This is a genomic window from candidate division KSB1 bacterium, assembly GCA_034506255.1.
GTDB classification, from domain to species: domain Bacteria; phylum Zhuqueibacterota; class Zhuqueibacteria; order Zhuqueibacterales; family Zhuqueibacteraceae; genus Coneutiohabitans; species Coneutiohabitans thermophilus.
Genome location: JAPDPX010000006.1, coordinates 1 through 230686, shown reverse-complemented (window position 1 = coordinate 230686; position 230686 = coordinate 1). Strand labels below are relative to the sequence as shown.

The following is a 230686-nucleotide window of genomic DNA, read 5'->3' as shown; positions in this document are numbered from 1 at the left end:
CAAGATGATCGGCAAGCAATTTCTCACTTTGGGCTTGCTGATGATGATCTTTGGCGGCGGGTTCGCCCTGCTGTTCCGCTGGCAACTCGCCTATCCCGACAAGCCGCTGCCGCTCATCGGGGCCTCCGCCGAATTTATCGAAACCGGCGAGCCCAAAACCGCGATGGACAAGCTCTGGATGGAGTGGCTGCAAAAAGATGAAAGCGAGCAGAACTGGCTGGCGAAAAACATGCCGATGGGGGCGATTGCCCCGGCATTTTACAACTCGCTGTTCACCATGCACGCCACCATCATGATCTTCTTCGTGGTGATGCCCATTCTGGTCGGTTGCTTCGGCAATTTCCTCATCCCGCTGATGATTGGCACGCGTGACATGGCGTTTCCCGTGCTCAATATGCTCTCCTTTTGGGTGGCGGTGGCCTCCGGCGTGGTGATGATGGCCGGCTTCCTTGTGCCCGGCGGCCATGCGGCAACCGGTTGGACGGCCTACTCGCCGCTGGCTGCCAATCCGGCCTGGACCGGGGTCGACATGGGCCAGGTGCTGTGGGCCTTCAGCCTGATCGTGCTGGGCGTCTCCTCGCTGATGGGCTCGATCAACTACATCACCACCATCATCAACATGCGTGCGCCCGGGATGACGCTGTTCCGCATGCCGCTCGCGGTCTGGTCGCTGTTCATCGTCGCCATTCTCCTGTTGCTGGCGCTGCCGGTGTTGAGCTCGGCGCTGGCCATGTTGCTGTTCGATCAAACCCTGGGCACCAACTTTTTCAATGTCGCCGGCGGCGGCGAACCGCTGCTCTGGCAGCATCTTTTCTGGTTTTTCGGCCATCCCGAAGTTTACATTCTCATTTTGCCGGCCATGGGGCTGGCCTCCGAAATCGTGTCGGTGTTCAGCCGTAAACCGATCTTCGGTTACCGTGCCATGGTGTGGGCGATGGTGGCGATCGCCTTCCTGGGCTGGATCGTGTGGGGGCATCACATGTTTCAAAGCGGCATGAACCCCCGGCTCGGCACCACCTTCATGGTTTCCACCATGTTGATCGCCGTGCCCTCCGCCATCAAAACCTTCAACTGGCTCGGCACTTTGTGGGGCGGCAGCATCCGCTTCACCGTGCCGATGCTGTTCGCTCTCGGCTTCGTTTCGATGTTCGTCATCGGCGGCCTGAGCGGCATCTACATGGCTTCGACGCCGGTGGACATGTTCATTCACGACACCTATTACATCGTCGCCCACATTCACTACGTCGTGTTCGGCGGCAGCATGCTCGGCATTTTCGCCGGCCTGTATTACTGGTTCCCGAAAATGTATGGCCGCATGATGAACGACACCTGGGGCAAGATTCACTTCTGGCTGACTTTTGTCTCCTTCAACTGCACTTTCTTCCCGATGCACATTCTGGGCGTGGGCGGCCACATGCGCCGCATCGCCAATCCGCTGCAGTATGATTTTCTCAAACAATTCCAGGGCATGAACGAGTTCATCACCATCAGCGCCTTTGTGCTCGGTTTCGCCCAGCTCATCTTTGCGGTGAATTTTCTCTACAGCATGTTCAAGGGCCGCAAGGCGGAGAGTGACAACCCCTGGCATGCCAACACGCTGGAGTGGACCGCGCCCACGCCGCCGCCGCACGGCAATTTTCCGGTGACGCCGACTGTCTATCACGGCCCGTACGAGTATAGCGTCCCCGGCCGCGACAGTGATTATCTGCCGCAAACCGAGAAGGCGGCAGTGCCGGCCGGCCATTGATGCCTTCGCAGGAGAAGTCGATTATGGCTGCGGCGCAAACGAATGCCCAGACCGCTGTGATGCCTGCATCCCAGGACCACACCGAGCTGGCACAGCGCAATGCGCGTATGCTCGCGCTCCTATGCGCTGTCTTGTCAATGTTGGTGGTGGTGACAGTGATCAGTGTGTTGTGGCTGAACTAATAGTCCAGCGTCAAGTTGGCACCTCCACTCTCCAAAGGTCATTCTGCAAGAATCTTCGCTTGAGTGCTTGGGATAATGTCAGGATAAGCATCAATCCCGGTACTCAGGAGGATTACCGCGAAAATGCCGTAGCGCAGGCTTCCAGCCTGCTGCAGACATGATGTCTGCGCCACATTCTCATTCCCGATGGGTGTCCATACGGGCATGGCAAATTCCTCCGCAATGACAGTTTTGGGTTGCGGAGCGGATTTTAGAACTTAACGTTGTAGTACTAACCAACGGGCGAAGGCCTTGGCGATGACGGTGACTGCGGCAGGAAGTCTTCCCCTGGTGGCTTACAAATGGCGCGATGGTGGGCGGCGGGATGTGCCCGAGCGGGATCATTTTTCCGGCGAGCCGCCGCCACTCACCCCGGCATTGCCCTTCGGCCCGGATGATGACGGTGACGGGGGCGAAGTGCCGTCGCGGCCGGTTGGCAATGCCGTGTTGGGTATGCTGCTGTTTCTCGGCACGGATGCGATGTTCTTTGCGGCACTCATCGGCGCGTTCATCGTTTTCAAATACGGCGCGCTGGACTGGCCGCCGCTGGGCCAGCCGCGCCTGCCGGTGCTGGTCACCGGCGTGAACACCGTGATCCTGCTGGCCAGCGGCTTCACCATGGTGCAGGCTTATCGCCGCATCCGACGCGGTGAGGTGGCCGGTTTGCAGAAGTATCTCGCGGTCACCGCAGGTTTGGGCACCACGTTTCTGCTGATCCAGGGCTACGAGTGGCTCAAACTGCTCCGCTACGGCCTGACGCTGTCCTCCAGCGTGTATGGCGCGACCTTCTACACGCTGATTGGCTGTCATGCCCTGCATGTCGCCGGCGCGGTGTTCTGGCTGCTGATTGTTTGGTGGCGGGCCAGGCGGGGACGGTTCACCGCCGCCCGGCACACCGTCGTCCTGCTGTGCAGCATGTACTGGTATCTTGTGGTCCTGCTTTGGCCCGTGCTCTATGTCCTGGTCTATCTGAATTGAGCCGGGGAGGCAGGGAAAGAAAAAAAGAGGTATGGTGAGATGTCTTGCGCAAAACTGTTGTTCGCGCTGTTGTTTGTTGGCGTGCTGTTGCTGCCACAGGCCTCACTGGCTTGCCCGGGTTGTGCGCAAGCTGCAAGTGGCGCGCTCGGCCGCGGTTTCAACACCAGCATTCTGTTTTTGATGGCCATGCCGTTCGCCATCGTCGGTGGCGTGGCGCTCTGTCTGTTCCTGTTGCAGCGCCGGCATCGCTTCCCCGCCAGACCCCGTCCTGTCCCGCTTTCCCAATCTGAAACTTGAGGAGGAAAAACGTGAGTCCTGTCTCTGCCCACGTTCATGCGATTGAACCCGCCGAATCACCCCTGACCCCGGAAAGCTGGGGCAAACTTGGCATGTGGATTTTCCTGGCGGGTGATGCCATGTCTTTTGGCGGCTTGCTCGCCGGCTACGGCGCCCTGCGTGCCGGCGCAACCGACTGGCCCAACCCGCTGGAAGTGCTCGGCATCAATCTCACCGCCTTCATGACGTTTCTGCTCATCTGCAGCAGCGTCACCATGGTCAAGGCACTCTCGGCCATACGCCACGGCAATCAACAGCGTCTGCGCAACTTCCTGCTGCTCACCATTCTCGGCGGCCTCACCTTTCTCGGTCTGCAGGCTTACGAATGGACGCATCTGATTACCGCGCAGCAGGTGACCTTTACCAGCAATCCCTACGGCAACTATTTGTTCGGCACCACCTTCTTTGTGATCACCGGCTTTCACGGCGCGCATGTCACCGGCGGCGTGATCTATCTCAGCCTGATCCTGCTCAATAGCCTGCGCGGCCGCTACTCCGCGGAGCACTACAGCACGGTCGAGAACGCCGGTTTGTACTGGCATTTTGTCGATCTCGTCTGGATTTTGGTCTTCACCTTCGTCTATCTCATCAAGTGAGGCATGACGGCCAGTCCAACGCGGTGCTGTCCACTAGGTTGACGAAAGCCCCCATTGCGTTCCAGGAGAAAATCTCATGTCTGCCCTGCACAAAGAACCCAACTACATGATGGTGTTTTTCGCACTGTTCGTTCTCACCGTGCTCGAAATCGGCGCGATCTACCTGCCGATCGGCAGGGTCGGTGTCGCCATCCTATTGATCCTGCTGGCGCTTTCCAAAGCCTCGCTGGTGGCGATGTACTTCATGCATCTGAAATTCGAAAAGCGTACACTCGGTATTATCGCACTGACACCACTGATCCTGTGCACCCTCTTGATCATCGCCCTGTTGCCCGATCTGACCGGCACCCCGCGGGATTCCTCCCGCCTGCGGGCTGAGCAGGCGGGGGTGCCGGCTGCCGGGGAGATGCAGTAAGGTTGCTGCCCGCCCCTTCCCGGCGGCAGTCACCTGCGAAGTTGTGCTTTTACGTGTGTATTTTTTGACATATATTGCGCCGGTTCGAACAATCATGTGAGTCAAATGATGACTTCTGCATCTTCCTCCGGCAAATGGCTCCACCGTTTCGCCCTGCTGGTGGCGGGAGCCACTTTTGTTCTGATTTTCATCGGTGGTCTGGTGACCAGCACCGACTCCGGTCTGTCCGTACCCGACTGGCCCAACACCTACGGCTATTTCATGTTCTCCTACCCGCTGTCGCAAATGGTGGGTGGCATTCTGTATGAACACGGCCATCGCATGGCGGCCAGCATTGTGGGCATGCTGATGGTCATTCTCGCGGCCTGGCTGTGGTGGAAGGAACCCCGGCGCTGGGTGAAGCGTCTGGGGCTGGTTGCGCTGCTGCTCGTCATTTTGCAGGGCGTGCTGGGCGGACTCACGGTGCTTTTCCTGTTGCCCACCCCCATTTCGGTGGCCCATGGCACCCTGGCGCAAAGCTTCTTCGGCTTGACAGTTTGTCTGGCGCTGTTCACTTCCCCGGAGTGGGGCAAACCACGGGTGAAACGCCCGGATGCGCAGCGCCCACCCTTGTTCGTTCTGGCCGTGGCGACCACCGCAGCGATCTTTCTGCAACTCATACTCGGCGCCGTGATGCGTCACACCAAATCCGGGCTCGCCATTCCTGATTTTCCGCTGGCCTTCGGCCGGCTGATTCCGCCCTTTGATTCCACCGGCATCGTTATTCACTTTGCCCATCGCCTCGGTGCGCTGGTGGTCACTGCCCTGGTGATTTGGACCGTGACCCGTGTGTTGCGTCACCATCAGGAGGAAACTGCCCTTTATCGTCCGGCAGTTTTGCTGGCGATCGGCCTGCTGTTGCAACTCACGCTGGGTGCGCTTACCATCTGGTCACAAAAGGCGGTCATTCCCACCACCGCCCACGTGGCCACGGGTGCTTTGGTTTTGGCGGCGGCGATTGTGCTGAGCGTGCGTGCGTATCAGCATCTCAGCGTGCCGATGCGCGTGCCGGCCGGAGAAATGGCAGCCACTCTGCCGGGTGCGAGCGGCGTATGAGGGCGCTGGCCCCGGGACATCGAACGCGCAAGCATGGCCCAGGCAGCAAGTTGACGAATGGACTGTTTTCAATTGCAAGGCGAACGCTTTACGACAAATCATGATCCCATCTTCATCACCCCGCGCGCGTCTGATCGCGTCGTTGGCTGATTATCTCGCCCTCACCAAGCCCCGTGTCACCCTGATGGTGCTGATCACCACCCTGTTCGGCTTCTATCTTGGCGCACGGGAGGCGCTCGCATTGGCGTTGCTGCTGCACACTCTGGTGGGCACTGCCTTGGTCGCCGGCGGAACCAGTGCGCTCAACCAATATCTCGAACGCCACTGCGACGCCCGCATGCTGCGCACCCGCCATCGCCCTCTGCCCGCCGGCCGGCTGAAGCCCAGCCAGGCGCTGGGGTTCGGTGCCCTGATTTCGGCAGCCGGGATTGCGTATCTGGCACTTTGGGTGAATGGGCTGACGGCACTGCTGGCTGCGGTTACGCTCGTCAGTTATGTTTTTGTTTACACACCGATGAAAACGCGCAGCCCGCTTTCGACGGTGGTGGGGGCCATACCCGGCGCCCTGCCGCCCATGGGTGGCTGGACCGCGGTGCGCAACGAAATCAGTCTCGAAGCCTGGGTGTTGTTCGCGATCCTTTTCATCTGGCAGTTGCCCCATTTTCTGGCAATCGCCTGGATCTACCGTGAGGATTACGCCCGCGGCGGCTTTCGCATGCTCACCGTCATCGATCCCGCAGGCTACAGCGCCGGTCGCCAGATTCTCACGAATTGTCTGGCGTTGCTCTCCGTGAGCCTGCTGCCCACTCTCATCGGCCTGACCGGCCGGGCCTACTTTTTCGGCGCGTTGATTCTGGGCATCGGATTTCTCGGTGCCGGCCTCGGTGTCACACTGGCGCGTGACATGGCCGCGGCCCGGCGCTTGATGCACGCTTCGTTGATCTATTTGCCGGCTTTGCTCGGCATGATGGCATGGGACAAAACCACTTTTTGAGGATCCTTTTTCGGCATGACGGCATCCGAACGTGCAGAACTGATTGGCCAATATCGGGAAGGCTACGCGCAAGTTGCGCAGGCACTGCATGACATCACACCCGCGGAGCTGGATTATCGCTGGTCGCCGCAGAAATGGACGGCCCGCGAAATTATCCATCATCTCGCGGACAGCGAAATGACCAGTGCCATCCGCTTGCGCCGGTTGCTGGTGGAGGAGCAGCCACGGATTCAGGCCTACGATCAGGAGGCTTTCGCCCGCCGGCTGTTCTACGCCCGCCGCGCGATCGCTCCGGCGCTTGCGGCTTTCAAGGCCGCGCGTGAAACCACTGTCCAGCTCCTGGAGCTGATGACCGAAGACGATTGGCAGCGCACCGGGCAGCACAGCGAGAGCGGCGCCTACTCCGCGGAAACCTGGTTGCGTATTTATGCCCCGCATGCGCACAATCATGCCGAACAGATCCGGCAGTGTCGCGCCCGCTATCAAGAACAAGGCCGCGGGTCGGGCTGACGAGCGCTTCCGGGGCGGCCAGAGCCTGCGCAGCATGGCACCGCGGCACTCGCAAGTCGTGGAGGCGTTATGGCGGAGAGATGCAGCGGCCATTTGTGGTGGGGAATAGGTGCCGGGACCATCATGGTCGTCGCCGCCATGTACCTGGGACAGGAGTCGCTTACCGGCCAGCGCTTGAAAAGCTTTGGCCGGGTGCCGGCATTCACCCTGCTCGAGCGCAGCGGCGAGCCCTTTGGCACGGCGGATTTAAAGGGCAGGGTTTGGATCGCCAACTTCTTCTTCACGAGCTGCTCGGGCATCTGCCCCATCATGACCCGTCACCTGTCCCAACTGCAAACTGCCCTCCTGCAAGCCGGCCTTTCCAAGGTCAAGCTGGTATCGTTCTCGGTTGACCCCGAAGTGGACACCCCGGCAGTTCTCGCCCGTTTTGCGCAAAAATATGGCGCGCAGCCGGGCACCTGGTATTTTCTCACCGGCAGGCCGGACGTGATGCAGGAGCTCGCCAGCCGGGGCTTTTTGCTTGCCGCCGCGGGTGTCAATCCGCCGGAACCCATCCTGCACAGTGATCGTTTCGTGCTGGTCGATGCCGCCGGCAGAATTCGCAAATCCTACATCGGCACGGATGCGAGCTGCGTGCCGCAAATCGTGCGCGATGTCAGGAACTTGATTGCCGAGGTCTCCTGGTGATACCCCTCAACACCCTGCCCCACCTTAATGCGCTGCTCAATGGCGCCAGCACATTCTTTCTGCTGCTGGGATTCTGGTTCATTCGCCGCAAGCGCATCCCGCAGCACAAATTCTGCATGCTGTGTGCGGTGGCGGCGTCGCTTTTGTTTCTTGCCAGTTATCTCGTCTATCATTACCATGCCGGCTCGAAACCCTTTCAGGGGCAGGGATTCATCCGGCCGGTTTATTTTGCCATTCTCCTGTCACACACCATTTTGGCGATGGTCAATGTGCCACTGGTGCTGATCACACTGGTGCGCGCCCTGCGCGAGCGCTTCGATCAGCATGCCCGGCTGGCACGGCGCTGGACGTTTCCGGTCTGGCTGTACGTTTCGGTCACCGGAGTGCTGGTGTACCTGATGCTGTATCAACTCTGAGGGCGGGCGACACGAGCGGCCGGGTGGGCGCCGCTTGTGCCTCCCGTACCGCGCCAGGCGCGCTGCCGCAAGCAGGCACCGTCCCCAGGTGATGCCTCGGTTACGGAGGGGCGCAGCGCAGACCTCTTGTCTGCAGGCAGGGCTCCCTGAACCCCTCCACACGTTGTTGCGGGATTGCGCCCCCACCCAGATTCACCTTGCACACGCCGGTGAAGTTTGCTACTTTTGCCACGGTCACGCAGGGCTGCGCCTCCAGCTTTTACCTCTGCCCAACAACTCATATCCCGAGAAGATCAGGAGGCGAAGATGGAAGACTGGCTGTTGTGGCTGTTGGTCGGTATCGTGCTCAATATTCTGGAAATCTTCTTTCCGGGCTTCATTCCCGCCTGTTTTGGCTTTGGCTGTTTTGCGGCGGCGATTGCCGCGGCGCTGGATTTTGATCTCACCGTTCAAATTGCCGTCTTCACCGCCACCACTTTCATCGTCTTTCTTTCCATCCGGCCGGTGTTCCTGAAAGTCCTGAGCAGGAATACACACACGGTCGCCACCAACACCGAGCGGCTGGTGGGAATGATCGGCCTGACGCTGGAGGAAGTTTCCGGCCTGCAGGGCCAGGTCAAGCTGGAGGGCGAGATCTGGAGCAGTCGCAGTGATGACGGACGCCGCCTGCCGCCGGGCACGCGCGTGCGGGTCTTGCGCGTGGAAGGCAACAAGTTGATTGTGACGGCCAACGGCGTTCATCCCTCATTGAATTAAGGAGGAAGGCGATGCAACCGCTTCACTGGTTTGTGCTGGCGCTGGCAGTCCTGGTGATCGCGCTGGTCATCCGCGGCCTGCGCATTGTACAACAGGCCGAAGTCGTGATCATCGAACGTTTGGGAAAGTATCACACCACCCTCACCAGCGGCATCAACATCATCTGGCCGTTTTTCGACAAACCGCGCAAGATCGTCTGGCGTTTCCTGGTGCCGGGCGCCGGCGGCGAGACGTCCACCTACGTCTTGCGCGAGATGGATCGCATCGATCTGCGCGAAACCGTCTATGATTTTCCCCGCCAGAATGTGATCACCGCCGACAATGTGCTCATCGAGATCAACGCCCTGCTCTATTTTCAGATCACCGATCCGATCAAGGCGGTGTATGAAATCAACAATCTGCCGGACGCCATCGAAAAACTCACCCAAACCAGCCTGCGCAACATCATCGGCGAACTGACGCTCGATCAAACCCTGACCAGCCGCGACACCATCAACCAGAAACTGCGCATTCTGCTGGATGAAGCCACCGACAAATGGGGCGTGCGCATCAATCGCGTCGAGCTGCAGGACATCATGCCGCCGCCGGACATCCGCATCGCCATGGAAAAGCAGATGCGGGCCGAACGCGACCGCCGCGCCGTGATTCTTGAAGCCGAAGGCCAGAAGCGTGCGGTGATTCTGCAGGCTGAGGGCAAGCGCGAGGCGCAAATTGCCGAGGCGGAAGGCAGTAAACAGTCCGAGATTCTGCGCGCCGACGGCGAGGCCGCGGCGATTCAGCGCGTGGCCAACGCCGAAGCAGAAGCCATTCGCGCCATCACCAAGGCCGTGGGCGAGGGCGGTGCCGATCCCACGAAATACCTGATCGCCTTGAAGTATCTCGAAACTCTGAAGCAAATTGCGGGCAACACCACCAACAAGGTCGTGTTTCTGCCGTTTGAAGCCACCGGCGTTTTGTCGTCGCTGGGCGGGATCAAAGAGCTGCTGCAGGAGAAAGTCTGAATGCCGCGGCCGGCCGGCCGCCACCAGGACGGCACAAGCAACTCATTCTGTCACGATGCCGGAGCTGCATTTTGCGCGGCGGATGACGGTGATGGGTTAGTGGTGGATGCTTCGGAGGGCGTTGTGTACGATGAACAATCCTGCCTCGCGCGCCGGTTGGACCAGCCGCCGGAAATGGCATCCGTTGGGAAAAGCCCCGGGCGCCTGGGATGATTTTGCGGCGCAGCCATCCGGCCGGCATTGGTTTGCTGTCGGGAAGCCCGGGTTGTCAGAGTCCTGCCTTGCAGTGACCCCGGCTTGCTGCCCGCCGCGGCAGCAGGCCCGGGCCGCCTGATTTTCTGCTCACGCGCCTGATCGTTTCCTGCCAAAATCCTCCTCCAAACGAATCCTTTTCGCGATGATGAACGGCGGGATGGTGGCGAGCATCACCCACACGAAGAAATGCTGGTAGCCGATCACCTCCTGCAGCCAGCCACTGAACATGCCGGGCAGCATCATGCCGAGTGCCATCAAGCCGGTGCAGAGCGCGAAATGCGCAGTCTTGTGCTCGCCTTCCGAAACATAGATCATGTACAGCATGTAGGCGGTATAGCCAAAGCCGTAGCCGAACTGTTCGACTGCCACGCAGAGATTGATGGTGAGAAAATTTTGCGGCAGCGCATAGGCGAGATAGACATACACGGCGTCCGGGACGTTGATGGCCAGCACCATGGGCCAGAGCCAGAACTTCAGGCCCTGGCGCGCGACCACGAAGCCCCCCAACAGTCCGCCCAAAGTCAGGGCGATGATGCCGACTGTGCCATAAACGAAACCCACCTGCCCGGTGGTCAGGGCCAGGCCGCCGGCTTCGCGGGCATCGAGCAGGAAGGGCGAGGCCATCTTCACGAGCTGGGCCTCGGCAAAGCGATAGAGCAGGAGAAACGCGAGGATCACGCCGATGTCCCTCTTTTTGAAGAAGGCGGCGAACGTGAGAAAGAACTCGCGCAAGACGCTGCGTGAGCTTTGCGTCCCGGGCCGGTCAGCGGCGGGACAGGGCAGGATCGCTTTGTGATAGGCAAAGAACAGCACGAACATGCCGGCGAGCAGGAAGAAAGTGAGGGACCAGGCCAGTGGCAGGTTGCCGGCGCGGCCGTGAAACAGCGCGCTTGCCTCCGTTCTGAGCTTGGGGTCGAGCTGAATCACTGCCATCATCGGCCGGTTCCAGTTGCCGGCATGAAAGGCGAAGCGGCTGCCCTCCACCAGCGCGATGCTCTTGTCGCCCGTATCGATGCCGAAATTCACCGCGATCTCCCCGCCGGCTTGCGGCGGCCGCGAGAGATGGAAGAACACCACGCCCACGTTGCCGGCCAATCCGCTTCGCGAGCTCGCCGCTGCGGGGGCGCCGAAGTGGCGGCGCAGAAATGCCTCGAGCTGGTGCACCACCATGCGCTGCCACCAGGAAGGTTGTTGCGCCGTGCCGCTTGCGGTCCGGGCTTTTTGCTCGACTTGATAGAAGCCGTGCTGCAAGTTCCAGGCGCGGGCACGCGCGAGCAGCGAATCCACTTCGCTTTGCGGACGTGGCACGGCCGCGATTTGCAGGGTGGCGGGGTGGGCCACCAGCCGCAGTGCGCCGGGCTGGGCGGTGACTTTCAACGAATCCGGCACGGGCACAGCCCCCACCTGCGCGCGGGGATCGGCGTTCACGCGCACCTCGACCGTGGGCAGGCCGCTCAGGCTTTCCAGGTATCCGGCAAGGATGATCAGCAGACCCTGGCCGGTGATCATGGCAAGGCGATAAAACGTGCTGCGAATGCCGACGAAGAACGCCTGCTCATGCTGTTGCAGGGCGAGCATGTAAAAACCATCGGCGGCAATGTCATGCGTTGCGGAACTGAAGGCGAGCAGCCAGAGAAAGGCGAGGGTATACTGGAAGAAGCCGGGCAGGGGCAGGGTGAGCGCCACACCGCCCAGGCCGGCACCCACCACGAGCTGCATGACGATGATCCAGAAGCGCCTGGTTTTGAGAATGTCGACCAGAGGACTCCACAGCGGTTTGATCACCCAGGGCAGGTAAAGCCAGCTTGTGTACAGTGCGATGTCGGTGTTGGAGAGGCCCAGGCGCTTGTACATGATCACGGAGACGGTCATGACCACGACATAGGGAATGCCTTCTGCAAAATAGAGGCTCGGCACCCACAGCCAGGGCGAACGTTTCTTCTCCATTCCAGCCTGATTGCGCGTACTCGTTGGCGATGACATACTTGTCCTCTCCGGGAGCAAACGAAGACTCGTCGGGATTCAGCGGAAAGCAGCGCCCCGCGTTCAGGCGGGCGAGGCGCGGGCAGGGTGATAAAAAACAAACCACGGACTTCATGCCGTGGCGCGGTGGCCGGCAGTTGCCGGCCCGCGCCGGAGCGCAAAGTCCGTGGTTGGTTTTCTCATGCACCGGCAGGCACGTTGGATCGGTTCACACACGGCGGCGCGAGCCACCATAACGCCGCTGGCCGCGGCGCCGGCGCCGGCCTTCGGGCCGGCTGCCCGCTTCGGCATTTTCCGCCGGGTTTTCCGCTTCCTGATTCGGCAGACTGTCCGGCACGTTGGCGGGGCGGCTGGTCGCGGCACGCGTGACCGGCGGCTGGGCGGGGGTGGCCACGAAACGGACGCCCACCCGTTGCAACAACTTGGGTATGGGCAGGATGACCAGCCAGGCGAGGGTGCGCACAGGAATGCTGTTCGCCAGAGCCTGGTCATGCGGAAGCAGCAGCGTGAGCAGAAACAGTCCCGCACTCAGCCACAGCGAATGATGAACGAGGCGCCATTTGCTTTTGGTTTGATAGGCATGACCCTGGCGAATCATGATGGCCTGGAGGATTTCACTGAGCGCGAGACAAACCGGCACGGCCTGGGCCGCAAGCACATGGGCGGGGTTTTCCGGCAGGGCCTGGCGCAGGAACAGCGGCAGCAAAACAAAGCTCAGCGCCAGCAGGGTGCTGAACACGAAACTGGCTTTTGCCCAGAAAATGCCATTCGCTGACATGCTGCTCAGGCGCCACCAAACCCCGGCCAGATAAGCAAAGATGACCGCGAACGTGAAAACGTTTTGAATGAGAAGTGAAGTTGTCAAGCCGGGCATGGTCGCAACCGCCAGCGCGCTGATCACCAGCGTGAAGGCCAGGATGTCGGTCACCACCGTGTATGCCAGCGAGGCCTGAGCACGTCGATCCATTAAACCTCCCTCTTGGGGGGATAAACCTGATGAAGATCCGTGAACATGAAAATGCAACCGCATGGCGCGGCGGGAGGTTGTCCTGTGTCCGCAGGCGCCAAAAATGCGTGTCATAATAACGAAATAAGGCCTGAAGTGCAAACAAAAAAACCGCGCACAACCGCAGCCGGGCATGAGATGGTGCCCGGCTGCGCCACTCATCCACATGCCCCACACGCTTCGGCTGCCCGCCGTCCTTGGTGCCGGCTGAAATCCCCCGGCAGCGGTCATCCTGTTTTTTGGCAGAGGGCGGAATTTCCCCTCTCCAACCGGACAAGCCTCTCGTGAGCGTCACATGAAACTCGAGCATGCCGCAACCACCCCCGGCCCGGAATGGCTGCTGGCCAACGGCCGGGGCGGCTATGCCATGGGCGATCAAAACGGCAAGTGCACGCGCACGCGACATCATCTGCTGGTGGCCGTGACCCGCCCACCCTTGCAGCGGGTCGCGTTCATCCGCGACCTGCACGAAACCATGCAGACCCCGGCCGGGTGGCGGGAGATCGCGTGGACCCATTTCGAACACGACCGGCAAGTGCTCAGGTTTACCTGCAAACACGAGACTGTCACCCTCGTCAGGACGGTTTGGCTCGCCCCGACGTTCCACGGCGTGTGGGTACGCTATGACCTCTCGGGCAGTCACACACCGCTGCCTCTGCGCATTGTGCCGCTGCTGGAGTTCCTCGACCTCGAAACCCAGACGCCGCTGTGCGACCACTACTCGGTGCGGCGCACACCGGCGGGCGCGCTCGTCTTCGCACAGCCGCACGACACTCCCCTGCGCCTGGAGGCCGCCCCCGCTGCACACTATGTTCCCCTCAACATCTGGCACGATCTGCTGTTGTACAATGAGCTGGAGGAGCCGCAGCGGCACACTGTTTATCTGCCGTTTGCTTTCGAGTATGAAGTCACCACGCCGGCGGGCCTCACCCTGTTGCTCGCTTACAACGGCCCGGATTCCTGGGTGGCGGACGCCGCGTGGCAACAGGCGTGCGAGACGTCGCTGGTTGCCGGTGAGAAGGAGCGCGTGTTGGCGCTTCCCCCCGGTCTGCGGCAGCTTGCGCTGTCAGCCCGGGCGTTTGTCATTCAGCGGCCGACGATGCTGTCGCTCGACAACACCACGGTGCTCGCCGGCTACCCCGATTTCGCGGATGGCGGCCGTGAAGCGATGATCGCCCTGCCGGGCGTGCTGCTGGTCACCGGCAGATTCGAATCCGCCCGTCAGGTGTTTCGCCTGTTTCTCAAACATGTGAGTCAAGGGTTGATCCCCGGCCATTTCTCCCGCCGGCCGGCAAGCCCCACTTATGACAGCCTGGATGCCACTTTGTGGATGTTCGTCGCGCTGTATGAATATTGGCAGGCCAGGGGAGACCCCGGCTTTCTCGAAGAAAACTACTCCCTGCTGCTGGAGATCCTCAATTGCCATTTGCGCAACAGCGCGCCCGGCGTGCGATGCGATCCGGCCACCGGTTTCCTTCATGCCCCCGATGCGCAGCGCGTGATGACGTGGATGAACCGCCGCGTGGGGGAGTGGTGTGCAACACCGCGGCCGGGTTTCGCCGTCGAAGTGCAGGCGCTCTGGCATCATGCGCTCTGTTTCATGGCGGAGATCTCGCGGCTGCTGGGCAAAGGAGCAGGCGAGCAAAAATGCCGTGAGCTGGCGGCACAGGTGGCCGCCAGTCTTGTCGAAAACTTTTGGCATGCCGGGAAGAATTGTTGCTTCGACACGATTCCGGAGATCGGCCGGCGATCGCCCCATTCACCTCCCGTTCGCGCGGGCGATGCTGCCGTGCGGCCGAATCAGGTGATTGCCGCCGGCCTGCCGTACACGGCATTCTCCACCGGGCAAACCCGCGCCGTGGTCGAGCTGGCGCTCGCCAAGCTCGTGACGCCCTACGGTTTGCGCACGCTTGCGCCCGATCATCCGGCTTACTGTGGGCGTTGCACCGGCTCGGAGAAACAGCGTGCCAGCGCGGTCCACAACGGTACGGTGCATCCCTGGCTCATCGTGCCGTTCGTGACCGCCTATTTGCGCGTCTGCGATGATCAGGAATTTTTGCGTCGAACTTTCGCGCCTTTGTTTGCCGCGCAAAATTTCGCCTGCGATGGTTTCGTGGCGGAGATGTATGATGGCGATGCCCCGCACACGCCGCGGGGCGCACCAGCCTATGCCGCCAGCTCGGGCGCGGTGCTGCAGGCCTGGCACCTGTTGCTGAAATGACAGCGGAGGGATGATCCCACGGCAGGCGCGGCCCGGCTCAACAAATGGAGAAAATGCCGCCTGTGGCCGCCTGGAAAAAGCCTCCGCCGGCGGGATTGTCATGCGCGCTTGCACACCATCACGATGACAAGGTGGCGCAGCCACCTTGTCCCATGCTGCTAATTTTTTTAGAGAGACAAAACATCTGTTTTCACCCTGAAGTCCGCGAAGCCCCCATACCTTGCCATAAAAGCTATTATCAAAGTTTGTCGGCTGGTCATGGTCCAAACCAAAAAACCGGGTTCTTTCAAACTTCGCGTTTTTTGCGGCCGTCGCGGTTCTGAAACAGTTCAGGTGAAAAAGCTAGTGCACTCTAAACGTAACAGGGCACAAGTGCCTGAATTTTGCCCCCAGATTGATCTCCTTCGCGAGAAACGCCGATTTGCTTGCAATGCCCAACCACCCGGGTGTGGTGCATAAAAATTTTGCAGGCAAACGTGCAGTCAACTCCGGCAGGGGTGCACGTCACACACGCCATTCCTTCCGGACAACAGCAAGCCAGCAGGCAGAATTCAGGCAGCACAACAGTGATGCAACCCTCAGTGTCAGGATCAAACACAAATCATCCGCCCACGAAAGCAGAAATCCCACGGGAAAAAGCCATTTCGTGGCAGTCCATTTTCGTGGGAGAGAAGCCGTTGCGCCTTCAGCAAACGGGCGAATTTCGAAGTCCGGGTCGCTCCACATTCGAAAAAGGTCTGGCCTGGCTTCGAACGGAATAACTGGCGGTGCTTGGTGAACACGCCATTTCTTCCAGGGAACAGCAAACCAGCATGCAAAATTCAGGCAGTGACATTGGCCACCTTGTCTGTCTGCAGGCTGCCAGCCTGCGCCCAGGCATTCTCGTGAATGTAGCGCAGACATCTTGTCTGCCGGCAAAGCACCTCCGCAGGATCGCAAGATAACGCCACGGTCAAACCGTGGCGGAACGGCTGTTTTTTGCGAGATCCCTGTGGCTTCGCGTCCTTGCCTGTTTTGGCTCCGGGATTTTATTGCTGTGAAATAGCCGACAACTGTGGGCTGCCAGTCTGGACCAAAGCATTTCAGGGCTGAAGGCGTGGAGGTTTTTGACTGCAGATTGTCTTTGGGGAGGAGGCCGGCGGCTGAAATCCTTCACGGCCGAATGACCGTGAACCGTACCTGGCCGAGGCGGTTGCCGGGAATGCCGTCCACGGTGAGGATGTATTCGCCGGTTCGCCACCACTCATGATGGAAATAGCAGACCCGGTTGCCATCGCCGGGACGGATGGGCAAATCGTGTTCGACTTCGTGAATCAGGCGGGAATCTTGATAGAGCCGGAAACGCACCGGCAGTGTGACCGGGTCATCCGTCGGGTTTTCGAAAGCCAGCCGGCAAATGAGAAAGCTGCCGGACTCCTCCAGCCGGAAGAAGGTGGCGCCGCGGCCGGTATCGAAATTCCGGCAATTGCGCGCTTTGGTCTCCTCGGATTCCATGAACAGGCTGAGATTCACCAGGCGCAGACGTTGTTGCTCCGCGGGCAGATCTTCGGCGGAGACATCGATAATCCGGCCGTTTTCCGCGCGCACCCGCCGGCTTTCGAAAACGCGCAGGCTCAGCGTGTCGGACACTTCGCCGATGCGGATGACATGCCGGCCGGAAGTGATGTTCTCCAGAACGACGGGGGTGGTGCCTTTCTCCAGGCTGTCGAGCCAGACGGTCTGTCCGGGCGGGTCACTGGTGGCAACCAGCGTGGCCGGGACGGGATGCAAGCGCACGATTTCGCGCTGGCGATAGGGGCGGGTGCGGGGCCGGGAGCCGGCACTGCGGATGTTGATTTCGAGCACGTGATCGCTGATGATCCGCACCGGCTTGACGTGGGCAAAAAATCCCTCGCGCTCGACGCGCAGGGTATAGATGCCGGGGGGATGCTGGCCCGCGGTGTTGACCGTGTCTTCATCCAAATAGATGCTCATACCCGGCTCGCGGCCAATGATGCGATAAAAGCCCGGGGCATGTGAGTTTTGCGCCGGCGCCGGCGCCGCCAGAAGCGCGGTCAGCAGCGCCAGCCAGCGCCGGAAGCGCGCATGACCGGCCCGGCAGCATGTCGGGAGGGTCAACATCGACAGTTCGGCCTGTGGAGAGGGGTGAGCAGTTCTTGAAAGCAGCACATGCAAATCCCGGCGAAACATGACGGCCACCAATATAGCCAAATTGCAAAGAATGTCAAGAATCTGCAAGGTTGCATTTGGAAACCTGCCTGTTTATATTTTGCCGCCTTTGTGCGGAAGCCGGCGCCCCTGCGCGTGCCTTCGGAGGTGTTCACCGACCAAGCGGTGGAAGAGTGCTGCTGCTTATGATTCGGTATCATACGTTCAAGCAGTTTGTGGTGCGGCTGTGCGGCCTCAGCATCGGGCTGGTTGGCTGTGGCGAAGCCCCGCGTGACAACCCGCTCGATCCTCTGTCGCCGCATTACAACAGTCGCGGCCACTTGCTGGTGCACACGCAAACCTACTATTCCCCCAACCAGCCGCTCGCCGGCGTTTCCCTGCTGCTCGCACCGGCCAACCTTGTCCAAATCACCGATGCCCGGGGGCAGTTCCTGTTCCGCGACCTGCCGGCCGACACCTACCGGGTGCGGGCCATGAAGCCGGGCTTTGCCGCTGACTCCCAGGAGGTGGTGGTCCTGCCGCAGCGCACTGCTGAAATCTTTCTGCAGCTCAACGCCCTGCCGGCCTTTCCAAGCATCTCGGTGCGTTCGGAAAACATCAGCACCTGGATACCGATCACCGGCGAAACGCTGCAACTCGTCGTGGAAGCCCGGGTGACAGACGCCGACGGCCTCGATGACATTCGCGAAGTCAAGCTCTACAGTCAGCGTTTCGGCTTCCTGCAGGACCTGCAGCGCAGTGGCGTGGACAACCGCTTCGTGGCGGTCATTCGGGAGGAGGCCCTGGCCCCGGTTTCGCTGTTCGATCTGGTGGGCGAGCGGCTCTGGCTGGAGGCGCGCGATCTTGCCGGTGCCCTGAGCGTTTCGGATCCGGTGCATTTGGTTCGTATCATTGAGTCCACGCCGCTGGTGTCGGAGCCCAGTGGTTTGAAGGTCACCAGCCCCCGGCCGCGCTTTCAGTGGGTGCGGCTGCGGCTGCCTTTCGAATACCGCTACCGCATCGACTTGTCGGTTTTCAATATCTCGTTTCCCCTGCCGGTGCCGCTGCGGCAAGTCGATGACATTTCCTCCGATTCCTCCGCCTTCGTGTACGATTCCGTTCTCAGCAGCGGCGCGTATGTGTGGACGCTGAGTGTGATCGACCGCTTCAGCAATCTCAGTCGCTCGCGCGAAGCGGTTTTCGAAGTGAAATAAAAAACGGGCGGCGGACCGGCAGCGGCCCCGCGGCCCGATCACCGCAATCCCGGCCCCTTCATGACCATGCCTGCCCTGGAGAACATCGATCGCGCGTCGCTGCTGGCGCTGGTGGAAATCAGCCGCGAGATCAATTCCATTCAGGACATCGACGAGCTGCTCAGCAAGATTTTGCAGATTGCCATGCAGACGCTGGCGGCGGAACGCGGTTTCATTCTGCTGCAGGCGCCGGAAACCGAGACCGGCTTCGTGGCCCGTGCCGCGCAAAACATTTCCCCGGAGGCGATTGCCGACATCGCTCACATTTCCAGTTCGGTGGTGCGGCACACGCTTTCCGGCGGCGAAGCGGTGATCTGGCACGACAGTGATTTGCCCGAAGGCCTGGCCAAGACCGAAAGCATCATCGCACACCACATTCGCAGCGTGGCGTGCGTGCCCCTGCGCCTGAAGAGCCGGCTGGTGGGCGCCATCTATCTCGACAGCCGGCTGGCTTCCACGGTGTTCAGCGCAACCGCGCTGCCGTTTCTCAATGCTTTTGCCAACCAGGCGGCGATTGCCATTGACAATGCGCGGCTCTACCAGAATTTGCGGGAGGAGAACCGCCGCTGGCGCGCCGAGGTGCAATCACGCCACCGCTTCTCCGAAATTATCGGCAAAAGCCCGGCGTTGCGCCGGGTGTTCGACGTCATGGAGCGCGTGCTCGATTCGCATGCCGCGGTTTTAATCGAGGGTGAAAGCGGCACCGGCAAGGAATTGGTGGCGCGCGCGATTCACTACAACGGCCCGCGCAGCGAACAGCCGTTTGTCGCACTGTTTTGCGGTTCGCTGCCGGAGACGCTGCTGGAAAGCGAACTGTTCGGCCACAAGAAGGGCGCGTTCACCGGCGCCCTGACCGACAAGCGCGGCCTGTTCGAAGTGGCGGACGGCGGCACCTTCTTTCTGGATGAGATCGGCGACTTGCCCCCCACGATGCAGGTTAAACTGCTGCGGGTGTTGCAGGAGGGCGAGATCAAGCGCGTGGGCGACACCCACATCCGGCGGGTGAATGTGCGCATTATCTCCGCCACCAACAAGGTGCTCAAAGAGGAAGTGCGGGCCGGCCGCTTTCGCGAAGACTTGTATTACCGTCTGAACGTGATCAACCTCACCCTGCCACCTCTGCGCGAACGCCGGGAGGACATTCCCCTGCTTGCCCATCATTTCCTGGATCGCTTCGCCCGTGAGAATGGCCGGCCTCTGAAAGGATTCACCGAGAAGGCGATGGAACAGCTCCGGCGCCATCACTGGCCCGGCAATGTCCGCGAGCTGGAGAATGTCATCGCGCGCGCCGCGGTGCTGGCGCGCGGCGAGTTGATCACGGAGCGCGAGCTGCCCTTCGCCGCGACCGCGGTGACCACGGAGTGGGAGGACGGCTTGACGCTCGCCGAATACGAGAAGCGCATTGTGCTGAATGTCTTGCGCGCGCACGCCGGCCACATCACCCAAACGGCGGAAAAGCTGGGCGTGTCCCGGCGCTGGTTGCACTACCGGCTGAAAGAGTGGGGCTATGAGCAGGCAGATTGACAAGTACCGCCTGATCGCCGAGCTCAAGCGCGGGCAGTCCGTCACCGTCTATCGCGCCTATGAAGCGGCATGCCGGCGTTTCGTGCTGCTCAAGGTGCTGCATGCCACCGAAGCCGGTGTGCACGCGCGTTTCGCGCAGGAGGCGCAAATCCTGATGCGCCTGCAGCATCGCAACATCGTGCGCATCTATGAATGCGGACAGGCGCAGATGGCCGCCGGCCAGTTGCTGCCTTTTCTGGCGATGGAGTTCATCGAAGGCGGCACGCTGGCTGATGTCATGGCCGGCCGCCGGTTGCCGGCGGAGCTGGTGATTTACCTCGCGACAGAAATGGTGGCGGCGCTGCAGGCGGCGCATGCCTGCCGCATCGTGCATCGCGACCTCAAACCCCAGAATCTCCTGGTCGATGCCGCCGGCCACCTCAAGGTCACGGATTTTGGGCTGGCCGCGTTTGCCGGTGGCGAGACGCACGGCGCGATCATCGGCACGCCGCAGTACATGTCGCCCGAGCAGGCGGCGGGCGAAGCCGCCACCCCGGCGAGCGATTACTTCAGCCTGGGCGTCATCATGTACGAGATGCTCGCGGGCTTCTCGCCGTTTGACGGTGACACCATCAGTGCGCGGCTCTATCGCGTGCGCCATGAAAACCCCGTGCCGCTGACCACCCTGCTTCCGGAAATCACGCCCCAGCTTGCCGGCCTGGTGCAACAGTTGTTGGAGAAAAATCCGCAACAGCGTTTGTGTCAGCCCCCGCAAATCCTGCAGGCACTCACGCATTGTGAGCACCTCCTGGGCAAGCGGGCGCGGCGCGAGCATTTTTGCCGGTTTCTGACGGACCCCGAGCACTATAGCCCGGAGAAAATCGCACGCCGGTCATGGCTAATGCCGGGCAAAAACCGGCAGTGGCACATGCCATGGCGCTGGACGGCTGTGCTGGCGATTGTGATCGCCGGCGGCGCCTGGCAACTCATGCGATTTCAGACAGCGCCGGAAGCCGCGCGGCACGGCAACGGTGCCTGGCCGCATGAAGTGACTGCACGACCGGATGGGAATCGTCCGGCGGATCCTCCCGCCACGCCCGCCCAGATGACGGGCGGCGCAAAGGGGCAGCAGCCCGGTTCGAACGCCGCGAAGGCGGTGACCCGACAGCCGCCGGAAAAAACAGAAGCGATCGTGGAACCGCCGCCGGCGATTGCAATGCCGCACACCAACCCCGCGCCCCCGGCTGCGAGCAGCATTCGCCTCACCTGCCTGCCCTTTGCCTATGCGATTGTGGACGGGGACACACTAGGCACGGTGGACATGCTACCGGCATTGTTTCAAGTCCCGAGCGGCGAGCGTCTGCTGACGCTGGCCAATCCGCGCTTTCCGCAGTTGTTCCGCCGCTTGCAGCTTGCGCCGGCCGAGACACTCGCTTTGCAGTTTTCTTTGTGGGAAACGGTCGCGCGCCTGACATTGCATGTCAAGCCGTGGGCCGAGGTGTTCATCGACGAGGTGAGTTATGGCAAAACCCCGCTGGATGAAATCATTCTGGCGCCGGGCGAGCATCGGCTCCGTCTCGAGCATCCCGAACGTGCGCGCTTCGTGACCACGCGCACGTTTGCCGCCGGCCAGCGTGAAATTTTGTCGATCGAGTTGCAAGCGAAGGAATGAGGGTAGCGTAATGTCACGGTTGCCGGCGCGACCGGTTTCGCGAAGGCCGGTCGGGCTGCGCAGTCATGTGCCGGCGGGGAGTGCTGGTGCTCCCGGGCGGGGCAAACTGTTTGGCCGGCCGCCAAATTGATCTGCGAAGAGAGCCAGGCATGGAGATGAAAAGGTCAACGCACTGGTTGTTGGGATGGCTGCTCCTGCTGTCGCCAATGGTTGCGGCGCAGACCTGGGTCCTGCATCAGCCCATGCCCTCGCCGCGCTATGGCATCACCGCCGTGCATTGGAACAATCAGATTGTCGTCATGGGTGGCCGCGATGCCGGGGATTCCCTGCTGGCGTTGGTGGAAAGCTTCGATTACCTCAGCGGGGTGTGGTCCCGTTTTCCGGCGGATTTGCGCGCGCCCCGCTGTAACGCGGCCGCGGTGGTCTATCACGGCCGCATACACATCGTGGGCGGCGCCGGCGACAGCTCGCAGGCGCTGGCGACGGCGGAATTCTACGACGAACAAACCGGACAATGGCAGCAGCTTCCCGCCCTGAGCGTGGCCCGCGAGGGCGCTGCGGTGGCGGTGATCAACGACACGCTGTTTGCCATTGGCGGTTATGACGGCACCAGCCCGCTCAAGAGCATCGAGTACTATCACTCCGCCTTCAACCAGTGGCAAACCAGCCGGTGGCAGCTTTCCACGCCGCGCGGCTGGCTCGCCGCGACCACGCTGAACGATTCGATCTTCACGGTGGGCGGGCTGTTGCTGGCGCCGGTGGGCATTCTGGAGCGTTATCACAGCTCCGACGGCAGCCGCCGGCGGGCTGACATGCCCACACCGCGGGGGCGCATGGCTGCAGTGAATTTTCAAAACGAGTTGTGGACCCTTGGCGGCGCCGCGCAACATGGCGCCACGGAGACCGTCGAGCTTTACGAATATTACACCAATCAATGGCGTTCCGGCATCCCTTTAATACAGGCCCGCGAACTGCACGCCGCGGTGGTGGCCCGGGAGAAAATCTATGTTCTGGGCGGCCGCGATGCCGAAGGCAATGTGCTCGCCTCGGTGGAAGTATTTCAGCCTCTCACCGCGGTGGCGGCAACTGAACGGCAACTGCCGCAGTCGCCGGTTTTGCGAAGTTATCCCAATCCTTTTGCACAAACGGTCAGAATCGTGTTGCAAACCGCCGGGCAGAAGGCGGGCATGGCCAGCGTGGTCATGCATGATTTGTTGGGCGCCACCGTCTTTCGCCGGCAGATCACCGGCAGCGCCGCCGGCATCGAAGTGCTGTGGGATGGAAAAGATCAAACCGGTCAGCAGGTGCAGGATGGCCTTTATTTCATCACTATCCGGGCTGGCGACACCGTTTTTCGGCACAAGCTGCTCAAGCTCGGCCGGTGAAAGTCAAAATTCGGGAGGAAGCAATGACTTTGTGTCACCGCAGCGCCGCCAGGCTGCTGCTGGCGGCTGCCCTGGCTCTCAGCTTCAATGGTTGTCTCGGGAACCCCTTCGGCGGCGAAGACAAGATCCGTGACCAGCGCCAGGTGCAGGGCCGGGTGGTGTTCAGCAACGGTGCTGCGGCTGCCGGCGTCTTTGTCTGGCTGGATCGTTATGATCGGAGCACACGCACGGACAGCGACGGCAGCTTTCTTCTCGCACTGCCGCCCCTGCAGAACCGGCAGGGCGTGGTGGAAGAAGGCACGCTTTATTTCTATCTCGCCAATTGCAAGCTGGTCACCGCGGCGGTCAAGATTGTGGAAGGCCAGTTCGCCTACGGCGAGGCGGGGATCGACCGCGACGGCAAGCTGCGCGACCCCGTCGTCATGGTGCGGGTGGTGAATATCATGACCTGGGTGGAGCCTGCCGTCTGGCCGGCAGAGGAAGATTCTTTGCGGATCGTGGTCGGCCTGGTGACAGATAGCGGATGTGCATTGGTTTACAACCCGCTGATCGACTCGGTGCCCCCGGACGGCGTTGACTTTGCGCCGCTGGGTGCGGTTTTGCTGCGGCAACTTCAAACCGGCCAGGTGTTCACCTTGCGCTCCACGCCCACCGGCAACGGTACCGAGCGCCTGATGCCCTGCTTCGATGATTCTGTGCACCGGCAACTGCTGGTGGAGGGAACGCAACTGCGGCCTCTGCCCGCGGGCAAGTATGAGGTGATCCCCTATCTCTGGCTGGAGCCAGAGGGCACGCCCGCGGCTTTGTTGGCCAATCTCGGGCCCGCGGTGAATGAGCTGGGAGCGAGTTATCTTAAAAAACCGATGCAGCGCCAAGCCGCGATTCTTGAAATCCGGCAGCCGCTCTCGCCATAATGGGTTTCAATATCAACAACCGAAGACCGCCGGAGGGAGGGGCATTGAGACAGGCACTCTGGCGCGCCGCACGGGAAATTCGAGACTTCTTTCACAGCATGAAGAAGACAGCGCTTCTCCTTGCCATCCTGCTGTCAGGACTTGCACCGCTGGCAGCGCAGGAATCGCTGCCGCAGGTGGTCGAGATCCAGCGCGCCTATGACGGCCTCAAGTTCGAGGAAGCCGAAGCCCTCGCCCGGCAGGCATTGGCGCGCGCGGAAGAGTATTCGCCTGCCGATCTGGTGCAGATTCACCTGCTCATGGCATATCTCGGTTTCGTGCAGAAACGCATGACAGCAGTGCGGCAGCATTTTGAAAGCGCGCTGTCCCTGCAGCCCGGCTTGACCCTCGACAGCCTGCTGGTTTCGCCCCGCATCGTGCGGCTGTTCGAGCAGGTGAAGAATGAATATCGTGTGGGAATCGTGAGCGCTACCCCCACGGTCAAGTACATCGTCGTTAAAGATCAGCGCCTCGCCGGCTTGCGGCGTTCGCTGCTGTTGCCCGGGTGGGGACAGCGCCATTTGCGTCGCCCCGCCGCCGGCTGGATTTACACCACTGGTTTCGTCTTGGCGCTCGGCGCCGGGCTTGCCCTGCAGGTGTTGCAGGAGCAGGCGCATGATCGTTATCGCAACGCCGCCACACCGGCCGACATCGCCGCGGCTTATGATCGTTTCAATCAGCGCTACCGGCTGCGCAATGCGGCCTTTGTTTCAGCCGCCGGCATTTACGCCATTAATATCCTGGATCTCCTGTTGCTCTCGCCCGCCCCCTCGCCACTGGCCGCTGCCTCGCCCGGGACACGATCGCTTAAATTTACCCTGCAAGTGCCGTTTGGCGCGCTGCATTGAGGGTTGTGTAACTCTCGATGCCCAGGTGGTCAACCTCATCACCGCCACGGCCCTGACCGATCAACTGGTGCGGGAACGACGCCAGGGCAGTGGCAGCCCGGAAAAACATTCGCGACCGCGAAGATTGTGCAGCTCAGGCATCCCTGCACACCGGCATCAACTTTTCAAGCAAAGCAAAAACTCTCACGCCAGGCAGGAGAGGCGCAAAGAATTTTCCTGCCGCAATTGCCAAACAGCCAGCCTCGACACCACAAAAATTTCACAAGCCACATAATCCCTCAGTAACGTTTGGAGTAGCGCAGGCATCCCTGCCTGCAGACAAGATGATGATAATGTCCGCGCCACCTTCCCACGCGTAACTGAGGCCTTGACAAGCCACCCAGTTTTTCCTCGTGCTTTTGGCGGGGTTCGTGGTGCAAAAATCTTCGCGATCACAATACAGTTCCTCTTTGATCTGCCACGACCTGGCCGTGGCAGTCCCGCAGAGAGCTTCACAGGATCGCAAGATAGAACCTGAATTTTGCACCGAAGTTGGCTAAAATCGCAATTCAAGCGGTTCAGAAATTGTTTTGATTCACCCATTGGGTAGTGCAAAAAATTTTTTGCACGGCTGGCTTTGTTTTTAACTCCGCTAGGAGTGGGCTGTTTATAGCAGCAGTGCGCTGTTTAGGTTTTGAAAACTCCGTCGGAGTGAAATGTGCTTCTCGCCAAATAATCGAGGCGTGTATCAACGAAGTGCGACATGTCACTCCTGCGGAGTTTGAGAATGGTGGTAACTTGGAATTGACTATAAACATTTCACCCCTGGCGGGCTTAGTCAGAGTGCCCAACCGATCACAATTAACTGTGCCCTTTGCTGCAAAATTCAGATAGAACCACGATCAAACCGTGGCGGAAGGGTTCCTCTTTGCGAAGCCCCTGCGGTTTCGCCTTCTGGCGTGGCCGGCAGAGACTTGCAATCCACCAACATGAGTGTAGACCATTCCAGCCCATGCTGATGGATTTTTCGTGTCCGCCCACTGAACATGCCAACCCCGGCAGAGCCGGGCCTGGGAGAACGTTTGGCGCAGGGCCATTTTGAGGTTTGGATCGGTTGCCGGAGCGCCAGGACAAGGCAGCATGATTGCAGACGGGCATTATTTCGCCAGCAACAGCTTGCTCTCCGCCACCGCGGCTGTGGTCTCGATGCGGGCGAGATAAACCCCGCTGGCAGCGCGGCGGCCACCTTCGACGGTGCCATCCCACCTCACCTGATGCGTGCCCGCCGGCAACTCCCGCGCGAGCAACGTGCGTACGAGCTGGCCGGCAAGGTTGTAAATGCGCAGTGTAACCGGACCGGCCTGCGGCAGGGTGAAGGTGAGGGTGGTGCTCGGATTGAACGGATTGGGATGATTGGCGAGCTGCAGCGTGAGTGGCAGGGTGGCGGAATCGTGCTGCTCCACGGCTGTGGCACCGCCGAGAGCCACGCTATAAGTTCCCTCGCCACCAGGATTGTCGGAGAAGGCGATCGTGCCGCCGGCGTCGGTGTTGCCACTCGCCACCAGCGTGCCGCCGCGCTTCACTGTGTAGCTGCGGTTGGGCTTCAACTCGGTCAGCAGATGTTTCACCGTCTTGTTGCTCCGGCAGGAGTAGGTGAAATTGCCGAGGCGCGTTTCCGTTCGGCTGAAAATGACGGCGCGCTCGCCTTCCAGCAACACGCCGGTGCAGCTCTCGCCGGAGAGATTTTCGACTGCCGCCGGTGGGCCCATGGTGTTGGCATCGCCGAGCTGCATCACGGTGAGGAACAAGCCCTGCGCCGAGCGGATCTGCAGGGTGTGATCGCTGAGCAGGAAGCTGGCCAGTTCGGTGAATTCAGAGGCGCTGTAGTCGAGACGCGAACCGTCGGCCCATACCCACTCATAACCGCTGCCGCCGAACTTGTGGATCGTCGCCTGTGCCGGCAGAACCGAGGTGATATACATCTGCCCGTGTGACTTGTCGATTCGGTTGGTCACTTTGAAAGTGCGACCGCTGCCCGTCCAGTGGCCGCTGCCGGCGCTTTGCCAACTGCCGTCCACTGCCGCCACGTCGCCCACCGTGTGCAGCACGAAGTATTTTTCCTGCGCGGACTGCACGCGATCCATCACCACCACGAATTCATGGTTCACCGGGCCGCGCAGATAAACCACTGCGCGCCGTGCCAGGCCGGCCTTGCTGCCCCCCTTGTAGCTGCGCGTGTAGTCGTAGTTGATGTAATCATGCCAGCCGGGAACGGATACGCGGGCCTCCACCGTGCCAATGTGGGCAGTGGCGCCGTCGACGAAATGGGCCGGGGTGTCATGCGTGTCGTTGATTGCGCCCATCTCCGGGCTGAGCGCCCGGTCGCCCGCAATACCCAGAATGTTGTTGAGCGCCAGACCTTTGCCGTCGCTCTGCACGCGCGGAACTCCGGTGCCGCCGTTTTTGGTGTTGGCGGCACTCACCGCCAGCGGGCCAAAGCGGTGAATATTGAGCGCGCCCATGTCCTCCTCGTTGTGGCCGTTGGCATACCAAAACTTGGGGCTGTAGAACTGGATGAGCGTGGCGTCGTTGGCGCCGTGATCCGAGCGCATGGCGTGGCCCTGCCCGAGATGCACGCTCAGCGGGATGCCGGCCTCCTCCGGCGATTTCTTGGCGACCTGCCGCGTGCCAAACACGAATTTGTAAAAGAAGTCGAATAGATGGCTTTCATAGTACTGATACTGATCGACGTCGAGGCCATACGGGCTTCTTTCACAAAACCACGCGGCAAAGCCGGCGAGATTGGGATCGGCCTGCTGCAGCATGGCGGCGGACATGTTCATCACCATTGAGGTGGCTGAGTCGCGAAACGGCATCACCGTGCTGGTGTTTTGCTGACTGAAATAGTACTGCCCCCGATAGGGCATCGGTATCATGTGATAGTAGAGATAGTAGGGCGCATAATGCAGCCAGGGGTTGGTGGCGAAATAGTTCACTCCCATCGCGCTGCCGGCGGCCGCCGCCAGCAGCATGATGCCGACATAGCCATCCATGCTGTAGGAGTCGCCCTCGACCCAGTCGCTGGAGCCTTCGAACAGGCGTTCGGCCACACCCAATTGCCGCTGCAGAAAAACGTCTTCGAACGAATCCATCATCGCCTGCGCTTTGGTAGTGTAGGCGGCACCGAGATCGGTGTCGCCATAGAAACACAGGGCGCCGGCATAGACGTGCGCATTGGCGGCATAATGGTTTTCCAGTTTGACCTTTTGAGAATCATAGCGGTTGTTCCACAAGGTGATCAAACGGTCGGCCAGTTGCCGCCGTTGCTCCAGCGTTGCCAGATCGAAAGTCCAGTCATACACCACCTGCAGCGCCAGGCTGGCAAGGCCGCCTTCTGCCGTGGTGAGATTTTTGGAGCCATGATGGGCCTCGTTCCAGTCATCCGGCAGCCGCTGGGCAATGTGCAGGCCCAGGCTGAGGGCCTTCTGACCATAGTCCCTGCGGCTGTGAGCAGCGGTGATGCCGGACACGGTCGCCGGGTCGAGGCGATAGAGCAGGGCGAAGGAGCGCGCCGCGCCGAACAGCTCATTCCACTCCGCCAGTTTGCCGCTGCCGGCCGCAACGGAGTAAAGCTGGTCCATCGCATTCACGAACTGCTGAAAATCACTTTTGTAGTAATTCTGAATGCGGCTGCGCATCGCCGGCACGCCCGCGGCGGTGATAAACAGCCGTGGATGTTCCTTGCGCGCCAGCGGCGAATTCGCCGGCGCAGTGAAAGGCCCGGCTTGCAAGCCGCTGGCCACCACTGACACGATCAAGATTGTCCATAATCTGTGCATGGAATCCTCCAAAAACAGCAAGGTTGAAATTCGATTTCGTAGCCGGCAAGCAGTGACAAAAGCGTATTTGTGCCACGCTAATTCATTGCCCGATCACGATTAAACCTGCCGGCCGGCCACGCTGCCTGGCAGGCATGTCAATGAGGGCGGGAGACTCATGCAAATAGTGTGTCAAACTGCCGGCAGGGCGGGGGTGTGGCAGGCATTGTAACGCCGCGGGCGGGGCTTGTTTGAATTTTGCCGGAATGACAGGAATGGCGCACGGCCGGTGCGCGCTGTGTGCATGCGCGTCTGTTCGGAGCGAGGGCAACCCTGCGCACCTCCGGTTCGCGGCGGCGACTGCTGGTCACGAAGGCATGGGCGGCGTGGTCACATGATCAACACAAACTCCACCAAGGGGAGTGCTGTTTTGTAAAAAGGCGGGACCCGTGCCGGCAGATTTCGTGGTGAGGCGGGAGACATCACCAGCGAACGGGGTCTTGTCAGCGAGGCGGATGCGTTGCGCGAGGCTTTGCCGCCAGTTCCGCAAAGATGGTGTCGAACTCGTCGATGCGGTTCGCCCAGGTGAATTTTTCCATGGCCGCGGCCAACTCCTGGCGCACCTGGTCGAGATTGCGGTACTCGCGCAGCAAGTGTCTGAGCTTTTGATCCATCTCCGCCGGCGAATCATAAAGAAACTGGTCATGAAATTGCGCCGGCAGGATTTCGGGATAGCTCAGGCGGTTGGGCAGCAGCGGCAGCACGTGGCAATACATCGCTTCGGTCACCGCAATCCCGAAATTCTCCTGAATGGCGGTGGACACTACGATGTCCGAGCGCGAGAGAAAGTGAACATAGTCTTCCATGCTTTCGACGAAGCCGAAGCGGAGAATGCGGTCGCCCAGCCGCTCGCGCGCGATGAGGAATTCCTGCGGATGCATTTGAAAGTTTTCCCCCAGAAGAATCACGCGGAAATCGATGCCATCTTCCATTAGACGATACAGGGCATTGAAAAAGACGCCTGGTTGCTTGTCGAATTCCCAGCGATGATTCCACAGGATGATGGGCACGGGATTCATAGGGATGCGGGGATGGGGAAAGTCGGAGATGTTCAATCCCATGTACACCACCCGCGATTGGGCGGCGATCAGGCTGCGGGCATGCTCGGGCACGAATTCCGGAATGGTGAGCACGAGCTGGCGCAAGGCCTGATCGAACTCCCGCAGATGATAATGCGAATTGAACAGGCAGAGATCGGCGGCGAGCGCCGACACGAGATTGACCAGACCCAGGTCGATCTCCGGCTTTTCACCCTCCGGGGTGGGATAGGTGATTTGATTTTCGTGCAGAAAGAGAATCGCCGGGCAGCGATAGCCGGTGAGCGCCTTCAATTCCGCGAGATTGATCAGGTCTGTTGCCACGATGAGATCACAGGTGCGCAGCGCGTCGCTGCAGGTTTCCGCCACGTAAAGCGCCGAAGTGCGCATGCGCCATTTCCAGAAACGGGCGGGAAAGGTGATGGGGATGATGTTGTGCCGGCTGTATTGCAGCAAGCCATCGAGAAAGGCCTTGTGCGACCCGCCGTAGAAGGTTTCAATGAAGACGATGTTCACGAGTGCACGCTCCGCCGTTGTTGAGTGCGGTCGTCAGCGGGTGATCCGCTCGTGGCCGTGGTAAATCACTGCCTGCCCGCCGCGCACGAAACCGGCGAGCGCCATGCCTGTTTTGCCGGCCAGTTCCACGGCCAGCGAAGAGGCGGCGCTGATCGCCGCCACCAGGGAAATGCCTGCCAGCAGCGCTTTCTGCACCATTTCAAAACTCAGCCGGCCGCTCACCAGCAGTCCGAAATCAGCGAGCGGATAAAGCCCCTGCGACAGCGCCCAGCCCAGCGCCTTGTCCACCGCATTGTGGCGGCCGATATCCTCGCACACTTTGACCAGCTCGCCGGCGGTGGAAAACAAAGCCGCGGCATGCAGGCCGCCGGTGCGGGTAAAATGCGATTGCGCGGCAGCCAGCCTGACGGGCAGTTGGTTGAGCGCCGCTGCGGTGATGGTGAAATGACGCTGCAGGGCGGGCGCCTGCAGAAAAACCCGTTCCAGCGAGGTGCGGCCGCAAATACCGCAGCTCGAGGTGGCATAGAAGCGGCGTTGTGCCGCCGCAATCGCCCCGGCGGACAGCGCTGCGAGCGAACAGTCCACCACGTTCGGAATCGGCAGGCCGAATTCATCGCACGCCCAATCGATGTCGGGCAGCGGCGGGCAGCGGCCGTCAGCGCTGCCGAGCAAACCCTCCGACAGCAGAAAGCCGCGGGCGAGATCGAAATCCTCGCCGGGTGTGCGCATCACCACGGCCAGCGGCCGGCCATTCAAACGAATCTCCAGCGGCTCTTCGACCACCAGGTGATCGCTGGCCGCGTGCAGCCGGCCGCGGCTGAGCCGGTGGACCGCGAAGGTTTTGATCGCTTCCGACATGATTCTCTCCGCTCAGCTCGGTGTGACCATCACGGCTGCCGCATGTTCGTCACGCGCTGGCAGCGGGGGGGACACCAGCCGCAACAAGGCGTGCAGCACCTGTTCCGGTTCGACATTGGCGCATTCGCCGTTGTGGCCGCGCAGTGCAATGAATTTTTCGCCCGGTGGTTTCCACAAGGCGGGATCGGTGGGCCCGAAGATCGCCACCAGCGGCACGCCCACCGCTGCGCCCACGTGCATGACACCGGTGTCGTTGCACACGTAACCATCGGCCGCCGCCAGCAGCGCCGCCAATTGCCGCAGCGAGACATTCTTCACCACGACGGGCGAGAACGCCAGTCGGCGCAGGAAGGCCTCGCCCAGCGCGCCCTCCTGCGGCCCCCAGGCCGCCAGCAGCCGCACGCGATAATCACGATGCAGCGCATTGGCCACTGCGGCGAACTTCTCCGGCGGCCAGCGGTTGTCGCGCTTGCCGGCGCCGAGATGCAGCGCCACAATGCGCTCCGTGGGAGAAATCCCGTGGCGTGCCAGAAACCCGGCGGCGAAGGCACGGTCTGCCGGCGTGAGCGTCATCACTTCACGGTGATCGGAGGTGTCGATGCCGAGCACCCGCACGATGTCGAGATTGCGGTCGGTTTGATGACGCCGCCCGGCGGCCGGGGGCGCGCTGAGATGATAAAAGAAGTTGCGGGAACAGCCGGGAAACACCCGCTCCGCACTGCCCAGACAATAGCGTGCCCGGCTGAAGCGGGCCAGCACATCGCTGGTGAGCGAATGGGAAACCGTGTTCAGAACGATCGCCAAATCCCATCCCTGCCGAAGCTGGCGCCACAGCCGCCGGAGGCGGGCGGGCGTCCAATTCCAGCCGTGCTCTTCAAACACCAGCACTTCGTCGACATATTGATTGTGACGGGCCACCTCGGCGGTGTAGCGGCGCACCAGCACGCCGAGATGCGCATGGGGAAAATGCTCACGCAGGGCGCGCAACACCGGTGTCGCCAGCAGGAAATCGCCGAGGTAATCGTGTTGCCGGATCACCAGAATGCGGCGCAGTGCCGCGCGCGCAACCTGCTCCGGCGCCAGCTCCTCGACGGCCAGCCACTTTTCCAGCAGCGCCAGGCCGCGGCGTTTGCAGAATTGCTCGAAGCGATTCCACCAATGCACGGTATGGACTCTCCGGTTTTGGACGGACACAGACTGATGGGCAATGATTCCGGCATTCAACTTCCCCGCCAGTTTCACGGCGGTCACCTTCGGCCAGTCTCAGACTCCCGGTGCGCCTCTCAGCGGCGGCGCCAGGTTTTGCGCCGGGCCTCCCGCGCAAACAGGGTTTCCAATTGTTGCATCATCAGGGCGTGGGAGAATTTCCCGGCCACGCGCCGGCGCGCGGCTTCTCCCATGGCGCGTCGCTGTTCGCCATCCTGCAGCAAGGCACAGGCGTGCGCGGCCAGGGCGCCGGCATCACCGGGCGGAAGGAGAAAACCGGTGAGGCCGTGCTCGACGATCTCGGGCATGCTGCTGATGTTCGTCGTGATGACCGGTTTGCCCGCGGCCATGGCTTCGATCAACACCAAACCGAAACCCTCCCAAAACGAAGGCAGCAGCAGCACATCGATCGCCGCCATCACGGCGGGAATGTCGTCAACGAAGCCGGCAAGCAGCAGATGTTGCTGCCAGCCCTGGCGCTGTCGTTCGCTCTCGATCATGGTGCGCAACGGGCCTTCGCCAACCAGCACCAGTCGCGCCGCCGGCACCTGCGGCAAAATTTTCGCGAACGCCGCCAGCAGCACCGTGAGGCCTTTGCGCTCGTCCAACTGCCCGACGAAGCCGAGCACGGGCGCGTCGGCGGGAAGCTGCCATTTTTTTCGCAGGCTGGTGCCGTCGGCGGCGGCAAATTCCGCCGGATCGATGCCGTTGTAGATCACGCTGATGCGCTCCGGCGCCAGCCAGGGCGCATGGCGCAAAAGGGCGGCCTTGGTGGCTTGGGAATTGGCGAGCACATGCGTGGCCAGCACATTGTATGCAAAGCGGTAGCGCCAGCGATTCTTGAGCGGATAATCAATCCCGCGCCGCGGAATGATGGCAGGCACCCCCGCCAGCCGTGCCGCCAGACCGCCCAGACGCAGCTCCTTGTCCATGTTGGTCAGCACCACGTCGAAGTCATGCCGTTTCATCCAGCATGCCAACTGGCAGAGCTGCAGAGGATCGAAATCGCTGCGGAAGGACAGCAGCTTGAGTGGTATGCCCCGGGCGGCGGCGCACGCCGCCAGCGCCGTGGCCGGCCGGCAACACAACCACACCTGATGGCCGGCGGCCGCGAGCGCCTGCAGCGTGCGCAGCATCCACACCTCGCCGCCGCCGAACATGCGAATGCTATTGATGAACAGAATGCGCATGCTGCTGCCTGTGCAGAAGGTGATGAATATGTTGTACCACGGCCTGCGCGCCATGATGTGCCAGCGCCCAGGCGCGGCCTGCCCGCGCCAGGCGCATGCGCTCATCCGGGTGCCGGCAGAGCCAGCGCAGTTTTTCGACGAGATTCTGCGCCGTGATTTCGACGAAGCCGTGATCAGGATAGCGCGCGCTGAAATCGGGCATCAAGCTGGTGCAGGTGCAGATGCCGAGCGCCAGGGCCTCGATCGCGTTGACGCCGTAGCCCAGCTCGCCCAGATTGTCGATGAAAATATCGCACGCTGCTTTGCGCCGCATGGCTTCGGCATGCGGCATCCCCTCGATCAACTCCAAACGCACGGGAAATTCGCCGGCCAGGCTTTGCACCGCGGCGATGATCAACTCGCTGCCCTTGGCATGGCGATTGGTGGGCGCATGGCCGATGACCAGCGGGCCCGAAGATTTCGCCGGCTGCACGACATAACGCTCGAATTCGAACGGGAAGAAAAGATGATGCAGGCTGGGATCGAGCAGGAGATGGTCGAATTCCAGCGTCAGCCGGAGATCGGCCTGGCGGTCCACTGCCGGCACCAGACCGCGCGTGCGCAAATCCGAGCCGGTGTAGAGGCAGATGATGGTTTTGCCGCGGCGTTTGAGCTCGCGCACCAGCCGGCCGTCACGGTAAAATTCCATGCCGCCGTCGAACTGATAGACATCGAAATTCCAAAAATCCACCGCCGCCAGGGCACGCTGGATTGCCGGCGTCCACAGCCATTCCCGCAACTGGAGCAACCATTGCTCCGCACGGGTGTGCGGCTGCCACTGCGGCGGGCCGGAGCGCGTGATGTGGCGGGTGTTGTTCACCTGCAGACGATCCGGATGAGAGAACAACCGCTTGGCCCAGCGCAAACCGGCAAAATCCAGCAGCGGCAGTTCCAGGCACACGTCCTCTTCATAGCCGCGGGGATCACGGCCGAACGTGATCAATCGGCTGTGCCAGCCCAGCCGGCGTTCGGCACGCACGCATGTGATCGGCACGCCCGAAGTATTAAACGGCGCAAGATGAAGAATGCGTCGGCAGGAAGACATGTCACCTGCAAGCTTTGCTGCATCGAGGTTGGGCGCAAGCACCGCTCTCCACCTCGTCATGCTGTCATCCCTCGGGAGCGCAGGCATCCCTGCCTGCAGACAAGATGAGCTCTGCGCTGCCTTCCCCCACACGTAACCGCGGCCTCGCGCCATGCTGCGGGCAGCCTCCCGGCGGCAGGGGAAATTCCGCACCTGCGAGTGAGCTCCCGTGTCGGGGGAAGATTTTTGCAACAGGACTAGCCATCAGAGGCACCGCTTCCGCTTTGAAAATGCGGTCGGCACCCGTGGTCGTGCGTAATGGCCAGTGAAATCTAAACAACGGCCGGCAAAATGCCAGAGAAAAATCAGCCGGTTCGAGAGGCCTCCGGTCGTGGGTCTGATGTCTGTCCGAACGCATGGCTGGTGGCGGGAATATTTCTGCAGCAGCTTGGCCCACGTCTGAAAATCCTCGGAATCTTCATGACACCCGGCATTGCGGAACGCCGGCTGAGCCGGGGAGAACATTCGGATTGACACTCGCAGGCGGTTGCGCCGGCAGAGAGCCGCAGGAGGCGAAAGGCTGCAGCGAGCAGCACCACCCTGGGAAATTCCTGGTGAACTGTAAACCTGAATTCTGCAGTCCCCGCCCCTCGCGGGCGGCTGTTCAAAAATGAATTTTTGCTACTTCAGCAGCGACCACGAGGGGTCTGGGCTGCAAAAATCAACGTAAGAGTGCACTAGCCCAATTCCAGATACAGCGTGTCCCGGAAGATGCCCTGCGCGCCGAAACTCTCTTTGAAGTTTGCCAGTCCCCAATTGGGTTCGGAGTTCAAAGTAAACGTGCCGAAATCGAGCGCGCGCAGACCTTGTGCGCGGCACCAGCGCAAAACTTCGAACATCAGCAACTCAAAGCCGTGATATTGCCGAAAGCCCTCGCGATGGCTGAGATAATAGAAGGCCAGCGCCGCGCGGGGATTGCACAGGAAAAGCAGGGTTCCGGCAATCATCTCCGCACCCAGGCAGGCGGTGAAGAGTCGGAGCTGTCCGGGCAGCAGCCGGCGCAGGCACTGCAGGTCCGCCAGCGAATGCGTCGGCTCGACGTGATGGCGCGCCAGCATGTGGTTCCGCAAATGGGCATGAAAGGCGGGAAAATCGTCACTCTCCTGAATCGTCACCCCGCGTCTTTGCGCCCGCCGCACGGCGCGGTGGAATTCGCGCGGCAACAGCCCGGCGGGCGGGTCGGCGGGAATGATGCTGGTGACCTCCCGCTTGCGATAGCGGAAACCGTGACGCCACAACACATAGTCGAGATGGTTGTTGGGATGGCTGAAATAGACCGGCGGTGGCAAAGTGATCTCGACGCCGGCATAGCCCTGCCGGCGGCAGTGCTCCAGCAACAGTGTCACCAGGCGGTCGCATTCCTGCACGCCGAGGGCGGCAGCGGTGGCCGGGCCGCCAAATGAGGCGCCGGGATGTGAACGCAGCACATTGCGGCCGGTGTGCGGGTCGAGCGCGGCGGGCAGGACGGCGCAGAGTTCGTTGTGTTTGAAGAAGAGCAGCGAAGCATCAACAAAACGGCCGGCAGGGTGATAAGCTAAAAAGGCACGTGTGTGAAACAGCGTGCCTTGATTGGAATGCGGGATGAAGGCGTCCCAAAGCTGCCGGTGGCCTTCGTCATAGCGCACAAGCGTGAGGGCAGCCCGGCCGGCCGGCGTTGGCCCAGGCACGGCACTCATTGGCGATCACCCATCAGGGTGACGAGCAGGGCTTTTTGAATATGCAGACGATTTTCCGCCTGGTCGAAAATGATCGAAGCCGGGCTTTCCATGACTTCGTGGGTCACCTCTTCGCCGCGATGCGCCGGCAGGCAGTGCATGAATTTCGCCCCCGGCTTGGCGAGGGCCAGCAACCGGCTGTCGATGACATAATTTTTGAACACCCGGCGCCGGTGTTCCGCCTCGGCCTCCTGGCCCATGCTGGCCCACACATCGGTATAGAGAATGTCGGCGCCGGCCGCGGCCGCCGCCGGTTCGCGCACGATCTCGATGCGGCCCACGTTGGCGGCACGGGCACGCGCCACGATCGCGGCATTCGGTTCGTAGCCCTCCGGACAGGCGATGCGGAAGGTCAGCGGAATCTTGCTGGCCATGTTGACCCAGGAATTGGCGACGTTGTTGCCGTCGCCGATGTAGGCCACCACCAGATCATCGAAATGGCCGCGCTGCTCCAGGATCGTCAGCATGTCGCCCAGAATCTGGCAGGGGTGGAGCAAATCGGTGAGGCCGTTGATCACCGGCACGCTGGCATATTGCGCCAGCTCGAGCAGATGCTCATGATCGAACAGCCGGGCCATCAGACCGTCGACATATCGGGACAGGACGCGTGCCACATCGGCCACGGCTTCGCGTTTGCCCAGGCCGATTTCGTTGGGGGAGAGGTAAAGGGCGTGGCCGCCGAGCTGAAACATGCCGACCTCGAACGACACGCGCGTGCGTGTTGAAGGTTTCATGAACAGCATGCCCAGCGTCTTGCCCGGCAGGAGGGCGTGTGGCACCCCCGCCTTCTGTTTGGCTTTGAGCTCGCGCGCGAGCGTGAACAACGACCAAATTTCCTCGGTGGACCAGTCGGCAATACTGAGAAAATCCCGTTTCATGTGCAGTCCCGATGGTTGGATACCCTAAAGAATGTAGCGGCTGTAATCCGGATCCTCGCTGATTTTCTTGAAGGTCTCGCGCACCATGTCGGCAGTGATGGTGATCTTGCCGGTTTTGGTTTCGGGCACTTCGAAGAGAATGTCTTCCAACAGGGCGCTCAGGACGGTGTGCAGCCGCCGGGCGCCGATGTTTTCCGTTTTTTCATTGACGCGATGCGCCGTCTCCGCAATCTCCCGCACCGCCTGCTTTTCGAATTCCAGCTCCACGCCCTCGGTGGCGAGCAGGGCGGTGTACTGCTTGAGCAGGGCATTTTTCGGCTCGGTCAGAATGCGGACAAAATCGTCGGCCGTCAGGCTTTCCAGCTCGACGCGAATCGGGAAGCGGCCCTGCAGTTCGGGGATGAGATCGGAAGGTTTGGAGATGTGAAAGGCGCCGCTGGCGATGAACAGCACGTGATCGGTGCGCACCATGCCGTATTTGGTGAAGACGTTTGTGCCCTCCACCACCGGCAGCAGGTCACGCTGTACGCCCTCGCGCGAGACGTCCGGGCCGACGGTGTTTTTGCTGCCCGCCACCTTGTCGATTTCATCGAGGAAAACGATGCCGCTGTTTTCCACGCGCGCGATGGCCTCCTTCACCACTTGATCCATGTCGATGAGCTTGTTGGCCTCCTCCTGGATGAGATGGGTGCGTGCCTCCGCCACCGTCATTTTGCGGCGCTTCATTTTTTTGGGCAGCATGTTGCCCACCAGGTCCTGCAGATTGATGCCCAGCTCTTCGACGCCGATGGGCGAAATCACCTGCATCATCGGCATGCTGTCGGCGGCGACGTCGAGCTCGACCATGCGCTCTTCGAGTTTGCCGGCGAGCAGTTGTTCGCGCATTTTGTCGCGCGTGCGCTGCCGCCGCTGCTCCAGCTCGCTGTCGCTTTCCTCCTCGCCGGCGGCGCTGTCCTCGCCCTGTTCGTTGTGGTCGCGCGCGGCAGCCGCCTTGCGCCGCGGCCGCAGGTTGGGGAGCAGCAGATCGAGCAGCCGTTCGGTGGCCAGCTTCTCCGCCTGTTCCTGCACCGCCGCGGTTTTCTCGGAGCGTACCATCGCCACCGCCAGGTCGGTGAGGTCGCGGATGATGGATTCGACATCGCGGCCGACGTAGCCGACTTCGGTGAACTTGGAGGCTTCGACCTTGATGAAGGGGGCCTTGGCCAGGCGCGACAGCCGGCGCGCGATTTCGGTCTTGCCCACGCCGGTGGGGCCGATGAGAATGATGTTGTTCGGCATGATCTCTTCGCGCAGACTCTCCGGCACGTGCTGCCGGCGCCAGCGGTTGCGCAGCGCGATCGCCACCGAACGCTTCGCCCGATCCTGGCCGATGATATACTTGTCCAGCTCCGCCACGATTTGCCGCGGCGTGAGCGGGGCCATTTCTTCCTGCGCACGGGCAGGTGACATTACCGTGGCATTATCCATAGTTGAGTTCTTCAATCACGAGGCTCTTGTTGGTGTAAATGCAGATGTCGGCGGCCAGCATCATCGCCTCCTCCACGATTTCCCGCGCCGACAGGTTGGAATAGCGCACCAGGGCGCGTGCGGCCGCCATGGCATAGCCGCCGCCGGAACCGATGGCGATGATGCCGTCATCGGGCTCGATCACGTCGCCGGTGCCGGAAATCACGAAGGTCTTGTCCTTGTCCATGACCACCAGTTGCGCCTCCAGGCGGCGCAGATAGCGGTCGGTACGCCATTCCTTCGCCAGTTCGACGGCGGCACGGCTGAGGTTGCCGCGGAATTTCTCCAGGCGCTCTTCAAATTTCTCGAACAACGCAAAGGCATCCGCCGCCGCGCCGGCGAAGCCCACCAGCACCGAGTCTTTGTACAGGCGGCGGATTTTGCGCGCGTTCATTTTGAGAATGGTGTCACCATAGGTGACCTGCCCGTCGCCCGCCAGGGCACAACTGTTTTTGTGGCGGACGCCCAGGATCGTGGTGGCGTGGATCACGGGAAACATGGCTGCCCTTTGTGTGATGAAGGTGGTCTGCCCGGGCCCGGCCGGCGGTCTCAGATCTTCCGGCGCAGGCGTGAAACCGGAATCATCATCTGCTCGCGGTATTTTGCCACCGTGCGCCGCGCCACGTTGAAATTCTCGCGCTTGAGAATGTTGGCGATGGTCTGGTCGTTGAGCGGCTTGCTGGGATCCTCGGCATTGATGATTTCCTGGATGCGCTGCTTGATGCGGCGGTTGGAGACCTCATCGCCGTCATCGGATTTCAGGCCCTCGCTGAAGAAGTATTTCAATTCGAACACGCCGTGCTCGGTTTGCACGTACTTGCCGTTGGTCACGCGCGAGACGGTCGAGATGTCCATGCCGATCTCGTCGGCAATGTCCTTCAGGATCATCGGCTTGATGTATTGCTTGCCGTGCTCAAAGAACTCGCGCTGTTTCTGCACGATCGCCTCCATCACCCGCAAAATGGTGAGCCGGCGCTGATGGATGGAGTTGATCAGCCAGCGCGCCGATTCCAGCCGCTTCTTCACGAATTCGCGCGCCTCGCGCGCCTGCTGCCGGTTTTTGGCGTTTTTCAGCAAAATTTCCTTGTAGCGGTTGTTGATGCGCAGATGCGGCACGTTGGAATCATGCAGAATGATGCGGAAACCATCGCCGTCGCGCTCCACTGTCAGATCGGGCACAATGGCATTGTCCTGCGCCGAAAAATAACCCTCGCCGGGCTTGGGGTTGAGCTGGGTGATTTCCTCCATCGCCTCCTTGATGTCATCCAGGCTCACCTCCAGCTTTTTCGCGATTTTTTCGAAACGTTTGTTGGTAAAATCGTCGAAGCACTCCCGGATGATTCTGATGGCCAGCTCGTGGCGCGGGAGTTTGTCCTCGAGCTGGATCAACAGGCATTCCTGCAGATTGCGCGCCGCGATGCCGACCGGGTCAAACCGTTGAATCTGGCGCAGCACAGCCTCGACTTTTTCGACAGTGGTGCCGAGATTCTGCGCCACCAGTTCCACCGAACAGGCCAGGTAGCCGTCCTCGTTGATGTTCCAGATCAGGTATTCACCAATGGTGATTTCCTCCTCGCTCAGCCGCTGCATGTGCAACTGGGTGAGCAGGTGCTCGGGCAGGGTCTCGGGCGAGGCCTCCTGCTGCTCGTACACCTCCACGCTGTTGTCGCGCGGGGCGCGGTATTCGTAATTTTCCTCGTCGCCCAGAATCGCCTCCCAGTCCACGTCGTCTTTCTCGATCTCCTCCTTTTCGGATTCAGCTTCCTCCATGGCGGCCTCGCTCTCCGCCTCGGGTGGCTCCTCTTCCTTCTGCTCGAGTGTCATCTCCTCCTCCTGCTCCTGTTCGGTTTCCATTTCCATGTCGTCGACGACTTCGAGCAGGGGATTCTGTTCGAGCTCCATGCGCAGCTTTTGCTCGAGCATGACGGTCGGCAATTGCAGCAGGGAGGACAGCAGGACCTGCTGCGGTGATTGCCGAAGCTGCTGGCTCAGCTTTTGGGATAAATTCAACATGTCACACGCTTCTCCGAAATTCCTTTCAGCGATCCAGACGAAACTTGTCTCCTAAATACAGCTTGCGCGCTTCCGGATCATTGGCGAGAGACTCGGTGGTGCCGGACTTCAGCACCGTGCCCTCGTAGAGCAGATAGGCGCGGTCGGTGATCGAAAGGGTCTCATGCACGTTGTGATCCGTGATCAGCACCCCGATGCCGCGGCGCTTCAGGCCGCGCACGATCTCCTGAATGTCCTCCACCGCGATGGGGTCGACACCGGCAAACGGTTCATCCAGCAGGATGAATTTGGGGTTGGTCACCAGCGCCCGGGTGATCTCCACGCGGCGGCGCTCGCCGCCCGACAGGGTATAGGCGTAATTCCTGGCAAGAGGCGCGATGGCCAGCTCCTCCAGCAGCTCCTCCAGCCGTTGTTGCCTTGCCCGCGCCGGCAGCGGCAGCGTCTCCAAAATCGCCAGAATATTCTCGGCCACCGTCAAGCGCCGGAAAATGCTGGGCTCCTGCGACAAATAACCCACCCCCAGTTTGGCGCGGCGATACATCGGCATGGTGGTGACTTCGGTGTCCTCCAGGAAGATCTTGCCCTCCGTCGGCCGGATCATGCCGGTGATCATGTAAAACGTCGTGGTCTTCCCCGCACCGTTGGGCCCCAGCAGGCCAACGATTTCGCCCTGTCTGACCTCGATGGAGACCTGATTGACAACGCGGCGCTTGTTGTAAATCTTGACGAGTCGTTCGGAACGCAACATGACTCCACCGTGATCCCGCCGGCGCTCACCATCCTGCGGTCGGGCAATTCGTGTTCGGGAGAAAGATTCCTGCCTCAACTGTGTCGAGGCGGCGGCCGGGCCGTGAGGCTTTGTCACAAACCGACACGTGGCAAGGAACCCTTCCGGCAGATCGGAACTCCCGCGCAAAATTGAAAACCATTGCGCGGGAGCAAAACTTGACGCATGCGTCAAAAAGTCGTCCTGTCAAAACCCTCGGCATCCCACGAGAATTCGAATGCCCCGGCTCAACCGGCGCAGGAACATTCTCCCACAAATTCATGATTTCGGAAGGAGAGCGATTGTGCTCAATCGCGGCGCGTGCCACGGCCGCTGCTGTCTGCGTGTGCGCTTGCCGGCGGCTCAAACCGGCCGTTGGAAACGCCCGGCTTGCTTTGCACCACCACGCGCTGCAATTCCTGATTGGCGACGAACAGGATGAGGCGGTCACCCTGCACGCGATTGAGGCCCTTTTCCCGACCGTCTTCGATCACATAATAAACGCCGGTGGCGGCCTCCTCCACCTCGATGCGCTCCGCCTGTTCGTTGCGGAAATAGGTTGTGATCCGCCCGCCGGACAGGGTGTTGAGACGCTGGCCGTCGCGTTGCGCCTGCACCGCGGAAGTGGCGGTGGCCCTGCCGCTCACCACGGATTTTTCGAGTTGCTGCGCGTCATTGAAGAAAAGCGTGATTTGTTCCCCCCGGGTTTCCTCCTCCGCGCGCCAGGCCACCGGCGATTGACGCAATTCGATTTTTTTCTCATCGCGGAAATATTCCGCCTCGCCGCAGGTCGCACGCGTGCCCTGGCGAACGATTTCAACATTACCCGTGACCTGGACGCGGCTGCCGCCACCGGTCATTGTGATGGTTTCCCCGCGCAGGCGCATGCGCTCGCTGCCGAGAGAATCAAACTCGATGAGCACGGGCGCAAGTGTGGCCCTGGCGTAGCCGCTGCCGCGGCGATATTCCACCCGGCCGCAGGCGAGCTGCACGCGCTTCTCCTGCTGCCACAGCATGACTTCCTGCTCGGCGAGCGCAAGACTGTCGCGCTCGTAATAGGTCAGCTTGCGGGCGGACAAGCGGCTGTTGCGGTCGCCCAGCTCCACCCGGCCCAGGGCCTCCTGCATGCGAAAATTTTCAAAATAATTCACCCGCTCGGCCCGCAGCCATTTGTGGCCCTCCCGAATATCGACATTGCCGATCAGCTCGATCAGGCCGCGGTCGGGAATGCGCCGCGCACGGTCGCACGACACCCGCAGGCTGTCCTGCGTGAAACGAACGTTGCCAATCAACTCCATGACTGTCAGACCGGCCTCGATCACCGACCGGCCGGAGTCGGCATGTTCCAGTTTCAGCGGCCCGCCTTCGCTTTGCGCCCGGCCTGTGGCGGTCAGCAGAAGCAGGAGAATGGCCGCGAGCCGGTGCCGGCTTTTTTGTCCAGGGCCGGGGATACTGCCGGGCCGGGTGCCCCTGTCTGGATGCCGCGTCAGGGGCCTGCCGGGAAAGTGCCGCCGCAACGGTTTCCAGCCGGCAAGCAGCCAGGAGGTTTGCACGGCGTTGTCCGTGCGACGGGTGTGCCAGCTTATATGACAACTCATTTGAACCGACATGTCAGGTGCACGCTCGCAGCCCATCCGCGCCCCGGCAGACTAACGACCCGGCAAATTCACCTTTTTCTTGCTGATGCCGGAAAGTTTGTGGATCGACCATAGTTTCAAGGTGGCGTCCGATTCGAAGCCGTGGCCGTGCAGCGTGTCACCGCGCGCGGTGGTGATGGTGACGAATTCCTCGCTCACGATTCTTTCACGCTGATTGAGCCAGCGCAGTTTCTCGGTGCGCAAGGTCATGCCGCTGTCGGACACCACCACCACGTTGCCGAGCGCCTCGACATCGTTGCTGTTTTCATAAAGGATGCCGCGCGTCGAGGTGAGGCTGGAGGTATGCTCACCCTTCCTGCCGTAAAAATCGACCATCACGCCCTGATCGAACAGCACGCGGCGGTCCTTGGAATATTTCGCCATGTGACCGTACTGCACGATCGCGGTGATGCGGCCGCTGTTGGTCACCGTGACTTTGCTGTTCCAGCCCTCCTGATCCGGGCCGTTGAAGGCCTTGTCCGGAGTCGCTGTCTGCGGTGAAGACTGGCAGCCGGCGAACAGCAGCGCCGCGGCGCAAATTGCCAACCACAAAGTTTTCATCACGCGCTCACCAGCCTGCCGGCCCTTTCAGGCCTGCGGTTTGGTTTTCCAGCGCTCGTGCATCCATACCCATTGTTCGGGGTGTTCGCGAATGAAGGCTTCCACCGCCTTCGAGCAGCGCTGTACGTTTCCGGGACGGTCATGTGCTTGCAGCGGAATCTCCGGGCTGATCGCGACGGTGTGGGTGAAATCTTCGTTCATCCAAATTGCCAGCGGCACCAGCGGTGCGCCGGTGCGCTCGGCGAACACCACCGGCCCGGCCGGGGTGTAGGCCGGGTGCCCGAAGAAATCGACAAATTCACCATCGACGCGCGTGTCTTGATCGATCAAGATGCCCAGCACGCCACCGGACTTCAGCCAGCGCAGCATTTCGCGCGCGGCGCCGGCGGTGCGCGGGATGTTACGACAGCCGGCCAGTTCGCGTTCCCGCACCAGCAGGGCGTCCAGACGTGGATCATAGAGCGCGGTGCCGACCACCGCCAGCGGAAAATGCTGCGCAATGAACGCCGCCAGCAATTCCCAGCAGCCCAGGTGGCCGGTGATGCAAATCACGCCGCGGCCCTTGGCCAGCGCGGCCTCGAGATGTTCGCGACCGGTGAAGGAAACGAAGCGCTCGAGACCGGCGCGCTGAAGCTGCCGCAGGCGCACCGCCTCGGCGGCGTTGCGGCCGAGATAACGGAAGCATTCCCGCGCCAGGGCCCGAATCTCCACCTCGGAACGCTTGCCGCCAAACGCCAGCCGCAAGTGACGCAGCGTTTTCTCACGCTCGCGCCGCAACAGCCGAAAGGCGAGCAGCCCGAGCTGTTCGAACAACGCCAGTGCCGGTCGCCGCGGCAGGCGCTGCATCACCGCCAACAGCAGGCGAATGAACCAATAAATGCCGCCATTCTTGATTCTCTTCAGCAGTGGCTTGCGATTCACGGCGACGATGGCGAGGCGTTCTCTATTTTTATAGTCGAAGGCACACAGCCGGCTCCGGTTGCGTGCCCGCTCGAAGTGGTGACGGCGGACTTGCCGGCAACCGTTCTGGCTTTTGCCCCCGGTTAGACTCGGACGTTGTGGGCGCCGGCGCTGTTCCAGGCTCCCGCCTTAGGGCGGAGCCGTTGCCGCGAGATTTTAAACGAACAGCGCTAGGCCACGCCCGCCTTCAACAAATCATGCAAATGTACCATGCCGGCGGGGCGCTGCCCGGCATCGACGATGATCATCTGCATGATGTTATGCTCTTCCATGATCTCCAGCACCCTGGCTGCCAGCGTGCCCAGCGGCACGGTTTTGGGATGCGGGGTCATGATTTGCCGGGCCTGCAGCTCATAGACGGGCAGGCGGCGGCGCAGCAGGCGGCGCAAGTCGCCGTCGGTGACGATGCCGGCGAGCCTGCCGTTGTCATCCACCACGCAGGTTGCGCCAAAGCGCTTGCTGGTGATTTCCAGGATGATCTCTTCCAGCGTGGCGGTCAGGCCCACGCGGGCAACACGCTCGCCGCTGTACATCACATCATCAATGCGCAGCAGCAGCTTGCGGCCGAGCGTGCCGCCGGGATGCCGCAGCGCAAAATCGGCCGGGGAGAAGTGGCGTTTCTCCAGCAGCGCGACCGCCAGCGCGTCCCCCAGCGCCAGGGTGGCGGTGGTGCTGGCGGTGGGCGCGAGATCATGCGGGCAGGCTTCGCGCTTGACGCGGATGTCCAAAATCACATCGGCGCGCTCGGCCAGCGGCGAATGACGGTTGGCGGTCATCGCCAGGATGGGAATGCCCAGGCGCTTGAACAGCGGCAGCAGGAGATGAAACTCGTTGGTGGTGCCGCTTTTGGAAATGCAGATCACCACGTCGCCGGGCATCACCATGCCGAGGTCGCCGTGCGCCGCTTCCGCGGGATGCACGAACATGGCGGCCGTGCCGGTGCTGGAAAGCGTGGCTGCGATCTTCTGGGCGATGATCCCGCTTTTGCCGATGCCCGAAACGATCACCCGGCCGCGGCAATTGTAGAGCAATTCCACTGCGGCCTCGAAGCTGGCATCGAGACGATGCTCCAGCGCGGCCACCGCCTCGGCCTCGATGCGGATGACTTCACGGGCGATGTCAAGCAGGTTGCGCATGAACGTTTGCTGCGGCGCCACGGCGCGGTTTCTGTCTCACCAAAACTTTCGGGTCAGGTCTGCGATGGCCTTGGCCTGCACCAGCAGGTCCTCCAGCTTGGCGATCGGCCACTGGCTGGCGGCATCGCATTTCGCTTCCGCGGGATTGGGATGGGCTTCAAGGAACAGGGCGTCACAGCCGGCTGCCAGTGCGGCGCGCGTCAAGGCCGGCACGAATTGCGGCCTGCCACCCGCCGGGTCCGAAGACGGCAGACCGTAAACCCGCACGGCATGCGTGGGGTCGAACATCACCGGGTAGCCGAGCTCGCGCAGGATCACCAGCGCGCGCATGTCGACCACCAGATCGTGATAGCCGTGGCAGGCACCGCGTTCGGTCAGAATGATGTTGTGGTTGCCGGCGCGCTCGATCTTGCCGATGACGTTGCGCAAATCCGCCGGATGGAGAAACTGGCCCTTCTTGACGTTGACCACTCGGCCGGTTTTCGCAACCGCCAGGGTGAGCGTGGTCTGCATGCAGAGATACGCCGGAATCTGAATCACATCCAGCACCTCGGCACAGGCTGCGGCCTCATGCGCATCATGAATGTCGGACAGCACGGGCACCTGAAACGCCTCCTTGATGCGGCGCAGCAGCGCCAGCCCGGCGCGCAACCCCGGGCCTTGATAGCTCAGCTCGGAGGAGCGATTGTCTTTGAGATAGGAAGATTTGAAAATCAACGGCAGGCCGACCCTGGCCGCGATGTTGCAGATGCGCTCGGCGGCCGTCATCATCGTTTTTTCGTCCTCGATGACGCACGGCCCGCAGATCAGCACCAGTGGGTGCTCCCCGCCGACTTTGATTTTTCCAATTTCGATGGTGCGAGTCATGAGGGGGTGATCCTCCTGTGAACCCATTTTGAGGGCGTTGCCCCGGGCTTTCGCATGACCATGCCGGCGGATACCCTGTGCCGGGTGGCGGTGCTCACCGCCCCGGCGCCGCCTGGTTTTCACTTCCCCGCAAACTTCCGTGCCGCAGCGACAAAATCATGAAACAGCGGGTGCGGATGCAGCGCGCGCGAGCGCAGCTCCGGATGGAACTGCACGCCAATGGACCTCGATGGCTTGCAAGACTTTGCCTTCAGCGGCATGGGATTGCCAGGGAGCATGCCTTTCCCCGCGGATTTCATTGAAAGTTTTGCAGAATCGTGCGAAGATCGTTTTCCAGTTTTGGCAACTGGGTTTGAATAATCTGCCACACTTCTTCTGCATCTATGCCAAAATAGTTGTGCGCAACGATGTTTCTCAAACCGCGAATTCTGAGCCAGCCGATTGGGGATTTTTCGTGATGAATTCATCAGAGAGTCTGGCGACCATTTCTCCGATGATGATGAAATTCATCATGCAAGCCTCGAAATCACGTTCGTTTTTGTGGAAATCATCAGCATTGCGGTAGCCGGAGGAATATCTGTTGATTTTTGCAATCGCTTCCAGCATCGTCAGTACATTCAATTTGTCATTCCCAGACATAAATCGCCTCTTTCAAAAGGCGGATTTTGAGATGAGGCTTCACATATTTTTCCCGACAGATATCGACTTCCCGGTGGAAAGAGGTTTGCAATGAATCACGCAACCTCATTTTTTTGTCAAAAAGATCGTCAGTACCGGGTTCGAATTCGACCAGCAGGTCGATATCGCTTTTCCCGGTTTGTTCACCTCGGGCAAAGGAGCCGATAAGCCCCAGCTTGACGATGCCCAAATCGGTTCTGAGTATCTGGCGATGCTGGCGCAAAAACTCGAGAACCTCGCTGGCATTCAACATCAGGCCTCCTCCAGGTGTTGCCGGGAAGCTTACAACAGAAAGCCGGTGGTTGGCTGCCGGGCTGCCTGGTTTTCACTTCCCCGCAAACTTCAGTGCCGCAGCGACAAAATCACGAAACAGCGGGTGCGGATGCAGCGCGCGCGAGCGCAGCTCCGGATGGAACTGCACCCCGACGAACCAGGGATGGCCCTCCAGTTCCATGATCTCGACCAGCTTGGTGTCGGGATTCACCCCGCTGACCTGCAGGCCGTGCTCGAGCAACTGCGGCAGGTAGCGGTTGTTGACCTCCCAGCGGTGGCGGTGCCGCTCGTGAACCATGCCGGTTTGATAGGCTTGATAGGCGCGGCTGCCGGGCTTCAACTCGCAGCGATAGGCTCCCAGCCGCATGGTGCCGCCCATCTGCTTGACGTTGACCTGGGTTTCCATCTTGTCGATCACCGGGGTGGGGGTGTGCTCGTCGAATTCGGTGCTGTTGGCGTCGGGCAGGCCGCAGACATGACGGGCGAACTCGATCACCGCGCATTGCAGCCCCAGGCAGATGCCCAAAAACGGCATTTTGCGCTCGCGGCACGCCTGAATCATCTTGATCTTGCCCTCCACGCCCCGGCTGCCGAAGCCCGGGCAGACCACCATGCCGTGCATGCCGGCGAAACTCGCCGGGATGCCGCTCTGCTCCACCTGCTCGGTGTCGATCCAGTGCAGCTCGACGTGGGCGTCGTTGGCGACGCCGGCAGGCACAAAGGCCTCGACGATGCTTTTGTAGGAATCCTTCAGGCCGATATACTTGCCACACATGGCAATGTTGACGGTGTGGCGGGGATGCTTGATTTTGTGCACCAGGTTGCGCCAGGCTTCCAGGTCCACTGCGCGGCGCCGGCCGGCAGCATCGTCCTGCAGATTGAGCCGTTGCGTGATGAGCGTGCCCAGCCCCTGCTCCTCGAAAATCAGCGGGATTTCATAAATCGAAGCGACATCGCGCGCCTCGATGACACATTCCGCCGGCACGTTGCAAAACAGGCCGATTTTCCTGCGCAGCTCCAGCGCGAGATGCCCTTCGACGCGGCAGAGCAGAATGTCCGGTTGGATGCCGATCTCGCGCAGCTTCATCACCGAATGCTGCGTGGGCTTGGTCTTCAATTCGCCGGAGGCACGGATGTAGGGCACCAGGGTCAGGTGGATGGTGACACAGTTTTCGACGCCGACCTCCAGGCGGAGCTGCCGGATGGTCTCCAGAAACGGCAGACTCTCGATGTCACCGACGGTGCCGCCCACTTCGGTGATGACGACGTCGGACATGCCGTTGTCGCGGCCCAGGTCGATGATGCGGCGCTTGATTTCATCGGTGATGTGGGGAATCACCTGCACCGTGTTGCCGAGATAATCGCCGTGGCGTTCCTTGGTGATGACGGTGTAATAGATTTGGCCGGTGGTGGCATTGTTCCGGCGTGACATGTCGACATCGATGAAGCGCTCATAATGGCCCAGGTCGAGATCGGTTTCCGCGCCATCATTGGTGACAAAAACCTCGCCGTGTTGGTACGGGCTCATGGTGCCGGGATCGATGTTGATGTAGGGATCCAGTTTGAGCATGTTCACCTTGAGTCCGCGCGCCTTGAGCAACACGCCAATGGCTGCCGAAGCCACACCTTTCCCCAAAGCCGAAACCACGCCGCCGGTGATGAACAGGTACTTGGTGTTCTTGTTGGGAATCAAGTTTTCTTTCCTGGTTGAAAATGCGATGGGTTCAACGGCTTTTGGTCGATAACTCGCGCGTCAAGGCCTCGAGATCTTCCGGCGTATCGACACTCCTTCCGTCATATTCGGTGCGCGCCACGTGAATCTTGACGCCGCGCTCAAGCAGGCGCAGTTGCTCCAGGCGCTCCACCCGCTCGAGATGGCCGGGCGGCCATTTGACAAACTTCAGCAACAGCTCCCGCCGGAAAACATAAACCCCGATGTGTTTCAAATACTGGTAATGCTCCAGCCACTCCCGGCCGGAGCGGCAGTCGCGGCAGTAGGGGATGGGGGAGCGGGAGAAGTAAAGCGCGGTATGATCCTGCGCCAGCGCGATCTTGACGACGTTGGGATCCTGCAGCTCCGCGGGCCGCGTAATGGCACAGGCCAGGGTGCTGAATTCGGCATTGGCATCGCGCAACACCACGCTCACTGCCAGATCGATGGCGCGCGGATCGATGAGCGGTTCGTCGCCCTGAATGTTCACCACCAGGTCCGGGAGGGGGTCCATGCGGGCGGCGACCTCGGCGATGCGGTCACTGCCGCTGGGATGATCCTCGCGCGTCATGGTCACGCGGCCGCCGAAGCCCTCCACCGCCGCGGCAATGCGATGATCATCCGTCGCCACCCACAGCTCACTCAGGGTCACGGCTTGGCTGGCGCGCTCATACACCCACTGAATCATCGGACGGTCCAGCAGGCGCGCCAGGGGCTTGCCGGGAAAGCGGGTGGAAGCATAACGCGCCGGAATCACTCCGAGAACATTCATGATCATACCCGGTCAGGATCAATGCGTTGCAGTTCGTGTTGGTCGGATCCAGGCAAACTCATCAGCGCCCGCCGCCGGTTGTCGTTGCCTGCCGTCTCTCACCGGAATCTTGGGTTGCGGCATCGACGCGGCAGCCAAAACCTCGTGCCGGCGTCACTGGCCGGTGTTGCTCGCAATGCCACGCGGGAGGAAGCGGCAGGCGTTGATGGTGAGGGCCAGGTATTAGCCGATCACCTTGGGCACGGAAAAATAGCCAAGCTTGCGTGCGGGTGCGTTTTGCAGAATCTCCTCCGCCGAGTTGTCCTGCGCCACGCAATCTTCACGAAAGACGTTGCAGCGGTCGAGCACATGTGCAGTGGCCGGCACGTGCTCCACGTCGAGTTCCTCGAGCTGTTGCACATAACCGACAATGGCCTCCAATTCACGGGCGAGGCGGGCCAGCTCCTCTTCACTAAAACTGAGCTTGGCAAGCTTGGCCAGATGCCGTGTTTCTGCAATGGAGATCGACATGAGACCCGGAATTGTTGCAGTCCATTAATTCTTGGCTCGACGTTTGCTGAACGACAGCGCACTAATATAAAAGAAGCCGCGTCAGAGTCAAGGTTTAATCCCTTGTCATGGCCAGCCATTCTGTCTTTGTTGAGGTTAAGTGTGAAATGAAGCGACCTGCAGATTCAAAACATGAAGCCACCGCCAGCCGTGAGCTGTTTCCCTTCCGCGGAGCTCCCCACTCCAATTGAAAACGTGAACCTGCGATAGATCGGTGCCAGCCACAAACCGCCGCCCAGGCTGGTGTGCCAGCCGCCCGGGCTTTGGGATTCGAACCACACGCGGCCGGCATCACCGAAAACAAAGAGGCCAAAATCCATGGGGAAGACGACTTTGGTGCGCACGAGATGGGCGCGCAATTCCGCGTTGCCAATGGCGGCAGCGTCGCCAGCAAAGCGTTCCCGCCGGAACCCGCGCAGCGAGACATTGCCGCCGGCAAATGCCGCTTCGTAATAAGGATATGCCCTGCCCCAAATTTTTTCGCCGGCGCCGCGCGTTGCCAGCGTTAAACGCTTGACAGGGGAATAGTAAAGCCGCAGCTCCGCTGCGCCTTTGGTGAAGGCGCGGGGGTTGTCGAAAACAGCGGGCACGTATGCCACACGGCTGCTGGCATAAAGCCCGCGGCTGGTGGCCACCGGCTGGTCGCGCAACTCCAGCTCCAGCCCGCTGCTCAACTCTGCCAGGCCGTTGATGGCCACGCCGTAAGGCCGGGTCTGCCGGACAAAAGTATTCTCCTGTGCCGCGGTGTCGGTGTATTTCACCGCGCCGGCCAGGCTCACGTGCAGATGCGGCAGCAAATCGAAACGCAGGGAGGGTCGCAGCCAGTATTCATGCATGCGGACGCGATAATACCCGCTGAGATTGGTTGTTCCCGCCCGGGCCACCGTACGCGACGAGTGATTGCCGAAGCCGTGAAAATTGCGCGCTTCACGCGGCACCGTGGCACCGGCCTCCAGACCGAAGCGAACGTGCTTGAAGACATCCACGATGTCAGCGGTGTAGCGCAGGCGAAATGCGCCGGTGGCAAAGGCCAGGTTGCCGCGCAGCGTCATTTTCCAGGCATGGGGTTGCTTGCGGAAAGCATAGCGATACCATGCCTGGCCGTGGCCGAAGAGCAGGCCGTCATCCGGAGTGTAAGCCAGAAAGGGTATCGACCTGGCCTCGCTGCCATAGTCCGGCCGGGCCGGTTTGTCCGCATGGCGGTTGACGAGCGAATCGACCGCCCCGAGCCGCATGCGCATGCCCGTGCCGCTGATCCGGGTTGTGCCGGCGGCGTCATAGATGAAGATCCGGCCGCCGTCCTCATTGACGAATTCATCCTCACCCGCGCCGCCAATCAGGCGCACGGTGATGCCCGTGTCTGCCCGGCCGCGCGCCACCGCTTTGTCTCGCCCTCCCATGAGAAAAAGCCGAACCTCTTTGGTCTCCGCGCGGTGAAACGTACGCTGAAACAGCAGGTCGTCACTTCGTTTGCCGGCGGCCTCGTCGAATTTGAAGATCTTGATCGTGAGCTGATCCCGCGCGGAACGGTCGAGCTCGGCATACTCCGGTTTGTCGCTCATTTTGATTTCGACATGTTCCGCCAGCAGGCGATAGTATTGCCGCGCCGCCTCGGGCATGTGATTGCGGCGTTGCTTCAGCCTCTGCTCCAGCTCCGGCCCGTTGATTTCATACACCGCCGGGGGCAATTGTTTCACCGCATATGCCAGCACGGAATCGGTGAGGCCGGCGACAAACGCCTGCGTCACCTGCTGGAAATCCGGCCACGCCAGCCGGTTCAAAAATTTGCGATCGGTATGGCGGCCGGAGTGGGTCAGGCTCACGATATCGGGCTTCGATTTGGCGAAATTTTCGAGCTGTTTGACCACGTCGCGCCGTTCGGCAAAGGCGGGCAGCAGGCCATCGAATTTGGCAAAGGCCTGATCACGATCGCGCGGAATGGGCAGCCAGATCTTGTTGTTGCCCTCGCTGAAGCGCGCCCAGCGCCATTGATCGGGATGGCGGTCCCAATCGCCGAGAAAAATATCCAGCAGCCGTGCGCGCAGATAGGCGCGTTGATCGACCGCGTCGTCGTTGTCTTCCTGCAGTTCCGCAAAGAGATCATCACTGCCGACGATTTTTTTCGCGCCGGCAAAGCCGCGTTCGCCGTCAGGGCCGTCAGCCGGCCGCTCTTCGATCATGCCCAGCAGCCCGCCAAACTCCTGCCGGAATTCGCCCAGGCGTGGATCATCCGGCATGATGACGAGCAGGGGATTGGCGTGCAACACGCCCACAGCTTCGGCAATGGCCGGCACCACCAGCGCGGCGTAAGGATGCGCGCTGCTGATCTGATCCTGGATGATGTCGGCGGCAACGGTTTCCTGCAACTCCGGTGGCAGAGTTTTGCCCGGGTCCTTGTCCAGCGAGCGAAAGGCAAACTCGCGGCCGTCTCCGGAATTGAAGCGCAGTGACTTGGTTTGCAGACCACCGCCTTTTTTTGAAGGGGTCAGGCCGCCGGCAAAATCCGCCAGATCGAGAACCGCCACGGTCACCGGCGCAGCCCAGACATCACGATAATGCGCGCCGAAGAAGAAGCGATGCAATCCGCCGCGAACGTAACGTGCACCCGGCACGCGTACTTCGCTTTTTGCAGCTTGCGTGGCATTTTCATTCGCGCTACTTTGTTGCCCGTTGGTCTCGCACTCCCAAGCGGACAGGCTGATCAGCAGCAACTGCATGGCAAGCTGGCGTGGCATGATTGTCCTCCATGGCATGGCAGTTACACGCTAAAACCCTTGTTGTCGATGCGGCAGCGCCGGTCGGGCATGCTGCCAGCTCACGCCTGCGTCAGATTTGCTGCGAAAATCAATGTGGCTGTCAAGTCAATAAGTCAAACCACCTGTGAAAAGTCAAGCACAAAGCCGCCGGCCCGCGCCTCCCGCGTCCCCTGCACTTTCCACCTCGCCGCCGGCCGGCCGCAGGAATGTCGTCACGCTCGGCTTCGTGAGCCTGCTCAACGACATGGCCGCGGAGATGGTCTATCCCATCATTCCGATCTTTCTCACCACCGTGCTGGCCGCGCCGGTGGCCATCGTCGGTTTGATTGAGGGCATTGCCGAAGCCACGGCCAGCGTGCTGAAGGTTTTTTCCGGCTGGCTGTCCGATCGCTGGCAATCGCGCAAACGTTTCGTTACCGGCGGTTACACGCTCGCGGCGGTTGCCAAGATCTTGCTGGCGCTGGCCGCCGCCTGGCCGCAGGTTTTGCTCGCGCGTTTTGTTGATCGCGCCGGCAAAGGCTTGCGCACCGCCGCCCGCGATGCGCTCATCGCCGATTCCACTGCTGCCCATCAGCGCGGGGCCGCGTTCGGTTTGCATCGCGGGCTCGACACCGCGGGCGCCGTGCTCGGCCCGCTGCTCGGGCTGGCCTTGCTGCAGGTCCTGCAGCATGACTATCGCGCCGTCTTTTGGCTCGCCGCGCTGCCCGCGCTGCTGGCGGTGTGGCTGTTGATCGCGTTGGTGCGCGAACCGCAACGCCGGAACGGCAATCTGCCGGCGGTGGAATTTCTGAAGTGGCGGCAATGCGATCCCGCCTTCAAGAAATTCTTGCTGGCCAGTGCCCTGTTTGCGCTGGGCAACAGCTCCGACGCGTTTCTCATCCTGCGGGCACAAGCGCTCGGCTATTCCGCCAGTGCTGCCGTGCTGCTGTTTGTGGTCTTCAATGCCGTCTATGCTCTGCTCGCGTTCCCGCTCGGCAAACTTGCCGACCGCTGCGGCGCGCGACCACTGCTCGCTGCTTCGTTCTTGCTGTTTGCGGTAATCTATGCCGGTTTCGGCCACGCTGGACACGCTGCCTGGCTGTGGTTGTTGTTTCCGCTGTATGGCTTGTACATGGCGATGAGTGAGGGCGTGGCCAAGGCTTACATCGCGGGCCTGGTGCCGGCGGAAAGGCGGGGCACGGCGCTGGGCTTGTTTTACACCGTCACCGGCGTGATCACGCTGCTGGCCAGCACCGTGGCCGGGCTGTTGTGGAGTTATTTCGGACCGGCAGCGCCGTTCTACTTCGGTGCGGTCCTGGCGCTGCTGGCGTGCGGGGTTTTTGTGAATTCGAAATAGCGTCGACTTCCAACACCGGACGAGTCATGCGGGGCATCGACCGGATTCACATGATTGACAGGATTGTGTGGTTCGATCAATCCGCGCGGGTTGCGATCAAGAACAAAAATCTAGTGAATCCTGTTAATCCTGTCCCTCCTTTGTTGGCGTGCAAAACAACAAAGCCCCGCGGTGTGACCGTGGGGCTTTGCAGTTTTCATCATCAATCATGCTTCAGCGCAGGAACACCAGCCGCCGCGTCACCACTTGCCGGCGGCCGGATTCTCCTTCAAAAAACAGCCGCAACAAATAGATGCCGCTGCTCACCGTCCGTCCCGCGCTGTCTTTGCCTTTCCAACGCAGCGTGTGCCAGCCCGCTTGCCAGCGTTGGTCAGACAACTCGGCGACGCGCTGGCCCTGCACGTTGTAAATCACCGCGCGCAACAATCCGTTCTCCGGCAAATCGAGCGGCCACAGTGTGCCGGCATTGAACGGATTCGGGTAATTCGACGCCAGCGCAAAGGCCTGCGGCAGTGCGGAGCGGGTGGCGACCGAGGTTTCTCCCCGTTTGACCTCCGGCACGCCGTTGAGCGAAAGAGCAACCGCCCACAAATCCGGATTGCCGTCATCCGTGTCGCCCTCATTGACCGCCTCGCCGGTGAGCACGTTGTCGTCGTCGAAATGAACGGCGATCTGCAGCCGCCGCGTCCGCCAGTCCAAATCATTGTCCTCGCCGTTGCTGTCGCGTGCGCCCGGCGCCAGGCCGCCGGCAAACGCGAGCGTTACCTCACGGGAAGTGAGGTTGTCATTGTTCTCTCCCAAGTCGGGCGTCACCGTAAAGTGGTTGCCGTCGCGGAAGAGATCGAAGGAGCTTTCCTCCTGGCCGGTGAGCACCACCCGGGTGAGGCGCGCGACTTCCGACAGATTGAACACCCGGCAGGTGAAAAATTCCCACTCATTGTGCGGATCGATCTCCACGCGCGCCGGTGTGAACGCCAGCGTCGTGAACACACTGTCGGCTGAGTTCACTTCGTTGCCCTGGCGGTCGCGGTTGCGCAGGCGAAAATGATAGCGCGTGTCCGGCGTCAAACCTGACAGGGTGATTTCGTGGCGGGTGAGAAACGCGCTGGTCCATGGCGTTTGCTGGCCATAGGCTGCCGTCGTGCCGTATTCGATTTGCGTCTGCGCCGCTTTGTTGGTGCGCCACGCGAGGGTGGCGGCATTGGCGGTCACCGGCCCGATCTTCAGGTCGGAGATGAAAAAGGTGTCGGTTTCCGTGCTGAAGATCGCCTGCAGCGCGAGGTCGCGGTTGAGAGTGAGGGAAATTTCGGCCTGCGCCGGCAGGCTGGCATCGCTCCAGCGTTCGAACGTGTAACCGGGACTGGGCGTTGCCTTCACGGTGATGGGAATGCCGCGGAAGTATTCACCCTGCCAGGGCAGGTCAGCCGGCGTGATCGTATTGAGCGTCACCAGGCCTTCGCCTTCCGCCGGCAGAATCGAGACCGCCGCCATGCCGGGCAGACCGAATTTCTGCAAGAGCTGCTCGCGTTGCCGGGCCGGCCGCTCATGAATGAAATGCCGCACCGCGTTGAGGTTGCGCTCCCACACGCTGTGATCTTCGATACCCCAGCGCGTCAACTCGCGCTCCATTTCCGGCGCGATCATCGCGACCAGACGGTTGAGATGCGCTTCCACATTGCCGCTGGCCAGCGTGGTGTTGAGGAGATCGGCAAAGCGGTTGATGAAGTAGCGGCGGTCTTCGGTGTTGGCCAGCAGCCGGCGCAGCATCAGCGTGCTCCACAGCAGGCTTTCATCATCGTTGAATTTGATGTCGGTGCGGACCCGGTCGCGCGTGGCCCATTCCAGCGTGGGATGGTCGGGAGCGGCGTGCCGTCAGGCGGCGCCGGTGTCCCACATGATCCAAAACCAGCGCGGATCGCCGGCACGGTCATGGCAGCGGTCGAGATTGTTGTGCGGCCAGTCCCAATTCGCGCCGAAGATGTTCATGATGTGATAGTCGGTGAAGTTTGCGAGATTGACATAGCGGCTCTTGACCTGTTCGTAGTTCGCCGCCACGCGCAGATTGTTCTGCTCAAAGAAGGCAAAGGTCTCGTTCCAAAACACGGCGTCGCCTTCACGCAGCTCGGGCTCGGAAGTGCCCCACTGCGAGCGGTGTAAGTCCATGTCGGTGATGCCGTAATTGGATTCGATGTACTCGTCGTCGATGCGCTCACGCATCCAATAAACCCCCCAATACTCGTGATTCAGATAAAGCGCCGCCGGGCGAAACGCCGAGATGGCGCCGCCGACTTCATGCCAGAGGGAATGCGTCAGGGCGTCGTTGATCATGGTGAAGGTTCCGCTGCCGGTGGCCTGGTCGCCGGCGGGCGCATAGAGCACGAGCCGTTTGAATTTGTTGATGGACTTTTGTGGAAAGATGCGGTAGTCCAGTGTGCTCTGGCCATAGCCGCTGCGGAAATACAGACGGAAGCTCTTCTTGGCGTCGCCCCGTGAGCTGGTGCCGTGAATGCGAATGCCGGCGGGCGCAGCAAATTGCGTGACGCCATTTTCGAGGAAAGCCACATCGACAGGCCACTCCCATGCGTCGCCCCTTCCTTCATAATTGACATAGATGCCGTAGTCGGGATCCCACAAGTTCGCCGGCGCCGTGGCGATCACGATGATCGGCAGATTGGGCCGGTCGTTCAAAATATACGTGCCCGAGACAATGCGGGTCTGCGCCGCACCACCGGCAAACACACGGGCGCGCAGCACGGTGGTACGGGTGAAGGTCAACGGTTGCGTGTAGCGGCTGCTTTGCGCGGTGGGTTCGTCGCCGGTGAGCGTGTAGCGGATTTCCCCCGAGGGATGATTGGTGCTCAGCGCCACCGTCACACTGCCCTGATAGACGCCCTGGGGCTGGGAGAAGGTCAGGTTGATCTGCGGGGGTGCATCACCGCGGTTGGCGGCGGCCGGTGTGGGCGTCTGCATGAAGACAAACGTTGCGCCGCCGTCGGGCAGACGGCCGTAGGAAACGTCCGTGGTTTGTGCGCCAAAGCTGAACGAGTCGACCACGGCGCCGGCAGGATCGAACAGACCGAGGAATTCACCGCTGCCGCTGAGCTTGAAGTTGGTATGCAAATGCGCCGGGTCCGGCCGGTTCTTTCCCGAGGCCCAGATGAGCAAATAGGAAGCCGGTGCCAGCGTGACTTCGGGAAAAACCCATTGTGCCGGCTGGCTGGCCTTGTCGGTGATCGTGTAGCCGGAGAGATTGACCGCGGTCGTGCCGGCATTGTACAGCTCGAACCAGTCACTGGCTTCGCCATCTTCATCGCGAATCACCGTTTGATTGGAAGCCAGCACTTCGTTGATCACGATGGTTTGCGCCGTCACGGCGCTTGCACCTGCAAGACCGGCGAGAAGTATTGCCGACAAAAACAGGCGCGGCTGGTGGATCATACAGAGCCGAGTCATGGCGGACCCCCTCTCATTTGCGTGTCAAAAACCTCGATGGCTGGAACAACAAGATGGAGATGGATGGACGCTGGCGGCGGGCATGGTTTGGAATGGCAGACCCGCGCGGTGGGTCGCAGCGGAGGGAATGGCAGGTGGCAGCCGGTTTTCGCAAGCCGGCTGAAAGCTGACTTTACAGAAAGTGAGGCCGGCCGATCGCGGCCGGGAAAACACGGACGACATCGCCACCCCCGTATGGCCCCCGAGCGGTCACTGCCTGCAGAAATCAGGTCATGGCAATCCTCCCTGGCGGAGATGGTTCAGCGTCGGAAGCGCCGGACGGCAGTGTCTGACGCTTCCGTTTCAAAAACAACGTGGCATCATGGCTGGCCGTCGTTTTTGCACGGCTGCTTTGCGCGGCCACTGCTCAGTTGTCGTTGTCCTCCCGGCCATTCGACGACAGCGGATGAATGTCCCAAATGTCGCGGGCATATTCCATCACCGTGCGGTCGCTGGAGAATTTGCCGATGCGCGCGACATTGAGAATGGCCTTGCGCGCCCACAATTTTCTGTCGGTGTATTCATGCGCGGCGCGCACATGCGTCTCGGCGTAGGATTCGAAGTCGGCAATGTGAAAATATTCCTCGCCGGGCTGCATGAGTTTTTCGTGGATTGGCCGGAAGAGGTCGGGTTCTTTTTCGGAAAAGCGGTTGGCGCGCAGGCTGTCGATCACGCGACGGATGGCGGGGCTGCGCAGGTAGTATTCCTGCGGCTGGTAAGAATGGCTTTGCCGCATGGCGGCGACCTGCTCGGCGGTCAGGCCGAAAATGAAAATGTTCTCCGCGCCCACTTCGTCGCGAATCTCGATGTTGGCGCCGTCGAGCGTGCCAATGGTGAGCGCGCCGTTCATCGCGAATTTCATGTTGCCGGTGCCGGAGGCCTCCTTGCCGGCGGTGGAGATCTGCTCGCTCAAATCGGCGGCCGGCATGATCTTCTCCGCCAGCGACACGCGATAGTCGGGCACGAACACCACCTTTATTTGATCCCGCACGCGCGCATCATGGTTGACCACCTCGGCGATGTTGTTGATGAGTTTGATGATCAGCTTCGCCATGAAGTAGCCGGGTGCCGCCTTGCCGGCGAAAATATACGTCTTCGGCACCTCCAGGTCTTTGCCATCCTCCACGATGCTGAGATACTGATGCATGATGTGCATGGCATTCAAAAGCTGGCGCTTGTATTCGTGAAAGCGCTTCACCTGAATGTCGAACACCGTGTCGGGAGAAACGGTGAGATGATTGGTTTGCTGAATCACACGGGCCAGCCGCTCCTTGTTGGCGCGTTTGATCGCCAGAAACTCCTCCTGAAAGGCGGCGTCCTCCGCGAAGGGTTCGAGCGCGCGCAGCCGCTCGAGATCCGTCACCCAGGTTTCACCGATGCTGCGGTTCAACAGCTCCGCCAGCAGCGGATTGGACTGCTGCAGCCAGCGCCGCGGGGTGACACCGTTGGTCTTGTTGTTGAATTTGTGCGGCCACAGTTCGTAAAAATCCGGCACCAGGGTCTTCTTCACCAGCTCGGTGTGCAGCTCGGCCACGCCGTTGATCGAGTGGCTGCCGATCATGGCCAGATGCGCCATGCGCACCTGCTTGGGGTCGCCTTCTTCGATGATGGACATGCGCCGCAACCGCTCCGTATCATTCGGCCATACCGCCGCGACCTGCTGCAGAAAACGCTGGTTGATTTCGAGAATGATTTGCAGATGGCGCGGCAGCACCAGCTCCATCAGCGGCATCGTCCAGCGCTCCAGCGCCTCCGGCAGCAGGGTGTGATTGGTGAAGCCCAGCGTCGCCTCCGTGATCCGCCATGCTTTCTCCCACGGCACATCGTACTCATCGAGCAGGAGGCGCATCAGCTCCGCCACCGCCAGCGCGGGATGCGTGTCGTTGAGTTGCATGGCGACTTTCTCGGGAAAGTTGTCGAAAGACCGGTAGTGCTCGCGATAGGCGCTCACGATGTCGCGCAGGGCGCAGGCGACCAGAAAGTATTCCTGCACCAGGCGCAACTCCTTGCCGGCCTGCACGGCATCCGAGGGATACAACACTTTGGAGATGCGTTCCGTGGCGACTTTGTCGGCCATGGCCTTCAAATAATCACCCTGGTTGAAAATCTCCATGTCGAATTCGGAGGAGGCGCGTGCGGTGAACAGCCGCAGGTAATTGACGGTTTCGCCGCCATAGCCCACGATCGGCATGTCGTGCGGCACCCCGATGATCAGCTTCCAATCCAGCCAAACCGACCTGGGATTGCCGTCCGCGCCGATTTCCTCCACCATCTTGCCGTAGATCGGGATCAGGCAGGCGCGATCGTTGCGCTCGATCAGCCAGGGCGTCGATTCGCGCGACCAACTGTCGGGTTGCTCGCGCTGGTGGCCGTTGACGATCTCCTGCTTGAACAGGCCGAATTCATAGTTGATGCCGTAGCCGAAGCCCGGCATGTCGAGTGTCGCCATTGAATCGAGCAGGCAGGCCGCCAGCCGCCCCAGACCGCCGTTGCCCAGCGCGGCATCGCGCTCGGTGTCGCAGATGGCCTCCAAATCGATGTTCATCCTGGCCGCCGCCTTGCGGGCCCAGTCATAAATGCCGAGATTGTAAAGATTGTTGCGCAGCAATTGCCCGATGAGAAATTCCATCGAGAGATAAAACACGCGCTTGACCTGCAGCTTTTGATAGCGCTTTTCGGTGGCCATCATGCCATCGATCATGCGTTCCCGCACCGCCAGCGACACCGCCATGAAGATGTCATAGTTGGTCGCCTTTTTCCACTCCAGCGCCAGGGAATACTTCATGTGATAGCGCACGGCGGCGCGCAGGGCTTGCATTAGTCGCCGGCGTTTTCCGTTGAGATCGTTGTTGCGTGTGCGATCGTTTTTGCGTGGTCCGGCCGGAGGTTCCGACATGTGTTGGCTGGGTGTTTGGGCGTTGCTCAGGTGCGTCATAGGCTCCGTTTGCTTCCTTTCCAACTTCTCCCTGTTACAGTGAGCGGCTCAAGGTTCAGGCCCCACTGCAGTCACTACGGACAGGCGCCGGCCAAGATAAGGAACCGGCGGTTTCAGCGCAATTATTATCCCCAGAGGGTGCCGCGTTATGGCTGCCGCACGGCGCGTTCGCGCGGCACTTCCGCGTCATCGGCGGATGAAATCCGCTCATCCCCGCAGCCGCAGGGCGCTGGTCAGGATGGTCTCGAGATCGCCGTAGCGCGCCTTGTAATCTTCCTGGCTGCGGCGGATGATTTCCTGCGCTTCTTCGCGGTTGTAGACCTCGGTGATTTCGCAGGTGCTGTGCTGCTCGCCGGGCACCTGTTTGTAGGTGAGGAAATAATGTCGCAGGCGGTCGATTACATCCGGCGGGCATTCGTTCACGTCGCGCCACTGGCCGTACACCGCATCACCCTGCATCACCGCGATGATTTTGTCGTCCGCCTCGTTCTTGTCGATCATACGCAGGCCGCCGATGGGAACGGCGTGCAGCAAAATATCCCCATGCAGGATTTGTTTCTCGGTGAGCACGCAAATGTCCAGGGGGTCGCCGTCGCCCACGATGTCCGCGCGCCCGCTGCGCCGCCGGCACAATACGTTTGCGGAATCAAACCGTAAAGCGTGGGGCAGTGGCTGGCAAAGCGCTGCGGCCGGTCGACGCGCAAATGGCCGGTGGCCTTGTCGATTTCATACTTCACCGTGTCGGTCGGCACCATTTCGATGTAGGCGGTGACCACCTGTGGCGCCTCCGGCCCGATTTGAATGCCGTGCCAGGGATGGGATTTGTACAGCACGCCCATGAGCTGCCAGATGGGATCGCTGTTGGTGGCACGCGCCTTTTGCATGATTGCTTTGGCCTCAATCGCGTTCATCATATTGCGACGTCCTCTCGTTGCGCGACAATGTCAAGTTTTACCCGGTGAGGATTGCAACATGAGTTCCGGAGCGCAGAGCTGCAGCTTGGCACACCGGCTCAAAAAACAAGCCTGAACGGGCACAGTTCCTAATGGTCGATGAATTCACCCCCGCGCCCTTCCCTCGTGAAAAAGTGGGGAAGTTTCCTGGCAGTAATTGCGACAATTGGATTGGAATCCAGCTTGTCTGCCCCTTTTCTTCCCGGGAGTAAGGGCAGGGGGATGCGGTCCAGAACCCTGAGCCACAGAAGCCGCTTCTTTTTAATTTAATCCGACCTAGTTGCCTCAGTTGCATGTCGGAACGTGGCGCAGAGATCTTGTCTGCACGGCAGGTATGCCTGCGCTGCTCCACACGTTTGCTGAGTGATTGCAAGCCAGCCTTGTCCAGGTTTGCCGTTTTGTCAAATGCCGGGATGGAGTTGCGGCGAATGCCGCCGCAGAGGCGCGGTGAGAAAGCACTCCCTCACGGTCAGGCGGTGATTGGGAGCCGGCTGAAGATCAACTATCTCTAGCTTCCCCAGTCGCGCCGCTCGCGCGAGCGGCGGCGCGAGACCTCGGCAACAAAATCCCGGAAAATTTTACGGGAGAACTCATCGCTTTGCCACAGCCGCTCGGGATGCCATTGCACCCCCAGGATGTAATGCTCGTCCCACCTCTCGTTTTGAAAACCCTCGATCAGGCCGTCTGCTGACCAGGCAATCGGTACCAACCCCCGACCCAGCTCGCGGACAGCCTGATGATGGGAACTGTTGACCGGCACGCGCCGTTCGCCGGCGTCATCATTCAAAGCCGAATGCGGCGCGAGGCGGACCTCGTGCACCAGGGCGGTGGGCGCGTCGTCGCGGGCATGGCAAACCGGCGAGGGCCGCTGGCTGGGCAGGTCTTGAATCAGGGTGCCGCCGCGAAAGACGTTGAGCGTTTGCATGCCGCGGCAAATGCCCAGCACCGGCAGCTTGTCGGCATGCGCCCGCTCCAGCAGCAGCCAGTCGAATTGGTCGCGTGCCTGGTTCACCGGCCCGAGTTTGGGATGAGGCATCTCGCCATAGCGTCGGGGGTCGAGGTCGGTCTGGCAGCCGGACAGCACCAGACCATCGAGCAGCGGCCACAGGTGATCCACATAATCACGTTCGGGAATCAGCGGCAGCAACACGGGAATGCCGCCGGCGGCGTAGATCGCCTCGGTGTACATGCAGGAGATGCGGAAGTAGAACTGCTCCGGCAGTCTCTGCATTTGAATGCCAAGCACGGGTTTGGACATAGGGGGCAGACTGTTTGATCATGGCGTTGAGGTGCCAGGGGGCGCCGGTGCTGCTGTGGGATGCGTCCCTTCCAATTTCGGCATGATCCATTTGCGCAGCATCAGCGGTGTAATCAGGGTCGTCACCACCCCCATCAAAACGAGAGTGGAAAACAGACCTTGTCCGATGAATCCGCGCTCGTAAGCGATGTTGGCAATCACCAATTCCATGATGCCGCGGCCGTTGAGAATGATGCCGATGCCGAGCGCCTGCAGCGAGGAGAGCTGAATCAGCAGGCCGCCCAGCCATCCGGCCAGAATCTTGGTGGCAATGGACACCGCCAGCACGACGGCGACGAAGCCCGCGGAGCTGATGGCGGCGGGATTGAATTCGAGGCCCAAATAGGCGAAGAACACCGGCGCCAGAAAGCCCTCGGTGATCGAGCGCAGCGTGCGATCGATTTCATGATAGCGCGGGGCGAGAAAGAATTTCCGGTCGAGCAGGAGTGCGCCGAAAAACGCGCCGATGACGAAGTGAAACCCCAGGGCCTGGCTGATCGAGCCGAAGACCAGCACGAAGAGCACCACCACGCCAAACAAGGCCTCGCCGCCGAACAGGGCCACGAGCTTTTCCGGAATGCCCGCGATGTGCAAACCCCGGGCGATGAGCCGTTCCAGCAGCCAGTTGCATCCCAGGATGAAGCCGGCCAGGGCCAGCAGTTTTGAGCCGGTGCCGAGTATCGCGAGGCCGATCGCCTGCAGAGAATGTTGGGCGGGGAGAGTGAGTATGACGCCCAGCGCCAGCAGCGCCGCCACATCATTGAAGATGGCGGTGGCCACGGCGTAGCGCGCCATCACGGAATCGAGCAGCTTGAAACTTTGCAGGATGCGGACGGCAACCGGCAACGCGGTGATGGAGACGCACAGGCCGAGGAAAACGGTGCGCATCACATCCAGCTCAAACGCGACGCCCACGAGGATGCCGCCGGCCAGCGGCAGCGCAAACCCGATAAACGCCACCACCGCTCCCCGTCCATGCAGCGAGGCGATCACGTCCTTGAAACTCATCTCCAGCCCGGCGGAGAGCACCACCAAAAACACCGCCAGCTCGGCGATGCCGGCCAGCGCGGCATTGACCTGGATCAGGTTCAACAGGCTCGGCCCGAGCAGCACGCCGGCCAGTATCTCACCGACAATGGCGGACTGATCGAGACGCTGAAAGATTTGTCCAAAGAGCCGCGCGACCACGATCAGAATGAGCAGACTGGTCAGCAGAGGCATGATGGCCGAAAGTTGAAAATGAATATCACCCGCCCTGCAGCCGCAGCTCGCGCGCCGTGGCGTTCCGGCGCCCACATGGCCGCGCAGCGGCCGGGGAAACCACGCCGGATGCCGGCGCGTGCGTCCGGCAGACAAGCCGCAGGAAGGCCACGGTCAGGCAAGTTGTTTGAGCTCGACCGTCACGGTTTCGTTGAGCTCGGCCACCGCATAATAGCCGTTGCGTGCCGGGCCGCAATTGACGAGGGTGGTGCCGTTGATGCTGTCCAGGCTGCGCGCTTCGTGAATGTGGCCGCACACCAGCAGCACGGGCTGCCGGCGATCCATCCACGTGCGCACGGCGGTGCTGCCGACGTGCCGGCCGGCGTGGGTGCGGTCGGCTTTGGTCGCGCGCGGCGGGGGATGGGTGAGCATGATGCAGCGCGGCGCGCCCTGCACCTGGGCATGGCCTTCCGCGAGAAAACCATCCAATTCCTGCTCGGTGAATTCGTACATGTCGCCACGCCAGAAGGGCATGGCGGACAGGCCAAAGAAGCCCACGCCGTTGACGAGGGTGCCACGGCGATGCAATGAAACACCGCGCCGCACCAGCATGTCATCGATCGCGGCGCTGTCGCAGTTGCCGGCCACTGCCAGCACAGCGGGGCAATGCCGCAACGCCAGGTCGAGCAGGGCCTCCGCCTCCTGCGCCGGGCCGAAGTCAGTGAAATCACCGCCGATCAACAGCAAATCCGGCTCCCGTTCGCGCAGCAGAATTTGCTCGAACTTCTGCCGGTTACTGTGAATATCCGTGATGCAAAGCAGGCGCATAAGCTCTCGCTGGGCTTGAGGGATGAATATCGGTTTTGAGCGGGCGCAATATAATGAGAAATGGCTGGGGAGTCAATCGCAATTTCCCGCTCCTGCCGCCGGCTGCACAACAAGGACATGCCGCAAGCACGGCGTTGCATGCCAAAGCGGGCTGCTGGCATCTGCAGGACCGCGCCACCGCCGCGGACTTTTCCCCTGCAATTTGAACAACCCGGGCGCGGCTGCGGCACGCTGCGGTGTGAGCCTCAATCCTCAATAACGTGGGGAGCGCAACCATAAACAGTTCGCTCCACTGCAATGCCTGCTGGCGCTGCCTGGAGGGCATGAGGAAGGACACCCAACCGCCCCGTTCGGGATGCCTTGTTTACAGCACAACAGTGATTCAACCATCCGGTGTCAGGATCAAACACAAAATCCTCAAACACGCAAGGACACGAAGCCGCAGGGGTTTCACCAAGAATAACCGTTCCGCCACGTTTCGACCGTGGCTTTCGCTTGCGATCCTACTGATGCTCTCCGCAGGAATGTCACGGCCAAGCCGTGGCCTGTCAAAAAGGGGATGGAACTGTCTGTCACCGCGAGGCTTTTTGAACCACGCAACCCACCAAGAGCATGAGGGAAAACCTGGGGGCAGTGTGATTTTTGTGGTGCGCAGGCTTGTCGTTGGGCCATTGCTGTGGAAAAACTTTTTGCGTGAGCGTTTTTGGCTTTGTTTGAAAAATTGGTGACATTGGCGCAAGTTGTCCGCGTCACGTGCCCACACGCAACTGCAGCAGTGCCGTGATCCGGGCATTTTGCTTGACATTCGGACGGCCGTTTGATACATTCGCCTCGCTTTTGCGAGAGTCGAGCACAAACCGGACAGCGGCCAGACCACAAGAGCCATTCCCCGCATGCCTGCTGACATCATTCGCCTGAATCGCATGGTTTTTCACGCCTACCACGGCTATTGGGATGAAGAACGCCAGGTGGGCCAGCGCTTCGAAGTGGACGTCGAACTGCAGATCAATGTGCAGCAGGCGGCGAGCAGCGACAACATTCGCGACACCATCGATCTTTACAAAGTGTATCAGACGGTCGCGCGCGTGGTGACCACGAACAGCTTCAAGCTGGTGGAGACACTCACGCAGGTGATTGCCGATACCTTGTTGCGGGAGTTCAACCCGGCGCAGGTGCGGGTGCGGGTGCGCAAGCCCAATTCGCCGGTGCCCGGCATCAGCGATGGCATCGAGGTGGAGATTCAGCGCAGTGCGGCCATGGCCGGGTGAGAAAGATGTTTGTGACAGAGAAAGCGGCCGGGGAGAGATGGGTCGCCAATGTGTTCATCGGGTTGGGGTCGAATCTCGGGGACCGGCGGCAGTGGCTGGCGCAGGCGCGGGCGAAGCTGCAGGTCCATCCGGCGGTGCAAGTGCGGCGGCAATCCTCGCTTTATCGCACGGAGCCGGTGGGGCTGCGTGAGCAGCCGGAGTTTTTGAATCAAGTGGTGGAAGTGGCCACCCGGCTGACGGCACCGGCGCTGCTCGAGCTGCTGCTGCAGATCGAAAAGGCGCTGGGCCGGATACGGGAGCGCAAATGGGGGCCGCGCACCATCGATCTGGATTTGCTGGCGTATGATCAGCTTCAGTTCGAATCCGCGGCATTGCGGCTGCCACACCCCGCCCTGCGGGAACGCCGTTTTGTGCTGGCGCCCTGGGCGGAAATTGCCCCGGATTTCCTCCTGCCGGATGCCGGGCTGACCGTGGCGGCGCTGCTGCGGCAATGCCCCGATCACGCCGCGGTGATCAAACTCGCAACGTGAAGCGACGCCGGCGGTGCGGCGCAAGTGTTCGCTTTGACCCAGAGGGTGGTTGTGCGTCTTCAATATCTTGCCATCGAGGGCGTCATCGGCGCCGGCAAAACCAGCCTGGCTTGCAAAATTGCCGAGCGTTTTGGCGCGCGGCTGCTGCTGGAGCAGCACGAAGAAAATCCCTTCCTGCCGGATTTCTATGAGGACCCGCGGCGCTTCGCCTTCTCCACACAAATGTTCTTTCTGCTCAGCCGCTACCGCCAGCAGCAGGAATTGCCGCAACGCGATCTCTTCCATGACCTGCTGGTGGCCGACTACATTTTTCAAAAAGACCGCATTTTTGCCACCCTGACCCTGGAAGAACGCGAGCTGGCGCTTTACGACAAAGTGGCGCGGCTGCTGGAACGCGACATCCTCCGGCCGGACCTGGTGCTTTACCTGCAGGCCAGCACCGAACGCCTGATGGCCAACATCCGCCGACGCAACCGGCCCTATGAAAAGAGCATGAGCGAAGCCTACCTTCGCGACCTGAACGAAGCCTACAATCAGTTCTTTTTTAATTACACGGACACCCCCCTGCTGGTCATCAATGCCACCAACATCGACTTTGTCAACCGCGAGGAAGATTTTGAAGACCTGCTGATTCAGCTCAGCCGGCCGATATCGGGTGTGCAGTACTATTCGCCGCCGGCACCCAAAACCTGAGACGGCCGGCGCCGGCAGAGGCGGCATGTCCGCCGGAGAAAGGAGCATTCCTCATGTTACGCCTGTTGTTCTGGGCCCTGCTGTTTTACCTGGCCTATCGTGTTTTGCGTGCAGCTCTGGCCGGCAAGCGCCGTGCACCATCCCGCCCGATTCAGGGCGGGCAAAGCAAACCGCCGCTCGATCTTTCCAGGCAGGACGTGGAGGATGCCAAGTTCGAAGAAGTCAGGAAAAAGTAGCCGCCGGCCCGCCCGCCATGATGCGAACCTATCTGCGAATCCTGCGCTATCTGCGTCCCTACGGGCTTGCCCTCACCGGTTCACTGGTCTGCATCCTGCTGTTCACCCTGCTGAGCAGCGCCTCGCTGTTTTCCATCCTGCCCTTTCTGGATGTGGTGTTCTATGGTGTGGACAAAAGCGGGGTGAGCCGTGCCGCGCCGGCCGAAACGGGCAGCATGCCTGCGGCGCCCACCACCCTGGCGGTCGCACGCCAGCAAATCATGCAGCGATTTTACGCCCTGCTGCTCGGGCAAGATCGCCGCAGCACGCTGCTGCGGCTGTGCGGCCTGATTTTGCTGCTCATCTTCAGCAAGAATCTCTTCGACTATTTGCAGGCCTACTTCATGGCGCATGTCGAGCAGGGCGTGATCATGGATTTGCGCAACGATCTCTACCGCCATCTCCACCGGCTGTCGCTCGGCTATTTCAATCAAAACCGCACCGGCAATCTGATGTCACGCATCACCAACGATGTCACGCTGGTGAACAACGGCCTCTCCGCCAGCTTCGTCACGCTGGTCAAGAACCCGTTGTTGATTGCGGCCTACCTCGGCATGGCCTTTTTGCTGAGCTGGAAACTCACGTTGGTGGCGCTGCTCATCGTGCCGCTCAGCCTGGCGGTGATCGGCAGCCTGGCCTCACGCCTGCGCCGCGCCTCCCACCTTTCCCAGGCCAAGATGGCGGATCTCACGTCGGTGTTGCAGGAGACCATCAGCGGGGTGCGCGTGGTGAAGGCGTTCGCGATGGAAGATTTCGAAGTGCGCAACTTCATGCGGGAGTCGCGGTCCTATTTCAAAACCCTGCTGCGGGTCACGCGCATCAGCCGGCTGGCGGCGCCGATCACGGAATCGCTGGGCGCGGCGGTGGGGGTGGGCATTCTCTGGTTCGGCGGGCAGCAGGTGCTGGCCGGCGGCTCGCTGTCCTCGTCGGAATTCCTGCTGTTCCTGCTCGCCATCTTCTCGCTGATGCAGCCGGTCAAGGAATTGTCCACTGTCGGCAGCCGTTTGCAGGAGGCCATGGCTGCCGGCGAGCGCATTTTCCGCGTGCTCGATACCGCGCCGGAGGTGGTGTCGCTGCCGGGCGCCCGCCAGCTCGAACGCTTCGAGCACGACATCCGCTATGAAAACGTCTCGTTTGCCTACGAGCAAACAGCGGTGCTGCAGGACATCAGCTTCGAAGTGCGCAAAGGTGAGATTCTCGCGATTGTTGGACCGAGCGGCGCCGGCAAGTCAACACTGGTGGATTTGCTGCCGCGCTTTTATGACCCCAGCGGCGGCCGTATTCTCATCGATGGCATCGACTTGCGTGAAGTGGAGCTGCAGAGCCTGCGGCGCCTGATGGGCATCGTCACCCAGGAAACCATCCTGTTTCACGGGACGGTGCGCAGCAACATCGCCTACGGCTTGAGCGATGTTCCCGAGGACAGGCTGCGCGCCGCAGCCATGGCCGCCAACGCGCATCGCTTCATCATGGAACTGCCGCAGGGCTATGATACCATGATCGGCGAACGCGGCCTCAAACTCTCCGGCGGCCAGCGTCAGCGACTGGCCATCGCGCGCGCCCTGCTGAAAAATCCGCCGATTCTGATTCTCGACGAAGCCACCTCCGCGCTCGACAGCGAGAGCGAGCTGCTGGTGCAGCAGGCCATCGAACGGCTGATGGCGAACCGCACCTCGTTCGTCATCGCGCACCGCCTGTCCACAATTTTGCATGCGCATCGCATCATCGTGCTGGAGGGCGGCCGGCTGGTGCAGGTCGGTACACACGAAGAGCTGCTGCAGCAAAGCGGCATCTACCAGAAGCTCTACCGCATGCAATTCCGGGCCTGAACGCCGGCCGAAAAAACAAGCTGCCCCGCAGCAGAGCAGGAGACAGGCGTTTCCTCAGGGCGGCACGACGGCCGCCTGCTGATGCTGTTTGGGCGGATATGGGAGTGCATCAAACTCGCAACCATCATTCAACCAGGGAAAAAACATGCGTGAAGTCATCAAAACCACGGCCGCGCCCGCAGCCCTCGGGCCATACAGCCAGGCCATCAAGGTGCAGGCGGGCAGGATGCTGTTCACCGCCGGCCAGGTGGCGATCGATCCCGCCACCGGCGAGATGATGGTCGGTGACATCAAGGTACAAACGCGGCGCGTGTTGGAAAACCTGCGTGCGATTTTGCAGGCCGCCGGTGCGGGTCTGGAGCACGTGGTGAAGACCACGGTGTTCATGACGGACTTGAGCGAGTTTGCGGCGATGAATGAAATCTACGCCGAGTATTTTCCGGTGAATCCGCCGGCGCGCAGCACCGTGGAAGTGCGGGCCCTGCCGCGCGGGGCCAAAGTGGAGATTGAAGCCATGGCGGTGGTGGAATGAAGCCCGCGGCCAGGCCGCCGTGGAACAGCGATCGCCTCGCGGTGATGAGAAGCAGACGGCGGGCGGTGGGAAACGCAGGAGGGAAAACGAGCATCCCGCCTCGCTTCGCGCCGGCTGCCCTCTGCCTTGCCCTGTATTTTTGCCTGCTCACCCCTCTTGCACCCATGGCCCGGGCGCAAACAGGTGCCGCCGATTCCTTGCAGCAACCGGCTGCGGCGTCGCCGCGCAAGAAAAGTCCAACGGGTGCAGCCTTGCGCTCGCTGGTGATTCCCGGGTGGGGGCAATATTACAACGGTCAGAAGATCAAGGCAGGGCTGGCACTGGCAGGCGAGGTCGGCTTGCTGGGCACGGCGCTTTACTGGAACAGCCGCGCCGGCGAAGCACGGCAGCGCGGCGACCAGGCCAATCAACTGCTCTATGAAGACTGGCGCAACGGCTGCTATTGGGGGCTGGCGGCACTGATCGTCTACAGCATGCTCGATGCCTACGTCGATGCACAGCTTTCCGATTTCGACGAATCGCCGGTGCTGGCCGCTTCGCCCGCGCCGGCGGTGATGCTCCGCTTCAAATTTCGCCTTTGATTTCTGCAGTGGAATTGCTATGATGCGCTCGCCGTCCGGTTTATGGGAAGGCATTGACAGGTTCAGCAGGCTTGAGAACAATTCCCCTGCATGCTGTCGCAGGAGCTGCGGGCGTTGGCAAATTCGTGGGATGACGGACGCCCCCGCGAAAGGCGGGCAGTGATGCGTCTTCAAGGTTGTTCCCCCCACCGGCCGTGGCGATTCCAGACGGGCAAGGGTGCGGCGTTCTGCCTGGGGCTGTTGTTGCTTTGTCTGCCGGCTCCCGCTTTGGCACAAATCCGCACGGCCAGTGTCATCACGGACAGTGTCATGGTGATGCCGCTGCCGCACGGCAGCGATCCCTGGTTCGGCAGGGACAAGGTCGATCACCTCACGGTGAGCGCAGTGTTGCTGGCGGCGCAGTATTATGTCTGGCATCGTGAGCGCGGGCATTCTTCCCGTCGCAGCCTGCAAGCCGCCAGTCTCGGCACGCTGCTGCTCGGCGTGACGAAGGAGGTTTATGATGCCACCACGCGCCGGCGCCGTGCGAGCGTCAAAGACTTGACGGCTGACCTCCTGGGAGTCGCGTTAACTGTTTTCCTGATCCACAAATGAAGCCATGACTCTGCCCGCATGAATGTGACTGATCTCTCCTGCAGCACTCTCGACAAACCCCGCTCCAACTGTGCCGTGGTGGGGGTGTATGGCAGCCGCGAGGCCGCCAAGCTGGTCTATCTCTCGCTCTATGCCCTGCAGCATCGCGGCCAGGAAAGCTCGGGCATCGTCTCCAGCGACGGCGAGCAGCTCCACCGTCACGTTGGCATGGGGCTGGTCACCAATGTGTTCTGCGATGCCAAGCTGTTCGACAAATTGCCGGGCAGGCTGGCCATCGGCCACAACCGCTATTCCACCACCGGCGCGACACAACTGGTGAATGCCCAGCCGTTTCTCACACACTTCAAGCACGGCATGCTGGCGGTTTCCCACAACGGCAATTTCACCAATGCGCGCACGCTGCGCCGGCAACTGGAGAACGAGGGTGCAATTTTCCAGACCACCAGCGACACCGAGCTGATCCTGCATTTGCTGGCACGTTCCCAGGCACCCGACATCGTCGGCCGTTTGCAGGACACGTTTGACCAGCTCCAGGGGGCATATTCCCTGGTGATGCTGACGCGCAACAAGCTGATTGCCGTGCGCGATCCGCGCGGCTGGCGGCCGCTCAACCTCGGGCGCAAGCGCCGCACCTGGCTGATCGCCTCGGAAACTTGTGCTTTCGATTTGCTCGATGGCAAGTATGTGCGTGAAATCGAGCCGGGCGAGATCGTGGTGCTCGATCACACCGGCCTGCACACCGCCCGTCTGCGCGAACGCGCGCCGCGGGCGGCCTGCATCTTCGAGTTCGTCTATTTCTCCCGGCCCGACAGCAAGATCTTCGATGAGAATGTCGACCGCGCCCGCCGCCGTCTGGGGAAAAATCTCGCCAATGAACATCCCATCGCGGCGGACATGGTCATCGCGGTGCCGGATTCCTCCAACACCGCGGCACTGGGCTATGCGCGCAATGCCAACATCAAATATGAGATCGGCCTGATCCGCAATCATTACATCGGCCGCACCTTCATCCATCCCGACCAAAGCGTGCGCGATTTCAATGTCCGCATCAAATTCAACACCGTCAAAGGTGTGCTCAATGGCCGGCGGGTGGTGGTAGTGGAAGATTCGATCGTGCGCGGCACCACGCTGCGCAATCTCGTGCGGCTGCTGCGCAAAGCGGGCGCGAAAGAAATTCACGTGCGCATCAGCTCGCCGCCGATCATCGCGCCCTGCTATTACGGCATGGATTTCCCCACCCGCGAGGAGCTGATTGCCTCGCATCACAGCATCGCGGAGATCAAGGACTATCTCGAGGTGGACAGTCTGGAGTATCTCTCGCTCGAGGGTCTGCTGAAATCCGTGCCCCACGAAAAGGGCGGCTATTGCACGGCCTGCTTCACCGGCAACTATCCGCTCATTCCAGAGGACTTGATGGACAAGTTTGCGCTCGAGCATGCCAACGGCCGCGCTGAGGATGTCGTGCTCGTCCGGCGCGCCCGCCAACAAAGCACGAGCCATCAGACAGCCGGGCGGCGTGCGTCTGCTGCAAAAACCAGGCGTTGATGCCGCCCTGAGTGAGAAGGTTTGCCCTGCGCACACTGTTGTCGCCAGCCGGGAGGCGGCTGCCACCGTTCAGCCCGGTGGGGCGAGGGCGGGACCCAATTCATTTGCCTCCCCATAGGAAGGGGGGATTGGTGACATGAGGATCAACCAGGCCGTCAAGCTTTTGGATTATGTTTTTGTTTTGCGCCCCACCTTGTTTTTCCCGGTGTGGACGGTTTATGCCGCCGGCTATTTCGCCAGTCAGCGCTTTGCGCCCGGGGCCTTGAATGGTGCCGGCCAGCCCGACCAGGCAGCCCTGCCACTTGCCCTGGCGTTGAGTGCGTTGATGGGCGCGGCGTTTATCCTCAATCAACTGTGTGACGTTGCCACCGACACGCACAATCACAAGCTCTTTCTCATCGCGCAGCGGCATATTTCGCCGGCTGCCGCGTGGCTGCAAACCGTGTTGTTGACAGGCGCCGGCTTGCTGGTCGCATTCCAGCACAGCCACGCCCATGGTCTGTTGTTCCTCGCCATTTTTCTGCTGACCGGCATTCTTTACAGCGTGGCGCCGTTTCAATGGAAGGACCGGCCGATTCGGGGATTGCTCGCCAATGCCGGCGGCGCGCTGTTGATTTTTACCGCAGGCTGGTGGGCGGTGCGGCCCGCTGCGAGCCTGCCGCTGTGGCACGCCCTGCCTTACATGCTGGCGGTGGGTGCGGTTTACTTGTACACCACGCTGCTCGATCTCGCGGGCGATGCGCAAACCCACAAACGGACGTTTGCCGTGTGTTATGGGTGGCGTGCGACAGTGATCACCGGTTGCCTGTGCGAGCTGGCGGCAACCGCGCTGGCGTGGCAGGTGAATGATCCGGTGATTTTCTATCCCGCGCTGCTGTCCGCGCCGTTTTTCATCGCGGCGGCCTGCAAACAGGGGCGGCCGGAAGTCTCACGCGCCATCAAGCTGCCGATTTTGTTTTTGGCGCTGGCGATCGGTTGCAAGATGTGGCAATACTTTTTGGTGCTGGCGGTGGTGTTTTTTGTCTCGAAGTGGTATTATCAGCAGCGTTTCGGCTTGAAATACCCAAGCCTGCAGGCGGATTGAGGGAATTTTTGACGAGTTCCACAAAAAAGAATTTGGTCACAGCTTCACGGAAGAAGCCGTTGATCTCATGACCTTGCTTGCGAATTTGAATTTGGCCCGCAGCGGGCGATTGAACCTGGCCGGATTACTCTTGTTCGGAAAACAGCCGCAAAAATACAAGCCGCAATTCAATATCAAGGCGGTCCACTTTATCGGTACCGAAGACGTCTCCGAGCAATATCTGGACAGTGAAGACATCGGCGGAAAACTGGCTGAACAATACCTTCAGGGTCTGGCATTCCTCAAGCGCAATCTCAAAAAAGAGCAGAAGCAGCAACATCGCAATTCGCTGGCAGAATTGCAAATTCCTGAAGGTGTCTTCGAGGAATTGCTGGTAAACGTGCTGATTCACCGGGATTACCTTGTCAATGCCCCGATTCGGCTGTTTCTTTTCGAGGACAGGGTCGAGATCATCTCTCCCGGTGTCCTGCCCAACAACCCGACGATCGAAAACATCACGCACGGTGTCTCCAACCAGCGGAATCCCATAATTTCGTCATTTGCCACCAGGCAGAAACCACCCCTGGGATTGCCTTATCGGGGGATCGGTACGGGTAGAAAAAGAGCCCTGCAGCTTCACGCGAAAATAGATTTCTACAAGAAGTGGATGACGGTGTGTTCAGGGCATGCAGCCGATTTTAGACGCGCGTTCCCCCTGATGGCATTGGCAGGGCGTGGCGGTGATATGATCTCCAGCGGCGCGTGGCATGGGCACCGCCGCCGAATTTGGGTTCCCTGCGTGTGCCAGACTTGTTCTGCACCCGTGGTTTGAGCTGTTGCCTCCGCCAACCAACTCCACTTGCTCATGAGCACGCCGCAAAACTCGATCGAGCGCCAGCGCATCTGGACGCTCTCCAACTTCATCAGCTTCACCCGCCCGCTGTTTGTGCTTCCCGCGCTCTGGTTTCTGCACCTGGAAACGCCGGCCGGCACCCGCCTCGCAGTGCTGTTCATGCTGGGCGCCGTGTTCACCGATTGGGCCGACGGCTTTCTCGCACGCCGGCTGCATCAACAGTCCGAGTTGGGCCGCATCATTGATCCCGTGATGGACAAGTTGTGCGTTGCCAGCGTGGGTTTTTACCTGGCGTTTTTTCGTGACTTTCCCAAATGGTTTTTGGTATTGATTATCGCGCGTGATTTGTTTATTTTAGTGCTCGGTTTTTTAATGACTTCGCGCCGGCACCGGGTGCCGGAGTCCAACTGGTATGGCAAAGTCGCAGTGACGGCGCTTGCAATCGTGATGATCACTTTCACGCTCGATCTGCAACCGATCAAGTGGCCGTTTTTTTGGATCATGGTCGTTTTGTTTTTGATCTCAGCTGGCATCTATATCGCCCGCTTTATTTCCGATACGACAAGCGCGGCCCGCCCGGTGCGCTAACGTTCCTGCCTGCGCTCTGCCTGTAACGTCGCAACTCCTTCGACAAGGGTTATGCCCGCATTCTTCGAAAGACTGAAATCCGGACTCGACAAAACCCGCCGCAGCCTGGTGGACAGCGTGGTGCATGCCGTGACCGGCAAGGCCCGGCTGGATCGGGCATTGGTGGAAGAGCTGGAGAACATGCTGCTCGCTGCCGATCTCGGGGTGAGCATGACCACGGCGTTTCTCGAGCGTTTGCGCGAGCGCATCGGTGTGGGGCAGGCCGCCTCCCGCGAGGCGGTGCTGGCCTGTCTGCAAGAGTTTCTGATCGAGCGCCTGGAGCGTGGCGCCAACAGCCAGTCGAATTTCCTTTCGACTTTCTATGCGCCCGGTGTCCGGCCTTATGTGTTGATGATGGTCGGAGTCAATGGCGTCGGCAAAACCACCACTATTGCCAAACTCGCGCATCATTTCCGGCAGCACGGCCGCTCCGTGCTGGTCGCTGCCGCGGATACCTTTCGCGCCGCGGCGGCCGATCAGCTTGAGATTTGGGCGCAGCGTGCCCGGGTGGAGATCATCAAAACCCGGCCCGGTGCCGATCCCGCCGCGGTGGCTTTCGATGCGTTGAACGCCGCCCAGGCGCGGCAGATCGAAGTCGTGATTGTCGATACCGCCGGCCGGCTCCACACCAAAAGCAATTTGATGGAAGAATTGCAGAAGATGATTCGTGTCATGAAGCGGGTGATTCCCGCGGCCCCGCACGACGTTTTCCTGGTTTTGGATGCCAACACCGGTCAGAACGGCCTGCGCCAGGCACAGACATTTTTTGACACTGCCGGTGTCACTGGCCTGGTCGTCACCAAGCTCGACGGCACCGCCAAAGGCGGCATCATCTTCGCGATTGAGGAGCAGCTCAAGTTGCCGGTGCGTTTTATTGGCGTGGGCGAAGGCATTGACGATCTGCAGCCGTTCGAGCCGAAGGCATTTATTGCCGCTCTGTTTTCCTGATGCCGGTGGCGGCACGCCGGATCGCGGCAGAACCTTTTCTGGTCGGGAGACACTTGAAAGTCAATCTTATTACCCTGGGTTGTCCCAAAAATCTCGTTGATTCCGAATTCCTGCAAGGCGGCTTGCAGCAGCGTGGCGTCGAGTTCGTCGCCGCGGCTGCGGAGGCGGAAGCAATCATTGTCAACACCTGCGGCTTCGTCGCCTCGGCCAAGGAGGAATCCATCGACACCATTTTGCAGGCGCTCGCATTGAAGAAGCAGGGCGTCTGCCGGCAGGTGTTTGTGACCGGCTGCCTGTCGGAGCGCTATGGCCCCGAGCTGCGCCGTGAGCTGCCGGAGGTCGATGGTTTCTACGGCAACCGGGATTTGCGCCAGATTGTCAACGGCCTGGCGCTGCAGATGCGGCTGAAACACAACTTGCTCGGCGAAGGCGCCGCCGCGGCCGAACGCGCGCTGTTGACGCCCCGCCACTATGCCTATCTCAAAATCTCGGAAGGCTGTGAGCATCCCTGCACCTTTTGCGCGATTCCCCAAATTCGCGGCGCCTTTCGCAGCACGCCGCTCCCGACGCTGGTGGCGCAGGCGCAGCAACTGGCGGCGCGTGGTGTGAAGGAGCTGATCCTGGTCGCGCAGGATTCCACGCAATATGGCCTGGATTTGAACGGCCGGCAGCAGCTTCCTGCGCTGCTGGAAGCGCTCCATGCCGTCGATGGCCTGGCGTGGATTCGCGTGATGTATGCCTATCCCCACCACGTCAACGACGCGATCATCCGTGCGCTTGCCGGCCTGCCGCGCGTCGTCAAGTATCTCGATCTGCCGATTCAACATATCAGCGATCGCATGCTCAAGCGCATGGCCCGCCGCGTCAACCGCCGGTTCACTGAAGAGCTGATCGACCGTCTGCAGGCCGCCATACCGAACCTGGTGCTGCGCACCTCGCTGATCACCGGCTTCCCCGGCGAAACCGAGGAGGATTTTCAGAGCCTCTATGACTTCGTCTGCGCCGGCCATTTCGCGCGTCTGGGAGTCTTCACTTATTCCCAGGAAGAAAACACGCCGGCCTATGCTTTCGCTGATCAAGTTCCGGAGGAAGTCAAGCGCGAGCGCTATGATTTGCTGGTGGAGGCGCAACGGCAGGTGGCGTGGGAATGGAACCAGCGTCAGATCGGCCGCGAGCTGCAGGTGCTGATCGAGGAATACGATGAACAGGAGCAGGTCTATCGCGGCCGCACGGAATGGGATTGCCCGGAGATCGATCACGTGGTGGTGGTGCCGGCAGGGCGCGGACAGTTGCCGCTCGGCGAGTTTTGCCGGGTGCGCATCACCGGTGCCGGTGATTTTGAGCTGACCGGGCGTGCTCTCAACCTGCGCGGCGCTTCAACGCCAGCCCAGCGTCGTTTGCCGGTGGTGGGATAGTGGTTCGTGGCTTCGCGAACTTTAAAGCCGCAGGCAATGGCTCCTCGCATGGCGCGGCCGGGAGCTGCTGTCAACTTGTTCAGCACGAAGACGCAGGCAGGCGAAATTTCATATCGGATTTGTTTTTTTCTGCGGTTTCGCGTTTTAAAAAATCTTTGTGGCCGTGAGATCGTTTCCCCGGGCAAACGGCGGGCATGTGTGACCAAGGGTGACCGGGCGCAGTGCCTGGCGGAATCCCCGGGGACGATGCTGCAAAGTAACGGAGAAGCAGAGTGCCCCGCATCATCAAACCGGCGCGGCTGCGGCCCGGTGAAGTCATCGGCGTCGTGGCGCCCGCCAGTCCCATGAAGCCCGAGCTGCTCGAACGGGGTGTGCGCTATTTGGAAGGGTTGGGCTATCGCGTCAAGCTCGGCAGGTTCGTGCAGCGCGAGCACGGTTATCTCGCCGGCAGCGACCTTGAGCGCAGCCAGGATCTCACTGCCATGTTTCGCGACCGGCAGGTGCGGGCGATCATCTGTGCGCGCGGCGGGTATGGCACGCCCCGGCTGCTGCACCTGCTCGATTATGACGTGATTCGCCGAAATCCGAAAATTTTCGTCGGCTACAGCGACATCACCGCGCTGCAGCTTGCGATTTTCCGGCACACCGGTTTGATCACCTTCTCCGGGCCGATGGTGGCCGCAGACATGGGCCGCGGCCTCGACCCCTTCACCGAAACGCAGTTTTGGCGGATAATCACCGAACCCGTGCCCTGCGGTGACCTGCAGCCGCAGCTCGAGCGGCCGTTTGCCGCGATTCGCGGCGGCCACGCGCGGGGCCGCCTGCTGGGCGGCTGCCTTTCGCTGCTGGCCACGGTGGCGGGCACCGCCTTCATGCCGCCGGTGAAACAAAGCATTTTCTTCCTGGAGGAAATCGGCGAGGAGATTTATCGCATCGATCGTTATCTCGTGCATCTGCGCGAGCTGGGTGTACTTGACCGGATTGGCGGCTTCATCCTGGGGCAGATCATCGACAGCGAGGCGAAAAACGGCGCCCCCTCGCTGGGTCTGAAAGACTTGATGCAGGACTTCATCCGCCCGCTGGGCGTGCCGGCTTTGATGAACCTGGAATACGGCCATGGCAGTCGCAAACACACCCTGCCGGTGGGCGCCACTGCCGAGCTGCTCGTGAACAGCCGGCAGCGGCGTGTGACCATCACCGAAGCCGCGGTGGTTTAGCAAGTCATGCTGACGCGGGCCAGACAACCCCGCAGGAAGAGCGGAACTCCGCGGCGGGTTCGTACGGGTAGGAGGCAGATGGATCTTCACCTTGCAATTTTTGCCAGCGGCCGCGGCTCCAATTTTCAGGCGATCCTCGCGGCGATTCGCAGCGGCAGGCTGGCTGCACACGTGGCGCTGCTGGTGACCGACCAGCCGGCGGCCAACGCCCGGCAGATAGCCCGGGAAGCGGGCATTCCCGAGGCGGTGCTCATCCCCGCCAGTTTCGCTGCCCCGGCAGACTACGCAGAGACGCTGCTGCAGGTGCTCGCCGGGCATGGTTGCAATTTTATTGTGCTGGCTGGTTATCTGCGCAAAATCCCCGCGGCGGTGGTGCGCGCTTTTGCGGGCCGCATGATCAACATTCACCCCGCCCTGTTGCCGAGTTTTGGCGGCAAGGGCATGTTTGGCAGGCGGGTGCATGAGGCCGTGCTCGCTTGTGGTTGCAAGGTGAGTGGCGCCACGGTTCATCTGGTGGATGAAGAATACGACAGTGGCAGCCCGGTGGTGCAGCGCTGTGTGCCGGTGCACCCGGATGACACAGTGGAAACCCTGGCTGCACGCGTGCTCGCGGTCGAGCATGAGATTTTGCCGGAGGCCTTGCAGCTTTTCGCGGAAGACCGGGTTGTGATCAGCGGCAGTCAGATCCGCATCCTGCCCAAACCCTGAACTGGCATCGGGAGAGAAATCACGTGCCTTCCCTCCATCGCGCCCTGCTCAGCGTTCATGACAAAACCGGCTTGCTGGAGCTGGCGCAAACGCTGGCGGCACACCGCATCGAGTTGATCGCCACCGGCGGCACCGCCCGCCTGCTCGAACAAAATGGCTTTGCCGTCACGCCGGTCGAAGCGATCACCGGCTTTCCCGAGATTTTGGCGGGCCGGGTGAAGACGTTGCATCCCAAAATTCTGGGCGGGCTGCTGGCCAGACGCGATCAGCCCGGCCACCTGGCGGAAGCGGAGCATCACGGTTTCGGCCTGATCGATCTCGTCGTGGTCAACCTTTATCCATTTCAACAGGTGATCGCGCAGTCGCAAACCACGCGCAGCGAGGCGCTGGAGAATATCGACATCGGCGGCGTGACGCTGCTGCGTGCCGCGGCCAAGAATTTCCCCAGTGTGGCGGTGTTGAGCCATCCGCGCCAGTATGCCGCATTTTGTGAAGAGTTGGCGCACAACCACGGCAGCGTGAGCGAGGCCACGACCCGGCAACTGGCGGCGGCTGCCTTTGCCTGCACCGCTGCCTACGATGCCGCGATTCAGGAGTATCTGCAGCACCCGGTGGAAGCAGTGGCACTGCCCGACTCCCTGGTTTTGCTGCTGGATGACAAGCAGACGCTGCGCTATGGCGAGAACCCGCATCAGCGTGCCGGCTTTTATCGCAACAGCAGAGGCCCGGCGGGTGGTTTTTTCGCTGCGCGGCAGTTGCAGGGCAGGGCGCTGTCCTACAACAACATCGTCGATGCCGATGCGGCGCTCGCGCTGGTGCGCTGTTTTGACGAACCGGCGTGCGTCATCATCAAGCATGCCAACCCGTGCGGCGCGGCTGCTGCCGCCACACCGGCGGAGGCCTTTCGCCTGGCTCTGGCGACCGACCCGGTTTCCGCCTTTGGCGGCATCGTTGCTTTCAACCGCCTGGTCGACGGCGAAGCGGGGGCAGCGCTGGCAGAGCAGTTCACCGAAGTGATTTTGGCGCCGGGATTCAACGCCGAGGCGTTGCGCCTCCTGGCGGGCAGGAAAAATCTGCGATTACTCGAGATGGAGGGTATCAGCCAGCCGGCATTGCCCGCGCTTGAATTCAAAAGTGTTGCCGGTGGCGTATTGGTTCAGGAGTTGGATGGCGGCAATGATGAGGAAGCCGCCTTCAAAGTCGTCACCCGGCGTGTGCCTGGTGAAGAGGAATGGCGGGCGCTGCGTTTTGCCTGGAAAGTGGTGCGCGCCGTCAAATCCAACGCCGTGATCTTCTGCCGCGCCGGCCGCACGCTGGGGATCGGCGCCGGTCAAATGAGCCGGGTGGACGCCGCCTGGCTTGCGGTCGAGAAAGCCCGGCGGGCCGGGCTGGAGCTGCGTGGGTCAGTGGTGGCGAGCGATGCTTTTTTTCCGTTTGCCGACGGCGTCGAGCAGGCTGCGGCCGCCGGGGCCACGGCGATCATTCAGCCGGGCGGCTCTGTGCGTGATGCCGAAGTGATCGCGGTGGCGGACAGGCATGAGATGGCGATGGTGTTCACCGGCGTCCGGCATTTCCGCCACTGATCTGATTTACAAAAACGGCAGGAGAGGAAAGCAGGAGCGATCGCTCAGCTCCGCCAGTCCGACTGTACCATCTTCGAGCCGCCAGCAGCCTTTCGTGCAGGGACGAGCGCCGCGCTGGCCGGTGCGGGAGGACCGAGGGATTTGGGGGGATAATGGTACCGGAGAGACTGCATTAAGGCGAGCGGTTGCCACAGCCCGGGAAATCAATAAAAAAGCGATCAAAGGTATGGTAATTCATTGCAAAACACATTGCCCGTGAGGAAAGGCGAATTGCGCATGAATTTTTCTTTACAGAATTTTTTGTCAACCGACATCGCCATGGATCTGGGCACGGCCAACACCCTGGTCTATGTGCGGGGCCGGGGTATTCTCGTCAACGAGCCCAGCATCATTGCCTTGCGCAAAAGCGATCAGGAGATCGTGGCCTACGGCCATGCGGCCAAGGAGATGCAGGGGCGCACGCCCAATGAAATTGTGACGGTGCGGCCCATGAAGGACGGGGTGATTGCGGATTTCGAGCTGGCCGAGGCCATGATCCGGCACTTTATCCGCACCGTGCAGGTGACGCGCATCTGGCGGCCGCGCATGGCGATCAGCATTCCCAGTGGCGTGACCGAGGTGGAGAAGCGCGCGGTGCGCGATTCCGCGGAACACGCGGGCGCACGTGAAGTTCATCTGATCGACGAGCCGATGGCGGCGGCCATCGGCATCGGGTTGCCGATCGATGAGCCGGTGGGCAGCATGGTGATCGACATCGGCGGCGGCACCACCGAAATCGCGGTGATCTCGCTGTCGGGGATTGTCAATCACAGCTCGATTCGCATCGCCGGCGACGAAATGAATGAAGCCATCGTGCAGCATTTCAAGCGCAATTACAACCTGCTGGTGGGCGAGAACACCGCGGAGCAGATCAAGATCACGCTGGGCTCCGCCGCCCCCTATCAGGACAAGGCCACCATGACGGTGCGCGGCCGCGATCTGGTCGCCGGCATCCCCAAAACCGTCGAGATCAGTTCGATGGAGGTGCAGGAAGCGCTGGCGGACTGTGTCAATGCCATTGTCGAAGCCACCAAACATTGTCTGGAGCAGACGCCGCCGGAGTTGTCCGCCGACATCCTCGATCGCGGCATCGCGCTTTCCGGCGGTGGCGCCCTGCTCAAAGGCCTGGATGAGCGGCTGCGCCGCGAGACCAGCCTGCCCATCATTGTAGCGGAAGACCCGCTCACCGCGGTGGTGCGCGGCACCGGCAAGGTGCTGGAAGCGATCCACAAATATCAAAAAGTGCTGACCAAGGTCAAGCGCTATTGAGCCACCCCGGACGTGACTCGGACCCTGCTGGCAAGCCATGAAGACAGCCTTGCTCGATCGCTCCAACGAATACCTCATCTCCCGGCGGGAGTATTTCACCCTGTTTGCCGCCATCGTGGCCGCGATTGCCATTCTCTTCAACAATGATGCGCCGCAAATCGACGCGCTGCGCGGCCTGGCGGTGGACCGGCTGGCCCTGCTCCAGGAAAAATTGAGCTGGTTCTCGCGCCTGACCCAATCGACCGAGGAAATGAGCGCCCTGCGCCAGCGCGCCACCCAGCTCATGCTGGAGAACAGCCAGTTGCGCGAGGCCTATCTGGAGAATTTCCGGCTGCGGCGCCTGCTGGAATATCGCGAGCGCACGCCGTTGCAGCTCCGCAGTGCCCGGGTGCTGTTTGCCGAGCGCAGCCGCACGCCCAACACGGTGGTCATCGATCTGGGCGCGCGCCAGGGCATGCGCGTGAACATGCCCGTGGTCACCCCCGATGGCCTGGCGGGCAAGATCTACAAGGTCAATGCGCGCACCAGCCTGGTGCAATTGCTGCTCGACCGCAACTTCAGTGTGAGCGCTCGTTCCCAAGGCGGCCGCGTGCTCGGCATCGTCTCATGGAGTGAAACGCGCGGCCTGGAAATGACCGGCGTGCCGCGCAATGCCGTGATCAAAGCCGGCGACATGGTGGTCACTTCCGATTACAGCGCGCTCTATCCCCCGGGATTGCGCATCGGCAAAGTCATTGCCCCCTCTCTCGAAAAAGGAGAGCCCTTCATGCGCATCCCGCTGGAGCCGGCTGTGCGCTTCGATCGTTTGGAAGAGTTGTTCGTGATCACCACCCCGGCCGAGAGCTTCAAAGTGACGGTGGCGGATTCCAGCAGCGGAGACTGAATCTCTTGGCCAAGCGCATTTTCAAATACCTGTTGACCTTCTCGATTTTCCTGCTGGTGCAGGTCGGTGTGGTGCCGCTGCTGACAATCTATGAACTGGCGCCGGACTTGCTCGTTGTCGGGCTGGTGCTCTCCGCCATTCGTCACGGCGCCACCGCGGCCATCGTCACCGGTTTCCTGGCCGGCCTGGCCCAGGATGCCTTTGCCACCCATCTCTACGGTCTGCAGGCACTGGCCAAAGCGGTGGCGGGTTTCGTGGCCGCCTATTTGGCGCGCGACAAGCTCAAGTTTGGCCTGCAGGTCACCCTGGGCATCACCCTGGTCGCGGCGCTGGTACACAACTTGATTCGTGACGGCATCTATTATTTCGATGCAGATTTCAGCGTGCTGCATCTCATCGTTCGCTATGTGATTCCCAATTCCCTGTACACCCTGGTGCTGGCTGCCATCGCCCATTTGTTGTTTGCCAAAAGCTTCGAGCGGAAGTAACAGGGCACCGGCAGCCGCATCACAACCCCCTGCGCGCATGGAACTGAGTCTGGAAGCCAAACGCCGCCTCTTTACCGGCGGCCTCGCCTTCCTCTTCCTGATCCTGCTCGGCCGCTTCGCGTACGTGCAGCTCTTCCGGGGCGAGCAGTTCCTTGAAGAAGCCAACAAGAACCGCGTGCGTGTGATTGAAGTCGACCCGCCGCGCGGGCTGATTCGCGACCGCTTCGGCGAGGTGCTGGTGGAGAACAGTCCGGCCTATGCCGTTTATGCCATGCCCGGCGAGATTCGCAACTCGCCCCAGGCCTATGAGATCATCTCCGCCGCGCTGCACACCACCCCCGCGGAGATCAAGCAGTATATCGCGCGCAACAAGCGTGGCAACTTCGTGCCGGTGAAGATCGGCCGCCAGATTGATTTCGCGGCCTTCAGCCTGCTCAACGAGCGCCGTCTCGAATTGACCGGCGTCGATTTTCGCACCGAATCGCGCCGCACCTATGACCACGGCGTGAAGGCTCCCCACCTCTTCGGCTATCTCAGCGAAATCAGCGACGCCGAGCTCAGCCTGTTTGGCGACAACTACAGCCCCGGCGATCTCATTGGCAAGAAGGGTGTCGAGCGCCAATACGAAAGCGTCATGCGCGGGGTGAAAGGGCATCGCTTCGTCGAAGTGGATGCCCTGGGCCGCGTCATTCGCGATCTCACCGAGGAGGACGGCGAACGCTTTCGCAGCAATCCGCCGGAGCCGGGCAAGGATGTGCTGCTCGGACTTGACGCCTCTCTGCAACGCATGTTGGAAGCCGAATTGACCGGCAAGAACGGTGGTGCGGTGGTGTTGAATTGCAAGAACGGCGACGTGTTGGCACTGGTAAGCAAACCGGATTTCGATCCCGAACTTTTCTCCCGAACCCTGACCCCCGAGATTTGGAACCGCCTGCTCAACGATCCCAACAAGCCGCTTTATGATCGCATGGTACAGAGCGTGTATCCGCCCGGTTCGACCTTCAAGATGATCACCGCCATTGCCGGCCTGGAAACCGGACTGATCAACCCCAATGAAACCGTCTTTTGTCCGGGCTACTACGTTTTTGGCGGCCGCACTTTTGAATGCCACAAAAAGGGCGGCCATGGCACGGTCAATCTGCTGGGTGCGCTGGAGCAATCATGCAATGTCTACTTTTATCGCATGGGCTTCCGCGTCGGCCTGGAACATTGGTCTGACTATGCCGCGCGCTTCGGCTTCGGCAAGGTGACCGGCATCGACCTCAGCGAAGAAAACGCCGGCCTGCTGCCCACGGTGGCCTATCTCGATCGGCGTTATGGCAAGGATCGCTGGAGCAAGGGCATGATGTTGAATCTCGCCATCGGCCAGGGCGACCTGTTGGTGACACCCCTGCAGATGGCCGTCTTTGCCATGACGATTGCCAATGAAGGGCATAGCTTCAAGCCGCGCCTGCGCCGGAGCGTGCTCGATCCGTTTACCGGCACGGAGGAGTTCGTGGAACCGGACACGGTGGAGGTGAAGGGGATTCGGCCGGAGACCTGGGCATTGGTGAAACGCGGCATGTTTCTGGTCGTCAATGGCAGCCGCGGCACGGCGGTGCGTTCGCGGGTCGAGGGCCTGGTGAGCGCGGGCAAGACGGGCACGGCACAAAATCCGCATGGCGAGCCGCACGGCTGGTTCATCGGCTTCGCACCGTTTGATGATCCCCAGGTGGCTTTCTGTGTGTTCATTGAGAATGGCGGCTCCGGCAGCGGCGCGGCGGCGCCGGTCGCCCGCAAAATTTTAAGTTTCCTGTTGGAGAACAAGAAGTTGACGCCGCAATTGGAAGCGGACGAAGCCGCAGACTGACCATGTTGGCACGCAGCATCATCAGTTGGAAAGACATCGATAAAGTCATCATCGTTTGTGTCCTCCTGCTGGTCACCATTGGACTGATGGCAATCTACAGCACCACCAGTTCGCCCGCCAGCTCGGAGGCGATTCGGCACAGCTTTGCCAAGCAGGTCATCTGGTTTCTGGCGGGTGCGATGATCGCCTCGGCTGTGGTGTTGACGCCGGTCCAGTATCTCAAGGGGATGGCCTACAGTCTGTACGGGCTGTGCGTGGTGTTGTTGATCCTGGTGTTGTTCGCCGGGGGCGGCAAAGGGGTGCATCGCTGGTTCATTCTGGGGCCGGTGCATTTTCAGCCGGCGGAACCCACCAAGATCGCCGCCCTGCTGGCGCTGGCGCGCTACCTCTCTGATGAAAGACGCGATCTGCGTTCATTCAAAGACATCGGCATCTGTTTCGCCATGGTGCTGGTGCCCACCGTGTTGATTCTGAAAGAACCCGATCTCGGCACCGCGATCGTGATGGCTTCCCTGCTGCTGCCGGTTTTGTTCTGGGCGGGCTTGTCTCCCTTCATCGTGTTTCTGGTGGTCAGTCCGATTCTCACGGTGATCTCCGCCTTCAACGTTTACACCTTTGGCGCCGCCATGCTGCTGATCATCGGCGTGCTGGTGCTCTCCAAACGCAAGCTGCCGGTGTTGCTCGCCGTGCTGATGTTGAATGTCAGTGTCGGCGCGCTCACCCCCAGTCTATGGAACCGGTTGAAAGATTATCAAAAGACCCGCATCCTCACGTTCATCGGGCTGCAACAGGATCCGCGTGGCACAGGCTATCAAGTTGCCCAGTCACAGGTTGCCATTGGTTCCGGCGGTTTTTGGGGAAAAGGCTGGACGCGCGGCACACAGGCCAAGCTGCGTTTCCTGCCGGAGCAGCACACCGATTTTATTTTTTCGGTGGTGGGTGAGGAACTGGGTTTTTGGGGCGTCACGCTAGTATTGGTGACTTTTTTTGTGCTGCTGTGGCGCGCTCTCGGCATCGCCGTGTCCGCCAAGAACAAATTTCTGACGCTGATGGTGGTGGGCTGTGTGACTTTGATCGGCGTGCATGTCATTGTCAACACCGGCATGACGGTGGGCATTATGCCGGTCACCGGTATTCCCCTGCCGTTTTTGAGCTATGGCGGGTCGTCATTGTGGACGAACATGACGCTGGTGGGTTTGATTCTCAACGCGGGCGTGCGCCGGTTTCAATATTGATGCCCCCGCCGGGCCTGTGTTTGGAAGCAAGGCTTGACATTCAGAGTGAACTTTCATACCTTAATTTTGAAATTTTTACAGTTTTGCTACGGGGCCTGACATTGTGAAGACAGACACGAGAAGTTGGCTGCTCCCGGGCATTTTGGCGGTGGCTGCCACTGTTCCGCTGCAGGCACAGGATGCCAAATTTGGCTTTGGTGTGCGCGGCGGCGTGGGACGCATCGAGGGCGATGTGAAGAAGGCTGTTCTGCAGCCCTTCGCCAGCGCGCTGGTCTACTATTCTCCGGATCCCCACCTGTCGTTCGGCATCGAAGCAGGCCTCGGTAAATTCTTGACAGATGATGACAGCCAGCGGGACTCTGTCGCCATTGTCCTCCCCATCGAGTTTGACGTGACGCTGCGCTACTCCCCATACCATACGTTCTCACCTTTTGTCACGCTTGGCGCAGGTGGGGTGCTGTGGTACAATGTGCGCCACGGCAGTCACGCGCCGTTTGAAGGGGGTGCGCGCCGGGAGGAGCGCGCCTATCTGCTCAAGGCCACCGGCGGATTCGAAGTGGCGCTCTCGCGCCGGTTCAACTGGTCAGCCGGCGCCGCCTTCCGCTATACCTTCAGCGACAAGCTCGACCTGGACTTCAGCGGTGACGAGCATGATGGCTTGATCACAGTGTTCACCGGCCTGACCCTCAAACTCGGCGGAAGTGTGCGCGATCGCGACCATGATGGCGTGGGGGACCGCTTTGATCTCGATTCCCGCGCCCGCGAAGACCGCGATGGTTACATGGATCATGACGGGGTGCCCGACACGCAAATTACCACCAGCCTGCTCGCCTTCAGCAGCAGTGGCGCCGGCAGCAGCGCGGACGAAGTCCCGCCGATTGTCATTCATCATCCCCGCAAGCGGACAACCGCCGGCAAGGACTTGCGCATCCGGGCGGAGATCTATGAGAATCGCAGCCTGCTGAAAGCCGCCGTTTTGCACCGGCCGGTCAACGTGCGACGCTGGCTGGTGGAGCCGATGACGACCAATGATCAGGAAATCTACGAGGCCATCATTCCCGGCCCCAGCATTCCCAAAGGCGGCCTGGAGTATTGCGTGGTGGCAGTCGATGAAGCCATCAGCGGGCTGGGTTACAGCGGACTGCCGAATCGGCCGAACTACATCATGGTACATGGCCAGGAAACCTGGTGGCGGGTCGCCACTTTTTTTGCAGCAGTGGGCGGCTGGGGTGCTGCCGGCTATGTGGTCAAGCGCCATCAAAAGTAAGACGTCACAGCAAATGCACCGCACGGCTCTGTGTGGCGCCAGGACATATCAGCGGGTCCATCCAAGTGTGACCAGGAGACGGTAATGAGGCAAAGAGTTTTGCGTCGGACAATTTCACCGGCTGCTCTCGTGCTGCTGGCAGCGTCGGTTTTGGTGTTGCTCACCGCTTGTGGCGGCGGTCGAAAAGCCGCCCAAACCGAAGGCACTTCCGGCGAAGAGGTGGATATCGATCGCCTGCTGGAAGGCGGGGAGCAAGGTGCGCCGCCTGCCACCACCGAGGACGAGAACGAAGTGTTGCGGTTGTTGGGCATCGTCCCGGAAGCCAAAAAGCCGGAAGCCGCCGCCAGTAAACCCGACACCACGGCGCCGGTGGCGATGGTGCAGCCGGAGACCAGCAGCGAGGTGTCGCGCCTGCAGCGCGAATTGCAGGAGAAGAACCAGCAAATTTCCTCGCTGCAAGCGGAGGTGAACGAGAAGGAACGCCGTCTGCAGGCCCTGCAAGCCGAACTGGAGGCGGCGCAAAAACGCAGCAGCGGCAACAGCCGGGCGGTCACCGTCAGCGGCAACTATGCCCAGCGTTATGCCCAGGCCCGCGAGCTGTACGAACAAAAACTATATCACCAGGCCATCCAGCTCTTTGCCGAGCTGCTGGCGGAAGACGACAAGAACAGCCTGGCGGACAATGCCCAATACTGGATCGGCGAATGCTATTACGGGCTGGGCAATTACGTACAGGCTGTCGCGGAATTTCAAAAGCTGCTCGCCTTCTCACGCTCGGACAAGCTGGATGATGCTCACTTGAAGCTGGGGCTGTGCTATTTGCGGCTGGGGGACCGTGCCCGCGCACGCAGTGAGCTGGAGCAACTGCTCGCCATCTACCCCAACAGCGAATACGTTGCCAAAGCCAGGCGTTATCTCAGCCAGATGTAGGCCGGCCTGCTGCGGGAAGAAACGCGCTCAGTATCGCGCTGCTGTTGATGCGCCCACGGGGTGGCCTTGCGCCACCTTTTTCATTACACGCGCTTGAACCGGATTTCCCTCTGCAGGCGGGAAATCTCTGCAGCCGCCAATCGCCGACCGCCGGAGAAGATCCGCAGACTTCGCCGCTGCCGAGATAAGCAACGCCGCACCCGGCCCGGCGGCCGCTTCGCCGTGTCTCGCAGTCTGCTGGCGGACGACTCTGCCAAAGCAGGAATCTGATGAAAATCGCAAGATACCAGAACCACGCATGCCGGAGCTACGCAAGGACCCTATTACCAATCGTTGGGTGATCATTTCGACCGAACGGGGCAAGCGGCCTGGCGACTGGCTCGTCGGACCCAAGGTGCGCTCCGGCGGGTTCTGCCCGTTTTGCCCGGGCAACGAGGACAAAACCCCCCCCGAGATCGTCGCCCTCCGCCCCAACTCTTCTGCCCCCAACACCACCGGTTGGAGCATCCGTGTCGTGCCCAACAAATTTCCGGCACTGCAAATTGAAGGCGATCTCAATCCCCGTGGCGAGGGCTTGTATGATCTGATGAACGGTGTGGGGGCCCATGAAGTGATCATCGAGACCCCCAATCATCTGGCCGAGCTGGCGGATCTGTCCCTCGATCATGTCCAGGACATTTTGCTGACCTATCGCGCGCGCATTCTGGATTTGAAGAATGACACCCGCTTCAAATACATTCTGGTGTTCAAAAACCGCGGCACAGCCGCCGGCGCCTCACTGGAACATTCGCACTCGCAACTGATCGCCACCCCCATCATTCCCAAGCGTGTACAGGAGGAATTGTTCGGTGCCCACCAGCATTTCGAGTTGAAAGAGCGCTGCATCTACTGTGACATTCTCCGCCAGGAGCTGCATTCCGGCAAGCGCGTGGTGGTGGCGCGCGCCGACTATGTTGCAATCGAGCCTTTTGCCCCGCGCTTCCCCTTTGAAACCTGGCTGCTCCCCACCCGGCATGTCTCGCATTTCGAGGCCACCGAGCCGGAGCTCTACCACGGTTTGGCGGTGACCCTGCAGGAGACACTGCAGCGCATCAGCAGTGCCCTGGATGATCCGCATTACAATTTCATTCTGCATACTTTCCCGCTGCAGGAGCCGGCCTCGCTGGAATACCACTGGCACCTCGAGATTATCCCGAAACTCACCAGGGTTGCAGGGTTTGAATGGGGTTCGGGTTTTTACATCAACCCCACGCCCCCGGAAATCGCGGCCCAGCACCTGCGCGATGCTCGCCTCTGACCCCGCCGCGCGGCGCACACCGCCCGCCGGCCTCAGCAGTGAACGAGTTATGCAAGCTGAAGAAACAGGAAAGGCGTAATGAAAAACAAATTCAAAATTTTTTATGTGGCAGCGGAAATCTCGCCCTTCGTTGGCACCAGCCTGCTCGCGGACACTGCCAACGCCCTTCCCAAAGCGCTGAAAGAACTGGATCATGACATCCGCGTCATGATGCCCAACTACCGCAGTGTCAACGAACGCCGGTACGTTCTGCGCGACGTGATTCGCCTGAAGGACATGATGGTGCCGTGGGGAAACGAAACCCATGTCGCCAACGGCAAGTCGGCCTTCCTGCCGGATTCCAAAGTGCAAATCTATTTCTTCGATCAGAAGCCCGCTTTCGACCGCCAGGGCCTTTACCGTGATCCCAAAACCAAGAAAGCCTACGCCGACAACGCCGAGCGCTTCTCCCTGTTTTGCAAAGGCTGCCTGGAAACGCTGAAACTGCTGCACTGGCAGCCGGACATCATTCACTGCAATGACTGGCCAACTGCCTTGATTCCCGTCCTGCTTAAAACCACCTACCGCGACGAGGCCTTCTTCAAGAACACCAAAGTCCTGCTCAGCGTGCATAACTTCGAGGAGACGGGCGTTTCCTCCAGCAATCTCCTGAAGGTGATCACCGGCGGCGATTCTTCATTCTACCCGGAGGGTCAGATTGCACTCGACGGCCAGTTCAATTTTCTCAAGGCGGGTTTGCTGAGCGCCGACTTGATCAACGTCATCGGCGAGGGCCACGCCAAAAACTTGCTGCAGGGCGGCGCCCGCCTCCACGGTCTTGAAGAGGTTTTGCAGAAACGGCGCAAGCTGCTCACCGGCACGCCGCATGGTGTCGATCGCAAAGTCTGGAACCCGGCCGCCAATCCCCATCTGCTTCACCATTTTTCCGCCGGCGATCTCGCCGGAAAGCTGCGCGGCAAGAAAGAGTTCCTGGAGAGCGTCGCCTGCCTTTTTTCGGAGGAAACCCCGTGGCTCGCCCTGCTGGACCAGGGCGAGGGCGCGGAATCCCTCGAGCAAATCGATGCCGTGCTGAATGAAGCGCTGGCACTCAATTGCGGCGTCATCTTTCTCGGTGTCGCCAACCCCAAAACCGAGAAGCTCCTTGCGAAACATCGCAAGAAGTATGCAGGCAAACTGGCTGTACTGGTCGGTTATGACGAGCCGGCTTTGCATCGCGGGCTTGCCGCCAGTGATCTGGTGCTGCCGGTGTCGGGTCGGCTGTTGAAATCATCCCTGCCGCTGCAAGCCATGGCTTACGGCGTGGTGCCGCTGCTTGCTGCACACGATGGTTACACCGAAGCCTTGCAGGATTGCCGCAAAGCCGCAAGCGGCAATGCCTTTTTACTGGCCAACCCCGAGGCCCGGGAGATGGTTAAAGCGCTGAAGAACGCGGTCACGCTGTTTCGTGATCGGAAGCGCTGGACGAAGGTGGCCAAGGCTGCGATGACAGCCAATCCTTCCTGGGAAACCGTGGCGGAGGAGTACACCCGGCTGTATGCCAAGCTGCTGTCGCGCGGCAAGAAGTAATCGGTTTTCAGCCGTCCGGTTGTGACGGATGCGCTTTCTGCGTTTTAGGATGATACGCCCGCTGTTTCAAGAGTGAACAAATTCTCGACAAGTGTCACAATCTTTCGTCGGCTGCGCTGGTCTGTTTTTGCTGTGCGCCGGTCGGTTGTCGCTTTGCGGCATGCTTGAGGGACGGTTTCTAATCTCAAATACAGGGTTTACGTCGGGTCAGTCCCGCGGGGGGAGCGTATGCCGGCTGGCGGCCGCGTGGCAGGCCGGAGCACGGCCGGCGCTCTGACTGCGTCGGCATAAAATTTGAGAACGAAAAAGGGTGCCAGCACTGGCAAGAGGCTTAGTTAATGGAAGGAATCGAGATTTCAGTCACCAAGGTCGGCACTCGTCGTGACATCGCCTTGTTTCGTGTCAAAGGATATATCGACACGCAGACCTGCTCGGAAATGCTGACTCAGATCACCCAGGTGCTCCGCGAGGGCATCTATCATCTGATTGTGGACATGAGCCAGGTCAACTACGTCAGCTCGGCGGGTTGGGGTGTGTTTGTCGGCGAGATCAAGGGTATCCGGGAGAATGGCGGGGATTTGAAGATCGTGGGGATGATCCCGGAGGTGCACGACGTCTTTGAGATGCTGGAGTTCAACCGTATTTTGGATGCTTATGACTCCCTCGAAGAGGCGATCGACGATTTTGACCTGTCGATCGGCCTGGATCTGACCCGCAGCATCTCGCAATCTTACAGTCCGACCGAATTGAGCACAGGAGAGGTGGCGGTACTGGATCCGCCCAAATCCGCTTTGCGTCTGCGCGAAGCGGAGGGGGTGCGCGCCAAGTCACGCTCGGCATTCACCAAACCGAAAATTGATGAACGTGTCTTGCCACTGACGGAGAAGGTCAAGATCATCATCATCGAAAATCCCGCCGCGGGGGTGCGCAAGATTGCGCAAAGCCTCAACACCGAGCGCTTCGGCTTCGTCAAGATTGGCTGGTGGAAGCTCTATCAACTTCTCCGCAAATTGAACCTGGATACCCAGGAAAAGCGGTATCGGTTCTATCGCTCACGTTGAGGTTGCAGGGCCCCGTTCTCCTCCTCCTTCCGGTGACTGCTCCGGCAGTCGTTATCCCAATAACCTCTGCTTCACCCGCCCGAGCGCTGGTATAGCAATTGCTGGGTCCCATTGTGTTATTGCATTTGCAGGCCACCCGCCGCTGCGTGTGTGCCGCAGGGGCTGTTTTGCTGCGGCGCGATGCTCAACTGCTGCGTTTGCAGGTAATTTAGTCTGTCGCGATGCGGTGCGATTCTGCCTGCATGCGGCAGGTTCAACGGATTGAATTCTTGCCACCTTCTATGGGAGTCTCAGTCATGCACAGCAATCGTTTCCACCCCGGGGCGCGCGTGGTCGCCCTGGGCGCCATGCTCTTCCTCGGCCTTGCCAGTGGGATCAGTCAAGCGCAGTCCGGCTATTATTCCCGTGACGGTCAGGGAGTCCGTTTCCGCGCGGGCGAAGGCGTGCGCGTGATTGTGTTGGAAAAAACCGACAGCCGCGACATGGGCCGGCGCCAGGACTTGAACCTGGCAGGTGATTATCTCATCGATCAGGGCGGCTACATCTACGTCCCCTATTTGCGTGCCCCGATCAAAGCTGCCGGCTTGTCGCCCGACAGTCTGGCGCGCCGGCTGCGCGACGAGCTGTTCAATGATCTCACCATCAAGCCGCCGATCGAACAGATCTTCTGCATGCCGTTGATCCGGGTGGCGGTGATGGGTGCGGTGCAGCGGCCGGGCTCCTACCTGATTCGGGCCAAGGAATCGCTGTGGGAACTGATCAACCTCGCCGGCGGGCCGGCCAACGGTGCCGACGTGCGCAAGATTAAAGTGATGCGCGGCGGTCGCACCGTGAGCAAAAATCTTTTGGAAGGCTTTGAAAACGCCCATTCGCTCGAACAGCTCGGCGTGCGCTCCGGCGACCAGGTGATCATGCCGACTTACTCGCGCTTCACCCTCGACGATGTGGTGCGCTACACCTCTTTTGCTCTCTCGGTCGCCGTGTTCTATCTGCAAGTCTCCGACCGTAACAATCGCTGACCGCGGCGTGGGTCGTGGAGCTCAGTTGAAGAGGCAGTGGTTTAGCAACGGAGTTCGGGAAAAAATGGGTATCGACACATTCGCCTTTGAGGATGATGGGGCACTGGAAGGTCAAAAGCTGGATTTGGGCCGTTATGTGCAGGCGCTCAAACGCCGGTGGTGGCTGGTGTTGCTGGTTGCCGCGCTGGTGGCGGTGCCGTGGGCGATTTATGTGAAGCAGGAGAAGCCGATCTATGAGGCCACCGCCACCATCCGCTATCGCAACATCAGCGCGATGAAAAACCCCGAAAAGATGATGCAGGAAATCGTCGAGGTGCTCAACAGCCGCACCTTTGCCGAGCAGGTGGTGGCCGCACTCGGCCTGGCCGTCACCCTCGAGCAGGACTCGGAGAACGGCCGGTTTCTCATTCGCAACCGGATTTTCACCAAACTCTCCACCACCTACCATCCCCGCCCCGGCACCTATATCCTGCAGATTCCCGGTGATGGCCGGTTTACGCTCGCCATGCTGGATGAAGACACCGACGAGGAGATTCCCCTGCGCACCGGCGACGTGTTTCGCGCCGCCAGTGATACCATCTCGGTGAATGGCATCTCTTTTCAACTGGCGGACCCGCAAAAACTGCCGCCCCGCATCACCTTCAAAGTCGAGTCGTTCAAGTCGGCGGTGACGTCATTGCAACAGCGTGTGCAGCCGGGCTTGAACCAGAGCCTGACGCTGATGTCGGTGAAGCTCACCGGCAATGACCCCTATGTCGTCACGCAAACCGCCAACAGTCTGGCGCAACTTTATGTTGACCGCAGCAAAGTCGAAGGCGCCAGCTCCGATGAAAAACAACTGGAGACGCTGCAGGAACAGGTGCGCCAGGCGCAGCGCGACTATGAGGAGATCGACCGGCGTTACACCGAGGCCAAACGCCGCGCCGGCGGCAATGTCGGCGGAGACCGCTACCAGTTGACCGTGGCCAAGCTGGCGGAGGCCGAGAAAAAGCTCGAAACCCTCAAGCAACAGCGGGACGGCTTAAAGGAGCTGCTCGAACGCGCCATGAGCACGTCCGTGGAAAATGCCAGCGGGACCGCTCGCGAAGCGATCAGTTACATCTACAAAGGCATCGTCAACCACCCGCTTTTTGACAACAATGCTTCGATGGTGGTGGCGCGGCAGCGGTTGAGCGACCTGGAAGCCCGGCGCTCCGAAGAATTGCGCAGCAAAACCGAACGCCATCCCGACGTGGTGGCGCTGGAGAATGAAATCCAGCAGCTTTACAGCCAGATTCAGGCTGCCGGCCGCACCAAGCTCGGCAACCTGGCGCAGGAGATCAGCCGGCAGGATCGCGAAGTGGTGCTGCTCAACGCCCAGCTCGGCGGCCTGCCCGAGCAGGAATCCACCCTGTGGGCGCTGGAACGCGAGTGGAAGCAGAAATCGGACTATCTGCAAACGCTGCGCGAGCAGTTGCAAAAGGGTAAAATTGCGGTCACTTCCGACAAATCCGACATCGAGATTTTGGATCCCGCGGTCGAACCGGAATACCCGGTGAATCGCAACAAGAAAACCAAGGCCGCGGCCGGTGGCGTGGCCGGCCTGCTGTTCGGCATGTTCGTGGTCGTCGCGCTGGAAGCACTGGACCGGTCGATCAAAACGGTGGATGACATCAAGGGCACATTAAAGCTGAACGTGCTGGGCGCCATTCCGCAGATCGATTTCGGTGAGTATTACGAATTTCAAGATCATGAAAAGGCCAAGCTGGTGGACCAGCAGTTGGTGACACACGATTATTCGCCCACGCCCATTGGCGAGGCCTATCGTTCGTTGCGCACCAACATCCTGTTCTCCAAAAGCGCGGGCCGCATCCAGACCCTGGTGATCACCTCGACGGCACCGGGCGACGGCAAGTCCTTCACCGCCGCCAATCTCAGCATCACCATGGCGCAGCAGAAGAGCAACACCCTGCTGGTTGACACCGACCTGCGGCGCGGGGTGCTGCACAACACCTTTGGTGTGCCGAAGGAGCCCGGTTTCAGCAACTATCTGACCGGCTCGATTCTGGCCTCCGAGATCATTCATGAAACCCACATCCCCAACCTCTCCGTGATCAGTTGCGGGTCGCTGATTCCCAACCCCTCGGAGATGCTGGGCTCGGTGCAACTGCGCCGTTTTCTCGATGAGATGCGCCGGCGTTACGATCTCGTCATCTTCGACACCCCGCCCTTGAATGCCGCGACCGATGCCGTGGTGCTGGGCACCCAGGTCGATGGCGTCGTGATCGTGGTACGCGCCGGCAAGACCCACAAGGAGGTGGCGCGCAAGAAAATCGAAATGTTTCAGAATGTGCAGGCCAAGATCCTCGGCGTGATTTTGAACGGCACCACGGTGGATTTGGCGCACGAGGGTTACAGCTATTACCACTATTAATCGCAAGTACTTTTGCAAAAGGCAGAGTGATGAAATGTCTTCTGACCGGCGGCGCCGGCTTCATCGGCTCACACCTGAGTGAACGCCTGCTGGCGCGCGGCCATGCGCTGGTGAACCTCGACAATTTCAACGACTACTACGACCCAGCCATCAAACGCCGCAACATTGCGCCGTTGCTGTCCCACCCCGCCTACACTCTGTTTGAAGGCGATATTTTGGAGCGGGACACACTCGAACGGCTCTTTCGCGAGCACCGTTTCGACATCATCATTCACCTGGCGGCGCGCGCCGGCGTGCGGCCTTCCATAGCCCAGCCACTGCTTTATGAAAAGGTCAACATGGAGGGCACGCTCAACCTGCTGGAGATGGCACGCCAGGCCGGGGTGCCGAAGTTCATCTTCGGCTCCTCCTCCTCGGTTTATGGGGAAAACGGCAAAGTCCCGTTTTCCGAGAGCGACACGGTGGATTATCCCATCAGCCCCTACGCCGCGACCAAGAAAGCCGGCGAGCAAATCTGTTACACCTATCACCATCTCTACCAACTCAAGGTCACCTGTCTGCGCTTTTTCACGGTGTATGGGCCGCGCCAGCGACCGGACATGGCGATCCACAAATTCACCCGCCTGATCGCCAACGACGAACGGGTGCCGGTCTATGGCGACGGCTCGAGCCGGCGGGACTACACCTTCATCTCCGATATTGTCGATGGCATCGAGGCCGCCATCGCACACTGCACGTCTTATCACATTTATAATCTGGGTGAATCGCGCACGATCGACCTGCTTTCGCTGATCGGTTTGATTCAGGAATATTTGGGCAAGCGGGCCGTCATCGAGCATCTGCCGCCGCAGCCCGGCGATGTCCCCATTACCTATGCGGACATCAGCAAGGCACGACGCGAAATCGGCTACGCGCCCCGCGTCGATATTCAGGAGGGGGTGCGACAATTCGTGGAATGGTACCGGCAGAACCATCCCGTGCAAAAGTAGCAAGTCTCCGGCAACGACCGCGCGCGGTCCGGGAAGGTGAGGTTGCAACATGGTTCGGGAGAAACAGGCGTTTCTCAGCAATCTGGTCAGGATGATTGACGCAGCCGTCATTCTGCTCGCGTTCGTCATTTCCTACTTTGTCAGTTTTCACCTGCGTGAGGTTTACCAACTGGGTGAGATGGCCTTTGCGGTCTCGCCCGACCTGGAGGGTTTGCTTTATTTTGCCCAGAAAAACCGGGTGCTGCTCGGCTTTTGCCTGCTGATTTGGATCGCCACGCTCAGCTTCATCGGCGCCTACCGCGACTTTCGCACCAAGACGCTGGCCCGCAGCATCTGGCAAATTTTTCTCGCCGGGGCGGTCACCCTGCTGATGGTGGGCACGCCCATTTTCGCCTTTCAATTGTTTCTCACCAGCCGCCTGTTCATCGCCACCTTTTGGGGCATCACCATCGTCCTGCTGCTGTTCGAGCGCTATCTGCTCAACCTGTTTCTCGATTACATTCACAGCCGCGGCTACAACCACATCAACCTGTTGATTGTGGGCACCGGCAAGCGGGCGCGGGAATTTATCCGCACGGTGAAGTCGCATTCCTCCTGGGGCCTCAACATCGTCGGCCTGATCGATGACGATCATGGCATGTTCGGCAAGGAGATCGAAGGCTACCGCGTGCTCGGTCGGCTGCAGGACATTCCCTTCATCCTCCACCGCAAGGTCATCGACCGGGTGATCTTCGTGGTGCCGCGGCTGTGGCTCAATCGCATCGACGAGGCCATTCTTGCCTGTGAGCGGGAGGGCATTCCCACCAGCATTTCGATGGATCTTTACAACCTGCGCATCGCCACCGTGCGGCAGACCGACTTCAGCGGCTTCCCCCTGCTGGAGTTCGAAACCTTCAGCGCACAGGCCTGGCAGTTGTTCGTCAAACGCGTGCTGGACGTGGTGCTGGCGCTGGTGTTGATCCTGCTGCTCTCGCCGGTGTTCGTGCTGATCGCGCTCGCCATCAAACTCACCTCGCGCGGGCCGGTGCTGTTCAAACAAACGCGCTGCGGTATGAACGGCCGGACGTTCACGCTTTACAAATTCCGCTCGATGGTGGTCAATGCCGAGATGCGCAAGCGCGAGCTGGAAAAGATGAACGAAATGGACGGCCCGGTGTTCAAGATCAAGCGCGATCCCCGCATCACCGCCATCGGCCGCATTCTGCGCAAATCCTCGCTCGATGAGTTGCCACAGTTGTTCAATGTGCTGAAGGGCGACATGAGCTTTGTCGGGCCGCGGCCGCCGCTGGCAGTCGAAGTCGAACTGTACAAACACTGGCAGCGCCGCCGCCTCTCCCTCAAGCCGGGTTTGACCTGCATCTGGCAGGTGAGCGGCCGCAATCAAATCGGCTTCGAAAAGTGGATGGAGATGGACATGGAGTACATCGACAACTGGTCGCTCTGGCTCGATTTCAAAATCATGGCCAAGACCGTGTTTGTCGTCCTGTTCGGCTATGGCGCGAGCTGAAGCCGCCCACCGGGGCGGTGGTGGCGTGTTTTTGGCCTCTGCGGCTGCCCGCCTTTGCCGGTATTTAATTGACCTGCTGTGAATGAGTCAACTTCGTACGACAACGTTGCGTTCTCAAATCCGCTCCGCAACTCAAAACTGTTACTTCGGAGGAATCTTCCCCAGTTCTGGGAGTGAAGCCTGTTGTAACATTATCCCAACCACTCAAAAAGATTTCCCCGAAAATGCCGTAGCGCAGGCTTCCAGCCTGCTTGCAGACATTTTCATCATAATGGGTGTGCAAATGCACATGACAAATGCTTACGGAATGACATTTGGGGGTGGCGATGCCAACTCAACGTTATATCATCAGCGAGCACGGATATGCACATCTGCATGATCGGCACGGGTTATGTCGGTCTGGTGACCGGCACCTGCTTTGCCGAATTTGGCAATGAAGTGGTCTGCGTCGACAATGATCAGGCGAAAATCGCCCGGCTGCAAGCCGGCGAAATGCCGATCTATGAACCCGGTCTGGAGACGCTGGTGGCACAAAATGTCAGGGCCGGCCGGCTGTCCTTCACCACCGATTTGAAACGCGCGGTGGAAAACGCGCTGGTCATTTTCATTGCAGTGGGGACGCCCGCCGCGGAGGACGGCTCCGCCGATTTGCGTTACGTCGAGACGGTGGCCAGGGATATTGCCCGCTACATGAACGGGTACAAAGTCATTGTCAACAAAAGCACCGTGCCGGTGGGCGCCGGCAAGTGGATCAAGAAAGTGATTCAGGAGCATCAGCCCGCGCCCATTCATTTTTCGGTGGTCTCCAATCCCGAATTCCTGCGGGAGGGTTCGGCCATCGAGGACTTCATGCGTCCCAATCGCGTGGTTATTGGTGCGGAAGACAGCGAAGCAATGGCAATCATGAAAGATTTGTATTCGCCGCTTTACCTGATCGAAACCCCGATCGTGATGACCAATCTCGCCAGCGCCGAGCTGACCAAGTATGCCGCCAACGCTTTCCTGGCCACCAAGGTGAGCTTCATCAACGAAGTCGCCACCATCTGCGAGCGGGTGGGGGCGGACGTCCATGACGTGGCCAAAGGGATGGGCCTGGACAACCGCATCGGGACGAAATTTCTGCACGCCGGCCCCGGCTATGGCGGTTCCTGCTTCCCCAAAGACACCCGCGCCCTGCTCGCCATCGCGCAGCAACATGATTACCGTTTTCAAATCGTCGAAGCGGCGGTGCGGGTGAATGAGCAGCAGCGCCGCTTCATGGTGCAGAAGATCAAACAGGCAACCGGCGGAGTGAAGGGCAAGACCATCGCCGTCCTGGGGCTGTCCTTCAAACCCAACACCGATGACATGCGTGAGGCCCCGGCAGTGGACATTATTCGCGCCCTGCTCGCCGAGGGCGCCGTGGTACGTGCTTATGATCCTGTGGCGGTCCCCGAAGCCCGCAAACTTCTGCCCCAGGTGACCTACGGCCGGGATGCTTACGAAATCATGGAGGGCGCGGACGCCCTGGTTTTCATCACCGAATGGAATCAATTCCGCAGCCTGGACCTGAACAAGGTCAAGACTCTGTTGCGCACGCCGCTGGTCATCGACCTGCGCAACATTTATGAGCCGCACAAAATGGCCGACAAGGGCATCAAGTATTTCTGCGTCGGCCGCTGACACAAGCCAAACATTTGGGGTGGCAGGCTGATCCGGATCGCAGGGATGCCTTCTGCAATCGGCTTTCGGCACATGCTCGACGACAACTTCCCAGTATCGCGCAGGATTGTCACTTCGGAAGGTTCGGGCGGGTGTCGGTGCGGGGCGGAAGGCGGCTGGTTTCCGGCAGGGCTGCCACCCCTTTTTTACGTGTGTCACACAAAGACATCGTTTCAGGCTGGCACACGCGCTGAACACCTCAAGCCACCTCCTCCGCTGATTTCACCTCCTGATCGCGCCTAACCGCCGTAAAATGCCCCCCGATTGCACGAATTTCGGGCACCGGCACTGGCATCAGTGTTGCTAAAATGTGAGAGCAGATTTACACAGGATTCACTCGCAAAGACCATAGGCCGGATCCTTATGTACGTCTTGATGATTGCGCCCCAGCCTTTTTTCCAACCCCGTGGCACGCCATTCAGTGTGCTGCATCGTTTGCGCGCCCTCTCGCGTTTGGGCCACAAGATCGACCTGGTTACCTATCATCTCGGCCAGAATGTCGCGATCGAGAATGTGCAGATTCGGCGCGCTGCCGGCGTGAAATTCATCAAGGAAATTGCCATCGGACCTTCGCTGCACAAGCTGCTGCTGGATGTTTTTGTCTATCGCCGTGCGCTCGCCTTGCTGCGACAAAACCGCTATGAGCTGTTGCACACCCACGAAGAGGCGGGTTTCATGGGCATTCGCCTGAGCCGGCAATTCGGCCTGCCCCATCTGTATGACATGCACTCCAGCCTGCCGCAGCAGTTGTCCAATTTCAAATACAGCCAAAACCCGCTGCTGGTGCGCCTGTTCGAGCGGCTGGAGGCGGCCACCATCAACAGTGCGCAGGCAGTGATCACCATTTGCCCCGAGCTGCATCACTACGTGCGCGAGCGCTTTCCCGACAAGTTTAACAAGCTCATTGAAAATGTCGCCGACAACAGCGACGTGTTCGGCACGTCGGTCGATCTGCAGGAACTCAAGCAGCGTTACCGCCTCAATGGCGAGACGGTGGTGTTGTACACCGGCACGCTCGAACCTTATCAAGGGCTGGACCTGCTGCTCGCTTGCAGCGCGCGGGTGGTGAAGGAGCAGCCGCAAACGCGTTTTCTCGTGGTGGGCGGCAAGCCGGAGCAGGTGCGCGACAATCAGGAAAAAGCCAAACAGTTGGGCGTGGCCGACAAGTTCATTTTCACCGGCCAGCGGCCGCCGGAGGAAATTCCGCAGTTCATGCGGCTGGCGCAGGTGCTGGTGTCTCCGCGGCTGGAAGGGAACAACACGCCGCTGAAAATTTATTCCTACTTGCGCTCCGGTGTGCCGATCGTCGCCACCAATCATCTCACCCACACCCAGGTGTTGAATGCGGAGGTGGCGGTGTTGACCGACTGCAAGCCCGAAGCTTTCGCCAGCGGCTTGCTGCGGGTGTTGCGCGACCGGCAATTGGGCGAGGCGCTCGGCCGCAAGGCGCGGGCACTCGCCGAACAGGAATACAGCTATGCGGCTTATTTGCGCAAAACGGCCGAAGTCTATGACTATCTGCAGTCACTTCCCCGCGGCCAGTCGTCATGAGGGCGGCCACCCGGCCGGTCTGCAGCCGTCACACGCCGGTGGCGGAAGGGGAGCAACGGACTCTTTGCCGAGGTATTGACAATTCATGTGCGGTATTTGCGGAATCATGACCTTCTCGCCGTCGCAGACGGTGGTGCCGGAGGAACTACGCCGGATGAACGACGCCCTCTTTCACCGCGGCCCGGATGAAGAAGGCTTCTATTACAGCGACCAAATCGGCATGGCCATGCGCCGGCTCAGCATCATCGATTTGTCCAGCGGGCAGCAGCCCATCAGCAATGAAGACGGCACCTTGTGGATTGTCTACAATGGCGAAGTTTACAATTATCTCGCGCTGCGTGCCGAGCTGGAACGCCGTGGCCACCGCTTCAAAACCAAATCCGACACCGAAGCAATTTTGCATGCCTATGAAGAATACGGCGTGGACTGCCCCGGCAAGCTCAATGGCATGTTCGGCTTCGCCATCTGGGACACGCGCCAGCGGTCGCTGTTTCTCGCGCGCGACCGCATGGGCAAAAAGCCGCTGTATTATTATGCCGGCCGCGATCGTTTCCTGTTTGCCTCCGAGATGAAAAGCCTGCTGCAGGCGCAGGGGGTGCCGCGCCGGATTTCACCGGAAGCCCTGGATCTCTATCTCACTTATGAATACGTGCCGGCACCGCACACCATTCTCGCCGACCTCAAGAAACTGCCCGCCGGCCATTCGCTGTTGATCAAGGCCGACGGCAAAATCGAATTGCGCCGTTATTGGGACCTGCATTTCCGCGAGAATGGCTATCATGCCGCAGAACTGCAACAGGGCCTGGTGGAACTGCTGCAGGATGCCGTGAAAATCCGCCTGATGAGCGAAGTGCCGCTCGGCGCCTTTCTCTCCGGCGGCATCGATTCGAGCTGCGTCGTGGCCCTGATGGCGCGCGCCATGAACCAGCCGGTCAAGACGTTCTCCATCGGCTTCGAAGAAGGCAGTTACAACGAGCTGGAGTATGCGCGGGCGATCGCCCGGCATTACCGCACCGATCACAAAGAATTCATCCTGCGGCCCAATGCCCTGGAGCTGACCGAGAAGCTCGTCCGCCATCTCGACGAACCGCTCGGCGACTTTTCGATCTTTCCCACCTATCTCGTGGCGAAGATGGCGCGCGAGCACGTGACCGTGGTGTTAAGCGGCGATGGCGGGGACGAGTTGTTTGCCGGCTACGACGCGTATCGCGCTGACCGCCTGTATCACGCCTACCGCCGCCTGCCGGCTTTCGTGCGCCACGGCCTGGTCGCGCCTGTCGTCAAAAGGCTGCCGCCCACGGAGAAAAAGAAAGGCGCCTTGAACAAGATCAAGCGTTTTGTCGAGGGCACACAACATCCCGAAGACCTGCAGCACGTGCGCTGGATGATCTTTCTGGCGGCGCAGGAAAAGCGGCTGCTCTACGGCGAGGCCCTGCGGGAGGTGGATGTGCCGCACGGCGCCTATGACTTCATGCGCCATCATTTTCAAAATGCCGACTCGCAGGACGCGCTCAACCGCCAGCTCTACGTCGACCTGAAGACCTATCTCTGTGACGACATCATGGTGAAGGTGGACCGCATGAGCATGGCCGTCTCGCTGGAGGCCCGCGCCCCCTTTCTCGATTATCGCGTGGTCGAGTATGCCGCCACCATCCCCAGCGCGCTCAAGCTGCGCGGCAAGCAGAGCAAGTGGATTCTCAAACAGGCCATGGCCGATCTGCTGCCACCGCAGATTCTCAAGCGCGGCAAGGAGGGCTTCAGCATTCCCATCAAAAACTGGTTGAAGCAGGAACTGCGGCCGCTCATGCTCGACGTCCTCTCGCCGGCGCGCCTCAAGCGCGAGGGCTTCTTTGATGCCGCCTATGTGCAACGGCTGATCGACGAGCATTTGCGCGGCAGCGAAAATCACAGCCACCGTTTGTGGGCACTCACTGTCTTCGGCATCTGGCACGACCATTATTTGAGTTGAGACTGCAGCCATGCTCAAACAGGTCAAGCATCTGCAAAATCTCCTGCGTTTCGCCAGAGGGGAGCACGAGCCGATCATCGGCCCGATCAAGGCCGTGTGGGAGGTGCTCTATATTTGCAATGCGCGGTGCCGCACCTGCGAATGCTGGCAGCAGGCGCCGGACGAGGAGGTGCTGTCCACCGCCGAGGGCATGGATTTGATCAGGCAACTCGCGGAAAACGGCGTGATGAGCCTGTGCTTCACCGGCGGCGAGCCGCTGTTGCGCAAGGACATTTTCGAGCTGATCGCCTGTGCCAAGCGCCATCATCTGTCCACCGCCCTGATGTCCAACGGCCTGTTGATCAATGAGCGCCGCGCCAAAAAGCTGATCGACGCCGGGCTGGACCTGATTTACATCTCGCTCGACGGCAGCACGCCGGAGCTCAATGATTCCCTGCGCGGCATCAAGGGCTATTTCGATCTCGCCAGCCAGGCGATCGAGAATCTCAAGGCGCTGCGCAGCAATGCGCGGCCGAAAATCTACGTCGCCTTCACCATCAACAAGGCCAATCTGTACGACCTCGAAAACATGGCACGCTTCGTGAAAAAGCGCGCCCTCGAGGGGCTGTCCTTTCAACCCGCCCTGCACCGGCCCGCGGTGCGCTATCGCGTGGACGAGGACCTGGCGCTTGGCCCCGGCGATGCCGCCCGCTTGCAAGCCATGGTGGATCGGGTGCTCAAGATGTACGGCGAGCTGCTGCCGATGAATCGCGACTACTACCGCCAATTTGCCAGCCTGACGGAGCAGCCGGACCGCCTCTGGCAGCAGCACAGTGTGGCGGGCTTTGCCTTTGCCAGCATCGATCCCCGGGGCAACATCTACCCGGATCCACTGCAAACCGAACTGATGGGCAACATTCGGGAACAGCGTTTCGATGAAATCTGGTATGGCCGCCGCGCCCGCGAAGTGCGCGGCCGCATCGCGCGTCAGGAAGTGCCGGCCGGCTTCTTCGAAAGTGTGGTGCCGTTGACTTTGGCGGTGCAGCGCATGTCGCCGCTGCGCCTGCATCGGGCGTTGAAGCCGATCCTCACCCTGGCCCAGCATTTCTGAGGCGGTGCCGCGGCTTGTTGCGTGGCACCCGGCAACCCCGCAAGCCGGGCGACAGCCTGTGCGGGCCGCCCAGGGCGCGCCGACCAAGCATCGCAGTTCAAATTCGGGCAGTTTCAGGGCATTGGCGGGACGCCCCGCTGAAGACACCCAAAATCTCGGGATCAACATGAATGATTTTCTCACCGCGCCGGAGGTGAAATCCGCAACGAGCCTGCGTCCGCCGGCAAAATCAGGCAGGAACCGCGAATTGCTGCAGGCCATCGCGGCCTATTGGAACGCCCATATTCATGACCTCGCCGTGGCCAAACATCCGCCCGGCACTGCCGGTTTCTTTCAAGACCTGGAGACCTACCGCTTCGACAAACTGCGCTATTTGCCCGAGGTGGTGAATTTCAACGGCTATCGCGGCCAGCGGATTCTGGAAGTGGGATGCGGCCTGGGCATCGATCTGCTGCGCTTTGCCAGGGGCGGCGCGCTGGTCATCGGTGTGGATTTGGCGCAACAGTCCATCGAGCTGGCGCGCAAAAATTTCCAGCTCAATGGCGCCGCCGGCGAGTTTTATGTGATGGATGGTGAGGCGCTGGAGTTTGAAGACAATTCGTTCGACATGGTTTATGCCCACGGCGTGCTGCAATACACGGCAGATGCCGCGGCCATGGTGCGGGAGCTGCATCGTGTGCTGAAGCCGGGCGGTGAAGCCATCCTGATGGTCTACAACCGCCTCTCCTGGCTGAATGCCATGTCGAAAATCATGAAGGTGGAACTCGAGCACGAAGATGCGCCGGTGTTGAACAAATATTCGATTGCCGAATTCCGCGCCATGCTCGCGCCCTTTGCGCGAGTGCGGCTGGTGCCGGAGCGGTTTCCGGTGGCGAGCCGGCTGCACACAGGCTGGAAGGCGGTGCTTTACAACGGCATCTTTGTGCCGGGCTTCAATCTCCTGCCCAAATTTTTGGTGCGCCCTCTGGGCTGGCACCTGATGGCATTCTGCGGCAAATGAAACAGCGCACGCGCCATGCCGGCAGCGGACCTTTTGCCTGAGCCGCATGTGAGACGGCGTGCCCGCGGAACCAAGCAAGAGGCGTTCATGTCAGTCAAAGTGCTGGTCACCGGTGCCAACGGTTTCACCGGCAGTCACCTGTGTAAACATCTGCTGCAACGCGGCTATCATGTCCGCGGCCTGGTACGCAAAACGAGCGACCTGTCGCTGCTGAAAGGTCTCGACGTCGAGTTGGTGTATGGCAACTTTGTCGATCCCGGCAGCGCGACGGAATTGCACCAGGCATTGAAGGGAGTCGAGACGGTTTATCACATTGCCGCCGCCTATCGCACCGAAGGCGTGCCCAACAAGTACTTTTGGCAGGTGAATGTCGAGGGCACCCGCCACCTGCTGCAGGCGGCGCTGCGCGCCCAGGCCGGGCGGTTTGTGCACTGCAGCACGGTTGGCGTGCAGGGCGACATCAAGAATCCGCCGGCGACGGAAGAAGCCCCCTACGCGCCCGGCGATGTTTATCAGCAAAGCAAGCTCGCCGGCGAAAAGTTGGCGCGGCGCTTCTTCGAGGAACACCGTCTGCCGGGTGTGGTGGTGCGGCCTGTCGGCATCTATGGCCCCGGCGACCGGCGCTTTCTCAAGATCTTCAAGTTTGTGAACAACGGCAAATTCCGCATGTTTGGCAGCGGTGAAGTGTTGTATCACATGACCTATGTTGACGATCTGGTGGCCGGTATCACCCTGGCGGGCGAAAAGCCGGAAGCGCTCGGCCAGGTGTTTACCATCGGCGGCAGTGAGTACACGACGTTAAACGAATTGGTGGCGCGCATCGCGCGGGCGCTGGGGGTGCCGGTGCCGCGCAAACACTTCCCGGTATGGCCGGTCTGGATGGCCGGCTGGCTGTGTGAGCTGGTCTGCAAGCCCCTTCGCATCGAGCCTCCTCTTTACCGCCGGCGCGTCGATTTCTTCGTGAAGGATCGCGCCTTCGACATTTCCAAAGCCCGCCGGCTGTTGGGATACCACCCGCAGGTCGATCTCGACACCGGGCTGAAGATGACTGCGGATTGGTATCGTGCCAACGGTCTGCTGAATTAGATCCGTCCTTACGCTTGTTCACCCGGTTGAATGTAATAGTGTGCGGATGGGTATTTGCATTTGTGATCGCGTTTTGTTAAGCATGGCTGGCAGTCTTGCGGCTAGCGGCGGCCGCCGCAAATCGGCACCGCGTCGCTGCCGCAGGCGGCAAGCGTATTTCTCGTGAGCGCCTCATGGCTGATAACCTCACCCCCCAACCGCGTCGGGAGACCGTCGAGATTCAGAAGCAACTTTTCGACGCCGGAAAATCCAAGCTGCAAAAGTACAAGGAAATCGTGCTCGGAGAAGCCAGCATCTGGTATCTGATCAAGTATGAACTGATCATGTTGCTGGCCAGCTGGCTGCCGGGCGCGCTCGGACTGGTGCTGCGCAGCCGCCTTTATCCCACTCTGCTGGGACGCACCGGCCGCAATGTCACCTTTGGCTGCAACGTCGTGCTGCGCCATCCCCGCAAGATTCACCTGGGCGACAATGTGGTGATCGACGACAACGTCGTGCTCGATGCCAAGGGCAGCGACAATCAAGGCTTGTTCATTGGCAATGGTGTGTTCGTGGGGCGCAATACCATCCTGAGCTGCAAAAACGGCGACATCCTCATCGACGATCACGCCAACCTCGGTTTCAATTGCGAAATCTTTTCCGCCAGCCGCGTCCACGTTGGCAAAAATGTGTTGCTGGCTGCCTACGTCTATCTCGTGGGCGGCACCCACACCTTCGCCCGCCGGGATATTCCCATTATCGCGCAGGAACGCATCAGCCACGGCATCACCGTCGGAGACAACTCCTGGCTGGGTGCGCATGTGGTGGTATTTGACGGCGTCACCATCGGCAGCGAGTGCATCATCGGCGCCGGCGCGGTGGTGAGCCGGAATGTGCCCGACTGGCAGATTGCCGTGGGGGTGCCGGCGAAGGTGGTGAAAGACCGGCGGGAGATGACCGCCCGGGTCGAGACGGTTTGAGCCGCATTCCGATTATCAAAAAGTGAGGCCCGTGAAAAGTGGTGAGCGCCGGAATGCGATTGCAAAAACGAGCCGGAGCATGGGTATGAGCAGCCGGAAGCGCATTCTTCACGTGATCGACAAGCTGTCCATGGACGGCGTCAACCCCAGCAGCGTGGCGTTGTGTTTCATCGAATGGATCCGGCACGCCGACACGCGCCGCTTCGAAGTGATGGTCGCGGTGTTGCGCCCACCCGATGCGGCCAGCAAGCATCTCGAACAAAACGGCGTGCGGCTTTTTTACATCGACAAGGGCAAGTATTCCTTTGCCAATGTCGGCGCGATCGTGGCGCTGGCGCGGCGCGAGCAGATCGATCTGCTCCACCTGCACGGCTACAGCGCCGCCAACTTCGGCCGGCTGGCCGCGAGCCGGCTGGGCATTCCCGCGCTCATGCACGAGTGGGCCATCCTGCGCGTGCTGCCGCATCAATTCGCGATGGACTGGCTGCTGCGCCACCAAACCGATCTCGCCGTGGGGGTGAGTGAAAGCGTGCGGGAATTCCTGATTCACGGCCGCAGGGTGGCGCGCGAGAAGACGCGCGTGGTGTGGAATGGCGTCAATCTCGCCAATTTCACAAGCGCCGAGCCGGCCAAAGTCGCCGCGTTTCGGGAAAAATTCGCGCTTGCGCCGCATCATCTCGTGGTGGGCACCATGACCCGCCTGCGCGAAGAGAAGGGCAACCGCTATTTCGTCGAAGCGGCGGCGCGGGTGGCGCGCGCGTGTCCCGAAGCGCGTTTCGTCATCGCCGGCGATGGTCCGCTGCGGGCCGAGCTGGAAGCCCTGGCCGCGAAACTGGGGCTCGCAGGCAAGCTCCATTTTGCCGGCTTTGTTTCGGAAGTGGCGGTTGCCTTCGCGGCTTTCGATATTGCCGTGATGGCTTCTTTGACCGAGGGCTTTCCCTTTGCGCTGGCGGAGGCCATGGCCGCCGGCAAGCCGGTGGTGGTCACTGCGGTGGGCGGCATGAAGGAAATGGTGCAGCACGAGGTGAATGGGCTGTTGGTGCCGCCGGCGGACAGCGCCGCGCTGGCGCAGGGCTGGCTGCGGCTGCTGCGTGATCCCGCGCTGCGGGAAAAATTCGGCCAGGCCGCGCGCGAGCGCAGCCAGGCCTTCAGCGTCGAACGCAATGTGGCCGCTCTGGAAGAACTCTACACCCAACTGCTCAGCAATGGCCGCGCCCATTGAGGAGGGTGAGGCGGCCGGACCGGCTTTTCACCGCGGCCGGGTGGGTGGGCATTCCCGGCACTGCGACACTGTGACCGATCTCCAAACAGAAGGTTGACCCAATCGACAACATGCTCGCAACGATTGCCAACAAACTGCGCTGGAGCTATCGCAAAAACGGCCCTGATCTGCTGGCTTTGCTCAAACGCGATTATCCCGACTTCGTCTTCGCCGCCCGGCCGGAACCGCTGCGCGAGCAGGTGCCGGTTTTTCATTTTCACACTGTGGAACCGGTCTCTTTCGAGGAAAAGCTGCAGTTTCTCGCGACCAATGGCTATCGCACCCTGAGCGGCGAGCAATTCCGCGCCTGCATCGCCGGTGAAAAGCCGATTCCACCGGCGAGTGTCCTGCTCACTTTTGATGACGGCCGCGCCTCGCTTTATTCGGTTGCTTTTCCGCTGTTGCAGCGTTACGGCTTTCAAGCCATCAGCTTTATCATTCCGGGTTTGACGCCCGAGACCGCACCCGCCACGAAAACCTATGAGGATTTCGTGAGGCAGCGCGCCACCGCGCAAGAGCTGCTGGCCCGGGAACGCTCCGCTTTCCCGCTGTGCTCCTGGCACGAAATTCGCGAAATGCATGACAGCGGTGTGATCGATTTTCAATCACACACAATGCATCACCACCAGGCTTGCATTGCGAATATCCTGGTGGATTTCTTTCACCCGCGGTTTGATACTTACTTCTTTGGCAACATCAATGTGCCGGTTTACCGCAATCACGGCGTGCTCGATTTTAATCGCCGGGTGGCGCTGGGAACGCCGATTTATCGCGCAGAACCGCGCATGGCCGGCCAGCCGCAATTCTTCGACGATGAAATGCTGCGGGAAGCCATGGTACAATTCGTTCAGGAGAATGGCGGGACGGCTTTTTTTGAGAATCGCAACTGGCGCAGGGAATTGCTCGCGTTTTATCGCGCCAGGCGCCCGCAGCACACGATGACCCGTTTTGAAACGCCAGTGGAACAAAGAGAGGCAATTCTGTCGGATTTGCAGCAAGCGAAGCGGGCGATTGAAGAAAGGCTGCCGGGCAAGAAAGTGACGCACCTGTGCTATCCCTGGTTCATGGGCAGCGCGCTGGCCGTGAAACTCTCGCAGCAAGCCGGGTATCGGTTGAATTATTGGGGCATCGTGCCACGGCGGCCGGGCAACCGCGCGGGCGACAATCTGTTTTATGTGCCGCGGCTGGAAGATCACTACATCTTTCGCCTGCCTGGTGCCGGTCGCAAGAGCCTGGCCGCAATTCTCCAGGCAAAGTTTCGGGCGCATGCGCCCGGCTTTGCGCAACAGCTTGCGCAGAACTGAGGCGCCGGCGGAGTTTTCAAACCACCGGGCTGGAATCATTCCTCACCATCGGCGCGATGGTGATCATCGCAGGTCAATCATGATATTTGGCGTTATTGGACAGGTTTTGAGCAACACGGCGGGCGCGGAGGCGCGCCCGCAGGAGGCGGTGTCCGCGCTGCTGGCAATGGCCTTCGACGCGGGTGAGGGCGCGAAGTTGCAGCAGGTCTCGACCGCGGAGACGCTCGTCGCTCTCCGGCCGGCCGCTGTGCCCACGCTGGATGCCGGTCCCAAAATTTTTCAGGATGAGAAGGGCAGCTTTGTCGCGTTGCTGGGCAACATCTTCAATCGCGCCGAGCTGGTGAGCCAGCATCTCTCCTCGGCACGGCTGCAGGCCACCACCAACGCCGCGGAGATCATCCTGCGGCTGTACTTCAAGCTCGGTGAAAAATTCTGCCGCCAGCTCAATGGCAACTTCGTGATTGCGCTGTATGACGCGCCGGCGCAGCGCTTTTATCTCTATCGCGATCACCTCGGCATCGAGCCCGTCTACTACAGCCGCAAGGCGGGTGTGCTGTATTTTTGCAGCCGTTTGCGGCCGCTCACCGCCCTGCCGGCCATTGGACGGGAAATCAACCACGGGGTGTTGCAGCGCTACTTGTTGTTCAATTACAATCCCGGCTATGACAGCATTTTTGCCGGCATCGCGACCCTGCGCCCCGGCTTTTTCATCAAGATTGATCGCGGCCGGCTTTCCATCGAACAATACTGGCGGCCCTCCTTTGCGGAACCGTTTCGCAAGGAAGTGGCGACCTACAAGGCGGAGCTGCTCGAATTGCTGCGCGACGCCGTGCGCCTGCGGCTGGTGCCCGGCTATCGCGCCGGCGCCTTTCTCAGTGGCGGCATGGATTCCAGCTCGGTGGTGCATTTCATGCGCGGGCTGCTGTCGCAACCGATTGCGTCATTTTCGTTTCGCTGTCAGGGCAAGACCTTCGACGAGTCGCACTACGCACGCGTCATGTCCGAGCGCTACGGCACCGAACATCATCAGGTCGAATACACTGCCGAAGATGCCGCGCGCCATCTCGCCGGCGTGGCGCAGGCCGCGCAGGAACCCTTCTCGGACATCGGCATCGAGATCGCCTCGTGGCTGCTGGGTGCCCAGGTGCGGGAGCATGCCGACTACGTGCTCACCGGCGACGGCGGCGATGAATTGTTCGGCGGCCATCCTGTTTATCTCGCCGACCGCGCCGCCAAAGCCTTCAACCGCATCCCGGCCTTCATTCGCCAGCCGCTCACCAAAACGCTGCAGTTGCTGCCCGACACCGATTCCAAGAAGAGCCTGGTGGTCAAGGCCAAGCGCTTTTCCTACAGCTCGGCTTTCCCGGCGGCCTTGCACAGCAACCGCTGGCGCATCTACTACACCGAGGCCGAACTGCGCCGGCTCTGTCTGCCCGAAATGCGTGCGCAGGTGAATGGCTTCAATCCCTTTGCGGAGTTGCTGGAGATTTACGGCGAAGCCGATGGCCGCGACGAGCTGAGCCTGACGCTTTACGGCGATTACTATTCCGTCGTCGGTTTCTATCTGCGGCGCATGGAGTTGATCCGCCAGTTCGGTGTCGAAGGCCGCATGCCCCTGCTCGATTACCGCCTGGTTGATTACACCGCGCGCATTCCGAGCGAACTGAAAATCGGCAGGCGCGGGGAGACCAAGCTGTTGTTGCACAAGATCATGGCCGGCGAGCTGCCCGATGAAATCGTCTTTCGCAAAGACAAGCTCGGCCACAGCGTGCCCATGAAAAACTGGATGCGCGAAAGCGCGGTGATCCAAAACCTGTTCCACGAATATCTCTCCCCCGAGCAGGTCAAACGCCGCGGCTTTTTCGATCATCGCTACATTGCGCAGTTGATCCGCGAACACCGCAGCAAGGCGCACAATCACTCCCACCGTCTCTGGGGCCTGCTCATGTTCGAGCTGTGGTGTCGGGCGCATCTCGACCGTTGAAGCAAAGGATGCACTGCGTTCCATGAAACTCTGGATGAAAGCCACTCTCAGCCTCGCCGTGCTGGCACTGTTGTTTTGGAAAGCGGAACTGCCGCAGGTGGCCGCCGCCTTCGCCACGGCCCATGCCGCGCTCTGGCTCACGGCCTTCGTCCTGTTTCTCGTTCAACAAGTCATGGTCACCTACTGCTGGCAAATTTTGCTGGCGGCGAACGGCAGCGCGCCGCCGTTCCGCAAGACCCTCGAGGTGCACTGCATCGGCAGCTTTTTCGGCACCTTTCTGCCCACCAGCGTGGCCATGGATGTCATCCGGGCATATCGCCTGGGCCGTCACCTGCAACGCGGGGTCGATGCCGCCAGCTCGTTGTTCGTGGTGCGCGTGCTCGGTTTTCTCGTGATCTTTCTGCTGGCCTTGCTGGTGGCCGTGCCGGTAAGCCGGACGCTGTCGGACAGCCGCCTCTTCTGGCCGGTGTTGCTTGCACTGGCGGCCTTTGCCGGTGCGGTGGCGCTTCTGTTGCAGAAACACGCGCTGGCTCTGATCCAGGCGGGGTGCCGGCGTTTCGGTTGGGAGGCGCTTGCCGCCAAACTCGGCCGTTTGCGCGAAAGCATTCTGGCTTATCGTCATGCGCGCAGCGCGCTCGGGGGCGTGCTCGCGCTCACCTGGCTGTATCAAATTCTCGGCATCGTGATCATTTATCTCACGGGTCGCAGTCTGGGCATCGAGCTCGCGATTTGGCATTACTTCATCTATATTCCGCTCATCACCACCATTGCGCTGCTGCCGGTCTCGCTGGCGGGCCTGGGCATTCGAGAAGGCGCATTCGTGTTCTTTTTTGCGCAGGCCGGCGTGGCGCAGGCGCAGGCGCTGTCGCTCTCGCTTTTGATTTTCGCACAATCGCTGGCGCTGGCGCTGTTGGGCGGGATTTGGTATGTATTGGTCAAGGAGCAGGCCGCGCCGGTCAAGCTGGAAATGCAACCCGCGCCCGGCGCGCTGCCGCGCAAACCGGTTTGAAGCAGTAGCCCGCGCGGCCGTGAGCCATGGCGGCACGGCGAAGGGAAGCAACATCACTCGCAGGGAGCAGGAGAATGGATGGAATGGAAGCAACTGCCAAATTAGCGGTGCTGGGTGCCGGCAAAATGGGCGGCACCTTGATCAAAGCCCTGTTGGACGCCGGCTTGTACCGGCGGGAAAACATCATTGCGACGGCCAGGCACGCCGACCGCGCGGAGGAAATCGCCACCCGTCTCTCGGTGCCGGCGCTCACCAGCAACATCGAGGCGGTGCGGCAGGCGCAGCTCGTCCTGCTGGCTGTCAAACCGCAGGCGCTGCGGGAAGTGCTCGCCGAGATTCAACCGCACCTTGGAGCGCAGCAGCTCGTGATTTCGATCGTGGCTTCCGCCACCACGGCTTTCATTGAAAAATATTTTTCGGATAACGTACCGGTGGTGCGCGCCATGCCGAACACGCCCAGTCTCATCCGCGCCGGCATGACCGTGCTGTCCCCCGGTCGGCACGCCACCCCGGAGCACCTCGCACTAGCGCGCCGCCTGTTTGAGGCCGTGGGCCGCACCATGATCCTCGATGAAAAGCACATGGATGCGGTCACGGCGCTGAGCGCCAGCGGCCCGGCCTTCATTTACGTGGTGCTGGAATCGCTCGCGGAAGGCGGGGTGAAGGTCGGCCTGCCGCGCCACGTTGCCACCGAGTTGGCCGCGCAAATGTGCCTGGGCGCCGCACAAATGGTGCGGGATACCGCCGAGCATCCCGCGCTGCTCAAAGATGCCGTGACCACGCCGGCGGGCTGCACCATCGATGGTTTGTTGAAACTGGAGGAAGGCGGCTTGCGCGTGACGCTTATCAAAGCGGTGGTGGAAGCGACCCGCCGCGCCGCCGAACTGATCTCCTGTTGAGCCCCGGTTCCGACGCTTGATTGAAGAACCAGCAATGTCACTGCGAGTCATCACAACCACTGCCGAATTCGAACGCCTGCAGCCCGTGTGGGAGGCGGTTTATCGCCGCAATGCCAATCACACCCCGTTTCAATCCTGGGAATGGAATTTCGCCTGGTGGCGTAATTTTGGTGATGAACGGTCGCTGCGGCTGCTGCTGGTCGAGCACGAAGGCGAGACACTGGGGATCGCGCCGTTGTATTTGCGCACGCGCTTTTACGGCTTTCCCCTGCGCCATCTCGGGTTCATCGGCCAGAAACGCGGTGATTATCTCGATTTCGTCGTGGCTGCCGGCCACGAAGCCGTTTTCTTCCGCGAACTGTGTGAATACCTCAAACAAAGCGAGGACGGCTGGCAACTGCTCGAACTCAAGGATGTGCCGGAAAACTCCACCAATCTGCCACCGCTCTTCACCGCACTGCGCGAGGGGTTTCCGCTTTTCGGCGTCGAGCCTCAGCGCCTGTGCGTGACCGTGCCGCTCACCCCCGACTGGGAGAGCTTTCTGCAAACCCTGGGCAAGCGCACGCGCAAGGATGTCGGCTACGACCGGCGCTACCTCGACCGGCATCACAAAACCGAGTTTAAGATTTTCACCAACTCCAGCGCGGTGTTCGACGGCTTTCGTGATCTCACTGCCGTCTATCAAGCCCGCTGGCAGGACGAAAAAGGCGCCGGCCGGCTGGCGGAGGAAAGTGTGCTGCGCTTCGAGCAGGAAGTCTGCAGCCGTCTTTCCAAGCGCGGTGATTATCGTCTCTACATGCTGTATGCCGACGACAAACCGGCGGCCGGACTCTCCGGCTTTGTCAGCAACGGCAAGTATTACGGCGACATCTACGCACATGCACCGGAGTTTCAAAAGTTCAGCGCCGGCAATGTGCTGTTGGGTCTGGCCATCGAAGACTGCATCCAGAACGGCTGGCGTGAGCTCGATCTCTCGCGCGGGGACGAAGCCTACAAGTTGCGCTGGAACGGCAGGCTCAAGCGCAATTGCCATGTCAAGATTTTTCGCGATCGTTTCGCCGCCGCCCGGGCCGCGCTCTTTGAAGGCCTCTATGAGCGTGCTTCCGAGAGCAAAACGCTGAACCAACTGCGCGCACGCTATCGCCGCTGGCGCTACGGCGGTTGAGTGGTGCGGCACGGTGCTGCCCCGCCGTCGCGGGACAAAAGATGAAGTTGTGGCTGCGCGTGACCACGCGCGGCCGGATCACCGTTCACCAACAGATGCTAGCATTCAGGGTAACACCAGCATGCCATTGCCCATTGCCCATTCGCTCATGGGTTACACCCTCGCCGAAAGCAGCCGGCTGCGGTTGACCAAGAGTTTTTGGCTGGATGTGCTGATTCTGATGGCCCTGGCCAATTTGCCGGACATTGATTTTCTGCCCGGCTATCTCATGGGCCGGCCGAATCTCTATCATCATTACTACACCCACAGCGTGACCTTCGCCGCGCTGGTGGCTGCGTTGCTCGCGCTCTGCTTCTGGCGCCGGCGCGGCCGCTTCTGGCCCTGCTTTGCCCTGGTCTTTGCCGCGGTCGGCTCGCACCTCGCCCTGGATTTGGTGACGGTCGATCAAGCCCCGCCCTATGGCATGGCGCTGTGGTGGCCGTTCACGTCACAATTTTATGATGTGGGCTGGGAGGTTTTTGGTGCGGTGCACAAATCTGACGTCTCGCACGATTTTTTTGCCTCGCTCTTTCATCCCGCAAATCTGCGGGTGGTTGTGATTGAACTGCTGGTCATGCTGCCGATTGCGGCGTTCGTGCGCGGCCTGCGCTGTTACAGCGACAGTCGCGGCAAGGCGCCGGCCCGGCGCCTTGCCGCCGCATCTGCGCCAACCCGCAGGAGTTTGTCTGAAACGCCGGTGCTGCCCGGGTGGCAGGCGACCCGGCCGCGGGATACGGAAGAAAATCCGGCGCGGCGGGCGGCGGAATCCCTCGAGCTTTTGAATCTGGATCAACCGGAACCTCGCAATGGCCACCGACACTGAAAAAATCTATTGCAGCGTCGTCATCCCGGTGATGAACGAGGAGGAAAATGTGCCGCTGTTGCATCGCGCGCTGACCCGGGCGCTGCAGCCCTGGGGCCGGAGCTATGAAATCATCATTGTCGATGACGGCAGTAGTGATCGCACTTTTCCGCTGTTGTGCGAGCTGGCGCGGCAGGATTCTCATCTGCGGGTGGTGAAATTCCGCGGCAACTTCGGCCAGTCGGCGGCCATGGCGGCAGGCTTTGATCATGCCCGTGGTGAGGTGGTGGTGACCATGGACGGCGATCTGCAGAATGATCCCATCGACATCCCCCGGGTGGTGGCCAAACTGGAAGAGGGCTACGACATCGTGAGCGGCTGGCGCAAGAACCGCAAAGACAAATTCCTCATCCGCAAAGTGCCGAGCCGCATTGCCAACCGTCTGGTGCGCAAAACCACGCGCGTTGAGCTGCACGACACCGGCTGCTCGCTCAAAGCCTACCGCGCCGAAGTCGTGCACAAGATTCGTCTGTATGGCGAGCTGCATCGCTTCATCCCGGCGCTGGCGCGCATTGAAGGCGCCCGCATCACCGAAATGGTGGTGAATCATCATGAGCGCCAGTTCGGCCGGTCGAAATACAACATCACCCGCACCTTTCGGGTGATCATGGACTTGATGACTTTGAATCTGCTGCTGAAGTACCTGACCCGGCCGCTGCATTTCTTCGGCGCCCTGACCGTTTTTTTCAACGGGCTGGGACTGGCAGCCCTGCTGGCGCTGCTGCTCGACTGGCGCCACAATCAAGTCGGCTCCGAAGAGTTGAATGTCCTGATGGCGGTGGTGTTTTTGCTGTTTGCCGCCGGCATCAATTTCCTGCTTTATGGTTTGATTGCCACCAGTGTGGTGGGCACGGGTCAGAAACGTGATGAGCGCCTCTATGAATACAAATATTATCATGGCACGACCGGTTGACATGGCGCCCGCCGCGGCGGTCAACACGGCGCCGCTGGCGGCCAATGGCAGGGAAACCGCGGACTTGCGGGTGTCGGTGATTGTGCCGATTTTCAATTTGGGCGAGGAAGTGGCCGGCATGTACCAGGACTTGCGTCACGGGCTGGACGGCTGCTGCCGCAACTTCGAAATCATTTTTGTGGACGATGCCAGCACCGATCACACCTGGCGCGAGCTGGAGAACATCGCCCGCCAGGATGCCTGCGTGAAGTTGATCCGCATGCGCTCGAGCTTCGGCGAAACCTCCGCACTCGACGCCGGCTTGCAGCACGCCACCGGGCAGCGTATCGTGTTTGCCGCCGCCCGGGTGCGGGTCAATTTGCGCTCCCTGCCCCGCCTGCTCGCCCGCATGGACCAGGGCTATGATCTCGTGGTCGGCTGGCGCACGCCGCGCAAAGACCCGGGCTTGAACCGTCTGGTGTCGCGCGTTTTCAACTGGCTGGTGCAGCGCGTTGGCCATCTGCAATTGCACGACATCAACTCCAGTGTGATTGCCACCTCGCGCGAGGTGCTCGACAACATCATCTTCTATGGCGATCTCAACATTTTCATTCCCGTGCTCGCCGCGCGCAAGGGCTACCGCGTCACCGAAGAACAGGTCGAGCAGCGGCCCGGCAACTTCCGCCAGTCGCGCTACATCAGCGAATACATCCAGCGCCTGCTCGACATCGTGGCGGTCATTTTCCTCACCAAATATTCCAAGAAGCCGCTGCATTTTCTCGGCTTCTTCGGTTTCGTCTTCACGCTCGCCGGCGCGGGCATGAGTCTCTATCTGTTTCTTTACCGCCTGTTCGGTTACGGCGCCATCGCCGGCCGGCCTCTGCTGTTGCTCGGCGTGCTGCTGCTCGTCATCGGCCTGCAGATGATTTCCATCGGCCTCATCGGTGAAATGATCACCTACACGCATGCACGTGAACAGAAGGAATACAACATCGAGACGGTGGTGGGCGCATGAAACTCATCATTCAAATTCCCTGCCTGAACGAAGAGCAAACCCTGCCGCTGACGCTGGCGGATCTGCCCCGCCACATTCCCGGCATCGATGTGATCGAGTATCTCGTCATCGATGACGGCAGCACCGACCGCACCGCGGAGGTGGCGCGCCAGCACGGCGTGCATCATCTCGTGCGTTTCACCAGCCGCAAGGGTCTGGCGGAAGCCTTCATGGCCGGCCTGGACGCCTGTCTGAAGCTCGGCGCCGATCTCATCGTCAACACCGATGCCGACAATCAATACCGCGGTGCAGACATTGAAAAGCTGGTGCGCCCGATTCTCGAAGGCCGGGCCGACATGGTCATCGGTGACCGCCAGGTCGAAAAAATTGCCCACTTTTCGCCGCTCAAAATCAAGCTGCAAAAACTCGGCAGTTGGGTGGTGCGCCACGTCTCGGAAACCTCGGTGCCCGATGCCACCAGCGGCTTCCGCGCCTACAGTCGCGAGGCTGCCCTGCGCATGAATGTGATCTCACGCTTCACCTATACGCTGGAGACCATCATTCAGGCCGGCAAGAAGCACATCGCGCTTGGCCATGTGCAGATCAACACCAACGGCAAACTGCGCGAATCGCGCCTGTTCACCAGCATCCCCGACTATCTCAGGCGCAGCATCGGCACGATTTTCCGCATTTATCTGATGTACGAGCCGCTCAAGGCGTTCTCCTGGATCGGCGCGCTGGTGTTCGCCCCCGGGCTGGCCGGCGCCCTCCGCTTTCTGTATTACTACTTCACCGGCGACGGCGGCGGCCACGTGCAATCGTTGATCCTTTCCGCGGTGTTGATGATTGTCGGCTTTCAGATTTTCATGATCGGCCTGCTCGCCGACCTCATCGCCGGCAACCGCCGGCTGCAGGAGGATACCCTGTATCGCATCAAGAAACTCGAGCTGCAAAGCCTGGAGCGCAGCGAGTTGGCGGTGTGGAACGGCACGGCCGGCGCCAGGCGCAATGCCATGGCCCCGCCCGCGCTGGTGGAGAATGTCGTCGCCGGCGAAGGATGACCGTCTGCCCGCGTCCGGGCGAAGCGGAATGACATGGTACCACCGCAGGAAAACCATCTCACGCCCGCGAAAATTTTGCAGCGCAGGCTGGCAATGGGCAGGCAGGCAAGACAGCGGTGCGGCATTTTCATATGGATGCCGCGCGCGGCCGGGCAGGAACTCCGCGGAAGCTGTCACGCGCGCGAAGTTTTTGAATTGCGGCGACGCCGGGAGCGCAGCAGCATGCCGGCCTGGCATCCGGCGCGCCCGCGCGGTTCAAATTTGGTTGCGGCATGAAAGCCGCGTTTACGCATTGAACCAGGAGCTGACATGTTGAATGTTGCCGTGGTCGGCATTGGCAAGATGGGCCTGTTGCACGCCGGCATTATGAACGCCCTGCAAGGGGTCAGGCTGTGCGCCATCGTGGACACCTCGAAATTCCTGCTCGGCTTTGCCCAAAGCCTGAAGCAGGAGGTGGAGATCTACGAAGATTTTCAGAAGATGCTCGACCAGTCCAAGCCCGATGCCGCGGTGCTTGCCACGCCGGTGTTCCTGCATGTGCCGATGGCGAACGCGTGCCTGCAACGCGGCATTCCGTTTTTTCTCGAAAAGCCGTTGAGCCTCACCAGCAGGGAGGCCGAAGCCCTGGTCGCCGGCGTCGAAAAACGCGGGCTGACCACGATGGTGGGCTACATGATGCGCTACGTCGAAACCTTTGCGAAAGCGAAGCAACTGCTGCAAAGCGGTGCCCTCGGCGAGCTGATAACTTTTCAGGCCACGATTTACGTTTCGCAGCTTTTCAAAACCGGCAAGGGCTGGCGCTACAACAAGCAGGAGTCCGGTGGCGGCGTGGTGATCGGCCAGGCCACCCACCTCATCGATTTGTTGCGCTGGTATTTCGGCCCGGTCAGCCGGGTGTCGGCGCATACCCGCAACTGGTACTCGCGCGAGGTGGAAGATTTCGCCCATGCCCATTTCGAATTCGCCAGCGGCCTGACCGGCTGGTTCGATTCCTCCTGGAGCGTGCGCCATCACCGCCTGCTGGAGGTCAGTCTCACGGTGCACGCCGCCAACGGCAATTTGATCGTTTGCGATGACTACGTGAAACTCTACCTGGACAAAGCGGCGGCGGGTTTTCCCGCGGGCTGGACCAACTTCATGAAGCCGGATCTCTTCGAAGGCGTGGAGATCGACCTGGGCGGGCCGCAATACACCCGGCAGGACAGCGCCTTTGTTGCCGCGGTCAAAAACGGCACCCGGCTGGAGAGCGACGTGCGCAACGCCTACGAAGTGCAGCGGATCGTTGACGCCATTTATGCCTCGGCCGCCGGACATGGCGCGCCGGTCTCGCTGTGATTTCACAACGGCAGACGGGCACGAGCAAGCATCAGATTCAGTGTGGCAAGGACAAGAGCATGATCGACAAAATTATACTCGGCCATAATCAGTTTTTTGGCGTGAATCATCTCGAGGCGCAGGCCGGCAATGAACGCGAGGCCTATTTCAGCGAGGCCGCGCGCATTATGGAGATCGTCAATTTTTCCTTCGACCAGGGCGTGCGCGGGATGATGATGTCCACCCATGAACGCGCCTTCGTGGTTGCCGGGGAGATTCAGAAGGACGCCCGCCTGCAGCGCGAGCTGGGCATCTACCTGCTGGTGCCCTACGTTGCCAAATACATCAAGCAGGCCAATGAAAAAGGGCTGGTCAACATCGTGAAGGATGCGCTGAGCGGCACTTCATTGCAAGACAAGCTGGGCATGTTCTGGCGCGGCGGCATGGGCCTGCTGACCAGGGATTTCAAAAAAATTCTGACCGCGATGATAGATTTTGAAGTCGCGCCCTTCGCCTCTCTCAACCTGCGGGCGATTTTCCTGCATGATGTCATGACGGATCTTGCGCTCGGCTGGGAGGTGCCCGAGGTGTTCCAGCTCTACGCCGAGCATGTGCAGGGCAAATACGGCGCGATTCCCGCCTTTTGCACCAAAAATCTCGGCAGGCTGATGCGGCTGCTCGGGCGTGCGGGCATCGACAACCCGCTGATCATGGCCTCGATCAACAAACTCGGGTATCAGGTGAATCCTTCACGTGCCGCCTTCGAGCAGACGCTGCGGGAGCACCGCCTGCAGTTGCTGGCGATGAGCACACTGGCCGCAGGGTATTTGAAGCCCGGGGAAGCCTACGAGTATCTTTTTTCCCTGCCGAATATCGCCGCCGTGGTGGTCGGCGTGTCGAAGAAAACGCATGCCCGGGAAACCTTCTCGATCATTCGCCACTACCAGTCCGCGGGCAAACCGCGCGAGCCGTTGCCGGCGGCGACGCATGAGATGCTGGCGTGAATCATGAACCGCAAGCTGCGTGTGTGTTACTACGGCTCGTATGACTGGAACGAGCCGCACAACTCGACGCATATCCTCGGGATGCAGCAGGCCGGCATCGAAGTGATCGAGTGCAACCGGCCGGCGGCTGCCCGGCGCGACGCTGTGCAGCACTATCGCAGCCTGTGGCGCACGCTCGCCTTCGCCTTCACGTTCATCAAGAACAGTTTTGCACTGTTCGCCAGCCTGTGGCGGCTGCCCGACCTCGATGCGATCGTGGTGGGCTATCCCGGCTTTTTCGATGTGCCACTGGCCCGGCTGATCTCCCGGCGCAGGGGCATTCCGTTGCTGTTCAACGTTCACATCTCGCTGTACGAGACGCTGGTGAGCGACCGCGGTTATTTCAAAGCCGGCTCGCGGATCGCCTCGTTGCTGAAATGGTATGACCGCTTTCTGTTTCGCTGCGCAACGGTGGTGTTGACCGACACCGCGGCACATGCGGGCTATTTTGCCCGCCTTTACGGCCTGCCGCGCGAGAAATTCCAGCGCGTGTTCATCGGCGCGGACCCCGTCTACGCGCCGCGGCCGCCGCGGCCGCAACAGCCGCCGGGGTGCACGGTTTTGTTTTACGGCACCTTCATTCCCCTGCAGGGGATCGAATACATTGTGCAGGCGGCGCATTTGCTGCGCCAGCACGCCGGCCTGCGCTTCGAGATTATCGGTCGCGGCCAGACGCAGGAGCAGGTGCACGCCCTGGCCGAAAGGCTCGCGCTTCCCAACCTCACGTTCATCGACTGGGTGAGCCGTGAGGAGCTGGTGCAACGCATCGCCGATGCCGACATCTGCCTGGGCGGGCAGTTTGGCCTGACCCCGAAAGCCGGTTTGGTGATCGGCTACAAATGTTTTCAGATGATCGCAATGGGCAAAGCCGTGATCGTGAGCGATTCGCCCGGCAATCGCGAGCTGCTGCAGCACGAGCGTGACTGCTTGATGTGCGCACCGGGCAATCCCGAGGCGCTGGCGGCCGCCATTCTGCGGTTGCAGCAGGACGAAGCCCTGCGCCGCCATCTGGCACAGGAGAGCCGGAAGACCTTCGAAGCGCACTGCAGCCTGCGGCAGATCGGGGAGGAATTGGGTAAAATCGCCACCAGCGCGCGCGCGGCCCTTGCGGCGCCACCAGCCCCGCGCCGGACGGCGGCACAACCTTTCGTTCAACAAGCCGGGTGAGCTTCTCATGTTGCTGCGCGGCACCTTTCTGCTTCTCATCGGGCAGGGACTGTTTCTCGCCTGCGGTTACGGCATCAGCGTGGTGCTGGCGCGCTGGCTGGGCCCGCAGGAGTACGGCGTGTATGGCATCGTCTACTCGCTGCTCATGGTGTGCGAGCTGTGCGTGGTGGCCGGCATTCCCAATGCGCTGCAGCGTTATGTCGGCGAGGACCCCGGCAGGGCGGGCGCGCTGCACCGTGTGCTGCTGCGCTGGCAGTTGGGTTACACGGTCGTCGCGTGGGGCGCGGCACTCGCCGCGGCGCCGCTGCTCGCCGGTTTTTTCAATGATGCCCGGCTGGTGCCGCTGCTGCAGATCGCGCTGTTCGATGTCCTGTTCTTCAGCTTTTATTGGTACTATGCCGGCATGTTGATTGGCCAAAAGCATTTCGGCCGGCAGACACTGGTGGCGGGCACGTATTCGGTGAGCAAGTTTCTCTTCACCGCCGGTCTGTTGTGGGCGGGATTCGGGGTGGTGGGCGCCCTGGTCGGCAACATCCTCGGCTCCCTCTGCGGCCTGGTGCTGGGCTGGTGGTGGACCCGTCTGCCCCATGACACCGCCGCGGTTGACCGCAGGGGATTGCTGCACTTCATCGTGCCGAACATCCTCTATTCGATCGGCGTCAATTTGTTTTTCTACATCGATCTTTGGGTCGTCAAGTATCATCTCTCCGGCACGGTTGTCGGTTTCTACACTGCCGCGTCCACCATTGCGCGCATTCCCTATTCGTTCGCGATCGCGCTCACCGGTGCACTGTTGCCGGGGCTTTCCCATGCCGTGGCCCGGCGCCAGCGCCTGGAAAGTGAACGCCTCATCCGGCAGGCACTGCGCCTGACCCTGCTGGCGGTGCTGCCCCTGCTGGCGCTGGTGTCCTCCTCGGCGGACGCGCTGGCGGTGTTGTTCTTCGGCGCAGCCTATGCCGGCGCCGGAGAAATCCTGCGCCTGCTCATGGTGGGGTTGTCGCTTTATGCCGTTTTCATGGTGATCAACACCATGGCGATGGCGGGCGGCGGCATGAAAGTCTGCACGCTGATCGTGTTCGTGCTGCTGCCCGTCGATCTCGCGTTCAATTTGTTCGGCGTGCCGCGTTGGGGCGCCACGGGCGCAGCCCTGGCCACCACCGCAACCCTGCTGCTCGGCGTGCTGGCGAACACTTATTATGTCACCCGGTTGTTCGGCATTGCACTGCACGCCGCCCCTCTGCTGCGCGCCGGCGCGGCTGCCGTGCTCGTCTTCGCGCTTTCCGGTTGTTTTCCCACCACCAGCCCGTGGGAGTTGCTGGTCAAGTTTGCCGCGTTGCTGGCAGGGTATGTCGTTTTGCTCCGGTTGTTCGGTGAGATCGATCGCGAAGACATGATGAAGCTCCGGGCCATGGCCGCGGCCCGCTTCGCCCGGTCCAAGCCGCAGCCGGAGGCTGCGCGTGTTGCCGTGGTCTCTTCTCCGGCGGCCAAGGGAGGAGCATGACCGCCCTGCCGGAAAAATCGCGACACTTGTTGTGCGTGTCCTATCATGCCACCGTGCCGCACAACACCGGCGCCAATGTGCGCATCGTGAACCTGCTGCGCCATTTGTCCGCGTTGCACCCCATCCTGTTGGCACCCGCGCCGCAGGAGCAGGAGCTGCCGCATCGCGTATTCGTGCCGCGGCAGGCGCCGCCTTTCATCCGGCAGACGCTCGGTTTCAATCCGGCGATTTTGGGATGCTATGGCGCGGCGGTGTTCGCACGCGCACAGCAGGCGCTCACCGGACTGGAGATTGCGGCGGTGCAATGTGAGCATCTCTGGTCGTTTCCGCTGGCCTGGCGGCTGGCGCGTGCCCGGCGGGTGCCGCTGATTTTGGTCGAACACAACATCGAAGTGGTTTACGTCGAGCGTGCCTACCGCCTGCCCCTGCTGGCGCACCTCACGGCGCGGATGGAACGCCGGGCACTGGCAGCCTGCGACCGCGTGGTGGTGTGTTCGGAAGTCGATGCGCGCCTGTTGGCCGAGCGCTTTCACACGCCAGCGGAAAAAATTTGGATCGTGCCAAACGGCATCACTCTGCCTGCACCGCGGCGGGAGGCACCGGCGGCGGCCTTGCCGGAACCACTGCGCGGCAAAAAACTCGCGCTGTTTCTCGGCAAGACCGACTATCCCCCCAACGCCGAAGCCATTCGCGTGCTGCGCGAAGAGCTGGCGCCGCGCGCACAATCCCGCGATCGTGACCTGGTGTTCGTGGTCGTGGGCGGGCCGCAGCAACCGGACTACAGCCGCGTCGGGCAGGGGCTCGCCTTCACCGGCTTTGTGGATGACCTGCAGCCCCTGCTGCAGCACGCGACCGTTTGCATCGCACCGTTGCGCTCCGGCTCCGGCACGCGCCTGAAGATTCTCGAATATGCGGCGCATGCCCGGCCGATCGTCGCCACCAGCGTGGCCGCGGAAGGCCTGAATTTTGTGAAGGGCAGGGAAATCGTCATCGCCGACGATTGGGACGAATTCATGCAGGCGATCATGCAGATGGTCCAGGGCACGATCGATGGGCAGGCCATGGCGCGCCGGGCGTATCGCAAGGTGGCGGAAGAGTATCAATGGCAAACCATCGCCGCACAATATCAAAAGCGGCTGCTGCAGTTGCTGCCTGGCCGGGGAGAATGTTCGACTGCCGGCACCGCCCCCGACAACTTGCCGCCGGCCGCGATGAACGCGTCGCAATGAAGCGCCGGCACCCGCGGTTGCTGCCGGGAGGGAAACAGACTGACGTGCAAAACACCTGATTATGAACCATCTCGACAAAAATCCGCTTTCGTTGACCGCCCTGTTGCTCCTGGCTGGTTGCTGCGGACTGGGCGCATTCCTCCGTTTTTATCAGTTGGCAGTGCCCAGCATCTGGATCGACGAGCTGAACCACTATTATGCCGCGCAATCGCTCAACGCAAACGGCCGGGCAGTTTTCCCCTCGGGCGAACCCAATGAGCGCGCGCTGTGGTATTCGAAGCTGGTGAGCCTGTCCTTTCGCCTGTTGGGGGAGGGTGAGTTCAGTCTGCGGTTGCCGAGCGCGCTGTTGGGCGTGCTGGGCATCGCCGCCGTGTTCTGGGTTGCCCGGCGCTTCTTTGGCGGGCAAACGGCGCTGCTGGCTGCGCTCTTCACCGCGATCTCGCCCTTCGCCATCGGGTGGTCGCGTCTATCGCGCATGTACACCCTTTTTCAATTGCTGTTTCTGCTGGCAAGCTACGCCTTTTATCGCGGCTTCGAGAACGATGCCCGCGGCCGTTTTGCGGCATGGCAACACAAGCTGGTGCCGGCGGGCCGGTTGCAACGTTTTCTGGACCGTTGGAATTTGAATCTGTTTTGGCTGTTGACGGCCGCCGTGCTGCTGTGGTGTTCCTTTCAGGTGCATGATCTCACCGCGCTGTTTATGGCGGGTGTGCTGTGCTATACCGGCCTGCAGTCCGTGGTGCACTGGCGGCAGCAGGGCGTGACGGCCATGGTGCGCAGCAAATACTTCATCACCTTTTGGCTGCTGGTTTTCGTGCCGCTGCTGGCGCTGCTGGCACTGCCCTCGCTGCGCGCTTTCGTCGATTATGCCCTGGGTTTCATGCCGAAATGGGCGGAGGGTACGCGCTTCCAGCGGCGCATGCTGCTGGTCGATTTTCTCTTCGATCACTATCAGTTTCCTCTGGGGCTGTTGTTCGTGATCGGCGCCTATCAAATTCTCGGCCGCGCCCACCGCGCCGGCCTCTATGTGCTGTCGCTGTTTCTCGGCACCCTGTTGCTGTTCATGACGGTGTTCGCGTACCGGCATTTTCAATACCTGTTTCATGTCTATGGATTCTTCATCATGGTGTGTGCCTTTGCCTTTGCGAACCTCATGCACCAGGAAGCTGAGACCATCCGGCAGCGCTGGTTTGCGCGGACGCGACTGCGGCCGGGGCTGGTGAGCGCGATCATTGCCGGCGTTTTTCTGGCCTGGCTGCCGCTCACCCCCGCGGTGCGGCTGGCGCGCGCCATTCCCTTCAGCCCTGATGGCAGCTTCAACGGCGCGATGTACATGGAAGAATGGCGCGAGGCCTGCCGCTTTGTGCGCGAACACAGCGACAGCACCGATGTGATCATCTCCACCGACGCGCTCGGTACGCTGCATTATCTCGGCCGGGTGGATTATGATCTCAATTTTGCCGATCTTGATCTGGCACTCGAAAACCAGCTCCGCGACGCCGCCGGGGAACCGTTCGATCTCTACTCGGGCAGACCCTTCATCAAAGACCTGGCGCAGTTGCAGCAGGTGACGGCGCAGGGCCGGACGGTTTGGATGCTTGGCCAGCACTACAAGCTGCTGGAGGCGCCGGTGTTCGTGCCGGTGCCGCTGCGCGAGTTCATCCTCTCCCATTTTGAGCGCACGCTCACCACCGCCAACAATACAGTGCTGGTTTATCGTTACCCGCCCCGTCCGGTGGGTGAGGCGCAACTGGATAGGCAATTTTGAACAGATGGAACACAGGAAAGTCAGTGGATCGCTTATGAATCTGGCCTTCATGGGAATTCGGGGGATACCGGCAAACTATGGGGGCTTTGAAACTTTCGCGGAACAGGTTGCTACGCGACTGGTGAAACGCGGTCACCAGGTGACGGTTTATGGCCGCTCGAACAACATCAAGTACCGCGATCCCTACTATCACGGCGTGCGGTTGATCATTCTGCCGACCATCAGCCATAAATACCTCGACACGGTGGCGCACACTTTTCTGTGTGCCTGGCATGCCGCGCTGCGGGAAAAGTACGATGCCATCCTGGTGTGCAACAGCGCCAACGCGATCTTCTGCCTCATCCCGCGTCTGTTTGGTCAGAAGGTCGCGATCAATGTCGATGGCCTGGAATGGCAGCGCAAAAAATGGAACAAGCTCGGGCAATGGTACTACAAGGTCTCGGAATGGCTGGCCACCAAGCTCGCCGATGTGGTGGTGACCGATTCGAAGTTCATCAAGAAGTATTACCTCGAAAAGTTCAAGCAGGACTCGGTGTTCATCCCCTACGGCGCGCCCACCACCAAGGTGCCGGCCAATGACACGCTCAGGAAATACGGCCTGCGTCCACAGGAGTATGTGCTTTATGTCAGCCGGCTGGAGCCGGAGAACAATGCCCATTTGGTGGTCAAGGCGTTTGAGCAGGTCAAAACCGACAAGCGGCTGGTGGTGGTCGGTGACGCACCCTACAGCAGCGAGTATATTCGCGCGCTCAAATCCACCAGGGATCCCCGCATCATCTTTACCGGCTATGTTTTCGGTCATGGCTATCAAGAATTGCAATCTAATGCCTATTTCTACGTGCAGGCGACCGAGGTGGGGGGCACCCATCCGGCACTGCTGGAGGGCATGGGATTCGGCAACTGTGTGCTGGCCAATGATGTTCCCGAACATCGCGAAGTGCTCGAGGATGCCGGTTATTTCTTTTCCACCACGCGCAACGGCGACCTGGCCGACAAGATGCAATACCTGCTGGATCATCCCGAAGCCGTGGCTGCAGCCGGAAAAAAGGCGGTGGAAATCATCAAGCGCGATTACACCTGGGAACGGATCACGGAAGATTATGAGGCGCTTTTTCTTCGCATGCTGGGAAAGAAAAAGTGAGCCGGCTGCCGGCGTGGCGCCCGCACGCACCCGCCCCGCAGGTTGTTGCTTGACGGAAGCCCATGAACACAACACAAAAGTCGAGGGATTGGCCCTTTCTGGGTTTGTTGGCAGCCGCGCTGCTCTTTCGGCTGTTGCTCCTGCGTTTTCGCTTCGCCATCGGCTGGGATGAACCGCATTATCTGAATCTCGCGGCCAATTTCGCCACTGCCAACTTTCACGGCTGGCTGCATCCTTTTTGGTCACCATTGTATCCCGCGCTCAGTGGCTTGCTGAGCCTGCTGGTGCCGGATCTGGAAGTGGCCGGTCGGCTGGTCAACATTATTTGTGGCGGGTTGCTCCTCTGGCCGATTTATCGCCTGGGGGTTGATCTCTTTGGCCGAAACAGTGCCAGGGGGGCCGCGGCGCTTGTGGCCTTCTATCCGCCTTTGGCGTTCGGTGCCACCAGTGCTCTGGCCGAACCCGTTTACATGCTGTTTGCCACACTGGGTTTATGGTGCGGCTGGGAAAGTCTCAAACGCGACTCGGCAAGACGTGCCCTGCTTGCCGGTTTGTGCTGGGGGCTGGCCTATTTGACCAGGCCGGAAGGCGTCGGCTTCCTGCTGGTCTTTGTCCTGTTTGTAACGCTGTTGACGGTCGGGGACTGGTTCCGGGCGCGGCGCCTTGGCGTGATGCGTTTGGCCGTGGTGGCCGGCAGCGCCTGGCTGCTGGCCGCACTGCCCTACATTTTTTACCTGCATGGTGAAACCGGCCGTTGGACGCTGAGCGCCAAAGGCGCGGCCGTGCAGCAACTCGAGGCGCAATATTTCGCGCCGGGCAAGCTCGGCACCTTCGACACGCTTTCGGAAGACAATCGCGTTTATCCCAACGACCAGATTTATCATGATGGTGATTTTGTGCAGGCGGCCGCCAGGCAGGGCGGACTGCCGATCCAGAATTCGCCGGCACTGCTGGTGCGGAAATATGCAACCCACCTCCATCGCCTGACCCGTTCGGAGCTGCCGGCGATCTTCTCCCTGGGTTTGCTGGTGCCGTTTGTCCTCGGCCTGTTTGGCAGCCCCTGGCAGCCGGCGCAGGCACGACTGAGCTTTTATTTGTTGAGCTGCCTGGGATTCTTCTGGTTCATCGTCGTGCCGCTGTTTCACATCAATGAACGTTATTTGATCGCGCTGTTGCCGGTCGCGATAATTTGGGCCGGCCATGGGCTGGTGCTGCTGAAAGACTGGCTGGTAGCAGGGTTGTGCCAGAGCCGGCGGGGCGCTCGCTGGAGCGATGCCGGCCGGCAGCGTTGCGCCTGGAGTGGCGTGCTTGGTTTTGTCTTGTTCTTCGGTTTTGGGACCCAGCTCGGCAGCATCGTGCAGCGGCGCGCACTGGATACCGATTTTTGGAGTGAGGCCGTTGAGCTTAAGCAGGCGGGGAAATGGTTGCGCCGGCACACCAGTAAGACGCCGGTGCTGATGAGCTACAACAAGGCGGTGAACTTCTACGCCGGCAATCATAACATTCGTTCGGGCGCCACCTTTTCGCAAAACGAATGGCCGCGGCTCGTGCAATATGCCGGGTATCGCGGCGTCACCCATGTGGTATGGGCGGAGCGGTATGCCGCGCACTTTCCCAACCTGCAGCAGTTGAACGAGCCCGCGACCGCGCCACCGGAGTTGCATGCGATCTACGACCAAAGCCCGGCCCCCGGTTTGCGAACGATCATCTACCTTTTTGAACCGGCCGTTGACCGCAGCCCCGCAGCGCGGCCGGAAGAGTCGCCCTGAGCCGGCGAAGTGGTTCAGGGGGGAATTTTTATACGGCCCGAACCGGCCAGGGGGCAACTCCCCGCGCGCGTGATGTTCCCCAGTTCAGCGAGACAGATGCCTATGAACCCTTCAATTCCGTCCGTGCAGCGCGACACCGGTCTCGGTAATGGCACCGGCTCCACCACCGCGGAAAACAGCGCCCGCATTGGCCGTGCGCACGACACCGCCGCCCGCGGGAGCGTCCGCTATTCCATCGTGCTGCCGGTTTACAATGAAGAAGAAAATCTCCTGCAGATTTATCAGCGTTTGACCAGGGTGTTGAGTGCGCTTGGAGAGCCTTATGAGATCATTTTTGTCAATGATGGCAGCCGCGACCGCTCGCGGGAAATCCTGCGCAGTCTGCATCAACAGGATGCGCGGGTCAAGCTCGTGAGTTTTACCCGCAATTTCGGCCATCAGACAGCGGTGAGCGCCGGCCTGGATTTCGCCGCCGGCGACGCGGTCATTGTGATGGATGCAGATTTGCAGGATCCGCCCGAGTGCCTGCCGCAGTTCATTGCCAAGTGGCAGGAGGGCCATGACGTGGTGTATGCGATTCGCACCAAGCGCAAGGAGAACATTTTCAAACGCGCCGCCTACGCCCTGTTTTACCGCCTGATCAAGCGCATCGCCGATATCGACATTCCGCTGGACAGCGGCGATTTTTGCATCATGGATCAAAAGGTGGTGCGGGTGATTCGCTCCCTGCCGGAGCGCAATCGTTTTGTGCGCGGCATTCGCAGTTGGGTCGGCTTCCGGCAAACCGGTCTGGCGTACGAGCGGGATGAGCGGTATGCCGGCAGGACACATTACACGCTTTATAAATTGCTCACACTGGCGCTCGACGGTTTTGTATCCTTCTCCCACGCCCCGCTGCGCATGGCTGCGATTTTGGGCTTTCTCACCTCCGGCTTGTCATTCGTGATGGCGCTGGTGCAGCTCTACCGCCGTCTGTTCGTGCCCAGCTCCTACGTGCCGGGTTTTGCCAGCATCATCATCACCGTGCTGTTTTTGGGAGGCATTCAACTGATCACGATCGGGATCATTGGCGAATATTTGGGGCGGATTTTCGACGAGGTCAAGCGCCGGCCGCTGTATTTGGTCGACGAAGTGCTGGGTCTGGAAGACCGCAATCGTTCCGCATCTGCGTGAAACTGTCGGTACGTTGCCAGGGCAAGCAACAGTAGTTTCTCAAGTTACCTTTCCGATGCTTGCACAGCGCTTTCACGAAACCCGCTCTTGTAGGTGACATGAGCAAAACCTCCGCAAACCTTATCTTCCTGATCTCGATCGCCACGACGATCACCGGGCAGTTGCTGCTGAAAAAGGCAACCACGGCCCAGCGGCTGACTTTTGACCCAAACCAGTTGTTGACGACACTGCTAGGTTTGGCGCTCAATCCCTACCTGCTGGGCTGGGTGTTGAGCGCGGGTGTCAGTGCGGCCCTGTGGATTTTTGTGGTGTCGCGCTTCCAGCTCAGCATGGCCTTCCCCATCTCCACCACGCTGAGCTACATTCTCATTCTGGTGCTCTCCTGGTGGCTGTTCGACGAACCCATGACGATCACCCGGTGGATCGGGGTGGGATTGATGAGCGCGGGAATTTTCATGACCTATCAGAGTTGAGCCATGACCAACACTCCGCTCGCCCATGGAACACAGCACGAACGGCCTCAGCCTGTCCATCTTCTTTCCGGTCTATAATGACTGGGGAACGATTGGGAGCCTGGCGGCTTTGGCGATCGCCACCGCCGAGCAGATCACCAGCGATTACGAGATCATTCTCATCAATGATGGCAGTGGCGAGAGCACGGTCGAGGTTCTGAACTTTTTGGAGAAGGCTTTCCCGCAAATCCGCGTGGTGCACCACAAAAAGAACCGCGGTTACGGCGGTGCGCTCAAGAGCGGCTTTGCCGCCGCCACCAAGGAATTCATTTTTTACACCGATGGCGACGCCCAGTACGACGTGCGTGAGCTCAAGAAGCTGGTGGCTGCGATGCGCCCGGGCATCGACATTGTCAATGGCTACAAGATCAAACGGCACGATCCCTGGTATCGCATCGTCATCGGCCGGCTTTATCACACCGTCACCCGGCTGGCTTTCGGCTTCACCATCCGTGACGTCGACTGCGATTTTCGGCTGATGCGGCGCAGCATCTTCGAGAAAATTCATCTCGAGCACAACAGCGGTGTCATTTGTGTGGAGATGATCAAGAAGATGCACGATGCCGGCTGCCGTTTCGCGGAGGTGCCGGTCACCCATTTTCATCGCGCCAGCGGCAAATCGACCTTCTTTCGGTTCCGCCGCATCGCACGCGTCGGCCTCGATCTCGCCCGGCTGTGGTGGCGGCTCGTCATCAAGAAGGAATCTCTATCGCGACAACCGGTTCATGCAAGACCTCACGAAGCCGTTTCATGACAAAAATGTCATGATCACAGGAGGGCTGGGATTCATCGGTTCCAACCTCGCCATTCGCCTGGCCAGCGCGGGCGCGCGTGTCACCGTGGTCGATTCATTGATCGATGACTATGGTGGCAACCTCTTCAACCTGCACGGCTATGAAGACCGCCTGCGCATCAACATCGCCGATGTGCGCACCCGCTCGACCATGAATTATCTCGTGCGCGGCCAGCATTACATCTTCAACCTCGCCGGCCAGGTCAGCCACATCGACAGCATGGAAAACCCCTACAATGATCTGGAAATCAATTGTATCAGCCAGTTGTCGCTTCTCGAAGCCTGCCGGCGCTTCAATCCCGGCGTGAAAATCGTTTTTGCCGGCACGCGCCAGCAATACGGCAAGCCGCAATACCTGCCGGTGGACGAACGCCATCTCATGCTGCCCACTGATGTCAACGGCATCAACAAGATGGCGGGCGAAATGTACCACCTGCTGTACAACAACGTCTATGGCATCCGCGCCTGTTCGCTGCGGCTGACCAACACCTACGGTCCGCGCATGCTGATGAAGCACAACCGCCAGGGTTTCATTGGTGTGTTCATCCGCCAGGCGATCAACGGCGAGTGCATCAAGCTTTTCGGCGACGGCAAACAGCGCCGGGACTACAATTACGTCGATGATGTCGTCGATGCCTTCCTGCTTGCCGCCGCCGACGATCGTGCCAACGGGGAAGCCTTCAACCTCGGCGGCCTGGAAGTGTTCAGCCTGCTGCGTTTCGTCGAGATCCTGCTCGAGATCACCGGCAGCGGCTCCTATGAAATCGTGCCCTTTCCCGAGGAAAAGAAGCGTATCGACATCGGCGACTACTACGGCAACTATGAAAAGATCCGCAGCCTGCTGGGCTGGGAGCCGCAGGTGCGGTTGCGTGAAGGCTTGGAGCGCACCGTCGAGTATTTCCGCAACTACAAACAGTACTACTGGCCCAAGCATGAAAATTCCCTTTCTTGACATGACGCGCCAGCATGTGACGCTGCAACCCGAGATCGAGGCGGCCATGGCACGGGTGTGCCGGCGCGCCTGGTTCATCCTGGGTGAAGAGCTGGAGGCATTCGAGCAGGAGTTTGCCGCCTATCTCGGAGCACGCTTCGGCGTGGGCGTCGGCTCCGGCACGGAAGCCCTGCACCTGGCACTGCTGGCCTGCGGCGTGCAACCCGGCGACGAAGTCATCACCGTGCCCAACACCGCAGTGCCCACCATTTCCGCCATCTCCTTCGCGCAAGCCACGCCGGTGTTGGTGGATATCGACCCCGACACCTTCACCATGAACGTGGCACAGGTGGAAGCAGCGATCACCGCCCGCACCAGAGTGCTGCTGCCGGTGCATCTCTACGGCCAGACTGCCGATCTTGCGCCGTTGCTTGAAATCGCGCGGCGGCACAATTTGCGGGTGGTGGAGGATGCCTGTCAGGCTCATGGTGCCACCTACGGACGCCGCAAAGCCGGAACCTGCGGTGACGCCGGGTGCTTCAGCTTTTATCCCAGCAAGAACCTGGGCGCGTATGGTGACGCCGGCCTGGTCTGCACGGATCAGCCGGAAATCGCCGAGCGTCTGCGGCTGTTGCGCAATTACGGCCAGACCCGGCGTTATTACCACGCCACCAAGGGGTTCAACAGCCGGCTCGACGAGTTGCAGGCCGCGATTTTGCGCACCAAGCTGCCCCATCTCGACCGCTGGAATGCGCGCCGGCAGGAGCTGGCGCAGCGCTATGACGAGCTGTTGCGTGACCTGCCCCTGACCCTGCCACGGCGGGCCGCCCACGGCCAGCATGTTTTTCATCTCTATGTGGTGCGCACCCCGCAGCGCGATCAACTCTGCGCGTTCCTGACGGAGCGCGGCGTACAAACCATCATTCACTATCCGGTGCCGGTGCATCTGCAGGAAGCGTATCGCGATCTCAACCTGGCGGCCGGTTGTCTGCCCGAAGCCGAGCATGCCGCGCGTGAGATCGTTTCGCTGCCGCTTTATCCCGAAATGCGGGCGGAAGAAATCGAATTTGTCGCCGCCTGCATTCGCGAGTTCTTTCAAAAGCACTGAACCGGTGCCGCTTGCCGCCGCCGGCAATTCAGGCACTGCGCCCCGCGTCGTCACGGTTTAAAAATTTTCATGGCGGGATGCTTCGTTGTAACGTGGCCCGGCCCTCTCCCGGCTGCCCACCGGCGGAAGCGTGCGCAACAGCGTTTTTGTGGTGGCATTACATCGCGGCCTGCCGAGGATTGTGCATGTCGAGTTCCTCCACCCTCATGCTCCCCCACGAGTACCGCCGCATGTTTGAGGCGGAAACTTCACACTGGTGGTATCATGCCCTCCATCAGTGGATCGCCGCCAGCCTGCGGCGTTATCTTCCCGAAGGCAGTTGTGTGCTCGATGCCGGCTGTGGCACCGGCGCCTCTTTGGCGCTGTTGCAGTCATTGCGTTACCGTGCGCTGGGATTCGACCTCGCCCCCGCCGGTTTGCAGCTTGCCGCCAGTCGTGAGCCACTGCACGGCAGATTATGTTGTGCCTCGGTGACCAGACTGCCTTTTCCCAGTTACAGCTTTGATGCCATCATCAGCTCCGATGTCCTGTATCTGTTGCCCGATGAGCAGGAGGCTGCGGCACTCGTGGAAATGCGGCGGGTGCTGAAACCGGGCGGCATCCTGCTGCTCAATTTGCCAGCCTACGAGTGGCTGCGCGGGGAGCATGACCAGGCGGTGGCGACGCAACGGCGTTACACCGCTGCAGGCTTGCAACGAAAACTCGAGAGGGCCGGCTTCGAGATTGTTCGGTTGGAATATCGTTACCTGATGTTCCTGCCCGTTGTCGCAGTGGTGCGCCGCCTTTGGCGCCGTGGCCGCCCTGAAGCTGCCGCTGTCAGCTCGGACCTCTCCCTTAATCACTCCCTGCTCAACGCCTGCTTGACCCACTTGATCCGGCTGGAAGAGCGGCTGGGCCAGTTTATTCGCCGGCCGTTTGGCAGCTCGGTGAGTGCGGTCGTAAAAGTTCCAGGTTGAAACAGGCGTTCGTGAGTGGTCACTTGTTTTTATCGTGGCTCTTTTGTGGATTGGGCGCGCGCCTTTTGTGAACAAACGTTGTCGGTGTAATCATCTGAAAATATTGCTGCTCCAAGCTCACCGCAACAACCCAGCCGGACCTCCCACCTCCCAACCAGTTGGATTGAGTTTTGCTGAGTCAACAACCGCTGCACAAACGTGACACTTTTTATCCACCTTTGCCAATGACTGAAGGGTGAGATGGAACCTCTCCTGTTCAAATCCAAAGTCGTGGTTGTCGTTCTCTGCGCCCTGGTGCTGATCGTCGGCTATTTCATTGCCCCCAACCGCCGCCGTTTTCTGCTGGCGTATGGCACGGTGACCGCCGGCTTTCAGATCGAGATGCTGCTGACCTTCTTCGGCGCTGGCCTCACTCTCAGCTATCTGGCATTTCTCGCCCTGTTGCTGCAGTCGTTTCTGGAGCCCCGGCGGGACCTGCCTCACCCCAAGCCGCGAGTGCTGTGGCCGTGGCTCGGCCTGCTGCTGTTCTCGGCGCTCGCCATCAGCAAGGCCATCGACGCCAACATGGCGCGCGCGCCTTTCGTGCTGTTCGGGTTCGATCTCATCATGTTCTTTGCGGTGTTGCGCACGGTGAAGACGCCGGATGACATCCGTTTCTATGTCGGCTGCCTGATGGCGGCGGTGCTGGTGCAGAGCGTGCTGGGTCTGCTGCAATTCAAGATCCCGTTTTTCAAAGTCGGGGTCATCGATCATTATCAATCCTACATGTGGTGGCGGGCGAAGGGCACCTTTTTTCATGCCAACCACCTGGGCATGTTTTTCCTGCTCATGCTGCCGCTGGTGGCACGCTACGTCATCGCTGCCATGGCCGAGCGCAATGCGAAGTGGATCACCTATGGTTTTGTCACCTTCGGCATCGGTTTCATGGCATTGCTCGCCACCTACAATCGCGGTTCGTGGGGCGGTTTGATTTTCGGCATGCTGATCATGCTGGCGGTGGATTTCACCAACCGCGGGGTGAAGATTCGGCGGGTGCTGTCGAATCTGCTGGCGCTGGCTTTTCTGCTGGGCGGCCTGCTGTCGATCAAGTTCGCCCCGAAAATTTATGATCGGGTTTTCAAAGATGACGCCGAAGGCCAGCTCGAGGGCCGCGGCCAGCAGATGGAGGAGACCATCCCGCTGATCATGCGCAACCCTGTCATCGGGGTGGGCTACAACAATGACCGCTTCTATGCCTCGGTCATTTTCGTGCACAATGTCTACATGCTGATCGCGGCGGAAACCGGCCTGCCGGGTCTGGTCTGTTTTCTGTGGTTTCTCTTTGAAATTTTCCGGGAGATTTGGGCGGTGAGCCGCTCGGCGGTGCTCTATGCCGCGAACTATGCCCGCGGCGCGCTCGCCAGCCTGCTGGGCTTCTGTCTGGCCTCCTGGGTCGGTCCGGATTTTTGGATCAATTACGGTGTGCAGGCCTATTTCTGGCTGATGCTGGCACTGCTCTACAGCGTCAGCCGTTTGAAACGCGTGGTGCTGTTCAAACAAAAACAGGCAGCATTGGCCCAGAAAAAGCAGCCCGTGCTTGCAACCTCATGAAACTTGATCAACACAATCTTTCGCCGACTCCCCCGGTGGCGGCGGCCGGCAGGGCCCGCCGCCTGGGGCTGGCTGTGGCGCTTTTTCCCTTCCTCAGCATTCCGCTGATCGGTGCGCAGTTTTATTTCCGTCACGATGATTCCGCCCTGCTGTTGTGGGCCAAGGAATTCACCGCGCCGCTCCATCATGCACTGTCGCCTGATCCCGCCGTCAACGGCTTTGACAAATACCCCGGCATGGGGCCCTACTGGCGGCCGTTCATCTATCTTTACATCAAGGGACTGTGGGAAATGTTCGGCACAACACCCGGCCCCTATTATGTCGTCGGTGGCGTGTTGTTCATGAGTGCGGTTTATTTCCTCTTCCGGATCGCGGAGCAGCGCTGGGGCCTGGCCGTTGCGGTGTGGAGCTGCCTGGCGTTGCTGGCCGCCTTCCACGGCACGATGTACAATCTCTATCATCTCACCATTCAGGTTTCGTTTTTCTATCAACTGGCGCTGCTTTTCTTCTTTTGGGATTATCTGCAGCGGCAACGCGGGTGGTCGCTGGCGGGGATGTTGCTGTTTCTGGTGCCGGCCATGGGACGGCAAACCACGCCGGTGCTGATGGTCGCGATCCTGGTGGCGGAATGGCTGGGACGGCGCGGTCAGCGCCTGGATTTCCTGCGCCGGAACTGGCCGGCGCTGTTGCTGCTGCCCCCGGCGTTTTATCTCATCTCGTTTTCTCCGCAGACCAGCGAAGGCTCGGTGCTGGCGGAGGGGCCACATCTCGCGGCGATCATCGCCTTTTTGCGCGAACGCTTCTTCTATTATGGTGGCCTGCTCACCAGCGGCGTCACCGGCATCCTGCTGCTCACACTGCTCGGCGGCGGCGTCTGGCAGCATCTCCTCCAGCAGGCCGGCAGCCGGTTCCGTCGCGACAGGCTTGCAGGGCTCTGGCTGCCACTCACGCTGATCGTGACTTTCACGGTGATGGCTTTGCCGCCGCTGGCCATCTACTGGCTGGTGTTCTGCTGCCTTTATCTGTTTGTCCGGGATGAGCAGGTGCGCATGCCCATTGCCTGGGCGGGCGCCTCGCTGATTTGTTTTCTTTCCGCCAGGTACTATCACAACGGATACTTGCTGGAATCCGGTTTTGCGTTTGCGATGGCTCTGGGGGTTTTAATCGTGCGGCTGTCGCAGCCGCTGGCGGGATGGTGGCAGCGGCAGATCTGCACGTCGCGCCGCCGGGTGCCGCTGCTGGCCGGGGGTGCCCTGGTGATGGCGGTGCCGTTGGCGGTCGTGCTCTCCGGCCGTGTGCCCGCGCTGTCCGAGCCGTTTGAAGTGGTACAGATCGCGATTGATTCCAATCAAAATTTTCAGCAGGTGATGCATTACCTGCAGCGTGAGCTGCCGGCCGGCGCGCAGCTTTATGAGTTTTCCGAGGAGGAACTGGGTTTGACGCGCTTTGACCGGCGCCATCTCCCGCTGCGCGAGCGCGCCCGCCGCGTCAAAATCATGAACGCAGAGGACAAGCTCAACATGCTGCGCGTGCTCGGCCGCGACGATCTGCAAATCCATGCGGCCGCCGATTGGCCGGGCGCCGGCCCAAATCCGCAGGCCTATTTTCTGGCGGCCAACGCTTTCGAAAGAGAATTGGCGCACCAGCGCTTTACCCTGGCGCTGGTGCGGGAATTCAAACGCCCCACCGACTCGGCCGCGCTTTTTCGCTGGCCGGCCGACCGGCAGGACCTCCCCGCGGCTGCCCCCGCAGCGGAACTCCTGCCGCCACAACCGTGACGACGTTCCCGCCATGAAAATTTTGATGATCGACAAGTATCACTTCATCAAGGGCGGTGCCGAGCGCTATTTCTTCGAGCTCAAGCGCGTGCTCGAACGCCACGGCCACGAAGTGATCCCCTTCGCAATGCAGCACCCCGACAATTTCCCCTCGGCCTGGTCGGATTATTTTGTCTCCAACATCGAGTACAACGGCCACACCGGGCTGCGCCGTTTTGCGGCTGCGCCCAAAATTTTCGGCCGCATGCTTTATTCCACCGAAGCCCGGGCCAGGGTCGAGCGCCTCGTCGATCGAGTCAGGCCCGATCTCGTTCATTTGCACATGATCGATCATCAAATCTCGCCCTCGATCCTGCATGTGTTTCAGCGCCACGGCATTCCGGTGCTGCAAACCTGCCACCAATACAAGCTGGTCTGCCCGAGCTATCGCCTGCTGGTCATGCGTGAGAATCGCCTGTGTGAAAAATGCGTGCAGGGCCGCTTCTATCATGCCGTGCTCGAGCGCTGCCATAAAGACTCGCTTGCCGCCAGCGCCATGGTGGCGGCGGAATCCTACCTGCACCGGTGGATGAAGATTTACGACATCATCCGCCTGTTTCACGTGCCCAGCCGCTTCCTCGGCGAAAAGTTGCGGCAAAGCGGCGTGGCCGCCCAGCGCGTCTGGCACCAGTTCTACACCATCGAGATGGCGGATTTCCCCTACTCGCCCGAGTGTGACGATTACTTCGTTTACTACGGCCGCCTCTCGGCGGAGAAGGGCATCCTCACCCTGCTGCGGGCGATGCAGCATGTGAAGGTCTCGAAGCTGCTGATCATCGGCGATGGGCCGCAACGGCCGGAGCTCGAACAATTTGTCGTGACGCATGGCCTCGCCAATGTCGTGTTTCTCGGCAATCGCAGCGCGCGGGAATTGGTGACGCTGGTGGGGCGGGCAAAATTCGTGGTGGTGCCGAGTGAATGGTATGACAACTCGCCCCTGGTGATTTACGAATCCTTCTCGATGGGCAAGCCCGTGATTGCCACCCGGCTGGGCGGCATGCCCGAGTTGATCGAAGACGGCGTCAATGGCCGTTTGTTCGATGCCAAAGATCATGTGACGTTGACAAAACTGATACAGGCGCTGCTTCATGACGAGACAGGGTTAAAGGCCATGAGCCGCGCGGCCCGTGGCACTGCCGAGCGGGAGTTCGATCCGGAAGTGCATTACCAGCGCATCCACGCGGTTTATCAGCGCCTGCGGAACTGAGTGCGAAACGGCGGTAATGCGCGTGCCTCCACCGGTTTTGTTCTTTGAATCCATGCCGTTGCTGCATCGCAGCCACCCTGGTTTTGTCAGAGTCCCCGCACATTGACCGCCCGGTTGGCTGTTGGCAGCCCGGCCGCGCCCCGGATGCACGCAGCGATTCGGCTTTGCTGGTATGAAACTCTCTTCCGCTGAGCTTGTGGTATGGACTTTGTGATGAGTTTTCACCAATCGGATGCGGCAAATGCCGGCCGAAAATCGTGCAGGAGAATGACAATGGTTGCGAGGCGGCGGGCAGCCCCGTGAACACAGGAATTTGTGAAGGACTCAAATTGGAGGAGTCGAGCATGCATGCCGTGAAGTGGCACAGAATGGCGGTCATGGTCATGATGGTGTTGCTGCTGCCGCTGCCGAGCCGCAGCCAAACCCGCAATCATCCCTATCCGCGCACCGCCCTGTTTCAATGGGAGGGCGCGCCGGAGGAGTGGTATGCCAAATTTGATCTGGTGATGAGCCGCAACGACCAGCCGGACTGGGCGCGCCGCGTCAAGCGTCTCAATCCCAATGTGATGTTGCTGCCCGCCAAGGACTGGAACAAGGGCAACGAAATTCCCGGCTTCCAGGAGCAGTGGTTCGTGCCCACCTCGCGGGGCGGCCGCATCGAGCTCTACGGCAGTGATTCCTGGTTCACGGATCTCTCCGATCTTTGTCCGCGCGTCAATGGCAAACGCTATGTTGATTTTCTGGTGGATTATTTGACGACGGCCATCGATCACTCCGTGTTCGACGGGGTGGCGACCGACGGCATCTACGGCCGTGAGCACATGACCTACAATCTGGGTGCCGGCCGTTCGATTCCCGACATCGACCTCGACCGCAACAGCCAGAATGATTTGAATGAGCCCGGCAAGGGCAGCAGTTGGGTAATCAACCACTGGCAGGCGGGCATCGACGAGCTGCTGGCGGAGTTGCGGCGCCGCCTGGGTCCCAATCAGATTATCCTGCTCAACTCCGGCACGACTCATGGCTGGGGCTGGGAGGTGACCAACGGCATGGTCGCGGAACACACCAGCGGCGTGTTCGATCCAAATTTCTTTTTCACCACCTATCGCAGCCTGATGAACCGCGCCCATCAGCCGGTGGTGTCGCTGCTGAACGCCAATCCGGAGGGCCGCGATCAGGAACGGGCCAGCCCCTCGAAAACCTACTACCGCCACCAGCGCTTCATGCTGGGTGTGGCGATGTGTTTCGACTGGTATTTCGAATATGAAGACCTGGAATCCGGCGAGCATTACTACAATCAGTACTATGACGAGTTCGCCGTGAAGATCGGCTATCCCACCAGCGGCCCGCACAAGATTCTCGGTGAGGTGTGGGTGCGCTTTTTCGATGACGGTGCAGTGATCACCAATGTCACCGGCAAAGACGTGACAGTATCCGACGCGGATTTGCGCGGGCTGAGCGGCTACAACGGGCCCTACTATCGTTTCCGCGGCGGCCAGGATCCGGATTTCAACAACGGCGAGCAATTCCGCCAGGTCACGCTGCAGGGCCATATTGTCATCGCCTACGGCGGGGACAAGATGATCGCCGGGGACGGCATTTTGCTGACCCGCTCGCCGCGCGTGGTGGTGGCCGACATCATTCTCGATGACTCGCCCGGCAGCACCACTGCCGGCGGCGCCAACACCGAGTTCATCGGCAACTGGACGCGCATCGAAGATTGCCGCAACGGCAGCAAGCACTACACCCTGCGCTGTGCGCCCTGGATGAATCTGCTGACCCACCGCCGCGCAGAGGCGGGCAACGGTGAAGCGCGCGCGGTGTACCGGCCGAATCTCGGGCTTTCGGGCGAATATGAAGTTTTCGAATGGCACGGCCAACTGGGGAATTCCGATGACGCGGTGAGCGAGGGCGACAATGTGCCCTATCTCATTCGTCATGACGGCGGCGAAACCGTCGTGCGGGTGAATCAGCGGATCAATGCCGGGCAGTGGAACTCGCTCGGCACGTTCACGTTCACGCGCGGCGGGGATCATGCCGTGACCATCACCAACCAGGCCAACGGTCCGGTCATCGCCGACGCCATCAAATTTGTCTATGGCGGCGGCACACCGCCACCCAATTATGATCCGGCGCCGGCGCCGCCGCGCAACGTCAGAATCGGCAATTGATCACCATCTTTATTTCTGAACCTCCGCCGTTGTGTCCGATGACTGACTGGAAGAACAAACTCGCCTACCACTTGAGCGGCCGAAACCGGCGCAGGAAGTTCGATTATTTCATGCAGGTGTTTGCGCCGGATGCCACGACACAAATCCTGGATGTCGGCGCGGCCGAGGAGGAATACAGCGAAACCGACAACCTGCTCGAACGGCTCTATCCCCATCCCGGCAACCTCACGGTGTTGGGCATCGATTGTTACCGCAAGTTTCGTCAGCGCTATCCGGCGGTGCGTGCGCTGGTGTATGACGGCCGGAAATTTCCGTTTCCGGATCAGAGTTTCGACCTGTGCTGGTCGAATGCCGTGCTGGAGCATGTCGGCAACCGCGACCGCCAGATTCTTTTTCTCAAGGAAATTCGACGGGTGGCGCGCAATGCATTCGTGACCACGCCCAACAAGTTTTTCCCGGTGGAAGTTCACACCCGCACACCCCTGCTGCACTATCTGCCCAAGCCGGTATTCGAGCGCTATCTGCAGTGGGTGGGAAAAAGCTGGGCCACTGGTGACTACATGTTTTTGCTCTCGCGGCGCGACCTGCAAAAGCTGCTGCATGCCGCCGGCATCACGCATTACCTCATCCGGCGCAACCATCTCTTCGGCTTCACCCTCGATTTCGTGGTGCTGTTCGGAGAGAAGTTCGAAACGGACGGCCAACCGCGGGCGCGCGTGCGCTAGCGCGCCGGTGGCTACCAGTCATGCCGTGGCTCCCGCGGGCGTATTGTTGCAAGATTTGATTCGGGATGTGCCGTTTTAACCAGGAGGACATATGGCCGTATTATCCATCACCCAGGGTCATGACACCGGTGCCGTCATCGTCCGCGACGGACGCATACTGGCCGCCATCAGCGAGGAGCGCCTCTCCCGCATCAAAATGGACACGCAGTTTCCGGCGCGCTCCATCAACGCCGTGATGGAGATTGCCGGGGTCAAGCCCGAAGACATCCAGCATGTCGTGATTCCGGAGCTGCGCAAGGGCGAGGACATCTTCAAGAACCTGTTTCCGAAATATCCCAGAAGCGTCTTTGCCGGTGCCAATGGCGAGCTGACCTTCGGCGACCGCGTGCGGCAGGTGGTGATGTCCGGCAGCCTGCTCCTGAAAACCTATCCGCGCATGGCGGTGCTCTATCGCCGTTATGAAAAGCGTTTGCGGGAGATGTTTCCGCATGCCCGGCTGCATCGTGTCGAGCATCACCTCACCCATGCCGCCTCTGCTTATTACACCAGCGGCTTCGACAAAGCCATCGTGATCACCGGCGACGCCTGGGGCGATTTTGTCTCGACCATGATCTGTCTCGGCGAAGGCAAAAAATTGACCCCGGTGCATCGCTGCTATTATCCCAATTCACTCGGGCACTACTATCAGAGCCTGACCAACTGGCTCGGCTTTCGCGGCGGCCGGCACGAGGGCAAGATTTTGGGCCTGGCGGCGTTCGGCAACCCCAACGCGCCGGTTTATGATGAAATCAAGGGCCTGCTGGTGTGCGACGGGCTGGATGTGCATGCACCCGGCATGATGGGAAAAATCTGGCATAAAAAGATGCCTTTCGCCGGCAGCAGCATGATGAGCCGGCTGATTGCGCAGTACAAACGGGAAGACATTGCCGCCGCCTTTCAACGCCGTTTCGAAGAAGTGGTGACCACCCTGGTGCGCAATGCCATGGCGCGTTTCAAGATCGACAACATCTGCCTGGCGGGCGGCATCTTCGCCAACGTGAAACTGAACCAGCGCGTTTTCGAAGTGCCGGGGGTCAAGCGCATCTACATCTTCCCCAACATGGGTGACGGCGGCGTCTGTGCCGGCGGCGCGCTGTATTACGACATCAATCAGAACGGTTCCCAGGGCAGCGCCCTGCCACATGCCTATCTCGGCCCGGATTACACCGAGAAGCAGATGGAGAAGGCCCTGCGCGACAAGGGCGTGCCGTTTGAATATCACAAGGACATCGCAGTCAAGGTCGCCGAGCTGCTCCTGCAAAACAAAGTGGTGGCGCGCTTCAACGGCGCGATGGAATACGGCCCGCGCGCACTCGGCAACCGCTCGATCCTCTATCCCGCGGTTGATCCCGCGGTCAACAAATGGTTGAACGAGCGGCTGAAGCGCACCGAGTTCATGCCATTCGCGCCGGTCACGCTGATGGAGGAGGCACATCGCTGCTACAAGAATCTCGCCGGCGCCGAGTTTCCGGCGCGCTTCATGACCATCACCTTCGACTGTACCGACTTCATGCGCACCAAATCGCCGGCCGCCGTGCACGTCGACAACACCGCGCGTCCGCAACTCATCGACGAAAAAACCAATCCCAGCTACTATCGCATTTTGCTGGAATATTACAAGCGCTCCGGCATCCCCAGCGTGGTCAACACCAGCTTCAATATGCACGAGGAGCCGATCGTTTGCTCGCCGGAAGACGCGATTCGCGCCTTCCAGCTTGGCCACCTCGATTATCTCGCCCTCGGGCCCTTCCTGGTCAAGGGCCAGAATCAGAACTGACGGATGCCCGCCTCTCCCGGCGGTGCGGAAATTGCCGCCTGCGCCGGGCCGCTGGCGCGGTGCCAACAGGCCGGCCGGGCGACTTGCTCGTGAAACGGACATGTCCACCCTGCAACGATTTTTTCGCAACACCTCCGTGTTGCTGCTCGCGAATGCTCTGCAGCCGGTGTTGTCGTTTTACCTGGTCGTGACGATCAGCCGGAGGTTGCAGGTCGAGGGGCTGGGCGCCTATGCCACGGTGTTCAACTATCAGGCGATCTTTCAAATCATATCGGCCTTCGGGCTGAAAAACCTGCTCACCCGCAATGTGGCGCAGCAGAAGGAACTGGCCTGGCACCATCTCTGGCATGCCAGTCTGGCGGTGGTGCCGTTTTCCCTGCTCAGCATGCTGCTGCTCATCCTGCTCACCGCCGCTTTGCAGTACGGCGCGCCGGTGTTGTGGGCCACGGTGATTGTCAGCCTGTCCCTGCTGGCAGCAGCCTGGGCGGAGGTGTGCGAAGGCGTGCTGGCCGGCCTCGAGCGCTTGCATGTGGTGGGATACAGCGCCGTGGTCGAAAATGCCCTGCGTGTGATCCTCAGCCTGTTCGCGCTGGCACAGGGTTTTGGTTTGCTGGCACTGGTCTGGGTCTTTGTGGCCTGCCGCTTCGGCCGCGCGCTCTTTTACTTCACCCATCTGCACCGCCTGCTGGCGGCGACGCAGCCGTCCGGGCGGTTTCACTTTGACCGCGCCTTTGCCCTGCGTCTGGTGAGCCAGGCCCGCGTGTTTGCCCTGACCATGGTCTGTGTCACGGTTTACTGGAAACTCGATGTTTCCCTGCTTTCCAAACTGCGGGACATGGAGGAAGTCGGGTTGTACAGCGCGGCTTATCGTTTTTTGATGCTGGCGCTGGTGGTGGTGGACAGTTTTGTGAACTCGCTTTTTCCCATCATTTCGAACTACTACCGCGCCGGCCGCACCGCCGGGGAAGGCGGCGGCTCCTTCGAGGTGGCGTGCAAAAAAGGTCTGCAGCTTTTGCTCGTGCTCACGGTGCCGGTGGCGCTCGCCCTCTCGCTGCTGGCGGATCCGATCATTGATCTGATTTATGGCGAACAATTCGCCGCGGCCGCGGCGGTGCTGCGTGTGCTGATCTGGGTGGTGGTGCCCTACGCCGCCTCGCAGATTTTTGCCTACGCTCTGGTCGCCAGCAACAACCAGCGCTATGATCTGTGGGTCAATGCGCTCAGCATGCTGGCCAATCTCGCGCTGAACGGGTTGTTGATCCGGCGCTTTGGGTACATGGGCGCCACCTGGGCGGCAGTGGCTGCGATTGTGGTGTATGTGGTGCTGCAAGTGCCGTTCGTTTTCCGGCAGGTGATTCACTTTGAAAGCCGGCCGCTCTGGCAGGGCGGCCTGAAGCTGGTGGCGGCCGCCGCCTGTATGGCGGGCACCCTGCTGTTGTTTGCCAAAATGCAAATTTGGTTTTTGATGCCACTGGCGTTTTTCATATACTTGCTGGCGGTGTGGGTGGTCGGCGTTTTTTCCAAGCAGGATTGGGCGCTCGCCACCCGCTTTTTGAAATGAATTGCAGTCCCGGTCTCCCAGGCAAGGAATCTTTTCATGGTTTGGCAAGCTCTCCCGCATTGCGGCTGTCTTCCTCCGCTGTGGCAGGATGACCGTGGCGTTTGGTGGAACAACCGTGCCTGCTGATTCTTCTCACACACAACGCCTTCCCGTTCTGCTCTATCATCGCATTGATGACGAGGCCGACAAGCACTGGCGCCGCTTCTGTGTGGCGCCCGGCCGTTTCGCCGAGCAGATGGCCTGGCTGGCCGCGCAGGGGTATCGCACCATTGATTTGCACGCCCTGCTCGATTATTATGAGCACGGCCGGCCCGTACCGGAAAAGGCGATGGTCATCACGTTCGATGACGGCTATTATTGCAACTACAGCCGCGCCTTCCCGGTGATGGCCAAATTCAATTTCACCGGCACGATTTTCCTGGCCGCCCATCTGATGCGGACGGCGGAAGCCGCGCCACCCGAGGGCCGGCACAGCTTCCTGTCCTGGCCGGAGATTCATGAAATGCAGGCGCACGGCTGGAGCTTTCAATCGCACGGCCTGGCGCATGTGAACCTGACCACGCTCGCGGCCGCGCCGTTGTGGCACGAGGTGGCTCACTCCCGCACGCTGCTCGCGGAAAAGCTCGGCCGGCCGGTGGATTTTTTCTGCTATCCTTTCGCCGGTTTCAACGCGCAGGTGATGGCAGCGGTTGCCAAAGCGGGCTATCGCGGCGCCTGTGGCGGACCGCCGTTCTATGCCGGCGGCCCGGCCAGCCCCTTTGCCATCGGCCGCACCGAGATTTTGTGGCAGGATTCGTTCGCGCAATTCCGTTTCAAAGTGCAGCAGGGATTGGGTTATTACTATTTCACACGGCGACAGTTGGGCAAAATCAAACGCCTGCTGTTGCAGAGGTGACGGGGTGTTATGGTCATCACGTATTTCAGCTACCTGTGGGATATCGAGGGCATTTCCGCCGGCTCGGCGATCAAGGCCAGGGAGTTTTTGGCGGCGATGGAGCGCCTGGGACACACCACCCATCTGCACTGGCGCGTGCCGCAGCCGGCGCCGCACGCGAACGTGGCGCAACGGGCGAAGGAGCGGTTGCTCAAACCGCTGCTGCAAAAATATCTGCACGAACCCAAGCGCCTGCTGCGCAATGCCAAATACCTCTGGCAGGAACAACGGATTCTCACGCGCGAACGGCCGGATATTCTGCTGAACCGGCTCGAACTGTACACGTTCTCCGCGCTCTGGCTGGCACGCCGGCTCGGTCTGCCGCTGGTGATCGAAGCCGACTGCCCGCCCACGCACGAGCACATGAATTTCTACGGCAAAGAGTTTCTGCATCTCGGCAATCTTCCCATGCAGATCGAGATGGCCAATTTGCGCGGCGCCGATGCCATCATTGCCATCTCGAACATCCTCGCCAACTACTACATCGAACGCGGCATCGCGCGCGAGAAAATTCATGTGATCCCCAACGCCGTGGACGCCGGCAAATTCGTGCCGCGGCCCAAGGATCAGGCCTTGCTGCGCGAGCTGGGCCTGGAAAACCGCACGGTGATCGGCTGGGTGGGCTCGCTCTATGGCTGGAGCGGCATTGAAAATCTCATCGGCATGGCGCGCCACCTGCTTGCCCATCGCCCCCAGGTCAGTTTTTTGCTGGTGGGCGGCGGCAAAAACAAGGAATTCTTTCAGCAGCAGTTGCACACCAACGGCTATGCTCCGCGTGTCGTGCTGCCCGGCACCGTGCCGCACAGCGAGGTACCGCGTTATCTCTCCTGCATGGACATCGTGCTGGCGCCTTATCCCAAACTGGACTTTTGGTATCCCTCGTCGGTGAAGCTTTTCGAATACATGGCCTCCGGCAAGGCCACGGTGGCCACGCGCGTGGGCCAGGTGGCGGAAATCATCGAAGAGGGCAAAAACGGTCTGCTCTTCGATCCCGCGCGCCCCGGCGAGTTGACCGAGAAAGTGCTGGCGCTGGTGGATTCTGAGGAGAAACGCCGGCAGCTTGGCGAACAGGCGCGGCGCGACGTGCTGGCGAAATGGACCTGGGAACACATGGCGCGTCGCATGCTGGCTGTGTTCGAAGAGGTTTTGCAGCGCCGCCGCCGGCCGGCCGGCCGGCGTTGAGTTGCCGGTGGCGCCGGCGGTGGGAAAACGGCAGGGCCGCGGCGCGAATCAGCGCCCGGTCCGGCCCGGCAGACGGGCGGGTGGCGGCCGCGCGGAGGCATCTTGCACGTGTGACAACGATTCAATTCTTTCCAACAGCACAAAGGAGCACAGACAGTCATGAAAGTACTGATCACGGGTGGAGCGGGATTTATCGGTTCGCATCTCACTGATGCCTTGTTGCAGCGCGGCCACACCGTCACCATCATCGATGATCTCTCCACCGGCAAACTGGAGAACATCGCCCACGTCCGCGCCTTTCCCAATTTCCATTTCGCCATCGAGACCATCATGAACGAAACCGTAATGGACCGCCTGGTGAGCGAATGCGATCTCATCTTTCACCTTGCCTCCGCTGTCGGCGTGGAACTGATCGTCAACCGGCCGGTGGAGGTCATCGAGCGGTGCGTGCTGGGCACCGAGATCGTGCTCAAGATCGCCAACCGCTACAAGAGAAAAGTGCTGCTCACTTCGACTTCCGAAGTTTACGGCAAGAGCACCAAGGTGCCTTTTAGCGAGGAAGATGACCGCATTCTTGGCCCCACCACCAAAAGCCGCTGGAGTTATTCCTGCTCCAAAGCCATCGACGAGTTTCTGGCGCTGGCCTATTACAAGGAGATGAAGCTGCCGGTGGTGATCGTGCGGCTGTTCAACACGGTCGGGCCGCGCCAGACCGGGCAGTATGGCATGGTGGTGCCGCGTTTCGTGCAGGCGGCGATGCACAACAAACCGTTGCGCGTCTACGGCGACGGCACGCAGTCGCGCTGTTTTGGCTATGTTGGCGACGTGGTGCAGGCCTTGATTGCGCTGGCCAGCCACCCCCAGGCCGTCGGCCAGATCTTCAACATCGGCAGCAATGAAGAAGTGACGATCATGGAACTTGCCGAACGGGTCAGGGCCATCATCGGCAGCAGCTCCGAGATCGTGAAAGTGCCCTACTCCGAGGCCTATGAAGCCGGCTTCGAGGACATGCAGCGCCGGGTGCCCGATCTCACCAAAATCAAACGTCTGATCGGTTACGAGCCGAGCGTGAAACTCGACCAGATCATCCGCTCGATCTGGGAATATTTTCAGGAAAAGGAAAAGAACGGCCACCCGGAAGGCGGCCGGGCGTTGCTGGAATCCGTGTTTCACGATTATGAACGGTTATAGCCGGCCGACGGGCATCCGGTGAAATGATTCGGCCATGAGGACATGGTGCGGCTGCCCGGCGGGCGCACGTGACACGCCGCGCGGGGCGGCCCGCCCGATTGGTGGGATTTTGTGATGATGAGGCATAACGAGAGACAATCACGGCGTTTGCGCGTGCTGCAGGTGGTGGATGGCTTTCGCATGGGCGGCGCCGAAAACAAATTGTGGGAGTTGATCGCGCGGCTGGATCGCAACAAATACGAGATCCTGCTCGCCACCGTGGGGCCGAGCGGTCCGCTGCGGCCCCGATTTGAAAAGCTCGACATCGAGATTTTCGATTTTTGCCGGCGCTGGTCTTTTGATCCGCAGCCGCTCTTTCGCCTGTACCGCCTGATGAAGCAGCGCCGCATTGACATCGTGCAGACCACACTGTTCTGGGCCGATGTTATCGGTGCATTCGCCGCGAAAATGGCCGGCGTCCCCGCCATTCTCTCGTGGGAAACCGTGTCACACGAGGGCGATCCCTATCACAACAATGTGCAGCGCCGCAGCGGGTATCGTCTGGCGATGGCCTGCGCGGATTTGATCGTGGCGGTTTCGCACGAGGTCAAGCAATCGCTGGTGCGGCGCCGCGGCATCCCTGCCGGCAAGATTCGCGTGATTCACTATGGCGTCGATCTCGAACAGTTTCATCCCAACGGCCGCGACACGGTGCTGGCGAAACGCCGGGAGCTCGGCATTCACCCGGAGAGCTTTTTGCTCGGCACGGTGGCGCGCCTGGAGCCGTGGAAGGGCCATCGCTATTTGATCGAGGCCTTTGCCCAGCTTGCCCCGCAATTCCCCGATGTGCATCTCGTGTTCGTCGGGGACGGCTCGCTGCGTGCCGAGCTGGAAGCGCAGGCGCAGCGGCTCGGGGTGCGCCACCGCATTTTCTTCCTGGGCGTGCGGCAGGACGTGGCGCAGTGGGTGAATGCGATCGATCTCTTCGTGCTGCCGTCGTTGCCGGGCGAGGGGCTGCCCAATGTGCTGCTGGAGGCCATGGCTTGCCGCAAGCCGGTGATTGCCACGCGCGTCGGCGGTGTGCCCGAGTTGGTGCGGCCCGGGGAGAACGGCTTTCTGGTTCCACCCGGCGAAGTTGCGGCTCTGCGCGAAGTGCTGCAGCAGGTCCTGCGTGATCGCTCCTGTCTCGCCCAACTCGGCCGGAACGCGCGCGCCACCGTGGAGAACAGTTTCACGCTGCAGCAGCAAATTGCAGCCTTCGAGGAGACTCTCGATACCCTGTTTGCCCGCAAGTCGCAGCGGTGATGGTCCGTGAGCGCACGTTGCCACGACAGCTTTTGCCGGCGCGTCATTCGCCGCCGTCATGCCGCCCTGTATTCTTTTGCCTGGCCACCCCGCGGGATTGCGCTGCTGCCGACCCCGGTCGCAGGCGGTGAAGCCCGGTTATGGTGGTTGGTTGCTTTTCTTCATTGCACGACAACATGGACGAAGGCAGGTATCAAAAACTTCTGGCGCTGGAAGTGGGCTTGATCAGGCGTCGCACCTGGCTGCGCGGCCTGCTGACAGGCGCCCTGCTCACCCTGCTGCTGATCGGCGGCATCGCCGCTTATTTCTGGCTCAATCGCGACAAGTATCTGCAGGTTGCGATGAGCTGGGTGGCGGGGGATTTGTTTTACGAGCTGTCGCGCTGCTTCCCCGATGGTTACGTCACCAACAACAAGGAAAAATTCGTCACCACGCTCGATGCCTTTGTCAACGCCGCCTCGCGCGAGCAAGTGACGAAATATGACCTGCAGCAACTCGCCAACACACTGGTGGCCCACCTTGCAGATCGCCGCCTGACCTACAAGGAGGTCGATGAGATTTTGCTGCTCATGGAAATCGCGGCGCGCCATGGCCAGAACCACGCCTCCGCAACTTCGACGACCGTGGCGCATCATCCTTATCCGCGCACGGCCATCTTTCAATGGGGCGGCGCTCCGGACGAATGGTACGCCAAATTCGATCTGGTGATGACGCGCCATGACGACCCCGCCTGGGGCCGGCGCATCAAGAAACTCAATCCCAACGTGATGCTGCTGCCGGCCAAAGACTGGAACAAGGGCAATGAGATTCCCGGCTTTCAAGAGGCCTGGTTCGCGGTCGATTCCCAGGGCCGCCGCCTTCCGCTTTATGGTGAAGATTCCTGGTTTTCGGATTTTTCCGATCTCTGTCCAAAGGTTCAGGGCCGGCGCTATATCGACTTCCTGCTCGATTTTCTCACCCAGGAGATCGATCATACCGTGTTTGCCGGCGTGGCGACCGACGGCATCTACGGCCGCGAGCATTTGACCTACCAGCTCGGGCCCGGCCGCGACCTCCCGGACATCGACCTCGACCGCAACGGGCAAAACGATCTCGATGAACGCGGCAAGGGCAAAACCTGGGTGATCGAACACTGGCAGGCGGGCATTGACGAACTGCTGCGCAAATTACGCGAGCGCCTGGGGCCGAATCAGATCATTCTGCTCAACTCGGGCACGGCCCACAACTTCGGCTGGGAGGAGACCAACGGCATGGTGTCGGAACACACCAGCGGCATCTTCGATCAGAATTTCTTTTTCACCACCTACCGCACGCTGATGAATCGTGCACACAAGCCGGTGGTCTCGTTGTTGAACGGCAACCCCGAAGGCCGCGACCCGCGCAAACCCTCGCCCTCACGCAACTATTTTCAACACGCGCGTTTTCTGCTGGGGGTGGCAATGTGTTTCGACTGGTATTTCGAGTATGAAGACCTGGAATCCGGCGAGCATTACTACAATCAATACTATGACGAGCTGGCGGTGAAGATCGGCCATCCCACCAGCGAAGTGCAGCGCCTGCGCGATCACATCTGGGTGCGCTTTTTCGATGACGGCGCGGTGATCGTCAATGTCACCGGCGGTCTGGCGGAGATTGAAGATGAGGACCTGCAGTCCCTGAACGGTTATAACGGCCCATACTATCGCTTTCAAGGCGGGCAGGAGCCGGATTTCAACAACGGCCAGCTTTTCACCACCGTGCAGCTCAAAGGCCATGAATTCGAGGCCGCCGGCCAGGCCACGATGATCGTCGGCGATGCCATTCTGCTGACCCGCACGCCGCGCACCGTGGTGGCGGACATCATCCTCGATGATTCCCACAGCAGCACGAGCGCGGGCAGCCGCGACCCGGAATTCCTCGGCGACTGGACGCCGCAATGCGATGATGGGTTCGATTTCTATACTTTGCGCTGCGCGCCCTGGCAAAATTTGTACGGCTTTCGCACCGCCGCGCCGGGCAGCGGCGAAGCCCGCGCGATTTACCGGCCGGGCATCGGGGTCTCCGGAGACTATGAAGTTTTCGAATGGCACGGCCAGTACGGCAAAACCGTCGCCACGGCGCGCGAGGGTACGAATGTGCCGCATCACATTCGTTTCGCCGGTGGTGAGAAAACCGTGCTGGTCGATCAAAGCCGTGCCTCCGGCCGCTGGAATTCGCTGGGCGTCTATCGCTTCGAGCGCGGTGGCGAAGCCGCCATCACCATCAGCAACAAGGCCGACGGCCCGGTGATTGCGGATGCCATCAAGCTGGTCTATCTCGGCAGCCGCGCGGCGGCTCGAACCGCCACGGCGCACTGAGCCGCACGCATGGATCCTGCCACGACCCGGCCGCAGCCGCGAGAGGTTGAAAATTTTCACGGCATGAGGGGGCGAGAACCCCGGCACCGCCAGGGTGGAAAAGCGGCGTGCCGGTGTTTCGCGCTGCGGCCAAATTCCCCCCACCCTGTCACCACACTCCAGCACACCGCCACGGGCTGCGGCGAATCTTGCCGCCGGTGTTGGCTTCTGCGATTTTTTTTGTTAGATTGCCGGCCGGGCTTGTTCCGAGGGTCACAAAAATGGCGCAGCGCAGACTGCCCTCTGCCTGCAGGCAGGCGATGTCTGCGTGGCATTTTCTTGTGATCAGTGTGTCGTCTGTTTGAAGCGAGCGCTGTGATCCGGTGGTGAACCTGGCGAGTCAGGTTAAAATGGCCGCCGCGTGTTTGCCGGTCAACTTGCAAATGACGCGCGTTTTTTTGCCGTGGCATACCTGCTGAAGAGAACCTCGCATGAATCATTCCCCTTCTCTCAATACCCGCACGATTTCCTTTGCGCCGGTGACACTCTCGGCCGACACCCCGCCGCTGGTTTGCGCCCGCCAGCTCATTCTCGAACGTGCGGTGGAGATGGCGCGCGGCGAAGAAGGCACACGCCGCGGCGAGGACATCGAAGCGCTGCATGACATGCGTGTGTGGTCGCGGCGTCTGCGCGAGGCGCTGGAGATTTTTTCCTTTTGCTTCCCCGAGCGGCAGTATGAGCGGTTGTATAACCGCGTACGGCAGGTCACCCGCACGCTGGGCGCGGCGCGCAATGCCGATGTGGCGGTGGCCTACTTTACCGAACAACTTGACCATGCGACGGAGCTGCTGGAGCGCTTCGCCCTCGAAGATTTGCTGCGCCGGCTGGTGAAGCAGCAAAAGCGCGAACGCGGGCGCATGCAGCAACGCCTGAGCAAAAAGGTCAAAGTGGCGGAATTGCCGGCCGCGTTCGAAAGTGTTTTTCAAAAACTCGCGCACGTGTCGTCCGCCCGGCGGCGTGGCCCGCGCACCGCCGGCCGGCTGGCCCGCACCCTGCTCGGGCAGCGCTTGCAGGAGGTGTTCAAGGTGCGCGCCGCCCTTGCTGGCGAAGATCATGTCGAGGGACTGCACAATTTGCGCATTGCTGTCAAAAAGCTGCGCTATGCCCTGGAAGTGCTCGGCTTCGCAGCCGGGGAGGCTGCCGCCGGGAGTCTGGGCTTCTTCAAGAAACTGCAAACCGTGCTGGGCGATTTGCACGACCGCGATGTTTTCCTCGCGCTGGTGCAGGAACGCTCTGCCTCGTTGCAGCAGCAGCCTTTTTCCAGCCTGCTGCTGCAAGGCTACGAGAAAGTGTTCGCCCGTCTGGCGGGCGAACGCCATCGGTTTTATGCAAAATATTTCGAGCTCTTTGGCCGGGCCACTCTGGCGGAATGGCGCAAGCGGCTGGTGCCGCCCCTGCCGCGGCCGGCGACTCCCAAAACCGAAGCGCCCGCACCACCGGCGGCCGTGAATTGATGGCCTCGCAACTGTCCGGCACTGAATTTTGCATGCTGGCTTGCTGTTGCCCGGAAGAGATGGCGTGTTTACAAAACTCCGTCTGGAGACATTCGAAGTTTGCGAGTCTTTAATTCCATCAGGAGTGGTCTGTAGAATTTCTCATGATCTGGCGCGGTTTTTTGAGCAGGGCCAAGCAGGTCACTCCTGCCGGAGTTTGGGGAGATGCGATATGCCGCCTCCCTAAAAACAGGTCACTCCCGCCGGAGTTGATGACACGTCAGCCTGCAAAATTTTTCTTATGCACCACCCCCTGGGGGTTGGCCGTCGCGATCAAAGCGGCGTTTCTCGCGGAGGAAATCAATCTGGGTGCAAAATTCAGGTTAAATTAAGGCAAAGTTCAGGCAGCCAAACTCTTACCGCCGGGTTATGCCGGCAAAGCTGTGGCAATACATGACAAATCCACGGAACGCCTTTTCTGACTGCGGAAGAGGCCGCAGCCAGCCAAATGAAATGCTCGTGCCCAGCGTGTTTTTCGCGCTCGACAAATCCGCATTCACCCGGGAAAGGAAGAGATGATCAATTTGGAATTCAAGGCGCGCCTGCACGACCGGCCGGCGCTGCTGGCCGTTTTGCAAACGTTGCCGGCAACTTTTGCCGGTGTTTTCCGGCAGTGCGACACCTATTTTCAAGTTGCCAGCGGCCGCTTGAAGCTGCGTGAGATCACGCCGCTCACGCCGGCCGAGGCGGCGCCGGCGGAATGCCAGTTGATCTATTATCAACGGCCTGATGTGGCGGCGGTGAAACGCAGCGACTATGCCCTCGCGCCGGTGCATGACGCCGGCCGGATGAAGCAGGTGCTGCGCCAGGCGCTGGGGGTTCGCGTGGTGGTGGTGAAACGCCGCGAGCTTTATCTGCTGGCAATGCCGGGCGGCGGCATTCGCATTCACCTCGACCAGGTGGAGGGTCTGGGTGAATTCGTGGAGGTCGAAGCTGTGGCGGGCGACGCGAGCCACGCCGCGAGGGCGGAAGCAGAAGCGCACCGGCTGTTGCACGTCTTCGGCGTGCGCCGTGCCGATTTGATTTCCGGCTCATATGCGGATATGTTGATGGAGTCCCCATGTTCCTGACGCGATGGATGCTCATGACCCTCAGCCTGGTTGTTTCCGCAGCAGCAGCACCAACCCTGCGCTACACTGTTGATGTCACTGACCGCCGGCATCATTTTCTCGACCTCACCATCACAATCGAGGACTTCGCCGAGCGTGTCCTGGAATTTGCCATGCCGGCCTGGTCGCCGGGCCGCTATGTGATTTATGATTTTGCCAAAAACGTCTCGCAGGTGCGGGCGGCGGATGAGCACGGCAATCCGCTGGCGGTGGAGCGCCTGGACAAGCAGACCTGGCGGTTGCACAAGGGCAAAGCGCGGCGCTGCGAGTTGCGCTACCGCGTCTTTGCCAACACGCTGTCGGGCACTTTCAGTCAGGCCAATGAGGAGCATGTCCATCTCAGTGGCGCGTCGGTTTTCATGTATGCTGTGAACTACAAGCACCTGCCCATCATGCTGGTCATGCCGCCGCCGGCGGACTGGCAGGTGGCCACCGGTCTGTCACGCGCGGCCGCGGCCAACACCTACTTCGCACCGAACTATGATATTTTGATCGACTGTCCGGTGGAAATGGGAAATTTTCAGCAGCGCGAATTCGAGCTGTACGGCAAAAAACATTTCGTGGTGGTGCACAACGACGGCCGCGGGCAGAATCTCGAACCCTTGGTGCGCGATCTGCAGGCCATCGTCCGCACCGCGGAGCGTATTCTGCGCCGCGGTTTGCCGTATGAGCAATATTGGTTTCTCTGCCATTTCGCGCCCCATCTCACCACCGGCGACGGCATGGAGCATCTCAATACCGCACAGCTTATCGTCACCAGCGAACTGGCCGACATGACCGCCAACGCTGCCGATCACAACTACGAACGCCTGCTGTTGCTGGCGGCGCACGAATTCTTTCATACGTGGAATGTCAAGCGCATTCGCCCCGCCGGGCTTGGCCCCTTTGATTACAGCCGTGAAGTTTACAGCAGAAATCTCTGGATCGCCGAGGGCCTGACCAGTTACTACGCGCCGCTGATCTTGAAGCGCATGGGCTTTTACACGGAGCGCGAATTCCTCGCGCGCCTGGCCGCGGAAATCGCCGCCTTCGAACAGCACCCGGGGGCACGCCAGGAGTCGGCCGAGACCACCAGCATGCTGACCTGGCTGTTTTTGCGCACGCCCATACCGCTGGACGACACCCGTGTCAAGCAGCATTTCACCTCGTACTACAACCACGGCGCCGTGCTGGGGATGCTGCTGGATTTGGAAATCCGGCAGCGCAGCAACAACCGGCGCTCGCTCGATGATGTGTTGGCCACGCTCTATGATCGTTTCTTCGTCTGCCCGCCGGAAAGCTACTACCTGCAGGGCAAAGGCTACACTGCCGCCGACTTCCAGCAAGTGGTGGAAGAAATGGCGGGCGTCAGTCTCGACGATTTTTTTGCCGCCTTTGTGCGCGGCACCCAGGCGGTGGACTACAACCGTTTCCTGCAGCATGCCGGCCTGCAACTCAAAGTGCTGGAACACAGCCGGCCGGCGGATGTCGGGCTGGCCTGGCAGGCAGGTGGCGAACTGGTGGTGGCGGAGGTGACTCTCGGCAGCGTGGCTGATCAGGCCGGTCTCGAACGTGGTGATAAAATTCTCGCAGTCAACCAGCGGGAAGCCTTTGCAGCAAATTGGGAGGATTTGTTTGCTGAGCTCGCCAGCGGCGCACCGGTCAAATTTCTTTTCGAACGACGTGGCCGCCTGCGCGAAGCCGCGACCACCTACCGGCCGGGACGTGGGTTCACTTACGAAATCGTCCCGCTCGTGTCCGCCACATCCTCCGCCCGTGAATTAAAAGACAAATGGCTCGGCGCACTCTGACACAATCGCAAGACTGGATGAATAAGATTCACATGCGGATGTGCCGGTGAAAACGGCCGCGGAATTTTTGCTTGACTTTATTCGACCCCTGGTCTATTTTAACGCCGCGTTTCTCAACTTGCCTGTGCTGTGGGGTAGCTTCTCTCTTCGGGCCGCAAGCGGGTGAGCCCCCGACACTCTGCCGCGAGTCGCCGGGGTGCCATAACCACGACGCAGGAGTTGGGCATGACAATCACGATGGTTCGTGAAGGGCGTTCTCCCGTGGCGCAGCAGCAACGGAACGGTGGCAGCAGGACGTTGCGGCTGCGCGAGGGAAAGCGCCCTTTTTGTTTCAATGCCGGCCGCCGGCCGGCGGGTGGAAACGTGGCGCGCCTGCCATGCGAGATCGAATTCATGCCTTCCTGAAGCAATGCGGCGGCCATGCCTCCGCGGTGGCGATTGCACGCGCCCTGTTTCACCTGCGTAATGCCGGGCCGGCGCAGGCCGACCAGTTGCTGGCGGCTGTGCTGCATGATGATCCACACGTGGTGAACGATGGCCTGGGCAACTGGCATCTCGTTGCCTCCCCGTCATCGCAATCACCGCCGGCCTGCCTGGTCGAAACCCCCATGCGGCCGGTGGAGCTCAGGCAGGCCACTGCCATAGTCATCGCTTTGGGTGTTTTGCATGACAGTGCATTGGGCGAGCGTGCGATGGCATGTGTGGTGCAGGATACCGCTGCGGTGACCACCGATTTGCCCACCGTCACGGCGGCGGCGTTTTGGCAGCAATGGTCGGGTTTGCTGCAGCAGGCGGTGCTTGTCTCGTGGCATCCGCAGGCCGCGAGCCTGGCGCTCGGCCGCATCGCCGCGCTGGCGCGGCAGCCTTTCCTGCCGGGGCGCACGATTTCGCTCGCCCGCCTGGCGCGCCACCTGCTGCAGTTGCCGCGTCCGCCCCGCTTGCCGGCGCTTTATGCCGAACTGTGTGGCAATCCCGCCTGGCAGGAGGGACTGAGCCACCGCCTCACCGCGGAGAGTGAGATTGTGGCGCATTTGCGCGAGGCCGCGCAGGCGCAGGGTTTGACGAATTGGGAGCAGCTCGCCGGCCTGGCGCGCCGCCCGGCACGAGTGAACTTTGGCAGGTTCGCTTTTGATGAAAAGTTCGTCGCACAATTGCCCGCCGCGCCGGGGGTGTATCTGATGAAGGATGCCGCCGGCCGGGTGATTTATGTGGGCAAGGCCGCAAATTTGCGCCGGCGGTTGCAAACTTATTTTCGACAACCCACGCCGGAAGATCGCAAGCTGCAGCAGCAGCAGGCACAACTACGGCAATTGCATTTCGAAGTGACCGACACCGAGCTGGACGCCCTGCTGCGCGAGCAGGTGTTGATCCAGCGCTTCAAGCCCGCGCTCAACCGCCGGCAACGCCTCCATGCCGTGACTACGCAACCGGAAAAAAAGAGCGGTATATTCATCGTACCGATCAAGCGGCCGGGGCATGGGATCGGCGGCGAACACGTGGTCGTCTATTTCCTTTCGCCCAGCGCCCTGCGACGGACCAGGCTGCCGGTGCGCCGCAAACCCGGCAAGCGGGTGCAGCAGCTGCTGGCAACTTTTTGGCGTGAAGGCGCCGCGGCACCAGCCGGCCCGCCGCCCTGCGAAGTCGAGCTTGCGGCACGATGGCTGGCACAAAATTGCAGTTGGGTGAGCAGGATCACCCCCGAGGAGTGTCGCGATCCGCAGGAGGCCGAAAGGAAGCTGGAAGCGGTGTTGAATGCGGGCGAGCTTTTCGAAACCAGTGTGAGAATCGTATCGCCGGTTGTTCCGGAGCAGGGGTAGTGTGCTTCGCAAGGAGATGAGCCTGCTCCACGCAGGCCAGGCAATGCCAGATTCAGGGACGAGGAAAACGTGAGTGTGACCGACACCCCCAATCCCAGCCCCGCAGCGGCACCGTCCATCAAAATCATCACGATTGACGATGAAGCGCCGATCCGGCATCTCATTCGTCATGCCCTGCGCCGGGAACACTATGAAATCGTGGAGGCGGGCAACGGCCGGGAGGGCCTGGAGATCATCCGCCGCGAGCTGCCGGATTTGATCGTGATGGACGTGGTCATGCCGGAGATGAACGGCCTCGACACGCTCAAAGCCATCCGCGCCGACGCCAGAATTGCCCACATCCCGGTGCTGCTGCTCACCGGATTCCGGGATTCCGAAAAACTCGAAGCCGCCCTGCGCCTGCCGCGCACTGACTTCCTGCCCAAGCCCTTTCTTGTCGAAGTGCTGAAGGAGCGCGTGCGCAAGATGATTGCCGAAAACAACGGCGGACGCAACGAGTGAACTGCCCCCGGCGCCGCCTATTGCAACCGCCAGGTATGCCGTTCCTCCATACCGTCGTCTTTAACCTGTCAGAAGACGGCAATCCCCCGCTTGTGCTTGCACCTCCCGCCACCTGCACGCCTGACTGCATTCCCCACCCGGCAAGTGATGAAACCGGACAGGCAATCCGATCCCATATCTTTTTTGCCCGGCGGGCATGCTGCTTTTAACGCCTGCGGTCGATCCGCCGTGTGCTGGTCCCGTCACGCCGTGGCGGGGCAGTTCAGTTGCCGCGGCGTTGCTCGATGAAATGATCGAGACGGCGCATAACCTTGTCGGTGGCGCCCGGGTTGCGATCCAATTGCAGATAATTGTCAGCCAGGTGGTTGAGTGCCAGCCGCACTCGGCGAAATTCGCGGCCCAGCAATTCCAAAATGCCGCTCAGACGATAGCGTTCCGCCATGGCATGTTGTGCGGCGAGATGGTAGTTGCTGCTGCCGACCTGTTCGTAATAGGAAAAGTCGGGCGAGGGGGGATGGTATTTGGCACGATGATAGATGAAGGCGGGAAAGATGCCGGTCAGGAACAACGCATAGTCGCCCAAATGGCTGCGCAGATAAAATTCCTCCTCCGTGCTGGCAGAGAGCATGTCATTCATCAGGTCGACAAGATACTGATACTCCTTCTGCGATTGCGCATGCACGCGATAGGCGCGATTGCCTCGGGCAAACTCCGCCAACAGGCTGGCGAGATAATCGGTGGTGGCGCGATCGTCGATGCCGTGTTCCCTGAGTGCCTGCCGGCACAGTAGATAGAAGTAGAGAAAGAGTGAAATCGGCGGGGTCGGGCCTTTTTCCTGCAGCCTGGCAAACAGGACGGGATGGTCGAGTATGGCGTCGCGCGTATCGGGATCGGCCAGCAACTGCAGCAATGTGGTCTCCTTTTCGCCCGGCCGGCCGAGCGTCGTCACCACGAACCGCAAGTCTTCCTGATTCAATTTTCTGCGACCATGAGCTTGGATCATACCGGTCACCTCATCGTTGGTCCAACGGTCTGGTTTCGAGAATTCGCTTGAATCGGGAATTGCCTGGTGATACATTGCGCCCGTCATCTGCGACGGTATGTGTCTGAGGCAAATGGTTCCGTAGGATCGACAGAGCTGCGGCGCTTCGCACATGTTTGCCAGCATCAAAAGGCTGACTCATCATTCCCTCGTCTATGGCCTCGGGCACATGCTCGCCCGCTCCCTGGGGTTTTTGCTCATCCCTCTGCACACCAATGTTCTGCCCAGCGATCTTTACGGCATTGCCAGCCTGTTGTTCTCCAGCATGGCGGTGATGACGATTGTCTACGGCTTCGGTTTGGATTCGGCGTTTCTGCGATACTACATCCCGGCCCGCTCGCCCGCGGACAAGCACCGCATTTTTGCCACCGCCTTCTGGGCGATCACAGTGGTGGCGGCGTTGTTTTCGTTGGTGGCGTGGATCGCCGCCCGGCCGATCGCCGACTGGCTGTTCGAGCAGCCCGGTTATTCGCACTTGGTGCAACTGGCTGCTGCCAACCTCTTTTGCGATGCCCTGGCGTTCTTGCCTCTTTTACTTTTGCGCGCGGAAGAGCGTTCCGTGCCCTTCATCGCCCAGCGCGTGGTCAGCGTTGCGCTCAGCTTCCTGCTCAATTACTTGTTCCTGCTCCCACTCGGTCGCGGCCTGGCCGGTATCTTCGAAGCCAATCTCCTGGCTTCGCTGTTGTCCTTCCTGCTGCTGTTGCCGCTCACCCTGCGCCATCTGCGCTTCGCCTTCGACCGGCACACGCTGCTCCTCCTGCTGCGGTTCGGTCTGCCTTTCCTGCCCTCGACGCTGGCGGTGGTCGCCATTGATCAGCTCGACCGCTTTTTACTCCGCCTGCTGACCGATCTGCCAACAGTCGGCATTTACAGTGCCGGCTATCGGCTGGGCTTGTTGATGAGTCTGCTGGTCACGGCTTTTCGGTTTGCCTGGGTGCCTTTTTTCATGAACACCGCGGCGGACGCCGGTGCCCGGGCCGTGTTTGCCCGCGTCCTCACCTATTTCATGTTCGTCTGCGCGGTGATCTTTCTGGCCATGAGTTTTTTTCTCGAGGCCATCGTGCGCCTGCGCCTGGGCGCGTTTCATCTGTTCGGCGAGGCCTACTGGAGCGGCATGTTCATTGTGCCGATCGTGATGCTCGCCTACTGGCTGTATGGCGTGGCGCAAAACTTTTTGGCCGGCATCACCCTGCAGGAGAAGACTGCTTATTTTCCCCTCATCACCGGCACCAGCCTGTTGGTGAATGCCGGTGCCAATCTCCTGCTCATTCCGCTGTTCGGCATGGCCGGTGCGGCCTGGGCCACGGTGGCCGCCTACGCCATCATGGCGCTGCTGTCCTGGGTGATTTCGCAGCGGCTGTATTTCATCGCCTATGAATGTTCGCGTCTCGTGAAAATCGTAGTGGTAACGGCGGTGTTTTACGGGGTGCATGCGCTGGCGGCGCCGGCCATGTGGTGGCGCGCCGCATTGCTGTTGTCCTTTCCGCTCGCGCTCGCGGTTGTGGGATTCTTCGAGCCGCAGGAGTGGCGGGCGTTCCAACGGATGGTGGCCCGCCGGCTGGCTGACAGGTTCATGAAAAAGGATAAAAGTGTTGCGGAAAAAATCAACCCCTGAGCCTTCGACCAGCCCCGCCGCGGATGACAAGCCGCATGTGCTTTTCATCGCCTACTATTTTCCGCCGCTGGGCATGGCCGGCACATTGCGCGTGGCCAAGTGGTGCAAGTTTCTCGTGCGCGCCGGCTGGCGGGTCAGCGTGGTCACGGTCAAACCGGTGGCATACTATGCTTCCGATCCCAGCTTGTTGGCCGAATTGCAGGGAACCACCATTCTGCGCACCGGCTCGCTCGATCCGGCGCGGGTGCTGCATCTGTTGCGTGGCGGCGCGGCACCCCGCCGGCCTCCGGGCGGGGGGAGGGGAGCTCTGCTTTATTGGTTCCTCCTGCCCGATCCGCGCGTGTTGTGGCTGCCGTTTGCCTGGTGGCGGGCGTGGCGCGAAGTGCGGCGCCGGGGTATCCGCCATGTCGTGACCTCCGGGCCGCCCCATTCCTGCCACTTCGTCGGCTGGCTGCTCGCCCGCTTTCAAAAAGTTCTTTGGGTCTGTGATTTTCGCGACACCTGGCTGCGCGAGGAATTTCACCAGGCGCCCACCCGCCTGCATCGCGCGCTGCAAAATTTTCTGGAGAGAATGATTCTGCGCTCGGCACATGCCGTGACCGCGGTTTCGCAGGGGCTGGCGGTACAGTTGCAGCAGACCGGCGGACGGCCGCCGGGCACCACCCATTTCCTGCCGCACGGTTACGATCACGAGGATTTCGCCGCCGAGGTGCAACGCCGTGACACCCGCTTTCAGGTCTCCTATGTTGGCGCGCTTTCGCAGATTCAGGATCCGCGGCCGCTGCTGGCCGGCTTTCGCGCCTTTGTCGACACTGCCGGCTTGTCCCCCGAGAAGGTGCGTTTGCGTTTGGTCGGCGCCGATCTCACCGGTTGCCTGCCGCAATGGCTGGCACAGACGAAGTTGCATGAGTTCGTGGATCGCGTCGGCTATGTGCCCCATGCCCGGGCGGTGGCGGAAATGCAGGCCGCGGATTTGCTGGTGTTTCTCGCCAATCCCGGCACCGGCGCGACCATTATTCCCAGCAAGACCTTTGAATATTTGGCGGCCCGCAAGCCGATTCTGCTGATCGGTGAAAAAATCGAAGGGGTGCACTTTCTCTTGCAACATGCGCGCAGCCGCCATTGCGATTTCCATGCTTATGATGCCATCGCCCGCGCGCTGCTGGCCTTCTACAAGGAGTTTTGCGCCGCCGCGACCGGTATGCCGCCGCCGGCACCACTGGAATTCTCGCGCCAGCACCTGGCGCACCGCCTCGCCGAAATTCTGCGCAGCCTCGAACCTCGCCGGGCAAGTTTCTGATTGTATTTTTGTCGCCCGCTGTTATCTTTGATTCTCATGACGAATTTGTTTCTCCATCGCCTGCGTGAAGAGCCTCCGCTCAATATCGCGCATCGCGGGGCGCGCACCTGCGCTCCGGAAAACACCCTGGCAGCCTTCCATGCCGCGCTGGCGCACGGCGCTGACGGTATCGAATTCGACGTGCGCCTGTGCCGTTCGCACGAGTGGGTGGTGTTTCACGACCAGCGCCTGGGCCGGACCACCAACGGCCACGGTTACATCCGCATGACCTCGCTCGAAAAGATCCGCCGTCTGGATGCCGGCATCAAATTCGGCGAAGCCTTTCGCAGTGAGCCGGTGCCCACGCTGGCGGACGCGCTGGCAATGGCAGGCGGCCGCCTGTTGCTAAACATCGAAATCAAGGCGGTATCCAACATCCAAACGCGCAAACTTGCGCGCCTGCTGGAACTGCTCTACCGCCACGAGGCGGCCCACAAATGTGTTTTGTCTTCGTTCAATCCGCTGATCCTGCGCAAGCTGGCCGTGCTCGCGCCGGAAGTGCCCACCGGCCTGATCCTGACCGGGCATGGTCTGCACGGCCGCACCGGCCCGCCGGTCAGCCGTCTGACCGGTGTGAAAGGCTTGCACGTCCATTTCAAAGCGCTCACCCCCCGCTTCCTGCGCGCCGCGCGCGAACGCGGACTCTACCTGCTGGTGTGGGGCGCCAACGAAGCCAGGCAGTTCCGTCCCCTGATTGATCTTGGAGTGGACGGCATCATCACCGATGAACCACGGGCATTGAGCCAACTTCTCGGCAGGAAGATTCATTCATGAGGATGTTCTGGACTTTGAGTTTGACGGTGCTGGCCGGCGCCGCGTGGGCGCAGGACTATGTCTGGCCCACCGACGCCAGCCGGTATCTCACTTCGGCTTTTGGCGAAACCAGGCCGCGGCGTTTTCATGCCGGCATTGATGTCAAAACGTGGAACAAAACCGGCTACCAGGCGATCGCCACGCGCAGCGGCTACCTCGAACGCATGGTGGTCTCGCCATTCGGCTATGGCCGCGCCCTTTATCTGCGTCTGGATACCGGCGAGCTGGCCGTCTATGCACATCTCGAACGTTTCAACGATACGCTGCAGGCGATCGCCGAACGCCAGCAGGAGGCTGCCGGCGAATTTCGCATCGATGTGTCCTTTCGCCCCGGCATGCTGCCGGTGAAGCAAGGCGAAGTCATCGGCTACACCGGCGACACCGGCATCGGGGTGCCGCATCTGCATTTTGAGATCCGCGACCGTCACGGCCGGCCCACCAATCCGCTCAGCCGCAATTTCCCGGTGCTCGATCAGGTGGCGCCCACGATCACTGCCTTCGCCGTGATCCCGCTCACCCCCGGCGCGCTCATCGATGACAACTTTCTTCCCAAAGTGTATCGTCCCCTCCATGTCAATGGCCGTTTTGTCATTCCGCAACCGATTCGCGTTGCCGGCCGTGTCGGCCTGGCCGTGGCAGCCTTCGACCGGGTGTCCGGTGTGCACAATCAATTCGGCGTCTATCGCTTCCAGCTCTTCGTCGATGACAGCCTGCAATTCGAATCGCAATTTGACCGTCTTTCATTTGACGAGAACAAATTCATCGAATTGGTGCAGGACTTTGCGCTGAGCCAGCAAGGCCACGGCCGCCTGCACCGCCTGTTTCGTGATCCGGCGAATCCGCTGGCCATCTACACGCATCTCAACGCCCATGCCGGCGCCCTGCAGGCGGGGCCTGTGGCTGCCACTCTTGCCGGCCTGTCTGATTCAGAAGGTTTGCTTACCCCAGCCTTCCCCGCCGTTGAGACGCCCGGCCTGGGGTTGGGCGAGCATGAGTTTCGCGTGATCGCCGCAGATTACTACGGCAACGCCCGAACCCTGACCGGCAAACTGATGGTCGTGCCGCCGTTCATGATCAGCGTCACGGTGCGGGAACAGCAGTCGAACCGGATGGTGTGCACCGTGAAATCGCTCTCACCGCCTCATGAAGTGAAGCAAGTCGCCGCGGCGGTGCTGGTGGGCGGCAAACAATGGCGCGAGCTGGGTGCGGTGTACCCCCAGGTTGATCCCACCGACAGCTCGCTGGCGTGGGAAATCACCGGGCATGAGGCGGCCGCGGATGCGCCGGCCGCGTCGGCAAACTTGCCGGCCCCTGCCGGCGAGCCGGAGGTTTTTGTGCATCATCACGGTGCACCCGTGGTGCGCTTCGTGGCCACTGATCAAAACGGCCGGTCCTCGCTGCCGTTTTATCTGGCCGCGGCGGCCGCAACGGAGGCCGCGCCTTTGCAATTCATCGTGCGCAAAAATTTTCACCCGCAGTTTTTGCACGTGGACATTTCCGCCACCTGGCCTGTGCAGCAGCCGCCGGTATTGACGCTCACCGCCGGTGAGCGCGTCGTCACGCCGCGTCTGCTGACACCGGAGGCCAATCGCTATGCGGCCGTGGTGCCGCTGGCGGCGATTGCCGCGGACTCTGTCACCCTCGAGGTGAGTGGCGGCAGCGTTGCCGGCGCGCGTGCGCAGTGGCGCGAGCGGTTCGCCAATTTTGCCATCCGGCCACAGCAGACAGCCACCCTGCGCGCAGCAGACGGCGGGCTGCGCGTGCATTTCAATGCCGAATCGGTTTACTGGCCGGTCTACGGCCGTATCGAAGTTGATCCCGGCAGCCGCGGGCCGCTGGGCGCGGTCTATCGCGTGGCCCCGCAGGAGGTGCCGTTGGACGATGGCGCCACGATTGAAATCAGCTTTCCTGATTCGCTGCCCAACCCCGGGCAGCTTGGGGTCGCCACCCGTTCTGAGACGGGCTGGCAGTTTCTCGACAACAAACTGAATCTGAGGGAGCGCACGGTCGCGGCGAAAGTCTACCGCCTGGGTGACTTTACCCTGATTCGCGACGACGTGCCGCCGGTCGTGATCGTGCGTCATCCCGCGCCCGGCGGGGTCGTGACCGATCGCCGTCCGAAATTTGTAGTCACGGTCGATGACAGCATCTCCGGCTTCGCGTCCGAGCGCAGCCTCGTGATGCGCCTGGATGGCGTGAAGGTAATCGCCGAGTATGATCCGGAGGCCAAACAGCTTCGGTATCGACCGAAAACCGGCCTGACGCCCGGGACGCACGCCCTGGTGGTGGAGGCGCGCGATCAGTGTGGCAATGTCACGCGGCGGGAAATCCAGTTTACGGTGCGTTAGCGCGCGACTGCCCGCACGGGCGGTGTGAAGCGGCAACCGGCCGGTCGCCGCTGTTGCGCGCCCGCCTGCCGCGTGGGTGGCGAGGGCGATTGCAGCGATAGCCCGGGCGTTTCATTTTGGGGATGCAGGAGAACTCATGGTTCCGCTCAAGGATGACAACCCCAATGACGGCCTGCCGGTCGTCAACTACCTGCTCATCGTTGCGAACCTGACGGTGTTTTTCTATCTGCGTGCACTGCCGGACAACGCCGCCGAACACTTCATGCTGTCCCATGGCGTTGTGCCCCGGCAGATTTGGCACGGGGAGCATTGGTGGAACGTGTTCACCGCCATGTTCGTGCAAAACGCTTTTCACCCCGCGCATGTGGCTTTTAACATGCTGTCGCTGGCGATCTTCGGGGACAATATCGAAGTGGCCATGGGGCATCTGCGCTATTTTGTCTTTTACCTGCTCGGTGGGTTGATCGCCGGCATGATCCATGTTGCCGCGGTGCCGGCCTGCACGAAAGCCATGATCGGTGCGAGCGGTGCCATCAGCGCGGTCATGGGTGCCTATCTCGTTCTCTATCCCCGCCGCACCATCCTGTTTTTCGCGCCACTGGTGTTGCTGCGCCTGCCCGCGCTGATCTACATGGTGCTCTGGCTCGGCTGGCAGATTGTCCATGGCCTCACCAACGCCGGTGCCGGCGGCGTGGCCTGGTATGCTCATCTCGGTGGATTTCTTGCGGGTGCAGGACTGGTGTGGCCGCTTTGTCTCTCCCGCCGCCGCGCGGAGCGCCGTCTGGGAGAGGAGCATTCCAGCAGCGAATGAGCAGGCGGCCCGCCCCCGAATTTTTTGCGACCATCCTTCAGCCTCGCGTGACGTTGACCGGATTGCAGATTGAAGGACAAGCGCAATCTGCCCTCCTTTGTTTCCCTGTTAACTTCCTTTTCTGAAACCGTTCAATATGATCACCCTGCATGTTGAATTGGAAACACGCCGCTATCCCATTGTGATTGCGGCAGGATTGCTCTCCGCTTGCGGTGAAGTGCTGGCGCAAAGCGGTGTTGGCGCGCGTTTTGTAGTCGTCACCGACGCCAGGGTTGATGTTCACCACAGTGAGACGGTGCTCGCCAGCCTGCGTCAGGCCGGGCTGAAGGTGGAGAAGATCGTCATTCCCGCGGGCGAGGCGCACAAAACGCTGGCAACGTTTGAACAAATCATCGCCCGGATGCTCGAACGCAAATGTGATCGGCAAACCGTGGTGCTTGCGCTCGGCGGCGGGGTGGTGGGTGATCTGGCAGGGTTTGTCGCCGCCACCTACATGCGCGGCATTCCCCTGGTGCAGGCACCCACCACCTTGCTGGCGCAGGTGGATGCCAGCATCGGCGGCAAGGTGGGTGTCAATCACCGCCTGGGCAAAAACATGATCGGCGCGTTTCATCAGCCCCGCCTGGTGCTCATCGATCCCGCCACGCTGACAACGCTGCCGTCGCGTGAAGTGGTGGCCGGGCTGGCGGAGGTTGTCAAGCACGCCGTGATCGCAGACGCCGCTTATTTCGAGTATCTCCGCGCCCATCTCGCCGCGATCCTGGCGCTCGACCAACCGGTGTTGGTTGAGGTGATCCGGCGCAGTTGCGAGATCAAAAGTGCAATCGTCAGCCGCGATGAGCGCGAGGCCGGCAGCCGCGCTTTGTTAAATTTTGGACACACCATCGGCCATGCGCTGGAAGCCGCCACCGGCTTTGAGCGCCTGCGCCATGGGGAAGCCGTGTGGCTGGGCATGCTGGCAGAGGCTTACATTTCCCATGCCTCCGGTTATCTTTCGGCCGACGATTTCACCCGCTTTGAGAAATTTTTGCGCAGCCTTCCGCTAAGACTGCCGTGCGACGGTATTTCTATGAACGAATTAGAGCATCTGATGGCGCGGGACAAGAAGGCCACCGCCGGCGCCGTTCGGATGGTCATGTTGCAGCGACTGGGAGCCGCCGTGCTGACCGCGGAGTGGCGGGCCGGCAGTTTGCCAGACGCCGTTCGGTATGCCTGGGAAACTTTCAAGCAGGAAGGAGTGGCCACCACCGCCACCTGAAAGAAACCACCATGAACGAGCTCTTCTATTTCACTTTTGCCGATCTGATGATACGAGTGGAATATCATGCCGAGGCCAATGCCCTGCGCTATGCCAGCCATCGCAAATTGACGCTGGAAGAACGGACGCTCGTCGAGCAGTATCTGCTGTCAACTGTTGCACGCAAGACGGATTACTACAAGAAGCACCCCGCGCTTTTCGTCTACCTCGGCCTGGAACGGCAACTGGTCAAAGAACTCAATCTCTTTCACTTGAAGAACACCCTGAAAAAACTGGCGGAGAAGGAGAGGGATGTCGATGCCTCGGTCGAAGGCTTGATCAGCCAGTCGATGCAAAACTATTATTTCGAGCAAATCGGCGACACCATCGTCTCGCTGCGGCGGCAGGTGGAACAGGGACGGGATTATCACGCCATCGCGCCGCTGCGCGACAAAATGGAGGAGCTGGTCAAGGCCTACAATCTTTACTCAAATCAGAACATCACGATCAAGGAAGTCATTCCTGTTGAGTTGCAGCCGTTTCTGGGCCTCGTTCACGATCCCAACCATGCAGTGACCAGGGTTTCCAAACCGCAACCCTGACCCGCGGCTGTCTGCAAGGACGCAAACTACTTCAGGAGAGTCGTCATGAGACGAACGTGCTTCAGCCTCATTTCCGCCTTTGCCTGCAGCGCTTTTTTCGGAGCGGCCAGCGCGCAGAGTCTGCCGAAGGGGTTGCTCTTCGGCTTTGCCGGGGGCACACAAAAACTGGTGAGCTATGACAGGCGCTCGGGCCTGGGCCTCGGTCTGGAAGGCATGCTGGGCAGCCGCTTCTCCAGCCGTTTGGGCGCCGGCCTGACTGTGGGTTATGCCACGCTGCCCTTCAATTTCGCCGGCGTCACCGCAACGGGTGCGCGGCAAACACTGACGCTCAAGTCCTCGCTGCTTTATGCCAATCTGTTGCTGGATTATGAGATTCTGAACACCGGCAGTATCCATCCTTATGTCCTGCTGGGTGCCGGCGGTTTGCGCTACGAAGGCTTCAAACCGCGCGGGCAAAATTTTCCCACCAAGCGCGTTACCGATGCCGCCGCCCTCGCCGGTGCGGGGCTGCGTTACATGGTTTCGCCCACCGTGGCCTTGAATTTCAGCGGCGCCTTTCATTACACCACCAGCCAGAACCTTGACACGCAAAAAGGCGGGCGGGACACCTTTGTCAGCGCCCGTCTCGGCATCACCAAATTCCTCGGCCGTTCCGAAATGGACAGCCCGCTCGACGAAACCTTCGGGATGTTGGAACAACTGGATGAAAGCGAAGCCGGGCAGTCACCGCTGGAAGCGCTGGAAAGCGAAGAGGATCTCGAGAGCCGTTTGGTCGAGCTGGAGGACGGGCCGGAGGCTGACGGCAGCGGGCAACAAGACATGGAGGAATACATTCGCCTGAAATCGCTGGTCGAGGAAATCAATCAGGCCATCAGCAGCAAGGAGAATGAAATCGCTTCGCTGCAAACGGCGCTGGTCTCCAAACGCGAACAAATCACCGTCCTGGAAAAGGAGCTCAAAAAAAAGCCGAAACCCGCCGCTGTGCCGCCGCCCGCGACCAGCCCCGGCGCCACCAGTTTCTCCCGCGCCTATGAAGAGGCGTTGGCCAGCTTTCACCGCAAGCAATATGCGCAGGCGGTGGAGCAATTTTCCTTTTTGATCAACCAGTTTCCCAATCACAGCCTCGCGAGCAATTGCTACTACTGGCGGGGGGAAGCACAGTACCGCGCCGAGAACTATCCGGCGGCGATTGCCGACTTCGAACGCGTTCTGGAATTTCCCAAATCCTTGAAACGTGATGATGCCCTGCTGATGCTGGGGCAATGTTACACCAGGCTCGATCGCCGGGAGGAGGCACGCCAGGCGTTCAATCGCCTCATCGAGGAATTTCCCCGCAGCGAATTTGTCGCTCAAGCAGAAGCCTTGCGTGAAAAGATTTGATGATGACCACCAGCGGTAAGCGGACATCGGTTTTGTGTGGGGTGCCAGGGACCGGGATAATATCATCAAGCTACATGGAGATGATCGTATGCGAAGTAGTCTAAAGGCTGCGCTGGTGCTGGTGGGTGTCGCCGCCGTGGGAGCTTGGGCGCAGTATCCGGCGGGCCGGTATTCCATTGGGATTCTCGGCGGTCCGATCAAAATGGCGGGCGATATCGTCGATTACTCCACCGTCGACCAATGGGCGGGACTTTCCGCCCGCTATGTCCTCACCGACCGCCTCACCCTGGGTGTGGAGGGCGCGGGCGGATGGGTGCGGGCCTGGACGGGCATCGGCAGCATGTTCAATTCCGACAATTCCTTCCCTTTTAAAACCAATCTCATCGCGCTGACGGGCAACGTTTACTACTACCCCTTTCGCAACCAGCGCTTCGCGCCGTTTCTCAATGGCGGCGCCGGCTTCATCTTTTGGGACGTGCGTGATCTGCGCGGGTCCACGGGTGGCACTTTCGCCAATGGCACGCGCATTCGCAGCAAGTTGAGCCCCTCCGTGAGTGGTGCCCTCGGCTTTGATTTTCACCTGAGCGAACGCTTTGCCCTGACCGGCCTGGGACGGTTGCACGGCATTCTCAAGGGCCGCCAGGATACCAGCGGCCTCAGCGTCTTCACTCCGGCCCGGCGTGATGCCAACTACCTGGTGGTGGAAGGCCAGGTGGGTGTGCGCTACCTGTTTGGCGGCCGGTCACGCGCCCAAACGCCCGATGAAAACCTCTTCAGCGAAGAAGGCGGGATGTCGCCGTTTGATGCCGAAAACCAGAAGGATCCGGCCTTCGACGATGACACGCAGACGGATTCCTTTGGTGCAGGCAGCGGCCGTGCGGAGTCCGGCCGTGTCGCCGGCGATGAGCAGTTGGACATGGAGGAGTACGTTCGTCTCAAATCGTTGGCGGATGAATTGACCCAGGGCATCGAATTGAAAGAGCGGGAGATTTCCTCGCTGCAAGAGACCCTGGCTGACCGCCAGTCGCGTTTGCAGGCGCTGCAAAGCGGCAGCCTGGCCAGCGCCAACGGCAATTTCGCGGCTGACCGCGGCGCTCCGCCAATGAGCCGTGCGACGGCCGCACCCCTGAAAGGCTCGAGTGCGAGTTTCTCGCTGGCTTATGAGCAGGGTCTGAGCCTGCTGACCGCCAAGCGTTACCAGGAAGCAATCGACATCTTTGCGACGCTGGCGGCACGCTTTCCGAACCACGCGCTGGTCAGTCACTGCCACTATTGGAGCGGGGAGGCCTATTTCAATCTCGGCAGTTATCAGGCGGCGGTGGAATCATTCAACCAGGTGCTGCGCGCTTCGCTCTCCCTCAAGAAGGACAACGCCCTGCTCATGCTGGGGCGCAGCTATCTGCAGCTCAACCGCACGGAGGAAGCCCGCCGGGTGTTCAATCAATTGATCCGGGAGTATCCCAGCAGCGAATTTGTCGGTGCCGCGGAGGAGATGCTGGCGAAACTGTGAGTCTGCTTCAGGTTTTTCCGAAAGTCTGCCCTTTCGAGAAAATGTTTCTCCGCCAAGATTCGACTGATGCTTCAAAATCCCCGGAAAGACCCGGCGATGCGCCGTTTGGGAAATCCCCGCTCAGCCTTGCCAGGCGGGCACCGCCACGTGATATCGCACAAGCCGGCCACGTTTGGGCACACAGCAAAAGCTTCTTCCCGCAGGCAGCACTGGGAACTGGATGACAAGAGCCTGCTCTGGCAGGCTGTCGCACAGCATCACAAAAATGTGGAGGGGCATCGACTCGACGTCGTCATAGCAGCCGACTTGATTTGAGATGTTTGATTTTCGGCCCGGGCGGCGCCAGCGCTGCGCCCACCGGCCGTCGGTCTCTGCCGTCGTTTTCTCCCTCAGGATGAGGAACGAGCCATGACAAGGAAGTGGAAATCTCGCCTGACTGCCGCCCTCGGTTGCACCGTGCTGCTTGTGAGTGCGATGGCTGCCCACAGCCAGCCCACCGGTGGTCGCTGGCTTTACGGTTTCAGCTTTGCAGCGCAACGCTTGACCAGTCCGCGACGCGCGGCACAGTTGATCTCTGCCAGCGGTACCGTGGCCACCGGCCGTGTCACACAAGCCGGTTATGGCCCCGGCCTGTCGGCGAGGTTGGAGCGGCGCGTGTCCGCGCGCACCGGCCTGAGCCTGTCGCTGGGCTATGCCACTCTGCCTTTCCGCCTGACCCTGCAGTATCCCACTTACCAAACGGCCAGTGCTCTGCGCACCCAAATGGTGGGCAGCGAGCTCTGGCTCAACTATGATGTGATCCCTTCGCAACGCTTTCGCCCTTATCTTTTGGCGGGCGCCGGGTATCTCAATTTTCGCGTTTCCGGTTCCAAACGGTTGCATGCCGGCAATATTTTGCTTGGTGCCGGCGCGCGCTGGCAGCCGCACGCGCACATGCTCTGGCACGCCAGCCTGGTTTATCATTTTCAGGCGAGTGACCGCCTGGATGCCGTGGTGAGCGGCAACCATGATGCTTTTCTCGGCATTCGAGTTGGCGTCCTCTTTTTCAAAGGCGGCACACTGGCGGTGCCCGAACTCTTCACGGATCAGCGGCGCACCGGTCGCACCGAGCCGGCCATGCGCGCGCCGGTGGAAGTGGCGCCCCGCCGCGCGCCGGCAACGGCGGAACACCGGTCTGCTGCAACCGCTTCCGCTGCGCCGCGCAAACGTGCCGGCGTCCCGTCCGCCAAAGTCTCCCCGCCTCGTCCTGCGGCCGGCGGCGAAAAAGCAAAGCCTCCGGCCAGCGCCACTGCGGCGCGTCCCACCAGCTTTGCCGGCGCCTATGAGCAGGCCCTGCAAAACATCTACGCCCGGCGCTATGAAGTGGCCGTGCGGCAGTTTACGGAGTTGATTGAGATTTTCCCCGCCCACGTGTTGATCAGCAACTGCCATTACTGGCTTGGCAAGGCGCAGTACGAATTGCAGAATTATGCTGCGGCGGTCACCGCCTGCCAGCGGGTGATGCAATTTCCGAAATCAGCCCGCCAGGATGACGCGCTGTTCATTCTCGGCAACAGCCTGCTGCGGTTGCAACGCCGTGAAGAAGCGCGTGCGGCGCTGCAACGCCTGCTGCGCGATCACCCCAACAGCCGGTTGGCTCCGCAGGCGCAGGAGCTGCTTGCCAAAATGTGAGGCGCGTCTTGCCTGCGTGAAGGCGACGCTGAGCCGGGAGAAATCCCTGCGGCGCCTCTTCCCGCGCCTCTCTGAGAGACTCCCCTCCCGCCGAGTCGGACTTGCGAAGACTTCGGGTGAAACAACGGCGATTCTGAGGCAACGGCCCGGCCGTTGCCGGAGCATTCTCCCAACCTGAATTTTGCAGGGGGCATGTTGCCCTCACCACCTGCGATTGAAATCGCAGGCTCAAAGCGCAAGTCGGCCAGGGCCACCTGATCACCCGATTGCCGGGCAGCCGCCTTCAGGCTTTTTCCGCTTTGCGCTTGGGAATTTATTCTCAGGCAAAAGGTGGCAAAAAGAAGATGCAACCTTTGTGCTTTCGAAGGCAAACCCTTCCACTCCCTGCGCACCCGGCCAATCCTTTCCCGCATTCCTGCCCGGCATTCTTTCCGGCAAGGTTGCGGCTTGCGGTTTAGAACCCGCCTTATTATATTGCCGCAACTTTTTTTGCAGAATAGCCACATTCAGCAAACTCCTTCATCATGCGAAAGCTTCTGCTTGCGCTGGTGTTGTCCAGCCTGTTTGCCGGCATGCTCTACCTGGCTTTCGGCGGTTCGCGCCGGGATCCGAACGAGTTGATCATTTGGACGCAAGATTTCGCGCCCGGCCGGGTGGTGTTGGATTCCCTGCTGGTCAAGTTCAGCCGGGAAAATCCCGGCCTGACGGCCAGACAGATTTATTATGAAACCGAAGAATTGCGCAGCAACTACATCATCGCCGGCCTGGGCGGCAGCGGCCCGGATCTGGTGTATGGCCCGGCCGATATGGTCGGCCCCCTGCACGTGATGGGTTTGATCCAGCCCTGCGACAGCCTGTTGCGCGCGGATGAGCTCGCCAACTTCGATCCCATGGCACTGGTGCGTTACCAGGGCCGGCTTTACATGCTGGCAGATCGCGTCGGCAACCATCTTACCCTGGTGTACAACAAGAAGATTTTGTCCCAGCCTCCGCGCACCACCGATGAGTTGCTGGAGATCGGCAGCCGGCTGTCGCGCGATCTCGACGGTGACGGCAAGTATGACACCTATGCGCTGGCGTGGAATTTCGTCGAGCCTTTCTTTTTCATTCCCTTTCTGGGTGGCTACGGCGGCTGGGTGATGGATGAGCACGGCCGGCCCACCCTCAACACGGACGCCACCATTCGCGCCTCGAAATTCATCACCCTGCTGCGTGAGCGCCGGATCGTGCCGTATGAATGCGACCTCGATCTCGCCAATCAACTCTTCAAGCAGGGCAGGGCCGCGATGGTGATCAACGGGCCGTGGAGTTGGGGGGGCTACCTCGAGGCGGGTGTCGACATCGGGCTGGCACGCATTCCACAAATTTCTGAAACCGGCCTGTGGCCGACGCCGATGGTTTCCGCCACCGGTTACTGCCTCAATGCCAATCTCCGCGGCGAGCGCCGCGCCAAGGCCATTCAGCTTTTGCGCTTTCTCACGGCGCCGGAGAACGTGCTGCGCTACACGTACGCGCTGCGCGCCATCCCCGCGCGCCTGGAGGCCCGGCAGGACTCCATTTTCGTGAAGGATCCCCTGCTGCTCAGTTCACAGGATCAGCTCGGTGTCGGCCGGCCCATGCCTATTGCACCGGAGATGCGCGCCATCTGGGATGCCATGCGGCCGGCATATCAAAGCCTGCTCAACGGCCAGCTCACACCCGAGCAGGCTGCGCTCAAAATGCAGCAGGACGCCGAAAGGCTGATTCAGGAAATGTTCGCCAACTAATGCCGCGTTGCCCTGATTTGCGGAAAATGTTTTTCCGGCGAAGCGGGTGAAGCACTGATAAAAAACGCCCGGGCGCGTGGCCCCCAGGCCGGCAGGAGTCGAATAAAACCCGCATTGCTCATGGTGAAGCGTCCAGACAGTGGCTTTCTTCAAGTGTTCGGACCTTTACTCTTGTGAAGCACATGGAGGAACCGTGCTCAATTCTTCGCAGGATCCTTGCAGGAGTGACCGCATTTTTCAAGATAACGGACCGCCAACGATGATCTGCCGGCAGATCTCCGCCGGCTGAAAACAGGGCGCCCTCATGATGGAGAAGGTGTGAACGCCATAGCCCTCTTCCAGAGCTTCCGCGAAAACCGGCTCGCGTATTTGTACATCCTGCCTTCCTTCCTCGTGCTCGGTTGCGTCGTGCTCTACCCGTTTTGCTACAACATTGTCATTTCCTTTTCCAACATGAGCCTGTCGCATTTTCTGGACTGGCGTTTCGTCGGCGTGGAGCAGTACCGCAAGGTGTTCACCGAGCCGCTGTTCTATGTCTTGTTTTTGAAGACGCTGCTGTGGACAGCGGTGAACTTGTTTTTTCACGTGACCATCGGCGTGTTTCTTGCCCTGCTGCTCAACCGCCCCCTGCCCGGGCGCGCACTCTTTCGCACGCTGCTCATTTTGCCCTGGGCCGTGCCGCAATACATTACCGCCCTGACCTGGCGCGGCATGTTCAACTATGAATTCGGCGCGATCAACCTCATCCTGCAGCAGGTTTTCCACCTCGCGCCGGTGCCGTGGCTCTCCGATCCCTTTTGGGCCTACACCGCGGCGACCATCACCAACATCTGGCTGGGTTTTCCCTTCATGATGGTGATTGCGCTTGGCGGCCTGCAGGCGATTCCGCGCGAGCTGTATGAAGCCGCGGAGGTGGACGGCGCCAGCGCCTGGCAGCAATTTTGGAACATCACCGCACCGTTGTTGAAGCCGGTGATGGTGCCCGCCATCACGCTCGGGGTGATCTGGACGTTCAACAACTTCAATGTCATCTGGTTGGTGAGCGATGGCGGCAAGCCCGCAGACTCGACGCACATTCTGGTTTCCTTCGTCTACCGCCAGGTGTTCAACTACTATCGCTACGGTTATGCCGCCGCTTTGTCGATCGTCATCTTTGCCATTCTGCTGCTGTTCGGCATCCGGTTCATCCGCCAAACAAAAGCCACGGAAGCGGTGTATTGACCCGCAGCATTGACAGGCTGAACCGCAGTGTGTGTCTTGCTGAAGCCCTGCGCACGACGGGCGAAAACAGGACATCCTGTGAATCCTGCAAACCCTGTCGGCAAGGAGCAAGTCATTCAAACAAACGGCTGCTTGCCATTTGGGAAGCCTGATCGACGTAAGGAATACAACCATCAAAGTTGATTCGAAGCAAACGCGGCCGGAGGGTGGATTTCTTCAGTTAAACATACACCCTTTTCAAAACCGCCCCACGACGGCGGTGTCGGATGCGGCGGGGGTTCGCGCGTGGCTGCCACCCCTGCCCGCTGACCGGCGTGCGGGTGTTGCCAATTCCTGCGCGGGAGATTTCCTCCCGCTTTCCACCGGCATGGTTGCCAGACCGACTGTGCCCCGTCGCCCGGAGTGATCACATGCCGAAATTCGAGAAGACCACCTCCCTCACCACTTACGTTTTGATTTATGCCGTTTTGCTGGTGGTGACGGCATTCGCCGTGTATCCCATTTTGCAGGTGATCGGCGTGTCCCTGCGACCCCATGACATGCTGCACACCACCTCGCTGCGTCTGATACCGCCCGAGGCCTCGCTTGCTTCCTACCGCACGCTGATTGCGATTGATCAAGCGGTGCGCGACCAGGTGGCGGCGGGCTGGGAACGCGGCGGTGTGCTCGGTGCTTATCGCGCGCTCACCCGCGAAAAACCCTTTGTCGGCTGGCTGCTCAACAGCACGCTGGTTTCGTTTCTCGTGACGATCCTGAGTGTGGCGCTCGCCAGCACCGCCGGCTATGCCTTTTCCCGCTACAAATTCATCGGCCGCGACGCCAGTCTGATCGCCCTGATCACCACGCAGATGTTTCCGGTCACCATGCTGCTGTTGCCACTCTTTCTCATGCTGATCAAGCTCAAGGTCTACAACACCTACTGGGGCTTGATCATCGCCTACTCCGCCACGGCGCTGCCTTTTTGCATCTGGCAGATGAAGGGGTATTACGACACCGTGCCCCACAGCCTGGAAGAGGCCGCGCGCATCGACGGCTGCAGTCCGTTTCGCACGTTCTACCAAATCGTGCTGCCGCTGGTGCTGCCGGCGCTGGTGATTACGGCGCTGTTCAGCTTCATGGCGGCGTGGAGCGAGTATCTGGTGGCTGCAGTGATCATCAACGACAAGGCACTTTATACCCTGCCGATCGGTTTGAAGCAGTTTCAGTCGAATTTCGAGACGCAATGGGGGCTTTACGCCGCCGGCGCCGTTTTGGTCTGCCTGCCGGTGGTGACGCTTTTTCTGTTCCTGAGCCGCTGGCTGATTTCGGGGCTGACATTGGGGAGTGTGAAGGGCTAGACCTTCCCCTGTGACATTTTTCGACTGCGGGAAGCGTCGTTGCCTCTCGCGCTCATGCTGCAGCAAGCCGGCCGGCGCCAGGGAAGGCGGTGACTGCGGGAAGATTGTTACAGAGTGACAAAACACCGGTTTCTCCTCACCAAACCGGAGACGCCGTCATTTGTTGGGACCCCCGCCGCGTTGTCCATGCCGCACCGCCCCTTTCTGCCATGACCTTTTGCGGGAGCGCCTTTGGCACGGCGCGATAGTGAATGGCCGGCCCCTGAAGCAGTCATTAAAAAGCATCTTCATCAAATGAAACCTGTTTGATTATTCCGCCGGAACTGTTGCAACAACCAGGGATCAGGCGTCGTCGGTCGCAGATTTCCCGCGGGAGGAGAGCGGAGATGCCATCATGATGCTCGTGGAGTATCTCGTCTGGATACTGGTCGTCTGTTACGGCTATTTCGTGGTGCTGCGGCTGTTCTGGCTGTATCGGGAGCAGGACCAGCACATCGTGTGGAAGCGCGCGGATGCCGGACTTTACTACGGGCTGGCGCTGCTCAACTTTCTCACCATGCTTTCGCTTTATCTCCTGAAAAGCCGCCCGGTGTATCTCTTGGTGCTGCTGATCGGCACCTATGTGTTCTGCGCCGCACCGGTGGTCAAAGTCAACACCCGCGGCATCATGATGAATGCCCTGCTCACGCACTGGTCCAGCGTGGTTGCGATTCGGCAGCTCGGTGGCGGCCGGAATTATGCGATCATCACCCGGCGGCGCTGGCCGCGCTGGCGGCTGTGTGTTCCCGGTGATATGGAGGGCAAATGGCGCAAGATGGTGGCCTCCAAGGGCCTGCGCATTCTGGCCGAGGACGAAACAACCTCGTCGCTGGAGTTGCCCGGCGTCAATTCCAACGAGATGAAATTCTCCTGAAGCAGGTCATGCCCCGCTGCCATTGCCGGCCAGGTGCGGTGGGCGGCTAGATGAAATCGCGACTGCCGTGCCGGGGCCTTTTGTTCCGGAACACGATCCTGCCTTGTTCGCACCAGAACTCCTTCCGGCTGACAATGGTGTCATTTTGCAGTCGTGACTGCTGTTGGTGCGGAAAGAGCCGGTCGGTGGGAATATCAGCAGGCTGCCCTGCGGCTTTGCATGAAGCGTCTTTGCCCGCCGGTTGATGCGTGTCCAGCTTGTGCAGCCCGGGAACAACGGCCCGATGAAACGCGAGTTGGCCGCCAACAAACGCGGTTTTGCTTTGCGGGCCAAAATCTAGTTGACATTTCTAGGGGTGTTGTCTATCTTTGGCGGTTTCGTAACAAACGCTTGCCCGCGCCGCCGGCCACGGTGGCAGGGGATGAGGGAGGCACGGTGGCAGGGGATGAGGGAGGCAAGGAGAGATCATGGCTTGCGAGGTGGTGGTGAGAGTGTCCGTGCTGGCACAGGGTGTGGCCGGCCTTTTTTTTGTTTTGCTCACTGCGCCCGCCGCGAGTTGAAGCATGCCAGCCGCCTGGACGGAAAAGCTGCCGCAAGGGTTGCGGGATTATCACAAGATCAGCCGCTCGAGTTTCTTCGGGCTGCTCATGGTTCTCCTGTTGCTGCTCATTTACGAAAGCAGCAGTGCCGTGATCTACCGCGAGCAGGCCGTCATCATCCAGAACCGCGCTGAGGCGATGATCAAGCGCACGCTCTGGTTCATGGGGCTGTATCAGTTTTGGATGCCGTGGCTTGCCTTCGCGCTGTTGCTGGGTCTGGCCTATTGGCAGGCGCGCAAGCAAAACCTGCTGCACATCAAACCGCCGTATTTCCCCCTCGCCATTCTGGAAAGCCTGGCCTACGCCGTGCTCTTCAGTGGGTTGATGAATTTCGTGACCACGAAATCCATCACCATCAAGTTTCTGTGGAGTCTGCTCGGCGACAGGGCGGTGACGCTGCCGGCGAAAATGGCGCTGGCGCTCGGCGCCGGCATCTATGAAGAGCTGCTCTTTCGCCTGGGCATGTTCACCTTTGTTTTGTGGTTTGCCCGCAAGGTGATGCCGGCCAAGCCCTATGTTCATCAGGTGCTGGCGCTGGTGGTGTCGGCGGCGCTGTTTTCCGGATTTCATTTCCTGGGCAGGGAGCCGTTTGCGATGCTGGCCTTCGTGCATCGTTTCTATGCCGGCATTTTGCTCGGTCTGATTTTCAGTTGGCGTGGCATCGGCGTGGTGGTGTACACGCATGCCTTTTATGATCTCTTTTTGATTTTGCGCACGCACGGCGGCTGAGGCCTGGCTGCTGCCACTTGTCATCCGGGCAGGCCTGGCAGGATTCGAATCGCCTGGCAAAGGCCGTCTGAAGGGCACAAACGTCCTGCCGAACTTTCAGGGTTCTCCCTGCGCGATCTCCGCGATTTTTGTGAGTTGGTGGTGAAGCAGGGCTGTCCACTTTCGCCCGTATGACAATGGCTTTGCCGAATGGGGGATTGTCAAGCCGGCCACCGGGCAACGTTTTTCCCGGTCTGGCGGAAAGCGTGTCTCCGCCCGCCGCAGATGCGCTGCGCGCGGGAATTCATTGTGGGAAATAATGCCGGGGTATTGCGCGCGTTTTATCACTCGACTGGCATGCAGGGACTGAGCAGAGCAACATGAAGAAGCTTCTGTGGTGGGTGTTGGGCCTGCTGTTGTTGGGCGCAGGCAGTCTTGCCGCCTATGTTTACCATCAGCTTGTGACACCGGTGGTTCCCGATCCGGTGCCCAAACCCTACATCATCGTGCAACGCGGCATGCGTCTGCCTCAGATTGCGGACAGCCTGCAGCGGAACGGCATCATCCCCGATCGCAACCGATTTCTGCTCGCGGCCCGGCTCATTGACCGCGAGCAGCCTTTGAAAGCCGGGAAATATGCGCTCACCCCGGGTCTTTCGCTCCGGGGGCTGTTGCGCTTGCTGCGCTCCGGCAAAAGCATGGAGGAACGGGTGACGCTGCCCGAGGGAAAAACAGCGGAAGAGTTTGCCGCCATCCTGGCGCGCACGCTCGCCTTGGATGCGCAGGAGTTTTTGCAGGCGGTGGCCGACAGCGCGCTGGCGCGCACGCTCGGCCTTCCGGTGCCCAGCCTGGAGGGTTATCTCTACCCCGACACCTATCATTTTTACTGGGGTGTGACGGCGCGCGAGGTGGTCGCGATGTTGGTGCGCGAGTTTCAGCGCCACCTGGATGACACCCTGCGCGCGCAGATTGCGGCCAGCGGTTTGTCGCTGCACGAAATCGTCACCCTGGCCTCCATCATCGAAGGGGAGGCGGTCCTCGACAGCGAGCGGGCCCTGATCGCGGCGGTGTACCACAACCGGTTGCGCGCCGGCATGCGCTTGCAGGCCGACCCCACCATTCAATATCTTCTGCCCGGGCCGCCCCGCCGCCTGTTGCTTCGTGACTTGGAGATCGATTCGCCCTACAACACTTATTTGTATGCGGGCCTGCCGCCGGGGCCGGTGAACAATCCCGGCATTGCTTCCCTTCGTGCGGCAGCCCGGCCGGCCAAGGCGGGCTATCTTTACTTCGTGGCGCGCGGCGACGGCTCGCATGTGTTCAGTTACACCCTGCAGCAACATCTCAACGCCAAGGCCGACTTTGACCGCGTGCGTGCGCGCGTGCGCCGCGAGCGGAACAAAGCACAGGCCGCGCAGGAGAGGAGGGCCGTTCCCTGAAAGAAAGCAAGCTCTCACCGCTCCTCCAGGCTCTCAATGAAGAACAGCGCCGCGCGGTGCAAGCCGAACTGGGGCCGGTGTTGGTGCTGGCAGGCGCCGGCAGCGGCAAGACGCGCGTGCTCACGCATCGTCTCGCCTACCTGATGCACCAGGGTCTGGTGCCGGCGGAACACCTGCTGGCAGTCACCTTCACCAACAAAGCGGCGCAGGAAATGCGCGAGCGCGTGCAGCGGCTGCTGGCCAGCCTGCCGGGCCAGCGCGACAGCGCCAGCCGCCTGTGGCTCGGTACTTTTCATTCGCTTTGTGCCCGCTTGCTGCGCAGCGATGCCGACCGCCTGGGTTACACGCGCCAGTTCACCATTTACGACACCGAAGATCAAACCGCGCTGTTGCGCCGGCTGCTGGAGGAGATGCACGTGCCGGCCGATCAGCTCAACGCCAGCCAGGCCCGTCATCGCATCTCGCGCGCCAAGAACGCCTTCATTCGCCCGGAAAATTACCTCGATTTTCACCGGCCATCGCAGGGCGAGGAAGTGCTGGCGCGGTTGTACGAAGTCTATCAACACCGCCTGCGCGAAAACAATGCGATGGATTTCGACGATCTCCTCATCAAGCCGCTGGAGCTGTTCGAAAGGCATCCCGAGATCTTGCAAAACTACCGCCACCGCTTTCACTGCCTGCTGGTGGATGAGTTTCAGGACACCAACCGGGCGCAATACCTCTGGCTCAAGGCGCTGGCGGGCGAACGGCGCTGCCTGTTCGTGGTCGGGGATGATGATCAATCCATCTACCGCTGGCGTGGCGCCGACCTGCGCAATATTTTGAATTTCGAACAGGATTTTCCGGAATGCCAAATCTTCCGGCTGGAGCAGAACTATCGTTCCACCGCCAACATTCTGGCGGCGGCGCATTCGGTGATCGTGAACAACAAGAACCGCCTGCCCAAACAGTTGTGGACACGGCGCGAGCAGGGCGAGCGCGTGATCGTGCTCGCCGCCCGCAACGAGTTTCACGAAGCCGAAACCATTCATGACAAGATTCGCGAGGAGTTCAGCCGGCAGAACGGCGACGGCCGCAATTATCACCGCAGCTTCCGGGATTTCGCCATCCTCTACCGCACCAACGCGCAATCCCGCCTGATCGAAGATGTGCTGCGCCGCAACGGCATTCCCTACATCATTGTCGGCGGCGTGCGCTTTTATGAACGCAAGGAAGTAAAGGACATTCTCGCCTATCTGCGCCTGATTGCCAACCCGGCGGACAGTGTCAGCCTGCGCCGGGTGATCAACTTTCCGCTGCGCGGCATCGGCGAAGCCACCGTCAACAAACTGGAGGAATTCGCGCGCCGCCACCGTCTCACGCTGTTCGAGGCGGTGGCACGGGCCGGCGAAATCAGCGGTCTGACCACCGGGTTGCGCAACAAAATTCTCGAATTCCACCGCTTCATTGAAAAATACCTGCAGCTCAAGGACAAGCTCTCGCTGCCGGAATGGTGCAACGCGCTGGTCGATGATCTTCAGTTGATTGCCCAACTCAAGCAGGAGGATGAGCGCGACCGCATCGAGAACATCCGCGAGCTGCTGCTGGCGATCAGCGAGTATCATGCCCAGACGCCGGGTGCCACGCTCGACGGTTTTCTCGAACGCGTCGCGTTGATCAGCGACATCGACAACTGGGATACCAAAGGCAATGCGGTCACCCTGATGACGTTGCACAGCGCCAAGGGGCTGGAGTTTCCCATCGTTTTCATCACCGGGCTGGAGGAGGGCCTGTTTCCGCTGCTGCGCGGCAGTGAAGACGAGCAGGACTCGGATCTTGAAGAGGAGCGCCGGCTGTTTTATGTCGGCGCCACGCGCGCGCAGGAAAAACTCTATCTGTCCTACTGCCAGTCCCGTTCGCGCCCCGGCGGCACGCCGGTGCAGTGTTATCCCTCGCGTTTTCTCGGCGAGCTGGATGAACGCTTCTTCCGCAAGGCGGTGTTGCGGCGGCAGCGGTTTTATGATTATGAAGAGGAGCCGGAGGTCAGCATGCCGGTTTATGAAGATGAATCACAGGAGGGCGGCATGGTGCGGCCCGGCCGCTGGGTGGTGCATGCCTCCTTTGGCCGGGGTCGCATCATCTCGGTGGAGGGCAGCGGCGACCGCATGAAAGTCACCGTCGATTTCGAAGACGCCGGCCACAAGAAGATTTTGGTGAAATACGGCAATCTGCGCCTGATTTGAGGGCGGCCGCGCCCGCCTGGCACCGCCACAAACCGTGGTGAGAGAAATTTTCTCATGAGTCAAAACCATCACACTTTTCCCGCCGGCCGCCTGCACCTGGCCATGCGCGTGGTGGGAATCATCGTCTGTACCGCCGCCACGTTTGCACGCAGCCAGACGCCGGTCTCCAACCCGGCCGCGGCCGACGATTATCTCTATGCGCAAAAACTTTATCAGGAGGGGTATCACGAGTTGTGTGTGTCGCAGCTCGAGGCCTTCCTGCAGCGCTACCCCGACGCGGCGGAGCTGGCCGACGGCTGGCGGCTGCTCGGGCAGGCCAATCTGGCGTTGCGGCGTCATGCAGCCGCGGAGCAGGCGCTGCGGCAGTTCGATGTGCGCTTTCCCCAGCACCCCGGTCATGCCGAGGTGTTGCTGTTGCTGGCGGAAAGCCAGAGGCAGCAGCGCAAATTGCAGGAGGCGGCGCTCACCTGCCGGCGGCTGGTGTATTTCCATCCGCGCAGCGAGCAAGCGCCGCTGGCAGCATATCAAGCCGGGGAGCTGTTGCTGGCGGCCGGCGACCGCGAAGCCGGCCGCGCCAGTCTGTACGAAATGATGGACAAGTATGACAACAGCCCGTTGCGGTTGCAGGCCCATTTGCTGCTGGTGCAGAGTTTTCTTGAAAGCGGGGAACACCAGCGTGGTCTGCAGGAAGCCGAGCGGCTGTTTCGCATTTTTCCGGCCAGTGAGCTGGGCGCGCAAGCTTATTTCGTGCGCGCCCGGTTGCAGGAGGCGCTCGGCCAGTATCAGTTGGCGGAGGAGGGCTATCGCACCCTGCTGCAGCGCCATCCCAAAGGCGAGTGGTCGCGCCGCGCCCAGCTTCAGCTCAGTGAAATCGCTTTTGCCCGCGGCGATGTCAACGCGGCGCTGGCGGCGCTGGCGGCGGTGGCGGCGGAAGCGCCTGCGGTGGCAGAGCTGAATGAAGTGGCCCTGCGCACCGCCGCCATGAACCTGGCCCTCGGCAAAGCACAGGCAGCGGAGGAAGCGCTGAAAAAATTCGAAGCCAGCCTGGCGGACAGTGTGAGCCGGCTGACTTTTTTCTACCTGCAGGGCAGTGTGGCGGAACAAACCGGCAATGCCGCGGCGGCGCGGGCGGCGTATGGACAGGCCTGTGCCCTGCCGGCTGCTCTGGAACCCCAAACCAGCACAGCGGGGATGCCGCGTCTCCTGCGGCAGCGCAGCTTTTGGCGCAATGCGCAGCTTGCGTTCGCCGCACAGGATTACACGGCGGCCCGGCACCTCTGCCGGCAATACCGTCGCGAATATCCGAACGGCGAGTATCGTGACGTCCTGTTGTTGCTGGAAGCCGACATTCACCGCCAGGGGCTGCACAATCCCGCGTATGCACAAAAGCTTTATTTCGAGCTGCTGGAAGACCACCCGCGCAGTCCCCATGTCGATGAAGCGCAGTTTGCGCTGGCGGAGAGTTTTGCCGCGGCCGGCGAACAACAACTGGCGCGGCTGCAGTGGCAGCGCTTCCTGCAACTGTATGCCGCCAGTGAACTCGCGCCGGCGGCGGCCCGGCAACTGCGCCTGCGCAGCGAGTTTGAACCGGTCATGACGCCGGAAATCATCCGCCAGCTCGGCGAGACGGTGTTGCAACTGAGCCGCAATCCCGGCACGGCGCCGGCGGCGCTGGTGCTGGCGCGTCTGCATTTTCAGAGTCGTGATTTTGAAGCGGCCGTGCGTTACAGCCGCGAGGCGCTGGCAGAGCCGCAGGCTGCCGACCTGCAGCGCGAGGCCACCTATTTGCTGGGGGTGAGCTGCTATCGTCTTGCGGAGCGCGAGCAGCTTGCCGGCCGGCCGGCCACAGCCTGGCGTGACAGCGCGGCGGCGGTGCTCGAATCGCTGCAGCGCGAGGGCGCGGCCGATCGTTACGCCACGCATGCCGGCGAACTGCTCGTCCGGCTGGCGCTCGCCGGGCAGGCGGCCGACACCACGGCGTTGTTGCGGCGCATCGATCTGTTGTTGAGCAACGCCGCGGATGATGCCGGTCTGGATGATGTGCGGCTGTGGGCGGCGGTCGCGCGCAAGCAACGCGCCACACCGGGGGATTCGGTTGCTGCCAGGCAAATCGTGCTCGCCCTGCAGCGCGTCGCCGCCGCGGAAAATTCCGACCATCACAACCAGGCGCTGTGGGAGCTGGCGGATTGGCAGATGAAGCAGAAGAACATGGAGGCAGCGCGCAAGACGCTCGCGCTGCTCGAGCAATCGCCACGGCATGATGCCACCCAGGCGCGCGGCCAGTTGTTGCTGGCGCGCTGGCTGCGCCGGCAGGGGGAATATGACGCAGCGCTCACGGCGCTGGCGGCGTTGCAGGAGAGATTTTTTTACTGTGCCTATGCCGACTCCGCCCGCCGGGAAAAGCTGCAGGTCTTGATTGCCGCCGGCCGGTTGCAGGAAGCGCTGCGTGTCATGGAAGAAGCCGGCGGCGACGGACGCGATTATGCCGGCAGCGACGGCCTGGATTTGCAGCGCGGCCGGCTGCAGGAGGCCAGCGGCAATTACGGCCCGGCCATTCATGCCTACTTGCGTTTTCTCGAACTGCACCCGCAGGCGCCCGAAGCACCGGCGGCGCTGCTGGCCACCGCCCGCCTCAGCCGGCAGGTGGGTGCCGGGAAGCTGGCGGCAGCCTATTTCGAAGAGTGTCTGCGCCGTTTCCCACAGACTCCGGAAGCGGAACAAGCGCGCCTGCAGCTGGCGGCGCTGCGCTTCGACAAGGGCGAGTTCAGCGAGGCGCTCGGCCTCTATGTGGCATTCATGCAGGAGCGGCCGGAATCGCCGCTGTTCCGCGAAGCCATGAAGCAGGCCATTCTGTGTTTGTACAAAACCAACAACCCGGCACGCGCTGAGGCCGAGGTCAAGGCCTTTCGCGAGCGCTTCAAAGAGGATCGCGAGAGTCTGGCGGATTTTCAGTATGCCGCGGGCGAACTGGCCCTGCAGGAAAAGAACTTTGCGCAGGCGGAGGAAATTTTCAAAAAGCTGGGGCGCGACTATCGCGGCAGCCCGGCCGGCATTCTCGGCGATTATGGCCTGGGCAAGGCGCAGTTGCTGCAAAACAAAACCCGCGAAGCACTCGAAACTCTCACCGCCATCCCGGAGCGTTATCCCAAACATCCCTTTCTGCCAACCGTGTATCTGGGGCTGGGCGATTTCTATCTCACCAACCAGCAGTGGGACAATGCCATCGAGGCGTTCACCCGCGTGATCAAGGATTCCACCTTCGACAACAACTACAAACTCGCGGTGCGCTCGCTCATCGACGTGTATGACCGCATCGCCCTGAAGGATCGCGCCCTGGCGCTGGCGCGGCATTACCTCAACCGCTTTCCGGAAGATCCCAAAACCTTCGACCTGCGCCTGAAATGCGCGCTGCTGCTCAATGATTTGCAGCAGTATGATGACGCCATCGCGCTGCTGCGCCGCCTGAAGCCCGCAGCCGACGCCACCACCGAGCCGGAGGTGCAATACTACCTCGGCAAATCCTACATGAATGCCGGCCGCTTCGAGAACGCCATCGCCGAGCTGTTGCGCGTGAAATTCTTTTCCAAACCGACCAAGCTGCCGTGGGATGTGATCGCGCTCTATGACGCCGCGATTTGTTACACCCGTCTGGGCAATTGCACCCGGGCGCGGCAGCTCTTTCAACGCATCGTGCGCGAGCAGGGCGCGGCCAGCGAATTCGGCCGCTTTGCCAACAACAAGATCGCCGAACTGGGCACCTGCCCGGAAGCGAATTGAAGCGGCCGGCCTGCTTTTCCGCCGCACGGGCTGGCCGTTGCCGGTCCGGGAATAAAGCCACCGCCGCCGCGTAGTTTGGTTGAACGCATGCACCGCCTGACATGCCGTCTGCCGCAGACAACGGGCGTCTGAGTTACCTTGCGCCCTCGCCGGAAGATGGCGCCGCGATCGAGGCCACCCTGGCCGGCGACCGCCGCGCCTTCGAAAAGCTGGTGATCAAATACCAACGCCCGCTCTATGCCGTGCTCCGCCGCCTGGTGCGCCAGCACGAAGACGCCGACGATCTGCTGCAGGAATGCTTCGTGCGCGCCTACCGGCATCTCGGCGATTTCGATCTCACCCGGCCCTTCTATCCCTGGCTGCACCGCATCGCCGTGAATCTGGCGATCACCTTTCTGCGGCGCCAGGCCTGGCAGCGGCCCGCCAGTGAACTCGACATTTTCCCCTCGGCGCAGGAGCAGCCGAGTCAGGCGGTGGAATCCTCGGAATTTTTTCTCGCGCTGGAGCAGGCGATTCGCCGCTTGCCGGTGGAACAGCGCACGGTGTTGCTGCTGCGCACGCGCGAAGACATGAGCTATCGCGCGATGAGCAAGCTGCTCGGCATCGAGATCGGCACGGTCATGTCCCGCCTGGCGCGCGCCCGCGAAAAGCTGCGCGCCGCCCTGCGGCCTTTTCTCGATGCCCGCAACCGCAAGCTCAAAACCCGCACCCCGCCGGAATGACGCCCGCTGCCGGTACGTTCCCGGCTTGGATGAATTGCCTATGATCAACAAAAACCCCCACCGCATCGACTGCGCCACCGCCTCCGAGTGGCTGCATTCCATGTTGGATGAAGAGCTGCCGGAAGCCGAACGCCGGCTGTTGCTCGCCCACTTGGAGAGCTGCGAGAACTGCGCCGCCGCCTGGCATGAGTTCAAGCTCATCGAACGCAGCCACACCCGCCTCGACAGCCGCCTGTTGCAGCCGCCCGCGGATTATTTCACCCGGCTGCCCGGGCGCATCATGGCGCGCCTGGAATCCGAGAAAATGGCCGCACCCGCCATCCTGGAATTGTCCCCCCGAAAGACCCGCATGCTCTGGCTGCAGAAATTCAGCGGCAGGGCGCGCTATGCCATCGCGCTGGCGGCAGCCGGAGCCGCAATTTTTCTGCTGGTGCGCAGCAGAGGCGACGCACCCGTGACCACCACTGCCCCTCTGCAAAATGTGTGGCGCGATTCACTGGCGTTTGCTGCACCGAAGCCCTTCCAACAGGCGCCCCTGGCAGAGCAGGAGGTAACGCCGCCGGCTGGTGGCAGCCAGCCGAAAGAGGAAGCGAAAACTGCACGCTCGGCCGCCGGCAGCCGCCCCGCCACTCCAGACCCCGGCAAATGGCCGCAGGGCGGGCAGCCAACCGCAACCGCGCCAACAGGAAAGCCGGTGGTCGTGGATCTTGCCGCGGAGCCGGGCATTGCCGCAGCGGAATCATCCCGCTTCGCCCGGTTCGGTGAGCGCACAGAGTCCCGCCGCTCGGCAGAGAAGGGAATTTTTTCGTTGGAATCGGAGAGTCGCAAAGCCGCCGGGAGTGCCGGGCAGTTGCAGGAAACGCCAGCGGCGCGTTCCGCACAGCCCGGAGATTTGGAGATCACGAAAACAGCGGCGTTGGAAGCGCCGGGCGATGCACGGTCGTTGTTCGCGCAGGCATTGCGGCAGGCGCAGGAAGCGCAGGATGAAGCCGCCCGGCAGGAGGTGTGGTGGAAGTATTTGCAGACCGGCCCGGACACGGCCTATTACAACCTCGCCGCGGCCATGCTGGCACGCAGTCTCGCCGGCACGATCGACAGCACCAGCAGCACGCGCCGGATCGAGCAGGCGGTGAGATTTTACCACCAGCATGAAGGGATTCTCGCTCCCCAACTTGGCGTCGAACTCTTGCAGCGTGAGCGCCAGCGGCTGGAGGGTCTGCTGAATTGGAAGAAATCGAGTGAAGGCAGGAACAGGCCGCAATGATCCGGGGCCGGGGGGTAAAGAAACAAACCGCCTGCCGTGGCCACCCGTTTGCATCTAACACCCGTCCTCAAGTATCAAGTATCAAGCATCAAGCATCAACCATCGAGCATCCAGCATCCAGCACCCGCCCACTGATTCGATTCACTTCTTCTCACTCAATACCTCCCCCGGCAGTTGCTTGTAGTAAAACTCCATTTCCAACCGGCGGTTCAGCTTGCGGCCGAGCGGCGACTCGTTGTTGCCGATGATGATGGTTTTGCCGCTCAAGTGTTCGACCCTCATCGGCCGGGTCTCGCCGCGACCCACGGCGCGGTCGAGGCGGGCCGCGATCTTCTCATAGTCCTGCGGATAACGCTGCCGGATGATGCGCAAGAAAGTCTGATGAAACGCTTCGGCGCGCTGCTGGGACAGTCGCAGGTTCACCGCCTCCGGTCCGATGGCGCAGGCATGCCCGGAAAAGCGCATGCGCATGTTGTCGTGGCTGAGCAGTTGTTCGATGTGCGGCTGCAATTTCGCCCAATAGAAATCGTACAACGGCGCCGTGCCGTTGAAGCGAATCGGCCAGGCGACGCGCTGCTCGCGCACCCGGGAGTGAACCGCGAGTTGCGACTGGCGCGGCGGGGTGTGAAACGTGCGGCCGAGCGAGTCCACCAGCATCAGCTCATGGGTGAGCTGCCGGCCGGCCAGGCTGCCTGCCTGCCCGTTGCGGCCGGCATGCGATTGCCAGACAATCTTCTGCCGCAGGCCGTTGCGCGAGGCGGGCGTGATTTCGAGTTGTTCCTGCCGGCCGGCTGCCGTGAGCTGCAGCCAGGCTGTGGCCGCCGGCACCGCGGTGGCAATGTCGCTGGCAAAGATCGCCGGCTGGCTTTCCTCTCCCACATCATCATAAGAAACCAACTGGAACACCACTGGCTCGCTGGTGCTGTCCGCGGAGATTTTGACATAGCGCCACTCCTCCTGCACCCAGCGCGCGTCATCCGCATTTGCCGGGGTGCGCCGCGGCGGTAACACTTCGCCCGGCTGCAACATTATCTGCGTCTCCCGGACGCCGAGCGCGCGCAGGGAATCGCGCACGGCGGCGGCACGCGCCTCTGCCAGCTCTGTCTCCGTCTCGCCGCTGTTGGGATCCGCGAAACCCTGCAAATAGATTTTGAGATGGGGATGCTCCTGCAGGCGTTGCGCCAGCGTGTACAACGGCGGATCCAGCAGGGTCTTGCGCAAATATTCCGATTTGACCACAGTGCTCCGGGGATCGAAGCAGATCTCGGGAATGAAGGGCACCTCATACAAAATATGTGATTGCGTGGCGATCACCAGAGTGTCCGCCGCGGTGAGCGTGCCCTTGGGGATGGTGGCGAAATCCGCTGCGTCGCCGGTCGCGACGGCAGCGGGCAGATGCGGAAAGCGCACGCTGATGCGATGCCAGCCGGCATGGGGCGTGTGCCACGCCAGCCTCAGCGTGTCCCGGCTGCCCGCCGCCATCCGCGCGAGGGTGGTATCGAGCAAAACCGTGGTGGTGGCGCCGGCCGCCCGCAGCGAATCAGTTATCACCAGGCGCACCGCCCGGGCTGCGCCGCCACCGGTGTTGGCCAGCCGGAACTGCAAGGTGCCTTGCAGTGCATCGGTGGTGATCCACGGGCTGTAATCGAAAGTGATCGCCTCGCTCTCCAGCTTCGGCATGGCGAGGTGAAAATCCCAGAACGGCAGGTCGCCGGTGCCCGCCGCGCGCACATGGCCGTCGGTATCATACGCCAGCACCGTCCAGAAATACCTTCCCCCTTCCAATTGCGCGAGCGGATGCGAGGCGGCCACCGTCTGCGTCTTGATCAGCAGTTCCGGCGCTTCGTTGCCGGCGAGAAACGCCGCGCCTTTGTGCCATGCCAGGGCAAGCGCCCGGGCCAGTTTCAGGCTGTCACGCTCGACCAGCAGCAGATATTTCACGTCATCATAGAGATCCGGATCGACGGTGCTGTCCCAGCGCAATCGTACGCTGTCGGTTTCGATCAGCGCACCGGGCGCCGGCGCGCGCAGCTCGAAGCGTTCCGGCGCCACGGGGTAGTGGCTCACGCTGCCGCGATAGGGCCGGGTGAAGAGATCGGTTTGCTCCAGCGCGGCGAGATCCAGGCGCAGCGAGTTGTTGCGGCCGGGCAACACGCTGCTGACCGGCGAGCGGGTGTCCGCCAGCCGCAGGCTCACACCCATCGCAAAATGGCTGAGCAAATCATCGTGAAAATCATAACCGCCGCGTACCGCGACAAGCTGGGCCCAGGAGATTTCGGTGCCGAGGGTGAAGGCGCCCGCGCGTTCGGTGTGCACACGCCGGTAGTCCGCGGCAAGCTGCAGTTGCCAGCCTTCATGGTGGCCGGCATTGAAGGCGACGCCGGCGCGCCAGATGCGCGGCAGCGGCGTGCCGATGGTCTGAAAGGTCAAATCGCGGCCGACGTTGGCCACGCCGACACCCGCGGACACCACGCCATACCGCAGCAGCCGGTTCGACGATTTCAATAACCTGAAGCGGCGGGATCGGTAGAGCAATCCGAGGTCCGCCATCCAGGAGGAGGCTTCGAATTGTGCAAGTTTGCTGCGCAGATACTTGACATTCGCGCCCAGCGCGAAATGTTCGCCGGCCAGCAGGAACGGCTGTGCCAGCCCGGCGCTTGCCAGCCAGTCGCCAGCCGAGACCGGCGGCATGGCACCATTTGAGCTGTCAAATTCCGGCAGGCCTTGATGGAGCAGGCCGAAATGCACATGCAGGCGCCGGCGCCAGGGCGTGGGGGCGTGGCTGCCAAAAAGCAGTGCGGCATGATAGGCGTCGGCAATGCCTTTGGAGTAGGTGGCGGCCCACTGCCACTCGCGGCTGAAACCCGCGGCGGCGGGATTGGCATGCAGCGCCTGCAACTCATCGATTACACCGGCGCCGATGCCCGCCAAACCCTGTGGCCGCGCACCCGGCACGAGCTTGAGAAGGTTGACGCCCGCCAGCGTCTGGCCGAAAATCCAGGCCGGTGCCAGCAGTCCTGCCATCGCGGCACCCAGCGCCGGGCCGCGACGTGAAAGCAAAATTGCATGCAGGATTTTCATCGTACGACGATCACCTTTTTCCAGTCGTTGAATGCCTCGGAATGCAGCGTGATGAGATAGACGCCGCTGCCGACACGACGACCGTCCTGCGTCATGCCGTTCCAGAAATGCGTGTTCCAGCCCGCGCGGAAGGGCGCGGTGATCAACTCCGTCACCTTTTGGCCGTTGAGGTCGAGCAGATCCAGACGCGCACTGCGGTTCGAGCTCAGCCGGAAGTTGATGGCGAGTGGGCCCTGGTGCTCCGGTTCGTAAATGTTGCGATCCAGCACCAAGTCATTGCCGCTGCGCACCGTCACACCGGCGCGGCTGCTGGCGAAGCGGCCGAAACTGTCGATCGTGCGCAACTCGAATTCGATTTTTTCCTGGCGCGCCTGCGTCAACAAACGTGTCTCGCCGAACGCCGGACGCACCTCATGCCATGTCTGCGGTGTCAGCGGGGTGGCCGCGATGAAACCATCGGCATAGCTCGAATCGATGCGGCCGGTCACGAAATACACCCACAAATCCCAGCGAAGAATCGGCTGCTCCACCTGCACGCGAATGAACACACTGTCGGTGACCTGCACCACTTCCGGGGTGGCCGTGATTTTGGGAGCAAGCAGCGGTGGCGGCAGGAAGATGACATTCAGCGTGTTGGTCACGGAATTGTTCGCGGCGGAAGTATCATTCGCCGCGGCAAGAGTCGCAGTGCTGGTGATCTGAGTCAGCGATGCCGGCACTTGCGCCGCGAGTTGCACATTGACGGCGAATGAATCCACCTGGCCGGCATTGAGCTGGGGAATGTGCCAAATCAGGGAATCGCCGCTGCGTGTTGCCGCCGGCACGGCGGAGAGCAAGCTCACGGAATCCGGCAGCACCTGGCTGAGACGAATGCCTGTGCCGGGATGCGGCCCGAGATTGCGCACGCGCAGGCGGTAGGCATAGCTTTCGCCCGGCGAGACGCTGCCCGGAGTCTGTGTCTCTGCGGAAAAGCCGAGCGCGAGATCAGTGTTTTTCGCTGGCGGCGGTGGCGGTGAAATCACACGCAGCGTGTTGGTAGCCGTGTTGTTTGCGCTGGCAGTGTCATTCGCCGCGGTAATCAGCGCCAGGCTGGTGATTTGCGTGAGGGAGCTTGGCACCTGCGCCGCGAATTGCACATTGACGCGGAAGGAATCGACCTGGCCGGCATTGAGCTGGGGAATGTGCCAAATCAGGGAATCGCCGCTGCGTGTTGCCGCCGGCACGGCGGAGAGCAAACTCACGGAATCCGGCAGCGCCTGGCTGAGACGAATGCCTGTGCCGGGATGCGGCCCGAGATTGCGCACGCGCAGGCGGTAGGCATAGCTTTCGCCCGGCGAGACGCTGCCCGGAGTCTGTGTCTCTGCGGAAAAGCCGAGCGCGAGATCGGTGTTTTTCGCTGGCGGCGGTGGAAAGAGCACTGTTACCGTGTCTGCTGCAGAATTGTTGTCCGACGAAAAGTCATTGGCTGCCGTCAATTCCGCCCGGCTGATCAGCTTTTCGATTGAGACCGGTGTTGCGGGCGCGAGCCTGACCTTGACGCGAATGTCAAATGCGGCGCCGCTGGCGAGTGTCGCGATTTGCCAGAACAGGGAGTCCCCCGCAGCATAGCCCGGCGCCGGCGTTGCTTCCACCAGCCTGACGGAATCGGGCAATTGCTGCCAAAGGTCGATGTTGCCACCGGCGGCCGGCCCCAAATTGTGGACGCGGAGCAGATACTCAAAATCGTCGCCCGGGCGGGCAGTTGCCGTGCTGGCATTGAGTGTCAAGGCGAGATCGGTGAGGCGGGGCGGAGTTACGCCGGGCACGAAGTAGCGGCCTTTGCCATTGCCCTGCCTGCCGGGCGGGTTGGCGGTAACATCGACGATGCGCCAGGTGTGGTTGCGGACCGGATCGGGGGAGGCATGCGCCATCACGTAGAAATTCTGCATGATGGCGGCAATTTTTTTGTAGATGGTGAGCATGCCGGCCGCGGTGGCGGTGTAAAAGAACAAACCACCGGTTTGTTCGGCGATTTCCATCAGCATCTCCACCTGCGGTTGATCGCCGAGCGCGATGGTGAAGATGGGGATGTTGTACTTCTGCGCGCGTGCGATCACGGTGTCCGGCGCGGCGGTCGAGCTGTTGTCCTGGCCGTCGGTGTAGAGAATAATGCCGCGCCGGCTGGGTTCGAATCGGGTGATTTCGATGGCGGTGAGCAGGGCGTCGTAGATGGCGGTGGCGTAACAGGTGTCGGCCGCGATGATGCTCTGTTGCAAGGGAGCTTTGGCGGCGGTGATGGGCAGCGAGGTCACCACCGTGCCGCAGAACTGGATCAAACCGGCACGGTCGTAGGGCCGCAGTTGTTCGAGATAGGCGAGATTGCCGGCTTTGGCATCATCGAGTTGTGGCTTCATGCTGCCGCTGATGTCCATCACCAGCAGCGTGCTGGTGGGAAAGTATTCGGTGCGCCGTACTTCGGTGAATTCCGGTGCCGGCGTTTGGCTGTAGAGATTCGGCTGCGGCGGAAACGCGGGGTTGTCGCGGTGATATTCCAACAACGGCTGCCAAATTTCGCGGATGGGCCGGCCGATTTCCGCGAGCTCGGGCGGCGTGAGCCAGCGCAGCGTGTCCGCCAGACCTTTGATGAGATTGCCATCGCGGTCGGTCACGGAAATGGTGGCGAGGATGGGCGCGGGAAACGCGCCGCTCTTGCCGCGCAGCGAGACTTCGCCGGCGAGCGAGATGTTGTTGATCGCGACGACCGTGTTGCCCATCTGGCTCGAGACGGGAGGTGGATTCAGGCAGACGAGCAGCAGCATGGCGGCCACCCAATGCAGGTGCATTCGGGGTGCGGGCAGGCAGGATTGCTGGGTCATGGGGCGCAGTCTCTGAGTTAAGAGGAAAAGTGTGAACCGGGAGAGCTCGCGATGACGGACGAAGGTGCAGGTGCAGGGAAAAAGTGCTGCAGGCCATTCCCGATTGCCGGCAACGGCACAGCCGGCACAGGGACAGAGAGTCGGAGGGAAATCCTTTCCGCGGGATCGCAACCGGATATGTGTTCGGCCTTGCCTCCCGTGGTGGCAAAATTGATTGATGAAGTGCAGAAATTATAAACGAGCGTCTCCACAAAAGCAAGGGTTATTTTCCACTTGCATTTCGCTGCCGCAAGCGGCATAATTTGACGGTGGTTTGGGCGGGTGTTGTCCTCATGGTTGCAAGGTGGGAAAAATCGCGTGGCTGTCAACCTGGCAAAGAAAAGCGAGGAGGTTTCATGCCTGAGCTGACCGGCAAACAGCGTCGCTATCTGCGCGCCCTGGGGAATGATTTGAAGCCTGTGGTGATGGTGGGACGCTGCGGTCTGGCCGAGCCGGTGCTGCGGGCGCTGGCCGAAGCCTTTCATCAAGCCGAGCTGGTGAAAGTGAAGTTGCAGGAGGGATTCCTGGGCGATCGTTTCGAAGTGGCGGAGGAACTGGCGAAGTCGGTGTCTGCGCAACTGGTGCAGGTTTTGGGCCGGACGATTTTGTTGTATCGCCGGCATCTGGAAAAACCGCGCATCACCCTGCCGTGAGTCCGGCGCCGGCCTGTGCGCCAGTTCGGCGGCAACGCCGGCTGATGCAGGCTTCCTACAAATCGCCTGGCGGCTTTGACGCGGCGGCCGCACGGCAGGCGTTGAGCAGTGCCGCCGGCAAATCATACACATTCTGCGCCACCAGCAGCTCCGCCCGGCGGCGAATTTTGGCATCGGGGGAGGCCAGGGCGCGCGTGAGAATTTCCGGCCGCTCGAGCAGCAGGCGCCGCATGCTCGCGCGCGGGTCGTGGTGATAGGCCTGGAGCATGGCGACTGCGGCGGCCGTGAGATACCCGCGCTGCTGCAGGCTCTCGAAAAATTCCGGGCCGATCGCGATGAGATGAAACGGCTGGATGCCGTGGGCGCGCAGAACTTCGGCACCACCCTGACCGCGATCCACCAGATTGAGCGCCCATGTCAAATTCCCGTGCCGCTGTTGCAGCGCCGGCAGCCAGGTGTGCACATAGCTCGAAGCTTCGGTGACGAGATCGGCAACATGCAGCACAGCCGCACCCTGCAGCTCGCTCACCTCTTCCACTTCCTGGTTCACACGCTCGTGGTTCACGCGCCACACGGTTTGATCCTTGCGGATGAGCAGAATCGGTTTGCCCAGGCGCCGCGCCGCCATCACGGAGAAGAACCAATCCCGCCGCTCCCCACCCGAAACCGCCGCAATGCGTGCCGCACCAATTTCACGCTCTATCAGGCGCACCAGGCTGTCAATCACCATGCGATAGCCGGCGTCGCTGGCATAGTTTTCCTCGACGGCGGCCAGCACGCCCTGCATCAGGACCCGCCGGTCGGTTTGTTGTTGATCGATGAATGCCAGCAACGCTTCGGCCTTGGCGCGGCTGCCGTAGAGGTAGTGCGTGTTGAGGTAGAAGGGGCCAATGGTGCCGGAAGTGTACCAAAAAGGCTGATCCGGCGGCGCGATTTCCAGGGCCCTGGTTGCGAGCAGCAAGTCGACAAGTTCGGCGGTCATGGTATTTTCTCCAAAGGTCGGGGGCCGGCAATGCCGTTGGTCACCGCTGGCCGGTATGTTCCTGCCAGCCGTGAGTGGCAGTGCCTGCGGCAAGATAAAAAACTCCCGTTCATTTGCCAGCCCCGCTTCACCGCGAACAAATCGCTTGCCTGATGCCAGGCGGGTTTCTATATTGCGCCATTCTAAAAGCAAAAACGCGCCCTCTCCGTTCCGCATCCCATGACCAGTTTGATCGCCTATCATCGTGAACATGGCCGCGATTTCGTCGAGCTGGCAGGTTATGCCCTGCCGGGACGCTATCGTTCGCTGGTGGAGGAATATGCCGCCGCCCAAACTGCCGCCATGATCGACCGCAGCTTTCTGGGAAAGGTGGTGGTGTCCGGCCGCGACCGGGAAGCGCTGCTGCACCGACTGTCGACCAATGAAATGCGCGGCCTGCAGCCCGGTGACAGCCGCGTGAACCTCTTCACCAATGCCAAGGGTCGCGTGGTGGACATGGTCGAGATGCTGGCAGGGGAAGATCACTATCTGCTGCTCACCAGCCCGGGCCGCGCCGCACTGCTGTGCCAGTGGATCGACAAATACACCTTTCGGGAAGACGTCAAAACCACCGAGGTGAGCGGCGAGTGGGCGGTGATTGCCCTGCTCGGCACGCGCGCCACCCCGCTGCTCCAAGACAGATTCGGCACGCACGCCGCCCTGCCCGCCGGCCGCAGCGTGAAGGTGTCGTGGCGGGACCATGAGCTGTGGCTGCATCATCCCCACGCCGCCACCATCGCACGTTACCTTTTGATTGTCCCCGCCACCGCCGCTCCGGCGCTCTGGCAGGAACTGCTGCGTGATTTCATGCCGGTGGGCTTTCACGTGCATGAGAGTTTGCGCATTCGCCACGGCATTCCGGCCGCAGATCATGAGATCGTCGAAAGCTACAATCCCCATGAAATCGGTCTGCTGCCTTTCATCAACTTCGAGAAGGGCTGCTATATTGGCCAGGAAGTGATCGCGCGGCTGGACTCCTACAACAAAGTGCAGCGCCGGCTCATGGGCCTGCAATTGCTGTCCGGGCCGGAACCGGCCGCCGGCGCCGCCGTGTTGGCGGCGGCGCAGGAAATCGGCACGGTGACCAGCGTGGCGCCGGCGATCACCGGCCCGTTTGCGCTCGCGCTGGCGGTGATCCGCAGGGCGTTTGCGCAACCCGGCAGTCGCGTGGAAGTGGCCGGGCCGCAGGGCAACCTGCCCGCGATTTTGCGAGAACTCCCCTTTGCCGCTGATTCCGATTAAGCGAAGACGAGCCGATGCCTGATCCGCAAACCTCATCCCACGAGCAAAAGACCAACCTCAAACCCAGGCTGCGCTTTGTCGAAGCGCTGCCGCTGGAAACGGAAAATGGCGAGCGTTTCGCCCTGCGTGATCCCTCCGGTCTCGCCGAACACATGTTTGTCGTGTCGCGGGAAACGCTGTTCCTGCTGCAGTTTTTTGACGGCCGGCATTCGCTGCTCGACATGCGCACGGAATACTTTCGCCAATTCGGCGTGTTTCTACCCGAGCAGCAACTGCAGGCGCTGGTGGCGCAGTTGGATCGCAACTATTTCCTGGAGAGCGAAACCTTTCACGCCCACAAGCGTCGGCTGGAGCAGGAGATGCTGGCGCTGCCCGCGCGACCCGCGGTGCATGCCGGCGCGAGCTATCCCGCCGAGCCCGGCGAGCTGCGGCGCCAGTTGGACAGCTTCTACGCGAACGGTGCGGGGCTGCCGGCAGACCGGGGCAACAGTGGCGGGCCGTTTGTCAGCGGCGCGGTCGCGCCCCACATCGATCTGCGCGTCGGCGGCCGGTGCTACACCTACACCTATCGCGCGCTGGCGGAGAGTGCGCCGGCCGATGTCTATGTCATCCTCGGCACCGGCCACAGCGGCCTGCTGCATTGTTTCTCCTGCCTGCCGAAGGATTTCGAGACGCCGCTCGGGCTGGTGCGGCATGATGAACACTTCATCGCCGAGTTGGCGCGCCGCCATCCTTTCGATCTGTTCAGCGAGCCGCTGCCGCACCGGACGGAACACACCATCGAATTTCAAGCGGTCTTTCTCCAGCATCTGTTCGGCGGCCGCCGGCACTTCACCATCGTGCCGATTTTGTGCTCCTATGCCTACCTGATGCTGAGCGATGACCGTTTCCGTCACGAGCGCGACATCATTCAGGCCTTCGTCAGGGCTTTGCGCCAAACCTGCGAGCTGGAATCCCGGCGCGGCCGCCGGGTGTGCTGCATTGCCAGCGTCGATTTGTCCCACGTCGGGCCGCGCTATGGCGACCGCCACACGCCCGATCGGGACTTGCTGCAGAACGTAGAAACCGCCGACCGTCAGCTCATTCACGCCCTCGAAGCCGGTGATGCCGTGCAGTTCGTGCAGGCCAACGCGCGCATGCAGGATCGCTACCGCGTCTGCGGTTTCGCACCGCTGCACACGCTGCTGGCCAGCGGTGTGGCGCAATACGGCAAGCTTTTGCAGTATGAGCAGGGCATCGTGGACGATCGCAAATCCGTGGTCAGCTATGCCAGCGCCGCACTCTATGGCCGCGGCTGACATTTTTTTCCTCCGATCACTGCACAACGGCCGCGCGCGCCGGCCCGTTCGGTTCGCGCGCCTGCCGCGTGTCGTCGTCCGATAATCATGGCATGAAGCCCAACGACTTTTCCACCTTCGAAGCTTTCACCCGCCACGCCCGCCAGGGAAATCTCGTGCCGGTCAGCCTGAGCATGCTGGCGGACACCTTCACGCCGGTTTCCGCCTTTCTGCGCCTCAGCGTGCAGCAGCGCTACGGCTTTTTGCTGGAAAGCATCAGCGGCGGCGAGAAAATGGCGCGTTATTCCTTTCTCGGCATTGCCCCGGCTTTCCTGGTGCGCTATCATTGCGCCGCGGGCCGGCCGGCGCGGCGCTCGCTGCAACTGGAACCATTGTCCGACCGCCATGCCGGCTTCGCCTCCGCCGCGGCAGGGCAGGATATTTTCACTTATTTGCAGACCGCCCGGCAACGCTTGCGGCCGGTGCGCGTGCCGGGTCTGCCCCGCTTCACCGGCGGTTTTGTGGGCTTTTTCGGTTATGAGACCGTGCACGATTTGGAGCGGCTGCCCGCGGCACAGACCACACCGCATTTTCCCGACGCGGAATTCGGCTTCTATGACACGATCCTCGCCTTCGATCACGTGCGCCAGGAAATGCTGTTGATCACCCACGTGCTGCTGGCCGAAGGGGAGTTGAATTTGCGGCGGCGCTATGAAGAGGCCGTCGAGCGTCTCGACGAGTTGCGCCAGCGGCTCCATGCGCCCCTGCCACCGCCGGCAGCGCCCGCCGCGCCGCGGCAGCGGCCCGAGCCACAGGCCAATTTCACTGCCGCCGCTTTTTGTGCCGCCGTGGCCCGGGCCAGGGAACACATCGCGGCGGGTGACATCTTTCAAGTGGTGCTCTCCCAGCGGTTCTCCTGCCCGCTGACGGTGCCGCCGTTTCAACTCTACCGCGCCCTGCGGCAAAGCAATCCCTCTCCCTATCTCTTCTTCCTGCAGCATGATCAAAACACCCTGCTGGGCTCCTCACCGGAGGCGCTGTTGCGGGTGGAGGAGGGGATGGCGGAGATGCGGCCGATCGCCGGCACACGCCGCCGCGGCCTCGATGACGCGGAAGACCAGCGTTTGGAGGAGGAACTGCGCGCCGATGCCAAGGAGCGCGCCGAGCATCTCATGCTGGTGGATTTGAGCCGCAACGATCTCGGCCGCGTGTGTGACTACGCCAGCATCGAAGTGCCCGAGCTGATGACGGTGGAACGCTACTCCCATGTCATGCACCTGGTCTCCAGCGTGCGCGGCCGGTTGCGGCCGGGGGTGGATGCGATCGATGCGCTGCGCGCCTGCTTTCCCGCGGGCACGGTGAGCGGCGCGCCCAAAATCCGCGCCATGGAAATCATCGCGGCGCTGGAACCGGAAGCCCGCGGGCCTTATGCCGGCGCCGTGGGCTATCTCGATGTCCACGGCAATCTCGATACCTGCATCACCATTCGCACGATTTGGACGCAGGGCCGGCAGGCTTTCTTTCAGGCGGGCGCCGGCATCGTGGCGGATTCCGACCCCGGCCGCGAATATCAGGAGACCATCGAAAAATCGCGTGCCGTGTGGAATGCCATCGATGTGGCCGATCGCGGCTTGTAAGGCAGGGACGGATCGCCGGCAGCGGGCCGGCGGAAGGACTGGCCGGGCTCTTCCCGGCGTGGCGCGGAGGTGGCAGTCATGATTCTGATGATCGACAACTTCGACTCTTTCACCTACAATCTTGTGCAATATCTCGGCGAACTGGGCGCGGCGCTGCGCGTGTTTCGCAACGATGCCATTACGCCCGCGCAAATCGCCGCGCTGCGGCCGGCCGGCATCGTGATTTCACCCGGCCCCGGCCGGCCGGAGGAGGCCGGCATCACGATTCCCGTGATCAGGGAATTCGCCGGCCAGATTCCCCTGCTCGGGGTTTGTCTGGGACATCAAGCCATCGCCGCGGCGCTGGGCGGCGCGGTGGTGGCTGCGCCCGAGCTGATGCACGGCAAAGTCTCGCTCATTCATCATGACGGCAACGGCCTGTTTGTCGGCGTGGAAAATCCCTTCCCCGCCACGCGCTATCACTCGCTGCTGATTGAAGAAGCTTCGCTGCCGGCCTGCCTGGAGGTCACCGCACGCAGCGAGCGCGGTTTGATCATGGGCGTGCGTCACCGCGAGTTCATCGTGGAGGGCGTGCAATTTCATCCCGAATCGATCATGACGCCCGCCGGCAAGGCCATTCTCGCAAATTTCCTGCAAATGTGCGCCACAGGCACGGCACAACGCACACCGGCGCCTTCGCTTTCCCCATCATCGGGTGGCGTGGCGGCGGGGCAAGCACCGGCCCCGCCACCGCCCGCCTCCGCGGCGCGGCCGGCGGCAACGGGCACCTCCGCCATTCAACACGCCATCGCGCAGGTGATCGAGCAGGGGGATCTCGACCGCCAGCAGGCTTATGGCGTGATGAGTGAGATCATGAGTGGCACCGCCACGCCCGCGCAGATTGCCGCGCTGCTGGTGGCGCTGCGCATGAAAGGTGAACGGCCGCAGGAAGTCGCCGGCTTTGCCCAGGCCATGCGCGACAAGGCGGCGCCGGTGCGCACGACGCGGCGCAATCCCATCGATTTGTGCGGCACAGGCGGCGATGGCAAAGGCACGTTCAACATCTCGACGGTGGCCTCCTTCGTGGTGGCGGGCGGCGGCGTGACGGTTGCCAAACACGGCAACCGCTCGGTGTCCAGCAAAACCGGCAGCGCCGACGTGTTGGAAGCGCTGGGCGTCAATATCAATCTGACTGCAGCGCAAATGAGCCGGTGTTTGGATGAAATCGGCATTGCGTTTTTGTTCGCGCCGGTGTTGCATCAAGCCACCAAACACGCGGCGGGGCCGCGGCGGGAGCTGGCCACGCGCACCGTGTTCAATCTGCTGGGACCGCTCACCAATCCCGCCGGCGTGCGGCGCCAGGTGCTGGGCGTGTTCGACCGCCGGCTGCTGCGGCTGATGGCCGACGTGCTGGTGCAGCTCGAGACCGAGTTCGCGCTGGTGGTGCACAGCGCGGATGGTCTCGATGAGGTTTCGATCCACGGCCCCACCGCCGCCATCAAAGTCGAAAACGGGCAGCTCACGCCGCTGACCCTGACGCCGGCGGACTTCGGCTTCACGCAGTTGTATTTCGAGAGCCTGCAGGGTGGCAATGCCGCGGAAAATGCCGCGATCGCCTTGCGCGTGCTGCAGGGTGAAACCGGTGCCGCGCGCGACGTGGTGCTGGCCAATGCCGCATGTGGTTTCTGGGTTGCCGGTGTGGCGGAAAATCCCGGCGAAGGCGTGGCCCTTGCCCGCCGCAGCCTGGACTCCGGCGCGGCCCTGGCAAAACTCGAAGCCTTGCGCACACTCAGCCGGCAGCTCGGTGGGGGAAACTAACGCAGTCACATCGTGACAGGATTGCGGTTACGTACAGGCGCCTGAACCATGCACTTGCCGTGTCCTGCATAGCACGGCTTGCCCGGCAGCCGGCCGATCGGAGTATGCAGTTTCACACGAAGACTTTTGCCGGCCCCGGCCCAGCCGTGACTGAACTGTCAGTTGGACGGTCGTCGAAAAACAATAGTTGATGTCCGCCCGCAAGCACTGACCTTTGACAAAGTGTTTCTGCAACGGCTTGGCCGTTGCCTCGAATGCCCCGAATTTTTCCCGCGTCCCGCAGTTTTGGACATCCCGGCTCAGCCGGGGTGGGAAAGTTCTCGGACAGATCAGTTACCATTCCTGGCTCACTGACCAATCGCAGCAAAGCATGCCGGAGCAATCGTTTCTCAGCCGCATCGTGGCGCACAAGCAGGCCGAAATCCGTGCGGCGCAACAACGCACCCCGCTGGCCGCGCTGGAGACGATCGCCCGGGCACAGGCCGCGCCGCGGGATTTCAGGCGCGCCCTTGCCAGCGGTCCAAACGTCGCGGTCATCGCCGAACTCAAGAAAGCTTCGCCCTCGGCCGGCGTGCTGCGCGCCGATTTCGACGTGACGCAACTGGCACGCAGTTATGCCGCACATGGCGCTGCCGCGCTGTCGGTGTTGACCGACGCAACTTATTTTCAAGGCCACCTTGCCTACTTGGAACAAGCGGCCGCGGCAACCAGCCTGCCCATTTTGCGCAAAGATTTCCTCATCGATTCTTATCAGATCGTGGAAGCGCGCGCCTTTGGGGCGGACGCGGTGCTGCTCATTGCCGCCCTTCTCTCCGCCGAACAACTGCATGAGCTGCTGACCACCGCGCAAACCTGGGGCATGGCCGCGCTGGTCGAAGTGCATGACGAGCGCGAAATCCAGGCCGCGCTCGCCGCCGGCGCCGGCATCATCGGCATCAACAATCGTGACTTGCACACGTTTGCGGTGAATCTTGCCACGGCAGAACGGCTGGCGGCCGCGCTGCCATCCGCGTGCGTGCGCGTGGCGGAATCCGGCATCTCCTCGCGCCGGGAAGTCGAACGTCTGGCAGCCGCCGGCATCGACGCAATTTTGATCGGCAGCCACCTCATGCGCCAGCCTGATCCCGGCCGCGCGCTGTCTGCCTTCACCGGAGTGCCGCGGCGATGATACCGGTCAAGATTTGCGGCCTCACCCGGCCGGAAGATGCCCTGCTGGCCGCAGAATTGGGTGCTGCCGCGCTGGGCTTCATTTTTCACCCGCACAGTCCACGCTGGGTTGCGCGGGAGACCGTTGCGGCAATTTGCCGGCTGCTGCCGCCGGCGGTGGCGCGCGTCGGCGTGTTCGTCAATCCTGATCTGCCAACGGTGGTGGAATGCGCCACGGCTGCGGGTTTGACCCACGTGCAGCTTCACGGCCGGGAGAGTATCGCGTTTTGCCGGCAAGTGCCGCTGCCGGTGATCAAAGCCATTCGCACTCGCGGTGAGCTGGAGGACTGCGCGGGTTTTCGGCCGGCGGCCTTTTTGATCGACAGCCAAACCGCCACACAATTCGGCGGCACCGGCCGGCTGGCGGATTGGACGCTGTGCGAACAGGCGCGCACACACGCGCCGGTGATTCTGGCAGGCGGCATCTCCGCCGGCAATCTCGCCGGCGCGCTGGCCGTTGCCCGGCCCGATGCTCTCGATCTTTCCAGCTCGGTGGAGAGCAGTCCCGGCCGCAAGGATCATCACAAGCTGCGCGAGTTTTTCGCGGCGGTGCATGCGCTTGCGGCGGCGCAGCAGCCGTGGCGCAATATCTTTTCCCGGGAGGCTTGATCCATCGCAATGAATTTTACCAACCACCCTGATGCCCGGGGCAAATTCAATGTGCCCGGCTCGGACCGCAGTTACGGCGGCCGCTTTGTGCCCGAAATCCTGATGCCGGCGCTCGCCGAGCTGGAGCAGGCTTATGAGCAGGCGAAAGCAGATGCGGCCTTCCAGCAGGAACTGGCAGCCGCGCTGCAGGAATACGCCGGCCGGCCCACGCCCTTGACTTTTGCACCCCGGCTTTCCGCGCAAACCGGCGCACAAGTTTATCTCAAACGTGAAGATTTGACCCACACCGGCGCGCACAAGATCAACAATGCCCTCGGCCAGATCCTGCTGGCGCGGCGCATGGGCAAACGCCGCATCATCGCCGAGACCGGCGCCGGCCAGCATGGCGTGGCCACCGCCACCGTCTGCGCCCGCTACGGTCTCGCTTGCCGCATCTACATGGGTGAAATCGATATGCAGCGCCAGCGGCTGAACGTGTTTCGCATGCGGCTGCTGGGCGCCGAAGTCGTGCCGGTGACGGGCGGCAGCCGCACCCTCAAGGACGCCATCAATGAAACCATTCGCGATTGGGTCACCAATGTTGTGGACACGTTCTATTTGATCGGCTCGGTGGTCGGGCCGCATCCCTATCCCAGGATGGTGCGCGATTTCCAGAGCATCATCGGGCGCGAGACACGCTGGCAGATGCTCGCCCACTGCGGCCGTCTGCCGGCGGTGATCATCGCCTGTGTCGGCGGGGGCAGCAATGCCATCGGCATGTTTCATCCATTTTTGGAAGAGACAGCGGTGCGCCTGGTTGGCGTCGAAGCGGCGGGCGAGGGAGTGAACTCGGCACGGCATGCCGCCACCCTGAGCCGGGGCAGCGTGGGCGTGTTGCACGGTGCGATGAGTTATTTGCTGCAGGATGAGGACGGCCAGGTGCAGGAGGCGCACTCCATCTCCGCCGGCCTGGATTATCCCGGCGTGGGCCCGGAGCATGCCTTTCTGCGGGATGTCGGCCGCGTGGAATATGTTGCCGCCACTGATGCCGAGGCCCTGGCTGCCTTCACCAACCTGGCGCAACTCGAGGGCATTGTGCCGGCACTGGAAAGCGCGCATGCGCTCGCTTATTTACCGCGCTTGCGCGGCCGCCTCGAACAAAATGCGGCCGTCGTTGTATGCTTGTCCGGCCGCGGCGACAAGGACGTGGAAACCGTGCAGGCGGCGCTCACCGCAGCCCGGGCACCACACCCGTGAGAAAAAAATGCTGAAATTGCAGGAATATTTCGCCCATGGCCCGGCACGCAGCCGCAAGCTGCTCTCGCTGTTTCTGACTGCGGGGTTTCCCACCGCCGCGGCCACGGTACCGCTGCTGCAATTACTGGATGACAGCGGCGCGGATTTGATCGAACTCGGCATGCCTTTTTCCGATCCACTGGCTGACGGGCCGACGATTCAGCGCAGCTCGCAGATCGCGCTGCACCACGGCATGACACTGCGGAGGGTTCTGCAGCTCACCGCCGAAGTCACGCCGCGGCTGCGGTCGCCGCTGCTGCTGATGGGCTACTACAATCCCATTTTCAAATTCGGGCCGGAGCAATTCGTGCGTGCGGCTGCGCAGGCGGGCGTGCAGGGTTTGATTATTCCGGATCTGCCGCCGGAGGAAAGTCGGCCGCTGCAGGCGGCGGCGCAGGCGGCGGGTCTCAGTCTGATTTATCTGGTTTCACCCAACACCTCTCCGGCGCGGTTGCAATTGGTTGACGAGTTGACCACCAGCTTCGTTTATGCCGTGTCGGTCACCGGCGTCACGGGTGCGCGCCGCACCGTGGCCGCTTCAACGATTGAATTTCTGCAGCGCCTGCGGCGGCAATTGCGCCATCCGGTGCTGGTCGGGTTCGGCGTTGCCAACGCGGCGGATGCGCGGCTGCTGGCCTCTTATTGCGACGGTGTGATCGTCGGCAGTGCCCTGCTCGAGGAAATCGAGAAGCAGGGCGTGCAACCCGCCGGCCGGCAGAAAATCGCCGCGTTCGTGCACGCCCTGCGTGCCGGCCTCGACCACGCCTGACTGCCAGCATACCCCATGGTCACTGTAATCTCCTTCCGGCGGAGCAGCCGCCATTGCCCCGGCGTTCCGGCTTCCAACTTTTTGCAGGGGGAGGCGTCAAACAGGACAAAACCCAAGAGACGAGCCGCTTGCGAAAGCGGGCATTCACCCAAACAAGGAGATATTACCATGAAACGTTTTCCCCACTTTTTAACCGGCGCTCTGGCGGTGATGGTGCTGGGTGCCGGCTTGCTGCAGGCACAGCCGCGGATGGCCATGCGCGGCGGGCCCGAACGCGTGCAGGAACGCAAAAGCCTCGTCGAGGAGCTGGGCCTGAGCAGCGAGCAGCAGGAAAAAATCCGGCAGATCCGGCTGGCGGCGCACAAGCAGAACATCGAACAGCGCGCCAAGCTGCAACTGGCCCGTCTCGAGCTGCACGAGCTGATGCAGGCCGATTCCCCCGATCAAAAGCAAATCGATGCCAAGATTGCCGAGCTGGGCAAACTGCGTGAAGCGGCGATGCGCAGTCATGTTGCCACTTTTCTGGAGGTGCAAAAAGTTCTGACGCCGGAGCAGCGCAAGAAGGCGAAAGAATTGCGGCCTCTGGGTCTTGGCCCCGGCTTTTTCGGCCCCGGCTTCGGCCGCCGGCATGACGGCCCGGGCATGGGCAGGGGGCTGGGGGGGCCGCACGGCCGCCCTGGCATGTGGCGGTTCGAGGATTTCGAGGACGAAGATTTCAATGACCTCGAAGACTGAGAGCATCATTTTCTAAGACAGGGATACGGGCAAGACACCGCATGACCGTGCCGGCCCGGGTCACTGTGCCGGGCAAAAGAGGCCATGCTGTGTCTTGCTGCTTTTTCGGGCCAGGCTGGTAGGATTGCCGTCACGGCAGAAGAATGCAGGAACACGCTTTTGCGCGAGAGCCACAGCAAAAATATGCAACGGGCAAACCCGTCTCCCGATGCGCACCCCGGCAGGGAGACCGCGGCACTTTCTGAAACCGAGTTGCTCGCCGGCTGCCGCGCTGGCCGGCCGGATGCATTGGCGGAGTTGGTCAAGCGGTATCAGCCCGCGGTCTTGCGCATTTGTGTGTCCCTGCTGGGCAGCCGTGAAGTCGATGATGTCGTCCAGGATATTTTCATCAAAATTCTGCGACGCTGCGACCGCTTTGCGGGGCGGGCGGCCCTGTTCACCTGGATTTATGAAATCACACTCAATCACTGCCGCGATGAGCTGCGCCGGCGCAAACGCAAGCGCTGGTTTTCGCTGCAGGCCCTGCCCGCCGCCGTGACGGACAAGCTGACCGAGGATGAGCCGCCCCTTTCCGAACAAATCGAAGCGGAGGAGTTGCAACGGCACCTGCATCACGAGATTCAACAGCTCAAACCCAAACATCGCGAGCTGGTGGTGCTGCGCGATCTCGAAGGCCTGACGTATGAGGAAATCGCCGGCATCAGCGGGATCGATGTCAAATTGGTGAAATCGCGGCTCTATGAAGCACGCCAAATTCTGAGCCGGAAAATGAAAGCCTATGCCGAGGAGGCTTCCCATGCAAACAAGTGAAGCCCAAACTCTCCATGTCGAGGATGCCACCCTGTGGGCCTGGCAGCGCGCAGAGTTGGAAGGTGCGCCCGCGCTTGCCGTGCAGGAGCATCTCACCGCCTGCCCTCGGTGCCGGGAGCGTGCCACACAACTGCAGCAATGGCTCGCGGCCATGCAGGCCGGCCATCAAAGCATCCACCCGACCCTGGCGCAGCAGAGGCAGCTCATCCGCGCCCTGACCCAGCCGGCAGTGCCGCCGAGCATCTGGATTCCTGTCAGTGAACGCCTGGTGCGTTGGTTGGCGCCGGCGGTGGCGGTGCTGGCGGTGCTGTTCCTGCTGATGCGCGGTGAAACCTCCGCCACTTCCGGCATGAACTTGACGGAGGACGTGATCGAAGCGCCCGAAACCGTACTGTTTACCGCCACCAGCGACGAACAAATGCAGCAGGCAATGCTGGCATTGATGTTGCGCGCGAATGAGCCGCAACCATAAAGCCGGATGATGCCATGAAACAGAATTTCTGGGTGATTGCGGCCTTTGTTTTGACCTTTGCCGCCGGTGTTTTGACCGGCGCCATCGTGGTGCGGCAGTTCGGCCCGCCGCCACCCGTGGGCCCCGGCATGATGCGGCTGCGTCCGGAGATGCACGCGTTTCCGAACCTGCAGGAGCTGCAGCGGCGCATGAATCTCAGTGCGGCGCAGCGCGAGCAGATCGCCGCCATCTTCGCGAAATACCAGGGCCAGATCCAGGAGCATCTGCAGCAAGTGCGGCCGCCGATGCACAAATTGATGCGCCAAATGCGCAGCGAGATCGAACAAGTGCTGACCCCGGAGCAACGCGAACAGTTTCAGCGCATGGGCGCTCCGCCGCCCCGCCGGTTACCCCGCCAGCGCAACTGGCCGCCGCCGGACAGCGAGCCGGCCATGCCACCAGGGCCGGCGGCTCTGCCGCCCATGGAGCCGGAGTGACCCGTTGATGCAGTCGGCTCTCGCGCAAAAGGCAACGGCCCGGATGCTGCAGCATGCCCGGGCGCCAGCCTGATACGACTGGCGCCTGTGGCGGAATCAGGCGCACGGGCGGTTTCTGACTTGCTGAACAGACATCAGTTGGCAGCACGGCTGGCGCGAAGGGCCGTGTTGCTTTTGCGGGCCGGACCACGAATCCGGCCTCTTTGTTGGTGGCGGAAGCGCTGTCGCCAAAATTTTCTTTTTTATCAAACCGGCATCATTTCCTCTCCCATTGCCTTCCCGTGCCCGCCGTCCCCTGGCCTTGTGAATGCGGCTCCTTCCTGTTCGTTTCACCTGAACTGAATTCTCAAGATGCCGGATCTTCTGCATACCATCCGCGTTGCCACAGTCGCTCGCAACCACGGCGTTGGCCGGTGGCATTCTGAAGCGGGGAGCGGTGTACGCCGTTCGCATCATCCGGGGGTGTCGGCATTCTGCCGGCATGCGCCGTTTTTGCCGTGATTGCCAGCGGCGGCTGCCGCGCTGCGCAGAGGAAAGCGCTGCCACAAAATGAACACGGGCAGGACGAGTCATGTCTCGCCCTGCCCGTGTTGGTTGCAACCCTGCCGTGCAATGCCTGCAGGCGGCGGCAATCAATACTTCACCGAGCAGCCATAGGGGGTGGTGACTTTTTGGGTCACCGGCTTGCCGGCCAGGGCTTCATCCAGTGCCGCGGCGACATAGTTTTTGGCTTTCGCAACATCCGCCATGTCCGTGGAGCGGATGTCATCGATGCCGCCGGCATAGATCAGCGTGCCCTTGGGATCGATGATGAACATGTGCGGCGTGGTCTTCGCGCCGTAAAGCTTGCCGGTGGTGCCGTCCTCATCGATCAAATAGGCCGTCGGAGTCGCCTTGGCCTCGGCCAGTCGCTTCTTGATCCCCTCGGCGGTGAAATGGCCCTGCTTGCCCGGCGCCGAAGAACAAATCGACAACCACACCACGCCCTTCTGCAGGTAGGTCTGCTGCAACTTCTGCATGTTTCCGCTGCGATAATGCTTGCCAACAAACGGGCAGTCGAAATTGATCCACTCCAACACCACGAACTTGCCCTTGAAATCCGCCAGTGAATGCGATTTGCCTTCGACATCTTTCAACGTGAAATTGGGCGCCGGCTTGTCGATTGCAATGTCGCCTGCAAACGCCACCGGCAGAGCCGGGGCCAGCATTGCCAGCAGGAAGGGAACATACATTTTCATGAGTTTCATCTCCTCTTGAAGTGAAGCATCTGGAAGTGAAGCACCTGACACAAGCGGGTTTGTGGCGACCGTCGCGGGCACGACGGTGTGCCAACCCATCCCCCAAAATCCGATTGCCGACCCGAGACTGCGCTGCCGCGGATGACACCGCCCGGCGCCGGCGCGGTAACTTTATGGCGAGTTATGGCGAGGCAGATCTTCCCTGAATCGGCACCTCCACCCACAGTGCCTTTTCCGTGTTGTTTCCATGCCAGCCCCTGTCCGAAATCAACACCCCGGCGATGCGGGTCGGAGGCTCCGGCCGCAGTGGGGCGAGCTGAAATTCGAGTTGATAGCGGCCGTCTGCCGCGGTGAAACGCGGGGCCACGGCGTTGTCGATGAGCATTTCCTCGGCCGGACAAAAAATCAGCGTTTGTAATTTTGCCCTGAAATTCGGCGGTGGGGCAAGCACCAGCACCAGGGTGGTGGTGTCACGCAGAAATGCTTCCACCCGCCAGGCCGAGGCCGTGAGCGGCAATTGGGTGCGGGTCCGCGCGAAGAGCGGTGCCCATTGGGTGGCGGCGGCCGGCCGGCTTTCCCTCACCGGCAGGCGCAGGCGCAAGCGCGCCGCTTCCGGCAGGCAGTGTTCCCGGCAGACCAGCCAGTTTGCCCGCGCCTGTAGCTCAACCGTGCTGCCGGACAGCGTCGCCGGCGGGTGTACTTGCACCAGCAGCAGCGTCTCCCCATGATAGCCATAGGAAACCAGCGGCGGATCCGCGATGCGCTCGGGGTAGGGCCACTGTATTGCACTCACGCTGAAACCCGCCGGCAAGTCCCATTTGATGGTGACGGGCAGGCCTGCATCCCCGGGATTGAGCCAGTAAGTGTGCCACCCCTTTTCCAATTTCAACCGCAATCCCACCCAGAATGGCTGGCCGGGCGTCAGCCAGGCGGCCTCTGAAATCAACTCCGCTTCGGCATGCGCGGTGCGCACCACTTGCGCGCCGAGTGTGAAAACGGGCAGCATGCACAACCACCTGATCAGTCCGTTGATTCGTCTGCTCATGAGTTCTCATCGTGAAAGCAGTCAGCGTGATCACCGCCGGGCGCAAGGATTGCGACGGCCGCCCCGCCGGGCGCGCGGGACGGTTTGTTCCGCCCGGATTCGTTGCACGGCCGCAGAAAAGGACGGCGAATCGGCCATTCTGTTCAATGGCGAAATGTTCAACCTGAATTTTACACCCAGATTGATTCCCTCCGCGGGGAATGCCGCTTTGATCGCGACGGCCAACCACCCAGGGGGTGGTGCATAAAAATTTTGCAGACAAACGTGCTGTCCACTCCCGAGGGGCTGCACTTCACACAAGGCATTTCTTCCGGGCAACAGCAAGCCTGCGTGCAAAATTCAGGTACTAAAAATCCTCGTCGTGGCGCTCGTCTTCGGCCGACTCGCGCTCGTGACCGGCAGTGGAGTTGTTGCAATTGTATTTGAGCTGCAACATGATCTGCAGCGCTTCCGGCGTGGTGGGTTTTCTTTACGATCTTCGTCCGGGAAGTGCCGGCAGTGGAAATCCATGCTGGGCGTGGCGTGCGGGCCGCCGGGATTTGCGGCAGTTGTCAAATGGCCGGCCTGTGGGTGCCTGCCGTGCGTACGCAAGCTCACGGTTGCGGCGCGCGGCGGAAATGGTTTTGACCGGCCGCAGCATCTCCCGCCTTGCATTTGGGGCGGGAATGGTTAAATTTGAGCAAATTTTGGCACGGTATAGCAAGAGCACTTCTTCCCATGCAGACAGTTCTGTTGCTGCTGAGTTTGGTGGGTGCAATGATCGCGGTGCAGGGGGTTTACCTGCTCACGCATTCTGTGCAACGCGGGGTGGGCACGATGGCCCTGGGTGCGGTGACGGGCGCGAGCCTGTTTGGCATATGGTTGTTTGCCAACAGTGTGCCGGTGTTGCACCTTTCCAACACCTTCAGCTTCCCCCTGCTGTCCCTGATCGTGTATGCCAACCTGCTGGCTTTCCTGCTGGTGGTGTATGTCTGTGATGGCACGGCCCACACCCGGCGGCTGTTGCTGGTCCTGCTGGCGGTTTGTCTGCTGGCCATCGTGTTTCAGGAGCTGGCGGCGCTGGCGCACCGCATCGATGCGATTCGCAACCGCTTTCCGCTTTCCGAGCTGTTTTTCAATCGCAACTGGCGCGCCATGCTGGCGGCGGTGATGGTGCTGGTGCTCTCTTTCCTGATGGTCATCTCCGGCTTTCAATTGCTGACCAATTACTTCCCGCAATTGCCGCGCGGCGTGCGCGTCGGGCTGGTGTTGACGGTGGTGTTGTTGAGCGACGGCTTGCTGTATACCACCCTGGCCTTTGCCGGCCAGCCCTTCTACGGCGATGCCATGCGCAACCAGGTGGTGTCGAAGTTTTTTGCCGCGGTGGTGCTCACCCCCGGCGCGGCGTGGTATATCGGCCGCAGCCTGCGCTTGCAGGCCGGGCAGCAGGCGGAGTTTCGCCCGGTGTTCGACGTGGTGGGAGGGGTCGCCGAGATGGATCGTGAAATGGAGACGATCCTGGCGACCATGGTCGATGGCTTGATCCTGTTTTCCGCGGAGGGCCGGATCACGCGCGCCAACCCCGCGGCGGTCCGGCTGTTCGGCCGGCCGCTCACCGGCCTGCGCCTGGATGATCCCCTGTTGCGCATGGTATACCCGGATGGCAGCCGCATCCCCTACGGCGATTCTCCCATGCTGCAGATGCTGCGCACCCACCGCGCCTTCGAGAACGTCGAGCTCGGTATTCGCCAGGCGGATGGCAGTTTGCGCATCCTCTCGATCAATGCCTCGCCGCTGCTGGATTCCCGCCAGCGCATGCGCGGCGGCCTGGCCACCTTTCGCGATGTCACCCAGCGCAAGCAAATCGATGAATCGCTCGCCGCTTCCCAGGAGTTTCTGCGCAGCCTGATCGAAGAAGCCCCGATCGGCATCATCGTTTTCGACCATGAGGGGGTGGCCGAGCATGTCAACAAGTCCTTTCTGCGCACCATGGGGCTGGAATCGGCCAATGATCTCATCGGCCGGCTGAATGTGTTCACCGAACAGGTTTACGTCAACACCAATCTCATCCGGCATTTTGTGCAGGCCTACAAAGGCAAGGTGGTGGAGATTCCGCCGCTCGCCGTGGATGTGCAGCGCCGTGTGGCTGTCGACCTGGCGCAGGTTTCCGCCACCGGGGAGGCCGAGGGCCAGGCACAGCTCAGGGTCATTTCGCATCTGCTGTTTCCCGTGCGGGATCGCCGCAACAAAGTCCGCAGTGTGGTGGCGCTGGTGACCGACCTGACCGAGCGCACACGCGCGGAAAAGGGACGGCAGGAGATCGAGGCGCGTTTTCAAGACATGGTGGCGCGCATCTCGGATTATTTGTTCAGTGCGCGCGTCGAACTCGGCAGCTTGAAGTACGAATTCTGCACGCCGGTGATCGAACGCGTCACCGGCTATTCCGCCGATTTCTTCCTGAACGACAATTGGTTCTGGTTCAAGATCATCGTGGTCGATGACCAGCAGCGCGTGCAGGACGAGCTGCTCAGCCTCTTCACCCAGCGCGAGGAGGAAGGGGTGGTGGAATATCGCATTCGCACGCGCCGTGGCGAAACCCGCTGGCTGCAGTCGCGCTTCACGATTTTGCGCAACGACAAGGGCAAGGTCGAGCGGGTGATCGGCGCGGTGTCGGATATCAGCCGGCAAAAGGAAGCCGAGGAGGCGCTGCGCCGCGCGGTCGGCAAGTTTCGTTCGCTGGTGGAAACCATGCACGAGCTGGTGCTGACCATCGATGCCCAGGGCAAGATCACCTTCGCCAACCGCACCTTCTACCGCATCCTGCAGTACAGCGAACGTTCGGTGCTGGGCCGCAAAATTTTTGATTATCTTTCCCCGGAGCAAGTGGAGGCTTACCGCGAGACGTTCGCGAGCCTGATGCGCGCCGAACGCTCGCTGCGCAACTACGAGCTGCGTTTCCGCCAGTCCAATGGCGAATATTTGCTGTTGATGATGAATGCCGATCCGCTTTATGAAGAATCCGGCAGCGTCAACGGCGTCCTGATGGTGGCGTTCGACATCACCGAGCGCCGGCAGGCGGTGGAGACCATCCAGAAACGCAATGCCGAACTGATGTTCATGACCCGGCTCGGCGAACAATTCAAAACCACGGTGGGCCAGCGCGAGCTGTTTCAGCTTGTGCACGAATTTCTGCCGGCGGCGATGGGCATACAGCACACTGACATCGCGCTCTGGCATGACCGGCTGCAAATGCTGGTCAGTGAGAATGGCGCCGCCGACGGCCCCGCCACCGCCCAACCCACCCATCCGGTGTCGCAACGCTGCTTTGAAACCGGCCAGCCCGTCATCATCAACGATTGCAGCAGCAGCGAGCTGATCGATCCGCAATGGCGGCAGGCCACCGGTGTGCAAGCCACCGCAGCCGTGCCAATTCTCGAAGCCGGCCGCACCATCGGCGTGCTGCGCGTCGATGACACGCAAAACAAGAACCGCTTCAACGAGGAAAGCATCCGCTACCTGCGGGTGGTGGCGCAGCAATTGTCGGCCGCCATTCAAAACACCCGGCTTTATCAGAAGCTGCGCAGCTCCGAGGAAAACTACCGTTCGCTGTTCGAAAATGCCGCGGTTGGCATTTATCGCGCCACCATCGATGGCCATCTGCTCGCCGCCAATCCCGCGCTGGTCAGGATGCTGGGCTACCAGACGGCCGCGGACCTGCTGGCGCTCAACATGCCGGAACATTTGTTCTGCCGCCGCGAGGATTTCGAAACGCTGATGGCCCTGCTGTGGCAAGGCAGGTCTGTTTCCGCTTTCGAGACGACCTTCAAACGGCGCGACGGCAGCCGCCTCGACGTGCGCATCAATGTCCGCCAGGTGAGTGATGCCCAGCAGGCCGTCGAACAGGTCGAGGGCGACATCACCGACATCACCGAGGAGAAGGCGCTGCGTGAAAAGCTGCTGCAGGCGCAAAAGCTGGAGGGGCTGGGCCGCCTGGCCGGCGGGCTGGCGCATGATTTCAACAATTATCTCAACGCCATCATCAACAACCTCACCCTCGCGCGCGAGCATCTCGAGGCAGCGGATGGTCCGGCCGCCAGATATCTGCGCGATGCCGAGCTAGCCGCCGACCAGGGTGCGGATCTCGTTCACAAACTGCTGGCCTTCAGCCGCAGTTATCACGGCAACGAGCTGGAGCCGCCCGTCACGGGTGCAGAAGCGACGGTGGTCGATTTGAATGACTGCATCCGCGAAGTCATCGGCCTGTTGCAGCCCTCGCTCGCGCCCGGTGTGCAACTCGAGTTCGAACCGGCCGCGGAACCGGTGACGGTGCTGGCCGAAGCCCTGCAACTCCGCCAGGTGATCATGAATCTCGGCGTCAATGCCCACGACGCGCTGCTGCAGGACGGCGAGGTGCCGGCGGGCCGTGGCCGCATCACGATTCGCACCGCACGCGTTGAAATCGACGAAGCTTATTGCCAGAAGAATCCGCTGGCGCGTGCCGGCACCTTTGTGCGGCTCACGATCGCGGATACCGGCGCCGGCATTGCTGAAAAAGTCCAGCAGCGTATGTTCGAGCCTTTCTTCACCACCAAACCACCGGGCAAGGGCACGGGCCTGGGGTTGGCGGTGGTTTATGGTCTGGTGCAGCGGTTGGGGGGATGGATCACCTACCGCACCAAACTCGGCGAAGGCACAACCTTTGAAGTTTATTTGCCGTGGACCCCGCCCGCGGTCTGAGTCTTTCATTTACAAATCCGGGAAGGACAGCAGGCATGGCGACCTACAGCCGTCCGTTGCGCTATCAAACCCCGTTGCTTCATGGCGATGACGTGCTCGCCCTGCAACAACGCCTGTTGGAGTTGGGTTATGTCTCGGTGGGAACTCCCGACGGCTATTTTGGCGCAATGACGGATGCGGCGGTGCGGAGCTATCAACGCACCCACGGCCTGGTGGTGGATGGCGTGGTGGGGCCGCGCTCCTGGGCGGCGCTGTTCCATCCCACTCCCGCACCCGCGGTGCTGGCCAACCTCAAGACACTGGTGGCGACGCTCAAGAGACCGCATCGTTACCGCGACAGTGTTACCTGGCGGCTGAGCAGCAGCGGCATTTTGATCGGCAACAGCTCCACCCCCGAGCGCTTCAGCAGCGCACCGCATCCGGTGATGCGGCGGGTATGGCAGAGCTATCGCGTGCCGGTGGAAGACTGGGCCGCCACCCTGGGGGTGCCGGTGGAGCTGATTTTGGCGACGATTTGCACCGAGACGCGCGGCGACGCCAATGCCGTGCGCCTCGAGCCCGGTTATATTTCCGACGAACAGACTCCCGATCGCGTCTCGCCCGGCTTGATGCAGACGCTGATTTCCACGGCGCGGCAAACCCTGGGGGATGACACCATTGATCGTGCCTGGCTGTTGCAGCCGGCCAATTCCATTCTTGCGGGCACGAGTTACATCGCGCAGCAGGTGGGAATAACCAGCTTTGATCCGCCCAAGGTGGCGTGTGCCTACAACGCCGGCAATATTTATTACAATGGCAGCAAGTACAACCGCTGGAAAATGCGGCAATATCCCCTCAACAGCTCGGAGCATGCCGATCGTTTTGTGCGCTGGTTCAATGAATGTTTTGCCATGTTTGCGCACGACCGGCTGCGGCCGGCGACCAGCTTTTTTATCCTGCTGCAGGGATGAAACGTGGTGCGGCGCCCAGAGGAGAAGCGGCGGCAGGCGGAGAACACGGGAGCGGGACAAAAATAAAAGCGTCCCCTACGGGATTCGAACCCGTGCTGCAGGATCGAAAATCCTGAGTCCTGACCACTAGACGAAGGGGACGCACAGAAAACAAAGACGGTTTTGCGAGAACAAGCGGTATGTTACCGTCAGGGTGAGTGAGGGGACTCGAACCCCCGACCACCAGAGCCACAATCTGGTGCTCTAACCAAACTGAGCTACACTCACCATCTCATCCGACCGCGATTCGCTGGCGCGATTTGCAGTGCGCCAGGAGGGAATCGAACCCCCAACCCACAGCTTAGAAGGCTGTTGCTCTATCCGCTTGAGCTACTGGCGCAACACCCTGCATCGAATCGCTGAGCGCCGACGCGAGGCGTGGCAGCATGGTTCATTCTGCCCTCCTGGCTGCGGTGCTCATACGGGCGGGGTCCGTCGGGGCAGCAGGATTTGAACCTGCGACCTCCTGCTCCCAAAGCAGGCGCGCTACCAAGCTACGCTATGCCCCGCGACAATCCTTGGAGGTTTTCAACAAAGGCTGGCAAAGATAAAGCATTCCGTCTCTAAAATCAAGCAGAATTTGGCCGGAAACTATTGCAAAATGAAGGCGGAAGCGTGCCGTGCAGGCTGCCAGCCCCCGCCGGCACTCTTCCGCCTTCCAGGCCGGAACACAAGCCCTCAGCGGACAGGCTCAATCCAAATAAACCCACAGCAGCCGCAGGCTTTTGGCATCGAGATCATCGGCACGGGCGATGAGGTAAAGGTCATTGTATACATCTTTGATCAGAACCTCGCCGGTTGCCAGACGCCGCGGCCGCTCATGCCGCCGTGTCAAGAAGCTGCGCTCACCGGCGGTGGTGACCACCTGCCAGTGAAACAGCTCGGTATGGTCACTGACCGCCTTGATGGCGAGCACGCGCACCAGGAAATTGCGCGCCGCCAGCTCCTCCTCGAGCAAATGGCGCACGTGGGCTTCGACTTCCTGCAGGGATTCCAGCAGCAGCAGCTCGCGGCCTTGGTCGTCACGCAGGCTTATAAACTGCCGGGGATGGCTCCACGGAAAACAGTACGCGAGCTGCACCGGGACTTCGGTGGTTTTGCCGCCGGCCTCCGGCTGTAGAACGACCAGCCGGCCGTCCTCGCGGCGGCGCAGCGCCAGTTGCCGCCCGGTGATTGCCGGCGCGGGTGTGGCGGCGGGCACGGCTGTTGGCGCGAGTACGTCGGTCATGTTCTCTCCTTTCCTGTTTCGTTGGCTCACACGGCGATCAGGGCCTGCAACTCCATCTGCGTGCGATGCAGTTTGGCGTAGACACCGTCGGGTTTGGCCAGCAATTCCGCATGCGTGCCCTGCTCGACCAGTTTGCCATTTTCCATGATGAAGAGCCGGTCTGCCGCGCTCAGGGTCGAGAGGCGATGGGCGATGGCAAAAGTGGTGCGCCCCGCCACCAGGCGTTGCAGCGCTTCTTGAATTTTCTTCTCGGTCTCGGTGTCCACCGAGCTGGTGGCTTCATCGAGAATCAGGATGCGCGGGTTGTGCAGGATGGCGCGGGCGATGCTGATGCGCTGGCGTTCGCCGCCGGAAAGTGTCAGGCCGCGCTCGCCGATCATGGTATCGTAGCCATCCGGCAGACCACAGATGAACTCATGCGCGTTGGCGATGCGCGCCGCGTTGATGATGTCGTGCAACGACGCGTTTTGCGAGCCATAGGCGATGTTCTCGGCGATGCTGCCGCGGAACAGGTAGGGCTCCTGCAGCACCATGCCGATCTGCCGCCGCAGACTGCTCAGTTCGAGATCGCGCACATCGATGCCGTCGATCTTCACCGCACCGCTTTTGACATCATAGAAGCGGCAAATGAGATTCACCAGCGTGCTCTTGCCGCTGCCCGAGGGCCCGGCCAGGCCGATCATCTCACCCGGCTGCACTTCGAAAGAGACCCCCTGCAACACGTTGCGGATGCCGTCATAGTTGAACGTGACGTTCTCGAAGGTCACCCGCCCGTCGAGCGGCTCCCGGCGAATGGCATCCGGCTTGGAAATGATGGTGGGTGTGGTGTCCAGCACTTCGAACACGCGGGAGGCCGAGGAGGTGGCGCGGTTGAGCGTGCGGCTCATTATGCCGAGATGGCGCACCGGCTCCCAAAACATCCACATGTAGCCGGTGAAGGCAATGAAGACGCCGAGCGGCATGCCCGCCGCACCGTGGCTGAGAACATGGCGCAACACCCGCGGCGCACCGACCGACCACACGATCAGGCTGCAGGTGTGCATGAGCATCACCATTTTGGGCCAGAAGCGCGTCCAGGTCTCATGCAGGTTGTCGGCTTCGCGCTCCAGCGCCCGGTTCTTCTCCTCGAAGCGATGAATCTCATGGCGCTCCTGGGCAAACGCCTTGACGACGCGAATGCCGGGAATGACATCGGACAGCACGCCGGTCATCGCCGACCATTTGCGCCAGATGCGCAGGAACAGGATTTGAATCCGCTGGCTGTGACGGTACAACAGCCAGGTCATCAGCGGCAGCGGGATCAGCACCAGCAGGGCCAGCGACCAGTCCATCAACAGCAGCGCCATGGCGACGCCGATGATCTGCAGCACCGCCACGACGATTTCGATGATGCCGAACGTGATGAAATCCCACAGCCGGTCGGTGTCCGAACTGACCCGGGTGATGAGCGAACCGGTGGAGCGTGCCGAGAAAAACGCCAGGCTGAGTTTCTGCATATGCGCGTAGATTTGCCCGCGCAATTGCGCCGCGATCTTCTCGCCGGTGAGCGCCATGAGGCGCAGGCGCAGATACGATAAAAACTCGCCGCCCGCCCAGACAAAGGCGAGCGCGCCGATCACCACCCACAACCAGAACCAGGGATCGGCAATCGCGCCGCTTTCCGCCGGGCGAATGATCCTGTCGATCAGGGCGCCGGTGAGGTAGGGCGGCAGCAGATTGAGCCCGGTCAGCAGGGTGGCCAGGGTCAAGCCGAGCGCGACATTGCGCCAGTGCGGACGCAGATAGGACAACAGCCGCATCATGACCCCCATCCGCGGCACCGCCAGCGTTGCTTTCGCCTCCCGCACCGCTTGCAGCATGGCATCGCGGTATTCTTCGGCACCATCGATCTCGGCCACACTCTCCGCAGGCGTTGCCGCAGCGCGCAACCGCTCGCGGGTTTGTTCCGCGAGAAACTGCAGATTGCTCATCGCGCGGCTTTGCCGCCGGGTGAACTGCAGGGAAACGAGCAGCCTGCCATCACGATGAATCAGGTTCAAGCGGCTGCTCGACAAACCCTCCAGCCATTCCCATTTTTCGACGTCGGCCAGCGGCAGCTTGCTCACGCGCCACTCCGTGCTGCCGTTGCGCCACTCTCCGTCAGGCTCCACCGTCGCCAGATGGATCTCTCCCAAAATCAGCCAGCGTTCGGTGAAACGCATGTGCCGGTCGAGATCGCACATGGCATAGGCCTGCACTTTCTCGCCCGCGAGATATTGTCCGGCCAGTTTGCTCACCGCGGCCGGCAGGGCGTCCGGTTGATGAAAATATTTTTGTAGCAAATTTTGCGTCATTCACCCTCCTTGTTTTTTGAATTTCTGCTGTGACCGGTCCGGCGCCGCCATCAACAACGCTGGCTCCGGTTGGTGCACAGCGAGTCTTCCTTCTGGAATCGCGCAATTACTTCCGGCAATTTTTTTGCGTCACATGCAAAGCCTCTCTCCGTGCTGGCCTCACCTGCCGCGAGGAGCATAATCAACCAGCTCACGGCAGATGGCGGGGGATCGCACAGCGTTGCCGCAGGAATCGGACGGCATCAGGGCGCGGGAATTTCCGCGGGTGTGGGACGTACACCAACCGCGGCGGCGGAGAATACAGGAAATTTGCCTTGCAGCTCGGGGAGAAGGCAAAAACACACCGGCAGGAGTGTCTGGCCAGTTTCAGGATCGGATCGCGAGCCGACGGCTAGCGATCGAGTCGTGGTATGTAAAAGCGGGGCATCATGGTGATTATCCCCCTTTCTGGATGCAGGTTCACAGCCAGCCGCACCGAACGCATTCCGTCTTTCTGAAATCAAAACCGGGCGGCATCATCGCCTTGGGGAGTTGTTCCTTAAATAAGCGCAGCAGGGAAAAGTTCCGGACATTTTTGTTACAACGCCGCGCAATATACGACAGAGGCCCGTCACTTCCAAGATGAATTCCCGGTGCCTGCTCTGCGGCATATAGTCCCTTGGAAACCTGAATTTCGCACCCAGCTTGATCTCCTTCGCGAGAAATGCCGATTTGACCGCGACCCCCAACCACCCAGGGGTGGTGCATAAAAAATTTTGCAGGTCAACGTGCGGTCAACTCCGGCGAAGGTAACTTGTTTGGTTCTCATCAAAAAACTGCGCCAAATCATGAGAAATTGCCATGCCCTTATGGGTGCCCATCAGAATGAAAATGAGCTTGCGCAGTACTGCCTTCAGGCACCGATCTGGAAGGGGCTGCTACAAAAGTAGGAAATTCTACAGGCCACTCTCCTGACGGAGTTTGTATTTTAAAAGGTCGGGCGCAGCTATAAACCGCTCGCTCTGCTGGAGCTGTTTCTTGCTGCTGCCTTGAGATGAGAGGGAGGACACCCGGCAGCCCCGCTCGGGAATGCTTTGTTTCATAGCACGGCAGAGATGCAAACCTCGATGTGAAGATCAAGCCCAAAAATCCGCCCATAAAAACAGAAATCCCACGAAAAAAGCCATTTCGTGGGATTTCATTTTCGTGTGAGAGAAGCCGTGCTGCCTTCGGCAAACGGGCGAATTTTGAAATCAGGACCGCTGGACATTCGAAAAAAGTCTTGCTTGACTTCAAACGGGAAGAACCGGCAGCGTTTTGTGAACACGCCATTTATTCCGGCGCCGCAGCAAACCGGCATGCAAAATTCCGTTGGGAAGCTGTGTGCACGCGTGGCGGCGCGCGCCTCAATGGCCGCCCTCTTCCGCGGCTGGAAAATAAATCCGAAATTCCGTTCCCCTGCCGGGTTCACTTTCCACGTGGATGACCCCGCCGTGGGATCGCACGATGCCATAGGCCGTCGGCAATCCCAGACCGGAGCCCTTTCCCACTGCCTTGGTGCTGAAGAATGGTTCAAAGATGAGTGGCAGATTTTCCGGGGCGATGCCGGTGCCCGTGTCGCGGATCGCCACCACCACAAAGTTTCCCGGCCGCGCGGTTAATTGCGTCAGGACGTCCGGCTCCTGATGGTCGCTGGCATACGTGCGGACTGTGATCTCGCCGCGATACGCCATCGCCTCCGCCGCGTTTTCCAGCAGACTTTTCATCACCTGGTGAAACAGCATGGGATCGAGCCGGAGTTTGGGCAGGCCGGCGGCAAACACGGTTTGCACGGGCACGCCGGCGGGCAGGTTGCGGCGAACAGTCTCCAGCACCGATTCGATCAATTCATTGACGTCCACCTCGATCAATTGTCCCACCGCCCGGCGGCTGTAGAGCAGCAACTGGCGCGTGATTTCCGAGGCGCGTTGCGCGGCGGTTTCGATCTCGCAGACATCGGCATAGTGGCGGTCATCGACGGGCAGCTCGTCTTTCATCAGCGAGGCATAACCGATGATGCCCATGAGCAGGTTGTTGAAGTCATGCGCGATGCCGCCCGCCAGCCGGCCAATGCTTTCCATCTGACGGGCCTGCTGCAGTTGCAGCTCGAGGTGGCGCTGCTCGGTGATGTCCAGACCGTGCACATGCACCACCCGCTCCTCCGGAATGGAGTGCAGCGCATACTGGATGATCCGGCCGGCCACGCTCACTTCCCGTTGGATGATCCGCCGTGACGGCACGGGCGCCAGCAACTCGCGACAGATGGCGGCGAGATCGTCCGGCAAAATGGTATAAATCTCCTCCGCCGTTTTGTTTTGCTGTTGCAGAAAGGCGGCGGTCGCGGGGTTGAAATACTGCACTCCGCCCCATTCGTTGAGCTCCAGGATCAAATGCGGGCTGAGTTTGGGAAAATTCGCCAGCCGGCGGATCTCCGCTTCCGCGCGCTGCTGCCGGGTGATGTCCTGGACAATGCCCTCAAAATGCAGCAGCTCACCGGCGGCGCCGCGCACGGCACGCATGCTTTCGCGCAGGACAATGGGCGTGCCGTCTTTCCGGCGATAGGTGTGCATCTCGTCGCGGATTTCATCCTGGCCGGCCAGCCGCCCGCACAAGGTCGCGAAATCCGCCGGGTTCAGAAAAAGATCGTGCGGCAGATTGGCCTGCAATAATTCCCCGGGCTGGTCATAGCCCAAAATGCGGACGAAAGCATCATTGACCATCAACAGGCGGCCGGCAGGCGTGGCCTGGAAAATTCCCACCAGCGCGTTTTGCACCAGGCGCTGGTAGCGCGATTCGGTTTCGCCAAGCCGGCGCTGCAATGCGGCCTTTTCCAGGGTGCGCCGCACCGCCAGCGGCAGAATGGCCAGATAGTCCCTGCCTTTGACGAGGTAGTCAAAAGCGCCCGCCTTCATGGCCTCGACCGCAATCCGTTCATCGCCCTGGCCGGTGATCATCAGGACGGGCAGGTCAGGGTGCGTGATGCGGCAGCGCCGCAACACCTCCAGCCCGTCGAGGTCGGGCAGATAATAATCCAGCAGCAGCAAATCGAAGTCGCTCTTCTCCAATTCGGCGAGCGCCGGCAGCGCGGCGGAGTGATGAATGATGCGGGCTTCGAAGGCTTGGCGCAGGCAATGACTCAGCAATTGCGCGTGATCCGGATCATCCTCGAGCAGTAGAATTCGCAAATCGGCGTGGCTGGTCATGGCAGGGTGCGGGCTGTCGTATACGATGCTGGTGGAACGCAGCAAGATAGAAAAAACCGGCCGCTTTGCAAGCGCTTTGCAAAATTTGGAGAAAATTTAACAATGTGATTGCTATTTAGCGCGCAAATGTTTTTTTTCAACCCGCTGCCAGCCCGGGCAGGCTTGCCGGGCGGTGCAACGCCGCGCTGCAGCAACCGCCGCGGCCCGCTTTTCCGCGGTCCCGGAAGACCATGAGCTCCGGCTGCCGCGCCGGCATCCCGGCTTCGGGGAAAACGCGCCGGCACCGCCCATTCACCGGGCGCGCGGAGCCATTTCAATCGTGCCACTCGGCGGCGCAGGCTGTTTGCGTGGTGGCGAAACCCTGAAAATTTTGTTGCGCGGCATTTGAATGCTTTGCGGTCCGGCATGCCGGTGTGCAACAATCACCCCGGCCGTCAATTCACAAGTTTCAAGCAAGGGCGGTATCATGACCTCCTGGCGAATGTTGACCATGATGCTTCTCGGCAGCACCTCTCTCACTTGCGCACAAGACAGGCAAACCGGTTTTCTCCACCGCACCCTCACCATCGACGGCCGGGACTATTGTTATCAAATTTTCGTGCCAACGGCATTCACGCCCGCGCGCCAATGGCCGGTGATTCTCTTTCTGCACGGCGCCGGCGAGCGCGGCACGGATTGCGAGCAACACACGCAGGTGGGAATCGGCCCGGCCATCCGCCGCCAGCTTGCGGCTTTCTCCGCACTCGTGGTCCTGCCCCAATGCCGGCCGGATTCGGTCTGGATCGGCGCCATGGAGGAACTGGCGCTCGCCGCCCTGGACAAAACCCTGCAGGAGTTCAATGGCGATGCCCGGCGCGTTTATTTGACCGGCCTGTCGATGGGCGGCTATGGCACCTGGTATCTCGCCTCCCGCCATCCGGAAAAATTTGCCGCGCTGGCACCGGTGTGCGGCGGCATTATTCCGCCGCCCGGCCGCCTGCTGCCGCTGCATGCCCGCAATCTCATCCCCGCAGACAGGCCGTATGAGACCATCGCACGCAAAATCGGCAAAACCCCGGTGTGGATTTTTCATGGCGAAGCTGATCCGGTGATCCCTGTTGCGGAATCGCGTGCGATGACTGCCGCGCTGCAAGCGCTGGGCGGTCGCGTGCGATACACCGAATATCCCGGCGTCGGCCACAACGCCTGGGACCAGGCCTACGCCGACACGGCATTCTGGAGCTGGCTGTTTGCACAAACGCGCGCCAACTGAACCCGCAGTGAATCGCAGCCGGCGCGGGCAGCGGCCGGCTCATCTGCGCTTCGTGTCGCACGATTCCTCTGAATGAGGCCGCCATGAACACACACGAGACTCTTCTCGACCTGCCGCTGTCCCACGATGAAATTTGGGAAGGCGGCCGGGTCAAAGCACCGTTTTGGATCACCGGCGAGGCCGGAGGCCCCTACCGTCCGATTTTGGAAATCTGGGTGGAGGTGCGCAGCGCGTTGATCATTGCGCTTCATCTCGTCCGGGAAGGGTCGACGCCGCAAGCCTTCCTGCGCTTCTTGTGGCAGACGATGACTGCGCCGAAAGCGGGGCCGCCCCGGCGGCCCGCCTGTCTGCGCCTCGCGGACAAAGCGCTCGTCGATGTGGTGCGGCAAAAGCTGGCAGGCACCGGCATCAGGGTTGAACTGGTTGAACCCGGCCCTTTGATCGACAAAATTGTCGCGGAATTGGAAAAGCATGTTGCCGGCGGCAGGCGCAGGGCAATGCCGGCGCTCACCACGCTGAAGGGCATCGCGCCGGCGCGCTCTATCAGGCCGCCGCGTACTGGTATCAACAGGCGCCCTGGCGTGTCGTCTCCGATGCCATCCCACTGGCAGTCACCTGCCCGCGTGTTTCCCGCAGTCCGGTCTATTTGACCGTAATGGGCAACGCCGGTCTGAAGTTCGGGCTCATGCTCATCTTCCACCGCAAAGATTTGCAGCGGCTGCACCAGGCTGCCGATGAATTCGAACTCGCCCGCGCCCCCATGCCTTGTGTCACCCTCGGCTTTGCCGATCCGACATATCTCGCCATCGTCGACTACGATGCCATCGAGCGCCATCGCTGGCCGATCGCGGGAGCGAGAGCCTATCCATACGTGTTTCAAATCTTGCCGGGAAAAAAGCCGCTGATTCAACCGCCCACGCTGCCGCAGATCGACCTCTTGGAAGCCTGTCTCCTGGCCGTGCCGCAAGTCGTTGCCGGTCACAAAACCCGATTTCGCGCCCGCCAGCCCTTTGTGGCAAACCTGCCGGTCGAAACGTTTCACGGCACGTGGCCGCTCAGGGTGAGCTGGCCGCCGCCCGGCTTGTGAAAACTCGTGTGTGCACCGGCGCCAAGAAGCCGGCAGGTGTTTGACGGATTCGCATTTCGGGGCCGCGGCGTTTCAGAAGCGAAAAAGAGATGAGTGACCACACCTGGTACCAACGCCCGCCGCATGTGCCGGAGCATGATTCTGCCGGCGGCGTGGTCGTGCGAATTGAAGACAATTGCATCTACTTCGCGTGTATCGGAGAACCAGGCCTCTCCGGTCACGTTTTGCCCAAAGGCCGGGTGGACCCAGGTGAAACCTTTGAACAAGCCGCACGCCGCGAGATCGCAGAGGAAGCCGGGCAGACGCGGCTCACCCTGCTCGATTTCCTGGGTACGCACGAACGCCTGGACGATGACAAACGCTCCTGGAAAAGGATTCATTATTTCTTGTTTGTCACCGATCAAAGCAACGGCCGGCCCACTGATCCGCTGCACGAAGGTGAAGTGAAGTGGTTTCCGCTCGACGAACTGCCGGAGATGCTCTGGCCGGAGCAGAGGCAACTGATGGAAGAAAATCGCGAGCGCATTGTTACATGGAATCAGGCTTTCCTCTTGTCCTGATATTGAAAAAGTGTTGTATCAAGGCAAATCTGTATTTGTGATTTCAGTGTCGCAATCGCGCGGCGTATTGCATTCGTGCAAGAGCATTGCGTCTCCTCGCGTCGGCACGACGGATATGCCACTTTCGCCGGAGGAAGCTATTGCATTCACGCGCAAATCCCGCTTGATTCGATTTGATAATCAAGCCTGTGCCACGCAGCTTGCGGAATTCGATAAAGCGGCAGTGCGAAGCTGCGTTGCGCTCTGCCCTCGCGCAACACAGCTTCGATACTGACCCGGCTTTGCCCGTCAGTGAATTGCCCGACAAGCTCGAGTTGCAGCACAGCAATCAACTCTCCCATGCGGCCGTTTTGCCCTATTCTGCCGGGAACTTTCCGAGTTTTTCTCTGAGTTTGGTTGACTTGTCCGCATACAGGATTCGTCATGGCAATCGACAAAGAGTTTTATCGCAGCATGCTGGAGGCGTATCGCGAGTGGAATGAGTTTGAGCTGGTTGATCGCGCGCGCAATGCCGGCAGACTTTCACCGGAAGAGGCATGGCAACAGTACGTTGATTTATGGGAGTTCGCCGTGAACTCGGCCCCACCCCAAGGCGATTTGCGGCTGAAACTGCGCCTGCAAGAATGGGAAGAATATTATGCCAGGATCCAAAAATTCGAAGCGTGGCGGCGCGCGCGTACCCAAAAGACTCAAGACACCTCTGCGTAAAGCCATCAAAGCTTTGGAAGACAACGGCCACCGCTATGCCGTTATCGGCGGCATTGCGCTCTCGCAATGGGGGGGGTGGTGAGAGTAACTCAGGATATAGGTATCCACCCGGTGAACCCATCTTGAAGCTTGCCACAGTAAGAGATATTTTTGAACTTTTTTCAGCGCGCACTTTTGTGGCGACCAGCCGGAAATGGCAACCGAATGGCAATTCAGATAACGGCCCTGTGGCCGGGATAGATCTTCTGAGAAAGGCCCTCTCCGGACAGGGAGCAGTATTGCAGCGAACGAGCGACAGCGGGGGAAAATACGCTGGTGGCAGGAAATATCAAATCATCAAGCCTCGTGCGACTGGGGCAGGGCCCAATCTCAAGAAGTCGGCGTGCGCCAGTTTTGCGGAAGCAGCGCGGCGATCTGGGTGATGGGATGGTCGGGCAGGCGGCTGAGAATATCGCGCAGATAAGCCAGGGGTTCCACCTGATGCAGCTTGGCGGTGGCCACCAGGGTGTAAATCATCGCGGCGCGTTTGGCGCCTTCATGCGAGCCGGCAAAGAGATAATTCTTGCG

182 protein-coding genes, 4 tRNA genes and 3 pseudogenes (1 of these 189 cut by a window edge) are annotated in these 230686 nt (G+C 61.0%); 139 read left to right on the top strand and 50 right to left on the bottom strand.

The features are described from left to right. From ONB52_13975 to ONB52_13920, 12 genes are all read left to right on the top strand, one after another. On the top strand, positions 1 to 1747 hold the 3' portion of the coding sequence (locus ONB52_13975) for a cbb3-type cytochrome c oxidase subunit I (protein ID MDZ7417244.1). Its footprint begins 401 nt before the window's first position; the window shows 1747 of its 2148 coding nt (coding positions 402-2148); the start codon falls outside the window, past its left edge; its stop codon occupies positions 1745 to 1747. A 479-nt stretch (positions 1748 to 2226) separates the two neighbouring features. Continuing rightward, the gene (locus ONB52_13970) at positions 2227 to 2946 is read left to right on the top strand and encodes a heme-copper oxidase subunit III (GenBank protein ID MDZ7417243.1); all 720 of its coding nucleotides are present in this window, start codon (positions 2227 to 2229) and stop codon (positions 2944 to 2946) included. A gap of 39 nt (positions 2947 to 2985) precedes the next feature. Then, the gene (locus ONB52_13965; GenBank protein MDZ7417242.1) at positions 2986 to 3243 is read left to right on the top strand and encodes a hypothetical protein; all 258 of its coding nucleotides are present in this window, start codon (positions 2986 to 2988) and stop codon (positions 3241 to 3243) included. Between the two features lie 11 nt (positions 3244 to 3254). Then, positions 3255 to 3878, top strand: a complete 624-nt coding sequence (locus ONB52_13960; GenBank protein MDZ7417241.1) for a cytochrome c oxidase subunit 3 — start codon at positions 3255 to 3257, stop codon at positions 3876 to 3878. A 76-nt stretch (positions 3879 to 3954) separates the two neighbouring features. Continuing rightward, positions 3955 to 4293: a cytochrome C oxidase subunit IV family protein gene (locus ONB52_13955; GenBank protein MDZ7417240.1), complete on the top strand. Its 339-nt coding sequence runs from the start codon at positions 3955 to 3957 to the stop codon at positions 4291 to 4293. Between the two features lie 105 nt (positions 4294 to 4398). Further along, positions 4399 to 5388 carry a COX15/CtaA family protein gene (locus ONB52_13950; protein MDZ7417239.1) on the top strand — a complete coding sequence of 330 codons (990 nt, stop codon included), beginning with the start codon at positions 4399 to 4401 and terminating at the stop codon, positions 5386 to 5388. Positions 5389 to 5488: 100 nt separating this feature from the next. Further along, a complete protein-coding gene (gene cyoE / locus ONB52_13945; protein MDZ7417238.1) occupies positions 5489 to 6382 on the top strand; it encodes a heme o synthase in 894 nt (297 codons plus the stop codon). Positions 6383 to 6397: 15 nt separating this feature from the next. Beyond that, positions 6398 to 6892 (top strand): DinB family protein, encoded by a 495-nt coding sequence (locus tag ONB52_13940; GenBank protein ID MDZ7417237.1) that lies wholly within the window; start codon positions 6398 to 6400, stop codon positions 6890 to 6892. Between the two features lie 69 nt (positions 6893 to 6961). Further along, positions 6962 to 7579 carry an SCO family protein gene (locus ONB52_13935; GenBank protein ID MDZ7417236.1) on the top strand — a complete coding sequence of 206 codons (618 nt, stop codon included), beginning with the start codon at positions 6962 to 6964 and terminating at the stop codon, positions 7577 to 7579. Then, positions 7576 to 7995, top strand: coding sequence for a DUF420 domain-containing protein (locus ONB52_13930; GenBank protein MDZ7417235.1), 420 nt, complete (start codon positions 7576 to 7578; stop codon positions 7993 to 7995). The genes ONB52_13935 and ONB52_13930 overlap by 4 nt, the downstream gene beginning before the upstream one ends. Positions 7996 to 8301: 306 nt before the next feature. Continuing rightward, the gene (locus ONB52_13925) at positions 8302 to 8751 is read left to right on the top strand and encodes an NfeD family protein (protein ID MDZ7417234.1); all 450 of its coding nucleotides are present in this window, start codon (positions 8302 to 8304) and stop codon (positions 8749 to 8751) included. A gap of 11 nt (positions 8752 to 8762) precedes the next feature. After that, positions 8763 to 9752 carry an SPFH/Band 7/PHB domain protein gene (locus tag ONB52_13920; protein MDZ7417233.1) on the top strand — a complete coding sequence of 330 codons (990 nt, stop codon included), beginning with the start codon at positions 8763 to 8765 and terminating at the stop codon, positions 9750 to 9752. 342 nt (positions 9753 to 10094) lie between these two features. Here the strand turns inward: ONB52_13920 and ONB52_13915 are convergent, their stop codons facing one another. Next, a complete protein-coding gene (locus tag ONB52_13915) occupies positions 10095 to 11954 on the bottom strand; it encodes an MFS transporter (GenBank protein MDZ7417232.1) in 1860 nt (619 codons plus the stop codon). A gap of 244 nt (positions 11955 to 12198) precedes the next feature. After that, positions 12199 to 12957: a hypothetical protein gene (locus ONB52_13910; GenBank protein ID MDZ7417231.1), complete on the bottom strand. Its 759-nt coding sequence runs from the start codon at positions 12955 to 12957 to the stop codon at positions 12199 to 12201. Between the two features lie 334 nt (positions 12958 to 13291). On the opposite strand from ONB52_13910, the gene ONB52_13905 reads away from it, so the two are divergent. Next, on the top strand, positions 13292 to 15217 hold the full coding sequence (locus ONB52_13905) for an amylo-alpha-1,6-glucosidase (protein ID MDZ7417230.1): 1926 nt from the start codon (positions 13292 to 13294) through the stop codon (positions 15215 to 15217). 1152 nt (positions 15218 to 16369) lie between these two features. Here ONB52_13905 and ONB52_13900 read toward each other — a convergent pair. Further along, on the bottom strand, positions 16370 to 17338 hold the full coding sequence (locus tag ONB52_13900; protein ID MDZ7417229.1) for a PEGA domain-containing protein: 969 nt from the start codon (positions 17336 to 17338) through the stop codon (positions 16370 to 16372). Positions 17339 to 17571: 233 nt separating this feature from the next. Between ONB52_13900 and ONB52_13895 the strand changes: the two genes are divergently transcribed. The 6 genes from ONB52_13895 (at position 17572) to ONB52_13870 (ending at position 24979) form a co-directional block, all read left to right on the top strand. Further along, on the top strand, positions 17572 to 18579 hold the full coding sequence (locus ONB52_13895) for a carboxypeptidase-like regulatory domain-containing protein (protein ID MDZ7417228.1): 1008 nt from the start codon (positions 17572 to 17574) through the stop codon (positions 18577 to 18579). A 60-nt stretch (positions 18580 to 18639) separates the two neighbouring features. Beyond that, a complete protein-coding gene (locus tag ONB52_13890) occupies positions 18640 to 20142 on the top strand; it encodes a sigma 54-interacting transcriptional regulator (protein MDZ7417227.1) in 1503 nt (500 codons plus the stop codon). Beyond that, complete coding sequence (locus ONB52_13885; protein MDZ7417226.1) at positions 20126 to 21793, top strand: protein kinase; 1668 nt, start codon at positions 20126 to 20128, stop codon at positions 21791 to 21793. The genes ONB52_13890 and ONB52_13885 overlap by 17 nt, the downstream gene beginning before the upstream one ends. Before the next feature lie 155 nt (positions 21794 to 21948). After that, on the top strand, positions 21949 to 23178 hold the full coding sequence (locus tag ONB52_13880; GenBank protein MDZ7417225.1) for a T9SS type A sorting domain-containing protein: 1230 nt from the start codon (positions 21949 to 21951) through the stop codon (positions 23176 to 23178). Positions 23179 to 23201: 23 nt separating this feature from the next. Beyond that, entirely contained in the window at positions 23202 to 24092 is an 891-nt protein-coding gene (locus ONB52_13875) for a carboxypeptidase-like regulatory domain-containing protein (protein MDZ7417224.1), read from the top strand. Positions 24093 to 24190: 98 nt separating this feature from the next. Next, positions 24191 to 24979: a hypothetical protein gene (locus ONB52_13870; protein MDZ7417223.1), complete on the top strand. Its 789-nt coding sequence runs from the start codon at positions 24191 to 24193 to the stop codon at positions 24977 to 24979. A gap of 1136 nt (positions 24980 to 26115) precedes the next feature. On the opposite strand, the gene ONB52_13865 is transcribed toward ONB52_13870, so the two are convergent. The 24 genes from ONB52_13865 to ONB52_13750 all read right to left on the bottom strand — a co-directional run bounded on the left by ONB52_13865 (position 26116) and on the right by ONB52_13750 (position 53523). Next, positions 26116 to 28797, bottom strand: a complete 2682-nt coding sequence (locus tag ONB52_13865) for a T9SS type A sorting domain-containing protein (protein ID MDZ7417222.1) — start codon at positions 28795 to 28797, stop codon at positions 26116 to 26118. Between the two features lie 482 nt (positions 28798 to 29279). Continuing rightward, positions 29280 to 30389: a DUF3524 domain-containing protein gene (locus ONB52_13860; GenBank protein ID MDZ7417221.1), complete on the bottom strand. Its 1110-nt coding sequence runs from the start codon at positions 30387 to 30389 to the stop codon at positions 29280 to 29282. A gap of 33 nt (positions 30390 to 30422) precedes the next feature. After that, the gene (fdhD, locus tag ONB52_13855) at positions 30423 to 31247 is read right to left on the bottom strand and encodes a formate dehydrogenase accessory sulfurtransferase FdhD (protein MDZ7417220.1); all 825 of its coding nucleotides are present in this window, start codon (positions 31245 to 31247) and stop codon (positions 30423 to 30425) included. A gap of 12 nt (positions 31248 to 31259) precedes the next feature. Next, positions 31260 to 32411: a glycosyltransferase family 9 protein gene (locus ONB52_13850; protein MDZ7417219.1), complete on the bottom strand. Its 1152-nt coding sequence runs from the start codon at positions 32409 to 32411 to the stop codon at positions 31260 to 31262. 119 nt (positions 32412 to 32530) lie between these two features. Next, positions 32531 to 33643: a glycosyltransferase gene (locus ONB52_13845; protein MDZ7417218.1), complete on the bottom strand. Its 1113-nt coding sequence runs from the start codon at positions 33641 to 33643 to the stop codon at positions 32531 to 32533. Continuing rightward, complete coding sequence (locus tag ONB52_13840) at positions 33621 to 34727, bottom strand: glycosyltransferase (GenBank protein ID MDZ7417217.1); 1107 nt, start codon at positions 34725 to 34727, stop codon at positions 33621 to 33623. The genes ONB52_13845 and ONB52_13840 overlap by 23 nt, the downstream gene beginning before the upstream one ends. A gap of 716 nt (positions 34728 to 35443) precedes the next feature. Further along, a complete protein-coding gene (locus tag ONB52_13835; protein MDZ7417216.1) occupies positions 35444 to 36442 on the bottom strand; it encodes a GNAT family N-acetyltransferase in 999 nt (332 codons plus the stop codon). Next, entirely contained in the window at positions 36439 to 37359 is a 921-nt protein-coding gene (gene argF, locus ONB52_13830; GenBank protein ID MDZ7417215.1) for an ornithine carbamoyltransferase, read from the bottom strand. Before argF ends, ONB52_13835 begins: the two co-directional genes overlap by 4 nt. A gap of 24 nt (positions 37360 to 37383) precedes the next feature. Continuing rightward, entirely contained in the window at positions 37384 to 38808 is a 1425-nt protein-coding gene (hslU, locus tag ONB52_13825) for an ATP-dependent protease ATPase subunit HslU (protein MDZ7417214.1), read from the bottom strand. A gap of 10 nt (positions 38809 to 38818) precedes the next feature. Further along, positions 38819 to 39364, bottom strand: coding sequence for an ATP-dependent protease subunit HslV (gene hslV, locus ONB52_13820; protein ID MDZ7417213.1), 546 nt, complete (start codon positions 39362 to 39364; stop codon positions 38819 to 38821). Between the two features lie 50 nt (positions 39365 to 39414). Continuing rightward, the gene (gene rpoN, locus ONB52_13815; protein ID MDZ7417212.1) at positions 39415 to 40878 is read right to left on the bottom strand and encodes an RNA polymerase factor sigma-54; all 1464 of its coding nucleotides are present in this window, start codon (positions 40876 to 40878) and stop codon (positions 39415 to 39417) included. Positions 40879 to 40903: 25 nt separating this feature from the next. Next, a complete protein-coding gene (gene lptB / locus ONB52_13810) occupies positions 40904 to 41626 on the bottom strand; it encodes an LPS export ABC transporter ATP-binding protein (GenBank protein MDZ7417211.1) in 723 nt (240 codons plus the stop codon). A 326-nt stretch (positions 41627 to 41952) separates the two neighbouring features. Continuing rightward, positions 41953 to 43254, bottom strand: coding sequence for a hypothetical protein (locus ONB52_13805; GenBank protein MDZ7417210.1), 1302 nt, complete (start codon positions 43252 to 43254; stop codon positions 41953 to 41955). Between the two features lie 39 nt (positions 43255 to 43293). After that, positions 43294 to 43842: an LPS export ABC transporter periplasmic protein LptC gene (gene lptC, locus ONB52_13800; GenBank protein MDZ7417209.1), complete on the bottom strand. Its 549-nt coding sequence runs from the start codon at positions 43840 to 43842 to the stop codon at positions 43294 to 43296. 27 nt (positions 43843 to 43869) lie between these two features. After that, positions 43870 to 44763: a lysophospholipid acyltransferase family protein gene (locus ONB52_13795; protein MDZ7417208.1), complete on the bottom strand. Its 894-nt coding sequence runs from the start codon at positions 44761 to 44763 to the stop codon at positions 43870 to 43872. Positions 44764 to 44972: 209 nt separating this feature from the next. Further along, entirely contained in the window at positions 44973 to 45938 is a 966-nt protein-coding gene (locus tag ONB52_13790) for a KpsF/GutQ family sugar-phosphate isomerase (protein MDZ7417207.1), read from the bottom strand. Positions 45939 to 45974: 36 nt separating this feature from the next. Next, positions 45975 to 46805: a 3-deoxy-8-phosphooctulonate synthase gene (gene kdsA / locus ONB52_13785; GenBank protein ID MDZ7417206.1), complete on the bottom strand. Its 831-nt coding sequence runs from the start codon at positions 46803 to 46805 to the stop codon at positions 45975 to 45977. Positions 46806 to 46924: 119 nt separating this feature from the next. Then, the gene (locus tag ONB52_13780; GenBank protein MDZ7417205.1) at positions 46925 to 47104 is read right to left on the bottom strand and encodes a hypothetical protein; all 180 of its coding nucleotides are present in this window, start codon (positions 47102 to 47104) and stop codon (positions 46925 to 46927) included. 115 nt (positions 47105 to 47219) lie between these two features. Then, positions 47220 to 47426, bottom strand: coding sequence for a DUF86 domain-containing protein (locus ONB52_13775; protein ID MDZ7417204.1), 207 nt, complete (start codon positions 47424 to 47426; stop codon positions 47220 to 47222). A gap of 4 nt (positions 47427 to 47430) precedes the next feature. Further along, positions 47431 to 47736: a nucleotidyltransferase family protein gene (locus ONB52_13770; protein ID MDZ7417203.1), complete on the bottom strand. Its 306-nt coding sequence runs from the start codon at positions 47734 to 47736 to the stop codon at positions 47431 to 47433. A gap of 72 nt (positions 47737 to 47808) precedes the next feature. Further along, positions 47809 to 49449: a CTP synthase gene (locus ONB52_13765; GenBank protein MDZ7417202.1), complete on the bottom strand. Its 1641-nt coding sequence runs from the start codon at positions 49447 to 49449 to the stop codon at positions 47809 to 47811. A 31-nt stretch (positions 49450 to 49480) separates the two neighbouring features. Further along, entirely contained in the window at positions 49481 to 50239 is a 759-nt protein-coding gene (kdsB, locus tag ONB52_13760) for a 3-deoxy-manno-octulosonate cytidylyltransferase (GenBank protein ID MDZ7417201.1), read from the bottom strand. Positions 50240 to 50461: 222 nt separating this feature from the next. Next, positions 50462 to 50749 (bottom strand): Asp-tRNA(Asn)/Glu-tRNA(Gln) amidotransferase subunit GatC, encoded by a 288-nt coding sequence (gene gatC, locus ONB52_13755; protein ID MDZ7417200.1) that lies wholly within the window; start codon positions 50747 to 50749, stop codon positions 50462 to 50464. A gap of 164 nt (positions 50750 to 50913) precedes the next feature. Then, positions 50914 to 53523: a BamA/TamA family outer membrane protein gene (locus ONB52_13750; protein MDZ7417199.1), complete on the bottom strand. Its 2610-nt coding sequence runs from the start codon at positions 53521 to 53523 to the stop codon at positions 50914 to 50916. Positions 53524 to 53668: 145 nt separating this feature from the next. Between ONB52_13750 and ONB52_13745 the strand changes: the two genes are divergently transcribed. Then, positions 53669 to 54880, top strand: coding sequence for an MFS transporter (locus ONB52_13745; protein ID MDZ7417198.1), 1212 nt, complete (start codon positions 53669 to 53671; stop codon positions 54878 to 54880). 213 nt (positions 54881 to 55093) lie between these two features. Here ONB52_13745 and ONB52_13740 read toward each other — a convergent pair whose 3' ends face one another. The 7 genes and pseudogenes from ONB52_13740 to ONB52_13710 all read right to left on the bottom strand — a co-directional run bounded on the left by ONB52_13740 (position 55094) and on the right by ONB52_13710 (position 65585). Further along, positions 55094 to 56371, bottom strand: a complete 1278-nt coding sequence (locus ONB52_13740; GenBank protein MDZ7417197.1) for a T9SS type A sorting domain-containing protein — start codon at positions 56369 to 56371, stop codon at positions 55094 to 55096. 54 nt (positions 56372 to 56425) lie between these two features. Next, positions 56426 to 58318 (bottom strand): annotated as a pseudogene (locus ONB52_13735) (CotH kinase family protein). A 421-nt stretch (positions 58319 to 58739) separates the two neighbouring features. After that, positions 58740 to 61190: a glycogen/starch/alpha-glucan phosphorylase gene (locus tag ONB52_13730; protein ID MDZ7417196.1), complete on the bottom strand. Its 2451-nt coding sequence runs from the start codon at positions 61188 to 61190 to the stop codon at positions 58740 to 58742. 324 nt (positions 61191 to 61514) lie between these two features. Beyond that, positions 61515 to 62146, bottom strand: a pseudogene (locus ONB52_13725) (inorganic pyrophosphatase). 622 nt (positions 62147 to 62768) lie between these two features. Continuing rightward, on the bottom strand, positions 62769 to 63491 hold the full coding sequence (locus ONB52_13720; protein ID MDZ7417195.1) for a gamma-glutamyl-gamma-aminobutyrate hydrolase family protein: 723 nt from the start codon (positions 63489 to 63491) through the stop codon (positions 62769 to 62771). A gap of 45 nt (positions 63492 to 63536) precedes the next feature. Then, entirely contained in the window at positions 63537 to 64778 is a 1242-nt protein-coding gene (locus tag ONB52_13715; protein ID MDZ7417194.1) for a cation:proton antiporter, read from the bottom strand. 153 nt (positions 64779 to 64931) lie between these two features. Beyond that, positions 64932 to 65585, bottom strand: coding sequence for a metallophosphoesterase (locus tag ONB52_13710; protein ID MDZ7417193.1), 654 nt, complete (start codon positions 65583 to 65585; stop codon positions 64932 to 64934). An 893-nt stretch (positions 65586 to 66478) separates the two neighbouring features. On the opposite strand from ONB52_13710, the gene folB reads away from it, so the two are divergent. The 79 genes and pseudogenes from folB to ONB52_13315 all read left to right on the top strand — a co-directional run bounded on the left by folB (position 66479) and on the right by ONB52_13315 (position 161452). Further along, a complete protein-coding gene (gene folB, locus ONB52_13705; GenBank protein MDZ7417192.1) occupies positions 66479 to 66853 on the top strand; it encodes a dihydroneopterin aldolase in 375 nt (124 codons plus the stop codon). Between the two features lie 11 nt (positions 66854 to 66864). Further along, positions 66865 to 67383 (top strand): 2-amino-4-hydroxy-6-hydroxymethyldihydropteridine diphosphokinase, encoded by a 519-nt coding sequence (folK, locus tag ONB52_13700; GenBank protein MDZ7417191.1) that lies wholly within the window; start codon positions 66865 to 66867, stop codon positions 67381 to 67383. A gap of 51 nt (positions 67384 to 67434) precedes the next feature. Then, positions 67435 to 68076, top strand: coding sequence for a deoxynucleoside kinase (locus tag ONB52_13695; GenBank protein ID MDZ7417190.1), 642 nt, complete (start codon positions 67435 to 67437; stop codon positions 68074 to 68076). Positions 68077 to 68129: 53 nt separating this feature from the next. Continuing rightward, positions 68130 to 68312, top strand: a complete 183-nt coding sequence (locus ONB52_13690; GenBank protein ID MDZ7417189.1) for a hypothetical protein — start codon at positions 68130 to 68132, stop codon at positions 68310 to 68312. Positions 68313 to 68329: 17 nt separating this feature from the next. Then, positions 68330 to 70180 (top strand): ABC transporter ATP-binding protein/permease, encoded by a 1851-nt coding sequence (locus ONB52_13685; protein MDZ7417188.1) that lies wholly within the window; start codon positions 68330 to 68332, stop codon positions 70178 to 70180. Between the two features lie 145 nt (positions 70181 to 70325). Continuing rightward, on the top strand, positions 70326 to 70712 hold the full coding sequence (locus ONB52_13680) for a RidA family protein (GenBank protein ID MDZ7417187.1): 387 nt from the start codon (positions 70326 to 70328) through the stop codon (positions 70710 to 70712). A 164-nt stretch (positions 70713 to 70876) separates the two neighbouring features. Continuing rightward, positions 70877 to 71293, top strand: coding sequence for a DUF5683 domain-containing protein (locus ONB52_13675; protein MDZ7417186.1), 417 nt, complete (start codon positions 70877 to 70879; stop codon positions 71291 to 71293). Between the two features lie 162 nt (positions 71294 to 71455). Next, on the top strand, positions 71456 to 71887 hold the full coding sequence (locus tag ONB52_13670) for a VanZ family protein (GenBank protein MDZ7417185.1): 432 nt from the start codon (positions 71456 to 71458) through the stop codon (positions 71885 to 71887). Between the two features lie 18 nt (positions 71888 to 71905). Then, a pseudogene (gene purF / locus ONB52_13665) lies at positions 71906 to 73318 on the top strand (amidophosphoribosyltransferase). Between the two features lie 250 nt (positions 73319 to 73568). Further along, entirely contained in the window at positions 73569 to 74516 is a 948-nt protein-coding gene (locus ONB52_13660) for a UbiA family prenyltransferase (GenBank protein MDZ7417184.1), read from the top strand. Positions 74517 to 74583: 67 nt separating this feature from the next. Further along, positions 74584 to 75327, top strand: coding sequence for a hypothetical protein (locus ONB52_13655; GenBank protein MDZ7417183.1), 744 nt, complete (start codon positions 74584 to 74586; stop codon positions 75325 to 75327). 33 nt (positions 75328 to 75360) lie between these two features. Then, positions 75361 to 75936, top strand: a complete 576-nt coding sequence (locus ONB52_13650; protein MDZ7417182.1) for a CDP-alcohol phosphatidyltransferase family protein — start codon at positions 75361 to 75363, stop codon at positions 75934 to 75936. 51 nt (positions 75937 to 75987) lie between these two features. Continuing rightward, a complete protein-coding gene (gene ftsY / locus ONB52_13645) occupies positions 75988 to 76923 on the top strand; it encodes a signal recognition particle-docking protein FtsY (GenBank protein MDZ7417181.1) in 936 nt (311 codons plus the stop codon). A 53-nt stretch (positions 76924 to 76976) separates the two neighbouring features. Continuing rightward, complete coding sequence (gene rimO / locus ONB52_13640; GenBank protein ID MDZ7417180.1) at positions 76977 to 78338, top strand: 30S ribosomal protein S12 methylthiotransferase RimO; 1362 nt, start codon at positions 76977 to 76979, stop codon at positions 78336 to 78338. A gap of 272 nt (positions 78339 to 78610) precedes the next feature. Then, positions 78611 to 79555, top strand: coding sequence for an LD-carboxypeptidase (locus ONB52_13635; protein MDZ7417179.1), 945 nt, complete (start codon positions 78611 to 78613; stop codon positions 79553 to 79555). 78 nt (positions 79556 to 79633) lie between these two features. Continuing rightward, positions 79634 to 80263: a phosphoribosylglycinamide formyltransferase gene (gene purN / locus ONB52_13630; GenBank protein ID MDZ7417178.1), complete on the top strand. Its 630-nt coding sequence runs from the start codon at positions 79634 to 79636 to the stop codon at positions 80261 to 80263. 23 nt (positions 80264 to 80286) lie between these two features. Further along, positions 80287 to 81846 carry a bifunctional phosphoribosylaminoimidazolecarboxamide formyltransferase/IMP cyclohydrolase gene (purH, locus tag ONB52_13625; protein ID MDZ7417177.1) on the top strand — a complete coding sequence of 520 codons (1560 nt, stop codon included), beginning with the start codon at positions 80287 to 80289 and terminating at the stop codon, positions 81844 to 81846. 276 nt (positions 81847 to 82122) lie between these two features. Further along, a complete protein-coding gene (locus ONB52_13620; protein MDZ7417176.1) occupies positions 82123 to 83154 on the top strand; it encodes a rod shape-determining protein in 1032 nt (343 codons plus the stop codon). A gap of 37 nt (positions 83155 to 83191) precedes the next feature. Next, entirely contained in the window at positions 83192 to 84037 is an 846-nt protein-coding gene (mreC, locus tag ONB52_13615; GenBank protein ID MDZ7417175.1) for a rod shape-determining protein MreC, read from the top strand. A 5-nt stretch (positions 84038 to 84042) separates the two neighbouring features. Beyond that, complete coding sequence (mreD, locus tag ONB52_13610; protein ID MDZ7417174.1) at positions 84043 to 84525, top strand: rod shape-determining protein MreD; 483 nt, start codon at positions 84043 to 84045, stop codon at positions 84523 to 84525. Positions 84526 to 84562: 37 nt separating this feature from the next. Continuing rightward, a complete protein-coding gene (mrdA, locus tag ONB52_13605) occupies positions 84563 to 86374 on the top strand; it encodes a penicillin-binding protein 2 (GenBank protein MDZ7417173.1) in 1812 nt (603 codons plus the stop codon). Positions 86375 to 86376: 2 nt separating this feature from the next. Then, positions 86377 to 87609, top strand: coding sequence for a rod shape-determining protein RodA (rodA, locus tag ONB52_13600; protein ID MDZ7417172.1), 1233 nt, complete (start codon positions 86377 to 86379; stop codon positions 87607 to 87609). Between the two features lie 148 nt (positions 87610 to 87757). After that, on the top strand, positions 87758 to 88876 hold the full coding sequence (locus ONB52_13595; GenBank protein MDZ7417171.1) for a hypothetical protein: 1119 nt from the start codon (positions 87758 to 87760) through the stop codon (positions 88874 to 88876). Positions 88877 to 88960: 84 nt separating this feature from the next. Further along, the gene (locus ONB52_13590) at positions 88961 to 89806 is read left to right on the top strand and encodes a tetratricopeptide repeat protein (GenBank protein ID MDZ7417170.1); all 846 of its coding nucleotides are present in this window, start codon (positions 88961 to 88963) and stop codon (positions 89804 to 89806) included. A 298-nt stretch (positions 89807 to 90104) separates the two neighbouring features. Next, on the top strand, positions 90105 to 91103 hold the full coding sequence (gene galT / locus ONB52_13585) for a galactose-1-phosphate uridylyltransferase (GenBank protein ID MDZ7417169.1): 999 nt from the start codon (positions 90105 to 90107) through the stop codon (positions 91101 to 91103). A 78-nt stretch (positions 91104 to 91181) separates the two neighbouring features. Then, positions 91182 to 92669: a glycogen/starch synthase gene (locus ONB52_13580; GenBank protein ID MDZ7417168.1), complete on the top strand. Its 1488-nt coding sequence runs from the start codon at positions 91182 to 91184 to the stop codon at positions 92667 to 92669. A gap of 338 nt (positions 92670 to 93007) precedes the next feature. Then, positions 93008 to 93730 (top strand): STAS domain-containing protein, encoded by a 723-nt coding sequence (locus ONB52_13575; protein MDZ7417167.1) that lies wholly within the window; start codon positions 93008 to 93010, stop codon positions 93728 to 93730. Positions 93731 to 94026: 296 nt separating this feature from the next. Beyond that, positions 94027 to 94749 carry an SLBB domain-containing protein gene (locus tag ONB52_13570; protein ID MDZ7417166.1) on the top strand — a complete coding sequence of 241 codons (723 nt, stop codon included), beginning with the start codon at positions 94027 to 94029 and terminating at the stop codon, positions 94747 to 94749. A 64-nt stretch (positions 94750 to 94813) separates the two neighbouring features. After that, positions 94814 to 97162 carry a polysaccharide biosynthesis tyrosine autokinase gene (locus tag ONB52_13565; GenBank protein ID MDZ7417165.1) on the top strand — a complete coding sequence of 783 codons (2349 nt, stop codon included), beginning with the start codon at positions 94814 to 94816 and terminating at the stop codon, positions 97160 to 97162. A 29-nt stretch (positions 97163 to 97191) separates the two neighbouring features. Continuing rightward, on the top strand, positions 97192 to 98151 hold the full coding sequence (locus tag ONB52_13560; GenBank protein ID MDZ7417164.1) for a GDP-mannose 4,6-dehydratase: 960 nt from the start codon (positions 97192 to 97194) through the stop codon (positions 98149 to 98151). A gap of 49 nt (positions 98152 to 98200) precedes the next feature. Beyond that, positions 98201 to 99658, top strand: a complete 1458-nt coding sequence (locus ONB52_13555; GenBank protein MDZ7417163.1) for a sugar transferase — start codon at positions 98201 to 98203, stop codon at positions 99656 to 99658. A 363-nt stretch (positions 99659 to 100021) separates the two neighbouring features. Next, on the top strand, positions 100022 to 101320 hold the full coding sequence (locus ONB52_13550; GenBank protein ID MDZ7417162.1) for a UDP-glucose/GDP-mannose dehydrogenase family protein: 1299 nt from the start codon (positions 100022 to 100024) through the stop codon (positions 101318 to 101320). Between the two features lie 402 nt (positions 101321 to 101722). Further along, positions 101723 to 102910: a glycosyltransferase family 4 protein gene (locus tag ONB52_13545; protein MDZ7417161.1), complete on the top strand. Its 1188-nt coding sequence runs from the start codon at positions 101723 to 101725 to the stop codon at positions 102908 to 102910. Positions 102911 to 102995: 85 nt separating this feature from the next. Beyond that, positions 102996 to 104879, top strand: coding sequence for an asparagine synthase (glutamine-hydrolyzing) (asnB, locus tag ONB52_13540; GenBank protein MDZ7417160.1), 1884 nt, complete (start codon positions 102996 to 102998; stop codon positions 104877 to 104879). Positions 104880 to 104889: 10 nt separating this feature from the next. Beyond that, a complete protein-coding gene (locus ONB52_13535; GenBank protein ID MDZ7417159.1) occupies positions 104890 to 105969 on the top strand; it encodes a radical SAM protein in 1080 nt (359 codons plus the stop codon). Between the two features lie 166 nt (positions 105970 to 106135). Continuing rightward, positions 106136 to 106969, top strand: a complete 834-nt coding sequence (locus ONB52_13530; protein MDZ7417158.1) for a class I SAM-dependent methyltransferase — start codon at positions 106136 to 106138, stop codon at positions 106967 to 106969. An 87-nt stretch (positions 106970 to 107056) separates the two neighbouring features. Then, positions 107057 to 108055, top strand: coding sequence for an NAD-dependent epimerase/dehydratase family protein (locus ONB52_13525; GenBank protein MDZ7417157.1), 999 nt, complete (start codon positions 107057 to 107059; stop codon positions 108053 to 108055). 173 nt (positions 108056 to 108228) lie between these two features. Further along, positions 108229 to 109014, top strand: coding sequence for an acyltransferase (locus tag ONB52_13520; protein MDZ7417156.1), 786 nt, complete (start codon positions 108229 to 108231; stop codon positions 109012 to 109014). A gap of 85 nt (positions 109015 to 109099) precedes the next feature. Then, positions 109100 to 110236, top strand: coding sequence for a glycosyltransferase family 4 protein (locus ONB52_13515; GenBank protein MDZ7417155.1), 1137 nt, complete (start codon positions 109100 to 109102; stop codon positions 110234 to 110236). Positions 110237 to 110346: 110 nt separating this feature from the next. After that, positions 110347 to 111579, top strand: a complete 1233-nt coding sequence (locus ONB52_13510; protein MDZ7417154.1) for a polysaccharide deacetylase family protein — start codon at positions 110347 to 110349, stop codon at positions 111577 to 111579. Positions 111580 to 111658: 79 nt separating this feature from the next. Then, the gene (locus ONB52_13505) at positions 111659 to 113563 is read left to right on the top strand and encodes an asparagine synthase C-terminal domain-containing protein (protein ID MDZ7417153.1); all 1905 of its coding nucleotides are present in this window, start codon (positions 111659 to 111661) and stop codon (positions 113561 to 113563) included. A gap of 34 nt (positions 113564 to 113597) precedes the next feature. Then, entirely contained in the window at positions 113598 to 114572 is a 975-nt protein-coding gene (locus ONB52_13500) for a flippase-like domain-containing protein (protein ID MDZ7417152.1), read from the top strand. Positions 114573 to 114655: 83 nt separating this feature from the next. Continuing rightward, positions 114656 to 115471: a pyrroline-5-carboxylate reductase gene (proC, locus tag ONB52_13495; GenBank protein MDZ7417151.1), complete on the top strand. Its 816-nt coding sequence runs from the start codon at positions 114656 to 114658 to the stop codon at positions 115469 to 115471. A gap of 34 nt (positions 115472 to 115505) precedes the next feature. Then, the gene (locus tag ONB52_13490) at positions 115506 to 116636 is read left to right on the top strand and encodes a GNAT family N-acetyltransferase (GenBank protein ID MDZ7417150.1); all 1131 of its coding nucleotides are present in this window, start codon (positions 115506 to 115508) and stop codon (positions 116634 to 116636) included. Between the two features lie 121 nt (positions 116637 to 116757). Continuing rightward, positions 116758 to 117498: a metal-dependent hydrolase gene (locus ONB52_13485; protein MDZ7417149.1), complete on the top strand. Its 741-nt coding sequence runs from the start codon at positions 116758 to 116760 to the stop codon at positions 117496 to 117498. Beyond that, on the top strand, positions 117482 to 118450 hold the full coding sequence (locus ONB52_13480) for a glycosyltransferase family 2 protein (GenBank protein MDZ7417148.1): 969 nt from the start codon (positions 117482 to 117484) through the stop codon (positions 118448 to 118450). The genes ONB52_13485 and ONB52_13480 overlap by 17 nt, the downstream gene beginning before the upstream one ends. After that, entirely contained in the window at positions 118416 to 119444 is a 1029-nt protein-coding gene (locus ONB52_13475; GenBank protein ID MDZ7417147.1) for a glycosyltransferase, read from the top strand. The genes ONB52_13480 and ONB52_13475 overlap by 35 nt, the downstream gene beginning before the upstream one ends. Continuing rightward, positions 119441 to 120484, top strand: a complete 1044-nt coding sequence (locus ONB52_13470; GenBank protein MDZ7417146.1) for a glycosyltransferase family 2 protein — start codon at positions 119441 to 119443, stop codon at positions 120482 to 120484. Before ONB52_13475 ends, ONB52_13470 begins: the two co-directional genes overlap by 4 nt. A 309-nt stretch (positions 120485 to 120793) precedes the next feature. Then, complete coding sequence (locus tag ONB52_13465) at positions 120794 to 121819, top strand: Gfo/Idh/MocA family oxidoreductase (protein ID MDZ7417145.1); 1026 nt, start codon at positions 120794 to 120796, stop codon at positions 121817 to 121819. Between the two features lie 59 nt (positions 121820 to 121878). Further along, positions 121879 to 122802, top strand: a complete 924-nt coding sequence (locus ONB52_13460) for a hypothetical protein (GenBank protein ID MDZ7417144.1) — start codon at positions 121879 to 121881, stop codon at positions 122800 to 122802. Positions 122803 to 122805: 3 nt separating this feature from the next. Next, positions 122806 to 124008, top strand: coding sequence for a glycosyltransferase family 4 protein (locus ONB52_13455; protein ID MDZ7417143.1), 1203 nt, complete (start codon positions 122806 to 122808; stop codon positions 124006 to 124008). Positions 124009 to 124015: 7 nt separating this feature from the next. Beyond that, positions 124016 to 125509, top strand: coding sequence for an oligosaccharide flippase family protein (locus ONB52_13450; GenBank protein ID MDZ7417142.1), 1494 nt, complete (start codon positions 124016 to 124018; stop codon positions 125507 to 125509). Continuing rightward, positions 125506 to 126738, top strand: a complete 1233-nt coding sequence (locus ONB52_13445) for a glycosyltransferase family 4 protein (GenBank protein MDZ7417141.1) — start codon at positions 125506 to 125508, stop codon at positions 126736 to 126738. The genes ONB52_13450 and ONB52_13445 overlap by 4 nt, the downstream gene beginning before the upstream one ends. A 160-nt stretch (positions 126739 to 126898) precedes the next feature. Continuing rightward, positions 126899 to 128506 (top strand): glycosyltransferase family 39 protein, encoded by a 1608-nt coding sequence (locus ONB52_13440; protein ID MDZ7417140.1) that lies wholly within the window; start codon positions 126899 to 126901, stop codon positions 128504 to 128506. Between the two features lie 34 nt (positions 128507 to 128540). Further along, the gene (locus ONB52_13435; protein MDZ7417139.1) at positions 128541 to 129647 is read left to right on the top strand and encodes a DUF1972 domain-containing protein; all 1107 of its coding nucleotides are present in this window, start codon (positions 128541 to 128543) and stop codon (positions 129645 to 129647) included. 62 nt (positions 129648 to 129709) lie between these two features. Further along, complete coding sequence (locus ONB52_13430; protein ID MDZ7417138.1) at positions 129710 to 131416, top strand: glycosyltransferase family 39 protein; 1707 nt, start codon at positions 129710 to 129712, stop codon at positions 131414 to 131416. Between the two features lie 102 nt (positions 131417 to 131518). Beyond that, positions 131519 to 132589, top strand: coding sequence for a glycosyltransferase family 2 protein (locus ONB52_13425; GenBank protein ID MDZ7417137.1), 1071 nt, complete (start codon positions 131519 to 131521; stop codon positions 132587 to 132589). Between the two features lie 98 nt (positions 132590 to 132687). After that, positions 132688 to 133062 carry a hypothetical protein gene (locus ONB52_13420; protein MDZ7417136.1) on the top strand — a complete coding sequence of 125 codons (375 nt, stop codon included), beginning with the start codon at positions 132688 to 132690 and terminating at the stop codon, positions 133060 to 133062. A gap of 25 nt (positions 133063 to 133087) precedes the next feature. Then, positions 133088 to 133855 carry a glycosyltransferase family 2 protein gene (locus ONB52_13415; protein MDZ7417135.1) on the top strand — a complete coding sequence of 256 codons (768 nt, stop codon included), beginning with the start codon at positions 133088 to 133090 and terminating at the stop codon, positions 133853 to 133855. After that, positions 133827 to 134846, top strand: coding sequence for an NAD-dependent epimerase/dehydratase family protein (locus ONB52_13410; protein MDZ7417134.1), 1020 nt, complete (start codon positions 133827 to 133829; stop codon positions 134844 to 134846). The genes ONB52_13415 and ONB52_13410 overlap by 29 nt, the downstream gene beginning before the upstream one ends. Further along, on the top strand, positions 134827 to 135933 hold the full coding sequence (locus ONB52_13405) for a DegT/DnrJ/EryC1/StrS family aminotransferase (protein MDZ7417133.1): 1107 nt from the start codon (positions 134827 to 134829) through the stop codon (positions 135931 to 135933). Before ONB52_13410 ends, ONB52_13405 begins: the two co-directional genes overlap by 20 nt. A 185-nt stretch (positions 135934 to 136118) precedes the next feature. Further along, positions 136119 to 136889, top strand: coding sequence for a class I SAM-dependent methyltransferase (locus tag ONB52_13400; GenBank protein MDZ7417132.1), 771 nt, complete (start codon positions 136119 to 136121; stop codon positions 136887 to 136889). A 240-nt stretch (positions 136890 to 137129) separates the two neighbouring features. Beyond that, entirely contained in the window at positions 137130 to 138479 is a 1350-nt protein-coding gene (locus ONB52_13395; protein MDZ7417131.1) for an O-antigen ligase family protein, read from the top strand. Beyond that, positions 138476 to 140257 carry a hypothetical protein gene (locus ONB52_13390; GenBank protein MDZ7417130.1) on the top strand — a complete coding sequence of 594 codons (1782 nt, stop codon included), beginning with the start codon at positions 138476 to 138478 and terminating at the stop codon, positions 140255 to 140257. The genes ONB52_13395 and ONB52_13390 overlap by 4 nt, the downstream gene beginning before the upstream one ends. A 13-nt stretch (positions 140258 to 140270) precedes the next feature. Beyond that, on the top strand, positions 140271 to 141503 hold the full coding sequence (locus tag ONB52_13385; protein MDZ7417129.1) for a glycosyltransferase family 4 protein: 1233 nt from the start codon (positions 140271 to 140273) through the stop codon (positions 141501 to 141503). Positions 141504 to 141847: 344 nt separating this feature from the next. Next, on the top strand, positions 141848 to 143674 hold the full coding sequence (locus ONB52_13380; protein ID MDZ7417128.1) for a hypothetical protein: 1827 nt from the start codon (positions 141848 to 141850) through the stop codon (positions 143672 to 143674). 38 nt (positions 143675 to 143712) lie between these two features. Next, complete coding sequence (locus ONB52_13375; GenBank protein MDZ7417127.1) at positions 143713 to 144399, top strand: class I SAM-dependent methyltransferase; 687 nt, start codon at positions 143713 to 143715, stop codon at positions 144397 to 144399. A 91-nt stretch (positions 144400 to 144490) separates the two neighbouring features. Further along, a complete protein-coding gene (locus tag ONB52_13370; GenBank protein ID MDZ7417126.1) occupies positions 144491 to 146215 on the top strand; it encodes a carbamoyltransferase in 1725 nt (574 codons plus the stop codon). 100 nt (positions 146216 to 146315) lie between these two features. Next, entirely contained in the window at positions 146316 to 147776 is a 1461-nt protein-coding gene (locus ONB52_13365; protein ID MDZ7417125.1) for a flippase, read from the top strand. A gap of 115 nt (positions 147777 to 147891) precedes the next feature. Next, on the top strand, positions 147892 to 148671 hold the full coding sequence (locus ONB52_13360) for a polysaccharide deacetylase family protein (protein ID MDZ7417124.1): 780 nt from the start codon (positions 147892 to 147894) through the stop codon (positions 148669 to 148671). A 9-nt stretch (positions 148672 to 148680) separates the two neighbouring features. Next, positions 148681 to 149892, top strand: coding sequence for a glycosyltransferase family 4 protein (locus tag ONB52_13355; protein MDZ7417123.1), 1212 nt, complete (start codon positions 148681 to 148683; stop codon positions 149890 to 149892). Between the two features lie 159 nt (positions 149893 to 150051). Then, positions 150052 to 151083 carry a GDP-mannose 4,6-dehydratase gene (locus ONB52_13350; protein ID MDZ7417122.1) on the top strand — a complete coding sequence of 344 codons (1032 nt, stop codon included), beginning with the start codon at positions 150052 to 150054 and terminating at the stop codon, positions 151081 to 151083. Between the two features lie 114 nt (positions 151084 to 151197). Further along, positions 151198 to 152367: a glycosyltransferase gene (locus ONB52_13345; GenBank protein ID MDZ7417121.1), complete on the top strand. Its 1170-nt coding sequence runs from the start codon at positions 151198 to 151200 to the stop codon at positions 152365 to 152367. Between the two features lie 176 nt (positions 152368 to 152543). Beyond that, entirely contained in the window at positions 152544 to 154703 is a 2160-nt protein-coding gene (locus tag ONB52_13340) for a hypothetical protein (protein MDZ7417120.1), read from the top strand. 470 nt (positions 154704 to 155173) lie between these two features. After that, positions 155174 to 156196 (top strand): CHAD domain-containing protein, encoded by a 1023-nt coding sequence (locus ONB52_13335; GenBank protein ID MDZ7417119.1) that lies wholly within the window; start codon positions 155174 to 155176, stop codon positions 156194 to 156196. A 554-nt stretch (positions 156197 to 156750) separates the two neighbouring features. Then, positions 156751 to 157305: a class IV adenylate cyclase gene (locus ONB52_13330; GenBank protein ID MDZ7417118.1), complete on the top strand. Its 555-nt coding sequence runs from the start codon at positions 156751 to 156753 to the stop codon at positions 157303 to 157305. Beyond that, on the top strand, positions 157296 to 159134 hold the full coding sequence (locus ONB52_13325; protein ID MDZ7417117.1) for a PDZ domain-containing protein: 1839 nt from the start codon (positions 157296 to 157298) through the stop codon (positions 159132 to 159134). The genes ONB52_13330 and ONB52_13325 overlap by 10 nt, the downstream gene beginning before the upstream one ends. Before the next feature lie 377 nt (positions 159135 to 159511). Beyond that, complete coding sequence (locus ONB52_13320) at positions 159512 to 160951, top strand: GIY-YIG nuclease family protein (GenBank protein ID MDZ7417116.1); 1440 nt, start codon at positions 159512 to 159514, stop codon at positions 160949 to 160951. Positions 160952 to 161020: 69 nt separating this feature from the next. Next, complete coding sequence (locus ONB52_13315; protein MDZ7417115.1) at positions 161021 to 161452, top strand: response regulator; 432 nt, start codon at positions 161021 to 161023, stop codon at positions 161450 to 161452. Between the two features lie 262 nt (positions 161453 to 161714). On the opposite strand, the gene ONB52_13310 is transcribed toward ONB52_13315, so the two are convergent. Continuing rightward, positions 161715 to 162455 carry a hypothetical protein gene (locus tag ONB52_13310; protein ID MDZ7417114.1) on the bottom strand — a complete coding sequence of 247 codons (741 nt, stop codon included), beginning with the start codon at positions 162453 to 162455 and terminating at the stop codon, positions 161715 to 161717. Positions 162456 to 162606: 151 nt separating this feature from the next. Between ONB52_13310 and ONB52_13305 the strand changes: the two genes are divergently transcribed. The 10 genes from ONB52_13305 to ONB52_13260 all read left to right on the top strand — a co-directional run bounded on the left by ONB52_13305 (position 162607) and on the right by ONB52_13260 (position 175820). Further along, positions 162607 to 164109, top strand: coding sequence for an oligosaccharide flippase family protein (locus ONB52_13305; protein ID MDZ7417113.1), 1503 nt, complete (start codon positions 162607 to 162609; stop codon positions 164107 to 164109). Next, the gene (locus tag ONB52_13300) at positions 164087 to 165409 is read left to right on the top strand and encodes a glycosyltransferase (GenBank protein ID MDZ7417112.1); all 1323 of its coding nucleotides are present in this window, start codon (positions 164087 to 164089) and stop codon (positions 165407 to 165409) included. The genes ONB52_13305 and ONB52_13300 overlap by 23 nt, the downstream gene beginning before the upstream one ends. Positions 165410 to 165445: 36 nt before the next feature. Beyond that, positions 165446 to 166222 carry a glycerophosphodiester phosphodiesterase family protein gene (locus ONB52_13295; GenBank protein ID MDZ7417111.1) on the top strand — a complete coding sequence of 259 codons (777 nt, stop codon included), beginning with the start codon at positions 165446 to 165448 and terminating at the stop codon, positions 166220 to 166222. Beyond that, complete coding sequence (locus tag ONB52_13290) at positions 166219 to 168609, top strand: M23 family metallopeptidase (GenBank protein ID MDZ7417110.1); 2391 nt, start codon at positions 166219 to 166221, stop codon at positions 168607 to 168609. Before ONB52_13295 ends, ONB52_13290 begins: the two co-directional genes overlap by 4 nt. A gap of 136 nt (positions 168610 to 168745) precedes the next feature. Beyond that, the gene (locus ONB52_13285; GenBank protein ID MDZ7417109.1) at positions 168746 to 169420 is read left to right on the top strand and encodes a rhomboid family intramembrane serine protease; all 675 of its coding nucleotides are present in this window, start codon (positions 168746 to 168748) and stop codon (positions 169418 to 169420) included. A gap of 136 nt (positions 169421 to 169556) precedes the next feature. Next, on the top strand, positions 169557 to 170678 hold the full coding sequence (aroB, locus tag ONB52_13280; protein ID MDZ7417108.1) for a 3-dehydroquinate synthase: 1122 nt from the start codon (positions 169557 to 169559) through the stop codon (positions 170676 to 170678). 11 nt (positions 170679 to 170689) lie between these two features. After that, positions 170690 to 171259: a hypothetical protein gene (locus ONB52_13275; GenBank protein MDZ7417107.1), complete on the top strand. Its 570-nt coding sequence runs from the start codon at positions 170690 to 170692 to the stop codon at positions 171257 to 171259. Between the two features lie 45 nt (positions 171260 to 171304). Next, positions 171305 to 172639: a tetratricopeptide repeat protein gene (locus ONB52_13270; protein MDZ7417106.1), complete on the top strand. Its 1335-nt coding sequence runs from the start codon at positions 171305 to 171307 to the stop codon at positions 172637 to 172639. Positions 172640 to 172727: 88 nt separating this feature from the next. Further along, positions 172728 to 174149, top strand: a complete 1422-nt coding sequence (locus tag ONB52_13265; GenBank protein MDZ7417105.1) for a tetratricopeptide repeat protein — start codon at positions 172728 to 172730, stop codon at positions 174147 to 174149. A 408-nt stretch (positions 174150 to 174557) separates the two neighbouring features. Further along, complete coding sequence (locus tag ONB52_13260; protein MDZ7417104.1) at positions 174558 to 175820, top strand: tetratricopeptide repeat protein; 1263 nt, start codon at positions 174558 to 174560, stop codon at positions 175818 to 175820. A 258-nt stretch (positions 175821 to 176078) separates the two neighbouring features. Here the strand turns inward: ONB52_13260 and ONB52_13255 are convergent, their stop codons facing one another. Further along, positions 176079 to 176324 (bottom strand): hypothetical protein, encoded by a 246-nt coding sequence (locus ONB52_13255; protein MDZ7417103.1) that lies wholly within the window; start codon positions 176322 to 176324, stop codon positions 176079 to 176081. Positions 176325 to 176344: 20 nt separating this feature from the next. Between ONB52_13255 and ONB52_13250 the strand changes: the two genes are divergently transcribed. From ONB52_13250 to ONB52_13205, 10 genes are all read left to right on the top strand, one after another. Next, positions 176345 to 177586 carry an extracellular solute-binding protein gene (locus ONB52_13250; protein ID MDZ7417102.1) on the top strand — a complete coding sequence of 414 codons (1242 nt, stop codon included), beginning with the start codon at positions 176345 to 176347 and terminating at the stop codon, positions 177584 to 177586. A gap of 318 nt (positions 177587 to 177904) precedes the next feature. Then, positions 177905 to 178807 carry a sugar ABC transporter permease gene (locus ONB52_13245; GenBank protein MDZ7417101.1) on the top strand — a complete coding sequence of 301 codons (903 nt, stop codon included), beginning with the start codon at positions 177905 to 177907 and terminating at the stop codon, positions 178805 to 178807. Positions 178808 to 179217: 410 nt separating this feature from the next. Next, positions 179218 to 180144: an ABC transporter permease subunit gene (locus tag ONB52_13240; GenBank protein MDZ7417100.1), complete on the top strand. Its 927-nt coding sequence runs from the start codon at positions 179218 to 179220 to the stop codon at positions 180142 to 180144. Positions 180145 to 180538: 394 nt separating this feature from the next. After that, complete coding sequence (locus tag ONB52_13235) at positions 180539 to 181057, top strand: hypothetical protein (GenBank protein MDZ7417099.1); 519 nt, start codon at positions 180539 to 180541, stop codon at positions 181055 to 181057. A 563-nt stretch (positions 181058 to 181620) separates the two neighbouring features. Further along, entirely contained in the window at positions 181621 to 182385 is a 765-nt protein-coding gene (locus tag ONB52_13230; GenBank protein ID MDZ7417098.1) for a CPBP family intramembrane metalloprotease, read from the top strand. Positions 182386 to 182744: 359 nt separating this feature from the next. Continuing rightward, positions 182745 to 183803, top strand: a complete 1059-nt coding sequence (gene mltG / locus ONB52_13225; protein ID MDZ7417097.1) for an endolytic transglycosylase MltG — start codon at positions 182745 to 182747, stop codon at positions 183801 to 183803. Then, positions 183800 to 186025 (top strand): UvrD-helicase domain-containing protein, encoded by a 2226-nt coding sequence (locus ONB52_13220; protein MDZ7417096.1) that lies wholly within the window; start codon positions 183800 to 183802, stop codon positions 186023 to 186025. The genes mltG and ONB52_13220 overlap by 4 nt, the downstream gene beginning before the upstream one ends. Positions 186026 to 186079: 54 nt before the next feature. Next, complete coding sequence (locus ONB52_13215) at positions 186080 to 189802, top strand: tetratricopeptide repeat protein (protein ID MDZ7417095.1); 3723 nt, start codon at positions 186080 to 186082, stop codon at positions 189800 to 189802. Between the two features lie 101 nt (positions 189803 to 189903). Beyond that, positions 189904 to 190524 carry a sigma-70 family RNA polymerase sigma factor gene (locus ONB52_13210; GenBank protein MDZ7417094.1) on the top strand — a complete coding sequence of 207 codons (621 nt, stop codon included), beginning with the start codon at positions 189904 to 189906 and terminating at the stop codon, positions 190522 to 190524. Between the two features lie 40 nt (positions 190525 to 190564). Beyond that, the gene (locus ONB52_13205; protein ID MDZ7417093.1) at positions 190565 to 191788 is read left to right on the top strand and encodes a zf-HC2 domain-containing protein; all 1224 of its coding nucleotides are present in this window, start codon (positions 190565 to 190567) and stop codon (positions 191786 to 191788) included. 141 nt (positions 191789 to 191929) lie between these two features. Here ONB52_13205 and ONB52_13200 read toward each other — a convergent pair whose 3' ends face one another. Further along, positions 191930 to 194869, bottom strand: coding sequence for a PorV/PorQ family protein (locus ONB52_13200; GenBank protein MDZ7417092.1), 2940 nt, complete (start codon positions 194867 to 194869; stop codon positions 191930 to 191932). Beyond that, the gene (locus ONB52_13195) at positions 194866 to 197691 is read right to left on the bottom strand and encodes a VWA domain-containing protein (GenBank protein ID MDZ7417091.1); all 2826 of its coding nucleotides are present in this window, start codon (positions 197689 to 197691) and stop codon (positions 194866 to 194868) included. The genes ONB52_13200 and ONB52_13195 overlap by 4 nt, the downstream gene beginning before the upstream one ends. 428 nt (positions 197692 to 198119) lie before the next feature. Here ONB52_13195 and yhbY point away from each other — a divergent pair, with 428 nt between their 5' ends. Continuing rightward, on the top strand, positions 198120 to 198416 hold the full coding sequence (gene yhbY / locus ONB52_13190) for a ribosome assembly RNA-binding protein YhbY (GenBank protein MDZ7417090.1): 297 nt from the start codon (positions 198120 to 198122) through the stop codon (positions 198414 to 198416). Positions 198417 to 198471: 55 nt separating this feature from the next. Here yhbY and ONB52_13185 read toward each other — a convergent pair whose 3' ends face one another. Beyond that, positions 198472 to 199398: an orotate phosphoribosyltransferase gene (locus ONB52_13185; protein MDZ7417089.1), complete on the bottom strand. Its 927-nt coding sequence runs from the start codon at positions 199396 to 199398 to the stop codon at positions 198472 to 198474. Between the two features lie 219 nt (positions 199399 to 199617). Between ONB52_13185 and ONB52_13180 the strand changes: the two genes are divergently transcribed. From ONB52_13180 to ONB52_13125, 12 genes are all read left to right on the top strand, one after another. Next, entirely contained in the window at positions 199618 to 200679 is a 1062-nt protein-coding gene (locus tag ONB52_13180) for a hypothetical protein (protein MDZ7417088.1), read from the top strand. Positions 200680 to 200693: 14 nt separating this feature from the next. Beyond that, entirely contained in the window at positions 200694 to 201977 is a 1284-nt protein-coding gene (gene amrB / locus ONB52_13175) for an AmmeMemoRadiSam system protein B (GenBank protein ID MDZ7417087.1), read from the top strand. A gap of 92 nt (positions 201978 to 202069) precedes the next feature. Beyond that, positions 202070 to 203593: an anthranilate synthase component I gene (gene trpE, locus ONB52_13170; GenBank protein ID MDZ7417086.1), complete on the top strand. Its 1524-nt coding sequence runs from the start codon at positions 202070 to 202072 to the stop codon at positions 203591 to 203593. 78 nt (positions 203594 to 203671) lie between these two features. After that, on the top strand, positions 203672 to 205390 hold the full coding sequence (locus ONB52_13165; GenBank protein ID MDZ7417085.1) for a bifunctional anthranilate synthase component II/anthranilate phosphoribosyltransferase: 1719 nt from the start codon (positions 203672 to 203674) through the stop codon (positions 205388 to 205390). 370 nt (positions 205391 to 205760) lie between these two features. After that, entirely contained in the window at positions 205761 to 206558 is a 798-nt protein-coding gene (trpC, locus tag ONB52_13160) for an indole-3-glycerol phosphate synthase TrpC (GenBank protein MDZ7417084.1), read from the top strand. Continuing rightward, the gene (locus ONB52_13155) at positions 206555 to 207205 is read left to right on the top strand and encodes a phosphoribosylanthranilate isomerase (protein MDZ7417083.1); all 651 of its coding nucleotides are present in this window, start codon (positions 206555 to 206557) and stop codon (positions 207203 to 207205) included. The genes trpC and ONB52_13155 overlap by 4 nt, the downstream gene beginning before the upstream one ends. A gap of 9 nt (positions 207206 to 207214) precedes the next feature. After that, entirely contained in the window at positions 207215 to 208441 is a 1227-nt protein-coding gene (trpB, locus tag ONB52_13150) for a tryptophan synthase subunit beta (GenBank protein ID MDZ7417082.1), read from the top strand. A 7-nt stretch (positions 208442 to 208448) separates the two neighbouring features. Beyond that, positions 208449 to 209249: a tryptophan synthase subunit alpha gene (gene trpA, locus ONB52_13145; GenBank protein MDZ7417081.1), complete on the top strand. Its 801-nt coding sequence runs from the start codon at positions 208449 to 208451 to the stop codon at positions 209247 to 209249. A gap of 168 nt (positions 209250 to 209417) precedes the next feature. Then, positions 209418 to 209984, top strand: coding sequence for a Spy/CpxP family protein refolding chaperone (locus ONB52_13140; protein ID MDZ7417080.1), 567 nt, complete (start codon positions 209418 to 209420; stop codon positions 209982 to 209984). 183 nt (positions 209985 to 210167) lie between these two features. After that, on the top strand, positions 210168 to 210794 hold the full coding sequence (locus tag ONB52_13135) for an RNA polymerase sigma factor (GenBank protein ID MDZ7417079.1): 627 nt from the start codon (positions 210168 to 210170) through the stop codon (positions 210792 to 210794). After that, positions 210781 to 211266: a zf-HC2 domain-containing protein gene (locus ONB52_13130; GenBank protein MDZ7417078.1), complete on the top strand. Its 486-nt coding sequence runs from the start codon at positions 210781 to 210783 to the stop codon at positions 211264 to 211266. Before ONB52_13135 ends, ONB52_13130 begins: the two co-directional genes overlap by 14 nt. A 14-nt stretch (positions 211267 to 211280) precedes the next feature. Next, positions 211281 to 211742, top strand: coding sequence for a hypothetical protein (locus ONB52_13125; GenBank protein ID MDZ7417077.1), 462 nt, complete (start codon positions 211281 to 211283; stop codon positions 211740 to 211742). A 632-nt stretch (positions 211743 to 212374) separates the two neighbouring features. Here the strand turns inward: ONB52_13125 and ONB52_13120 are convergent. Then, positions 212375 to 212980 (bottom strand): thioredoxin family protein, encoded by a 606-nt coding sequence (locus ONB52_13120; GenBank protein ID MDZ7417076.1) that lies wholly within the window; start codon positions 212978 to 212980, stop codon positions 212375 to 212377. Positions 212981 to 213161: 181 nt separating this feature from the next. Next, complete coding sequence (locus ONB52_13115; protein MDZ7417075.1) at positions 213162 to 214025, bottom strand: protein-disulfide reductase DsbD family protein; 864 nt, start codon at positions 214023 to 214025, stop codon at positions 213162 to 213164. A gap of 717 nt (positions 214026 to 214742) precedes the next feature. Between ONB52_13115 and ONB52_13110 the strand changes: the two genes are divergently transcribed. Together ONB52_13110 and ONB52_13105 are read left to right on the top strand one after the other, a co-directional pair. Then, positions 214743 to 218741 carry a PAS domain S-box protein gene (locus tag ONB52_13110; protein MDZ7417074.1) on the top strand — a complete coding sequence of 1333 codons (3999 nt, stop codon included), beginning with the start codon at positions 214743 to 214745 and terminating at the stop codon, positions 218739 to 218741. Positions 218742 to 218776: 35 nt separating this feature from the next. Next, the gene (locus tag ONB52_13105) at positions 218777 to 219691 is read left to right on the top strand and encodes a peptidoglycan-binding protein (protein MDZ7417073.1); all 915 of its coding nucleotides are present in this window, start codon (positions 218777 to 218779) and stop codon (positions 219689 to 219691) included. 69 nt (positions 219692 to 219760) lie between these two features. On the opposite strand, the gene ONB52_13100 is transcribed toward ONB52_13105, so the two are convergent. The 7 genes from ONB52_13100 to ONB52_13070 form a co-directional block, all read right to left on the bottom strand. Continuing rightward, positions 219761 to 219832 (bottom strand) — tRNA-Glu (locus ONB52_13100). 51 nt (positions 219833 to 219883) lie between these two features. Continuing rightward, positions 219884 to 219958, bottom strand: a tRNA-His gene (locus ONB52_13095). A 38-nt stretch (positions 219959 to 219996) separates the two neighbouring features. Beyond that, positions 219997 to 220070, bottom strand: a tRNA-Arg gene (locus ONB52_13090). A 95-nt stretch (positions 220071 to 220165) separates the two neighbouring features. Next, positions 220166 to 220239, bottom strand: a tRNA-Pro gene (locus ONB52_13085). Between the two features lie 182 nt (positions 220240 to 220421). Next, complete coding sequence (locus ONB52_13080; protein MDZ7417072.1) at positions 220422 to 220958, bottom strand: DUF1854 domain-containing protein; 537 nt, start codon at positions 220956 to 220958, stop codon at positions 220422 to 220424. Between the two features lie 26 nt (positions 220959 to 220984). Then, the gene (locus tag ONB52_13075; protein ID MDZ7417071.1) at positions 220985 to 223291 is read right to left on the bottom strand and encodes an ABC transporter ATP-binding protein/permease; all 2307 of its coding nucleotides are present in this window, start codon (positions 223289 to 223291) and stop codon (positions 220985 to 220987) included. Between the two features lie 1385 nt (positions 223292 to 224676). After that, positions 224677 to 226512, bottom strand: coding sequence for an ATP-binding protein (locus tag ONB52_13070; protein MDZ7417070.1), 1836 nt, complete (start codon positions 226510 to 226512; stop codon positions 224677 to 224679). A gap of 466 nt (positions 226513 to 226978) precedes the next feature. Between ONB52_13070 and ONB52_13065 the strand changes: the two genes are divergently transcribed. The 4 genes from ONB52_13065 to ONB52_13050 all read left to right on the top strand — a co-directional run bounded on the left by ONB52_13065 (position 226979) and on the right by ONB52_13050 (position 229411). Next, complete coding sequence (locus ONB52_13065) at positions 226979 to 227764, top strand: prolyl oligopeptidase family serine peptidase (GenBank protein MDZ7417069.1); 786 nt, start codon at positions 226979 to 226981, stop codon at positions 227762 to 227764. An 83-nt stretch (positions 227765 to 227847) separates the two neighbouring features. Beyond that, entirely contained in the window at positions 227848 to 228414 is a 567-nt protein-coding gene (locus ONB52_13060) for a hypothetical protein (protein ID MDZ7417068.1), read from the top strand. 35 nt (positions 228415 to 228449) lie between these two features. Beyond that, positions 228450 to 228851 (top strand): hypothetical protein, encoded by a 402-nt coding sequence (locus tag ONB52_13055; GenBank protein ID MDZ7417067.1) that lies wholly within the window; start codon positions 228450 to 228452, stop codon positions 228849 to 228851. An 89-nt stretch (positions 228852 to 228940) separates the two neighbouring features. Continuing rightward, on the top strand, positions 228941 to 229411 hold the full coding sequence (locus tag ONB52_13050) for an NUDIX domain-containing protein (GenBank protein ID MDZ7417066.1): 471 nt from the start codon (positions 228941 to 228943) through the stop codon (positions 229409 to 229411). 146 nt (positions 229412 to 229557) lie between these two features. On the opposite strand, the gene ONB52_13045 is transcribed toward ONB52_13050, so the two are convergent. Next, a complete protein-coding gene (locus tag ONB52_13045; GenBank protein MDZ7417065.1) occupies positions 229558 to 229836 on the bottom strand; it encodes a hypothetical protein in 279 nt (92 codons plus the stop codon). On the opposite strand from ONB52_13045, the gene ONB52_13040 reads away from it, so the two are divergent. After that, positions 229835 to 230119, top strand: coding sequence for a hypothetical protein (locus ONB52_13040; protein ID MDZ7417064.1), 285 nt, complete (start codon positions 229835 to 229837; stop codon positions 230117 to 230119). The genes ONB52_13045 and ONB52_13040 overlap by 2 nt on opposite strands. Positions 230120 to 230488: 369 nt before the next feature. Here the strand turns inward: ONB52_13040 and ONB52_13035 are convergent. After that, positions 230489 to 230686 (bottom strand): transposase domain-containing protein (locus tag ONB52_13035; protein MDZ7417063.1); only part of this gene is annotated, 198 nt, incomplete at its 5' end.

What these genes read in the sequence shown, in the direction of transcription:
- ONB52_13590 (MDZ7417170.1), top strand. Translation starts at nt 88,961, where the DNA reads ATGAGGCAAAGAGTTTTGCGTCGGACAATTTCACCGGCTGCTCTCGTG.
- mreC (MDZ7417175.1), top strand. Translation starts at nt 83,192, where the DNA reads ATGAAGACAGCCTTGCTCGATCGCTCCAACGAATACCTCATCTCCCGG.
- ONB52_13575 (MDZ7417167.1), top strand. Translation starts at nt 93,008, where the DNA reads ATGGAAGGAATCGAGATTTCAGTCACCAAGGTCGGCACTCGTCGTGAC.
- ONB52_13350 (MDZ7417122.1), top strand. Translation starts at nt 150,052, where the DNA reads ATGAAAGTACTGATCACGGGTGGAGCGGGATTTATCGGTTCGCATCTC.
- cyoE (MDZ7417238.1), top strand. Translation starts at nt 5,489, where the DNA reads ATGATCCCATCTTCATCACCCCGCGCGCGTCTGATCGCGTCGTTGGCT.
- ONB52_13045 (MDZ7417065.1), bottom strand. Translation starts at nt 229,836, where the DNA reads ATGACGAATCCTGTATGCGGACAAGTCAACCAAACTCAGAGAAAAACT.
- hslV (MDZ7417213.1), bottom strand. Translation starts at nt 39,364, where the DNA reads ATGTTTCCCGTGATCCACGCCACCACGATCCTGGGCGTCCGCCACAAA.
- ONB52_13670 (MDZ7417185.1), top strand. Translation starts at nt 71,456, where the DNA reads ATGCGTCTTCAAGGTTGTTCCCCCCACCGGCCGTGGCGATTCCAGACG.
- trpA (MDZ7417081.1), top strand. Translation starts at nt 208,449, where the DNA reads ATGCTGAAATTGCAGGAATATTTCGCCCATGGCCCGGCACGCAGCCGC.
- amrB (MDZ7417087.1), top strand. Translation starts at nt 200,694, where the DNA reads ATGCCTGATCCGCAAACCTCATCCCACGAGCAAAAGACCAACCTCAAA.
- ONB52_13195 (MDZ7417091.1), bottom strand. Translation starts at nt 197,691, where the DNA reads ATGCACCTGCATTGGGTGGCCGCCATGCTGCTGCTCGTCTGCCTGAAT.
- ONB52_13445 (MDZ7417141.1), top strand. Translation starts at nt 125,506, where the DNA reads ATGACCGCCCTGCCGGAAAAATCGCGACACTTGTTGTGCGTGTCCTAT.
- ONB52_13290 (MDZ7417110.1), top strand. Translation starts at nt 166,219, where the DNA reads ATGAGGATGTTCTGGACTTTGAGTTTGACGGTGCTGGCCGGCGCCGCG.
- ONB52_13355 (MDZ7417123.1), top strand. Translation starts at nt 148,681, where the DNA reads ATGGTCATCACGTATTTCAGCTACCTGTGGGATATCGAGGGCATTTCC.
- rodA (MDZ7417172.1), top strand. Translation starts at nt 86,377, where the DNA reads ATGTTGGCACGCAGCATCATCAGTTGGAAAGACATCGATAAAGTCATC.
- ONB52_13260 (MDZ7417104.1), top strand. Translation starts at nt 174,558, where the DNA reads ATGACAAGGAAGTGGAAATCTCGCCTGACTGCCGCCCTCGGTTGCACC.
- ONB52_13380 (MDZ7417128.1), top strand. Translation starts at nt 141,848, where the DNA reads ATGCATGCCGTGAAGTGGCACAGAATGGCGGTCATGGTCATGATGGTG.
- ONB52_13915 (MDZ7417232.1), bottom strand. Translation starts at nt 11,954, where the DNA reads ATGGAGAAGAAACGTTCGCCCTGGCTGTGGGTGCCGAGCCTCTATTTT.
- ONB52_13230 (MDZ7417098.1), top strand. Translation starts at nt 181,621, where the DNA reads ATGCCAGCCGCCTGGACGGAAAAGCTGCCGCAAGGGTTGCGGGATTAT.
- ONB52_13325 (MDZ7417117.1), top strand. Translation starts at nt 157,296, where the DNA reads ATGTTCCTGACGCGATGGATGCTCATGACCCTCAGCCTGGTTGTTTCC.
- mrdA (MDZ7417173.1), top strand. Translation starts at nt 84,563, where the DNA reads ATGGAACTGAGTCTGGAAGCCAAACGCCGCCTCTTTACCGGCGGCCTC.
- ONB52_13965 (MDZ7417242.1), top strand. Translation starts at nt 2,986, where the DNA reads ATGTCTTGCGCAAAACTGTTGTTCGCGCTGTTGTTTGTTGGCGTGCTG.
- ONB52_13545 (MDZ7417161.1), top strand. Translation starts at nt 101,723, where the DNA reads ATGTACGTCTTGATGATTGCGCCCCAGCCTTTTTTCCAACCCCGTGGC.
- trpB (MDZ7417082.1), top strand. Translation starts at nt 207,215, where the DNA reads ATGAATTTTACCAACCACCCTGATGCCCGGGGCAAATTCAATGTGCCC.
- ONB52_13130 (MDZ7417078.1), top strand. Translation starts at nt 210,781, where the DNA reads ATGCAAACAAGTGAAGCCCAAACTCTCCATGTCGAGGATGCCACCCTG.
- ONB52_13435 (MDZ7417139.1), top strand. Translation starts at nt 128,541, where the DNA reads ATGAATCTGGCCTTCATGGGAATTCGGGGGATACCGGCAAACTATGGG.
- ONB52_13180 (MDZ7417088.1), top strand. Translation starts at nt 199,618, where the DNA reads ATGACCAGTTTGATCGCCTATCATCGTGAACATGGCCGCGATTTCGTC.
- ONB52_13565 (MDZ7417165.1), top strand. Translation starts at nt 94,814, where the DNA reads ATGGGTATCGACACATTCGCCTTTGAGGATGATGGGGCACTGGAAGGT.
- ONB52_13895 (MDZ7417228.1), top strand. Translation starts at nt 17,572, where the DNA reads ATGATTCGGTATCATACGTTCAAGCAGTTTGTGGTGCGGCTGTGCGGC.
- ftsY (MDZ7417181.1), top strand. Translation starts at nt 75,988, where the DNA reads ATGCCCGCATTCTTCGAAAGACTGAAATCCGGACTCGACAAAACCCGC.
- ONB52_13535 (MDZ7417159.1), top strand. Translation starts at nt 104,890, where the DNA reads ATGCTCAAACAGGTCAAGCATCTGCAAAATCTCCTGCGTTTCGCCAGA.
- proC (MDZ7417151.1), top strand. Translation starts at nt 114,656, where the DNA reads ATGGAAGCAACTGCCAAATTAGCGGTGCTGGGTGCCGGCAAAATGGGC.
- ONB52_13410 (MDZ7417134.1), top strand. Translation starts at nt 133,827, where the DNA reads ATGCAAGACCTCACGAAGCCGTTTCATGACAAAAATGTCATGATCACA.
- folB (MDZ7417192.1), top strand. Translation starts at nt 66,479, where the DNA reads ATGCCTGCTGACATCATTCGCCTGAATCGCATGGTTTTTCACGCCTAC.
- ONB52_13685 (MDZ7417188.1), top strand. Translation starts at nt 68,330, where the DNA reads ATGATGCGAACCTATCTGCGAATCCTGCGCTATCTGCGTCCCTACGGG.
- ONB52_13845 (MDZ7417218.1), bottom strand. Translation starts at nt 33,643, where the DNA reads ATGCGCATTCTGTTCATCAATAGCATTCGCATGTTCGGCGGCGGCGAG.
- ONB52_13425 (MDZ7417137.1), top strand. Translation starts at nt 131,519, where the DNA reads ATGAACCCTTCAATTCCGTCCGTGCAGCGCGACACCGGTCTCGGTAAT.
- ONB52_13285 (MDZ7417109.1), top strand. Translation starts at nt 168,746, where the DNA reads ATGGTTCCGCTCAAGGATGACAACCCCAATGACGGCCTGCCGGTCGTC.
- ONB52_13570 (MDZ7417166.1), top strand. Translation starts at nt 94,027, where the DNA reads ATGCACAGCAATCGTTTCCACCCCGGGGCGCGCGTGGTCGCCCTGGGC.
- mltG (MDZ7417097.1), top strand. Translation starts at nt 182,745, where the DNA reads ATGAAGAAGCTTCTGTGGTGGGTGTTGGGCCTGCTGTTGTTGGGCGCA.
- ONB52_13075 (MDZ7417071.1), bottom strand. Translation starts at nt 223,291, where the DNA reads ATGACGCAAAATTTGCTACAAAAATATTTTCATCAACCGGACGCCCTG.
- ONB52_13715 (MDZ7417194.1), bottom strand. Translation starts at nt 64,778, where the DNA reads ATGCCTCTGCTGACCAGTCTGCTCATTCTGATCGTGGTCGCGCGGCTC.
- ONB52_13580 (MDZ7417168.1), top strand. Translation starts at nt 91,182, where the DNA reads ATGAAAAACAAATTCAAAATTTTTTATGTGGCAGCGGAAATCTCGCCC.
- ONB52_13200 (MDZ7417092.1), bottom strand. Translation starts at nt 194,869, where the DNA reads ATGAAAATCCTGCATGCAATTTTGCTTTCACGTCGCGGCCCGGCGCTG.
- ONB52_13485 (MDZ7417149.1), top strand. Translation starts at nt 116,758, where the DNA reads ATGCCATTGCCCATTGCCCATTCGCTCATGGGTTACACCCTCGCCGAA.
- ONB52_13790 (MDZ7417207.1), bottom strand. Translation starts at nt 45,938, where the DNA reads ATGCGCAACCTGCTTGACATCGCCCGTGAAGTCATCCGCATCGAGGCC.
- kdsB (MDZ7417201.1), bottom strand. Translation starts at nt 50,239, where the DNA reads ATGAATGTTCTCGGAGTGATTCCGGCGCGTTATGCTTCCACCCGCTTT.
- ONB52_13320 (MDZ7417116.1), top strand. Translation starts at nt 159,512, where the DNA reads ATGCGAGATCGAATTCATGCCTTCCTGAAGCAATGCGGCGGCCATGCC.
- ONB52_13275 (MDZ7417107.1), top strand. Translation starts at nt 170,690, where the DNA reads ATGAACGAGCTCTTCTATTTCACTTTTGCCGATCTGATGATACGAGTG.
- kdsA (MDZ7417206.1), bottom strand. Translation starts at nt 46,805, where the DNA reads ATGACTCGCACCATCGAAATTGGAAAAATCAAAGTCGGCGGGGAGCAC.
- ONB52_13770 (MDZ7417203.1), bottom strand. Translation starts at nt 47,736, where the DNA reads ATGTTGAATGCCAGCGAGGTTCTCGAGTTTTTGCGCCAGCATCGCCAG.
- ONB52_13310 (MDZ7417114.1), bottom strand. Translation starts at nt 162,455, where the DNA reads ATGATCCAAGCTCATGGTCGCAGAAAATTGAATCAGGAAGACTTGCGG.
- trpC (MDZ7417084.1), top strand. Translation starts at nt 205,761, where the DNA reads ATGCCGGAGCAATCGTTTCTCAGCCGCATCGTGGCGCACAAGCAGGCC.
- ONB52_13675 (MDZ7417186.1), top strand. Translation starts at nt 70,877, where the DNA reads ATGGCCCGGGCGCAAACAGGTGCCGCCGATTCCTTGCAGCAACCGGCT.
- ONB52_13905 (MDZ7417230.1), top strand. Translation starts at nt 13,292, where the DNA reads ATGAAACTCGAGCATGCCGCAACCACCCCCGGCCCGGAATGGCTGCTG.
- purN (MDZ7417178.1), top strand. Translation starts at nt 79,634, where the DNA reads ATGGATCTTCACCTTGCAATTTTTGCCAGCGGCCGCGGCTCCAATTTT.
- ONB52_13490 (MDZ7417150.1), top strand. Translation starts at nt 115,506, where the DNA reads ATGTCACTGCGAGTCATCACAACCACTGCCGAATTCGAACGCCTGCAG.
- ONB52_13530 (MDZ7417158.1), top strand. Translation starts at nt 106,136, where the DNA reads ATGAATGATTTTCTCACCGCGCCGGAGGTGAAATCCGCAACGAGCCTG.
- ONB52_13140 (MDZ7417080.1), top strand. Translation starts at nt 209,418, where the DNA reads ATGAAACGTTTTCCCCACTTTTTAACCGGCGCTCTGGCGGTGATGGTG.
- ONB52_13900 (MDZ7417229.1), bottom strand. Translation starts at nt 17,338, where the DNA reads ATGTTGACCCTCCCGACATGCTGCCGGGCCGGTCATGCGCGCTTCCGG.
- ONB52_13780 (MDZ7417205.1), bottom strand. Translation starts at nt 47,104, where the DNA reads ATGAAATCCGCGGGGAAAGGCATGCTCCCTGGCAATCCCATGCCGCTG.
- ONB52_13970 (MDZ7417243.1), top strand. Translation starts at nt 2,227, where the DNA reads ATGACGGTGACTGCGGCAGGAAGTCTTCCCCTGGTGGCTTACAAATGG.
- ONB52_13680 (MDZ7417187.1), top strand. Translation starts at nt 70,326, where the DNA reads ATGCGTGAAGTCATCAAAACCACGGCCGCGCCCGCAGCCCTCGGGCCA.
- ONB52_13710 (MDZ7417193.1), bottom strand. Translation starts at nt 65,585, where the DNA reads ATGCGCCTGCTTTGCATCACGGATATTCACAGTAACCGGCAGAAGTTC.
- ONB52_13215 (MDZ7417095.1), top strand. Translation starts at nt 186,080, where the DNA reads ATGAGTCAAAACCATCACACTTTTCCCGCCGGCCGCCTGCACCTGGCC.
- trpE (MDZ7417086.1), top strand. Translation starts at nt 202,070, where the DNA reads ATGAAGCCCAACGACTTTTCCACCTTCGAAGCTTTCACCCGCCACGCC.
- hslU (MDZ7417214.1), bottom strand. Translation starts at nt 38,808, where the DNA reads ATGTCACCTGCCCGTGCGCAGGAAGAAATGGCCCCGCTCACGCCGCGG.
- ONB52_13505 (MDZ7417153.1), top strand. Translation starts at nt 111,659, where the DNA reads ATGATATTTGGCGTTATTGGACAGGTTTTGAGCAACACGGCGGGCGCG.
- ONB52_13910 (MDZ7417231.1), bottom strand. Translation starts at nt 12,957, where the DNA reads ATGGATCGACGTGCTCAGGCCTCGCTGGCATACACGGTGGTGACCGAC.
- ONB52_13880 (MDZ7417225.1), top strand. Translation starts at nt 21,949, where the DNA reads ATGAAAAGGTCAACGCACTGGTTGTTGGGATGGCTGCTCCTGCTGTCG.
- ONB52_13500 (MDZ7417152.1), top strand. Translation starts at nt 113,598, where the DNA reads ATGAAAGCCACTCTCAGCCTCGCCGTGCTGGCACTGTTGTTTTGGAAA.
- ONB52_13165 (MDZ7417085.1), top strand. Translation starts at nt 203,672, where the DNA reads ATGATTCTGATGATCGACAACTTCGACTCTTTCACCTACAATCTTGTG.
- ONB52_13305 (MDZ7417113.1), top strand. Translation starts at nt 162,607, where the DNA reads ATGTTTGCCAGCATCAAAAGGCTGACTCATCATTCCCTCGTCTATGGC.
- ONB52_13330 (MDZ7417118.1), top strand. Translation starts at nt 156,751, where the DNA reads ATGATCAATTTGGAATTCAAGGCGCGCCTGCACGACCGGCCGGCGCTG.
- ONB52_13335 (MDZ7417119.1), top strand. Translation starts at nt 155,174, where the DNA reads ATGAATCATTCCCCTTCTCTCAATACCCGCACGATTTCCTTTGCGCCG.
- ONB52_13950 (MDZ7417239.1), top strand. Translation starts at nt 4,399, where the DNA reads ATGATGACTTCTGCATCTTCCTCCGGCAAATGGCTCCACCGTTTCGCC.
- ONB52_13660 (MDZ7417184.1), top strand. Translation starts at nt 73,569, where the DNA reads ATGAGGATCAACCAGGCCGTCAAGCTTTTGGATTATGTTTTTGTTTTG.
- ONB52_13115 (MDZ7417075.1), bottom strand. Translation starts at nt 214,025, where the DNA reads ATGAGCAGACGAATCAACGGACTGATCAGGTGGTTGTGCATGCTGCCC.
- ONB52_13840 (MDZ7417217.1), bottom strand. Translation starts at nt 34,727, where the DNA reads ATGTCTTCCTGCCGACGCATTCTTCATCTTGCGCCGTTTAATACTTCG.
- ONB52_13295 (MDZ7417111.1), top strand. Translation starts at nt 165,446, where the DNA reads ATGACGAATTTGTTTCTCCATCGCCTGCGTGAAGAGCCTCCGCTCAAT.
- rpoN (MDZ7417212.1), bottom strand. Translation starts at nt 40,878, where the DNA reads ATGTTGAATTTATCCCAAAAGCTGAGCCAGCAGCTTCGGCAATCACCG.
- lptB (MDZ7417211.1), bottom strand. Translation starts at nt 41,626, where the DNA reads ATGTTGCGTTCCGAACGACTCGTCAAGATTTACAACAAGCGCCGCGTT.
- ONB52_13375 (MDZ7417127.1), top strand. Translation starts at nt 143,713, where the DNA reads ATGACTGACTGGAAGAACAAACTCGCCTACCACTTGAGCGGCCGAAAC.
- ONB52_13865 (MDZ7417222.1), bottom strand. Translation starts at nt 28,797, where the DNA reads ATGCACAGATTATGGACAATCTTGATCGTGTCAGTGGTGGCCAGCGGC.
- ONB52_13650 (MDZ7417182.1), top strand. Translation starts at nt 75,361, where the DNA reads ATGAGCACGCCGCAAAACTCGATCGAGCGCCAGCGCATCTGGACGCTC.
- ONB52_13415 (MDZ7417135.1), top strand. Translation starts at nt 133,088, where the DNA reads ATGGAACACAGCACGAACGGCCTCAGCCTGTCCATCTTCTTTCCGGTC.
- aroB (MDZ7417108.1), top strand. Translation starts at nt 169,557, where the DNA reads ATGATCACCCTGCATGTTGAATTGGAAACACGCCGCTATCCCATTGTG.
- ONB52_13510 (MDZ7417154.1), top strand. Translation starts at nt 110,347, where the DNA reads ATGCTCGCAACGATTGCCAACAAACTGCGCTGGAGCTATCGCAAAAAC.
- ONB52_13420 (MDZ7417136.1), top strand. Translation starts at nt 132,688, where the DNA reads ATGAGCAAAACCTCCGCAAACCTTATCTTCCTGATCTCGATCGCCACG.
- ONB52_13885 (MDZ7417226.1), top strand. Translation starts at nt 20,126, where the DNA reads ATGAGCAGGCAGATTGACAAGTACCGCCTGATCGCCGAGCTCAAGCGC.
- gatC (MDZ7417200.1), bottom strand. Translation starts at nt 50,749, where the DNA reads ATGTCGATCTCCATTGCAGAAACACGGCATCTGGCCAAGCTTGCCAAG.
- ONB52_13370 (MDZ7417126.1), top strand. Translation starts at nt 144,491, where the DNA reads ATGGCCGTATTATCCATCACCCAGGGTCATGACACCGGTGCCGTCATC.
- ONB52_13450 (MDZ7417142.1), top strand. Translation starts at nt 124,016, where the DNA reads ATGTTGCTGCGCGGCACCTTTCTGCTTCTCATCGGGCAGGGACTGTTT.
- ONB52_13060 (MDZ7417068.1), top strand. Translation starts at nt 227,848, where the DNA reads ATGAACACACACGAGACTCTTCTCGACCTGCCGCTGTCCCACGATGAA.
- ONB52_13920 (MDZ7417233.1), top strand. Translation starts at nt 8,763, where the DNA reads ATGCAACCGCTTCACTGGTTTGTGCTGGCGCTGGCAGTCCTGGTGATC.
- yhbY (MDZ7417090.1), top strand. Translation starts at nt 198,120, where the DNA reads ATGCCTGAGCTGACCGGCAAACAGCGTCGCTATCTGCGCGCCCTGGGG.
- ONB52_13470 (MDZ7417146.1), top strand. Translation starts at nt 119,441, where the DNA reads ATGAAACTCATCATTCAAATTCCCTGCCTGAACGAAGAGCAAACCCTG.
- ONB52_13105 (MDZ7417073.1), top strand. Translation starts at nt 218,777, where the DNA reads ATGGCGACCTACAGCCGTCCGTTGCGCTATCAAACCCCGTTGCTTCAT.
- ONB52_13050 (MDZ7417066.1), top strand. Translation starts at nt 228,941, where the DNA reads ATGAGTGACCACACCTGGTACCAACGCCCGCCGCATGTGCCGGAGCAT.
- ONB52_13740 (MDZ7417197.1), bottom strand. Translation starts at nt 56,371, where the DNA reads ATGGCGGCGGTCTCGATTCTGCCGGCGGAAGGCGAAGGCCTGGTGACG.
- ONB52_13240 (MDZ7417100.1), top strand. Translation starts at nt 179,218, where the DNA reads ATGCCGAAATTCGAGAAGACCACCTCCCTCACCACTTACGTTTTGATT.
- ONB52_13555 (MDZ7417163.1), top strand. Translation starts at nt 98,201, where the DNA reads ATGGTTCGGGAGAAACAGGCGTTTCTCAGCAATCTGGTCAGGATGATT.
- ONB52_13520 (MDZ7417156.1), top strand. Translation starts at nt 108,229, where the DNA reads ATGGCTGATAACCTCACCCCCCAACCGCGTCGGGAGACCGTCGAGATT.
- ONB52_13065 (MDZ7417069.1), top strand. Translation starts at nt 226,979, where the DNA reads ATGACCTCCTGGCGAATGTTGACCATGATGCTTCTCGGCAGCACCTCT.
- fdhD (MDZ7417220.1), bottom strand. Translation starts at nt 31,247, where the DNA reads ATGTCGGAAGCGATCAAAACCTTCGCGGTCCACCGGCTCAGCCGCGGC.
- ONB52_13070 (MDZ7417070.1), bottom strand. Translation starts at nt 226,512, where the DNA reads ATGACCAGCCACGCCGATTTGCGAATTCTACTGCTCGAGGATGATCCG.
- ONB52_13935 (MDZ7417236.1), top strand. Translation starts at nt 6,962, where the DNA reads ATGGCGGAGAGATGCAGCGGCCATTTGTGGTGGGGAATAGGTGCCGGG.
- ONB52_13430 (MDZ7417138.1), top strand. Translation starts at nt 129,710, where the DNA reads ATGAACACAACACAAAAGTCGAGGGATTGGCCCTTTCTGGGTTTGTTG.
- ONB52_13385 (MDZ7417129.1), top strand. Translation starts at nt 140,271, where the DNA reads ATGAAAATTTTGATGATCGACAAGTATCACTTCATCAAGGGCGGTGCC.
- ONB52_13465 (MDZ7417145.1), top strand. Translation starts at nt 120,794, where the DNA reads ATGTTGAATGTTGCCGTGGTCGGCATTGGCAAGATGGGCCTGTTGCAC.
- ONB52_13460 (MDZ7417144.1), top strand. Translation starts at nt 121,879, where the DNA reads ATGATCGACAAAATTATACTCGGCCATAATCAGTTTTTTGGCGTGAAT.
- ONB52_13560 (MDZ7417164.1), top strand. Translation starts at nt 97,192, where the DNA reads ATGAAATGTCTTCTGACCGGCGGCGCCGGCTTCATCGGCTCACACCTG.
- ONB52_13455 (MDZ7417143.1), top strand. Translation starts at nt 122,806, where the DNA reads ATGAACCGCAAGCTGCGTGTGTGTTACTACGGCTCGTATGACTGGAAC.
- ONB52_13395 (MDZ7417131.1), top strand. Translation starts at nt 137,130, where the DNA reads ATGGAACCTCTCCTGTTCAAATCCAAAGTCGTGGTTGTCGTTCTCTGC.
- argF (MDZ7417215.1), bottom strand. Translation starts at nt 37,359, where the DNA reads ATGAAACGGGATTTTCTCAGTATTGCCGACTGGTCCACCGAGGAAATT.
- ONB52_13185 (MDZ7417089.1), bottom strand. Translation starts at nt 199,398, where the DNA reads ATGACCGCCGAACTTGTCGACTTGCTGCTCGCAACCAGGGCCCTGGAA.
- ONB52_13265 (MDZ7417105.1), top strand. Translation starts at nt 172,728, where the DNA reads ATGCGAAGTAGTCTAAAGGCTGCGCTGGTGCTGGTGGGTGTCGCCGCC.
- ONB52_13620 (MDZ7417176.1), top strand. Translation starts at nt 82,123, where the DNA reads ATGAATTTTTCTTTACAGAATTTTTTGTCAACCGACATCGCCATGGAT.
- ONB52_13890 (MDZ7417227.1), top strand. Translation starts at nt 18,640, where the DNA reads ATGACCATGCCTGCCCTGGAGAACATCGATCGCGCGTCGCTGCTGGCG.
- ONB52_13120 (MDZ7417076.1), bottom strand. Translation starts at nt 212,980, where the DNA reads ATGAAAATGTATGTTCCCTTCCTGCTGGCAATGCTGGCCCCGGCTCTG.
- ONB52_13405 (MDZ7417133.1), top strand. Translation starts at nt 134,827, where the DNA reads ATGAAAATTCCCTTTCTTGACATGACGCGCCAGCATGTGACGCTGCAA.
- ONB52_13480 (MDZ7417148.1), top strand. Translation starts at nt 117,482, where the DNA reads ATGGCCACCGACACTGAAAAAATCTATTGCAGCGTCGTCATCCCGGTG.
- ONB52_13955 (MDZ7417240.1), top strand. Translation starts at nt 3,955, where the DNA reads ATGTCTGCCCTGCACAAAGAACCCAACTACATGATGGTGTTTTTCGCA.
- ONB52_13550 (MDZ7417162.1), top strand. Translation starts at nt 100,022, where the DNA reads ATGCACATCTGCATGATCGGCACGGGTTATGTCGGTCTGGTGACCGGC.
- ONB52_13250 (MDZ7417102.1), top strand. Translation starts at nt 176,345, where the DNA reads ATGCGAAAGCTTCTGCTTGCGCTGGTGTTGTCCAGCCTGTTTGCCGGC.
- ONB52_13365 (MDZ7417125.1), top strand. Translation starts at nt 146,316, where the DNA reads ATGTCCACCCTGCAACGATTTTTTCGCAACACCTCCGTGTTGCTGCTC.
- ONB52_13390 (MDZ7417130.1), top strand. Translation starts at nt 138,476, where the DNA reads ATGAAACTTGATCAACACAATCTTTCGCCGACTCCCCCGGTGGCGGCG.
- ONB52_13125 (MDZ7417077.1), top strand. Translation starts at nt 211,281, where the DNA reads ATGAAACAGAATTTCTGGGTGATTGCGGCCTTTGTTTTGACCTTTGCC.
- ONB52_13475 (MDZ7417147.1), top strand. Translation starts at nt 118,416, where the DNA reads ATGAATACAAATATTATCATGGCACGACCGGTTGACATGGCGCCCGCC.
- ONB52_13110 (MDZ7417074.1), top strand. Translation starts at nt 214,743, where the DNA reads ATGCAGACAGTTCTGTTGCTGCTGAGTTTGGTGGGTGCAATGATCGCG.
- ONB52_13515 (MDZ7417155.1), top strand. Translation starts at nt 109,100, where the DNA reads ATGAGCAGCCGGAAGCGCATTCTTCACGTGATCGACAAGCTGTCCATG.
- ONB52_13040 (MDZ7417064.1), top strand. Translation starts at nt 229,835, where the DNA reads ATGGCAATCGACAAAGAGTTTTATCGCAGCATGCTGGAGGCGTATCGC.
- ONB52_13340 (MDZ7417120.1), top strand. Translation starts at nt 152,544, where the DNA reads ATGGACGAAGGCAGGTATCAAAAACTTCTGGCGCTGGAAGTGGGCTTG.
- ONB52_13205 (MDZ7417093.1), top strand. Translation starts at nt 190,565, where the DNA reads ATGATCAACAAAAACCCCCACCGCATCGACTGCGCCACCGCCTCCGAG.
- ONB52_13870 (MDZ7417223.1), top strand. Translation starts at nt 24,191, where the DNA reads ATGAAGAAGACAGCGCTTCTCCTTGCCATCCTGCTGTCAGGACTTGCA.
- ONB52_13730 (MDZ7417196.1), bottom strand. Translation starts at nt 61,190, where the DNA reads ATGCAAGCCCTGCGCGCCGCCGTGCGCTATCACATGAAGTATTCCCTG.
- ONB52_13750 (MDZ7417199.1), bottom strand. Translation starts at nt 53,523, where the DNA reads ATGCCACGCCAGCTTGCCATGCAGTTGCTGCTGATCAGCCTGTCCGCT.
- ONB52_13690 (MDZ7417189.1), top strand. Translation starts at nt 68,130, where the DNA reads ATGTTACGCCTGTTGTTCTGGGCCCTGCTGTTTTACCTGGCCTATCGT.
- ONB52_13345 (MDZ7417121.1), top strand. Translation starts at nt 151,198, where the DNA reads ATGATGAGGCATAACGAGAGACAATCACGGCGTTTGCGCGTGCTGCAG.
- ONB52_13875 (MDZ7417224.1), top strand. Translation starts at nt 23,202, where the DNA reads ATGACTTTGTGTCACCGCAGCGCCGCCAGGCTGCTGCTGGCGGCTGCC.
- lptC (MDZ7417209.1), bottom strand. Translation starts at nt 43,842, where the DNA reads ATGAAAACTTTGTGGTTGGCAATTTGCGCCGCGGCGCTGCTGTTCGCC.
- ONB52_13270 (MDZ7417106.1), top strand. Translation starts at nt 171,305, where the DNA reads ATGAGACGAACGTGCTTCAGCCTCATTTCCGCCTTTGCCTGCAGCGCT.
- ONB52_13940 (MDZ7417237.1), top strand. Translation starts at nt 6,398, where the DNA reads ATGACGGCATCCGAACGTGCAGAACTGATTGGCCAATATCGGGAAGGC.
- ONB52_13235 (MDZ7417099.1), top strand. Translation starts at nt 180,539, where the DNA reads ATGATGCTCGTGGAGTATCTCGTCTGGATACTGGTCGTCTGTTACGGC.
- ONB52_13805 (MDZ7417210.1), bottom strand. Translation starts at nt 43,254, where the DNA reads ATGTCGGTTCAAATGAGTTGTCATATAAGCTGGCACACCCGTCGCACG.
- ONB52_13835 (MDZ7417216.1), bottom strand. Translation starts at nt 36,442, where the DNA reads ATGAGTGCCGTGCCTGGGCCAACGCCGGCCGGCCGGGCTGCCCTCACG.
- ONB52_13055 (MDZ7417067.1), top strand. Translation starts at nt 228,450, where the DNA reads ATGCTCATCTTCCACCGCAAAGATTTGCAGCGGCTGCACCAGGCTGCC.
- ONB52_13135 (MDZ7417079.1), top strand. Translation starts at nt 210,168, where the DNA reads ATGCAACGGGCAAACCCGTCTCCCGATGCGCACCCCGGCAGGGAGACC.
- ONB52_13925 (MDZ7417234.1), top strand. Translation starts at nt 8,302, where the DNA reads ATGGAAGACTGGCTGTTGTGGCTGTTGGTCGGTATCGTGCTCAATATT.
- ONB52_13210 (MDZ7417094.1), top strand. Translation starts at nt 189,904, where the DNA reads ATGCCGTCTGCCGCAGACAACGGGCGTCTGAGTTACCTTGCGCCCTCG.
- ONB52_13155 (MDZ7417083.1), top strand. Translation starts at nt 206,555, where the DNA reads ATGATACCGGTCAAGATTTGCGGCCTCACCCGGCCGGAAGATGCCCTG.
- ONB52_13080 (MDZ7417072.1), bottom strand. Translation starts at nt 220,958, where the DNA reads ATGACCGACGTACTCGCGCCAACAGCCGTGCCCGCCGCCACACCCGCG.
- ONB52_13525 (MDZ7417157.1), top strand. Translation starts at nt 107,057, where the DNA reads ATGTCAGTCAAAGTGCTGGTCACCGGTGCCAACGGTTTCACCGGCAGT.
- galT (MDZ7417169.1), top strand. Translation starts at nt 90,105, where the DNA reads ATGCCGGAGCTACGCAAGGACCCTATTACCAATCGTTGGGTGATCATT.
- ONB52_13655 (MDZ7417183.1), top strand. Translation starts at nt 74,584, where the DNA reads ATGACCTTGCTTGCGAATTTGAATTTGGCCCGCAGCGGGCGATTGAAC.
- ONB52_13400 (MDZ7417132.1), top strand. Translation starts at nt 136,119, where the DNA reads ATGTCGAGTTCCTCCACCCTCATGCTCCCCCACGAGTACCGCCGCATG.
- asnB (MDZ7417160.1), top strand. Translation starts at nt 102,996, where the DNA reads ATGTGCGGTATTTGCGGAATCATGACCTTCTCGCCGTCGCAGACGGTG.
- ONB52_13720 (MDZ7417195.1), bottom strand. Translation starts at nt 63,491, where the DNA reads ATGCAGAGACTGCCGGAGCAGTTCTACTTCCGCATCTCCTGCATGTAC.